General features: G+C 58.9%; 221 protein-coding genes, 5 tRNA genes and 3 pseudogenes (2 of these 229 running past the window's edge). 106 read left to right on the plus strand and 123 right to left on the minus strand.

The features are described 5' to 3' along the window. The 6 genes in view from R3D51_07655 to R3D51_07680 are tightly spaced (at most 59 nt apart) and all read left to right on the plus strand, a layout consistent with a single transcriptional unit that may run on beyond the window. A protein-coding gene (locus tag R3D51_07655) for a type II and III secretion system protein family protein (protein MEZ5899355.1) crosses the window boundary here: on the plus strand, nucleotides 1-994 show its 3' portion. Its footprint begins 680 nt before the window's first position; the window shows 994 of its 1,674 coding nt (coding positions 681-1,674); the start codon falls outside the window, past its left edge; its stop codon occupies nucleotides 992-994. Between the two features lie 21 nt (nucleotides 995-1,015). Further along, a complete protein-coding gene (locus R3D51_07660) occupies nucleotides 1,016-1,747 on the plus strand; it encodes a CpaD family pilus assembly protein (protein MEZ5899356.1) in 732 nt (243 codons plus the stop codon). 14 nt (nucleotides 1,748-1,761) lie between these two features. Next, nucleotides 1,762-3,075 (plus strand): AAA family ATPase, encoded by a 1,314-nt coding sequence (locus R3D51_07665; protein ID MEZ5899357.1) that lies wholly within the window; start codon nucleotides 1,762-1,764, stop codon nucleotides 3,073-3,075. Between the two features lie 39 nt (nucleotides 3,076-3,114). Continuing rightward, entirely contained in the window at nucleotides 3,115-4,614 is a 1,500-nt protein-coding gene (locus R3D51_07670; protein MEZ5899358.1) for a CpaF family protein, read from the plus strand. Beyond that, nucleotides 4,607-5,614: a type II secretion system F family protein gene (locus R3D51_07675; protein ID MEZ5899359.1), complete on the plus strand. Its 1,008-nt coding sequence runs from the start codon at nucleotides 4,607-4,609 to the stop codon at nucleotides 5,612-5,614. Before R3D51_07670 ends, R3D51_07675 begins: the two co-directional genes overlap by 8 nt. A gap of 59 nt (nucleotides 5,615-5,673) precedes the next feature. After that, entirely contained in the window at nucleotides 5,674-6,654 is a 981-nt protein-coding gene (locus R3D51_07680; protein ID MEZ5899360.1) for a type II secretion system F family protein, read from the plus strand. A 231-nt stretch (nucleotides 6,655-6,885) separates the two neighbouring features. Here R3D51_07680 and R3D51_07685 read toward each other — a convergent pair. Continuing rightward, a pseudogene (locus tag R3D51_07685) lies at nucleotides 6,886-7,158 on the minus strand (metalloregulator ArsR/SmtB family transcription factor). A 168-nt stretch (nucleotides 7,159-7,326) separates the two neighbouring features. On the opposite strand from R3D51_07685, the gene R3D51_07690 reads away from it, so the two are divergent. After that, nucleotides 7,327-8,604, plus strand: coding sequence for an FAD-dependent oxidoreductase (locus tag R3D51_07690; protein MEZ5899361.1), 1,278 nt, complete (start codon nucleotides 7,327-7,329; stop codon nucleotides 8,602-8,604). Nucleotides 8,605-8,691: 87 nt separating this feature from the next. Here R3D51_07690 and R3D51_07695 read toward each other — a convergent pair whose 3' ends face one another. Beyond that, nucleotides 8,692-9,639 carry a tetratricopeptide repeat protein gene (locus R3D51_07695; GenBank protein MEZ5899362.1) on the minus strand — a complete coding sequence of 316 codons (948 nt, stop codon included), beginning with the start codon at nucleotides 9,637-9,639 and terminating at the stop codon, nucleotides 8,692-8,694. A 233-nt stretch (nucleotides 9,640-9,872) separates the two neighbouring features. On the opposite strand from R3D51_07695, the gene R3D51_07700 reads away from it, so the two are divergent. From R3D51_07700 to R3D51_07710, 3 genes are all read left to right on the plus strand, one after another. Further along, the gene (locus tag R3D51_07700) at nucleotides 9,873-11,315 is read left to right on the plus strand and encodes a leucyl aminopeptidase family protein (GenBank protein ID MEZ5899363.1); all 1,443 of its coding nucleotides are present in this window, start codon (nucleotides 9,873-9,875) and stop codon (nucleotides 11,313-11,315) included. Then, entirely contained in the window at nucleotides 11,312-12,304 is a 993-nt protein-coding gene (locus R3D51_07705; GenBank protein ID MEZ5899364.1) for an NlpC/P60 family protein, read from the plus strand. Before R3D51_07700 ends, R3D51_07705 begins: the two co-directional genes overlap by 4 nt. A gap of 176 nt (nucleotides 12,305-12,480) precedes the next feature. Continuing rightward, nucleotides 12,481-13,656 carry a D-alanyl-D-alanine carboxypeptidase family protein gene (locus R3D51_07710; protein MEZ5899365.1) on the plus strand — a complete coding sequence of 392 codons (1,176 nt, stop codon included), beginning with the start codon at nucleotides 12,481-12,483 and terminating at the stop codon, nucleotides 13,654-13,656. Between the two features lie 27 nt (nucleotides 13,657-13,683). Here R3D51_07710 and R3D51_07715 read toward each other — a convergent pair whose 3' ends face one another. Beyond that, nucleotides 13,684-15,054: a dicarboxylate/amino acid:cation symporter gene (locus tag R3D51_07715; protein ID MEZ5899366.1), complete on the minus strand. Its 1,371-nt coding sequence runs from the start codon at nucleotides 15,052-15,054 to the stop codon at nucleotides 13,684-13,686. A 263-nt stretch (nucleotides 15,055-15,317) separates the two neighbouring features. On the opposite strand from R3D51_07715, the gene R3D51_07720 reads away from it, so the two are divergent. Continuing rightward, nucleotides 15,318-15,968, plus strand: coding sequence for a glycoside hydrolase family protein (locus tag R3D51_07720; protein MEZ5899367.1), 651 nt, complete (start codon nucleotides 15,318-15,320; stop codon nucleotides 15,966-15,968). Here the strand turns inward: R3D51_07720 and R3D51_07725 are convergent. Genes R3D51_07725 through R3D51_07735 form a run of 3 tightly spaced genes read right to left on the minus strand, consistent with a single transcriptional unit; the run spans nucleotide 15,965 to nucleotide 18,809 of the window. After that, nucleotides 15,965-17,290: a FliI/YscN family ATPase gene (locus tag R3D51_07725; GenBank protein MEZ5899368.1), complete on the minus strand. Its 1,326-nt coding sequence runs from the start codon at nucleotides 17,288-17,290 to the stop codon at nucleotides 15,965-15,967. The genes R3D51_07720 and R3D51_07725 overlap by 4 nt on opposite strands. 15 nt (nucleotides 17,291-17,305) lie before the next feature. Beyond that, nucleotides 17,306-18,025, minus strand: a complete 720-nt coding sequence (flgF, locus tag R3D51_07730) for a flagellar basal-body rod protein FlgF (protein MEZ5899369.1) — start codon at nucleotides 18,023-18,025, stop codon at nucleotides 17,306-17,308. 1 nt (nucleotide 18,026) lies between these two features. Beyond that, entirely contained in the window at nucleotides 18,027-18,809 is a 783-nt protein-coding gene (locus tag R3D51_07735) for a DUF1217 domain-containing protein (GenBank protein MEZ5899370.1), read from the minus strand. Nucleotides 18,810-18,936: 127 nt separating this feature from the next. Between R3D51_07735 and motA the strand changes: the two genes are divergently transcribed. From motA to R3D51_07845, 22 genes are all read left to right on the plus strand, one after another. Continuing rightward, nucleotides 18,937-19,821, plus strand: coding sequence for a flagellar motor stator protein MotA (motA, locus tag R3D51_07740; protein MEZ5899371.1), 885 nt, complete (start codon nucleotides 18,937-18,939; stop codon nucleotides 19,819-19,821). Beyond that, entirely contained in the window at nucleotides 19,818-20,774 is a 957-nt protein-coding gene (locus R3D51_07745; protein ID MEZ5899372.1) for a FliM/FliN family flagellar motor switch protein, read from the plus strand. The genes motA and R3D51_07745 overlap by 4 nt, the downstream gene beginning before the upstream one ends. Further along, entirely contained in the window at nucleotides 20,771-21,211 is a 441-nt protein-coding gene (locus R3D51_07750; protein ID MEZ5899373.1) for a FliM/FliN family flagellar motor switch protein, read from the plus strand. Before R3D51_07745 ends, R3D51_07750 begins: the two co-directional genes overlap by 4 nt. 38 nt (nucleotides 21,212-21,249) lie before the next feature. Beyond that, the gene (locus tag R3D51_07755) at nucleotides 21,250-22,230 is read left to right on the plus strand and encodes a FliG C-terminal domain-containing protein (GenBank protein MEZ5899374.1); all 981 of its coding nucleotides are present in this window, start codon (nucleotides 21,250-21,252) and stop codon (nucleotides 22,228-22,230) included. Nucleotides 22,231-22,242: 12 nt separating this feature from the next. Next, nucleotides 22,243-23,334: a flagellar type III secretion system protein FlhB gene (locus R3D51_07760; GenBank protein MEZ5899375.1), complete on the plus strand. Its 1,092-nt coding sequence runs from the start codon at nucleotides 22,243-22,245 to the stop codon at nucleotides 23,332-23,334. 106 nt (nucleotides 23,335-23,440) lie between these two features. Then, a complete protein-coding gene (locus R3D51_07765) occupies nucleotides 23,441-23,803 on the plus strand; it encodes a flagellar basal body protein (GenBank protein MEZ5899376.1) in 363 nt (120 codons plus the stop codon). Beyond that, nucleotides 23,803-24,225: a flagellar basal body rod protein FlgC gene (gene flgC, locus R3D51_07770; protein MEZ5899377.1), complete on the plus strand. Its 423-nt coding sequence runs from the start codon at nucleotides 23,803-23,805 to the stop codon at nucleotides 24,223-24,225. Before R3D51_07765 ends, flgC begins: the two co-directional genes overlap by 1 nt. Continuing rightward, entirely contained in the window at nucleotides 24,222-24,533 is a 312-nt protein-coding gene (locus tag R3D51_07775) for a flagellar hook-basal body complex protein FliE (GenBank protein MEZ5899378.1), read from the plus strand. The genes flgC and R3D51_07775 overlap by 4 nt, the downstream gene beginning before the upstream one ends. A 10-nt stretch (nucleotides 24,534-24,543) precedes the next feature. Further along, nucleotides 24,544-25,332, plus strand: coding sequence for a flagellar basal-body rod protein FlgG (flgG, locus tag R3D51_07780; GenBank protein MEZ5899379.1), 789 nt, complete (start codon nucleotides 24,544-24,546; stop codon nucleotides 25,330-25,332). Next, a complete protein-coding gene (gene flgA, locus R3D51_07785; GenBank protein MEZ5899380.1) occupies nucleotides 25,332-25,829 on the plus strand; it encodes a flagellar basal body P-ring formation chaperone FlgA in 498 nt (165 codons plus the stop codon). Before flgG ends, flgA begins: the two co-directional genes overlap by 1 nt. Next, the gene (locus R3D51_07790; GenBank protein ID MEZ5899381.1) at nucleotides 25,826-26,938 is read left to right on the plus strand and encodes a flagellar basal body P-ring protein FlgI; all 1,113 of its coding nucleotides are present in this window, start codon (nucleotides 25,826-25,828) and stop codon (nucleotides 26,936-26,938) included. The genes flgA and R3D51_07790 overlap by 4 nt, the downstream gene beginning before the upstream one ends. A gap of 149 nt (nucleotides 26,939-27,087) precedes the next feature. Continuing rightward, nucleotides 27,088-27,789, plus strand: coding sequence for a hypothetical protein (locus R3D51_07795; protein ID MEZ5899382.1), 702 nt, complete (start codon nucleotides 27,088-27,090; stop codon nucleotides 27,787-27,789). 56 nt (nucleotides 27,790-27,845) lie between these two features. Further along, nucleotides 27,846-28,508 carry a flagellar basal body L-ring protein FlgH gene (locus R3D51_07800; protein ID MEZ5899383.1) on the plus strand — a complete coding sequence of 221 codons (663 nt, stop codon included), beginning with the start codon at nucleotides 27,846-27,848 and terminating at the stop codon, nucleotides 28,506-28,508. A gap of 58 nt (nucleotides 28,509-28,566) precedes the next feature. Beyond that, nucleotides 28,567-29,025 (plus strand): flagellar basal body-associated FliL family protein, encoded by a 459-nt coding sequence (locus R3D51_07805; protein MEZ5899384.1) that lies wholly within the window; start codon nucleotides 28,567-28,569, stop codon nucleotides 29,023-29,025. Between the two features lie 104 nt (nucleotides 29,026-29,129). Beyond that, entirely contained in the window at nucleotides 29,130-29,762 is a 633-nt protein-coding gene (fliP, locus tag R3D51_07810; GenBank protein MEZ5899385.1) for a flagellar type III secretion system pore protein FliP, read from the plus strand. A 178-nt stretch (nucleotides 29,763-29,940) separates the two neighbouring features. After that, nucleotides 29,941-30,885, plus strand: coding sequence for a flagellin (locus R3D51_07815; GenBank protein MEZ5899386.1), 945 nt, complete (start codon nucleotides 29,941-29,943; stop codon nucleotides 30,883-30,885). Nucleotides 30,886-31,115: 230 nt separating this feature from the next. Then, nucleotides 31,116-32,051: a flagellin gene (locus R3D51_07820; GenBank protein MEZ5899387.1), complete on the plus strand. Its 936-nt coding sequence runs from the start codon at nucleotides 31,116-31,118 to the stop codon at nucleotides 32,049-32,051. Between the two features lie 120 nt (nucleotides 32,052-32,171). After that, the gene (gene fliF, locus R3D51_07825; GenBank protein MEZ5899388.1) at nucleotides 32,172-33,824 is read left to right on the plus strand and encodes a flagellar basal-body MS-ring/collar protein FliF; all 1,653 of its coding nucleotides are present in this window, start codon (nucleotides 32,172-32,174) and stop codon (nucleotides 33,822-33,824) included. A gap of 6 nt (nucleotides 33,825-33,830) precedes the next feature. Beyond that, nucleotides 33,831-34,472 carry a hypothetical protein gene (locus tag R3D51_07830; GenBank protein MEZ5899389.1) on the plus strand — a complete coding sequence of 214 codons (642 nt, stop codon included), beginning with the start codon at nucleotides 33,831-33,833 and terminating at the stop codon, nucleotides 34,470-34,472. After that, the gene (locus tag R3D51_07835; protein ID MEZ5899390.1) at nucleotides 34,469-35,614 is read left to right on the plus strand and encodes a flagellar motor protein MotB; all 1,146 of its coding nucleotides are present in this window, start codon (nucleotides 34,469-34,471) and stop codon (nucleotides 35,612-35,614) included. The genes R3D51_07830 and R3D51_07835 overlap by 4 nt, the downstream gene beginning before the upstream one ends. Continuing rightward, entirely contained in the window at nucleotides 35,611-36,840 is a 1,230-nt protein-coding gene (locus R3D51_07840) for a hypothetical protein (GenBank protein ID MEZ5899391.1), read from the plus strand. Before R3D51_07835 ends, R3D51_07840 begins: the two co-directional genes overlap by 4 nt. Nucleotides 36,841-36,893: 53 nt before the next feature. Then, nucleotides 36,894-37,955 (plus strand): flagellar hook-length control protein FliK, encoded by a 1,062-nt coding sequence (locus tag R3D51_07845; GenBank protein ID MEZ5899392.1) that lies wholly within the window; start codon nucleotides 36,894-36,896, stop codon nucleotides 37,953-37,955. 634 nt (nucleotides 37,956-38,589) lie between these two features. Here the strand turns inward: R3D51_07845 and R3D51_07850 are convergent. Further along, the gene (locus R3D51_07850; GenBank protein MEZ5899393.1) at nucleotides 38,590-38,880 is read right to left on the minus strand and encodes a hypothetical protein; all 291 of its coding nucleotides are present in this window, start codon (nucleotides 38,878-38,880) and stop codon (nucleotides 38,590-38,592) included. Nucleotides 38,881-39,295: 415 nt separating this feature from the next. Between R3D51_07850 and R3D51_07855 the strand changes: the two genes are divergently transcribed. The 18 genes from R3D51_07855 (at nucleotide 39,296) to R3D51_07940 (ending at nucleotide 54,343) form a co-directional block, all read left to right on the plus strand. Then, nucleotides 39,296-40,063: a response regulator transcription factor gene (locus tag R3D51_07855; GenBank protein ID MEZ5899394.1), complete on the plus strand. Its 768-nt coding sequence runs from the start codon at nucleotides 39,296-39,298 to the stop codon at nucleotides 40,061-40,063. A gap of 15 nt (nucleotides 40,064-40,078) precedes the next feature. Continuing rightward, a complete protein-coding gene (locus R3D51_07860; GenBank protein MEZ5899395.1) occupies nucleotides 40,079-41,335 on the plus strand; it encodes a flagellar hook protein FlgE in 1,257 nt (418 codons plus the stop codon). A gap of 32 nt (nucleotides 41,336-41,367) precedes the next feature. Further along, nucleotides 41,368-42,840 (plus strand): flagellar hook-associated protein FlgK, encoded by a 1,473-nt coding sequence (flgK, locus tag R3D51_07865; protein MEZ5899396.1) that lies wholly within the window; start codon nucleotides 41,368-41,370, stop codon nucleotides 42,838-42,840. Then, entirely contained in the window at nucleotides 42,840-43,892 is a 1,053-nt protein-coding gene (locus tag R3D51_07870; protein MEZ5899397.1) for a flagellar hook-associated family protein, read from the plus strand. The genes flgK and R3D51_07870 overlap by 1 nt, the downstream gene beginning before the upstream one ends. A gap of 47 nt (nucleotides 43,893-43,939) precedes the next feature. Beyond that, nucleotides 43,940-44,290 carry a flagellar biosynthesis regulator FlaF gene (gene flaF, locus R3D51_07875; GenBank protein MEZ5899398.1) on the plus strand — a complete coding sequence of 117 codons (351 nt, stop codon included), beginning with the start codon at nucleotides 43,940-43,942 and terminating at the stop codon, nucleotides 44,288-44,290. Continuing rightward, the gene (flbT, locus tag R3D51_07880) at nucleotides 44,287-44,757 is read left to right on the plus strand and encodes a flagellar biosynthesis repressor FlbT (protein MEZ5899399.1); all 471 of its coding nucleotides are present in this window, start codon (nucleotides 44,287-44,289) and stop codon (nucleotides 44,755-44,757) included. Before flaF ends, flbT begins: the two co-directional genes overlap by 4 nt. Next, a complete protein-coding gene (flgD, locus tag R3D51_07885; GenBank protein ID MEZ5899400.1) occupies nucleotides 44,748-45,161 on the plus strand; it encodes a flagellar hook assembly protein FlgD in 414 nt (137 codons plus the stop codon). Before flbT ends, flgD begins: the two co-directional genes overlap by 10 nt. Further along, nucleotides 45,158-45,427: a flagellar biosynthesis protein FliQ gene (gene fliQ / locus R3D51_07890; protein MEZ5899401.1), complete on the plus strand. Its 270-nt coding sequence runs from the start codon at nucleotides 45,158-45,160 to the stop codon at nucleotides 45,425-45,427. Before flgD ends, fliQ begins: the two co-directional genes overlap by 4 nt. Before the next feature lie 42 nt (nucleotides 45,428-45,469). Next, complete coding sequence (gene flhA / locus R3D51_07895) at nucleotides 45,470-47,563, plus strand: flagellar biosynthesis protein FlhA (protein ID MEZ5899402.1); 2,094 nt, start codon at nucleotides 45,470-45,472, stop codon at nucleotides 47,561-47,563. After that, a complete protein-coding gene (locus R3D51_07900; protein MEZ5899403.1) occupies nucleotides 47,560-48,324 on the plus strand; it encodes a flagellar biosynthetic protein FliR in 765 nt (254 codons plus the stop codon). Before flhA ends, R3D51_07900 begins: the two co-directional genes overlap by 4 nt. After that, the gene (locus tag R3D51_07905; GenBank protein ID MEZ5899404.1) at nucleotides 48,314-48,715 is read left to right on the plus strand and encodes a hypothetical protein; all 402 of its coding nucleotides are present in this window, start codon (nucleotides 48,314-48,316) and stop codon (nucleotides 48,713-48,715) included. Before R3D51_07900 ends, R3D51_07905 begins: the two co-directional genes overlap by 11 nt. Before the next feature lie 45 nt (nucleotides 48,716-48,760). Beyond that, nucleotides 48,761-49,126, plus strand: a complete 366-nt coding sequence (locus tag R3D51_07910) for a hypothetical protein (protein MEZ5899405.1) — start codon at nucleotides 48,761-48,763, stop codon at nucleotides 49,124-49,126. Next, entirely contained in the window at nucleotides 49,116-49,499 is a 384-nt protein-coding gene (locus tag R3D51_07915) for a hypothetical protein (protein ID MEZ5899406.1), read from the plus strand. The genes R3D51_07910 and R3D51_07915 overlap by 11 nt, the downstream gene beginning before the upstream one ends. A 2-nt stretch (nucleotides 49,500-49,501) precedes the next feature. After that, nucleotides 49,502-49,948: a hypothetical protein gene (locus R3D51_07920; GenBank protein ID MEZ5899407.1), complete on the plus strand. Its 447-nt coding sequence runs from the start codon at nucleotides 49,502-49,504 to the stop codon at nucleotides 49,946-49,948. A gap of 250 nt (nucleotides 49,949-50,198) precedes the next feature. Continuing rightward, the gene (locus R3D51_07925; GenBank protein MEZ5899408.1) at nucleotides 50,199-50,966 is read left to right on the plus strand and encodes a GntR family transcriptional regulator; all 768 of its coding nucleotides are present in this window, start codon (nucleotides 50,199-50,201) and stop codon (nucleotides 50,964-50,966) included. Between the two features lie 177 nt (nucleotides 50,967-51,143). After that, the gene (locus R3D51_07930) at nucleotides 51,144-52,220 is read left to right on the plus strand and encodes a glycosyltransferase family 1 protein (protein MEZ5899409.1); all 1,077 of its coding nucleotides are present in this window, start codon (nucleotides 51,144-51,146) and stop codon (nucleotides 52,218-52,220) included. 50 nt (nucleotides 52,221-52,270) lie between these two features. Continuing rightward, on the plus strand, nucleotides 52,271-53,209 hold the full coding sequence (locus R3D51_07935; GenBank protein ID MEZ5899410.1) for a 1-acyl-sn-glycerol-3-phosphate acyltransferase: 939 nt from the start codon (nucleotides 52,271-52,273) through the stop codon (nucleotides 53,207-53,209). Between the two features lie 111 nt (nucleotides 53,210-53,320). Then, complete coding sequence (locus R3D51_07940; protein MEZ5899411.1) at nucleotides 53,321-54,343, plus strand: CorA family divalent cation transporter; 1,023 nt, start codon at nucleotides 53,321-53,323, stop codon at nucleotides 54,341-54,343. Nucleotides 54,344-54,434: 91 nt separating this feature from the next. On the opposite strand, the gene R3D51_07945 is transcribed toward R3D51_07940, so the two are convergent. Continuing rightward, nucleotides 54,435-54,998: a TetR/AcrR family transcriptional regulator gene (locus tag R3D51_07945; protein MEZ5899412.1), complete on the minus strand. Its 564-nt coding sequence runs from the start codon at nucleotides 54,996-54,998 to the stop codon at nucleotides 54,435-54,437. A 101-nt stretch (nucleotides 54,999-55,099) separates the two neighbouring features. Here R3D51_07945 and R3D51_07950 point away from each other — a divergent pair, with 101 nt between their 5' ends. Then, nucleotides 55,100-56,710 (plus strand): sulfatase-like hydrolase/transferase, encoded by a 1,611-nt coding sequence (locus R3D51_07950; GenBank protein MEZ5899413.1) that lies wholly within the window; start codon nucleotides 55,100-55,102, stop codon nucleotides 56,708-56,710. A 303-nt stretch (nucleotides 56,711-57,013) separates the two neighbouring features. On the opposite strand, the pseudogene R3D51_07955 reads toward R3D51_07950, so the two are convergent. The 8 genes and pseudogenes from R3D51_07955 to R3D51_07990 all read right to left on the minus strand — a co-directional run bounded on the left by R3D51_07955 (nucleotide 57,014) and on the right by R3D51_07990 (nucleotide 65,248). Next, nucleotides 57,014-57,298 (minus strand): annotated as a pseudogene (locus tag R3D51_07955) (transposase). Between the two features lie 185 nt (nucleotides 57,299-57,483). Further along, a tRNA-Lys gene (locus R3D51_07960) sits at nucleotides 57,484-57,559 on the minus strand. A gap of 137 nt (nucleotides 57,560-57,696) precedes the next feature. After that, nucleotides 57,697-58,845 carry a rod shape-determining protein RodA gene (gene rodA / locus R3D51_07965; protein ID MEZ5899414.1) on the minus strand — a complete coding sequence of 383 codons (1,149 nt, stop codon included), beginning with the start codon at nucleotides 58,843-58,845 and terminating at the stop codon, nucleotides 57,697-57,699. An 8-nt stretch (nucleotides 58,846-58,853) separates the two neighbouring features. Continuing rightward, nucleotides 58,854-60,731 (minus strand): penicillin-binding protein 2, encoded by a 1,878-nt coding sequence (gene mrdA, locus R3D51_07970; GenBank protein MEZ5899415.1) that lies wholly within the window; start codon nucleotides 60,729-60,731, stop codon nucleotides 58,854-58,856. A 4-nt stretch (nucleotides 60,732-60,735) separates the two neighbouring features. After that, nucleotides 60,736-61,248 (minus strand): hypothetical protein, encoded by a 513-nt coding sequence (locus R3D51_07975; GenBank protein ID MEZ5899416.1) that lies wholly within the window; start codon nucleotides 61,246-61,248, stop codon nucleotides 60,736-60,738. Nucleotides 61,249-61,327: 79 nt separating this feature from the next. Next, nucleotides 61,328-62,281 carry a rod shape-determining protein MreC gene (gene mreC, locus R3D51_07980; GenBank protein MEZ5899417.1) on the minus strand — a complete coding sequence of 318 codons (954 nt, stop codon included), beginning with the start codon at nucleotides 62,279-62,281 and terminating at the stop codon, nucleotides 61,328-61,330. Between the two features lie 55 nt (nucleotides 62,282-62,336). Then, complete coding sequence (locus tag R3D51_07985; GenBank protein ID MEZ5899418.1) at nucleotides 62,337-63,407, minus strand: rod shape-determining protein; 1,071 nt, start codon at nucleotides 63,405-63,407, stop codon at nucleotides 62,337-62,339. Nucleotides 63,408-63,688: 281 nt separating this feature from the next. After that, nucleotides 63,689-65,248: a 2-isopropylmalate synthase gene (locus R3D51_07990; protein MEZ5899419.1), complete on the minus strand. Its 1,560-nt coding sequence runs from the start codon at nucleotides 65,246-65,248 to the stop codon at nucleotides 63,689-63,691. 652 nt (nucleotides 65,249-65,900) lie between these two features. Between R3D51_07990 and R3D51_07995 the strand changes: the two genes are divergently transcribed. Further along, entirely contained in the window at nucleotides 65,901-66,458 is a 558-nt protein-coding gene (locus tag R3D51_07995) for a cytochrome b (GenBank protein MEZ5899420.1), read from the plus strand. A 92-nt stretch (nucleotides 66,459-66,550) separates the two neighbouring features. Here the strand turns inward: R3D51_07995 and R3D51_08000 are convergent, their stop codons facing one another. The 5 genes from R3D51_08000 to ilvC all read right to left on the minus strand — a co-directional run bounded on the left by R3D51_08000 (nucleotide 66,551) and on the right by ilvC (nucleotide 71,742). Continuing rightward, nucleotides 66,551-67,462 (minus strand): PhzF family phenazine biosynthesis protein, encoded by a 912-nt coding sequence (locus R3D51_08000; GenBank protein MEZ5899421.1) that lies wholly within the window; start codon nucleotides 67,460-67,462, stop codon nucleotides 66,551-66,553. A gap of 115 nt (nucleotides 67,463-67,577) precedes the next feature. Further along, nucleotides 67,578-68,345 (minus strand): NUDIX hydrolase, encoded by a 768-nt coding sequence (locus R3D51_08005; protein ID MEZ5899422.1) that lies wholly within the window; start codon nucleotides 68,343-68,345, stop codon nucleotides 67,578-67,580. 628 nt (nucleotides 68,346-68,973) lie between these two features. Further along, the gene (locus R3D51_08010; GenBank protein MEZ5899423.1) at nucleotides 68,974-69,240 is read right to left on the minus strand and encodes a hypothetical protein; all 267 of its coding nucleotides are present in this window, start codon (nucleotides 69,238-69,240) and stop codon (nucleotides 68,974-68,976) included. Nucleotides 69,241-69,391: 151 nt separating this feature from the next. After that, entirely contained in the window at nucleotides 69,392-70,576 is a 1,185-nt protein-coding gene (locus tag R3D51_08015) for a hypothetical protein (protein MEZ5899424.1), read from the minus strand. A gap of 146 nt (nucleotides 70,577-70,722) precedes the next feature. Further along, complete coding sequence (gene ilvC, locus R3D51_08020) at nucleotides 70,723-71,742, minus strand: ketol-acid reductoisomerase (protein ID MEZ5899425.1); 1,020 nt, start codon at nucleotides 71,740-71,742, stop codon at nucleotides 70,723-70,725. A gap of 301 nt (nucleotides 71,743-72,043) precedes the next feature. Here ilvC and R3D51_08025 point away from each other — a divergent pair, with 301 nt between their 5' ends. After that, nucleotides 72,044-72,505 (plus strand): DUF1190 domain-containing protein, encoded by a 462-nt coding sequence (locus R3D51_08025; protein MEZ5899426.1) that lies wholly within the window; start codon nucleotides 72,044-72,046, stop codon nucleotides 72,503-72,505. A gap of 48 nt (nucleotides 72,506-72,553) precedes the next feature. On the opposite strand, the gene R3D51_08030 is transcribed toward R3D51_08025, so the two are convergent. From R3D51_08030 to miaA, 8 genes are all read right to left on the minus strand, one after another. Beyond that, nucleotides 72,554-73,894 (minus strand): sorbosone dehydrogenase family protein, encoded by a 1,341-nt coding sequence (locus R3D51_08030; GenBank protein MEZ5899427.1) that lies wholly within the window; start codon nucleotides 73,892-73,894, stop codon nucleotides 72,554-72,556. 132 nt (nucleotides 73,895-74,026) lie between these two features. After that, a complete protein-coding gene (locus R3D51_08035; GenBank protein ID MEZ5899428.1) occupies nucleotides 74,027-74,674 on the minus strand; it encodes a LysE family translocator in 648 nt (215 codons plus the stop codon). Nucleotides 74,675-74,740: 66 nt separating this feature from the next. Beyond that, entirely contained in the window at nucleotides 74,741-75,289 is a 549-nt protein-coding gene (ilvN, locus tag R3D51_08040) for an acetolactate synthase small subunit (GenBank protein MEZ5899429.1), read from the minus strand. A 27-nt stretch (nucleotides 75,290-75,316) separates the two neighbouring features. Next, a complete protein-coding gene (locus tag R3D51_08045; GenBank protein MEZ5899430.1) occupies nucleotides 75,317-75,988 on the minus strand; it encodes a glutathione S-transferase family protein in 672 nt (223 codons plus the stop codon). Nucleotides 75,989-76,012: 24 nt separating this feature from the next. Further along, a complete protein-coding gene (locus R3D51_08050; protein MEZ5899431.1) occupies nucleotides 76,013-77,122 on the minus strand; it encodes a methyltransferase domain-containing protein in 1,110 nt (369 codons plus the stop codon). 76 nt (nucleotides 77,123-77,198) lie between these two features. Further along, nucleotides 77,199-77,789, minus strand: coding sequence for a hypothetical protein (locus R3D51_08055; protein ID MEZ5899432.1), 591 nt, complete (start codon nucleotides 77,787-77,789; stop codon nucleotides 77,199-77,201). 11 nt (nucleotides 77,790-77,800) lie between these two features. Then, complete coding sequence (locus R3D51_08060) at nucleotides 77,801-79,567, minus strand: acetolactate synthase 3 large subunit (GenBank protein ID MEZ5899433.1); 1,767 nt, start codon at nucleotides 79,565-79,567, stop codon at nucleotides 77,801-77,803. A 237-nt stretch (nucleotides 79,568-79,804) separates the two neighbouring features. Further along, nucleotides 79,805-80,725, minus strand: a complete 921-nt coding sequence (miaA, locus tag R3D51_08065; protein ID MEZ5899434.1) for a tRNA (adenosine(37)-N6)-dimethylallyltransferase MiaA — start codon at nucleotides 80,723-80,725, stop codon at nucleotides 79,805-79,807. A 354-nt stretch (nucleotides 80,726-81,079) separates the two neighbouring features. Here miaA and R3D51_08070 point away from each other — a divergent pair, with 354 nt between their 5' ends. Together R3D51_08070 and R3D51_08075 are read left to right on the plus strand one after the other, a co-directional pair. After that, nucleotides 81,080-81,475: a Spy/CpxP family protein refolding chaperone gene (locus R3D51_08070; GenBank protein MEZ5899435.1), complete on the plus strand. Its 396-nt coding sequence runs from the start codon at nucleotides 81,080-81,082 to the stop codon at nucleotides 81,473-81,475. A gap of 54 nt (nucleotides 81,476-81,529) precedes the next feature. Continuing rightward, nucleotides 81,530-81,916: a DUF302 domain-containing protein gene (locus R3D51_08075; protein ID MEZ5899436.1), complete on the plus strand. Its 387-nt coding sequence runs from the start codon at nucleotides 81,530-81,532 to the stop codon at nucleotides 81,914-81,916. A 28-nt stretch (nucleotides 81,917-81,944) separates the two neighbouring features. Here the strand turns inward: R3D51_08075 and R3D51_08080 are convergent, their stop codons facing one another. The 4 genes from R3D51_08080 to R3D51_08095 all read right to left on the minus strand — a co-directional run bounded on the left by R3D51_08080 (nucleotide 81,945) and on the right by R3D51_08095 (nucleotide 88,096). Then, nucleotides 81,945-83,243 (minus strand): porin, encoded by a 1,299-nt coding sequence (locus R3D51_08080; protein MEZ5899437.1) that lies wholly within the window; start codon nucleotides 83,241-83,243, stop codon nucleotides 81,945-81,947. A 173-nt stretch (nucleotides 83,244-83,416) separates the two neighbouring features. Next, the gene (locus R3D51_08085; protein ID MEZ5899438.1) at nucleotides 83,417-84,121 is read right to left on the minus strand and encodes a hypothetical protein; all 705 of its coding nucleotides are present in this window, start codon (nucleotides 84,119-84,121) and stop codon (nucleotides 83,417-83,419) included. A gap of 162 nt (nucleotides 84,122-84,283) precedes the next feature. Next, complete coding sequence (locus R3D51_08090) at nucleotides 84,284-86,125, minus strand: ABC transporter ATP-binding protein/permease (protein MEZ5899439.1); 1,842 nt, start codon at nucleotides 86,123-86,125, stop codon at nucleotides 84,284-84,286. A gap of 258 nt (nucleotides 86,126-86,383) precedes the next feature. Further along, on the minus strand, nucleotides 86,384-88,096 hold the full coding sequence (locus R3D51_08095) for a LysM peptidoglycan-binding domain-containing protein (GenBank protein ID MEZ5899440.1): 1,713 nt from the start codon (nucleotides 88,094-88,096) through the stop codon (nucleotides 86,384-86,386). 236 nt (nucleotides 88,097-88,332) lie between these two features. Between R3D51_08095 and R3D51_08100 the strand changes: the two genes are divergently transcribed. The 4 genes from R3D51_08100 to R3D51_08115 all read left to right on the plus strand — a co-directional run bounded on the left by R3D51_08100 (nucleotide 88,333) and on the right by R3D51_08115 (nucleotide 92,221). Beyond that, the gene (locus tag R3D51_08100; protein ID MEZ5899441.1) at nucleotides 88,333-88,956 is read left to right on the plus strand and encodes a TIGR00730 family Rossman fold protein; all 624 of its coding nucleotides are present in this window, start codon (nucleotides 88,333-88,335) and stop codon (nucleotides 88,954-88,956) included. 128 nt (nucleotides 88,957-89,084) lie between these two features. Then, on the plus strand, nucleotides 89,085-90,746 hold the full coding sequence (locus tag R3D51_08105; GenBank protein ID MEZ5899442.1) for a DUF6600 domain-containing protein: 1,662 nt from the start codon (nucleotides 89,085-89,087) through the stop codon (nucleotides 90,744-90,746). A gap of 85 nt (nucleotides 90,747-90,831) precedes the next feature. Next, nucleotides 90,832-91,821: a methylmalonyl Co-A mutase-associated GTPase MeaB gene (gene meaB, locus R3D51_08110; protein ID MEZ5899443.1), complete on the plus strand. Its 990-nt coding sequence runs from the start codon at nucleotides 90,832-90,834 to the stop codon at nucleotides 91,819-91,821. 157 nt (nucleotides 91,822-91,978) lie between these two features. Next, a complete protein-coding gene (locus R3D51_08115; GenBank protein MEZ5899444.1) occupies nucleotides 91,979-92,221 on the plus strand; it encodes a CDGSH iron-sulfur domain-containing protein in 243 nt (80 codons plus the stop codon). Between the two features lie 48 nt (nucleotides 92,222-92,269). Here the strand turns inward: R3D51_08115 and R3D51_08120 are convergent, their stop codons facing one another. After that, a complete protein-coding gene (locus tag R3D51_08120) occupies nucleotides 92,270-93,700 on the minus strand; it encodes an amino acid permease (protein MEZ5899445.1) in 1,431 nt (476 codons plus the stop codon). Nucleotides 93,701-94,049: 349 nt separating this feature from the next. On the opposite strand from R3D51_08120, the gene R3D51_08125 reads away from it, so the two are divergent. Next, a complete protein-coding gene (locus R3D51_08125; protein MEZ5899446.1) occupies nucleotides 94,050-95,063 on the plus strand; it encodes a branched-chain amino acid ABC transporter substrate-binding protein in 1,014 nt (337 codons plus the stop codon). 128 nt (nucleotides 95,064-95,191) lie between these two features. Here R3D51_08125 and R3D51_08130 read toward each other — a convergent pair whose 3' ends face one another. Continuing rightward, nucleotides 95,192-95,395, minus strand: a complete 204-nt coding sequence (locus tag R3D51_08130) for a hypothetical protein (protein MEZ5899447.1) — start codon at nucleotides 95,393-95,395, stop codon at nucleotides 95,192-95,194. Nucleotides 95,396-95,796: 401 nt separating this feature from the next. Here R3D51_08130 and purB point away from each other — a divergent pair, with 401 nt between their 5' ends. Together purB and R3D51_08140 are read left to right on the plus strand one after the other, a co-directional pair. Further along, complete coding sequence (gene purB, locus R3D51_08135) at nucleotides 95,797-97,098, plus strand: adenylosuccinate lyase (protein ID MEZ5899448.1); 1,302 nt, start codon at nucleotides 95,797-95,799, stop codon at nucleotides 97,096-97,098. Nucleotides 97,099-97,288: 190 nt separating this feature from the next. After that, nucleotides 97,289-98,521, plus strand: coding sequence for a chloride channel protein (locus tag R3D51_08140; GenBank protein ID MEZ5899449.1), 1,233 nt, complete (start codon nucleotides 97,289-97,291; stop codon nucleotides 98,519-98,521). A 30-nt stretch (nucleotides 98,522-98,551) separates the two neighbouring features. Here the strand turns inward: R3D51_08140 and R3D51_08145 are convergent, their stop codons facing one another. Both R3D51_08145 and R3D51_08150 read right to left on the minus strand, forming a co-directional pair. Further along, entirely contained in the window at nucleotides 98,552-99,064 is a 513-nt protein-coding gene (locus R3D51_08145; protein MEZ5899450.1) for an FKBP-type peptidyl-prolyl cis-trans isomerase, read from the minus strand. A 120-nt stretch (nucleotides 99,065-99,184) separates the two neighbouring features. Beyond that, a complete protein-coding gene (locus R3D51_08150; GenBank protein ID MEZ5899451.1) occupies nucleotides 99,185-99,565 on the minus strand; it encodes a polymer-forming cytoskeletal protein in 381 nt (126 codons plus the stop codon). A 174-nt stretch (nucleotides 99,566-99,739) separates the two neighbouring features. Here R3D51_08150 and R3D51_08155 point away from each other — a divergent pair, with 174 nt between their 5' ends. From R3D51_08155 to R3D51_08165, 3 genes are all read left to right on the plus strand, one after another. Then, a complete protein-coding gene (locus tag R3D51_08155) occupies nucleotides 99,740-99,862 on the plus strand; it encodes a hypothetical protein (protein ID MEZ5899452.1) in 123 nt (40 codons plus the stop codon). 204 nt (nucleotides 99,863-100,066) lie between these two features. Beyond that, nucleotides 100,067-100,663, plus strand: coding sequence for a hypothetical protein (locus R3D51_08160; GenBank protein MEZ5899453.1), 597 nt, complete (start codon nucleotides 100,067-100,069; stop codon nucleotides 100,661-100,663). A 306-nt stretch (nucleotides 100,664-100,969) separates the two neighbouring features. Further along, nucleotides 100,970-101,557, plus strand: coding sequence for an HdeD family acid-resistance protein (locus tag R3D51_08165; protein ID MEZ5899454.1), 588 nt, complete (start codon nucleotides 100,970-100,972; stop codon nucleotides 101,555-101,557). A 92-nt stretch (nucleotides 101,558-101,649) separates the two neighbouring features. Here R3D51_08165 and R3D51_08170 read toward each other — a convergent pair whose 3' ends face one another. The 3 genes from R3D51_08170 to purL all read right to left on the minus strand — a co-directional run bounded on the left by R3D51_08170 (nucleotide 101,650) and on the right by purL (nucleotide 106,237). After that, complete coding sequence (locus R3D51_08170; protein MEZ5899455.1) at nucleotides 101,650-102,087, minus strand: hypothetical protein; 438 nt, start codon at nucleotides 102,085-102,087, stop codon at nucleotides 101,650-101,652. A 508-nt stretch (nucleotides 102,088-102,595) separates the two neighbouring features. Continuing rightward, a complete protein-coding gene (locus R3D51_08175; GenBank protein MEZ5899456.1) occupies nucleotides 102,596-103,663 on the minus strand; it encodes a linear amide C-N hydrolase in 1,068 nt (355 codons plus the stop codon). A gap of 300 nt (nucleotides 103,664-103,963) precedes the next feature. After that, nucleotides 103,964-106,237 (minus strand): phosphoribosylformylglycinamidine synthase subunit PurL, encoded by a 2,274-nt coding sequence (gene purL, locus R3D51_08180; protein MEZ5899457.1) that lies wholly within the window; start codon nucleotides 106,235-106,237, stop codon nucleotides 103,964-103,966. Nucleotides 106,238-106,628: 391 nt separating this feature from the next. On the opposite strand from purL, the gene R3D51_08185 reads away from it, so the two are divergent. The 5 genes from R3D51_08185 (at nucleotide 106,629) to R3D51_08205 (ending at nucleotide 111,499) form a co-directional block, all read left to right on the plus strand. Further along, nucleotides 106,629-107,048, plus strand: a complete 420-nt coding sequence (locus R3D51_08185; protein ID MEZ5899458.1) for a hypothetical protein — start codon at nucleotides 106,629-106,631, stop codon at nucleotides 107,046-107,048. Between the two features lie 17 nt (nucleotides 107,049-107,065). After that, entirely contained in the window at nucleotides 107,066-107,473 is a 408-nt protein-coding gene (locus R3D51_08190) for a hypothetical protein (GenBank protein MEZ5899459.1), read from the plus strand. 311 nt (nucleotides 107,474-107,784) lie between these two features. Beyond that, nucleotides 107,785-108,189: a hypothetical protein gene (locus R3D51_08195; protein ID MEZ5899460.1), complete on the plus strand. Its 405-nt coding sequence runs from the start codon at nucleotides 107,785-107,787 to the stop codon at nucleotides 108,187-108,189. Between the two features lie 865 nt (nucleotides 108,190-109,054). After that, complete coding sequence (locus tag R3D51_08200) at nucleotides 109,055-110,779, plus strand: PQQ-binding-like beta-propeller repeat protein (protein MEZ5899461.1); 1,725 nt, start codon at nucleotides 109,055-109,057, stop codon at nucleotides 110,777-110,779. Nucleotides 110,780-110,878: 99 nt separating this feature from the next. After that, nucleotides 110,879-111,499, plus strand: a complete 621-nt coding sequence (locus R3D51_08205) for a cytochrome c4 (protein ID MEZ5899462.1) — start codon at nucleotides 110,879-110,881, stop codon at nucleotides 111,497-111,499. A gap of 39 nt (nucleotides 111,500-111,538) precedes the next feature. Here the strand turns inward: R3D51_08205 and R3D51_08210 are convergent, their stop codons facing one another. The 8 genes from R3D51_08210 to R3D51_08245 form a co-directional block, all read right to left on the minus strand. Further along, complete coding sequence (locus tag R3D51_08210) at nucleotides 111,539-112,462, minus strand: ankyrin repeat domain-containing protein (GenBank protein ID MEZ5899463.1); 924 nt, start codon at nucleotides 112,460-112,462, stop codon at nucleotides 111,539-111,541. A 78-nt stretch (nucleotides 112,463-112,540) separates the two neighbouring features. Beyond that, nucleotides 112,541-113,407 carry a substrate-binding domain-containing protein gene (locus tag R3D51_08215; GenBank protein ID MEZ5899464.1) on the minus strand — a complete coding sequence of 289 codons (867 nt, stop codon included), beginning with the start codon at nucleotides 113,405-113,407 and terminating at the stop codon, nucleotides 112,541-112,543. A gap of 16 nt (nucleotides 113,408-113,423) precedes the next feature. Continuing rightward, nucleotides 113,424-114,125: a phosphoribosylformylglycinamidine synthase subunit PurQ gene (gene purQ, locus R3D51_08220; GenBank protein MEZ5899465.1), complete on the minus strand. Its 702-nt coding sequence runs from the start codon at nucleotides 114,123-114,125 to the stop codon at nucleotides 113,424-113,426. 117 nt (nucleotides 114,126-114,242) lie between these two features. Next, nucleotides 114,243-115,082, minus strand: a complete 840-nt coding sequence (locus R3D51_08225; GenBank protein MEZ5899466.1) for a transglutaminase family protein — start codon at nucleotides 115,080-115,082, stop codon at nucleotides 114,243-114,245. Nucleotides 115,083-115,161: 79 nt separating this feature from the next. Continuing rightward, a complete protein-coding gene (locus R3D51_08230) occupies nucleotides 115,162-115,308 on the minus strand; it encodes a phosphoribosylformylglycinamidine synthase-associated small membrane protein (GenBank protein MEZ5899467.1) in 147 nt (48 codons plus the stop codon). Nucleotides 115,309-115,340: 32 nt separating this feature from the next. After that, nucleotides 115,341-115,889: an RNA 2'-phosphotransferase gene (locus tag R3D51_08235; GenBank protein MEZ5899468.1), complete on the minus strand. Its 549-nt coding sequence runs from the start codon at nucleotides 115,887-115,889 to the stop codon at nucleotides 115,341-115,343. A gap of 16 nt (nucleotides 115,890-115,905) precedes the next feature. Further along, the gene (purS, locus tag R3D51_08240; protein MEZ5899469.1) at nucleotides 115,906-116,145 is read right to left on the minus strand and encodes a phosphoribosylformylglycinamidine synthase subunit PurS; all 240 of its coding nucleotides are present in this window, start codon (nucleotides 116,143-116,145) and stop codon (nucleotides 115,906-115,908) included. Nucleotides 116,146-116,238: 93 nt separating this feature from the next. Beyond that, nucleotides 116,239-117,036, minus strand: coding sequence for a phosphoribosylaminoimidazolesuccinocarboxamide synthase (locus R3D51_08245; protein MEZ5899470.1), 798 nt, complete (start codon nucleotides 117,034-117,036; stop codon nucleotides 116,239-116,241). 344 nt (nucleotides 117,037-117,380) lie between these two features. Between R3D51_08245 and R3D51_08250 the strand changes: the two genes are divergently transcribed. Next, a complete protein-coding gene (locus R3D51_08250; protein ID MEZ5899471.1) occupies nucleotides 117,381-117,701 on the plus strand; it encodes a DUF1476 domain-containing protein in 321 nt (106 codons plus the stop codon). A gap of 160 nt (nucleotides 117,702-117,861) precedes the next feature. Here the strand turns inward: R3D51_08250 and R3D51_08255 are convergent, their stop codons facing one another. Next, complete coding sequence (locus R3D51_08255; protein ID MEZ5899472.1) at nucleotides 117,862-118,305, minus strand: DUF2383 domain-containing protein; 444 nt, start codon at nucleotides 118,303-118,305, stop codon at nucleotides 117,862-117,864. Nucleotides 118,306-118,476: 171 nt separating this feature from the next. On the opposite strand from R3D51_08255, the pseudogene R3D51_08260 reads away from it, so the two are divergent. Then, a pseudogene (locus tag R3D51_08260) lies at nucleotides 118,477-118,713 on the plus strand (hypothetical protein). On the opposite strand, the gene R3D51_08265 reads toward R3D51_08260, so the two are convergent. The 3 genes from R3D51_08265 to R3D51_08275 all read right to left on the minus strand — a co-directional run bounded on the left by R3D51_08265 (nucleotide 118,697) and on the right by R3D51_08275 (nucleotide 121,373). Continuing rightward, the gene (locus tag R3D51_08265; protein ID MEZ5899473.1) at nucleotides 118,697-119,281 is read right to left on the minus strand and encodes an alpha/beta hydrolase; all 585 of its coding nucleotides are present in this window, start codon (nucleotides 119,279-119,281) and stop codon (nucleotides 118,697-118,699) included. The pseudogene R3D51_08260 and the gene R3D51_08265 overlap by 17 nt on opposite strands. A 69-nt stretch (nucleotides 119,282-119,350) precedes the next feature. Further along, nucleotides 119,351-119,872, minus strand: a complete 522-nt coding sequence (locus R3D51_08270; protein ID MEZ5899474.1) for a hypothetical protein — start codon at nucleotides 119,870-119,872, stop codon at nucleotides 119,351-119,353. Between the two features lie 37 nt (nucleotides 119,873-119,909). After that, a complete protein-coding gene (locus tag R3D51_08275; protein MEZ5899475.1) occupies nucleotides 119,910-121,373 on the minus strand; it encodes a PAS domain-containing protein in 1,464 nt (487 codons plus the stop codon). Nucleotides 121,374-121,626: 253 nt separating this feature from the next. Between R3D51_08275 and R3D51_08280 the strand changes: the two genes are divergently transcribed. Beyond that, the gene (locus tag R3D51_08280; GenBank protein ID MEZ5899476.1) at nucleotides 121,627-122,094 is read left to right on the plus strand and encodes a hypothetical protein; all 468 of its coding nucleotides are present in this window, start codon (nucleotides 121,627-121,629) and stop codon (nucleotides 122,092-122,094) included. 57 nt (nucleotides 122,095-122,151) lie between these two features. Here R3D51_08280 and R3D51_08285 read toward each other — a convergent pair whose 3' ends face one another. From R3D51_08285 to tpiA, 4 genes are all read right to left on the minus strand, one after another. Further along, on the minus strand, nucleotides 122,152-123,780 hold the full coding sequence (locus tag R3D51_08285; protein MEZ5899477.1) for a CTP synthase: 1,629 nt from the start codon (nucleotides 123,778-123,780) through the stop codon (nucleotides 122,152-122,154). A 211-nt stretch (nucleotides 123,781-123,991) separates the two neighbouring features. After that, nucleotides 123,992-124,378 carry a preprotein translocase subunit SecG gene (gene secG, locus R3D51_08290; protein MEZ5899478.1) on the minus strand — a complete coding sequence of 129 codons (387 nt, stop codon included), beginning with the start codon at nucleotides 124,376-124,378 and terminating at the stop codon, nucleotides 123,992-123,994. Between the two features lie 170 nt (nucleotides 124,379-124,548). Beyond that, nucleotides 124,549-125,199: a hypothetical protein gene (locus R3D51_08295; GenBank protein ID MEZ5899479.1), complete on the minus strand. Its 651-nt coding sequence runs from the start codon at nucleotides 125,197-125,199 to the stop codon at nucleotides 124,549-124,551. Between the two features lie 2 nt (nucleotides 125,200-125,201). Continuing rightward, nucleotides 125,202-125,975 (minus strand): triose-phosphate isomerase, encoded by a 774-nt coding sequence (gene tpiA, locus R3D51_08300; GenBank protein MEZ5899480.1) that lies wholly within the window; start codon nucleotides 125,973-125,975, stop codon nucleotides 125,202-125,204. A 225-nt stretch (nucleotides 125,976-126,200) separates the two neighbouring features. Here tpiA and R3D51_08305 point away from each other — a divergent pair, with 225 nt between their 5' ends. Then, the gene (locus R3D51_08305; GenBank protein ID MEZ5899481.1) at nucleotides 126,201-128,096 is read left to right on the plus strand and encodes a SurA N-terminal domain-containing protein; all 1,896 of its coding nucleotides are present in this window, start codon (nucleotides 126,201-126,203) and stop codon (nucleotides 128,094-128,096) included. 36 nt (nucleotides 128,097-128,132) lie between these two features. Further along, on the plus strand, nucleotides 128,133-129,743 hold the full coding sequence (gene trpE / locus R3D51_08310) for an anthranilate synthase component I (GenBank protein MEZ5899482.1): 1,611 nt from the start codon (nucleotides 128,133-128,135) through the stop codon (nucleotides 129,741-129,743). 31 nt (nucleotides 129,744-129,774) lie between these two features. On the opposite strand, the gene R3D51_08315 is transcribed toward trpE, so the two are convergent. Next, complete coding sequence (locus R3D51_08315) at nucleotides 129,775-130,191, minus strand: hypothetical protein (protein ID MEZ5899483.1); 417 nt, start codon at nucleotides 130,189-130,191, stop codon at nucleotides 129,775-129,777. Between the two features lie 107 nt (nucleotides 130,192-130,298). Here R3D51_08315 and R3D51_08320 point away from each other — a divergent pair, with 107 nt between their 5' ends. From R3D51_08320 to trpD, 3 genes are all read left to right on the plus strand, one after another. Then, nucleotides 130,299-130,844 carry a histidine phosphatase family protein gene (locus tag R3D51_08320; protein ID MEZ5899484.1) on the plus strand — a complete coding sequence of 182 codons (546 nt, stop codon included), beginning with the start codon at nucleotides 130,299-130,301 and terminating at the stop codon, nucleotides 130,842-130,844. Between the two features lie 151 nt (nucleotides 130,845-130,995). Next, nucleotides 130,996-131,589 carry an aminodeoxychorismate/anthranilate synthase component II gene (locus tag R3D51_08325; GenBank protein MEZ5899485.1) on the plus strand — a complete coding sequence of 198 codons (594 nt, stop codon included), beginning with the start codon at nucleotides 130,996-130,998 and terminating at the stop codon, nucleotides 131,587-131,589. A gap of 11 nt (nucleotides 131,590-131,600) precedes the next feature. Beyond that, nucleotides 131,601-132,623: an anthranilate phosphoribosyltransferase gene (gene trpD / locus R3D51_08330; protein MEZ5899486.1), complete on the plus strand. Its 1,023-nt coding sequence runs from the start codon at nucleotides 131,601-131,603 to the stop codon at nucleotides 132,621-132,623. Nucleotides 132,624-132,653: 30 nt separating this feature from the next. Here trpD and R3D51_08335 read toward each other — a convergent pair whose 3' ends face one another. Beyond that, a complete protein-coding gene (locus R3D51_08335) occupies nucleotides 132,654-133,169 on the minus strand; it encodes an OsmC family protein (GenBank protein ID MEZ5899487.1) in 516 nt (171 codons plus the stop codon). 45 nt (nucleotides 133,170-133,214) lie between these two features. Continuing rightward, nucleotides 133,215-134,786, minus strand: coding sequence for a peptide chain release factor 3 (locus R3D51_08340; protein ID MEZ5899488.1), 1,572 nt, complete (start codon nucleotides 134,784-134,786; stop codon nucleotides 133,215-133,217). Nucleotides 134,787-135,070: 284 nt separating this feature from the next. Here R3D51_08340 and trpC point away from each other — a divergent pair, with 284 nt between their 5' ends. After that, nucleotides 135,071-135,859: an indole-3-glycerol phosphate synthase TrpC gene (gene trpC / locus R3D51_08345; GenBank protein ID MEZ5899489.1), complete on the plus strand. Its 789-nt coding sequence runs from the start codon at nucleotides 135,071-135,073 to the stop codon at nucleotides 135,857-135,859. Nucleotides 135,860-135,878: 19 nt separating this feature from the next. Here the strand turns inward: trpC and R3D51_08350 are convergent, their stop codons facing one another. Continuing rightward, nucleotides 135,879-136,721 carry a hypothetical protein gene (locus R3D51_08350; protein MEZ5899490.1) on the minus strand — a complete coding sequence of 281 codons (843 nt, stop codon included), beginning with the start codon at nucleotides 136,719-136,721 and terminating at the stop codon, nucleotides 135,879-135,881. A 136-nt stretch (nucleotides 136,722-136,857) separates the two neighbouring features. Between R3D51_08350 and moaC the strand changes: the two genes are divergently transcribed. The 7 genes from moaC to lexA all read left to right on the plus strand — a co-directional run bounded on the left by moaC (nucleotide 136,858) and on the right by lexA (nucleotide 141,924). Continuing rightward, nucleotides 136,858-137,358: a cyclic pyranopterin monophosphate synthase MoaC gene (gene moaC, locus R3D51_08355; GenBank protein ID MEZ5899491.1), complete on the plus strand. Its 501-nt coding sequence runs from the start codon at nucleotides 136,858-136,860 to the stop codon at nucleotides 137,356-137,358. A 144-nt stretch (nucleotides 137,359-137,502) separates the two neighbouring features. After that, a complete protein-coding gene (locus R3D51_08360; GenBank protein ID MEZ5899492.1) occupies nucleotides 137,503-137,697 on the plus strand; it encodes a hypothetical protein in 195 nt (64 codons plus the stop codon). Nucleotides 137,698-137,837: 140 nt separating this feature from the next. Continuing rightward, on the plus strand, nucleotides 137,838-139,061 hold the full coding sequence (locus tag R3D51_08365; protein MEZ5899493.1) for a molybdopterin molybdotransferase MoeA: 1,224 nt from the start codon (nucleotides 137,838-137,840) through the stop codon (nucleotides 139,059-139,061). Between the two features lie 63 nt (nucleotides 139,062-139,124). Next, complete coding sequence (locus tag R3D51_08370) at nucleotides 139,125-139,502, plus strand: hypothetical protein (protein MEZ5899494.1); 378 nt, start codon at nucleotides 139,125-139,127, stop codon at nucleotides 139,500-139,502. A 321-nt stretch (nucleotides 139,503-139,823) separates the two neighbouring features. Further along, on the plus strand, nucleotides 139,824-140,804 hold the full coding sequence (locus R3D51_08375) for an alpha/beta fold hydrolase (GenBank protein MEZ5899495.1): 981 nt from the start codon (nucleotides 139,824-139,826) through the stop codon (nucleotides 140,802-140,804). A 90-nt stretch (nucleotides 140,805-140,894) separates the two neighbouring features. After that, entirely contained in the window at nucleotides 140,895-141,086 is a 192-nt protein-coding gene (locus tag R3D51_08380; GenBank protein MEZ5899496.1) for a hypothetical protein, read from the plus strand. Between the two features lie 130 nt (nucleotides 141,087-141,216). Continuing rightward, entirely contained in the window at nucleotides 141,217-141,924 is a 708-nt protein-coding gene (gene lexA / locus R3D51_08385; GenBank protein MEZ5899497.1) for a transcriptional repressor LexA, read from the plus strand. A gap of 59 nt (nucleotides 141,925-141,983) precedes the next feature. Here lexA and R3D51_08390 read toward each other — a convergent pair whose 3' ends face one another. After that, complete coding sequence (locus R3D51_08390; GenBank protein MEZ5899498.1) at nucleotides 141,984-144,449, minus strand: ComEC/Rec2 family competence protein; 2,466 nt, start codon at nucleotides 144,447-144,449, stop codon at nucleotides 141,984-141,986. 98 nt (nucleotides 144,450-144,547) lie between these two features. Here R3D51_08390 and gltX point away from each other — a divergent pair, with 98 nt between their 5' ends. Both gltX and gltA read left to right on the plus strand, forming a co-directional pair. Next, a complete protein-coding gene (gltX, locus tag R3D51_08395; protein MEZ5899499.1) occupies nucleotides 144,548-146,083 on the plus strand; it encodes a glutamate--tRNA ligase in 1,536 nt (511 codons plus the stop codon). A gap of 218 nt (nucleotides 146,084-146,301) precedes the next feature. Next, nucleotides 146,302-147,609 carry a citrate synthase gene (gene gltA, locus R3D51_08400; protein MEZ5899500.1) on the plus strand — a complete coding sequence of 436 codons (1,308 nt, stop codon included), beginning with the start codon at nucleotides 146,302-146,304 and terminating at the stop codon, nucleotides 147,607-147,609. Between the two features lie 63 nt (nucleotides 147,610-147,672). Here the strand turns inward: gltA and lpxB are convergent, their stop codons facing one another. The 14 genes from lpxB to R3D51_08470 all read right to left on the minus strand — a co-directional run bounded on the left by lpxB (nucleotide 147,673) and on the right by R3D51_08470 (nucleotide 163,217). Continuing rightward, nucleotides 147,673-148,878, minus strand: coding sequence for a lipid-A-disaccharide synthase (gene lpxB, locus R3D51_08405; GenBank protein MEZ5899501.1), 1,206 nt, complete (start codon nucleotides 148,876-148,878; stop codon nucleotides 147,673-147,675). Continuing rightward, nucleotides 148,878-150,191 (minus strand): UDP-2,3-diacylglucosamine diphosphatase LpxI, encoded by a 1,314-nt coding sequence (gene lpxI / locus R3D51_08410; GenBank protein ID MEZ5899502.1) that lies wholly within the window; start codon nucleotides 150,189-150,191, stop codon nucleotides 148,878-148,880. Before lpxI ends, lpxB begins: the two co-directional genes overlap by 1 nt. Before the next feature lie 9 nt (nucleotides 150,192-150,200). After that, nucleotides 150,201-151,007: an acyl-ACP--UDP-N-acetylglucosamine O-acyltransferase gene (gene lpxA / locus R3D51_08415; protein MEZ5899503.1), complete on the minus strand. Its 807-nt coding sequence runs from the start codon at nucleotides 151,005-151,007 to the stop codon at nucleotides 150,201-150,203. Then, entirely contained in the window at nucleotides 151,000-151,500 is a 501-nt protein-coding gene (fabZ, locus tag R3D51_08420) for a 3-hydroxyacyl-ACP dehydratase FabZ (GenBank protein MEZ5899504.1), read from the minus strand. The genes lpxA and fabZ overlap by 8 nt, the downstream gene beginning before the upstream one ends. A gap of 78 nt (nucleotides 151,501-151,578) precedes the next feature. After that, entirely contained in the window at nucleotides 151,579-152,637 is a 1,059-nt protein-coding gene (gene lpxD / locus R3D51_08425) for a UDP-3-O-(3-hydroxymyristoyl)glucosamine N-acyltransferase (GenBank protein ID MEZ5899505.1), read from the minus strand. Between the two features lie 149 nt (nucleotides 152,638-152,786). Next, entirely contained in the window at nucleotides 152,787-155,207 is a 2,421-nt protein-coding gene (gene bamA / locus R3D51_08430; protein MEZ5899506.1) for an outer membrane protein assembly factor BamA, read from the minus strand. Nucleotides 155,208-155,454: 247 nt separating this feature from the next. After that, nucleotides 155,455-156,606, minus strand: coding sequence for an RIP metalloprotease RseP (rseP, locus tag R3D51_08435; GenBank protein ID MEZ5899507.1), 1,152 nt, complete (start codon nucleotides 156,604-156,606; stop codon nucleotides 155,455-155,457). Nucleotides 156,607-156,672: 66 nt separating this feature from the next. After that, nucleotides 156,673-157,875 (minus strand): 1-deoxy-D-xylulose-5-phosphate reductoisomerase, encoded by a 1,203-nt coding sequence (locus tag R3D51_08440; protein MEZ5899508.1) that lies wholly within the window; start codon nucleotides 157,873-157,875, stop codon nucleotides 156,673-156,675. Nucleotides 157,876-157,910: 35 nt separating this feature from the next. After that, on the minus strand, nucleotides 157,911-158,786 hold the full coding sequence (locus tag R3D51_08445) for a phosphatidate cytidylyltransferase (GenBank protein MEZ5899509.1): 876 nt from the start codon (nucleotides 158,784-158,786) through the stop codon (nucleotides 157,911-157,913). Between the two features lie 16 nt (nucleotides 158,787-158,802). After that, on the minus strand, nucleotides 158,803-159,576 hold the full coding sequence (locus tag R3D51_08450) for an isoprenyl transferase (protein ID MEZ5899510.1): 774 nt from the start codon (nucleotides 159,574-159,576) through the stop codon (nucleotides 158,803-158,805). 60 nt (nucleotides 159,577-159,636) lie between these two features. Continuing rightward, complete coding sequence (gene frr / locus R3D51_08455; GenBank protein MEZ5899511.1) at nucleotides 159,637-160,194, minus strand: ribosome recycling factor; 558 nt, start codon at nucleotides 160,192-160,194, stop codon at nucleotides 159,637-159,639. 133 nt (nucleotides 160,195-160,327) lie between these two features. Next, on the minus strand, nucleotides 160,328-161,050 hold the full coding sequence (pyrH, locus tag R3D51_08460) for a UMP kinase (protein MEZ5899512.1): 723 nt from the start codon (nucleotides 161,048-161,050) through the stop codon (nucleotides 160,328-160,330). Between the two features lie 144 nt (nucleotides 161,051-161,194). Next, nucleotides 161,195-162,145, minus strand: a complete 951-nt coding sequence (gene tsf, locus R3D51_08465) for a translation elongation factor Ts (GenBank protein MEZ5899513.1) — start codon at nucleotides 162,143-162,145, stop codon at nucleotides 161,195-161,197. A gap of 82 nt (nucleotides 162,146-162,227) precedes the next feature. Then, nucleotides 162,228-163,217, minus strand: coding sequence for a 30S ribosomal protein S2 (locus R3D51_08470; GenBank protein MEZ5899514.1), 990 nt, complete (start codon nucleotides 163,215-163,217; stop codon nucleotides 162,228-162,230). Between the two features lie 334 nt (nucleotides 163,218-163,551). On the opposite strand from R3D51_08470, the gene R3D51_08475 reads away from it, so the two are divergent. Further along, nucleotides 163,552-164,358: an RMD1 family protein gene (locus tag R3D51_08475; GenBank protein ID MEZ5899515.1), complete on the plus strand. Its 807-nt coding sequence runs from the start codon at nucleotides 163,552-163,554 to the stop codon at nucleotides 164,356-164,358. 89 nt (nucleotides 164,359-164,447) lie between these two features. Here the strand turns inward: R3D51_08475 and R3D51_08480 are convergent, their stop codons facing one another. The 41 genes from R3D51_08480 to R3D51_08680 all read right to left on the minus strand — a co-directional run bounded on the left by R3D51_08480 (nucleotide 164,448) and on the right by R3D51_08680 (nucleotide 203,349). Continuing rightward, a complete protein-coding gene (locus R3D51_08480; GenBank protein MEZ5899516.1) occupies nucleotides 164,448-164,795 on the minus strand; it encodes a hypothetical protein in 348 nt (115 codons plus the stop codon). A gap of 107 nt (nucleotides 164,796-164,902) precedes the next feature. Then, nucleotides 164,903-165,145, minus strand: a complete 243-nt coding sequence (locus R3D51_08485; protein ID MEZ5899517.1) for a hypothetical protein — start codon at nucleotides 165,143-165,145, stop codon at nucleotides 164,903-164,905. Nucleotides 165,146-165,315: 170 nt separating this feature from the next. After that, nucleotides 165,316-165,957: a hypothetical protein gene (locus R3D51_08490; protein MEZ5899518.1), complete on the minus strand. Its 642-nt coding sequence runs from the start codon at nucleotides 165,955-165,957 to the stop codon at nucleotides 165,316-165,318. Between the two features lie 107 nt (nucleotides 165,958-166,064). Further along, nucleotides 166,065-169,622, minus strand: coding sequence for a DNA polymerase III subunit alpha (gene dnaE, locus R3D51_08495; GenBank protein ID MEZ5899519.1), 3,558 nt, complete (start codon nucleotides 169,620-169,622; stop codon nucleotides 166,065-166,067). Nucleotides 169,623-169,718: 96 nt separating this feature from the next. Continuing rightward, nucleotides 169,719-170,438: an ABC transporter ATP-binding protein gene (locus R3D51_08500; protein ID MEZ5899520.1), complete on the minus strand. Its 720-nt coding sequence runs from the start codon at nucleotides 170,436-170,438 to the stop codon at nucleotides 169,719-169,721. A 2-nt stretch (nucleotides 170,439-170,440) separates the two neighbouring features. Next, on the minus strand, nucleotides 170,441-171,712 hold the full coding sequence (locus R3D51_08505) for a lipoprotein-releasing ABC transporter permease subunit (GenBank protein ID MEZ5899521.1): 1,272 nt from the start codon (nucleotides 171,710-171,712) through the stop codon (nucleotides 170,441-170,443). Nucleotides 171,713-171,837: 125 nt separating this feature from the next. Continuing rightward, entirely contained in the window at nucleotides 171,838-173,370 is a 1,533-nt protein-coding gene (proS, locus tag R3D51_08510; protein ID MEZ5899522.1) for a proline--tRNA ligase, read from the minus strand. A gap of 358 nt (nucleotides 173,371-173,728) precedes the next feature. Continuing rightward, nucleotides 173,729-173,962, minus strand: a complete 234-nt coding sequence (locus tag R3D51_08515; protein ID MEZ5899523.1) for a DUF1467 family protein — start codon at nucleotides 173,960-173,962, stop codon at nucleotides 173,729-173,731. A gap of 6 nt (nucleotides 173,963-173,968) precedes the next feature. Further along, a complete protein-coding gene (gene mce, locus R3D51_08520) occupies nucleotides 173,969-174,373 on the minus strand; it encodes a methylmalonyl-CoA epimerase (GenBank protein ID MEZ5899524.1) in 405 nt (134 codons plus the stop codon). A gap of 80 nt (nucleotides 174,374-174,453) precedes the next feature. Next, nucleotides 174,454-176,106, minus strand: a complete 1,653-nt coding sequence (locus R3D51_08525) for a ribonuclease J (protein MEZ5899525.1) — start codon at nucleotides 176,104-176,106, stop codon at nucleotides 174,454-174,456. 74 nt (nucleotides 176,107-176,180) lie between these two features. Then, entirely contained in the window at nucleotides 176,181-176,945 is a 765-nt protein-coding gene (locus tag R3D51_08530; GenBank protein MEZ5899526.1) for a biotin--[acetyl-CoA-carboxylase] ligase, read from the minus strand. Nucleotides 176,946-176,961: 16 nt separating this feature from the next. Beyond that, complete coding sequence (gene nuoN, locus R3D51_08535; protein ID MEZ5899527.1) at nucleotides 176,962-178,425, minus strand: NADH-quinone oxidoreductase subunit NuoN; 1,464 nt, start codon at nucleotides 178,423-178,425, stop codon at nucleotides 176,962-176,964. A 12-nt stretch (nucleotides 178,426-178,437) separates the two neighbouring features. Next, a complete protein-coding gene (locus R3D51_08540) occupies nucleotides 178,438-179,925 on the minus strand; it encodes an NADH-quinone oxidoreductase subunit M (GenBank protein MEZ5899528.1) in 1,488 nt (495 codons plus the stop codon). Beyond that, the gene (gene nuoL, locus R3D51_08545; protein MEZ5899529.1) at nucleotides 179,922-181,874 is read right to left on the minus strand and encodes an NADH-quinone oxidoreductase subunit L; all 1,953 of its coding nucleotides are present in this window, start codon (nucleotides 181,872-181,874) and stop codon (nucleotides 179,922-179,924) included. The genes R3D51_08540 and nuoL overlap by 4 nt, the downstream gene beginning before the upstream one ends. 6 nt (nucleotides 181,875-181,880) lie before the next feature. After that, on the minus strand, nucleotides 181,881-182,189 hold the full coding sequence (gene nuoK, locus R3D51_08550) for an NADH-quinone oxidoreductase subunit NuoK (protein MEZ5899530.1): 309 nt from the start codon (nucleotides 182,187-182,189) through the stop codon (nucleotides 181,881-181,883). Then, entirely contained in the window at nucleotides 182,186-182,416 is a 231-nt protein-coding gene (locus R3D51_08555; protein MEZ5899531.1) for a hypothetical protein, read from the minus strand. Before R3D51_08555 ends, nuoK begins: the two co-directional genes overlap by 4 nt. Then, nucleotides 182,413-183,051, minus strand: coding sequence for an NADH-quinone oxidoreductase subunit J (locus tag R3D51_08560; GenBank protein ID MEZ5899532.1), 639 nt, complete (start codon nucleotides 183,049-183,051; stop codon nucleotides 182,413-182,415). The genes R3D51_08555 and R3D51_08560 overlap by 4 nt, the downstream gene beginning before the upstream one ends. A 7-nt stretch (nucleotides 183,052-183,058) precedes the next feature. Beyond that, complete coding sequence (gene nuoI, locus R3D51_08565) at nucleotides 183,059-183,547, minus strand: NADH-quinone oxidoreductase subunit NuoI (protein ID MEZ5899533.1); 489 nt, start codon at nucleotides 183,545-183,547, stop codon at nucleotides 183,059-183,061. Nucleotides 183,548-183,560: 13 nt separating this feature from the next. Next, the gene (locus R3D51_08570) at nucleotides 183,561-183,749 is read right to left on the minus strand and encodes a hypothetical protein (protein ID MEZ5899534.1); all 189 of its coding nucleotides are present in this window, start codon (nucleotides 183,747-183,749) and stop codon (nucleotides 183,561-183,563) included. Continuing rightward, nucleotides 183,746-184,831 carry an NADH-quinone oxidoreductase subunit NuoH gene (gene nuoH, locus R3D51_08575; protein ID MEZ5899535.1) on the minus strand — a complete coding sequence of 362 codons (1,086 nt, stop codon included), beginning with the start codon at nucleotides 184,829-184,831 and terminating at the stop codon, nucleotides 183,746-183,748. The genes R3D51_08570 and nuoH overlap by 4 nt, the downstream gene beginning before the upstream one ends. Nucleotides 184,832-184,841: 10 nt before the next feature. After that, nucleotides 184,842-186,941, minus strand: coding sequence for an NADH-quinone oxidoreductase subunit NuoG (gene nuoG / locus R3D51_08580; GenBank protein ID MEZ5899536.1), 2,100 nt, complete (start codon nucleotides 186,939-186,941; stop codon nucleotides 184,842-184,844). A 3-nt stretch (nucleotides 186,942-186,944) separates the two neighbouring features. Next, on the minus strand, nucleotides 186,945-188,231 hold the full coding sequence (gene nuoF, locus R3D51_08585) for an NADH-quinone oxidoreductase subunit NuoF (protein ID MEZ5899537.1): 1,287 nt from the start codon (nucleotides 188,229-188,231) through the stop codon (nucleotides 186,945-186,947). A 5-nt stretch (nucleotides 188,232-188,236) separates the two neighbouring features. Next, entirely contained in the window at nucleotides 188,237-189,436 is a 1,200-nt protein-coding gene (gene nuoE, locus R3D51_08590; protein ID MEZ5899538.1) for an NADH-quinone oxidoreductase subunit NuoE, read from the minus strand. Between the two features lie 229 nt (nucleotides 189,437-189,665). Then, nucleotides 189,666-190,124 (minus strand): hypothetical protein, encoded by a 459-nt coding sequence (locus R3D51_08595; protein ID MEZ5899539.1) that lies wholly within the window; start codon nucleotides 190,122-190,124, stop codon nucleotides 189,666-189,668. Between the two features lie 331 nt (nucleotides 190,125-190,455). Then, the gene (locus R3D51_08600) at nucleotides 190,456-190,806 is read right to left on the minus strand and encodes a zinc ribbon domain-containing protein YjdM (GenBank protein MEZ5899540.1); all 351 of its coding nucleotides are present in this window, start codon (nucleotides 190,804-190,806) and stop codon (nucleotides 190,456-190,458) included. 64 nt (nucleotides 190,807-190,870) lie between these two features. Continuing rightward, nucleotides 190,871-192,061: an NADH-quinone oxidoreductase subunit D gene (locus R3D51_08605; GenBank protein ID MEZ5899541.1), complete on the minus strand. Its 1,191-nt coding sequence runs from the start codon at nucleotides 192,059-192,061 to the stop codon at nucleotides 190,871-190,873. A gap of 63 nt (nucleotides 192,062-192,124) precedes the next feature. Next, entirely contained in the window at nucleotides 192,125-192,559 is a 435-nt protein-coding gene (locus tag R3D51_08610; GenBank protein ID MEZ5899542.1) for a thioesterase family protein, read from the minus strand. A gap of 6 nt (nucleotides 192,560-192,565) precedes the next feature. Continuing rightward, nucleotides 192,566-193,168 (minus strand): NADH-quinone oxidoreductase subunit C, encoded by a 603-nt coding sequence (locus R3D51_08615; GenBank protein MEZ5899543.1) that lies wholly within the window; start codon nucleotides 193,166-193,168, stop codon nucleotides 192,566-192,568. 82 nt (nucleotides 193,169-193,250) lie between these two features. Beyond that, nucleotides 193,251-193,844 (minus strand): NADH-quinone oxidoreductase subunit B family protein, encoded by a 594-nt coding sequence (locus R3D51_08620; protein MEZ5899544.1) that lies wholly within the window; start codon nucleotides 193,842-193,844, stop codon nucleotides 193,251-193,253. After that, nucleotides 193,835-194,200 (minus strand): NADH-quinone oxidoreductase subunit A, encoded by a 366-nt coding sequence (locus tag R3D51_08625; protein MEZ5899545.1) that lies wholly within the window; start codon nucleotides 194,198-194,200, stop codon nucleotides 193,835-193,837. The genes R3D51_08620 and R3D51_08625 overlap by 10 nt, the downstream gene beginning before the upstream one ends. Before the next feature lie 196 nt (nucleotides 194,201-194,396). Then, a tRNA-Asp gene (locus tag R3D51_08630) sits at nucleotides 194,397-194,473 on the minus strand. Nucleotides 194,474-194,572: 99 nt separating this feature from the next. Beyond that, a complete protein-coding gene (locus R3D51_08635; protein ID MEZ5899546.1) occupies nucleotides 194,573-194,860 on the minus strand; it encodes a hypothetical protein in 288 nt (95 codons plus the stop codon). A gap of 19 nt (nucleotides 194,861-194,879) precedes the next feature. Further along, nucleotides 194,880-195,389, minus strand: a complete 510-nt coding sequence (locus tag R3D51_08640; GenBank protein MEZ5899547.1) for a DUF1993 domain-containing protein — start codon at nucleotides 195,387-195,389, stop codon at nucleotides 194,880-194,882. Between the two features lie 62 nt (nucleotides 195,390-195,451). Further along, nucleotides 195,452-195,526 (minus strand) — tRNA-Val (locus R3D51_08645). 219 nt (nucleotides 195,527-195,745) lie between these two features. Continuing rightward, nucleotides 195,746-196,033 (minus strand): HU family DNA-binding protein, encoded by a 288-nt coding sequence (locus tag R3D51_08650; GenBank protein MEZ5899548.1) that lies wholly within the window; start codon nucleotides 196,031-196,033, stop codon nucleotides 195,746-195,748. A 271-nt stretch (nucleotides 196,034-196,304) separates the two neighbouring features. Further along, a complete protein-coding gene (lon, locus tag R3D51_08655) occupies nucleotides 196,305-198,725 on the minus strand; it encodes an endopeptidase La (protein MEZ5899549.1) in 2,421 nt (806 codons plus the stop codon). A gap of 263 nt (nucleotides 198,726-198,988) precedes the next feature. Continuing rightward, nucleotides 198,989-200,239, minus strand: coding sequence for an ATP-dependent Clp protease ATP-binding subunit ClpX (gene clpX, locus R3D51_08660; protein ID MEZ5899550.1), 1,251 nt, complete (start codon nucleotides 200,237-200,239; stop codon nucleotides 198,989-198,991). A gap of 367 nt (nucleotides 200,240-200,606) precedes the next feature. Then, nucleotides 200,607-201,254 (minus strand): ATP-dependent Clp protease proteolytic subunit, encoded by a 648-nt coding sequence (locus R3D51_08665; GenBank protein MEZ5899551.1) that lies wholly within the window; start codon nucleotides 201,252-201,254, stop codon nucleotides 200,607-200,609. Between the two features lie 165 nt (nucleotides 201,255-201,419). After that, entirely contained in the window at nucleotides 201,420-202,787 is a 1,368-nt protein-coding gene (gene tig / locus R3D51_08670) for a trigger factor (protein MEZ5899552.1), read from the minus strand. A 124-nt stretch (nucleotides 202,788-202,911) separates the two neighbouring features. Then, a tRNA-Leu gene (locus R3D51_08675) sits at nucleotides 202,912-202,996 on the minus strand. A gap of 212 nt (nucleotides 202,997-203,208) precedes the next feature. Next, the gene (locus R3D51_08680; protein ID MEZ5899553.1) at nucleotides 203,209-203,349 is read right to left on the minus strand and encodes a hypothetical protein; all 141 of its coding nucleotides are present in this window, start codon (nucleotides 203,347-203,349) and stop codon (nucleotides 203,209-203,211) included. 555 nt (nucleotides 203,350-203,904) lie between these two features. Here R3D51_08680 and sseA point away from each other — a divergent pair. The 3 genes from sseA to R3D51_08695 all read left to right on the plus strand — a co-directional run bounded on the left by sseA (nucleotide 203,905) and on the right by R3D51_08695 (nucleotide 206,407). Further along, a complete protein-coding gene (gene sseA / locus R3D51_08685) occupies nucleotides 203,905-204,768 on the plus strand; it encodes a 3-mercaptopyruvate sulfurtransferase (protein ID MEZ5899554.1) in 864 nt (287 codons plus the stop codon). A gap of 238 nt (nucleotides 204,769-205,006) precedes the next feature. Beyond that, nucleotides 205,007-205,468, plus strand: a complete 462-nt coding sequence (locus R3D51_08690) for an SRPBCC family protein (GenBank protein ID MEZ5899555.1) — start codon at nucleotides 205,007-205,009, stop codon at nucleotides 205,466-205,468. 138 nt (nucleotides 205,469-205,606) lie between these two features. After that, a complete protein-coding gene (locus R3D51_08695) occupies nucleotides 205,607-206,407 on the plus strand; it encodes a VWA domain-containing protein (protein MEZ5899556.1) in 801 nt (266 codons plus the stop codon). 34 nt (nucleotides 206,408-206,441) lie between these two features. Here R3D51_08695 and R3D51_08700 read toward each other — a convergent pair whose 3' ends face one another. Together R3D51_08700 and R3D51_08705 are read right to left on the minus strand one after the other, a co-directional pair. Continuing rightward, nucleotides 206,442-208,037 (minus strand): glucan biosynthesis protein D, encoded by a 1,596-nt coding sequence (locus tag R3D51_08700; GenBank protein ID MEZ5899557.1) that lies wholly within the window; start codon nucleotides 208,035-208,037, stop codon nucleotides 206,442-206,444. 276 nt (nucleotides 208,038-208,313) lie between these two features. Beyond that, entirely contained in the window at nucleotides 208,314-208,889 is a 576-nt protein-coding gene (locus R3D51_08705) for a glutathione peroxidase (GenBank protein ID MEZ5899558.1), read from the minus strand. A gap of 665 nt (nucleotides 208,890-209,554) precedes the next feature. Between R3D51_08705 and R3D51_08710 the strand changes: the two genes are divergently transcribed. The 3 genes from R3D51_08710 (at nucleotide 209,555) to R3D51_08720 (ending at nucleotide 211,830) form a co-directional block, all read left to right on the plus strand. Continuing rightward, complete coding sequence (locus R3D51_08710; GenBank protein MEZ5899559.1) at nucleotides 209,555-209,821, plus strand: hypothetical protein; 267 nt, start codon at nucleotides 209,555-209,557, stop codon at nucleotides 209,819-209,821. Nucleotides 209,822-210,122: 301 nt separating this feature from the next. Then, on the plus strand, nucleotides 210,123-211,217 hold the full coding sequence (locus R3D51_08715; GenBank protein MEZ5899560.1) for an efflux RND transporter periplasmic adaptor subunit: 1,095 nt from the start codon (nucleotides 210,123-210,125) through the stop codon (nucleotides 211,215-211,217). 385 nt (nucleotides 211,218-211,602) lie between these two features. After that, nucleotides 211,603-211,830: a hypothetical protein gene (locus R3D51_08720; protein ID MEZ5899561.1), complete on the plus strand. Its 228-nt coding sequence runs from the start codon at nucleotides 211,603-211,605 to the stop codon at nucleotides 211,828-211,830. Nucleotides 211,831-211,872: 42 nt separating this feature from the next. Here R3D51_08720 and R3D51_08725 read toward each other — a convergent pair. After that, nucleotides 211,873-211,949 (minus strand) — tRNA-Pro (locus R3D51_08725). Between the two features lie 284 nt (nucleotides 211,950-212,233). Here R3D51_08725 and copC point away from each other — a divergent pair. Further along, a complete protein-coding gene (gene copC / locus R3D51_08730; protein MEZ5899562.1) occupies nucleotides 212,234-212,611 on the plus strand; it encodes a copper homeostasis periplasmic binding protein CopC in 378 nt (125 codons plus the stop codon). Then, complete coding sequence (copD, locus tag R3D51_08735; protein ID MEZ5899563.1) at nucleotides 212,611-213,510, plus strand: copper homeostasis membrane protein CopD; 900 nt, start codon at nucleotides 212,611-212,613, stop codon at nucleotides 213,508-213,510. The genes copC and copD overlap by 1 nt, the downstream gene beginning before the upstream one ends. Before the next feature lie 58 nt (nucleotides 213,511-213,568). Here the strand turns inward: copD and R3D51_08740 are convergent, their stop codons facing one another. Both R3D51_08740 and R3D51_08745 read right to left on the minus strand, forming a co-directional pair. Then, nucleotides 213,569-214,000 carry a DUF192 domain-containing protein gene (locus R3D51_08740; protein MEZ5899564.1) on the minus strand — a complete coding sequence of 144 codons (432 nt, stop codon included), beginning with the start codon at nucleotides 213,998-214,000 and terminating at the stop codon, nucleotides 213,569-213,571. A 102-nt stretch (nucleotides 214,001-214,102) separates the two neighbouring features. Continuing rightward, entirely contained in the window at nucleotides 214,103-214,702 is a 600-nt protein-coding gene (locus tag R3D51_08745; GenBank protein ID MEZ5899565.1) for a cold-shock protein, read from the minus strand. Between the two features lie 685 nt (nucleotides 214,703-215,387). Between R3D51_08745 and gloA the strand changes: the two genes are divergently transcribed. The 8 genes from gloA (at nucleotide 215,388) to R3D51_08785 (ending at nucleotide 224,416) form a co-directional block, all read left to right on the plus strand. Further along, on the plus strand, nucleotides 215,388-215,828 hold the full coding sequence (gloA, locus tag R3D51_08750) for a lactoylglutathione lyase (GenBank protein ID MEZ5899566.1): 441 nt from the start codon (nucleotides 215,388-215,390) through the stop codon (nucleotides 215,826-215,828). A 38-nt stretch (nucleotides 215,829-215,866) separates the two neighbouring features. Further along, nucleotides 215,867-217,078, plus strand: coding sequence for a TIGR03862 family flavoprotein (locus R3D51_08755; protein MEZ5899567.1), 1,212 nt, complete (start codon nucleotides 215,867-215,869; stop codon nucleotides 217,076-217,078). Between the two features lie 168 nt (nucleotides 217,079-217,246). Then, nucleotides 217,247-218,050: a phosphoadenylyl-sulfate reductase gene (locus R3D51_08760; GenBank protein ID MEZ5899568.1), complete on the plus strand. Its 804-nt coding sequence runs from the start codon at nucleotides 217,247-217,249 to the stop codon at nucleotides 218,048-218,050. Then, entirely contained in the window at nucleotides 218,047-218,952 is a 906-nt protein-coding gene (gene cysD / locus R3D51_08765) for a sulfate adenylyltransferase subunit CysD (GenBank protein ID MEZ5899569.1), read from the plus strand. Before R3D51_08760 ends, cysD begins: the two co-directional genes overlap by 4 nt. Next, the gene (locus tag R3D51_08770) at nucleotides 218,952-220,472 is read left to right on the plus strand and encodes a GTP-binding protein (protein ID MEZ5899570.1); all 1,521 of its coding nucleotides are present in this window, start codon (nucleotides 218,952-218,954) and stop codon (nucleotides 220,470-220,472) included. Before cysD ends, R3D51_08770 begins: the two co-directional genes overlap by 1 nt. A 153-nt stretch (nucleotides 220,473-220,625) precedes the next feature. Next, on the plus strand, nucleotides 220,626-221,429 hold the full coding sequence (locus R3D51_08775) for a sulfite exporter TauE/SafE family protein (protein MEZ5899571.1): 804 nt from the start codon (nucleotides 220,626-220,628) through the stop codon (nucleotides 221,427-221,429). Between the two features lie 480 nt (nucleotides 221,430-221,909). Beyond that, nucleotides 221,910-223,370, plus strand: a complete 1,461-nt coding sequence (locus R3D51_08780; protein MEZ5899572.1) for a YcjX family protein — start codon at nucleotides 221,910-221,912, stop codon at nucleotides 223,368-223,370. Continuing rightward, on the plus strand, nucleotides 223,367-224,416 hold the full coding sequence (locus tag R3D51_08785) for a TIGR01620 family protein (protein ID MEZ5899573.1): 1,050 nt from the start codon (nucleotides 223,367-223,369) through the stop codon (nucleotides 224,414-224,416). Before R3D51_08780 ends, R3D51_08785 begins: the two co-directional genes overlap by 4 nt. Nucleotides 224,417-224,451: 35 nt before the next feature. Here R3D51_08785 and mdoH read toward each other — a convergent pair whose 3' ends face one another. Both mdoH and R3D51_08795 read right to left on the minus strand, forming a co-directional pair. After that, on the minus strand, nucleotides 224,452-226,407 hold the full coding sequence (gene mdoH / locus R3D51_08790) for a glucans biosynthesis glucosyltransferase MdoH (protein ID MEZ5899574.1): 1,956 nt from the start codon (nucleotides 226,405-226,407) through the stop codon (nucleotides 224,452-224,454). Next, nucleotides 226,392-227,259, minus strand: partial view of a glucan biosynthesis protein G gene (locus R3D51_08795; protein ID MEZ5899575.1) — the 3' portion only. The gene runs 755 nt beyond the window's last position; only the last 868 of its 1,623 coding nucleotides appear in the window; its start codon lies off the right edge, out of view; the stop codon is at nucleotides 226,392-226,394. Before R3D51_08795 ends, mdoH begins: the two co-directional genes overlap by 16 nt.

Consider the following 227,259-nt stretch of genomic DNA (forward strand, 5'->3'; position numbering starts at 1 on the left):
GCAGGTAATGCTCAAGGTGACGGTGGCAGAAGTCCAGCGCTCTTTGTTGAAGCAGCTCGGTATAAATATCGGCGGAACGATCAACGCGGGTAACTTCGTCACGAGCCTGCTGACCCAAAACGCGCTTCCGCTAAGTGCGGCTGCTGGTCTTGGAACACTGCCGATTCCCGGTTTGGGCACCGAAACGCTGCAACCCAACAGCAACGGCACGTTCCCAGTCGCCGGCTGTAACAACATGGGCGTGCTCTGCAACTATAACGCTGGGCCTGGAGATGCTGCATTCGGCAACTCAGGATTCAGTGGGCGGTGGGATGGCCCTAATGGAAATACGGTCTCGCACGCGATCCGCGCTCTCGAACGTGATGGTCTGATCCGCACGCTTGCTGAGCCGAACCTCACGGCCGTTTCCGGCGAACCTGCCAACTTCCTTGCTGGTGGTGAATTCCCCATCCCGCTGGTCGACAACACGGGACAGGTGAGCGTCACGTTCAAGAAGTTCGGTGTCGCGCTTGCCTTCACGCCGATCGTGCTGTCGGAGGGCCGCATCAGCCTCAAGATCGAAACCGAAGTCAGCGAATTGTCGAACCAAGGCGCAATCACGTTGTCGGGCATCTCGATCCCGGCCTTGAAAAAGCGTGAAGCAAAATCGACCGTCGAGCTGCCATCGGGCGGAACCCTGGCTCTCGCTGGACTGATTTCCGACGATACCCGCCAAAACATCGACGGCCTGCCAGGCGCGAAAGACATTCCGGTCCTGGGAACTCTGTTCCGCAGCCGTGACTTCGTTCGCAACGAAAGCGAGCTCGTTGTCATCGTCACGCCTTATCTCGTGAAGCCGACCAGCCGCCAGCAGGTTGCGGTGCCGACGTCCGGTCTTAATCCGGCAACCGACATGAAGGCGGACTTCCTTGGCCACCTCAATGCCATCTACGGCAAGGGCGAGTCTCTTCCAGATGGCGGGCTCAAGGGCGACTACGGCTACATCGTCGAATAAATCGGATTTGGAGAGACATAGATGTCGATTAAGATCAAGACACGCGGATCCTCTCCCGCCCGACTCGGCGGTACGAAAGCGATCCTTCTGTTGGCCCTGGCCGGCTTGGTTGGCGGGTGCAAGCACAATGATGGAACTCAAGTGGCGAGTTGGGCGCTGGTCGATCCTAACGAACGACACCCCATCATGGTCTCGCAGCAACCTGCAACGTTGTCGGTTCACGTTCCGCGAGGAGCGGGTGGGCTGTCTCCTTCGCAACGCGCCGAGGTCATCGAGTTTGCCAGTCGCTTTCGTGCTAGCGACGCGGGCAATTCGCGCCTCGTGATCGCTGCCCCCGGCGGGTCGTCCAACGAGGTCGCCGCCATGAACGCCGTGCAAGATGTGCGCGATTTGTTGATGGATGGAGGCTTTTCTGAAAACTCCATCGCGGTCGAGGCCTATCACGGTCAGGGCCACGAGCCGCCCATCCGCATCTCGTATATGCGCTACGTCGCCGAAGGTCCGGTTTGCGGTCAAGATTGGTCGGAGAACTTGGCTCGCAATCCGAACAACTTCAATTACCCGGATTTTGGCTGCTCCAATCAGCGCAATCTCGCGGCAATGGTCGCCAATCCGGCTGATCTTCTCGGACCGCGCACCGAGGGTCCGCGCAACGCCGAGCGGCGTGACGACGTCTTCGGCAAGTACGTGAAGGGCAAGGTTACCGGCTCTGACAAGAGCGACGACGAGCGCGTCAAGGTTCAGAGCAATTAAGGGGCATGAGCACGATGTCTAGACAAGCACAGTCTGAAGTTGAAGATTTCGAGGATTTCTCGGATAGCCAACCAGGTGAGGACCAAGTCGGCAGCACCGAGAAGGCACGTCCAATTCCTCGCATATCGATCCAGGCATTTTGCGACGATACCCGCACCGCCGAGGTGCTGCAGTACGCGGCTGAAGATCGCCGCCTTTCGAAGGCGCACGTGAGCGTGCACATGGGAGGCATCGGCGCAGCTGTTGCGCACTATGTGGATAGCCCGACGCCGAACTTGATTATCGTGGATAGCGCGCTGCACGGCTCGCAACTGCTTGCAGAGCTCGACAGTCTTGCCGAAAGCTGTGATCCCGGCACCAAGGTTGTCGTCATCGGTCGGCAGAACGATGTTTTGTTGTATCGCGAGCTGTTGAAGCGCGGAGTGAGCGAGTATCTCGTCACGCCGATTGAGCCGCTGCAGCTGATGGAGAGCATCTCCAATCTCTACAACAATCCCGACACCGATCCGGTGGGCCATGTGTTCGCCTTTATTGGCGCCAAGGGCGGTGTCGGCTCGTCCACGATCTGCCATAACGTCGCCTGGACGCTGTCTGAGGTTCTCAAATCGAACGTCACCATCGCAGATCTCGATCTGGCGTTCGGCACCACCGGGCTCGATTTCAACCAGGATCCGGTGCAGGGCATCGCCGAAGCACTCGCGGCGCCCGAGCGTCTCGACGACCAGCTCCTCGATCGTCTTCTGACCAAGTGCTCCGAACATCTTTCGATCTTTGCGGCTCCCGTTGTTCTCGATCGCGACTATGAGATCTCGGCTGACGCCTGCGACATGGTTATCGACGTTGTGCGCCAGAACGTGCCGTATGTCGCCGTTGACCTGCCGCACTCGTGGTCGCCTTGGACCAAGCGCGTTCTACTTCAGGCCGATGAGGTCATCATTACGGCTGTGCCGGATCTCGCAAACCTTCGTAACGCCAAGAACGTCGTCGATTTGCTCAAGTCGTCGCGCAAAAACGATCGCAAGCCGCATCTTGTCCTCAACATGGTTGGTGTTCCCAAGCGCCAGGAGATTACGTTGAAGGAATTCGAGCAGGCGCTCGATCTGAAAGCCATCAGCGTCATCGACTACGATAGCGAGTCGTTCAGCCAGGCCGCGAACAATGGTCAGATGATCGAAGAGATGAATGCGAAGGCAAAGGCGACCGAAAGGTTCCGCGAGATCGCCATGGCGATGACGCATCGCCGGGACACGAAGGCTGACAAGAAATCCCAGCAGTCCGCGTTCTCGCAGCTAGCTCCGCTTCTGGAAAAGCTGAAGCTCAAGCGCTAACGCGGCAACGTCAATTGGAATATTCAAGGAAGAGTTGCGATGTTTGGACGGCGCTCTAACGACCCTTCGACCCCCAAGCGCATTGCGCCTCAAGGTCCGGCTGCCTCGGCAACGCCGGCTAGTACTCCGGCCGCTCCTCGTCAGCAGGCGGCCCCGCGTCAGCAAGCTCAGCCGGCGCAAGCCGCGCCGCGCGCTGAACCGGCGGTGGAACAGCAGCGCCGGCACTCGGAAGAGTACTACGACGTCAAGACGACAGTGTTTAACGCGCTGATCGACACGATTGACCTCACTCAGCTGTCCAAGCTCGACAGTAGTGCTGCACGTGAGGAGATCCGCGACATTGTCAGTGAGATCATTCAGATCAAGAATGTAGTTATGTCGATCGCCGAGCAGGAAGAGTTGCTCGAAGACATCTGTAACGACGTTCTCGGTTACGGTCCCTTGGAGCCGCTTCTGGCGCGCGACGATATCGCCGACATCATGGTCAATGGCGCCTCGACAACGTACATCGAAGTCGGTGGCAAGGTTCAGCGCACCGGTGTTCGCTTCGCCGACAATCAACAGCTGATGAACATCTGTCAGCGCATCGTCAGCCAAGTCGGCCGTCGCGTCGATGAATCGAGCCCGATATGCGACGCGCGTCTTCCTGACGGCTCTCGTGTCAACGTCATTGCGCCTCCCCTGGCCATCGACGGTCCCGCGCTCACAATTCGTAAGTTCAAAAAGGACCGGCTCAAGCTCGAACAGTTGGTGAAGTTCGGCTCGATTACTCCGCAAGCAAAGACCATCCTTGAAATCATCGGTCGTGTCCGCTGCAACGTGCTGATTTCCGGCGGTACGGGTTCTGGCAAGACGACGCTGCTCAACTGTCTTACCGGCTCCATCGACCACGATGAGCGCATCATCACCTGCGAAGACTCTGCCGAGCTTCAGCTTCAGCAGCCCCACGTAGTCCGTCTCGAAACACGCCCGCCTAACCTCGAAGGTGAAGGCGAGATCAAGATGCGCGATCTCATTAAGAACTGCCTTCGTATGCGTCCTGAACGCATTATCGTCGGCGAGGTCCGCGGCGCGGAAGCGTTTGACCTTTTGCAGGCCATGAACACCGGGCACGACGGCTCGATGGGAACACTGCACGCCAACTCTCCGCGCGAAGCGATCAGCCGCCTTGAATCCATGATCATGATGGGCGGTTTTGCGCTGCCGGTTAAAACCATTCGCGAGATGATCACCGGCTCGGTGGACGTTATTGTGCAGGCGTCTCGACTTCGCGACGGCTCGCGTAAGGTCACTCACATCACCGAGGTTCTGGGTATGGAAGGTGAAGTCGTCACCTTGCAGAACATTGTAGTCTACGAGATCACCGGTGAAGACGTGAATGGAAAGCTGATCGGCCGTCATCGGTCGACCGGTATTGCGCGTCCGCGGTTCTGGGACCGCGCTGAGTATTATGGTGAGTCCGACCGTCTTGCTGTGGCGCTGGCCGAATCCGAAGTGAACGACTTGAACGGCAACCCACTTGGAGAGCAGAATGCTTGACGCCCAGACGCAGCAGTTGCTCGTTGCCGCGATGATCGCGCTCGGTGCAGCCGGCGTCATTTTCGCAGTGATCTATCCCTATATTTCCGGCGAGCGGCGCAAGGACAAGCGGGTCCAGGTCGTCACGGAGACGACAACGAAGTCACGCCGGGTTGCTGCGGCGGCTGCAAACGCTGGCGAGGCGGCGGCAAATCGTAAAAAGAACGTCGCCGACACGCTGAAGGAAATCGAGACTAGGCAGAAGGCCAAGGAAAAAGTAACGCTTCGCCTTCAATTGGAACGGGCCGGTCTGGATGTCACGCCGCGCGACTTTTACATTGCGAGCCTGATTTGCGGCGTCCTGTGTGGCGCGGCCATCCACTTCGGCACGTCATCTCCACCGCTTATGACGTTGGTGGCCGCCTTTATCGGAACCGCCGGGCTTCCGCGCTGGTTTCTCTCAAAACTGATCAAGCGTTATCAGTATAAGTTCATCTCCGAACTTGCTAACGCGATTGACGTCGTGGTGCGGGGCGTTAAGTCGGGCCTGCCGCTGAACGAATGTCTCCAGGTTATCTCACGGGAAAGTCCGGAACCGCTCGCCAGCGAGTTCAAGGAGGTCGTCGAAGAGCAACGCATGGGCGTACCGCTTCCCGATGCGCTTGAACGTCTGTGCCGACGCGTCCCGCTCGCCGAAGTACGCTTCCTGACGATCGTGATCGCAATTCAGCAGCAAGCCGGCGGCAACTTGTCAGAAGCGCTTGGAAACCTCTCAGGCGTTCTGCGTGATCGTTTCCGTCTTCAAATGAAGGTCAAAGCGCTCTCGGCCGAAGCCAAGGCATCGGCGATGGTGCTCGCTTCGCTGCCACCGGGCGTGATGTCGATGGTTTACATGACGTCGCCCGAATACATCACACCGCTGTTCACCACTCTCCCTGGCAAGTTCATGCTCGCTGTTGGCGCCGGCTGGATGATGTGCGGCATTCTAATCATGCGCAAGATGATCAATTTCAAATTCTGACCTTCGTTTGAATCGCGCCGTACCGGCGTCCGGACGTATCGCAACGTGGTAACCGCAACATGATGAGCTTCGTCGAAACAGTCATGAACCCGCAATTCTTCGCCACGGTGCTGGCGGCGATTTGCGTGTTTGCTACCGTGCTTTCGGTTGCGATGCCGATGCTCGCGCGGGACCGCATGAATCAGCGCATGAAGGAGATGGCGACGGAGCGCGATCGCATGCGCAATGCGCGCATCGCTGAAATGACGAAGGAGCGTACAGGCGGCACGAAGCTGCGGCAGAGCACCAACAAGGGCTTTATGCAGCGCATCGTTGACATGCTCGATCTGCGCGAGCGTTTCGACAATGAGGAGTTGCGCGAGAAGCTGAAGATGGCCGGCCTTCGTGGTCAGGGCCCAATCGTCTCGTTCATGTTCTTCCGTATTGCAGCGCCGATTTTGATGTTCCTGGGTACGCTATTCTACGTTTTCGTCGTGGTTGACGTGGGCTACGAGCCCCTCATTCGCGTGCTGATGGCTGTGGGCGCAGGCTTTGCAGGCTTCTACATCCCCAACGTCTTCATCGAGAACCTTGCTCAGAAGCGCCAGTCATCAATCAAGCAGTCATTTCCCGATGCTCTCGACATGCTGCTGATTTGCGTGCAGTCGGGCATGTCGATTGAATCGGCCTTCGGTAAAGTTTCCAAGGAGATTGCCAGCCAGTCGATCGAGCTTGCTGAAGAGATGACGCTCACGACTGCCGAGCTGTCCTATTTGCAGGATCGTCGCCAGGCTTACGAAAATCTTGGCAAGCGTTCGGGGCTTCCTGGCGTGAAGGCGGTGACGACGGCGCTCATTCAAGCTGAGCGTTACGGTACGCCGGTTGGCCAGGCGCTTCGTACCATGGCCAAGGAAAACCGCGAGATCCGTCAGTCGGAAGCCGAGCGCAAGGCCGCCGCGCTTCCGCCAAAGCTGACGGTTCCGATGATCGTCTTCTTCTTGCCCGTGCTGTTCATCGTCATTCTCGGCCCGGCTGGCATTGAATACATGAACATGAAATAGGGGCGGCGCGGGCGTGCCCGACAAGTTTGGTGTCGCGTAGACCCTGACGGCTTTCGCTGTCAGGGTCTTTTATTTTTTCTATTGCTTCAAACTTGCCGAGGCTGGCCGGGTCTCGGCTTTGCGCTCGCGCTGAATTTTCGAGGCGTGGCGCTTGCCCTTGTTAGAGGCTTGGGCTGCTCTCGCAGTTTTTGTCTTTCTTGAGCCCAAGGGCGTGCAGCCGGCGTCGCGGCCGCAGTAGAACCTATAGAGCGTTGCAAGGATTCCGCGGGCCTGAGGGCTCGCAATGGAATACCAGATTGTTTGCCCATCCCGCCGGGTCGAAACGATACCGTCCTTGCGCAACAAGGCGAGGTGTTGGGAAACGGTCGAAGCACGAATTCCCAGAAATTCCGCCAGATCGCCAACGGAACGCTCTCCTTCGATGAGTTGGCATACGACGAGGAGGCGGTGGCGATTGGCCAATGATTTCAGCAGATCGCTTGCCTGTGCCGCGGCGAGATGCATCTGGCTTGCCTGAATTTTCATAGGGAGAATCAGTACGGACAGTTACTGCGACCGTCAATAAGTATATTCGATATTGCGTATATTCGAAATGATGAATATAAAGGTTGCAGATAACATAGGCAGCTTGCGTGCGCGCAAGCTGGCGTAAAATCCGGGAGGTAGTTTGTGATGGCGGAGATCGTCGTTTTAGGTGCGGGTCTGAGCGGAACGTTGATGGCCTATGAGCTGGTGCCGCAGCTTCGCAAAGACGATCGAATAACGGTTATTGGGCAAGGAAACTCGTTCCATTTCGTGCCGTCGAACCCTTGGGTTGCGGTGGGTTGGCGAGAGCGATCTGACATCGAGTTGGATCTGGCGCCCATTATGGCGTCGAAAAAAATTCGCTTCATTCCGGAGGGCGCGCGGCGCGTCGATCCGAAGCTGCGGCGCATCGAGATTGAGGACGGCTCCACCGTCGACTATGACTACCTCGTCATTGCGACTGGACCAGAGTTGGCGTTTGATGAAATTTCAGGGTTTGGTCCTGAGGCGCATACACAATCCATCTGCCACGTGTCACATGCGGCACGCGCACGCGAAGCATTCGAGAAGTTTCTAGAAAATCCCGGCCCGATCGTTATCGGAGCTGCTCAAGGTGCGTCATGTTTCGGCCCTGCATACGAGTTCGCATTCATCCTGGACACCGAACTGAAGAAACGCGGAATTCGCGACCGCGTGCCAATGACGTTTGTGACGTCGGAGCCCTACATCGGGCATCTCGGTCTTGATGGCGTTGGCGATACCAAAACCCTGTTGGAGAGCGAGCTTCGGGCGCGCCACATCAAGTGGGTTTGCAACGCGCGCGTGAAGAATGTAGCTGAGACTTCTATGAGTGTTGAGGAGTTGGCGGAGTCTGGCGACGTGGCAAAGACCCACGACGTTCCGTTCAAGTTCGCCATGATGCTTCCTGCATTTCGCGGTGTTGCTGCGGTCCGGGGTATTGAGGGACTAACCAATCCTCGCGGCTTCATCTTGGTCGACAAGTATCAGCGCAATCCGACCTTCCCTGAGGTATTTTCCGTCGGGGTCTGCGTAGCGATACCGCCGATTGGACCGACGCCGGTGCCTGTCGGCGTGCCGAAGACCGGGTTTATGATTGAGTCGATGGTCACCGCAACGGCGCGTAATATCGGAGCGGTGCTCCGCGGTCAGGCCGCTTCCTGGCAGCCGACGCTGAACGCAGTGTGTCTTGCGGACTTCGGCGACGGCGGCGTAGCCTTCGTAGCTCAGCCGCAGATACCGCCGCGCAATGTAAATTGGTCCTCGAAGGGCAGCTGGGTCCACCTCGCCAAAGTCGCCTTCGAAAAATATTTCATGCGAAAGATCCGCAAGGGCGAAAGCGAACCGTTTTACGAAAAGTTCTTGATGGACAAGCTCAATATAAAAAAGATCAAAGAGGCGAGCTGATCCGGGCTGGATTGGCGAGACAGAGAACAACGGCTGAAACTAAAAAAGCGCGCCATTGGCGCGCTTTTCTTTAGCTTGAAGAGATGCTCACTGGTTTGAACCGCGCGTGGAAGATGGCTCGGCACTTGCGGTGACGGCAGTATTCCATCCGCCTGAGCCTGTCTCGATGTTGGCAGGTTTGAGAGCAGGCGTTTCTTGCGCGACGGCGGTGGTTGAGCCTGGCGCCGCCGCGGGCGTGTGCGTGGGTTGAAGCTGCACAAGCTGGCGAATGTAATCGGTATTGGCAGCGGCGACCTCGTTCGAAGCGACGGCCTCGCCTGCGGCTTTGGATTCGTCATACTTGCCTTGCAGTCCTAGCACCAGAGCAAGGTTCTGACTGACTTTGGCAGGCGCGCCGTTGAGCTGGGCAAGATCGCGCAGGATCTGCTCTGCTTTCTGAGGATTGCCGCTCATGGCGTTAGCCATCGCGAGATTGTTCAGCACCGAGGGCTGATTGGGCGACATGGTAAGGGCGCGCTCGAAATATGGGATGGCTGCTTTGTGCTGCCCTTGCTTGGCAAGCACGGTGCCGCGTGCGGACACAACCCGCCAATCGGTGTTTTCCGCAACATCGGCCACGGTCAAAGCGCGACTGGCGAGCGAAAGCTGGTCGAATTCGAGTGCCAGGCGGCCGAGCTCTCCGGCGATTTCAGGATCGCTCGAATTCATTGAGAACGAATTTTGGAGCACCATGAGTGCTTGGCGCTTGTCGCCGCTGGCTTTCAGGTTCTTGGCATAGTTCAGCGCCGCGGTCTTATCGTTGGGCTTCTTATCGTACTGCTGGCCCCAGTACTCCGTTGCCTTACGCAGCTCGGCCTTAGGGTCCAAGGCGTCAACGGCTTGAACGGCGTCGGGATCGGCGGCGAGGGTTGCCGTACTTGGGAGCATGTCGTTGGAGCCTGCGCACGCTCCCAGAAAACCGGTCGCGGCCAGGACGACGACGAGCCGGGCCCCGGAACGGGCCATTTTCTTGGGTGTTTGCGCTACTGGCACCATAGTCTTTTCTCCGTTCAGTCGGGGCATGGAGGAAGTGGCCAATGCCGATGCCCGAATCGATCCGACTGTTAGTTTCTGGTACGCGCGTCAACAAACGCTTAAGCCCTGGTCAAACATTTGCAGGGTGATGCAACTCAAGGTGGGGCGTCCGGTCTCTTGCCAAGGCGCGGGCAAGGCCTACCTTGTGGCTCGAGATTTGGGGGCACTTAGCGGCCCAGGGAAAAGAGAGCGACATGAGCGAGACGACAGCGTGGACAGCCAGCGACGTATTTGCCGGTGAAGGACAAAAATCCGATGCCGTGCCGATCTACCTCGTCCGTTCAGACACTGAACTTTCCTCGCTGGGCCTAGACGCCAGCGCGCGCGCCTGGGCCATGACGCAAAGCTTCAAAGGGTCCGCCAAGGCGTCGTCATTGCTTCCCCGAGCGGATGGCTCGCTGGGCGGAGTGCTTCTGGGTATGGGAAATGGCGCGGCCGGAGAGCCGAGCGGACCGTCCGAACTTCTACTCGGTTCGCTTGCCGCTTCCCTTCCTGCAGGCACCTATAAGATCGCGGGCACGACGGCGGCTCCCGAGTTGGCCGCGCTTGCGTGGGGTTTGGGAGCCTACAAATTTCGCCGCTACAAAAATGCGGGCGGTGCAGGGGGGGAGGCCACTTCACCTGTAACCCGGCGCCTCGTCATGCCGGAAGGCGCCAATGCGAAGCGCGTTATCGGCGCAGTGGAGGGTGTTTGGCTGGCGCGCGATCTCATCAATACACCAGCGAGCGACCTGGGCCCGGAGCAGCTTGAGGAGATGACCCGCATCGTCGCCGCGCGCCACGGCGCGCACGTCGATGCGATCCGGGGAGATGATCTCCTGGCGCATAATCTTCCCTTGATTCACGCTGTCGGGCGGGCGCATCCGCGGGTGCCAAGGCTGATTGATCTCACGTGGGGCCGCGAAGGCGCCCGCAAGATCACGCTCGTGGGCAAGGGCATCACGTTCGATACCGGTGGGCTCGATATCAAACCTGCAAGCGCGATGCTGTTGATGAAGAAAGATATGGGAGGTTCTGCGACCGCTCTGGCGGTGGCGCACATGATCATGTCGGAAGGGCTTGATTGTCGGCTCCGCGTTCTCATACCTGCGGCGGAAAACTCGATTTCCGGCGATGCGTTCCGTCCCGGGGATGTTCTCATGAGCCGTAGCGGCCGCACCGTGGAAGTTGGAAACACAGATGCGGAGGGGCGCTTGGTTCTTGCCGATGCGTTGACAGTTGCCGATGAGGAAGCGCCCGATAGCATATTCGTCTTCGCCACCCTCACCGGAGCCGCACGGTCGGCATTGGGTCCCGACTTGCCTGCTTTCTTCACTGACGACGATGGATTGGCCGGCCAGATCGTTCCGCGTTCGGCTGAGATCGGGGATCCGGTATGGCGTATGCCGCTTTGGCCGGGCTACAAGCGCCACCTCGACAGCGATGTCGCAGATATGAACAATGTGTGGGATACTCCATTTGCAGGGGCAATCACGGCGGCTCTGTTTTTGCGGCGTTTTGTAAGCTCCGCACGGCGTTTTGCCCACTTTGACCTTTACGGCTGGCGTCCAGCGCCACGCCCGCTTGGGCCGAAAGGCGGCGAGCCTCAATCGGCGCGTGCGGTGGTGGACATACTTAGAGCGGAGCTGACGAGTTGAGCGACACTGGCAAGACGGCTCAAAGGCCGCCTTTAAAGCAGCCGGCGCAGGCTCCGGGATTTCCGGCGCCGGTCGGCGCTATGCCATCTGTTGCAGCCGACACCCAATCGCGCACCTTGGAGCCGCCTGGTCCGCTTGATCCACGGCGTAACGCATTCCGGGAGGACTTGGCCGCCAAGTACCTCGAAGGCAAGGTCAAGGCTGCACGTTTTGTGGAGGGGGTTCCTGCTCAAGTCATGCGCGCGAGTGTGCCGTTGCGGCGCGCGCCCGACTACACCCGCGGCTTTGAAACCGAAGCACTCTACGGCGAAGCGCTGACAATCTACGACGAAAGCGACGGATGGGCCTGGGTCCAGCTTAAGCGAGATCAGTACGTCGGCTATTTGCCAATCGACTGCCTGTCGCCAAACGTTCTCCCGCCGACTCATCGCGTGCAGGTTCTTGGCACCTTCATTTACCCAGAACCCGACATCAAGACGCCCCCTCTACAGCACCTGCCCTTGAACGCAGTGCTGACGGTGAGCGAAACAAGCGACAAGTTTGCGGAACTCACGACGGGTGGGTTCGTGCCGTTGCGCCATGTCACGACCCTCAGCCGGACGGCGCGGGATTTCGTCGATATAGCGGAGCGCTTTATCGGAACTCCATATCTGTGGGGCGGGCGCACGCGCATCGGAATTGATTGCTCGGGCTTGGTTCAAACGTCGCTACATGCTGCTGGTATTCCCGCGCCGCGCGACAGCGACATGCAGATGGCGGAGCTCGGCGCATCGCTCCCGGTATCCGATATCGACGAGCGCCTGATGCGCGGCGATCTCGTTTTCTGGCCCGGCCACGTGGGAATCATGTCGGACAGCATCATGATGGTACATGCCAACGCACACCACATGGCTGTCGTGATTGAGCCTTTGCCGGATGCAATGCGGCGTATCTCGCGCAGCGGCTCCAATGTCGTCGCGGTAAAGCGAATCGGAAGGTTGGCGGCATAACCTTCTTTATCAACGTTGTTTTTGCGCGTTGTAATAGGCTCTCTGCGCTTAGAATTCGCGCTACGTAGCTTCCCTTAAGAGCCCTGCCGAATTGCACCTTTGGGCCCTGGCTGGGATGGTCGGACAGCTCACTCCCCCGGGCCGGCGCAATCCTTCGAAGGGACCCTTGCTGGATCGTGCGTTTACAAGATGTCGTCCGCGCCGTTCTCGGCCTGTTGCTCTTTGTATGGATTGCGCCGCTGCCCGCCGCGCAGGCCCAAGTTGGCCTGCAAACTGATGCGCGGGCCGCCATCCTTGTGGATTTCGACACCGGCGCCGTACTCTTTCAAAAGAATGCCGACGAGCCATTGCCGCCTGCGAGCCTGAGCAAGCTCATGACGCTTGCCGTCGTGTTCAAGGCGCTGAAGAGCGGGGAGCTGAAACTCGATCAGGAGTTCCAGGTCAGCGAGAACGCTTGGCGCACGGGAGGTGCTCCATCACGAACGTCGGCGATGTTCGTTCCCATCAATACACGAGAGCCGGTTGAATCCCTAATCCGCGGCATTGCAGTTCAATCTGGAAATGACGCAAGTATTGCGATGGCCGAGGGTCTGTCGGGGAGCGAAGCTGCGTTTGTGGAGCGGATGCGTCGCGAGGCAGCATCGATCGGTTTGACGAACTCGTCGTTCGGGAATTCAACAGGACTCGATAATCCCCAGCAATTGATGTCGGCGCGCGATCTGGCACGACTGAGCAGCTATCTGATCCGCACCTATCCAGAATATTACGGTTTCTTTTCGGAGAAAGAGTTCAAGTATCGCAAGCATCGCTTCTTCAATCGCAATCCATTGTTGTCGGAGGATCTTGGCGTCGACGGTTTGAAGACAGGGCACACAAAAGCATCCGGCTACGGCCTTGCCGTTTCATCGTTACGGGATGGGCGGCGTCTCGTTGCAGTGGTGCTGGGCCTTCCAACCGCTCTCAAGCGTAAGCGCGAAGCCCGCCGTCTTCTGCATTGGGGATATTCGATGTTGTCGCAAGCCATCCTCTTTGATGAGGGGGAGATCGTCGGTCACGCTCGCGTCTGGGGCGGACAGCAGTTTTACGTGCCGTTGGAAGCTGAGGGGCCTGTGAGCGTTCCGGTCCTCAAGAGTGCCGCAAAGCAGATGTTTTCAGCCTCAATTCAGTACGCGGGCCCCCTCAAGCCCCCCGTGCACAAAGGCGATAAAGTCGCTGAGTTGGACATTACCGGATCGCTTGGCGCGCAGCACAAGGTTCCGCTCTATGCCGCTGAGGATGTCGACGAGGGCGGCATCGTGCGGCAGGGGCTCGACTCGCTTGCGATCATGGTTGGTCGCTACATCGGTCTTTAGAAGTTCAGCTTGGCCACCAGCACCGTCCTATTCAGACTGTCGGTGCGGACGCGCGGCTGCGGCGAGACGGGCTTCTGCTTCAAGGTCTATTTCCAACTCGTCTGTCGACAACGCGCCGGCTTCGGGATCGTTGAAGATGGCGAGGTCGAGCTTTCCTTCGCTTTTGGCAACGATGGACGAAACAACGGCATCGCCGGTGATATTCACGACGGTTCGGATCATATCCATGATGCGGTCCACGCCGAGTATGATGGCGATGCCTTCGATGGGTAGACCCACTTGGCCCAGCACCATCGTCAGCATCACCAACCCGACGCCGGGAACGCCAGCCGTGCCGATTGAGGCGAGGACTGCCATCAGGACAACGGTGACATAACCCATCAGGCCGAGGTCAACGCCATAGACGTTGGCGAAGAACACGGTTGCCACGCCTTGCATGATTGCGGTGCCATCCATGTTAATGGTGGCGCCCAGAGGCACGGTGAAGGACGCAACTGAATTATCTGCGCCAATGCGCTGGGTCACGCATTGAAAGGTGATCGGGATCGTGGCGTTGGAACTCGCTGTCGAGAATGCGAAGACCTGCGCGGGCCTTAACTTTCGTAAAAACGTAATCGGATCGAGGCCGGAGAAGACCTTGAGAAGGATCATCAACGTGACAAACAGGTGCAACAGGAGGGCGCTTGTCAGCGTCACGACGTAGGCAATGACGGGCACGAAGAGGCCGACGCCCTCCTGGGCGAATGTCTTGGCAATGAGGCAGTAGACGCCATAGGGCGCGAAAGCCATGACGATCTCGACAATCTTCATCGAGAGTTCGTTCAAGTATTCGCAGGCTTCAACAAAGCTCTTCGAACGGTCGCCAAGCATGAGAGCGGCGACGGCAACTACAATGACATAGAAGATGATCTGCAACATTCGGCCGTCTGCGAGTGCTGCGACCGGATTATCCGGAACGACATCGGCAAAAACATCCCAGGCGTTTGGCGCAGCCTTCGCAGTCATGCCTGACGTCGCAACGTTTGACATATCGAACCCCGATCCTGGGCCGATGAAGTGTGCCAGAGCGATTGCAACAGACACGGCTAAGGCGGTTGTTGCGATGTAGAGTACGAAAGCTTTGCCTCCTACGCGCCCCAGCGTGCGAAGATCACCGATGCCCACCACGCCACATATCAGCGAAAAGACGACCAGCGGCACCACGAGCATCTTGAGTGCGTTGAGGAACATCTTTCCGATCATCGAGAATAAACCCGAGACGAGGTATTCGTTCAGGACCGGTGAAGCGAGCAGGTTGAGAATGACGCCCGTGATGAGCCCCAGACACATGCCCACGATAACTTTCGAGGTAAGAGAAAGCTCCCCGACCCGCCATTTTGGGTGTGCTTTTGCGCTCATGCAGCCTCCTCATTTGCGGTGTGCCACGTGAGGGCATCAATTCAATGACTTGCTCATAACGAAGGAGCGTATCACCGCGGGTTCGTTGCGAGTGTCGCCGGATCAGACCACAGATGACAACTCTTTTTGCAGCATGCGAAACGATCAGAGCGATTATGCGATGGGATAAGATAAAAGCTTGACTGGATCGGCGCACTGGAGGTCGGGCTGATGCAAGCCCCATTGGATAGGCTGTCGCAGTTAGACGACTCCAGGGACGAAATATGCAGACTTCCTATCTCGATGCCATTAAGCGCTTTGAAGGTTTCTCCGCGCAGGCCAAGTGGGACTACGCGCAAAATTCGAATGGATATGGAACCAAGGCCCGATTTGCCGGAGAGATGATCACCGCTGAGGAGGCTGAGCGCAGATTTCAGGCTGAGATAGCCAAGTCGGAGGCGCTCGTTGACAAATTCGCTCCTAATGTTGCGGAAGGGCTGCGAGCCGCTCTCACTTCTTTAACGTTCAACGCTGGTACAGCCTGGATGAACGCGGGGCTAGGCGATGCCGTGCGGGCCGGCGACTTGGGCGAGGTTCGCCGCATTTTCGTGCAGTACGACAAGGCGGGTAACCAAAGTTTGCCCGGGCTAACCGCGCGGCGGCTCGCAGAGGTCGCTTGGATTGGTGCCGAACGTTCTACACCGCCGCCAACGGTATTCCGTGGAGAACCGTCCTTCGCAATTTCGGCCGATGTGGGATCCGAGGTCTTGAGCCAGAACGTGCCCCGCGCAACCTCTTTTATGGATGCATTGCCAAGCGCGACCGTGCCAAATACGACAGATGCTGATGCACTTTATGCGCAGATTATGAAGGAAAAGATGCGATTATTGGCTCTGCGCAGGCAAGATGACCGCGAGCAGAAACACCAAGTCTAAAGCTTCAAGATGCCCGAGATTTGGGCGATAATATCGCCAGATTCGATTTCGTCGGGCTTTTGTTGGATCAATTCGTAGATCTTCGGCGTGACAGTTATGGCGCGATCCAAATTCGGGTCACTGCCGGGCTGATATCCGCCGATCATGCGCAGATCCCGCGTGTCTTCGAAATTTGCGATCGCGGCGCGCGCGGTCTGAACGACTCTTTGTTCCGATGCGCTCCACGCTTTTGGCGCCAAGCGCGATAGCGATGCCAGCAAATCAATTGCAGGCCAACGGCCAGATGCAGCAATCTTTCTGTCCAGAACAATATGTCCGTCGAGGATGCCGCGAGCCGCATCGGCCACCGGATCATTATGGTTGTCTCCATCGACCAGAACCGTTGCAATCATGGTGATATCCCCGGTGCCAAGCGGTCCGGGGCCTGCGCGTTCAAGAAGTTTGGCAATCTCAGCGAAGACGCTGGGTGGATAGCCTCGTGCGACTGCAGGTTCGCCGGCCGAAAGCGCGTATTCGCGCTGTGCATGGGCGAACCGGGTGACTGAGTCGATCATGAGAAGAACGCGCTCACCCCGGTCGCGGAAATATTCGGCGACACTCATTGCTGTTTTGGGTGCGTTTCGGCGCAGCGCCGCGCTGTCGTCGCCGGTAGATACAATAGCGACGACCCGATCTCGTCGCGTTCCAAGTATATCTTCGAGGAACTCTCGGACCTCGCGTCCGCGTTCGCCAACCAGAGCGAGGACGACGACCGATATGTCTGGAACTTGCGAAAACATGGAGAGAAGGGTCGATTTTCCGACGCCTGTTCCGGCGAAAATACCGATCCGCTGTCCTGCGCAAATCGGCATAAATGCGTCGATGGCTTTGATGCCGGTATGTATTGGTGTGAGGACGCGGTTGCGGTCGAGCGCGCGTGGCGGATCTCGATCGATCTCTATCGCTTCTGGGCCCCGTTCCATGTGACCAGCATCGTCAAGTGGGGTGCCGAGGGGATCGACGACCCGCCCCAACCAGCAGCGATGTGGGTAAACGCGTAGCCGTCCGACGAGCGTGGCTGTTGCGCCCAGTCGGATGTTGCCGCGCTTCCGATAGGGAATAGCGAGGACGCTAGCTGCATCGATCTGCACGACCTCCGCCATATCGCTACCACCACGATCAGCGATGCTGACGAGATCACCGGCCATAGCAAACTGCGAAAGCCCTTCTATGCGTAGGTGATTTGTTCCGGCCTCGCATACTTGGCCCATCACGGTGACGTCACGGGATTTGGTGGCCCAGCTCTTGGATGCTCGACCGAGTGCGCTCAGTCTATCGGTCATTTGTTTTAAGCTGGCTCATGAGGCAAGGGTGCGGATGGCATTCAGTAGTCCATCCTCGACTTCCGAGACGGCGTTCGAGATGGCATCGAAGTCGCGCTGAATGCTGATGAGATGCGTCATCTCCTTGACCGGCTCGACGTTGGAGCGTTCGACGTATCCTTGCGTGATCGAGGCAGCGTTGAAGTCGATCTGTGGCTCAGCTGGGCGATCAGGTATGACACTGCCATTCGCGCCGCGGTGAAGCCGAGCGTCAGGCGAAATGCGAAAGAGACCGATTGTTGCGAGAGTCTGACCGTTCCGCGAGATCGATCCGTCTTTACCGATCGAAGGCGCTGGTCCACCGGCATTAATCTGAATTGGACTACCCCCAATATCGACCAGCGGATAGCCTTGAACTGAGACGAGCTCTCCTTGCGGGCTCAAGCTGAAGCGGCCGTCTCGCGTATAAACGAGACCTTGTGGCGTTGATACGCCCAGCCAGCCATCGCCGCTTACTGCAATGTCAAAGGGGTTCCCTGTCCTTTCCACTGCGCCGCTCTCGGTCGATATATAGTGTGGCCCCTCGTTCACAAAGCTCGTCGGTACATCGGTCCGTGTTGAAAGGTATTCCTGAAATGAAATGCGGTCTGCTCGGTATCCGGGCGTCGAGACATTGGCGACGTTCTGCGCCACGCTCTCCATGCGATTGAGTAGCGCAAGCTGCGCTGACAAGGAAATGTATAGGTTGGATTGCATATCACCACTTCCGAACATTCAGATTCTGAATGGAGGCGAGCGTGTCCATGGAGATGCCTGATGTGGAGCTGGCCTGGAACAATTGCAGCGCCGCCGAAGAACCAGTTGTGTTCTGTGCCAGATCCCACAAGTTGGAAAAGCGTGCGATGAATTTGTCGAGCGTAACAGGGTCTTGAAGAGACGAGACGTCGAGCTTTTCGGCAATGATCGAAGCCTGTTTTTCAACGCCCACAGCAGGAAGCGACGACGGCAACGACAGGGCGGTCTCAACGACTTTGTAGAGCGCCTTGTCCCCTAGCACCTGATATATGCTTGTGATCTGTGGTGCCTTGCGTTGGAAATAGAGCGCTAGACGAACACCCTCATTAATCTGTCCGGCATTCTGTTCCAGCGTCGCGCGCATATAGCGATCGAGAAGTCCGCTTTGAGTGCGGGTGAACGACGTCGTCGCCGTACCGTAACGCGCGAAATTGAAGGTTTCTGTCAAATCTCGGAAACGAGAGTCGGACAAGGAATTCGCCAAGGATTTGTTGTCATCGATCCCACCTTCCAAGACTTTGCGGACAAGAGCTTTGGAGGGGGCAACATCGTCCATGCCGAAAGCGTGGAGCACGTAGGCATAGATGCGTTTGTCGCCCATAAAGTCGTCGATGGATTTTATGTCGGATATCTTAGCTTCGTAGTAAGCCGTTTCTCGCTGCACCATCCGATCATTTGCGACCGACCGCAGCGACGCGCTGACGTCTTTGGAAATCTGTCTGAAGCTCGTTAATGTCGGAACCATGGGAGCCCTCGCTGTCCAGCGGAATTCTGGTACCCGTTGCTTGAGCCGACCTTGCGCCTGGACCAGATATCCAGCTTCACGCAAGCCGAACCTCGCAGGCTAAGTGTCGATCCGAGAAGGAATATCCATGACCATCATAATTGGCATCGTCGTCACGCTCATTTGTATGCTGGGTGGCTTCATGGCGATGGGTGGGCATGTGATCGTGATCTGGCAGCCATGGGAGTACGTGATCATCCTTGGAACTGCGCTTGGCACGTTTGTGGTCGCCAACTCGATGAAGGTCATCAAGGACTGCGGCGCCGGGCTGATGGAAGCGTTCAAGCAGGCAACGCCGACGCATCAGGAGTATGTTGAAGTTTTGGCTTTAATGTTCTCATTGATGCGCGCTGTGCGAACACGGTCGCGCGCAGAGATGGAAGCGCTGATAGATGAGCCCGATACCTCAGATGTCTTCTCCCGATCGCCCAAAGTGTTGGCGGACAGGGATCTCACCGTCTTTATCTGTGACTACATGCGCCTGCTTATCATAGGCAACGCACGGACGCATGAAATCGAAGCGCTTATGGAGGAGGAGATCGAGACAATACGGCACGATCGGTTGAAGGCTTACCACGCGTTGACCGCCGTGGGAGACGGGTTGCCGGCTATTGGCATCATCGCGGCCGTTCTCGGTGTGACCAAGGCGATGGGTGCAATTAGCGAATCTCCCGAAGTTCTTGGCAAGCTGATTGCCTCGGCTCTGGTAGGCACTTTTGCCGGAATTTTCTTTTCCTACAGCCTCGTGTCGCCGATTGCCACGAAGCTAAAAGCGGTGCGTGAGAAACGGATGCGCCTCTATGTCGTGGTCAAGCAATCTCTCCTGGCCTTCATGAACGGCGCCATTCCCCAAGTCGCTATAGAACACGGTCGCAAAACGATCTCTAGCGCGGAGCGCCCTGGCATCGATGAGGTCGAGGCCGCGACGATCGGGGCAGCGTCCACCGCAACGGCGGCGGCGAGCGCTGCATGAGCGCGACGGGGCAAACGGCGTTTGCCGACGAGCAAATCTCTGTATTCGTGAAGGCTCTTCAAACAGCGTCACGCACATTGAGCGATAGCGACAACGATTGCGCGGCTTTGGCCGAAATCGCCGTTGGCGCAGTAAAGGCGGGCCTTGAGCCAATAATAGCAGGAAGCACGCCCGCACTATGTGCCGCGAGGTCGGAGCGGATCTCAGGCTTTGTATCCGCGGCCGACAACTCCGTCTTGGCGGTTGCGGGATCGGCACAAGGCTGGCTTATTCTGCGGTTGAGCGCGTCCGCACTCGATACGCTTGTAGGCGAAGCGTTAGGGGGAATGCCAGAGAACAAGCCGTTTGGGCAACGCGTAATTTCACGTGTCGAGCTCGCTGTTGCGCGCGTTGTCATCGCGCGGATTTTGAAGCAGTTGTCAGACACGCTCGATGAGCTGAATATCAGCTTGGACGGTGCGGAGTTTGTGGTCGGCACTCAAGCCGATGTGTTGGGGCGCTTCCCTCCAGACATGCAATTATCTGTTGTGTCGATGCAGATCGATGGAGGGTCTACGCTCATCGAGATAGCGGCGAATGATAGTGTTGTGGAAGCCTGTAGGCTGCATTCCGGCTCGGCAAAAGAATGTGCGGCGAGCCCCACACAAGGCAAATCGCAGGTAATGGGAAGTGGCGAAAACGCGCAAGAGCCGCTGCCATCGGTCAAAGTTGGTGTTTCTGCGGTTTTGTGTGAGCAGCTAATCGATCTGGACGAAATCCTTGAGTGGTCGTTGGACATGCCTGTCCTACTCGACGTTACGACCTCCTCACGGGTGCAGGTGGTCGCAAACGACATACCACTCTATCGCGCAGAACTTGGCCGAATGAACGGATGGATGTGCGTGCAAATATGGGACGACATCTTTGACACGGAATCTAAAATGGTGGGAGCTTCGCTGGTGGCAGAACGATGACAATTGCAGAAGGGGAGGCGAGGGACGCGCTCGGGCCGGACTCCATTGCCGAATTCGCATCAGAACTTTCTCAAGCGGCCGAAGAAGCCTTGCCGACGCTTGGCGGAGGGTCTGGGAGCATCGCGACGAAACGGTCAGAATCGGTTGGTGACGATACACGTAAGCTGCAATCCATTCTGAAAATCCCAGTCACGATGAAAATCGTTGTTGGGGCTGTGACGTTGCCTGTGTCCGAATTGCGGGCACTTAAAACCGGACATTTGCTGACGCTCGATCGCAAGGTAGGGGAAGCCGTCGATGTTGTTGTCAACGGACAAATTCTGGCGCGAGGCATTCTGGTCATTGCCGATCAGAGTACTTCGCAACTTGGCGTTCAGCTCACTGAGTTAGCTGGAGTTCACAAGCCGCGCAACGTGCTGCCGATAAAACGCACATGAAGGTTCTAGCTCCCCGAGGAGCGGCCGACAATGTTAACATGAAATATGGGATTGACGGCGCGACAAAAGCCGCGCTCCTGCTGCTTGCCGTGCAGCGCGAAAAGGCGGTCGAGCTGTTGAAACGCCTCGATCCAGATGAAGTCAGGTTGATTGCGAGCGGCGCCGAACAATTGGCGTCCGTAACGCCCGAGATGCTTGCAGGCGTCATCGGGAGCTTCAAAGAGTCCTTCAGTGACGGAATTAAATTTTTAGGAACCACTAACGAGGTTCGAAAACTTATCGTGGAGGCTGGCCTTGAGGCGATTGACGATCCGCCAGCCAATGCTGAGGAGCTCGAGCGCATTCCAAAAGATCTTTGGTCGAGCATCAATCAGCTGCCCATAGAAGAACTCAAGTCGTATCTGGCTGTTCAGCATTCCCAAGTCGCAGCCTTCATTTTGTCTCGCATGGAGTCCGAGCAAGTAGCGCTCCTAATGCAGGACCTGGATGGAGATATCTGCGCCGACCTTCTGACACGTATGCTGTCAAAGGGGCAGCCGGCCCCTGAGATCGTGCGAGCCGTCGAAATTGCGCTGACGGAAGATTTAATGAAAGACAAAGGCGCTAGAGGGGGACAAGGCCGCATAGAGCTGGCTTCGATTCTAAATAGACTTGATCGCGCACGAGCGTCCAACGTGATCAATCGATTGCGGGTGCAGTCTCCATCCGACGCCAAGGCCGTCGAGCAGATGCTGTTCCGGTTCGAGGATCTGCCGAGACTGGCAGCCAAGGCGCTAACGGCGGTTGTCGAGCAGATGCCCGTTGATCAACTTGTGCTATCCCTCCACGGAACGGATGGAGAATTCCAGAACTGCGTGCTGGGGGTGATGTCCGCACGTGCGCGGCGTATGGCGGAATCTGAGATTCAAAACGCCGTGGAGCCAAATGCTAGAGCGGTGGCCGCCGCTCGGCAGGTGGCTGTCGAAGTTGTTTTGCGTTTGGCGGCCACCGGTGCGCTTGAGTTGCCCTCTGAAATGTAAGGGCGGGTAGAGATGTCGCAAGCGCCGGACAAGGACAGTAAGACAGAGGAGGCAACCGAAAAGCGCCGCGAGGATGCAATTGACTCTGGCAACGTACCGATATCCCGCGAGATGTCGCATTTAGGATTTGTCCTGGCACTCATGGCGATCATCACCTGGATGTCGCTTGCAGCGTCCGAACGTATCGCCGGGGGCCTTTCGTCCTTCATGGAGCACCCCCAGCAATTCCGGCTGAACTCGGCTGCGGATGTCTCGCTCTTGTTGCGAGCGCTGTTGGGGGAGATCCTTCCGCCTGTTGCACCATTGCCGATGCTTCTCATCGTCACCGGTGTATTATTTCAAGTTCTCCAAACGCCTTTTCGCTTTTCGTGGAAACGGCTGATGCCAAAGGCGGAGCGTATTTCCATTTCTTCCGGCTGGAGGCGAATTGCAAGTGCGAGTGGTTTCGTCGAACTGGCGAAGGGGATAGTAAAACTTGGATTTCTTGGAGGCGTGGGCGCGCTTTTCGTCTCGACGCACAGTGCCACGCTGCAGGACGCGCTCTTTATCCGGCCGCAGCAACTTCCATCGTTGCTAACGGCCACCACGATTGACGTTCTGGTGCCTGCGAGTGCGGGCATTGCTGTTATGGCTGTCGCGGATGTTTTGTTTAGCCGCTTTTCTTGGACACGCCGGTTGCGGATGACCCGTCAGGAGGTAAAGGACGAAGCAAAGCAATCCGAAGGAGATCAGGTGATGTCGCATCGCCGCCGCGCCATCGCCCGGAGCCGGTTGCGAAAAATGATGATTTCTGGAACGCCGCGCGCAACTCTTGTGGTGACAAACCCCACCCACTTTGCGGTGGCTCTTCGTTATATGCGCAGCGAAGGTGGGACGCCGACGGTGGTGGCCAAGGGGCAAGATCTTCTGGCGCTACAAATCCGGCGAGTCGCGCAAGAGCATGGCATTCCGATTGTCGAAGACAGGGCGCTAGCGCGATCTCTATATAGCGCAGTAGAGATCAATCAGGCGATACCGCAAGAGTTCTACGCTGCGGTCGCCAACATTCTTCTCATGTTGCGGAGGATTGGAAATCGTCACATTGCGAGATCTCTAGAGAACTGAGATGGTGACGATTCTCGCTCCCGCTCCAACGCTATGGCTATCCAACAAGCCTGACGCAAGCGAATAAGCCGACGCTCTTGTTGGGTCTATGATGGGCGCTGTGAGCATGATGCTTTCGAACTTCTTTTCCGTGGCCTCGCGTCACTCCGATTGGCTCGCCGAGAAACGAACGGCGATCGCCTCCAACATTGCAAACGCAAACGTGCCGGGATATCGCACGCAATCAATCGGCTCTTTTGCTCAAGAGCTGGATCGAGCGGATGTCGGTAACGACGGTTGGCTGTCGCTGGGACGACCGACGCCGGGCGCGGAGACGGCAAAATCTGGCTCGGTGTCGTATCGCTCGGGAAACGATGTCAGCATCGACAATGAACTCATGGAAGCCGGCGCGGTGACGCGTGAGCAAATGCTCAACGCAGGACTGACAAAGGCTTTCAACCGTCTGATAGCTCTATCTATGCGAGGCTGATGATGGACCCTCTGCTCGCAGCGACGCGAATAGCTCAAAGCGGGATGTCTGCGCAGTCGGAGCGATTGCGCATCGTTGCCGAGAATTTGGCCAATGCAAATTCGACCGGACAGGCTGCTGGCAGTGATCCATACACACGCAAGACCGTGAGCTTCCGCTCGGATTTCAGTGATTTTGTCGGGGCGGAATTGGTGCACGCCTCCGAAGGAGGGCGCGACAAATCCGCATATCGCGTCGAACACGAGCCGGGCCATCCCGCGGCAGATGCGCAGGGATTTGTGAAGTATCCAAACGTCGAGCCGCTCATTGAACTGGGTGATATGCGCGAGGCAAATCGAGGTTATCTGGCAAATCTTCAAATGGTGAAGAACGCAAGAGACGCGGTGAACGCGATTATTGATTTGCTGAGGACGACGTCATGAAGATTTCCGGGTCCGTTGGTTTTGAGAGCACGCCACAGCTTTTAGCGCCCGGATCGACGACGCTGGCTAAAGCGGGGTTGTCCGCTTCCGATATGAGCTTCGGTGACGTTCTCAAAACTATGATGAAGGATGTGGATCAATCTCTTCGAGGTGCTGAGCAGAGCGCCATAGGAGCGCTTACCGGAGAAGTTCCGCTTCAAAAGGCCGTCGACAGCGTCGTGCACGCTGAGCAAAAGATCCAACTGACGGCCGCCGTGCGCGACAAAATCGTCGCGGCTTACCTTGAACTCACCAGAATGCAGATTTGACAGGCAGGACATGCGCTCACTCTACATTGCAGCTACGGGAATGGCGGCCCAGCAGACCCAAGTTGACGTGATCGCCAACAACATCGCCAACGTGAATACGACCGCGTTCAAGCGTTCGCGGGCTGAATTTAGCGATCTGCTGTATCAGACCGATCGGCGCTCGGGCGTCGTGAACGTCACGGACGCCAATCCAATCCCCGAGGGCGTTTCGGTTGGTTTAGGTGTCAGAGCCGCAGGGGTTCGCAATCTGCACCTTCAAGGTGCAATGACAAAGACGGGAAATTCGCTCGATCTGGCTTTTAACGGCCGCGGCTGGTTTCAGGTCTCAGGTCCAGATGGCGAGACGCTCTATACCCGCGCGGGTGCATTCAACAAGAGCGCCACAGGCGAGATCGTGACCTTGGACGGATACACGGTGCAGCCAGCAATGGTCGTGCCCGCGGGTACGACAGAGATTGTTGTCAACGAGTCTGGGGAAATTTTTGCGCGGGTTGAAAATGCTCAGAACCTGACAAGTCTTGGTGTGTTGTCTGTTGTCGATTTTCCTAACGAGGTCGGGCTCGAAGCGCTCGGCGGAAATCTATTCCGGGAGACGAGCGCTTCCGGTGCGCCCGTCACAGGGGTGCCTGGGGCCAATGGGTTTGGCGTAATCAAGCAGGGCTATCTGGAAGCCTCAAACGTCGATCCGGTGAAGGAAATCACAGAGTTGATCTCTAGTCAGCGCGCCTATGAAATGAACTCGAAGGTGATTCAGGCCGCCGACGAAATGTACGGAACGATCAGCAAGGGGCTGCGATGATGTTGGGCGCTGCTTCTCGCGCAATTGGGATTGCTGTTCTTTCCACAAGCGTTGGCGTTTCGGCGAGCCGCCCGGCGCAATGTGCCCAATCGCTGTCATCGCAGGAGAAGATCGAAGTGGTCGTGCCGCAGGTGGCGATCTACCCAGGCGACGAGATCAACGCCGGATTGCTGACGACCAAAGTTCTGAGGTCCAGCGCCCGAATTAGGAACGCGGTGTTTACCTCCAAGGAACAATTAGGCGGGCTCGTTGCTCGTAGAACCCTGGTGCCGGGGCAGCCCATCAGCAGAGATGCGGTTCGCGCCTCCTTTGTTGTTAAGCAAGGGCAGCCGGTTTCTATCCGCTATTTGTCTGGGTCTATTTCGATCGTCCTGACCGGTGCTGCAATTCAGTCGGGCAGCATCGGCGATGTGATCTCTGTGCGCAACAGCGATACCGGCCGGATCGTGCGGGCCAGGATCACGAATGCGCACACGCTAAGCCTGGTTGGGCCATGAAGGCAATTATAGCGGCGTTGTGCTTATTGCTGATCGGCGCAGAACCAGTTTTCGCCGACGGGGGAAATGATACCAGGATCAAGGATATTGTCTCGGTGCAGGGCGCGCGCGGCAATCACTTGTTTGGCTATGGGCTAGTCATTGGCCTCAATGGAACTGGAGATAGCCTGCGCAGCGCGCCATTCACGCAGCAATCCATTCAATCCATGCTCGACAGAATGGGCGTAAATATTCGAACCATGGATGCACGGACGCGAAATATCGCAGCCGTGATGGTGATGGGAGAGTTGCCGCCGTTCGCCACACCGGGCGGACGAATGGACGTGACTGTCGCGTCCATGGGTGACGCAACGTCGCTCTCTGGAGGCTCCCTTCTTATGACGGCACTGCAGGGGGCGGACGGTCAAATCTACGCGGTGGCTCAGGGTCCGGTCGCAGTAAGCGGATTTCAAGCGTCAGGCCGCAACGAGATGGTGTCGCAAGGGGTGCCAACCGCAGGGCGAATACCCAACGGTGCTTTGGTCGAACGCGCCTCGCCGGCGCAATTGGATCAATCGGGATTTGTAGTGATTGAACTGCGCAATCCCGACTACGACACCGCAGTGCAGGTGGCAGACGCCATCAACGGCATGGCGCGTGTGCGGTTCAGCAGGCCGATTGCGCGCGAACTGGATAACAGACGTATTGCGATCAAGGTGCCGCCGCGTATGCCGATCTCCAGGCTAATTGCAGAAATCGGAAACGAGCGGGTTCGTCCCGACGTTCCAGCGCGCGTCGTGATCGATGAGAGAACGGGCACAATTATTGTCGGCAAGGACGTTCAGATTATGCCGGTTGCGGTTTCTCATGGCAGCTTGAACATTCGCGTGACAGAACGGCCGCTAGTTTCTCAACCTGCGCCATTTTCGCAAGGACGTACGGTCACCGATAGCGAGACCGCTGTAGACGTCTCTCAGAAAGGCGACAGCATGGGGATCGTCACTGGAGCGAGCCTTCAGGATTTGGTCGCTGGCCTCAACCAAATGGGGCTGAAGCCGACCGGCATCATAGCCGTATTGCAGGCAATTAAGTCAGCAGGCGCTCTTCAAGCTGAGCTTGTCGTTCAATGATGAGGCGTGTGAGGAAGCGCAATCGGGCGAGAGAACGATGGCGGGCTTTTGAACGAGCTACGTTTTGTTTCGTTGTGTGCAGCTTAGCGAGCATGAGGATAGGGGCGGCACAAGGCCAGGCAGTCAACGGTTGGAAGCCTGATGTGCGAATGGCTGCACCCATCAGCCGAGCGACTGAAGTCGGAACTCCGCAGCGACCCGTGGTGCTCAATGAGTCACCTGCTGCGCAGGCAAATGTTGCCGCAAATAGATCGCAGACACATTCGCCTTCGCAAAAGCCGGCGGCTCCGCAAGGCGAAGCTTCGGTGACCGGCGATACGAAAGATGTTGCACCTCCTCCATCGCAGAAGGCCGAGCCCGTCGAGGAACGCTCCGATCGTTCCAGCGAGGAACAGGTGAGGGTGTCCAATACGTCTCTGGCGCGCGAGTACTGCCATGTTGTTGTCGATGAGGCGATCGCAGCAAAGTTGGCTGAGGAGAAGCGGCGTGCGCTGGCGCTGAAGGCGGAGATTGAGACGAAGCTTGCAGAATTGAAGGCGGCGACGGCAGAGCAGAAGGAATGGCTCAGGCTGCGTAAGGCGTTTCAGGATCGTGCCACCGATAATCTCGTCGACGTCTATGCACTTATGGATGCTGAAGCTGCGGCGCAGAGGTTGATCGGGGTGAGCGATGATGTGTCTGCCGCCATCCTTTTGAAGCTACCACCTAAAGTGACGAGCGCAATTTTAGCGGAAATGCAGACAGAGGCCGCAGGTCGATTGACGGCCTACCTAGCGGGATCGGCGGACGTGACTGCGAGGAAGGTATCCTCACCTGCTCCTGCAGCGGAGCCCACTCGAGCCCAGCCATGAGGAACGCTTGGTTCATGACTGCTGGGATGTTCAGTCTGCTGTGCGGAGCTTGCAGCGTGGCACCTGAAGAAATGGGACGGGAACCGATGCTGACGCCGGTGGGAACGGGACTGCTTGTCGATCAGGTCGGGTCCATCGGCGAAACAGTGCCGGCCGATCCGCAGCCCTCGCCTGGAACGACTTGGCGTGATTCGTCCGCTTCACTGTTTCAAGATCCACGTGCGGAGCGTCCAGGCGACGTGCTTACCATAAAGATCAACATGAAAGACCGGGCCTCGCTTGACAGCAGCTCCGAACGATCGCGCGATGCAAAACGTGCGATGTCTGGTTCGCTCGACTTTCTTCTAGCGATGTTCGGTATCGACAGGTCCGGCAAGGGATCAGTTAATCTCGACGCGAAGGGCGCCACTTCCGCGCAAGGCAAAGGCGCTACAGAGCGCGAAGAGAAGCTGGATCTACGGATGGCTGCCGTGGTGACCGAACGATTGGCCAACGGAAATCTTGTGATCAGCGGGTCGCAGGAGGTGCGGGTGAACTACGAACTGCGGATTGTGCACGTCAGCGGCATCGTACGCCCGCGCGATATCGCTACTGACAACACGGTGCCCTACGAGAAAATTGCCGAGGCTAGAATTTCCGTTGGGGGCCGCGGCCGCGTGATGGAGGTGCAGCAACCAGCTTGGGGACAGCAAGTCTTGGATCAGGTTCTGCCGTTCTAATCGGCCAGAAGGGGCGATCGGCTGCTAGGCTGAAGATCACGACATGAGGCTCTAAATCTTGAGCATTGTTCGAACCGCCCTGGCATTTCTGGCCGTAACGTTCGTCGGCGCTGGCGCGGGCCTTGGCAGCGCTTGGTTCCACGCAAAAACCTCGCCCACCGGCGCGCACGTCGATCAGAGAGCATGTGAAACCGGTGCATCAGAGAAATTTCAGTTAAGTGACGCTGCGTCGGTAGTTCTCGAAATTCCATCGATCATCACCAATCTGCGGGGAGAAAATGCGCCATGGGTGCGATTGGAAGTGTCGGTGATTTTGCCGGTTGGGTTTTCCGACAAAGGGCGCTATGGCGCACAGCTCGCGCAGGACTTTCTGGGATATATGCGCACGCTGGAAGCAGCACAACTTGTTGGCGGTACGAATCTCCAGTTTCTAAAGGAGGATTTGAAGGAGATAGCGAGCATCCGCACGGAGCAGCCAGGAACCGACGTCCTAATAAGAACGCTTGTTATCGAGTAATTGGCTTTTCGATGTGCGTTTTAGCGTTCCTGATGCTTGGGCCAGGGTGTGCTCATGCTCAAGCAGTCAATCTGAATGATGTTTTCGGGGAAGGTGCGCCGACGGTGTCGGGCGGAATCCTGCAAGTGCTGTTGGTGCTCACGATTCTTTCGGTGGCACCGGGCATTCTCATGATGGCAACTTGCTTCACGCGCTTCATCGTTGCTCTCTCATTCTTACGCGCGGGTCTTGGATTGCAGACAACTCCGAGCAACATCATTCTCATCAATTTGGCGCTGTTCATGACGTGGTTTGTGATGGCGCCGACGTTCGAGATGGCGTGGAAGACCGGTCTACGGCCGATGATGGAGGGAAAGCTTGCAACTCAGGAGGCCGTCGAGAAGATGGCCGAACCGTTCAAGACCTTCATGAGTGCAAATGTGCGTGAGAAGGATACCGTCCTGTTTCAAGGTTTGGTCAGGCATGGGCCGGAAAGCGAAATACCCGCAGACGGGAAAGGCATTCAGGTTCTGGTTCCCGCCTTCATCGTATCGGAGCTGCGCAGGGGGTTTGAGATTGGCTTCCTCATCGCGTTGCCTTTCTTGGTGATCGACATCGTGGTTGCGAGCATCGTTATGTCGATGGGCATGATGATGGTCTCGCCGATCGTCTTTTCGCTTCCACTCAAAGTCTTGTTCTTCGTATTGATCGACGGCTGGAGCATTCTCGTTGCAGCGCTCATCAAGTCCTATGCTTGAGTGAGGCTTGCGCTGCTGGCGGACGCGGTCGGTTGATCGTCAATAAGTGGATGCTTCGACAGCGCTTTGCGCCATATCATCGCTCATGATTCGGTGTTGCGAGTGCTGGGTCGCGCGGCTTGGCAAACGCGATGCCGTCCGCACGCAATGCACAGAACAGCGCTCCTAGGTGGAACATATGGATAGCATCAAGACAAACTTTGCAGCGATGACCGCGTTGCAGGCTCTTCAGGCGACCAACAAGGAATTACTGAAGTCGCAACAGCGCGTTTCTACAGGCTACCGGGTATCTTCGGCGGAGGATAACGCAGCCTATTGGTCGATATCGACTGCAATGCGCTCTGACAACAAGGCGCTGAGTACCGTAACGGATGCACTCGGACTTGGTAGCGCCACAGTCGATGTCACCTATACCGCGCTTCACAGCGCCATAGATGTGACGAGCGAAATCAAAGCGAAATTGGTAGCCGCGCGCGAACCAGGAGTTGATCGTGGACGCATCCAAGACGAAATCAACGAACTGCAATCTCAGCTGAAGAGCATAGGAAATTCCGCGATCTTTTCGGGGCAGAACTGGCTGTCGGTGGACAGCTCCGCTGCCGGGTATAATGCCACGAAGTCGGTCGTGTCTTCGTTCTCACGATCTTCCGACGGTACGATCGATATCGGAACGATAACGTTCGATGTCGACGACACCAAGCTATTTGACGCTTCTGTCAGTGCTGACGGTATTCTAGACGGCAAACGCGACGCGACCGGGGCGCTCTCTGTAAGCGGCACGTTCTCGGTTGATACGATAGACATATCGAGTCTAACCGACGGAGCGGCGGACATCGCAACGCTGGAGGAGTATATCAAGGGAGCAAACGCTGCGATCGATGATATGACTGCGGCAGGAAGCAGTCTTGGATCCGTCAAACAGCGCATCGGTCTGCAGCAGACTTTCGTGAAGGCACTGATGGACGCAATAGATCGCGGTGTTGCCACGCTTGTCGACGCGGATATGAGTGAAGAGTCTACCAAGCTGCAAGCGCTTCAAGTTCAGCAGCAACTGGGCGTTCAAGCGCTCAGCATCACAAACAGCGCAACCCAGAATATCCTGTCCTTGTTCCGCAATGGCTAGACATCCTAGCGCCGCTCCGAGTGAGTGATCTGACGACGACTCCTTTATCATATAAATGATTGGGGATCGGTGTTGCCTGACACGAGATCGGGCAAATTACACTTCACTAACATGTTGAGCGTAGGTTTTCGGCACGTCGGGTTGAGGGTGTCCTCAAAGGCATGAAGCCGCCTCGCCGTGCCGGTCGGTCCGGAATGTCCCAAATTTTGAGCTCCATAAGGGACAGGTCCATGGATAGTATCAAGACGAACTTTGCCGCGATGACTGCACTGCAGTCGCTGCAGAACACCAACAAAGAAATGGCGAAAACCCAGAGCCGTATCTCCACCGGCTATCGGGTCGCCACCGCAGAGGACAATGCGTCCTACTGGTCCATCGCCACGACGATGCGTTCCGACAACAAGGCGCTTTCGACGGTGAAGGATGCCCTTGGGCTTGGCAGCGCCACGGTTGATGTCGCCTATACAGCTGTTAACAGCGCCATCGATGTTTCAAGTGAGATCAAGGCGAAGCTTGTCGCCGCGCGCGAACCTGGCGTTGATCGCGTGAAGATCCAAAGCGAAATCTCCGAACTGCAGAACCAGCTGAGGAATATTTCTGAGTCTGCGACCTTCTCAGGCCAGAACTGGCTGTCGGTCGACTCATCGGCAAGCGGATACAACGCAACAAAGACCATTGTTGCCTCGTTCTCCCGTGATGTTAGCGGCAACGTATCAGTTGGTACGATCTCGGTATCTACCGCCGGGATCAAGCTCTACGATTCCAACGCTGCATCCGTGGGAATTATCGATGGTTTGCGTGATAATACGGGGGCTATTGCGGCATCCGGCACTTCGGTGGCGGCAATGGATATTTCTTCACTGACCGATAGCGCCGCCGATCTGACAACGCTTGAAGGTTATATTAAGGGCGTCGACTCCGCGGTCAAGGAAATGACGACGGCTGCAACCAACCTTGGTTCGGTGAAGCAGCGGGTCGGTTTGCAGAAAGACTTTGTAAGTTCTCTTATGCAGGCGATCGATCGAGGCGTCTCCACGCTTGTTGATGCCGATATGAGCGAAGAGTCGACCAAGCTGCAGGCGCTGCAGGTTCAACAGCAGCTCGGCATTCAAGCTATGAGCATCGCCAACAGTTCGACGCAGAATATCCTTTCGCTGTTCCGCTAACGCAACGCGAGGAATTTTTGTTCGCCAGTCCTGCCGACAGGCGGGGCTGGCGTTTGCCTTCGTAAAGTCCACGCAAGGAAAGCGGCCGATCATTCAGTCTGTCATGAATATCGGCAGAACATGAATCTCGCACGTACCTTGCAGCAGCTCCGCCAAAACCTAGCCGCATTGGGGCCGCGTCGGCTTGTGATGTTGGCTGTGGCCGGACTTACTTTGTTTGCAACCATATCCGTCGGTAGCTACTGGATCGCCCGTTCGGACTATCAGCTTCTGTACATCGGTCTTTCCGCAACCGACGCAAGCCGGATCGCCTCGGTTCTTTCAGAGATCGGTATACCATTTGATTTGGCGACCGACGGCACAAAAGTTTCGGTGCCCTCAAGCGCTGTAGCGCGGACACGCGCTGTGCTTGCCGAGCGCGGCCTGCCAGCAAGCTCAGATGCAGGCTATGAACTATTCGACAAAATCGGGCCATTGGGGTTGACGACTTTTATGCAGGAGATCTCTCGCGTGCGCGCGCTGGAGGGCGAGATCATGCGCACGTTAAATAGCATGTCAGGCATCGTGTCTTCGCGAGTCCACCTCGTTATGGGAGAAAAGAGCGGGCTTCGGCCCTCGGCATATGCGCCAACAGCCTCTGTGGTCCTCAAGCTCGGCGTGCCCGCCGATCGGGCGCCAGTGGAAGCGGTTCGGAATATCGTTGCAGCGGCAGTACCCGCGCTTTCTTTGAATAATGTGCGGGTTGTCAGCTCCGATGGCGCCGTTCTTGCCGCTGGGGATGAAAGCAGCAACATCAGCGCCGATAGGGTTCTGAGTCTAGAAAATGCCTTCGCACAGCAATTGCGCGAGAACCTGGAAAAAACCCTGACACCGCTTCTGGGAATGGAAAACTTCCAGGCGAGCGTCTTCGTACGTCTCAATGCAGATCAGAGCACGACAAGCGAAAATACGTTTGACCCAGCCTCAAAAGTGGAGCGTTCAACCCGAGTGGTGAAGGAAACGGGGAATGCAAAAGACGGTGCAGCCGATACGACGGTCAGTGTGGAGCAGAACATCCCGGGTGCTGGTGATGGTGCTCAGGGCCATCAGTCGCAGAAGTCGACACAGCGCCGCGACGAGACCACGAATTTCGAGATCAGTTCGAAGTCGGTCCAGACCACAAGGGAGGGCTATCGTATTGATCGCATAAGCCTCGCGATTGTAGTCAACAAGGCAAGCCTCAAGAAGGTTGATGGAACGCCACTTGACGACGCTGAACTATCCTCTCGTCTCGGGGATATTGAAAAAGTTGCATCAAGCACGGTTGGTCTCGACGCGGAGCGCGGAGATCGGATCACCGTTGTCTCTGAGATCTTCCAGAAGAAAGATGCCATATCGGTTGATGAAGGCACGTCGGATTGGGGGACCGCCTTCGGCAACTCTTTGAGCACCATACTGACTGCGGCGACGCTGGTGACATCGGTGCTGGCAATCATTTGGTTTGGCGCGCGGCCGCTTGCGCGTGTCTTGATCGCGGCGCCGACGGAGGGATTGCCTGCGCTTGCAGTCCCATCGGCAACGAATGCGATCGCCAGTCGACATGTGGAAGCCGCTACGACGTCTCAATCCAATGGAGCCACACCGCAGCCGCGCCTTGAAGTCTCTCACCAGGCTGCAGCCGGACCGCCTGGCGGAATGGCACCTCTCATCGCCCAATTGAACGAGCTTGTGACACAAGATCCCGAGCAAGCCGTGGCTGTAGTTAGACGCTGGATCAAGACAGAAAGTGCGTGATGAACTGTGACAGACGACAGCACTCAAGAATTCCTGCACTTCACATCTTTCGCAGATGATGCGGCAGTTGATGGCGCCGAGGCAGAGGGATGCTTTGAAAGCCTATGGGCTACGCCACCGAGATTGTCGTCGCCCGATTCGCAGCAGAACGTTGCAAGCCAGGCGGACTACCGCCAGGGATTTGACGACGGAGCAAGGTTTGCACGGGCGGCCCACGAAGAGGAGATGGCGCAACTCCGAGCTGAGATTGAGCAGCAAATGTTGGACGATAGTCGGAAGTGTCTCCTCGATAAGATCGGACAACTTTCCGACAACATCGCTCGGGCCATTGCCGATCTGGAGTTACGCACCAGGGGAGCGATCCTTGATGTTCTTCAACCCATCGCTGTGCGCCATATCACGCAAAATGCCCAAGTATCTCTTGTCGAGGCCGTCGAACGGATTGTGCAGCTGCGCGGAGCGCTGGCGGTCAGGGTGCAAGGACCTTGCGAATGTATCGAACCGCTGTGTGCAATGCTTGAGGCGCGCGGACTTCCCGTTCAGGCGCGAGACGTCGAGTTAGATACGATTTCCGTCGAGCTGGCCGAGACAAGATTGCAATCTGATCTGCCGCGATGGATGCGTGAGCTCGAGGGCATCCTGCGATGAGTGAAAACGAGTTCGAACTTGCAAAAGAGGTGGTGATCGTTCGGCGCCGAAAAGGCGGCGGCGAAGAAGGGCATCACGGTGGTGCATGGAAAATTGCCTACGCGGATTTCATGACAGCAATGATGGCATTCTTTCTCGTGATGTGGCTCGTCAGCATGACGGACGACAAAACCATAGTTCAAATCGCAAACTACTTTAATCCTTTGCAGCTCACCGATGCAGCGCCGAGCAAGAAAGGCTTAAGGGACGCTGATGCCAAGTCGCCGAATGCCTCGGGGCCCGAGAAAAAAGAGAGTGGCCAGGGCGAGAACACGACGCCAGGTCGGGAGAGATACGAGGCGGCTCGCAAGGAGAAGTCTGCAATCGCGGAGGCCAAGATGTTCGTCGATCCCATGTCTGCTTTGGACAACGTCGCCAGCGCCAGTTTCGACATAGGGCCGGCGCAAGGTCCGTTCGAGGACTATGGATTGACCCCGGAACACGTTGGTTCGCCCGGAGAAGGCGAACGGTGGGAAAGGCAATCGCCAGCAGGTCTCGGAGACGGCAAAAGACCATATGGCGGTCTGGAGGGCGCCGACATCGCGAATGTAGAAAAGCCAACGAATGACGGCAAAGCGGGGCTGGACGGAATTGAGGCGCATGGCACCGGGAAGTCTTCGTCGTCTGACGGCAATGATGCAGATAAATCGGAGGCCGAGCTCTCCAAGAAGGTATTCGAAGCCGTGCGCGACCTCCAGGATGCCGGTCCTCAGCTCGCCGTTCAGGCGACGAGCGAGGGCGTTCTTTTATCGGTCATGGATCATGACGGGTTCGAGATGTTCAAAAGGAGTTCCGCAGAGCCCGAGCCTCAAACGTTGCGGCTTCTAGAGCGCGTCACCCCTATCCTGCTTCAAGCTGGTGGGAAGATCGTGATCCGGGGGCATACGGACGCAACGACCTTCCGGACGTCGAGCTACGATAATTGGCGGTTGTCGACCGCACGGGCGCATATGGTGCATTACATGCTGCGCCGTGCTGGCCTTCCCGATCAGAGATTGGAAAAGATTGAAGGACTTGCCGATACGAGCCCTCGCATTCCTTCCGACCCCTACGCAGCTCAAAACCGTCGGATTGAAATACTGTTGAAGGTGTCGCGCAAATGACGTTGCGTGCTTCGGCTATTTTTATCGCTTTAGCAGGAACATTCTTGGGCGGCGGTACGCAGGCTGCAGATGGTGATGCCGCTTCTGCAAGATACCGCGTCAGCGAACTTTCGAACATGTTGCGAATTCTGCGCCACGCGGAAGATGATGTCGCCCTGGGCCTGCCCGACGCGCAGAAGCGACGGCGACAAACGCTGAAGGCCATTTCGGAATGTATTGTTGTCACAAATATGCAAACCCTGATCTCCGCAAATGGTGGAGACGATGTGTTGGCATTAGAGCTCTCCGGGGCGCACATACAGATGTTCGGGAAGGCTCTGGAAAAGAACAATTGGTCAGAAAACAATCAGACATTGGGGCGCGCGATTTTGACTCTGCGGCAGGGAAGCTATCAGGAGGCAAAAGCTCTTCTCGCTACGGTCGATCACGCAAGCCTGCCAACGACAGCGCGCATTCCACTTGCGTTGGTGGAAGCAAGGATATCTTCAGATGACGGGGCCGAGCAGGCGCTCCGACATCTTCAGCAAGCACGTATATCTGTGCCTGGTACGGGTTTGGAAGAAGCCATCCTCCGTCAGGAGATCATAGTCTTGCTGAAACTTGGTCGCGTAAACCAAGTTGGCGATGTAATTGCCACCTATTTGCGGCGGTATCCCAATTCGGACTATTGGGGACGTTATGCGCCGCAGCTTGTGCGCCTGATACTCCGAACGGAAACATTTGCGTCCGACGATATCATCAAAGCCGCGCAATCGATACACGAGCAGGAGGGCGCGAAACATTACCGTAGGCTGCTCTTGATGTTGAGCCGTGGCTTGGCGATGAAGGGACAGTTTGCGCAAGCGACTAAACTGGCGGCTTACGTCTCTGACAATGAACCCGGTCAATCTGATATGAAACGGAGCGCTGAACTATATAGGCGAGTTTCAGCCATCAATGTTGGGGTCGGAGAGGATTGGCTTCACGAGCTGCAAGATTTGGATGTAAGGGCATACCGGCCGGATGAGCAGAAGCTTATTTATGCCGCGATTGACGTTGCGCGCGACGTCATTGTGGGTTTTGAGCATACGAATGGACGCAGCAGGGATGGTGTATTCACTGGAGTTGCGAAGACGCCAACCGACGAGCAGTTAGCTTCAGTGAGCCCGTTAGCCGGCGATCTATCGAATCGCGTCGAAGCAGGACTGAAAGAGGCTCAAGTTAGTCTTGGAGGGTTAGCGAAGTGAATGTCATCGGCAAGACTAGCATTTCGCCAGACGTTCAATCGCAAAGTGGTGCAATGAACACCATCATTGGCGTGGTGACGACGGACGAAGTGTTTGCTGATCTACTTACAGCTGCGAACTCCAAGGCTGAAGGTGGCCCCAATGAGCCGCCAGAGATAGTTAGTGATCAAGCCGAACACGCTGACAAGGACGCGATTGACCTATGGCCGGTTCTGCTAGCGGCGGGTATGCCTCAATCGCTTGCACTAACCGAGCCGGATGCCGTGCCGGAGATCGCACACAAGCCGGGGGCGTCGCTCCCGGGTGCTGCCCCCGCGTCGGACGCCGAAGAGTTGGCGGCGAATTTCGTGGAGCCTTCTGTGACGATTGAGATTGCGGATATCGCGACATACAGGTCGCCGAAACCTACTGCCGTCAAAAGCTGCGATGGCAGCCAATCTTCATTGCAGGTGCGCTTTGAGGCGTCGGTCACAGGTGAAGGGATAAAGGCAGGAGAAATCTCCGATACGGGTGTACTTCCGATGGCCAACGTCGCGCTGGATAGGACGACCACCCAACTCGATGGTGCAAACGGCACGAATGGTCTCTTGGCGGAGGGCATTGTTTCTCAGGTGACTTCCGCTGTGAAGGAGACGATGCCCCCGGCGCAGTCTGCCGGCGTGTCAACAACGGGAGCAAAGGGGGAAGACACTTGGCCAATTACTCATCTTCGCGTGCTGGATCTGGTTCTTAAGCCGGAGCACCTTGGCCGCATAGAAGTAAAGATGAAGCTTTCGGATGGCGGTCTCACAATGATGTTGACGCCGCAGTCGGAGCAAACCCGTCAACTTCTTGAGCGGCAACTCGACGGTCTGAAGGATGGCCTGGTTGGGTCGGGATACGAACTGGCGGGGATCAGCGTGCGAAGTGCGACTGCCTCAGTCGCGACTAAAGACGCTGCAAGCCATGGAACAATGTCTTCGGACGGCGGTCGCGAAGGTGCCGCGTTCGGAGAGCCTCGCGGCGGGCAGCGCAGCCATGAACAAAACAATCAATCCCATCACGGTCATCATGCGCTGCCCAAAGAGCAACAAGCCGACAAAGACATGCGATTTAGATCAGGGCTCTATGTCTAGAGGGGATTGATCGTGCAGGTGAGCAGACTTCAAGGTCCATTTCGGCTTCTGGTTGACGACGTGCAGTTGATGACCCGTGGGCGTCGGTGCGGGGTCTATGCCCTAGGCGCCTTGCGCGCCGATGGAGCTTTTGCTGTCTCTTATCTCGGCGCGAGCTATGACGGACTCAATCGCGATTTGTGCGATAAGATCGGCACCGCTCCGCATTTCAAGTACAGGGAATTTGCCGATCCAGAGGCGGCCTTCTTGGAACTTTGCGAGCTATTTCACGCATTTCGGCCTAGTGCAAATGTGCTCCATCCCGAGCGACCGAAAGGCAGCCGGATTCTTTGTCCCGTTTGCGATCCACGGGGATGGCGTTCCGCAGTAGCGCCGCCACGTCGATGAGTGCGGCTCTGTAACCGGCATGCCAATAAGCACTCTCGACCGTCTCTGGGTCGAGGTGACGTTGCTCGTCAAGGACGCATGAGCTGGAATTTTCCAGGTGTCTGGTCAAGAGATCGATGCGTTCTTGAATGCTGTCGAGGATGCTTCTGGAGGACATCGCCTTCACCGTCTGTCTTGGTTTGGGCAATCATGGCATGCCGACGTTGAAATACACCCAATGGCGTTCGTGAAAATCTTAGTTGGGTTTTCAGCGCTGATTAACGTCTTGGTGGCGACGGGCGTCGTCAATGGCGATGTTGACCTTCACGAAGAGCGCGTGGGCAAGATCCGAAAATTTCTGTGGTACCACGTTGGGGTGGAGGCGGCGTGCCAACTTGCGGCGCAGAGATCGAAGTTCTACCAGCTTTCCCGCCAGCCTGTCGATCTGGTGGGCCGCTGTTAAGAACTCATCAAACGCGATATTTTCGTCGTCTGAAATTGCATAGATTGTCGAGTAATCGGACTGGAATGACGCAGGATTTGCCGTGCGTTCGTTCAAACGAAGAAGGTCGGCTCTGAGCATTACGCGACCAGGATTAGCGTCTAACCCCGATCTTTCCAATTCATGAAGCGTCGAGGAAAACTCCTGATGCTGTCGCTTCTCCATATGGTTCCAATATATGCCAATCCGCAAATTTTCGCGTCAATCGCCTGTCGCCTTATGTGCGTCTTGAATGCGCATGCCAGAGCTTGCCGCATGACTCTGATATCAGGCTTGCGTTATCGCGTTTGTGCACGCTCAACACGCCGATGATTGGAGAACGCCCTCCGAGCCGGGTGGTCATTTAGATGATAGACGTTGGAAGATATCGTTTAGAAATCGCATGATCGTTTGTTGACGGAAAGACTATGGCTCGTGACTTCGCCGCAACCGGTTGCGGCACTTGTCCGATTTACCCTCAACACAGGAGCAAATGATTCGCTTGGAGGGCATGATGATCGTGCTGATTGAATTGAGGGCGTCCGTGGCAAAGGCCTACCTCGATGGACTTGACCGGCTTGGAATGATGGGCCTGCATCTGGAGCCGCAGGAGTTTGAAGACTGGATAGGATCGTGCGGGGATGCGGAACTATCGGCAGTTGAAGCAGTGATAGCCGGTGATTTCGACGGGCGGGAGGCGATACCGCGTATGCTCCAAGGCCTGGATCACATCGCAACGATCGCGTTGGTCGATCGTCGCGCTCTGGAAAACACCCTGGCGATGTTCGCGGCGGGATTCGATGACGTGATTGCGAAGCCCGTCCACGTGCGAGAAATTCTAGCGCGTGTCGGCTGCATCGGTAAGCGTAGCAAGCAGGGGCGCGAAGAGCCTCCAGCAGGTGACCTTTCGGTCTTTGCCGATGGTCGCGACCCGGTTGTGAACGGTGCTGTATTGTGCCTGCCGCGAAGAGAGAGGCGAATTCTGGAATGCCTCTACCAGTCGGCTGGGGCGTGGATGACCAAGACGCAAATCTACAATCGAGTCTACGGCGTCTTTAACGATCAGTTCGACGAAAGCGTTATCGAAAGTCACATCTGCCGTTTGCGCCGGCGACTGAAAACGAAGCTGGGATACGATCCCGTCGAGTCACAGCGATATCTCGGCTATCGCTTGAACCTCGCACGCAACGAGCGTCATTGCCACAACTCCGCAAGCTCTAAGCAATCGCTTAGAGGTATTGTTTCTCAAGCTATGAATTGAGATGTCGAGGCGGCGATGAGCATCTACGGGACTATGCGCACGAGTGTGTCGGGCATGGCGGCACAATCAGACCGATTGAGTACGATCGGCGATAACGTAGCGAACGTCGGTACAACCGGATACAAGAGAGTTTCGACGGAATTCTCATCGCTTGTGCATCAGGCTGTTGGAACGATCTATGAGTCCGGAGCTGTGGAAACTACGGTCCGTCACAGCAATGATGAGCAGGGGACGTTCAACTATACAAATTCGGCAACCGACTTGGCGGTCAATGGCCGGGGGTTCTTCCTCGTGCAGTCGCCTGGCGGTGGTATTCTTATGACTAGAGCCGGCGCGTTTACGCCAAATGCAAATGGTGAACTCGTAAATTCGGCAGGTGGAACGCTGCTTGGTTACAATGCAGAGGCTGGGACCGGATCTGTTGTCGTCAATGGAACAGCTGGTCTTGAGCCCGTCAAGCTGGCAACGCTTGCTATTCGTGCCGTTCCCACAGACGCCGGCGTTCTTGCCGCCAATTTGCCCGCCGACGCCAATGTCGTTGCCGCCGCCGATCTGCCCGCGAGTAACGGGGCTTCAGCGACCTATTCGGCGCGTACATCATTAGTGTCGTACAATTCCCTGGGTGGCGAGGTTACGCTGGACGTCTATTTCGCAAAGACGGCAACCAACGCATGGCAAGTCTCCATTTTCGACCGTGCGGCTGCTTCGGGTAGCGGCTCATTTCCCTATGCTTCGGGGCCGCTCGCGACGTCGAACTTGGCTTTTAGCCCCACGACTGGACGTCTCAATAGCCTGCCTGCGGCGATTGCCGTGCCGGTGCCTGGAGGCGTGAGCGCGGCGGTCGATCTTAGCAATCTGTCGCAATTCTCAGGCGACTTCTCGATTGCGAATGCTGACATGAATGGCACCCCAGCGGTGCCCGTCAAGAATTTTGAAATGTCCGAGGAGGGTATTCTCTCGGCGGTCTACGCTAACGGTTCGCGCGCGCCTCTCTATCAAGTGCCGCTTGGTTATGTGAACAGCCCCGACAATTTAACAACCATTTCGGGTAATGCGTTCCTGCCGAATTCGCTGTCAGGTGATCTTCAATTGGGAATAGGGGCCAGTTCGGGATTGGGCTCCTTCGTCTCAGGTGCTCTCGAGCAGTCAAAAGTCGATATTGCGAGTGAGATGACGGCGATGATCGAGGCGCAAAGAAACTATACGGCCAATTCTCGCGTGTTTCAGACCGGCGCAGATCTGGCTGAAGTCGCCGTCAATCTCAGGAGCTAATGTCATACGCCGCAGGATAGAAGGGGTGGCGGATGTCGCTTTCGTCGGCATGGTCGGTTTCTCTGTCGGGGCTTTCCACCGCCTCTGATCAATTAGCGCTTGTTTCGAGAAACGTTTCGCGCGCAGGGGATGCCGAAGCGGTCCGCAAGGTCGGACGTCAGGTCACATTGGCCGACGGCTCGGTTCGCCTCGCGCAAGTGAGCCGTACATCCGATCCGATTTTGCTTGAAGGAAGCTTGGTTGCCAATGCAGAGGCAAGTCGGCAAGGAGCTGTCTCGCAGGCTTTGGACCAGCTCTATTCCAGCGTTCTAGATCCCTCTCTCAATGCTTCACCCGCAGCGCGCATCGCAGACCTCGAAGCACAGCTCAGAACGCTCGCCAACAATCCCTCGGATCGAGCGTCGGGCCTGCAAGTGATTTCCTCAGCGCGGGCAGTGGTGTCGTCGTTGAGCGACATGTCGAATATCATCCAGACAGTGCGCTCAGATGCGGATCAGGCGATTGCGGACTCAGTCACGAGCATCAATGCGTCGCTCGCAAATCTGGAGAAGGTCAATCGCGAGATCTTAACGTCTGCACAGGGCGCCGACATCACGGACCAACTCGACCGCCGTGATACGATTCTAGCAGAGCTTTCCGACCAGATAGGTATTCGTACCGTGTCGCGCGGTGGGAACGATATCGCCGTCTATACCGACGGTGGTGTCGTTCTGTTCGAAACCGTTGCGCGGGAGGTGAGCTTTGCGGCCAGCGGAACGTTGGGGCCTAGCAGTCAAGGCGCCAACGTTGTTGTAGACGGGGTCGAGGTGACTGGGCCAAATGCCGTGATGCCATTGAAGTCGGGGCGGATCGCCGGGTTGGTTGATATACGCGATACCATTTCTCCTGTCTTTCAGGCGCAAGCGGACGAGATGGCAAGGGCTCTGATTGAAGCATTCGCAGACAAGGACCAATCCGCAAGTGGTAAGCCGGACCTGCCGGGCTTATTTACGTGGCCCAGTAACACGATCTTGCCCAGCGGGACCCAAGTAGCGGGCTTTGCCGCCGTAATTGCTGTGAATGATCAGATTGATCCCACTCAGGGTGGTGATTTGCGCTACTTGCGCGATGGTGGCGCGTCCGCACCTTCAGACCCAGATTACAACGCCAATCCAGATCAGTTGGCAGGATTTTCGAGCCGCATCCTAGAGCTGATTGATGGGTTGTCGGCGTCACGTCAGTTCGATGGAACTTCTCAACTCGATCAACAGGTCGATCTCAAGACATTCTCTTCGCAAAGTGTGGGTTGGCTCAATGAGCTTCGGCAGACCACCAGCGATCGCTACGAGCTTAGCTCGACGGTGCGAGGTCGCGCTTCGCAAAGCCTTTTCAGTGCTACTGGCGTCAACCTGGATCAGGAGATGTCAGATCTGTTGCGGTTCGAGCAATCATACCAAGCCGCGAGCCGACTGATTGCGACGGTAGATCAGATGATAAGGACCATTATCGAGACGGCGGGGCCGTAATGATAACCATGCCTCTTTCAACGCTGGCGTCTATAAGCGCATCATTTTCCTCCACGATACGGCGCACGCAAAGCGAGATGTCGAGAATACAGACGGAGGTTGCGAGTGGGCGCAAAGCTGATACCGGGCAAGACCTTGGATCGGCAACAGTGTTGCTCGTTTCATTTCGCCAGGAGGTGAGCGTTCTCGGCAGCGCAATAGATTCCAACGGGCAAGTTGCAGGCAGGCTCGTCGCGACGCAAAACGCGATGACGTCAATTGTAGCGTTCGCACAGTCGGCGCTTCAATCCGTGATCGCTGCCCGCAGTGATCCGCAAGCGCGTGAAGTGGCGATAGAGCAAGCTCGCGGAACGCTCAAGTCCTTTATAGAGACCGCCAATACAAGCTATAGCGGATCTTACGTTTTCAGCGGAATGTCCACGCAGACAGCGCCGTTCTCCGACTACTACGCAACCCCGCCTGCTGCGTCGCGCACTTCGATAGAGAACGCTTTCGTCGGTGAATTTGGCGTGGGGCTTGCGGATCCGTCAGTCGAAAACATCTCGGCAAGTTCCATGCAGGCGTTTCTCGATAACGCATATGCAAGCCTCTTCGATGATACGAGCTGGTCGACCAATTGGACCTCAGCCACGACGCAGGGAGCGTTAAGCCGCATTTCAGTGACACAGACGGTAGAAATTCCGATTACCGCCCAGGCGCAAGCGTTTCGAGATATCGCCCAGTCATTGGCGCTTGTGGCAGATGTGGGGGCATCGGAAATAAACGACTCCGCATTCGACACCGTCGTCGATCAAGCATCGAAGGGGCTGAGTAAAGGCATCGCGCTCATGGGCGTTGCGCAAGCTGATGTTGGTGTTGTGCAAAAGCAGGTGAGCGATGCATCGGACCGGATGTCTCTGCGTAAGGACCTTGTTAGCCAGCACGTCAGTGATGCCGAAGGCGTCGATTTTACAGCGTTGTCGGTGCGTCTCAATACACTCATGAGTCAGTTGGAGGCTTCGTATGCGATCACCGGTCGCCTCCAGCAGCTCAGCCTTCTCAACGCTATCTAGGCGATGTTGAGAAGATCTCGGATAGCTGCAGGTGCGGGGAGACGGACATGTATCGGTTAGCCTATTCGGAAGTTGCGTCAGACGGACTGAAGGAACACCGGTATTCCGAAAGGGAAGTTTTATTGAAGTCGATAAGCATGATGGAGCGTGCGGAGCAACAGGGCATTAAATCTCTTGAAACCATTGAAGCGACGCATTTTGTGGCCCGACTTTGGTGCCATCTGATCGACGATCTTGGGGGGGCAGATAACTCGCTTGCTATCGAACTACGTGCCCAGCTGATCTCTATAGGTCTTTTCATGATCAAGACGGCCGACGAAATCAGAAACGGAAAGCAAAAGAGCTTCCGATCGATGATCGAGATCACCGCGAGCATTGCAGAAGGTCTTAAGGGATGACGACTCTCAAAATTTCTCTTAGGGCGGGAGAAAAGATTTTCATCAACGGCGCAGTTCTTCGCGCTGACCGTAAGGTGTCGTTGGAGTTTCTGAACAACGTCACGTTTCTGCTGGAGCAGCACGTCCTTAGGCCGGAGGATACGATCACGCCGCTTCGTCAGCTCTATTTCATGATCCAGACGGCGATTATGGAGCCCAAATCATCGCAAGAAGCAATCGTCATGGCGGGTTGCTCAATCCGTGCGGCAAAAACGGTGTTCGCGAACCCGACAGTTCTAGCAGACCTTGAGGCGGTCGAGGGGTTGCTGGAAAGAGAGCGCTACTATGAGTGTTTGAGGCTGCTGAGAAATCTCTTTGAGATTGAGGAACACTTGATGCGAGGCATTTCAATGCGTGATGCTCATGCAATCGATGAGAGCGGCTTAGCGGAACTCGAACTGCAAAGGCAGGTGGTGCCATGCAGGTAGGATCGACGACTGCGGCGACCAGCGCGGGCGCTGCCGATACATCGGCGAATTCATCGAAGACCGGTCTTGACCTTGGCTATGACGCTTTCCTCAAGCTGCTGTTGGCGCAGCTCAAGAACCAGGATCCAACCAAACCTATGGATGCGACTCAGTATGTGTCGCAGCTCGCTACGCTGTCGCAACTTGAGCAGACGATCAAACAGAGTGACAAGCTTGATGAGCTGCTACAAAACTCCGCTTACCAACAGGCCACTTCTATCCTTGGCAAAACGTTGAGCTCAAAGTCAGGGGATGTCAGTGGAATCGTAACCGCGGTTGACATCCTTTCAGATGGGGTGTGGGCGACGCTTCAGGACGGGCAGAAAATCCTGCTGGAGGAGGGCGTCAGCCTCGGTACGCCATGAACCAGGCGGATGCGGCCGAACTTTTGCAGTTAGCCATATGGGTCTCGCTGGTCATCTGCGCGCCTGTCGTCGCTGCGGTGATGGTGGTGGGTGTAACGATCTCGCTGTTGCAGGCGCTTACGCAAATTCAGGAGGTTACCTTGACCTTCGTACCCAAAATCATCGTCGCCCTCATGGTGTTGATGGTGTCGGCACCCTTCATGGGGTCGCAGATAGCGGGCTTCGCGACAACCGTCTACAGCAGGATCGAGAGCACATCGCGATGACTTGCGCGCCTGGTTGGAATTTATGAGTTGAGAGGGCCGTCATTGCGCGAGGCGGGGTCAGACAAGTCCCAATTGGGTGAGCAGACAACTGGTGTCGGCAATGACGTGGCTTTTGCCTTCGGCATCGTCACCATCCTCACAATTCTGTTTGTGCCGCTGCCCGGATTTATGATCGATCTGGGACTGGCTTTCTCGATCTCGCTTTCCGTGCTGGTTCTCATGGTTGCGTTGTGGATTTCCCGTCCACTCGATTTCACCGCATTTCCCATCGTGTTGTTGATTGCGACGATGTTGAGGTTATCGCTCAATATTGCCACAACGCGGCTCATCTTATCTCAGGGATATGAGGGGGGAAACGCAGCGGGGCATGTGATCGCTGGCTTTGCCAGCTTTATCATGGGCGGCGATTTTGTGATCGGGGTGATCGTCTTCCTGATCCTCATAACCGTGAACTTCCTGGTTATCACCAAAGGTGCAACCCGCATTGCCGAAGTCGGCGCTCGCTTTTCACTCGATGCGATGCCCGGCAAGCAAATGGCGATTGATGCGGATTTGTCGGCGGGATTGATTGACGAGAAGGAAGCGCGTCGGCGGCGGCGGGAAGTTGAGGACGAAAGTGCTTTTTATGGCTCCATGGACGGTGCCTCGAAGTTTGTTCGCGGAGATGCCATTGCTGGGCTGATCATCACCGCGATCAATATTGTCGGCGGCATCCTGATTGGCGTGATCCGGCACGGACTATCCGTCGATCGCTCAATGGATGTTTTTCTTCGCTTGTCGATCGGCGACGGGCTTGTCACGCAAATTCCGGCTCTCATTATTTCGCTTGCCGCAGGCATGATTGTATCGAAGGGAGGGACGCGGGAGTCTGCAGAAAAGGCCGTTTTTGGTCAGATCGGATCGCAGCCGCGTGCGGTCATGATAGCGGGTTTGGTCGTAGCGGCGCTTGGCTTGGCGCCCGGTCTCCCGATGGTGCCATTCGTATTACTGAGCGCCGCGTTGATGGTTGTCGCGGTGGTCATGCCCGCGCGAAGGCTCGCTGCGCAAAAATTGGTCGAGGTTGGCGAGGCTCAACGACAGGCAACAGAAGCTGCCGAGAGTGTTAGCGGAAGGGAGCTTCGGCCGCCAGCGGAGCTTGAGTTGGTCCTTGGGAGTCAGTTGGCCGGCCTGCTGCTGCAAAATGGAAATGAGATTGGCGTCCGCGTCGCGCGGATCAGGCGCAAGTTTGCGCTTCAGTTTGGCTTCGTCATCCCCGAAGTTAAGATCAGCGATGATCTCGGGATCGCTCCGAAATCCTATCAGATCAAAATTCACGGAACGATCGTTGCCGTCGGTGATCTGCGTCCAGGGGAAGTTCTCGTCGTCTACGGTTCGGGACGAAAACCGCAGTTTCCAGGTGATGTTGCGACGGATCCGGCCTTTGGTATGCCGGCAATGTGGATCCCCGAAATGTTTACGATGGGATTGCGGCAGGAGGGGTTTGCGCCGGTGGATAATGCTTCCGCTCTTTTGACGCACTTTGCGGAGGTCGTGCGCGTCAATCTGGCGTCCGTGTTTTCCTACAAGGATTTACGTGCCCTGATCGAGCGGCTTGATCCCGACTACCGCAAGCTCGTCGACGAAATTTGTCCCAGTCACATTTCAAATTCCGGTCTGCAGGCGGTTATGAAGGCGCTTCTCTTGGAACGCGTCTCCATTCGAAATCTCCATCTTATTGTTGAAGCGGTAGCGGAGATCGCACCATTCACCAGAAAAATCGAGGCCATCGCCGAGCATGTCCGAACCCGGATTTCACAGCAGATCTGCGGGGATCTCGCCGATGGAGCACACCTGAAAGTGCTGCGGCTCAGCAATCGTTGGGAGATGGCCTTTCATCAAGCCTTGAAGAGGGATGCAAAAGGCGAGATCGTCGAGTTTGATTTGGATCCGCGCATGGTAGAGGCATTCGGCACCGAATGCAGCACGGCGGTGCATGAGCTTCTGGATCAAGGGCATCGGTTCGCCGTCGTCGCCAGCGCCGAGACACGGCCTTATGTCCGCCTCATCGTTGAAAGGATTTTCCCAACCGTCAGCGTGATTTCTCACGCCGAGATCGGACGTGCAACCGGCATCGTGACATTGGGAACCATTCCATGACCGAGGAGCTCAAGCTCCGCGTATACGTCGGGATCATAGTGCTTGCGCGCGTATCGGCATTTTTGTCAGTAGCGCCGATACTGTCGGCATTGCGCATCCCTCCCATGGTGCGGGCGCACGTAGCATTGGTGTTGTCGTTTGCGTTGGCCGCCGGAATCTATCCCGCAGTTTCGGACATAGTGCAGACTGCTGCGGAGAGCAATTTCACGGGCATCGTTGCAATAGAAGTTATGAAAGGGCTTTTTTTTGGAGTCATCGTGCGACTGATCTTCGCAGCGTTGGCTTTTGCAGGAGACTTCATAAGTCATGCGGTAGGCTTCACGGGCATGATGGTTCCGAACGTCATAGACGGCGACACGACAGGTCCGCTGGCCAACCTGTTCATGCTATCTACTGCCGTCTTGTTCTTCGTACATGATCTCCACCTGTTGCTGATCGAGCGGTTGATAGCGTCCTATGATACGCTCCCGATCGGTCAATCTTTGGATCGCTTGCGGGCGTTCGATGTTCTCGGCGCTACGTTGAGTTCAATTTTCTTCATTGCGCTCCAGATCAGCTCGCCGTTTGTCGTGTATGTCATGGTCTGCAACATACTTCTGGGGCTCGCCAATCGGCTTGTGCCGCAAGTGCCGATTCAACTCGTATCGGCTCCGTTGACCCTGGTTGGTGGGTTATTTGTTGCGATGTTTACGCTTGGACTTGCCGCCCAGGTGTTTCTGACATCCCTGGCCACAGGGTTGAGTGAACTCTATGGCAGATAGTAACGCGGATAAGCTCGAACGGATACGCAAGATTTTGGTTTTGCGTGAACGGCGTGCGCGCCGGGAAGCCGCTCGTTTGGCTAGTGGCATTACCGCTGGCACCGCGCTTCGATCAGATCTTCTATTGCGAGAGCACAGGCTGGAGTTTGCCGATCTGACACTGCGTTCGGTGGCACGTACCGTCGACATACTCGACAGAGGACTGCGGGTCCTCCACCAGCAGAATGCGGAGGCAATGGCCAAGGCGAACCGTGCCAGTCAGGCTTGCAATCGCCTCGTGGACCGGCTGGAAGAGCATCGTCTTGATGTGGAGCGCGAACAGGATGAAATGGCGACGACCGAACTGGTAAGTTCGCAAGGCACTTTCGTCCACCGCACAAGGTTGAGGTAAGCCGAACCGGCGTTAATCGAATGTCGTTAATTGGCGAAGGGGAGTATGATGTTCGTTGAAAGCCTTGGGGGCCAGGCCCAGCCGCGCATTGCGCGGCAAGCGCAAGTTGGTACGCAACAGGACAACGCCTGGACGGCAGTGCTGAATCGGCTATCCCACGCGGATCCGTGTGCGGCATCGGATCTACCGGGCAGCAAAGTTGAGCGAAAGTTGACGCAGCTCATGCTGTCGCAGACGCTTCGCCTGATCATGCCGCGCACCGGTACGTCCAACCGCGGGCTCGCCGCAGACACATGGCGAGAGTTTTTGGCAGATAATATTGCCGAAGCGGTTGCGCCCGCCGTCAGCCTGTTTAACGCTGGGGAGCATACACCCGCCGTGGATGCCGGGAGCAGTCGCGATGGGGGCTGAGAGTGCGAGTCCGGATCTATCGCAGTTAGAACAGCGGCTTTGTGCCGTGATCGAAGCAGCAGTGAAGATCGTTGAAGAAGAATCGGTCGCGGTTCGCCAGCGAGGCGCAGCGGATCTGGACAAATTCATCGAGCGCAAAGGTCAAGCGTTGGTCAATCTCGACCGCCACATGAAGCTCAATCCGCAAATTAGCTCCTCTGGGGCTCTGGCGCATCATCTTCAGAGACTTCGCTCCGCCTTGGAGGAAAATCGACGCTACCTACAGATCAATATCGATGCGGTTTCAGAGGTTGCCGAATTGATTGTGCGGGCAATCGAGACGTCTCGCTCTGACGGCACCTACGCGCAGCCGCGGGCGCACCGTGGGAAGTAACGATGATGAAGATGCTGGCTGCCGGACTGTGGGGTGTTGCGGTCGCGACGGCTACAGGGGTTGTATCCGATCGACTCGGGTTGTTCTTGCCGCCACAGTCTTCCGGAGCCACTGTGGAACAAACAGAAACGATCGTAACCGGCATCATGCGGGTTCCCATCATGGCGAACGAAAATCCGGCCGGATACGTCTTGCTTGATCTAAGCATCGACTATGACGTCGGCGCGACGGAAGCCCTCGCCGGCAAGATGAAAAGCATCGCCATCGATGAGTCTTTCCGTGCTGTCTACGAGAAGTCTGCGGCTGATTTCCGTGATGCCCGGAAGTCGGATTTGAACGGTTTGCTAAAAGAAATTGGCCACCGGATTGATGGACGCATTGCCATTCACGCGATCAAGGATGTGCGCATCAACGAGTTCATGTTTGCACCGCCGCGCAAGTCGAGCTGAGGTGAAGGGCGTCGCCGCATGAGAGTCCACATCAGTTGCTGATGTGTCTTTGCGCAGCAGTCGCGATCTTGTCGCCTAGCAAAGACGAACCGCAAGTGCGATGGCCCCACTGTCGTCGGTAAAGCCGCGTGTTATCTCCAAGCCACACGCCGCCACGATAGTCTGGAATTACATCTAATAGATGTATTATAGCGAAACTATACACGCTATAGGTGTGTTAACCCGAGAGACAAAACGGAAGGTAAGATCTGTGAGATTTCAAACTGCTACCGACCCGCTTGGGCGTGCCGGTGCAAGGCCTCTCACCGCCCAGCCTCTTTATGGGCAGGTCCGCCAAGCCTTGCTCGAACACATTCGCAATGGCGCATGGATGGTTGGCGATTCTCTACCGAACGAGACCTTCCTGGCGCAGCGCTTCGGCGTGAGCGTCGGCACCATCCGCAAGGCCATCGAAGGGCTGGAAAGCAGTGGGCTGGTCAAGCGCATACAGGGGCGCGGCACTTATGTGGCCGGCATCGGTTCGCACGTCTTGAAGGAGAAATTCACTCGGTTGCGCGCGAAGAACGGTCTCGCGCTTGTGTTTGGGTATGAACTCTTGGCGGTCGAACAAAAGGTCGCTTCACATGAGATTATGCAAGCTTTTGGTGCTCATTCTGATGCCGATGCCGATGCCGAGTTCATCCAGGTGCGCCAATTGATCATCGTCGATGGAGCGGTCGCGGGATTGGAGGTTTCTTACCTCAAGCCTGAACGTTTGCCGAAGTTCAAGTCGCAGATGAACTTCGGGCAAGATCTTTATCCGCTATTGGCCGACTACGGACTGATCGCGATCCGCGCCGACGACGTCTTGTCGGTTAGGGCAGCGAACCCAGTAGTCGCTTCGACGCTGGTTGTGGCGCCTGGGGAGCCGATCATGCAGGTCCAGCGGATGACGTACGGCATCGACAAGGCCCTCATTGAGTATCGGCTCTCGACCTACCGGGCGGACATTGTGAGCTATTCAGCCGACATTTGTTGATGGTTCGGAGGGCTTTGGTGCCCGATCAACTAACGAACTTCCACTTTCTCTCTCCAACCCGAAAAATTGTGGAAACTGTCACGTTACTAGAATGTGACGCACATAGGATGCAAATCGGCGCTGGTCCCCCAGGGGGACATAAACGTCTTCAGGCCATAAAGATGGAGCCGGAAGCGAATGAACGTGCTGATTGCCACGGACGCTTGGCATCCACAGATCAACGGTGTTGTTCGCACACTGCAATCGCTTGCCGAAAGCCTGCGATCGCTTGGCGTGGGATGCGCGTTCTTGACGCCCGATGGCTTTCCATCCGTTCCTTTGCCGAGCTATCCGCAGCTGCGGCTGTCTCTTCCGCGATCGCGAGAGATCGCCAGGCGGATCGAAAGTGCAAGACCTGACGCTATTCACATTGCCACAGAGGGCCCGATAGGCATCGCAGCCCGGCGTTATTGCCTTGCGCGCGGCTTGCCTTTCACGACCAGCTTCACAACCAAATTCGCCGAGTACATTTCAGCGCGGGTCCCGGTGCCGGTTTCTTGGGGGTATGGCGTTTTGCGACGCTTTCATGCGCCCGCCGCGGTGACAATGGTTTCCACTTCGTCACTGATGGAAGACTTGAGCGAGCGGGGATTCACCCATCTGCGCAAGTGGTCCCGAGGCGTCGATGTCGCGTTGTTCAATCCTGAGAAATTCGCGCCGCTCGATCTGCCGCGTCCGATCTTCCTCAACGTGGGACGCATCGCAGTCGAGAAAAATCTTGAAGCGTTTCTCGCGCTTGATCTGCCGGGTAGCAAAGTCGTCGTCGGTAGCGGACCACAACAAGAAGACCTTAAGGCACGCTATCGCGATGTGCATTTTTTGGGTGCGGCGAGCGGTGAAAAACTTGCAGCCTGCTATGCCGCGGCCGATGTTTTCGTTTTTCCAAGCCGCACAGATACCTTTGGGATTGTGCAGCTTGAAGCTTTGGCGAGTGGCGTCCCAATTGCAGCGTTGCCCGTCCCGGGCCCCCTCGACGTGGTTGGGGACGCACCAGTTGGAGTTCTCAGTGAGGACTTGCAGGCCGCCTGTATCGGCGCGCTATCAATCTCGCGCAAGGCCTGTCGCGCTTACGCATTGGAATATACCTGGGAGAAGAGCGCTCGGCAGTTTATGTCCAACATAGCTGTAATCGAGGGCACGTCGCGCCGCGCGGTGGGCGGCACTTTAGGTTTCAAACCGCAGCGCTGTAACACGGGTGCCATGTTGGCCGATTAACCGGATCGGGTTTCTTCAGTTCGAAACCAATCCGGCAAAGAAATCCCCAGATGAACTATGAGTTGAGCTACGTTTCGCCGCGCGATCCTGCCTGGCAGCGTCTGTTGATGCGCGGCATCGAAACGCTTTCAGGGCGCCAAGGGCTCTTGCCAGTCTATCACCGATGGCGCGATGAGGTTGCCGGAAAGCATCCGCAAATGATGCAAGAAGCAATGCGGATGTCGCATGTCGGTTTGGACTTGGACGCTGCGCCGAACTGGAACGTCGTCCCTGCGGATCAGCCTTTGGTAATCGTAGCCAACCACCCGTTTGGCATCGCCGACGGAATGGGGCTGCTTGCGATCGCGGAACACATCGGGAGACCCTATCGGGTGCTCGTCAACGCCGAGTTCATGAGAGTGCCGGAAATTCGCAGCATTGCGCTCCCAATCGACTTTTCAGGAGGCAGGCAAGCGCAACGCGTAAATCTGGAAAGTCGAGCGAAGGCGCGCGCACTTTTGAAAGACGGCGTGACGATTGCCGTATTTCCAGCAGGTGGTGTCGCCACCGCCGAGCGTGTCGGCGGCATCGCCGAAGAGCTCCCCTGGAAGCCTTTTGCAAGCAGCATTGTCGAGCACGCGCGGGCAAGCGTTTTGCCTGTCTATTTTCACGGCCAAAATAGCCGCCTTTTCCATTTCATAAGCCGCTACAGCACGGCCCTGCGCGTATCGCTGCTGGTTGCCGAATTCCGGCACGCCTTGGGCAGAAACGTGCGCGCCAGCATTGGCCAACTGATGTGCTATGAGGAAATAGCCACGCTTGGTGGCCGGCGTGCGATTACAGAGGAATTATACGTTCGCGTTCATCGGCTCATGCCGGGAGCGGCAGACTTGCCGCGTGAAAATTTGCTGCCGCGTCCTCACCACGAGCGGCGCAAGTGGCCTTGGGAGCAAGCTTCCCCGCTTTATCGAAGCCGAGGCAGTTCGTTGGAAACGATTACGACGCACTGACATATAGTTGTCATAAAGAGCGCCGCCGGTTGACATTGCCTGGGCAGTTGCATCCAACTGCTGCGGTTGCGAAACCTTTGAGTCTCATCCGCCATTCCAATTTTGCCGCCCATGACTTCAATCCTTTCAAGCATCGTCGAATTCGCGCAAAGCCGTCCGTTGCCGGGGCTTGTGTGGGGCCTACATTATGATGGTCAGGGAAATGTTCGCGAGCTTGCCCAAGGCGAAGCACCAGCGATGATCAACGAAGGCTGGTATTGGTTTCACTTCGGCCTCGCCGATAATCGCACTCACATGTTGCTGAGCAAGCTTTCGAACGATGCAGCGGCGCGCTTCGTCGAAATCGGTGAAGAGACGCAGCAGATTATTTTCTCCGGAGAGACCACCTACGGCACCATTGCAGACATGCAGCGTGGGTTGGATGGGAGCCGGGATCATTCTGGCTACATGCATTTCATTGCGGCAAACAACGTACTCATCACCGTACGGCGCAATGCACTCTATGGCGCTGGAGCGACGCGACAGCTTGTGTTGCGCGGCACGGCAATAGCGAGTGTGGAAGCTCTGTTGGAAAACATCATCTTCCAGATCATTGATGGGTTCGACCGCACGATCGAGCAGGTTGCCGAAGATGTCGATAGACTGGAGGACCGCGTCATAGCTGGCATCGTCAACGACGCGCGTGCACGCCTTGGTGCCAGCCGTCGTACGGTTGTGCGCATCCACAGGCACCTTTCTAGCCTTCGCACAATGCTGTTGCGGCTCAATCGGGACAGCAACAGCCCTGCGCCTGCAAGTTTTCTCGCCCTTGCTCAACACGTATGCCAGTACTCGGATCAACTTGAGCACGAGATCGCCAGCCTACGCGAACGCTCGCGGCTTCTGCATGATGAAATCGCGACCATGCTTGCGGAAGAAACGAACAGGCACCTTCAGGTCCTGTCCATACTCACGATCCTTTTCATTCCGCCGTCGTTTATCGCCGGCTTGTTCGGCATGAACCTCAAGGGCATGTTGTTTGACAATTCGGAGCACGGTTTCTTGATTGCGTGTCTGTTGACGGTAGCGGCATCGGCAATTGTGGCTTGGCTCTTGAAACGAAGCGGCATCATGGGGCGGCGCGATTACAGGTGAGAGCGGTAGAACGTTATAGGCTGTAAGATGTGACGGCAGCGAAGGGCCATTAGCTGACACTGACGTCAGATACGCGATCTTTCCTAAAGTCTCACTGCGTAATCAACTGCGCGAATTGATTAAGCATTTTAGATCGATCTTTTCTGCTACTCTTTGCAAGAATAGACTCCTCAAAGCTGAGATATGCAACAACGGCGCGCGCCCTCATCTCTGCTTCCTTGCCTTCAAAGCCCAATTCGGCGAACAGGGACCCGACAAATGCGAGTCGGCGTCTGTCTACAGTCTTGACGATTTCCGCTATTAGTTCCGGATCCTGCGCAGCCCAGGCACGAATGCTCACATCGTAGCGGGCAAAGCGTCCCTCCGAAACGGTGCGCATTAGTGCTTTCAGTCGGTCCCGCGCCGAACCTCCGAATTGAGTGACTTGCTTCATTACGGGATCCGTGAAGCGGTCGCCCCAGAACTTGACGACGCTATGGACGAAGTCGTCGCGATCTTTGAAATGCCAGTAGAAGCTTCCCTTGGTCACGCCGAGGGCCGTGCAAATCGCATCGACCCGCAGCTTGGCTTGACCTTCCAGAGCCAGAATCTCAAGCGCCTGGGCCAGCCATTCTTCCCTGCTAAGCCGCTCATTGAAGGCATTTCTTTCCGTCATTCATGCTCCATACTTTTCGGTATTGGCAGCTCTCGAAGACCGTACTATAAAGTACGGATAGAAACACTTTATTTCAAGAGTTCATTTTTGGAGGAAATTACATGGGTAACTGCAATCTCCAAGTCTCTATCGGACTCGTCATAGACCTATTTTGGGTGATGCAGGGCAGCGCATTGGCTTTTGAGCCAGATGCGCCGTTCAGGGCGCTGCAAGAGAAGCAGGCGGCTACTTGGTCAGAAGAAGACGGTAAAATTGACAAGAAGCTTGCCGCGCTGAAGGCGCGGTTCGGCAAGACGCCAAACATCATCTACATCCTAACCGACGATGTAGGTTGGGGTGAGCTTGGCTGGCAAGGTGGCGGCAAGCACCGCGGCGTTCCCACCCCGGAGCTCGACCGAATGGCCTTCGAGGGCATGCGGTTCTGGACCGCCTATTCGGAGCCGTCCTGCACCCCGACCCGCGTCGCGATCAACACCGGACGCCATCCTGTCCGAACCGGCCTGACCTCGGTCCTGTGGCCCGGAGCGAAAGAAGGACTGTCGCCGGAGGAAGTCGGCGTCGCCCAGGTTCTGTCAGACGCAGGCTACAGCACCGCCATGTGGGGCAAATGGCACATGGGCGATTTCGAAGAACATTCCCCCGAGCGGCACGGATACGACTACGCCTACTATGGCCTGTTCAACGGTGCCGTAGACGGGTGGCCGACAGCCTACGACTTCTATAAGAAGAACATGCCGCAGCCGACCACGCCGGCGTGGTACGATTTCCCCGGTAACGAGAAGTATAAGGATATCACAGGGATCGACATCAACATCGCCGGTTATGTCGGCGAGAAAGGAAAGGGACGCAAACCGATCGAAGGCGCAGCCGGCGTCCCTGGAGTGGGTCGCGAGGAGGCGTTCGAAAAGGAATCGATCAAGCAAATCCTCGCCTACGTTCACGATAAGGCCATCAGCGACAAACCGTTCTTCATCTATTGGGCGCCCTACGCCCAGCAAGTGCACGGTTCGGAGGAATACAAGAACGCCCCGTTCGTCGATCACGCCAACGCCCAAGCCTCTTTCATGGCCATGCACAGCGCGCAGGTCGGGCGCTTGTTAGAAACGCTGAAAAAAGAGGGCATTGCGGAGAATACACTCGTCGTCTGGTGGAGCGACAACGGACCGATGTACGGGTTCTGGCCGACCTCAGGCTATTCCTGGCTGAAAGGCGGCAAGGGTGCGGTGACCGAGGGTGGCGTTCGGGTCCCAGCGATGGCCTGGTGGCCGGGCATGATCGCGCCGGATCAGGATCCAGTTGACATGATCCATGTCACAGACCTTTACACCACCGCGGCCCGATTGGCCGGCGCGCTCGGCAAAATGCCTTCGGACCGTGTCATCGACGGCATCGACCAAACGGCGCTGCTCATAGACGGCGAAGGGCATGGTCGCCGCAACTACATCTTTTATTATAGCGGCGAGAATCTCGCCGCCGTGCGGTGGATGGACATCAAGGCGATCGTCAAGGGGGGAAGTCACGGCGGGCTTCCGGGCCTCGACATATGCAACGTCGTGCGCGATCCGGGCGAGCAGTTCTGCTCGATGTATCCCTACCTGTGGGCGGTCACCCCGTTCCAGAACCTTGTGAAGACTCACTTCGATCTGATCAAGGCGTTTCCCAATCGCAAGCCGGAAATTCCAGAGGAGGCGGCTCTCACACCCCACGATTAGATCAGAACCGCATGACCGAACCGCCTCGGCGTCCGTATCGCCGGTCCACTTCCCTCCCCCCGAAACGGACCGGCTTTCCTTTAGCCAGGCAATCCACCGCATCGTGCGCGGCGGATCGTTAGTTCGTAGTTGTTGTCCGCTTTGGGTCTTGGTTGTGTGAGAACGCAATGGGGCGGTTACAGGCCGTTCGTTCGGGCTGATGGTAGCTTGGAATTCCGAATTCGGCGCGGTAATTCTCCAGTTCGCACTCAGATTATGCTTTGAACGCCGCAAGAAGTGTCATCCGGGCCCAATCGGCGCCGGTCAGGCGCGCACTGCCGCCATCAGTCCCCTCACTCCGACGATGTTCAGCACGCGCGTCAGATTGTAGGCGAGCACGTGCAGCGCCATTTCCGAGGCGACTCTCGGCAACGTCTTCATCAGGAAGTGGGTTGCGCCCATGCGCATCTTCATCGTGCCGAACGGGTGCTCGACAGTCTCGCGGCGACGGCGCATCGCCTGCGGGTCGATGTCGAGCCGCTCTTGCACGGCGTCGAGAACATGCTCGTGCTCCCATCGTGAGACTCGCCGTTCGTTGCTGGTCGTGCAGACCATCACGGCCGCCTACAATCTGGAAGTGGCGAACGCTGCCCGGCGCAAGGCCGCGCACGAGGCAGGGCTTGCGTAAGTCGCCCAGCGCGATAACGCACTGTCACGCAGCGCTTAGTGGTTGCCCAATGGTTGCCCGCGCCTCTACGAAGCGCTGCCCACTTTTGATATGTCCTTGAAACAATTGGTGGGTGATGAAGGACTCGAACCTTCGACCCGCTGATTAAGAGTCAGCTGCTCTACCAACTGAGCTAATCACCCGCCGGCCAACCCCGGACCATACGGCCTTTCAGGATGGCAAAGGGGCCCTCGAACAGGGCCCCGGTCGCGTGCGTCTAGCATCGCTAGGGGGGCTTGTCCAGCCCGCCCGTGAAATTGTCCCAAACCACCGGGAATCTTCACCAAAACCTGCCCACATCCTTGCGCCGGATTCCCTCGGCGCCGTGGACATGCGCTGACATGGCGAGCCCCAGACCGATCATCAGTGTCATCATGGAGGTGCCGCCGTAGGAGACCAGCGGCAAGGGTACGCCCACGACCGGAACCAGCCCCGTGACCATGGCGACGTTAATGAAGACATAGACAAACAGCGTCACCGCGCTGCCAGCAATTACGAGACGGCCAAAACGGTTCTGACAACGCCACGCCGCGGTCACGAGAAGCGCGATCAGGAGTGCAAACAGCGCAAGTAGCACCGCAAGCCCAACGAAGCCCCATTCCTCCCCTAGAATAGTGACAATGAAGTCCGTGTGCTTCTCCGGCACAAAGTCGAGCTGACTCTGGGTGCCGAGCAAAAACCCCTTACCCGAAAAACCGCCCGAGCCAATGGCGATTTTAGATTGAGCAATGTGGTATCCCGCACCGAGCGGATCGAGATCGGGATTGAGAAACGTCTCAATGCGACGGCGCTGGTAGTCGTGCAGATTGTCCCAGATGAATGGCGCCGCCGCGACCGCGCCCGCGACCCCTGCCAGAAAATAGAACAGCGAGACACCCGACAGGAACATGAGCGACAAGCCCACCACCGCAAACAACATGGCCGTGCCTAAATCCGGCTGGCGCAGCGTGAGTGCGACGGGCAGCGCGATCATGACCAATGGAATTGCCACCCACAGCGGGCGGGAGACGCGCTGAACGGGCAGCCATTGATAGTAGCGCGCCAACGCGGCCACAAGCGTAAGCTTCATCAGTTCGGAAGGCTGAAACGTCATGCCGCCAAAACTCAACCACCTACGCGCTCCAAGCGCCTCGATGCCAAAGAACGGAACCAAGGCCAACGCTATGACGGCAATTGCATAAGTCGGATAGGCAGCCTGCAACCAAACTTCGGTGCGCACCATAGCCATCACCAGAACGATTGCGGCGGCAATCAAGAACCGCAACGCATGACGTTCCGCCCAGGGCTGAAATGACCCGCCCGAAACCGAATAGAGCGCAGCACAGCCAATCGAAGCAATTAGGCCGGCGACAATCAACACAGGCCAATTGACGTGCCACAGCTTCGCTGTGAGCGTCTGTGGCGTTGCTGGACCCGAAGAGTACGACATGGCGCCTCCTAGCCCTGATCCGGATCTTGATGGTCGACGTCGCGCCCTTGCGCACCTCCCCCAGGTAGCGAACCCGCAGGGTCAATCTGCAAGACGCTGTCGAGCACATCCCGCGCCAAGGGCGCTGCTACGGAGCCCCCCGCACCACCATGCTCGATCACGACGGCGATCGCATATCGCGGGTCATCGGCAGGCACATAGCCTACAAACAGCGCGTGATCGCGTTTCTCCCACGGCAGATCATCTTGTGGCGCATTCGCAGAGTGAGAATGAATCTGGGATGTCCCGGTCTTGCCGGCAACCAATGGCCTTCCCTCGCCGAGCGCGGCGTTGCGGCCGGTGCCGCCCTCTTCGTTGACAACGGCATGCAGACCGTCGCGTACGGCTTTCAACTTGGCCTCGTCCAAACCCAATAACGGGAAATCACCAGCGCGCGGATTGTCCGAATATTTGATGATCGACGGTTCCACGAAGCGGCCGGTTGCCAGCCGCGACGCCATGACGGCAAGTTGTAGCGGATTGGCCAGCATGTACCCTTGTCCGATGCCCGCCAAAACCGTTTCACCCGCGAGCCAGCCGGCGTTCAATTTGCCCCGTTTCCAATCCGGATCTGCCACCAGTCCGGCTTTCTGCTGAGGCAGTCCGCAATTGTAAACCTCACCCAGCCCCAACATGCGGGCCATGTCCGCGATCGCGTCTATGCCCAAGCGCCTCGCGAGTTCGAAAAAGTAGACATCACAACTCTCGCGCAACGCCTCATGCATACTCACGGAACCATGACCGCCGCGCTTCCAGCAACGATAGCGATGGTCGGCAAGATCGAAATAGCCGCGGCACGTCACCTTATCGTCAGACCTGATTGCACCCATATGCAGGCCCGCAAGAGCGGTCGCCATCTTGAACGTGGAACCGGGAGGATACTGTCCGCCGATCGCGCGATTGAGCAGCGGCTTTTCCTTGTCGGCCACGAGTTGCCGCCATGCAACGTCATCCGCGGCATCCGTTACCAAAGCCGGGTCATAAGAAGGTGTGGAGGCCATTGCGACGATCTCGCCGCCCTTCACGTCGAGTACGACGCAAGCACCGCGGCGTTCGTTACGCAATCTTTCGAATACGACCCGTTGCAGGTTCGTATCGATGGTCAGCCGCACGTCGCGGCCCGGCACGGGATCGCGGACTTCCAAGCGACGCATCATCCGCCCGCGTGCATCGACCTCTATTTTCTGCACACCGCCATCGCCGCGCAGTTCCTGCTCCAAGCCGGCCTCCACACCGGTCTTGCCGATGCGCACATCGGGCATGCGTGTAAGCGCATCGTCATCGATGCTGAGACGTTCAACGCTTCCCACGTAGCCAACGACATGGCCAGCCGCCATGCCTGCCCGGCATCGCCGACGCCAGGCGACTTCGGTGCGAATGCCAGGAAGCTGAGGGGCATAGAGATTAATCCGCGCGAGCAGATCGAAGGTGATGTCGGACGCAATCGTAATCGGCGTGTTACGGCTCTGACGTTTTGCACGCTTGGCGATCTGCTCGACCTCGTCCTGCTGCAACGGCACGAAGCGTCGGAACCGATCGAGCACGCCCCGCACGTCGCCTGCGAGCGCCGGTGTCAACGTGACGCGAAAGGTCTCTTCGTTGTCGGCGAGCACCACCCCATTACGGTCGACGATACGGCCACGCTTGGGGATCAAGACCTGAAGGCTGGTGCGGTTCTCATCGGCGAGCGGATCGTAGCGGCCTTCATCCAGAACCTGGAGCTGGAATAGCCGCCACGCCACCGCCGAGAACCCAAGCAACTGCGCGCCGCCCATGAGGATGGCACGCCGCGTGAAGGTGCGCCGCGCCTGGCGTTCCTCGTTATCGTGCTCGAACATGGCAGACATTTGCCTATCCTCCCCGAGACAACGACATGTCCTCGCGCGGGCCGTATGGCGCATCGAGGATGTGGAGAACAGGAACGATCACGATTGCCGCCAGCGCCGCCAGACCAGCGCCGCGCACGTAGGGTTGCCAGTCTAGTAATTCCAGGAAGTAGAGCGATGCGACAGCCCAGCCGAGAGCGGCGATTACAACCAGCGAGGCAGCGAAATTCGCCAGACGAACCAACTTGCCACGCCGGCCGGTGTCCTGACCCAAAACGCCGAGCGTATAGGCTGCGAGATAGATCAGCGGCCAGTAGCCGAGCGGCCCGTGTGTGAAGACGTCGAGCAAGAGCCCAGCCATGAAGATCGCCCACTCAGGGATCGCTTGCGGCCGCCGCAACGCCCAGTAATGGATCGCGACAACCGGCAGCATCGGGAGGAAGAAACGATCTTCGGTCGGCAAGCCCCAAGGCAGCGCCGCAATCACCGTCAGCAAAGCGACGGACAGTATGGGCACGACGTAGCCGAGTGCCCTCATCGGCCGGACCTCTTCAATCCAGAAGAAGTCTGCCGCAAATCTTGGGCTTCGCAACCAGACCCTGAACGAGTGCGCGCGCTCATTTCCGCGACCCCACGGCCGCAGGAATCGGACTTGGGAACCGCTCGCTTTGGATCGGCATTCCCACTTTTCCCGTCGCCTTGCCTTGGCTGTCGCCGAAGACATCCTGAGCGGCGTTGTTGTAAAACAGGACGCTGAGATATTCGAGCACGTCGAGCTCAGCACGCAGCTTGACGCGGGGCGCCGACGGATCGCCGATCACGGCGCCAATTCGCAGGCCGCGCGGGAAGAACCCACCTGTACCCGAGGTTGCCACCAGGTCGCCTGGTGCTATGGTCGCCTCAGGCGGAAGAAACAAGAGTTTGGGTTGGGGACCGTTGTCGCCAGCCATAATGGCGCGAACCGCCGACTTGCCAACCACAACCGGAATGCGGCTGTTGAGATCGTTGAGCAACAGCACGCGCGACGACGATACCCCAGTCTCGATCACGCGACCGACGAGGCCATCCGCGTTGACAACGGGATAGCCTTCGCGGATCTTGTGGGCCTCGCCCGCATCGATCATGACGCTGCGTACGAAGGCGCCGCTCGAGTCCGCGATGACGCGGCTCGTCACGAAATCTATTTTTGGAGCTTCGACCGTCTTGGTCAGCGCTTCCAGATGCGCCAGCTTGCGCTCCAATTCGCGCGCACGCCATTCCCAATTGGCAAGCTTCTGGTTCTCAAGCTTCAGACGGCGCAGCTCTTCCGTCATATCGACCTGAGCCGCGATCTGGCGTCCAACATGGCGCACCGGCTCCAATGGCACCATGGCGGCCTGCAAAATCGGGCTCATCCACTCTGCAATCCGCCAGCGCGCCTCTGCGAGCGCGGAATGATTGAGGCGGCTCAACAGCAACAATCCCAGACATAGTAATACCAGGGCAGGCAAGACCACGCGAATGCGTCCGTTTGCGGCAGGCTCAGAGCCGCGGCGCGTAAGGTTCAGCTTGTCGTGTCTTAGGCGGCTCATTCTCTCAATCCTGAAGGCCCGCGCGTTTGCGCTACTTCGTCCTGTGACGTGCGGCTCAAGGCTTGATCAGCAGATGCTCTCTCTCCTTGAGGTTGGCCAGAACAGCCGCCGACCCCTCGATGACGCAATTCTGTGGCTTTTCCGGAATGATGCACGGAATGCCGATGCGCCGCTCCAACTCGACGTCGAGCTTGGACAAGTTGGCGCCGCCGCCTGAAAGCGAGATACCACGTTCACACACATCCGTCGAAATCTCCGGCGGAAGATCCTCAATGGCGCGCTGTATGAATTCGGCGATCTCCTCCACCGTATCTTCCAGCGCCTCGGCAATGTCGTGCGGTCCGAGAACGACGGTCTTGGCCATCGCTTGGCGCAAATCGCGCCCCCGGATGAAAATCTCAGCCGCTTCACCGTTAATGGCGCGCGATGCGGACCCGGCCTCGATCTTAATGCGTTCGGCATTGGCTTCGCCGATAAGAAGCTGATGCTTACGGCGAACGAAGCGCACAATCGCCTCATCCATAGCATTGCCCGCGCACCGCAGCGAGCGGGCCTGGACGACGCCACCCAGCGATAGGACGGCAATATCAGTGGTACCACCGCCGATATCGACCACCATCGAGCCTGTCGGCTCATCGACCGGAAGGCCCGCGCCCAGCGCCGCAGCTACCGGCTCCTCAATCAGGAAAACCTTACGCGCACCCGCCGACAAGGCCGTTTCATAAACCGCGCGACGTTCCACCGGTGTTGCACCCGCCGGCACGCAGATCAGAATGCGTGGACGCACGAACTCCAACATGCTCTTGGTGCGCTTGATGAACTGGCGCAGCATTTCTTCGGTGGCGACGAAATCGGCGATAACGCCATCGCGCATCGGACGAATGGTCTCGATGCTCTCGGGCGTGCGCCCAACCATCATCTTCGCCTTGTGGCCAACGGCGAGAACGTCGCGCACACCGCCGCGCGAGCGAATGGCGACGACAGAGGGCTCGTCAATGACGACGCCGCGACCAGCCACATGCACCAGCGTGTTGGCCGTTCCCAAATCAATGGCAATGTCCTCCGACAGCACGCTGCCGACACCAAAACGCAACATATTGTACGACCGAGGCCCCTCGACACTCACGACACGCTTCTGGGTTCACCATCGGCCGGCATGGCGTGCCCTTACTGCTGGGATGCTCTTTTCAGGAACAACACTGTCGAAAGCAAGGCGCGCAAGCCGCCCTTCCGCCAACAGCCTTCATGGATCCATTGACGAGGCCAATTCCTCCCAAGCGCCCGGATCATACCCTTAAGTCCATGACACGCAAATTCAAACGCGCCGGAAGGTGTTGTCCTCCCGGCGCGTTTGCTTAATGGCTCAGGCTCGCTTCAGGTTGCGGATGCTCCTGATTTTTGAGCGTCTTAGACTGCTTGCTGGGCCTGCGCGAGCTTCTGGCGCTTGACCATCAGTTTGCTCAAAGCGGCGACGTAGGCCCGGGCGGAGGCAACGAGCGTATCGGGGTCAGCCGAGCGGCCCGTGACCATGCGGCCATCCTCTTCCAGACGCACGGAAACCTCGGCCTGGGCATCCGTGCCCTCGGTCACCGCGTGGACCTGATAGAGATCCAGCCGCGCGTCATGGGGCACCAGCTGCTTGATGGCGTTGAAGGTTGCGTCAACAGGTCCATTACCCGTGGCCTGCACCGTCTTTGCCTGGCCAGCGATGTTGAGCGTCAGAGTGGCCGTTTGCGGTCCCATCGTGCCTGCGATCACTGTCAGCGACTCGACCTTGAACTCGTCGTTGCGATGCGCGACGCCTTCATCGACCAGCGCCTCGATGTCCTCGTCGTACACGTGCTTCTTGCGATCTGCGAGCGCCTTGAAGCGATTGAATGCATCCTCGAAGGAATTTTCGCCCAAGTCGTATCCCAGCTCCTTGAGCTTGGAGCGGAAGGCGGCGCGGCCCGAATGCTTGCCCATGACGAGCGACGACTTGCCCACGCCGACGCTCTCGGGCGTCATGATCTCATAGGTCGACGTGTTCTTGAGCACGCCATCCTGATGGATGCCACTCTCGTGCGCGAACGCATTCCGCCCGACGATGGCCTTGTTGTACTGGACGGGGAAGTTCGTCACCGCAGACACGAGCTTGGAGGCGCGCGCCAGCATCTCCGTCTTGATGCCGGTACGGTATGGCAGGAGATCAGGGCGCGTGCGGATAGCCATGACGACTTCCTCCAGCGCTGCGTTACCGGCCCGCTCCCCCAGTCCGTTGATGGTGCACTCGATCTGACGTGCCCCCGCCCGCAGACCGGCCAGCGAGTTGGCAACCGCAAGGCCCAGATCGTCATGGCAATGCGTAGAGACCACCACCTTGTCCATGCCCGGCACGCGCGTTTTCAGCATCATGATGAGGTCGTAGTATTCCTCCGGCGTGGCATAGCCCACGGTGTCAGGAACATTGATGGTTGTTGCGCCCGCCTTGATGGCAGCCTCCACGACACGGCACAGATAGTCGTGCTCTGTGCGGGTGGCATCCATTGCGCTCCACTCGACGTCATCGGTGAAGCCACGCGCACGCGAGACCGAAGCGATCACGCGCTCATGAACCTGCTCCTGATCGAGCCCCAGCTGAAATTGGCGATGCAGCGGCGACGTACCGATGAATGTGTGGATGCGGCCGCGCCTGGCGGGTTTGATTGCTTCGCCTGCCCGGTCGATGTCGGCGGGGTTGGCGCGCGCCAGACCGCAGATCACCGAATTCTTGGCGAGTTTGGCGATCTCGCAGACAGACTCAAAGTCGCCATCGGACGCGATGGGAAATCCCGCCTCAATAATATCGACGCCCATATCATCCAGGATCTCCGCGACTTGGAGCTTTTCCTCGAAGGTCATTGTCGCGCCGGGACACTGCTCGCCATCGCGCAGCGTGGTGTCGAAAATCACGACTTGGTCGTGCTGATTGGTGCTAGCTGTCGTCATAGGATATCTCGTCCTTACCGGGCCTGCCGCGCAACGCGCGGGCATCCCTCATGCCATCTTATGCCAAGTGTTCCTTTCGAGCCTCCCCTGAGCGCCGGCCGGACACCAGTCCGGTGCCAATGGCTCAGGGGCCGATAAGGCTCGTAAGCGACAGCGTAAGGAGCCCGACCTGTGCCGGACGCGCGCAAATCACCGACGCCGACATTGAACGGCCAGCGGTCAACGCCGAGCACGCCTCCGCCGGGCCACCCGTAGGGCGGCCATCGCGGCGCTCAAAGGACGTTACACGGCGCATTTGCTCTGCTGCCTGATTGTTGTGCATAAATTCTGGTCAAGGAAGCTCACCCAGCACGTGGGCGCCAGGGAACCTTAAGACCAATAAGCCTAAGAGAGCCTGAAAAAGCAAGCTTGGAGTTGCACACATTCCTCCAAACACATGATTTCATCACAGATCCGCGGCCAGTTTGCCGCACGAATTGCCTTCATCCAGCCGACGGAGTACGCGGTTAAGATCGTTTTCCCAACAGTATCGCCGGTCTTTGAGCCGCTTCTTGTGAGCCATGGGGCGCGGCGGTCCATTGTGCGTCAACCCCCTTCACCGGGCTTCAGGATGGAGCCGGTCAACTCGGCATGAACGTAAGGACACATTTTGATGACAGTTTCCGCTATCGACGCTCCCCGAACGTACTCACGCGCAATGCTCTGGCTTCACTGGGGCATCGCCTTGCTGATCGCAGCAGCGTTCGCGACCATCGAGTTCCGCGAGTTCTTTGAAAAGGGCACACCGGTCCGCGAGGGGCTGAAAACGGTTCACTTCTTCATCGGCATCAGCATTCTCGCGTTCGTCATTGTGCGCCTTGTCCTGCGCGCGACCCAAACTGCGCCTGCTATCACCCCGCCGCCACCCGCTTGGCAGACGGGCTTGTCGCATCTCATGCACACCGCGCTTTACGGTTTCATGCTCGCGTTGCCGATTTTAGGATGGCTGACGTTGAGCGCGGCGGGCAAGCCCATTCCATTCGGACTGCCCGCATTGGTCGAGCAGAGCAAAGACGCCGCCGGCTGGTACAAGGATCTCCATCACGAGTTGGGTGAGATTCTCTACTACGTCATCGGCCTGCACGTCGCTGCGGCGCTCTTTCATCATTACATGGTGAAGGACAACACGCTAAAGCGCATGGTGCCGGCCTTGAACCGCGCCTCCACCTGAGCCGCTGCATTACTCGTCGGCCACGTCACTAAAGCAAAACGCGGACCCAAACGGGCCCGCGTTTTTTTGTATGAGCAAAAGGTGCGGCGGCTTCAGAGGTTGAGCGTGCCTTGAGCCACCCGCACGACATGGCCGCCAATGCGAACGCCAGTCAATTTGTCCCCTTCGATCGTGATCGCCAACGAAATGCTGCTCGGGCGACCCATCTCGATGCCTTGCTCGATCTGAAGCTTGTGCGTTCCCTCGGTCAGATCGTCGAAATGATAGACGACACGGGCAAAGCCGATGGATGCCGATCCGGTGGCCGGATCCTCTGGAACGCCCACGTCAGGTGCAAACAGACGGGCATGAAATGCCGAATGCGAGCGCACGCATTGGCGCGTGTACAGGTAGACCCCCATGATGCCCTTGTCGGTCACGACGCGACTCCAGTGCCCCGCAGTCACGCGGACCTTGGACATGGCTTCCAGATTGGCGATCGGCACATAGGCGAAGACGTTTGCATCGCGCACCACTGTCGGTTTGTGATTTTCAAACCCGATCTCGCTGGCGATCAGTCCAAGGGCTGCTGCCAACTCATCGCGCTGGCCGAGGGTCTCGACTTCTCCGGGCAACTTGGGCGCGTCGAACTCGCCGAATGCGCCAGCACCTGCACGCAGCCGCACGCCAACGCGCACGCTGCCAATCTCCTCCTCAAGTGCGATGATCGCATCCCGCTCGCCGTTGACGACCGGCATCCGCAGCTCCGCGAGCAACGCAGCCGTTCCCAGCGTAGGATGGCCCGCGAACGGCACTTCGCGTGTGGGCGTAAAGATGCGGATCTTGGCTGTATGACCGGGCGCGGTCGGCTTGCGCACGAAGACAGTCTCAGAAAGATTGAATTCGCGCGCGATGGCCTGCATCTCACCGGCCGTTAACCGGTCTGCCTCATGCACAACAGCAAGAGGGTTTCCGCCGAGCGCGCGCTCCGTGAATACGTCCAGAATGTAGTAGTCGAGCGCCATGCACTGCTCCTAAAGCCCGCCCTGTGGCAAAGCGGCGGCACCATGGGCCAAAGGCATGTTTCAGCCAAGCGCTTTTTTTGAAGCACGGCCGTGCGGAAGGAGCGCCAATGCTTCGCTAATCGAAGGACCATGCAAACGAAGAGGCCAACAGCACGCGCGCATAGTGTGCCATCGCCAGCCCTTCCATGTCTGCGGGGCTTTTGAGAACGACAACCTCGGCAAGCTCCGGATTACTCTCTGCGGCAATGTGCGCATGAACGCGTTGCACAAGATCGTCGGCGCCGAGCGGCGAGACATAGGGGACCGCAAACGAAACGTGGGCGGCAACCTGGGTGACCAGAAACCCATGCTGCGGTGTAACCGCCGACGCATCAAGACCAGTCTCTTCAGCAAGCTCTCGCGCGACGCTCCCGCGCACGTCGATCTGGTGATCCTCCGACACATCGCGCGCATCGATAAATCCGCCCGGAAGATAGGCCAGCCCCTCATTGATATTGCCCGGCATCTGCCGCCCGAGGATGACGTAGCCTTCGCGCGAACGGATCAGAGCCGAGCCAAACCCGTCGCGCACCTGAGCCTCGTCCGGATAGCCCTCGTCGCGCCAGTAAAGGTAGTCCTTGAACTCGGTAGCGAGAAAGTCTGCGGTGGCATGACCGTCTTCGATATGAAGTCCATTCAGTACGTGCACGACGCCGTTGAAGAAATTCGGATTGGCCGCACATGCCATCCGCCAGTGATCGGCGATGACCTCGCGATGGTTATGGGCATAACGCCAGGTGCCCGAAACGAGGTGCGCATTTAACGATTCTATCCGCACCACACTCTCGACGGCACTCGCTGTGGTCTTCATTTCCAGATCGCTGTCCTTCTGAGTATCGCGCAATTCACTGTTCCACCGCAGACCATGCGTGTACGCAACGAATTGCCGCCAAATCGCCTAATTGGGCAAAACTCCGGTTGCCGAAGTTGACGTCGGGCCAAATGCTCAACGCCTTTATATAACGGCATATTTCAAGGTAGCGGTCTGGGGAAAATTTCATGAGCCGCGATGTTTGCGCACTTTGGCCATCGTGACGTCAGATTCCAACCGTCTATTTCCATCAACGACGTCGCGCGGGGGTGACAGTCAAGGACTGAAGACGACGGAAAGCACCGCTTCCTGTCTAATTACCGAATGATGTTGCGTTCGTCCGCTCGCCGGGGAAGGCGCAAGGCGCGCAACTGTGAAGGGGTCGTTGGGGGTTTTCTATTTCGTAGAACAAGGATGTCGATCCATTCGTCCAGCATCCGGCGGCAGCGCGTCATGCAAAGCCGTTGGTGACGGGCAGCGGAGGTCCCCGCTCCTCCGCTGCCCGTGTTAGCCTTCTGCGGTTTCCCGGGTTTCGGGATATGCGGAAAGCTGGCAAAGCTCGCTCGCGCTGTTCAAGCCACAACCCTCCCCAAGGATGGCAGCGCGAGCGGTTTTTCCTCTCTAGTGCGGTTCCTTCTTCAGCGCGTCAGTAATTCTTGATTCATAGGCACCCGGTGATGGTCGAGCCGCATTTGACGTAGTGGTTGAGCGCCTCCCACTCGCAGCACGGCTCCTCTTTCCTGCAGATCCATACCGTGCGCTCGCCGTCCCCGAATCTCATTTTGCAGAGCTTCTCGCCAGGACGCACCGAACGGGTCGGCTTTGGCCACCCCTTCATAGACCGCGCCTCACCTTCCGCCGCCATCACCGAACCAGAAACGGCAAAGGTGCCGGACAAAGCTGCTGCGATCAAAAAGCGTTTCAGCATGTGCGGCTCCCTTTAGAACGCATGGGGCATATCTCACCGGCGTCTTGTGTACTCATCGGGTGGATACGTCGCGTATCGTGCACAAGCTGACAGCGCGCGCTAGAGCGCACGAGCCGCAACAAACCGAAATCTCTTATGCTGGCGATGAATTTTACTTCAAAAGAACCCAGCCCGCGATCAGTGCTGCTGTGATCGAATAGATAATCAGAAGCACAAATCCCCACCTGTGATCGCCACGGGATATCGCCACGTCTTCCGCCGTGCCCTTTTCTTCGCCTTGCCAGGACGTCACCACGACCCTCAAAAGGGATGCGATAATGAAGGCATAGGACAGCATGTAGATCTTATCGAGCATGGTGAAGTAGTCGGCATCAGGCAGCGACGCGGCCGCCGTGAGCTGAATGGCCACCAAAGTCAGCAGTGCGGTGATCGCAAGCCCTATGCGGCCTTCGACAAAGTGCGGATTGACGAAGAATACCAGCGTCGCGCACAGCACGATAAGCAGTATCGGCACAAACGTCTTGATCGCGAGCGTGAACATCGGCCGCGTGATGGGCACGGACAGTATAACCCGAGAATAGCTCTCAGCTTCGGGCATCGACAGATCTCCGAAGTCTGTCGGATATTTATAGGGCTCGATCTCCAGGCGCGGCTTGCCTATGTGAAAACCCGGCAATGTCAGCTTCGGATTGATCGTAAGGGCGCGCGTGTCGGCGATGAATCTCTGCTCGGCTGCGCCTGAGACGGAGTCCTCGACAACGAACTCCAGCGTCTGACGATCGAAAGGATACTTCTCGAAGCGGAATTTTTTTGCGAACCGTCCCTGGTAGCGAATGATGTTGTAGAGCGTGCCGTCAGGCATTTCCTTTGGCGCATCCAGCAGCACGGTCTTTTGCTGCGACTCCGGATCGAAGATGTTCATGAACTCGAGGCTCTTGATCGGATCGAGGTCCTTGCTCCGCCAGCGAAGCCAAAGATAGAGATCCACGACATAGCTGTCAGTCTTGAAGTCGATGTCCTGAATATCATTGATGTAGACGCCGATGGTGACGTCGGCGGGCGCCTGCGGTGCTGCGGGAAGCGCACGGGCAGCCGGCTCCTTGATGGCGGGGTCCGGTTGCGCAGGCTTATGTTGCTCAGAAGCAGGGGGTGACGCGTACTCTTGCTGCTGCGCCGGCGGGCTTGCATCCTGGGCAAAGGTGCTTGAGTGCAGAGCGAACAACATTCCGGCTGAGAGCACGCACGTACGAAAAGCAAGAAAGAGCCGCCCAGCGATACTCGTCTTCTCCTCTCCCAACTTACCCAAGCGCCGCCATTCAACCAGAACATCAACCATTCGACACATCCCGCTGCTGAAGCACGCAAACTTAACGCCAAATGCCTAGCCTTCAAGCCGCTGGCCGCGTGGAGCAAAAATGAAGCGGCCGCCGAAATGCCTCGGCGGCCGTTCAATTTCTTACGCTTGGCCGTTAGGCCGAAGTATTAGTTGCGGCCCTTGTCGACCAGCTTGTTCTTGGCAATCCACGGCATCATGCCGCGCAGCTTGGAGCCAACCTCTTCGATCTGATGGGCGTCGTTGAGGCGGCGCGTTGCCTTGAAGCTCGGCTGACCGGCCTTGCACTCCAGCATCCAATCGCGCGTGAAGCGGCCACTCTGGATGTCCTGGAGAACGCGCTTCATCTCCGCCTTGGTTTCCGGCGTGACGATACGCGGACCAGTTTTGTACTCGCCGTATTCGGCGGTGTTGGAGATCGAGTAGTTCATGTTGGCGATGCCGCCCTCATAGATGAGGTCGACGATCAGCTTCACCTCGTGGAGGCATTCGAAGTAAGCCATCTCGGGAGCGTAACCCGCTTCCACGAGCGTCTCGAAGCCTGCACGGATCAGCTCAACAAGGCCACCGCACAGCACTGCCTGTTCGCCGAACAGGTCGGTCTCACACTCTTCCTTGAAGGTCGTCTCGATCACGCCCGAACGGCCACCGCCGATTGCAGAGGCATAGGAGAGGAACAGGTCGTGAGCGTTGCCGCTCTTGTCCTGATGGATGGCGATGAGGCAAGGCACGCCGCCGCCCTTTTGATATTCGCCACGCACCGTGTGGCCGGGGCCTTTCGGCGCGACCATACCGACATCGAGATCCTCACGCGGCTCGATCAGATTGAAGTGGACGTTGAGGCCGTGCGCGAACATGAGGGCGGCGCCCTTCTTCATGTTGTCGTGCAGATGCTCGCGGTAGATGTCGCCCTGCAGCTCGTCGGGCGTCAGCATCATGATGACGTCGGCCCACTTGGCGGCCTCGGCCACGTCCATCACCTTCAGCTTTTCCTGCTCGGCCTTCTTGGCGGAGGACGAACCCTTGCGCAGCGCAATCGCAACTTCCTTGACGCCGCTGTCGCGCAGGTTGAGCGCGTGGGCATGTCCCTGGCTGCCATAGCCGACGATGGCGACCTTCTTGGACTTGATCAGGTTGATGTCGGCATCACGATCGTAATAGACGCGCATGGGCGGCCTTTCGGGTTTCCCGGTCGAAATTCGATTCAGCGGGGATAGGTTGAAGATAGAACCGGAATGGGACGCGCGCGTCACCACCCCAAATCTCGCGCCGGAACCTAACCATATCGCCCGGCGCTTTCAACGCCTGCGAAGGGGCTAATTTGCGCCTTTTTGCCCTCCGAAGCGGTCCGCGACGACATAGCGTTAACCCCGCCTCAACCTCAAAGGCGGCAAACTGGCTTTGAACCGGTTCGAACTTTTCTATTCAAGGCCCAACGTTATGCCGCGGTTGTATAGTGTTATCCCCCTTATGGCTGCTCTAGCCGTCGCTGGTTGCGGGAAAGGCGAGCGGAAGAGCGCAGCGAGCATTCCCCCGGCTGAAAAGGCCATTTACATGTCGACCGCGGACTGCGTGAACGGCGGAAAATTGACGGCCGAAGTCTGCTCGATCCTCGTCGACAGAGCGGTCAAAATCCACGAACAGACCTCCGAAACCTTCAAGGGCCTGCGATCCTGCGAGGAAGCTTCCGGCCCCGATCGCTGCGAACGTGACATGAATGGCACGTATCGGATGCGCATGCAGGCGTTCCTCTTCGAGTTTGGTGGCGGCAAGCAGCCAAATGCAACGCCGCTTTACCCCTCGATCGAAGGCAAGGTTGGCTTCCGCGATACAAAGAAGAAGGCCGTGGCAGCTCTCGACGACAACATGATCGTCTCGCAGCAATCGCTGCAGGTTGCCTACGAAAATTCCAAAATCGGCAAGCGCCGCTAAAATCTTCTCGCGACGAAGCCTAACAGATCGACGAGGCTGAAGCTCCCGCTATCGAGCGGCTGCGTCGGCGCTAACATGCCAGATCTTGTTGCCGACATCGTCGGCCACCAGCAGACCTCCCTTGCCATCAAGCGTCACGCCGACCGGGCGGCCACGCGCCTGGCCCTTCTCATTGAGAAATCCACCGAGCACCACACTCGGCGCCCCGGATGGCTTTCCGTCTACAAACGGCACAAAGATGACGCGATAGCCGGTCGGCACGGTGCGATTCCAACTACCATGCTGGCCGATGAAAGCACCCGATACGTATGCGGCGCCTAGCGTCTTACCGTCCGAGAACGCAAGTCCGAGCGAGGCCGTATGCGCGCCTAGCGCATAGTCAGGCATTTCTGCTTCCGGCACTTCACCCGACTTCGGGTTCGGCGCGCGATCATCGAGATGCGTCGCGTAATACTTCTGCGGCCAGCCGTAAAACGCCCCATCCTTTACATGTGTCAGATAGTCGGGAACGAGGTTGTCGCCCAGCTCGTCGCGCTCGTTGACGACGGTCCAGAGTTCATCCGTGCCTGTCTTGAAATCCATGCCCACGGGATTGCGCAGTCCGGTTGCGAACGACCGTGCCTTTCCGTCGGCCAGCTTGATCTCCCAAATCGCTGCCCTGCCCTCTTCCTCCGCCAATCCATTCTCGCCAACGTTACTGTTGGACCCGATCGCCGCGTATAGTCGGCTACCGTCGCGGCTGGCGATAATGTTCTTGGTCCAGTGGTGATTGCGCGGACCTCCAGGCAGCGGCGTGACGATCTCGGCAGGCTCCGCAATCCTTTCTGCTCCTGCCTTGTGAGGAAAGCGCACGACAGCATCGGCGTTGGCGACATAAAGCGTGTCGCCGACAAGTGCCATTCCAAACGGCGACATCAGGTTATCAAGCAGCACGGAACGCTTGTCCGCCTTACCGTCACCATCGCTATCGACCAGCCGCGTAATGCGATTTGGGCTCGCCACCCCCGCGCCCGCCTTGCCCATGAAGAACGACATCACCCACGACTTGAGACCACCTGCCTCTTTGGGCGGTCTGTTCGTTTCAGCAACCAGAACACTGCCGTCGGGAAGCACGTACAGCCAACGGGGATGATCGAGTCCGCCGGCGAATTCAACGACACGCAATCCCTGCGCGACAACCGGAAGCTCATCCTCGCCCCAGCCCACAGGCTTTGGAATCTGGATTGTCGGAACCCACGCGGTCCGAGGTTCGGCCAGTTTGGGCGAGGGCCCGAAGACCTCGTCCTCGCCAATCTCCAACGGCGCGACGACGGCCGCCGCCAAAGTGACGGCGCCCGCAGTTGCCGCGATCACGGCCAGGATCGACAAACCAAAAAAGATGCCCTTCATCTCAAAGACTTCCTCATTAGGCATTGCGCAACGTCGCATTCCACTGCGCCGCTTACCGTTTCGAATACGCATCCGAGCTTGAAAGGTTTCGTTCCGGTCTGCAACGCCCCCGAATGGAGAGCGGGTCATCCGTTAGCCGCGCGTCTGCACCGCAACGCCAGACAAGCCGTGCGAGAACAGCGGCCAGAGCGAAGCGAGCAGCGCCAGTGCCATAATCCGATTGAACCAGATGCGTCGCGTCTCATCCTGCAGGAACTCGCGAAGTCCCTGTCCGAACAAGGCCCAGGTTGAGGCCGATGTCAGCGACATGAAGAAGACCAGCGCCAGCATCGCAGGCAGATCTTTGGCCAGCTGGTCCGGTCTCAGGAAATTGGCGCTTGCCGCAAGTCCCATCCCTACGCCCTTGGGATTGATCCACTGAAAGAGCGCCGCTTGCAGAAACGTCAGAGGAGTTCCTTCGCTCTCGCCTTGGCCTTCGCCCGCGCGCGGCACCGGACGCGCGGCTGTTGCGATCTTCCATGCCAGCCAGCCCAGGTAGAGCGCACTTGCAATCTTCAGGGCGTCGAATACTTGCGGATGGATGGCGACCACACGTCCTATGCCCAGCGCCAGGGCGGCAAACATCACACCGTAGCCAATGACGATGCCCAGGATGTGCGGCAGCGTGCGCGTGAAGCCATAGTTCACGCCCGAGGCCAGCAGCATTGTATTGTTGGGCCCCGGCGTGAAGCTCGCCACGAAGACGAACGCCAGCGCCGACAGGAAGACGTCTAAGGGCATCTTAATGTGCCATGGTTGGTTGGATGACCGGAAAGGCGATCAGCGCCCGCCCGACGCGCTTTCTACCTACAGCGTCGCGGCGCCACGTCCGATGGCGGCAATGCCGGTGCGCGACACTTCCGTCAGCCCAAGTTCGCGCATGATGCCGATGAAGGTCTCGATCTTTGAGGCTTTGCCCGTCACTTCGAATACGAAGTGTTCTGTGGAGGTGTCCACCACCTGAGCCCGGAAGATCTCAGCAAGACGCAGTGCCTCGATGCGTTTTTCGCCCTTGCCTTGCACCTTCACCAGCGCAAGCTCGCGTTCCAGTGACAGTCCTTCCAGAGTGAGATCGCGCACGCGGTGGATGGGGACCATCCTCTCCAGCTGATGCTTGATCTGCTCAATGACGGCAGGCGTGCCGCGCGTGACGATGGTAATGCGCGATACATGTTTCTCGTGCTCAGTCTCGGTCACCGTCAACGAGTCGATGTTGTAGCCGCGCGCGGTGAAAAGTCCGATGACGCGCGCCAACACGCCCGGCTCGTTGTCGACCATGATCGACAACGTGCGTGAGACCACTTCCTGCGATAGAAGCGGGCTTGGATAGTGCGACTGTTTGAGCGGATCGGCCATAGTCTTTGCTTTCGTTGTTCGTCGTTGTCAGCGATAGGTTTCGACGGCTTCGTGGCCGTCTTCATATTCATCGATCATCCATGGCTCGGCGAGCGCAGCGCTCTTCCAAGCGGCAAATGCGGGAAACGTCAAAATCGTATCCATGTAGGCGCGTGTATCTGGGGCAACCGGCACTTGATAGGTATCCAGGCGCGTGACCACAGGCGCGAACATGGCGTCTGCCGCGCAGAAATGTCCCAGCAGAAAATCGTTTCGGCCCGCGAACTCCGCTCTGGTTTCGCGCCACAATTGCTCAATGCGCGCGACATTCGTCTTGGCATCATCGCTAAGGGCCGGCGTCTTGAACCGCTTACCAAGGTTCATCGGCAATTCCTTTCGCAGGGCAAGAAATCCGCCATGCATTTCGTGCGCGATGGACCGGGCCTGAGCGCGAGCAAAGACATCCTGGGGCCAAATCTCAAGGCCGGGAAACTTCTCCGCCAAGTATTCGATGATCGCGAGGCTTTCCCATACGAGAGCGTCGCCGTCGAAAAGGACCGGGACTTTGCCAGACGGCGAGATGCGCGAGATCATCTCTTTAGTTTCTGGCCGCCGTAGCGGAATTACCAACTCATCGAAAGGAATGCCGAAGGCGCGCATCACCAGCCACGGCCGCATTGACCACGATGAATAGAGCTTATTGGCGATCACGAGCCGCATGGCTATTTCTGCTCTTGCTTCATTTCAAGCGCTCCTCATGGGGCGGGTCTCCGCGGACGAAATATCACCTGTTGTGCCGCCCGACTTCTGTGCCCAACATAGAAGGCTATCGGCGACATGCTTGAGAGGCGGTATGAATTTGCTCGCCGCAACCAAAGCCGTGGACGTGGCAAGAACCGGCTTCAAACGTGTTGGCATCAGTGAGAAGTCGCTCCACTGCCAGCCCAGCCCGAAGAAGCAGTCGGGTGTAATTCGGGTTCGGCCGATCTTCGTCTCAAAGACGTCCTGCATCTCTCCAATTGTCCAGTAGCGTACCTCGAAATTCACGGGCTCGCGAAATCTGCGCCTGAGTTGATGCTGAAAGCTGCGTAGACCGAGGGTATGGGCCATTTGCACCTTCGCGCACCCACCCGGTCCCAACACGCGGCCCATTTCATCAATTGCGAGTTGCGCATTGGGCTTCGCAAAGTGCTGAATGACGCTGTACGAGTGGGCAACGTCGAAGCTTCCATCACGAAATGGCAGGTAGCGTGCATCGGCTACCAGATAGCGCACATCGAGACCGAGTTGTTTAGCGACCCGGCGGGCGGCCATGATGGCGCCGAGTGACGGATCTATCCCTACCGCTCTAAATCCGCGTTGTGCCGCGGAGAGACACCAGCGGCCCCAACTGCACCCCACATCAAGGAGTTCTTCGCGCGCCTGGCTGATCAACCCGATTTCTGGGATTGGATATCGACGCAATCCGCTATCCCCGACGAGGTGCGAATAGGCATTTCCGTTCGTCGCTTTCAAAATGACTGAAACGACTGGATCCAACTCAGTCCGGCGATCATTTAGCAGGTCGATTAGTAACACTTTCTCGGGCTCTCCGATCGCCAAAGATTCAAGATACAACTGCGGCGCGCGTTGATCGATGATGTCTGTATTACCCTTTGCCCGTTCGATCGAGGCGCGAGCGATGTCCATCGTCTGCTCTTCATCATCAAGCAGCATCACGGGAATACCATCGACCACGGGGTACGTCCGGCCCGCCGCCGACACGAGAGCTCTGCCGTCGAAGCTCAGCTCTGTCTTGTCCCGCGGACAGACTAGCGTCTCAATGTACCAGTCATCGATGAGGGGGGACGTCATTTCGGCGCCTCCGCGACGAGCCACGGCCGCAACGACCACGACGAATACAGTTTGTTGGCGATCACGAGCCGCATGGCTATTTCTGCTCGCCTTCTGGGTTTGGAATGCGCACGCCCGTTCCGCTATCGGGATTGCCGTCGGCATCGCCCGTGCCATCGCTACCGTCGGGACCTTGCTGGTGACCATTCTTCTTGCCGGCGTTGGGGAACACCAGCTTGATGAACAGCGGCATCGCATGCTCATCGACGGCCTTTTTCAGGCTGTCGGCTTGCTCCTGACTGATATTGTACTGCTTGAAGATCGCCAGAAAGCGCCCACGCATGGCGCGCGCGATTACTTCGGGGGAAGGCGCCTTCATGTCGGCGAGCTTTTCAGGCGGCACCTTCGAGTAGATGACGGCAAGCAACTGGGAGAGCATGTAGTCCTGCGCCATGCAGGCCTCCAGGCCCTCGGTGTACTTCTCCGCCAGCATGTGGGTCTTGTAGCAAGCTTCCAGAAACTTCAGGACCGCCTCGGAGCCTTGACGACGCTGCATTTCAGCCAACCGTTTGGCAGCGTCGGTGACATTTTTGGTCTGGTCCCAGTTGGTGTCTGCCGCGTGCGCAGGCGTCAGCACCATCGACGCTGCGAAAAACGTCAATGCCGCCAACCACCCAGATGCGCGCACGCGGTTCGATCTCACACCAGCACCTTGCCTTCTTTGCCAATCGCCTTGTCGATCTCGTCGTCCGACACATCCTCGCCCAGCAGCATTTCGTTGTGGGCCTTGCCGGAGGGGATCATGGGGAAGCAATTTGCCAGTTTCGCGACGCGGCAATCGAACATTACCGGCCCCTTCGTGTTGATCATCTCGTTGATGGCATCGTCGAGATCGGCCGGATGATCGCAGCGCATCCCGGTCCAGCCGTATGCTTCGGCCAGCTTGACGAAATCTGGCAGGCTTTCGGTGTAGCTGTGCGAGAGGCGATTGCCGTGCAGCAACTGCTGCCATTGGCGCACCATGCCCATGTATTCGTTGTTGAGAATGAACACTTTCACCGGCAGATCGAACTGAACCGCCGTTGAGCACTCCTGAATGTTCATCAGGATCGAGGCATCGCCCGCAACATCGATCACGAGAGACTTGGGGTGTGCCAATTGCGCACCTATGGCTGCAGGCAAACCATAGCCCATCGTGCCGAGACCACCGGACGTCATCCAGCGGTTCGGTTCCTCGAAATGCAGAAATTGCGCCGCCCACATCTGATGCTGGCCCACTTCAGTCGTGATGTAGGTATCGCGATCCTTGCTCAGCTCATACAGACGCTGCAGCGCGTACTGCGGCATGATGATGTCTTTGTGCGGCTTGTAGGATAGCGACTTGCGTGCGCGCCAGCCTTCAATCTGCTTCCACCAGGCCTTGTGGGCCGCCTTGTCGACGACAGGCGCCTTGGCTTTCCAAACGCGCAGCATATCCTCCAAAGTGTAGGCCGCGTCGCCGACAATCGGCACGTCCACGCGCACATTCTTGTTGATCGAGGAGGCATCGATATCTACGTGGATCTTCTTTGAATTCGGCGAGAAAGCATCGATCCGTCCGGTGATGCGATCGTCGAAGCGCGCGCCAATGTTGATCATCACATCGCAGTCGTGCATTGCCATATTCGCTTCGTAGGTGCCGTGCATGCCGAGCATACCGAGCCACTGCTTGTCGGACGCCGGGTACGCGCCAAGCCCCATCAGCGTCGAGGTGACGGGAAAGCCCGTCAGCCGCACGAACTCGCGCAGCAACTGGCTCGCCTTCGGACCCGAATTGATGACGCCGCCGCCGGTATAGAAGATCGGCTTCTTAGCGGCACTGATTAGATCGACGGCCTCGCGCACTACCGTCTGATCGGGTTTGTACTTCGGCTTGTAGGTCTTGTGCTGAATGTTGGACGGGCCGACATAGTTGCCCGTCGCAAACTGCACGTCTTTCGGGATATCGACCACGACCGGACCCGGACGGCCCGTCTTGGCGATATGGAATGCCTCGTGCAGCACACGCGCCAGATCATTGACGTTCTTCACCAGCCAGTTGTGCTTGGTGCACGGGCGCGTAATGCCCACGGTATCGCATTCCTGGAAAGCATCGTTGCCGATCAGGTGCGTCGGCACCTGCCCGGTGATGCAAACCACGGGGATCGAATCCATCAGCGCATCAGTCAGTCCGGTCACAGCATTGGTGGCGCCAGGGCCCGACGTCACGAGCACCACGCCGACCTTTCCGGTCGAGCGCGCATAGCCTTCCGCGGCGTGAACCGCGCCGCCTTCCTGACGCACCAAGATGTGGCGAACCTTCTCCTGCTGGAAAAGCTCATCATAAATCGGAAGGACCGCGCCTCCGGGATAGCCAAAAATGACCTCGACGCCCTGATCGGCTAACGCTTGCATCACCATTTCCGCGCCGGTCATTGTCCGTGCCATTTCTCATTCCCCTTGATGCTTGGAAACAAACGTGTCGAAGTTGTCATTCGGCGAAACTTCGCGCGCCTTGATGCCCCACCTCGCCCATTCCGCACAAGCGGAGCAGAGGCTGGGCTGTCATGAACGTCGCGCACCGCAAAAGGGCCTGGCCAGGCGGCACAAGCCCTTCAGCTCACGCATCCGTGGGTACGGTACGCGCGGACATGAACCTAGGCATGGCACTCTGGCTGGTCAATGCTAAGGATCAATAAATGCGAACATTTGACCCGCATCGCTTTCCATTTGTTGCGCAGAAACACGCATCCACGACATCATATTTTTACGAAACCAGGTTTCCTGTCGTTTGATGTACTGCCGCGTCTCGGCCTTGGCGCGGAAGATCGCCTCCGGAAACTGCATTTCGCCACGCAGCGCCGTCAATAGCGGGGCTACTCCGAGAGCGCGCATTGCCGGCAAATCAGGGTTGAGTTGCAGCTCCAAAACAGCCTGAGCCTCTTCCAGCCCGCCGTTGGCCATCATGGTGTCAAAACGCTGATCCGCGCGAGCGTGGAGATCATCGCGCTCGCGCGTCACCAGCAGTTTCACCGCCTCGCCCAAGACCGGCGTTCCCGGCAGGGCCTGCCAGTGGCTCAATGATTGTCCTGAACTGTCGAGAACCTCCAGCGCGCGAACAATCCTCTGGGCATCGGACGGATCCAGCCGCGCCGCCATCACCGGGTCGCGCTCCTTCAGGATCTCGTGCAATCGTTGCGCACCCAATGCCGCTGCTTGGGTTCGCCAATAGGCTCGCACGTCTTCCGCCACCTCCGGAATGGGCGATAGCCCTTCCAATAGCGCCTTGAAGTACAGCCCGGTTCCACCTGTGAGGATAGGGCGTTGACCGCTGGCGATGGCTTGAGACACGGCCAGGGCGGCGTCCTTGACGTAGCGACCTACCGAATAGCTCTCGTCGGCACCGACGTGACCGTAAAGCATGTGCGGACATACCGCTTCGTCGCCCGGCGACGGCCGCGCCGTCAGAATTCGAAGTTCGCGATAGACCTGCATGCTGTCAGCATTGATGACGACTCCACCGACCGCACGTGCAAGCGTCATCGCGAGCGCGGATTTACCGCTCGCGGTCGCACCGGCGATGAGGATCGGGCAGAGGTTGGCCATGAAGGCGTCTCCTACAGCCAAGGGCGCGGACGATCCAGTCTCAATCGCGCAGGGTGCGGCAGATGACTGCTGAAGGCGCGGCGAGCCATTGGAATGCGCGCGCCCGCTTCCCATATCATCGTCGTGCCCACGACCGTGGCCCGACCTTCTCCTCGGCCATCTTTGGCCGCAGCAACAATTAATTGTTCCACGGCTTGCGGCATGCCTCATCAAGCCAGCGGAGCCAGCCGTGAAAACAAGATTTACAAGCCTCTTTGCCGCCGCGCTTCTTGCCTCCGGTGCCACTCTTGCGTTCGCCGATGAACCATCCGCCCCGGCACAATCTGAACAGCCCCCGCTCAAATGAACAAGGACATGATGCAAGGCATGGGTGGGGGAATGGGCAAAGGAATGGGGATGGGCATGCATATGGGTAACGGCATGGCCGAATGCGCCGCCGCTTCGGATCGACTTGCGAAGCTCAAAGGCGACCTTGCCATCACCGATGCGCAGACCGCCGCCTGGGACGAATATACAAATGCCGTCAAATCGCGGATGGACGTCATGAAATCCAACCGCGCCGAAATGATGAAGACCATGAATGGCGGCGGCGGTCTTATCCAGCGGCTCGATGCACGCATCACCGCCATGCAGGCAATGCTGAAATCAATGACATCCTTGAAGGCGGCGGCTGAAAAGCTTTATGGCGCGCTCGACGCCGACCAGAAAAAGAAGGCCGATACCCTTTTGGGAACCGGCTGCATGATGTGATCGCAGATCTCATACAGATTTTGACTCGTACAGACCCAATAAGGCAGCAACCCAATGAGCTATTACTTCAATAAGATCGTTCCGGGCTCTTTCGATGGCACCATCGAGCGGGTGACCGAGGAACTGTCGCGCGAAGGGTTTGGCATCATCACCCAGATCGATCTGGCGAGCACCTTCAAGAACAAGATCGGCGTCGACTTCAGGCCGTATCGCATCCTGGGTGCGTGCAATCCCAAGTTGGCGCACGAGGCGTTGGCGCTTGAAGACAAGGTCGGCACCATGCTTCCGTGCAACGTGATCGTGCAGGAACTGGCACCGGGAAAAGTCGAGGTCGCCGCCATCGACCCCGTGTCATCCATGGCTGCAATCGACAATCCAGAACTGCTGGAGAAAGCAACCTCGATACGCGACAAACTCAAAGGCGTCATCGAACGCCTTTGAGTTGTTGCGCCGATCGTCTTTGATGGGGCTAGAAGGCGATCTTGGAACCCACAATGACCGTGTGGAAGTGATCCACTCCGCGTGCGGCCACGCCCTGCCCCGCTGCATCGAGGAGATCGAAATCGGCCTCATGAAGCCGGTAGCCGAGGTAAAGCTGCATCTCGGCAGCCTCGACCTGCTGGACCACGCCCGCGCCCCAGACTTGAGCGGTGTTGCCGCCGATACGAACCGCTGTGCCGCTCGCATCGAGCTCCGTAACCAGGGTCGGATCCGCACCTGCACTGACGTAATCCTTGAACCAACCGTACTCGCCGTAAAAGCCCGTCGGCCCTAGCTGGTTGAGGGTCGTCAGCCAGCCAAGCTTTGTATAGATGAACTTTGCATCTTCCGGCGTGCGGACGGCGCCGTCAGCATCGACGACCGACTGATCGAATTCTCGCACGCCGAAGCTGATGAGCGCATTGAGGCCGGTCGCTTCATGCAGCACGGCGGCCGATCCTACAAGCGTCGACTGATTAATATCTGCGTACTCGCTCGGCGCGTCCGTTACGTGCGTGTAGGCAATGGCCGCCGTTAGTTTGAAGCCGCCGCCCTCTCCGTCGTAGCGCAGCCCGACGTCCCATATGTCGTCTTCTCCCCAAGAAGCGGCGGCGACGAAACCTGCAATCACCGGACTGTCGTAACGCACGACATTGGCCGTATCGCCGTTGAAGTGGTTGTAGACATCACCCCACGCAAGATCGATGAGCACACCATTGGACGTGCGCAAGTTGAACGCACCACCGATGTCCTGCACGCCTGCGTAGCCCGCGACGCCCGTTTCCGAAAGATCGCTTTCAGGCGCAGTGTCGGTCACGCGCGATGCCTTGCCGACGGAGAGCTTGCCCAGCGTGCTGCTTTCAATCCACCAATGTAATTGCCAGATCTGAAATGGGTCGCCCGAGCCATTATCGTGGCTCTGATCGACGTCGTCAGAGAGATCGTCGCGCAGGCGCAGGGTGATATCGTAGCCAGCCGCCAATCCCTGCGAGATCATCGCTTGGCCTCTAAAAGAAAGATTAGACTGGTCGTTCTTGTTACCGACGACATAGGCGTTGCTTTCGCCGCCATCGTCCCAAAGCAAGATCGCCTTGTTGACCTGTCCTTCAATCGTCAGCGAGACTTTGCGATTGCCTTTGCGCACGGTCGTCGCTTCGAGTTCCGCAATGCGCTCTTCCAAATCTGCGCAGCAATCTCCCCCGAGATCAGCCGCGCGCAGCCCATCCACGTTCGCAAAAGAGCCGGCCGCAAGGCCCAGTGCCGCCACAAGATGAAACTTCCGCCTCATACTTTCCCCCAGTCGGCGACTCGATTTGAGCGCCATTATCCCTCGCATCTTGGCCCGCGACCATCCGTGCACGCCGCCTCCGAAGATTACATGCTTGTCATTATTGTAGTATACCCTTTTGGTCAACATACTCGGGGCACTTTTTGCTCTCGCGTGAGGAAAGGTGTTGCTAATTAGCCGCTCAAGCGCGCCTTCGCCGCCGCCAGCGCGCGCTGGATCATCGCGCGTCCCGACTTCAGCCCCGCCGTAAGACGCATGACGATTCCTGCCTTTACCGGCTCCCAAACCGGTCGCCAGCGCAACCAGGCTCGTTTGATCTCCAGGCGCACCCGCGTCTTGACCATGCGTCCGTAGCGCCAGATCCAGGAGGCGCGGATCTGTTCAAACAGGGCATCCTTCCAGGGAACAAACCAGTTGTAGGCACGGGCAAACCAGCTCAGTTGCATCAGCGCCGGCTTGGTCAGAATAAAGATGCGGGCGATGAACGCGGTCGAGGCGACCTTGGCGCCCGCAAACAGCCCGGTCGCCGTCCAGTACTTTCCATTCGCAAGAAGCCAGACCGCAACGAACTTCAGTGGCAGCAGCAAGGTGGTCGGAAGCGCAAAGACGATCAGCGCGCCGTAGGGAGGTAAACCGGCGATCCAGCGTTCAACGGCAGCAATGGGCGCAAACCGCGCCAGACGCGACAACAGTTCGGAAAGGGGCCTCCAGCCCCATTCCTCGAATAGGACGATCAACGCCGCCAGAACTTGCAAAGCCTGGATCAGCGGTGCACGCACGATTGACCACGCGGTGCGCAGGATTTCGCGCAGCGACCACAACGCCACGACAAACGCGCGCCACACCAAGGCTGCCCACTCTTTGCCTTTACCGTTCACGCCTCAGCACCTTCGCTCCGTCATCGCCGCATCAACGATATGGGCTCGGCACCCTTGCCCTGCCCACCGCTTCGGCCCATGAGCTTAACAGGCAGAAATGGATACGGGGATAACTGCGCTTCTCAGGCAGGGCGGATGGTGAATGCCGATTAGCCGGTCCGGTTATTCTCCTGCCGGCTCCAGATGGATGTCGGCGGGCCGCAAAGCGCCTTCGCGTTCGGCCTCCTCCAGAACGTGAGCCAGCTCCTCGCGGGCCCGTTCGGCTTGACGCTGGCGGGCCCACAACGACGCATAAAGCCCCTCGCGCGCGATCAGCTGGGCGTGCGTCCCCTGCTCAACCAGATGGCCTTTTTCCAGCACCAGGATCTGATCGGCATGCACGATGGTCGACAGGCGGTGCGCAATGACAAGCGTGGTGCGGTCCTTGGAAACCCGGTCGAGCGCATCCTGGATCTCTTTTTCGGTGTGGCTGTCGAGCGCGCTGGTCGCCTCATCCAGAATGAGGATCGGGGGGCTCTTCAAAATCGTGCGCGCGATCGCAACGCGCTGCTTCTCACCGCCAGACAGTTTCAATCCGCGCTCGCCGACCATGGTGTCATAGCCTTCCGGCAGAGCGCGGATGAACGGATCGATCTGCGCCAGGCTCGCCGCCTGCATGACCTCTTCGTCGCTGGCATCTGGGCGGCCATACTTGATGTTGTAGAGGATGGTATCGTTGAAAAGCACGGTATCCTGCGGCACGACGCCGATCGCCGCGCGCAACGAGTGTTGCGTGACATCGCGCAAATCCTGTCCATCGATGGTCACGCGCCCGCCGGTCACGTCATAGAACCGCAACAAGATGCGGCTGATGGTAGACTTCCCCGCACCCGACGGCCCCACGATGGCGAACAGCTTGCCAGCAGGTACTTCAAACGACAGATCGTGCAGGATCTCGCGTTCCGGTTCGTAAGAGAAGCGCACGTTTTCAAAACGGATCGTGCCTCCTTCTACCTTCAAGTCGCGCGCGCCGGGACGGTCGGAAACTTCCGGATTTTGCTCAAGCACGTCCATCATGTTTTCAATGTCGGTAAGCCCCTGCTTGATCTCGCGGTAGACCATGCCCATGAAGTTCAACGGAATGAACAGTTGCAGCATCAGCAGGTTCACCATGGCGAAGTGTCCAACGGTGTGATTGCCAGCCATGACATCGCGCGCCGCCATGACAAGACAAGCCGTTAGCGCGATGGTGAAAATCACAGCCTGACCTGAGTTGAGAATGGCGAGCGAGGTATAAGTCTTGATCGAAGCCTTCTCGTAGAGCGCCATCGACTTGTCGTAGCGGCTGGCTTCCCGCGCCTCCGCGCCGAAGTATTTGACCGTCTCGTAGTTGAGCAGACTGTCGATTGCTTTCGTATTCGCTTCTGTGTCGCTCTCATTCATCGTACGGCGGATGGCGACACGCCAATTGGTGGCCTTGATGGTGAACCCCAGATAGAAGACGATCATCACCACGATGGTGACTATGTAGCGCCAGTCGAATTCGATCGCGCACACCACCAACACAAGAAAGAATTCCACGATCGTCGGCAACAGTGTCATCAACGCCATGCGCGTGATGTTTTCAATGCCCGTGCGTCCACGTTCGAGCACGCGCGTCAGCCCGCCGGTCTTGCGCTCAAGATGGAAGCGCAGGGACAACCGATGCATATGCTCGAAGGTATTGAGGGCGAGCTTGCGCACCGCGTGCATCGCGACCTTGGCGAAGAGACCTTCGCGCGTTTGCACGAGCAGCCCCATTGCGACGCGGGACAGGCCATAAAGTATCGCAGCCAGGACCGGCGCGCCGATCAGCCATGAAACGTCCTCGCCAGCAACGACCTTGCCGCCCGTAACCGCAACGAGCGCGTCAGTCGCCCACTTCAAAGTGAACGGAACAAGGACCGTCACAAGCTTTGCCGCCACCATCAGCACCAGTGACCACATGACGGTGCGTTTCAGGTCGGGCCGATCGTTCGGCCACATGTAGGGCAGCAGCCCGCGCACGACTTTCTTTTGCTCTTCAGAAAGCGAAAAGCGCTCCCAGAAGGGAGCGCGCGCAGATCCGACGTCGTGATTGTGAGAAGGAGCGATTGTCATGGCGGTTATGTAGGACTGGCCGGATTGAAAGTCCAATGAGCCCGCGCGCGTGCGCGAAAATGCAGCTATTCGTGCATTAGCGTCAAATGCACTGTTGGCAACCCAGATTTCAGACGTGATGTGCAGAGCTCCGCGAGAGAGCGGCTATTTGCGCGGCACCTTGAACCGCTGGCACGGATAGATAAGATCGGGATCCGCGATCTTGTGCCGATTGGCGCGATAAATCCGTTTGTAATACCGACCACTATCGTAATGCTTCTCTGAAATCCGCCACAGGCTGTCGCCCTTCGCGACCGTATAGCGGCCGGGCAAATGCCTCACGCGACGTCCCGCGAAACGACAACGCCCGCCACGCCAAGACCAGCCTTCAACCTTTGCCCCGCGAAGCTCGCCGGCACCTAACCCCATATGCGGCGCTAGGCGTCGCGTACCGATCAGCACACCGCTTTCAGTTTCAGCCTGTGAGACGCGGAATTCGCCACGCGGCTCAGCCGTCTGCGGCCGCGGACGTGCAATCGGTTCCGGCGTGATCGTGATCGCCCAGCGCCGATGTTTCAAACGGCGATTGCCCTGGGCCGATGTCGCTGTATCGGCAGTTTCGCTGGGTTGCGCATTTCGTTGTGCTTCAGCCCGCCGCTGTTCGTCGGCAATACGTGCTTCACGTGCGGCGTGCTCCGCCTCGGCTTGCCGCTGCGCTTGCGCCTTCCTGGCCTGTTCCTCGGCAGCACGCTGTTGACTGCGCTCGTCGGCTTCGCGCGCGGCCTCACGCAGTTTGCGGGCCTCGGAGTCCTCCTGAGCTCTGCGCGCCTCGGCCTCCTTGCGTGCTTGCTCGGCGCGGCGTGCAGCTTCCGCCTGTTGCTGCTCTTCGGCGGCTCGCGCCTTTGCAGCGGCAGCCGCATCATTCTGTTCTTCGGCCTTTTTCTCGGCTTCGGCATTGGCCGCCTTTGCCTCGGCCGCGGCTCGCGCGGCAGCAGCGGCCTCGGCCGCAGCTCTCGCCTCGCGTTCAGCCTTGGCTTTCTGCTCGGCCTTGGCGGCTGCCTCGCGTTCGCGGGCCGCTTCCGCCTCCTTGGCTTTCGCGTCGTCCTTTGCTGCCTGCTCAGAAGCAGCCTCCCCTTCCTGTGAAGGCCGCGACAGCTCTTTGACGACCGTGCCCTGATACTCACGATTTGCGCGCGCCAACCAATCGGTGATCGGCGCGAAAATTCCGCCCGCCTCGGGGAAGATCGGACCCGACCGGTCGGCCGTCGACTCTGCCTCCTCGCTGGGCTTCGCGGTCTTCCCCTCAGGTTCGAGGGGCTTCTTGCCCTGGGCTTGTTGCGCATCCTGGGTGATCGCGGGCGCAGCGGCGGGCGACGGCGCGGGCTGTGCCGTCTCTTTTTGCGAAGCCTCCGCCGGAGAAGCCTCCGGCGCAGCGGCCGGCGCCGATGGCTGCTCCAATGAGGGCTCTGCGGGCCTCTTCCTTTTCACGGGAGGCACGACAGCATCCGCGCTCTCGCCTTGGGCGACGTCTTCGCCGTCAAGCGCGTCCTCCTCCTGCGCCATATCGGCAAACGCAGAAATCGGAATGCGCGCTTGCTGTTCTATGATCCCTTGCTCTTGCAGCACGTCATCGGGTTCGCGCGCAGCTTCCGCCAGCCCGGCCCCGAGACATAGGATCGACAGGCACATCACGGCGCTCACGGAAGATGAAGCGCGGTACATCAGACGCCCCATGCCTACGGGGAGCGCACAGCGCGCCGACGCAATCTCTGCACCTGCCTCTGCGACTGCGGAACCTACCGCCTGGACACCGGCGATTTCGGGTTTGCCAGCCTCAACACTCGGAGCGCCTTGGCCCACCCCCACGCTCACCTTCATCAACTGCCTCGTAACGCGAACATCCGGCTGTAACCCACAACCGCACAACATAAAACCCCGCCCCACGCAAATGGCATTTATCCCGTTCGCGCAGCGCTGCTGTGATTGCCACACTCTAACGCTATATCTCCTTTCTGAGCGAGTGCCGTGCGGCCACAAGTCTCTCAAACAGACGGCACAGCGGATCACTCGGCAGAACAAAGAACAACGAACAAAAACCAATGACTGGAACAAAAGTGAACAAACAAGAGAACATTGCAAAAAGTCAGCATATTTCGTCGGTCTGCGTCTATTGCGGGTCGGGCAAAGGGCTCAATTCGGCCTATGCGATCGCGGCCCGCAAGCTGGGCAAGGCATTCGCCGATAACGGCATCCGCCTGGTCTACGGCGGCGGCAGCCTGGGCCTTATGGGCGAAGTTGCAAAAGCCGCACTCGGCGCGGGTGGCAAGGTGACGGGCATCATCCCGAGCTTCCTCGGTGCCAGGGAACAAATGCTGCACGATGTCGATGAACTGGTGGTGGTCGACGACATGCACTCGCGCAAGAAACTGATGTTTGAACGTTCGGACGCCTTCGTGGCTCTTCCCGGTGGCATCGGCACGCTGGAAGAACTCGTCGAGCAGCTCACCTGGTCGCAACTCGGCCAGCATTCCAAGCCTATCGTCGTCGCCGATATCGAGGGTTTCTGGTCACCATTTCTTGAGCTGCTTGCGCACATGAAACGCGAGACCTTCATTCGCACCGGCCTTGATGTGCATTTTTCGGTGGTCGACGAGGCGGAAAAGATCCTGCCGGCTATTCTAGCCGCCACTGAAATCGGCAACGTGCGCAAGGATCAGGCGGTGGTGGCGAAGTTTTGATGTGGTCGATGGGACACGCGCCTATACGCCGCCTTTCCGCTGTCTCAATTGTTGGGTTGTTCTCCAGCGGGGCGTGCGACGCACTGCAGCATTAGAGCTGCTGCTGACGCACTGTGGAGGCATCGACCATGAACCGGCACAGCGCACGGGCGCTATTGTTCGCGACGGTATTAGTCAACGCGGCGGCGGGCAACTTATCCACACAAAATTGCGCGATGGCACAGGATGCCGATCAAGCCGGCACTTCCCAAAATGCAAACACCGGCAAGAAGTCCAAGGCCAGCCCCAAGTACGAGGAGTACTATGAGAAGGTACCGGCAGACGACAATGATCCAGCGAGCGGCGGATCGGCTGTAACAGGTTCGGGACTTGATCCGGAAGGCGATGCGTCGCCACCGCCGTCAGCCGCTTCTTCTGCTCCGGCCTCGGCACCAGCGACACAGCCCCGAACGCTCGGCAATCACAAGAGCGCAGCACCAGCTCCCGTTCGTCGCGCTGAGCCGAAAGAGACCGATTCCGCACCCGCCGCCGAAGCCGCGAAGACAGACGAGACTGCACCGGCCTCCGATAACGAGGCCAAAAAGGCCAAGAGTTCCGCCAACTCCGAGCAAGATAACGGCAGCGCGAATGCAAATGCACAAAGCGCACGCGGCGCCCCACCGCCGACCGAGACCGGATTGGGGGAGGACGTTTCCGACCTTTCCTATTTCCGCGAAGTTCTCACTAAAGGCGGTGCGTGGCGGTCCCATGCGCGTTACGGCGAAGTGTTCGTTCCTGAGGTTCCGGATGGCTGGCGGCCTTATACGCTCGGCCACTGGGTCTATTCGGACGCCTACGGCTGGACATGGATTTCCGACGAAGTATTCGGCTGGGCGACCTACCACTACGGTCGCTGGACACGCGAAGACGCTAACGGCTGGATGTGGATTCCAGGTGGCGAATGGGGTCCCTCTTGGGTCGTATGGCGGCAGACGAACGACGCCATCGGCTGGGCCGCTCTGCCACCCAGCGCCACTTTCGTGAATGACCGCTTGTCGCTTGATGCCAACGCCATCGACAACGACGGCTTCGTGAAGAGCTGGGCCTTCGTCAATCCGCGCTATTTCGCGCGCATCCAGATGACGCGGTTCTTGCGGCCCGTTAGCTGGAATTCGGATCTCGTGGATCGCTCGCAACCGCGTCTTGGCTATGAGCGCGATGCCGACACCGGACACATTCTCAATCGTGGAATTCCACCCGATGAAGTCGAGAAGTTGGCAGGCCTTCCCGTGCCGCGCACCACGGTGACGCCTGTCGACGATCCAAGGGCCATCGAGAGCGCGCGTGCGCATCAGCTCGATATCCGCAAAGGCGAGGTAAAAATTTACCGGCCAGCGAGCAAGCGTGTCGAACAGGCGTTGAAGAAGCCCAGTGGATCGAAGAAGCGCGCTGAGGGTGGTACTGCTAGCAGCAAGACCTCACGTGCGGAAGAAGCCAAGACCACTAGCGCATCCAAGTCGGCAGCCCCGCAGGCCGACAAGGCCGCCGCTCAAGCTGGGGCCGAAAAATCCGAGCAGGCGGCTTCAGTCAAAAAGAAGACTGAACCGTCGCCAACGTCCTCGGCGACAGCAACCGCCAAAGACAAAGCGGATGAGCCAAAGGAGGCGAGTTCCGCAAAGTCATCCGAGGCTTCTGGATCGGCAACCGCAACCGGCTCCATTCCCGCCAGCAAACGGCGTTGGGATGCCTCCGGCCCCTCCGGCGCACCGGCTCCTGCGACCTCCGAGCAACCCTCGTCCGGCGATCCGTGAGGCACGCGCACGGCTTAATAGTGAAAAGGGACAAGCGCGCGATGAGCGTTGCGTCGCGCCACGCTTGCCCTTATCAGCGCTAGCCATGAGCACGCACGATACACCGCCGGCCAACACGGCCCCCAGATCCCGGCTTGCTGCCGGTGACATCGAACCGCTGGTTGCGAGCCTGCGTGGCGGTGAACGGCGGGCGATCGCGCAAGTTATAACCGAGCTGGAGCGCCTGTCGTCGGCAGCGCCTGATCTGCTCAAGGCCCTGCAGCCCTACTTGGGTCACGCGCTCGTCGTGGGCTTTACCGGTCCGCCAGGCGCGGGCAAGTCTACACTCGTCAATGCCGTCATCGATCACTTGCGCAAACACGGCCGCACCGTTGGCGTGATCGCCGTCGATCCGTCGAGCCCGATCTCAGGTGGCGCCATCCTGGGCGACCGCATTCGCATGACCGCAGCACTGGACGACGACGGCGTGTTCGTGCGCTCGCTCGCCTCACGGGGATATCTTGGCGGTCTTTCTCCGGCAGCCGTACGCATCATCGACGCGCTGGACGGTGCGGGCTACGACATCATCCTTCTTGAAACCGTCGGCACCGGCCAGAATGAGATCGACGTCGCCGAAGTGGCGGACATCCGCATCGTCATTTCCGCACCCGGACTTGGCGACGACATCCAGGCGATGAAGTCGGGATTGCTGGAGATCGCCGACATTATGGTGGTCAACAAGGGAGATAGGCCCGGCGCGGAGCAGACCATGCAGCAGCTGCTTGGCGCGTTGTCCATTCGCGCCACCATCTCCGACAAAGTTCCGGTTCTCAAGACGGCCGCGATCTCTGGCGAGGGCGTGCCCAAACTGGTCGAAGCCATCGATCAAATCTCAACGACGGTCACAGCGAAGGGACCACAGGACCGGCGTCGGCGGCGCGCGCGCTATCTTATCGCGCGGGCGGCAGCCGATCTCGTTGCCGCGCGTATCAAGAGGGGCGGGACGAGCGGGCTCGATCCGTTGGCCGACGCGGTCCTTGCGGGCACCCTTTCGCCCGACGATGCCGCACGCAAAATTCTGCGCGAAACCGAATAACCCAATTCAATCCACGATCTGCCTGTAAACGATTGCCGCAGCTTTGACCTGGGGCACTTGCCGGGCCGTGCCAAACCCGCTACCGCTGGGGGCGCAGGGCCGGTACCGGCGCGCCCAGAAGCATGGAATTATGATCGTTGAGCCGGGAGGGAAGACGATGTCGGACGAAGCCGTTTGCGTGCAAAAGAGCCCCTATCAGGTCGAACTGCAAGAGGGCAAGGACTACTGGTATTGCCGCTGCGGGCGGTCCAAGTCGCAACCCTTCTGCGATGGATCGCACAAGGGAACGTCATTTGAGCCGATGAAGTTCACCGCGGATCGCACGGGTACGTTCAATCTATGCGGTTGCAAAGCGACAGATGATGAGCCGTTCTGCGACGGCACTCACAACGTCCTTTGATGAAGGGGACGCGCCTTTACAAAAGGCGCGCCTCGATCACTTTGCACTTCAAGCCGCCGACTGCGCGAGTTTGCTGTGTCGCTTGGAATAGGTGAAGTAAATCATCATACCGGCCAGTAGCCACAGCACGAAGCGAACGTGGGTCTCCCACGGCAGAAACGCGATCAGCGCCGCGCACAGGATCGCCCCCACGGCAGCAGACAGTTGACCAAATGGTATTCTGAAAGGCCGTTCCATCTCCGGGTGAGAGCGGCGCAGAATAATCACACCGCAACAAACCAGCACAAACGCAGCGAGCGTCCCGATGTTCACGAGTTCGGCAAGGACGCCGAGTGGCAAGAACCCGGCCATGATCGCCATGATGACGCCCGTCAGCACGGTGGTACGAACCGGTGTGTGAGTGCGCGGATTGACAACTGAAAAGTAGCTCGGGATCAGACCGTCGCGTGAAATTGCGACAACTATGCGTGTCAGTCCGTAATAGAGAACCAACATCACCGTCGTCAGACCGAAGATCACACCGCTCGCGACCAATCCCGCGGCCGTGCTGTGCCCGATCTGCAAGAGCGCTTCAGAGGCGGGCGAAGAGACGTTGAGGGTCGTGTAGGGTACGATGCCTGTCATCAGTGCCGACACGATGATGTAGACGATGGTGCAAAATGCGAGAGCCGAAATGATGCCGATCGGAACGTCGCGTTGCGGATTGCGCGCTTCCTCAACAGCGGTGGAAACGGCGTCGAATCCGACATAGGCGAAGAAGACGATGGATGCGCCCGCGAGGATGCCGACGGGTCTGCCATCCGAATATGCAAACCAACCATTCGGCATGAACGGCGACCAGTTTTGAGCATCGACGTTGAACACGGCAACGCCAACGAAAATCGCGACAGCCAGAAGCTTGATTGCCACCGCGGCCGCATTGATGCGCGCCGTTTCCTTCACGCCGATGATGAGCAGCCCCATCAGGATCAGGATGATGATCACGGCTGGAAGATTGACGTAGCCACCACCGCCCTCCCCAAACGGGCCTTTCGTGAAGGCTTCCGGAAGACCGACACCGATCGCCGTCAATGCGTTGTTGAAATAGCCCGACCAGCCGTTGGCCACTGCGGCGACCGACACGCCATATTCAAGAATGAGATCCCAGCCGATGATCCAGGCTATCAGTTCGCCGAACGCCGCATACGAATAGCCGTAAGCGCTGCCGCAGCCGCCGACCATGGCGGCAAGCTCCGCATAGGCGAGCGCCGCGAAGGCACATGCAAACCCAGCAACGAGATAGGAAACGATAACCGCAGGGCCCGATTGCACAGCGGCGGCATGTCCTGTCAGCACGAAGATACCCGTGCCGATAATCGCGCCGATGCCAAGCAGGGTGAGATCCAGCGCCGACAACACCCTTTTCAGACCGTGGACACTTTCATGAGGGTTGCCCTCACCATTCCCAACAAGAGGCTTACGGCGAAAAAGACCTTCCATCCCGTCATCTCCAGTTCCTGCCGGCTGACGCCGACGTGGCCTCGAAATAGTGCCCGGGAATCGATGCCGGACCTGGGAATTCTAGCCCAAGGGACGGCGCGGCTCACGGCTAACGACAAGGCGCGCTGCCCACAAAAGCACCAGAGGCGGGACGAACCGCCAAGGACGAATCGATTCTCAGTGTCCCCGTTCCCTAACCCGCGATAAAAGGCGGGCCATGACTTCACACCCTAGGACGGTCCAGAAGCTTGAAGCAAGGGCGGTGGCCCGCGCATGCGCCATCCGAAGGCGGACGGCCGCCTTTTTCGTTCTGGCTGTTGCCCTTCTTTGTGGCGCAGCTGTTCCGGCCATGGCCGACGACCCCATCCGCATCGCCGTGGTGGGGCCTGTAACGGGCGCGGCACGCCTTACAACACGCGCGATCGAGGCAGGCGCACGTCGCGCCATCGGCGAGCTCTCGGCTACAGGGTCGCAACGCTTCACGCTGATTACCGAGGATGACGGCTGCGATCCCCAAACTGCAACGACCAAAGCCCACGGGCTCATTGCTGCCGGGGTCGACCTCGTTTTGGGGCATCCATGCACAAAGGCGGCCATCGCCGCGGCAGAGGTCTATGCACAGTCCAGTGTCGTTTTCATCGCCACGCATACGCGCCATCCGGCACTGACGGCGAATGGCCGCCGCGCTTCGATCTTCCGGCTGTGTGGCCGCGACGACGGACAAGGACGGGACGCGGCACGCATTCTCCTGGGACTGTCAGGTGACAAACCGATTGCCATCGTGAACGATCGCACGCTTTACGCCAAAACCATCGCTGAAGCGGCTGAGCGCGTTGTGCGCGCTGCCAAGGCACAGATGATCACCGCGACCGTCATCGCTGGGCAGAAGGAATATCCTCGCCTCGTTTCAAAAATCAAAGACGCGAGCATTGTGTTCTACGCGGGCTTCCCGCTTGAAGCTGGCTTCATTACCAGCGAACTCCTGAGCGCTGGATCTGGCGCGCGCATCATTGCCTCCGACGCCGTCGCCACCCGCGAGTTACCTGCATCGTTTCCTCAGATCACATCAAAGATCGATGTACTGATGCGTGCTGACGATGAAACCGATGAGACGCTGGCGCGCGCCGCTGTGGAGATCTTCACACACGCCTATGTGCGTGCATACGGGCCAGTGCGCGATCAATGGATGTCCGATGCAGCGACACGAAGCGCACTCGCGGCAGGTATCCTTGCCAAGGCGGGCCCGCATGCAAGCACGTCAGGACCGATCGCATTCGACGCCGCGGGTGATGCGGACGTAACATCCTACAAACTGATGCAATGGGATGGAAAAAATTGGGTGCCGGCCAGACGCTCGTTCTGACACGGCACCCTTGTTTTGGCATTCAACAACCAGAGCCTGATCCGGCGGCCGCATTGGCGCGGAACAAACCTAACGTATGCCGGGCGGGCACGAATAACTCGTGCTCGCAAACCTCATCGTCGACCGAATTAACGGCCCTGGGATTCCGCGAGGCACTCTTCCATGAGTGCACGTTCAAGACGCCTTAGATCGTCCGGAACGTTGCTGCCGGATTGGCGGCATTCGCGAATACGCTGTTGTACTAGGGCATAGCAGCGGCGCGGATCGTCTTCCGATTGCTCCATCTGCTGAACGAGATCCGCGATCTCGACCTGACCCATTTGCTGCGACATGACTCTACAGGTCTCCCCGCAAGAATTTAGGAATTGGAGCGCTCTTGCATCCAAGATGCACAATCGCCGGTTCTTTCAAACCTTAGCCATTATACCTCAAAAAACCCTCAAAAGCAGAGGCTCCCCGGTTTCAACATTCACATGGCGGTTAACAATGTGACTTTCACGTCATCATTATTGGACCTCCCTACCGCACGCCGCAAAGCGCGCGGGGCGCTCATTCAACACCGCACTGTGGCCAGATCCGGGCTTCTTGCGGGCGAAGCCGTCGCGCTTGATCAACTCTTGTTGCGAAGCGGCAAATTTACATCACGAACGGATTGGAAAGCCATTCATTGAAGCGGACTGCCGCGTCTGCTAGGCAATTGCCGCAACGCATCAAAAAAACCGGAATTGAAACGATGATCCCTCGATATTCGCGCGTTGAAATGACTCGTATTTGGGAACCGGCCTCGCGCTTTCGAATTTGGTTCGAAATCGAGGCACACGCAGCCGCGGCCATGGCGGAGATCGGAATAATCCCCAAAGAAGCAGCTGCAACAATCTGGGACAAGGGGTCGCAGGCCGAGTTCTCCGTGGCGCGGATCGACGAAATCGAATCAGTCACCAAGCACGACGTCATTGCCTTCCTTACACATCTGGCCGAGCATGTGGGGCCTCAGGCGCGATTCGTTCACCAGGGCATGACCTCCTCCGACGTGCTGGACACCTGCCTCAACGTGCAGCTTGTGCGTGCCGCCGATCTCCTCATCGCAGACATCGACCGCCTGCTCGCAGCATTGAAAACGCGCGCCTTCGAGCACAAGGACACGATCACCATCGGCCGAAGCCATGGCATTCACGCCGAACCAACGACCTTCGGCGTCAAGCTCGCATCCGCGTATGCCGAGTTTGCGCGCTGCCGCGAGCGCATGCTTAACGCGCGTAAGGAAGTGGCAACCTGCGCGATCTCTGGCGCCGTCGGCACCTTCGCCAACATCGATCCGCGCGTGGAGGAGTACGTCGCCGACAAGCTCGGGCTAGTGGCAGAGCCGGTGTCGACGCAGATCATTCCGCGTGATCGGCACGCGATGTATTTCGCGACACTCGGCGTCGTCGCCTCATGCATGGAGCGTCTGGCGATCGAGATCCGTCACCTGCAGCGCACCGAAGTGTTGGAAGCGGAGGAATATTTCTCGCCGGGGCAGAAGGGCTCCTCGGCGATGCCGCACAAACGCAATCCCGTGTTAACGGAAAACCTCACCGGCCTGGCCCGCATGGTGCGCGCCTATGCGCTACCCGCCATGGAAAACGTCGCGCTCTGGCATGAGCGCGATATCTCCCATTCCTCCGTCGAACGTATGATCGGCCCCGACGCGACGGTGACGCTCGATTTCGCATTGAACAGACTGGCTGGCGTGATCGAGAAGCTCGTCGTCTATCCCGCAAACATGAAGAAGAACCTCGACAAGCTCGGCGGATTGCACAACTCGCAACGCGTTCTCCTGGCTCTGACCCAAGCTGGGGCCTCGCGCGAGGACGCCTATGCGCTGGTCCAGCGGAACGCCATGAAGACCTGGGAGCATGGCGCCGACTTTCTCACCGAGCTCAAGTCGGACAAGGATGTCACGGCAAAAGTATCTGCCGCAGACCTCGAAAAGATGTTTGATCTGGGTTATCACACCAAACACGTCGACACGATTTTCAAGCGCGTATTCGGGTAGCGCGGCTCTCGTCCACCCCCCTGATAGACTGCTTGTTGGATGCATCGTTGTGTTAAGACGGGTGGCATCGAGGTGAAGAATTTTGGCTGATCACGACCGAACGACCCCACGCACGATCTCTCGCCGATCAAGGAGTCTGAGACGCTACACCTACGCCGGGTTTTCCAGGCACGTTTGGAAAAGGCGTCTGGTGTTCCTCTCCGGTGCAATCGTGGTGGCGCTCGTCGCGGTAGGATTTGCGCAGCTGGCAGACCTTGCGCAGGAGGTCTTCAACCACGCTCTCAAACATTGGATGTGGTTGCCGCTAATCGTTACCCCGATCAGCTTCGCCGTGCTGGCCTACATAACGCGGCGGTGGTATCCCGCCGCCCAGGGCAGCGGTATTCCGCAGGTCATTGCTGCCCGCGCCAGCAAGGATCAGGCTCATCGCTTCAGCTTGCTCGATTGGCGCATGGCGATTGCAAAAATCGTCATGACATCGGTGGCGATCCTTACCGGCGCCTCGGTTGGCCGCGAAGGCCCCAGCGTGCAGATCGGCGCTTCCATCATGTTTGCCATCGCGGGTTTTGCCCGACTTGGACGCGCCGATGGACTTGTGCTTGCCGGTTCCGCCGCAGGCGTCGCTGCCGCCTTCAATGCGCCGTTGGCGGGTATCGTGTTCGCCATCGAGGAAGTCGCAAAATCCTTCACCGGCCGGGTGAACGAGCTCGTGCTTGGATCGGTTATCGTCGCAGGCGGCGTCAGCTGGCTCCTGCTTGGCAACTATTCCTATTTCGGTGGCGGGTCCGCCCGCGTGATCAGCGGGTTCGATTGGCTTGCCGTTCTTGTGTGCGCCATCATCGGCGGAGCACTCGGCGGTCTGTTCAGCCGCACCATGATCGCGATCGTCTTTCATCCACCCGAATGGGTGGCCAAGCTCAAGCGACATCCAATCTATTTTGCAGCGATCTGCGGTCTCGTCGTCGCCATCCTCAGCATCGCAACCAACGGCTATGCTTCCGGCAGCGGCTACACGGAAACCCGGTCGGGGCTCTACTTCGGCATCACTATTCCCTGGTATTACGGACTGGCAAAAATGGTAGCCACGCTGCTGTCCGCCGTCAGCGGCATACCAGGTGGCCTGTTCTCGCCGTCGCTCGCAGCAGGCGCTGGAATTGGCTCAATGGTGGCCGAGGTTTTGACGTTCGTTGAGCCTCGCAACGTCCTGCTGCTGATGATGGCCGGATACTTTGCTGGCGTCGTTCAGTCACCGCTTACCGCCGCCGTGATCGTAATCGAAATGACAAGCGACCGCGCCATGGTCATTCCGCTGCTCGCAACGGCCCTGCTGGCGTCCAGCGTCTCGCGCGTAATCAGCCGACGCCCACTCTATCACGCCTTGTCGTTGACGTTCGCTCAGAAGCCCGCAACACGTAAGCCTTAAGAGCAAGAAGCTTTCTTGCCAGCTTAACGATCAGTCGTCGTCCTTGAGGTCGAGCAATTCCACGTCGAAAATCAGTGTGGCATTCGGCGGAATGACGCCGCCAGCGCCGCGCGCGCCATAACCCAGTTGAGGCGGGATGATCAGCGTGCGCTTGCCGCCGACCTTCATGGAAGCAACGCCTTCGTCCCAGCCCTTGATCACTTGACCGACGCCGATGGTGAAGGCGAATGGCTTGCCGCGGTCAACGGACGAGTCGAATTTGGCGCCCTTGGCGCCGTCTTTATACAGCCATCCCGTATAGTGCATCACGCAGGTCTGGCCGGTCTTAGGCGCGTCGCCTGTGCCTTCCTGGGTATCGATGATCTGAAGGCCAGAAGCAGTGGTCTTGGCGTTGGACATGTCTATTCCTGTCGATTGGGGTTGGCTCGCCTGCTCAGCGTGTGACGACGCAGCGTCCGATGCTGAGGGCTCCGATTTCTGACCATCACACGCACCGAGCGAGATGGCGGCGAAAAGTGCAGCTGGAATTGTGATGGTTCGCATCGCCGCGGAGGGTCCATATGTGGCTTGGATTTTTCTATTGTGCGCCACTCTTTAGCCCGGCTTCCCGATCAGGGGAAGCCCGCCGATCGCGCCGGCCCGGTACCGATATCCGCGCGCTCCCTAAGCGCCGAGCAGCAGGGGAGCTGAATGACGCCGGGAGCGTCCTTCGAAATAGCACCCGTCCTCCAACGCCAGTTTCTTATGGAAGATGTCCCCGACCACACTGCTGGCGGCCTTCATCGTGAGTGTGTTCGCGTAGATCTCTCCGTTAACCTCGCCAAGCACAACGACGTTTTCAGCGCGGACGCTTCCGTTGACGACCCCACGCTCGGTGATCACGAGCTCGGAACAGCTGACATCGCCATCGACGGTGCAAGCGATCGTGATTGCGCCGGGATAGCTGATGGCGCCTTCGATCGACAGCCCCCGTGGAAAGCTCAGGGGCTGGTAATGGGACGGATTTGGCGCGGCTTCGCCGTGCGCGCGGTTCAATCTAGACATTTGGCCTCTCGTCATCAGCGCCCGCACGCTTAACTCTACACGCGACACGATGATGGCAACAATCCGGCTAAGCCCCGGGCTCCGCGGGGCGTTGGCAGGAGGTAATTCACAATTGACAGCCCACGATATCCGCCTAAAACGCGCGCTTGACGTTGAAACTAGGGAAATCCACCGATGCCGACCATGTCGAACATGCGCCGCCGCAAGATCCAGGCACGCCAGCGCAAAGTTGAGAACGAGAAGAAGCGCCTTTCGAAGATCGCCAAGAAAGAACAAAATGCAAAGAAGGCTGGCTAAGCCGAACTTCTCTGCAAAGCAAAGTCTTGGCGCGATGCGCTAAGAATTAGGGCGCGGAAACTCCATGGGCCGCGCCCATTTCTTTTTCACTTGCCGCATTGCAGCAGCGACGGTGCCTGTACGTCAGTCCCGGTTGCGTCCCACCCTATGCGAACCGACAATGCCCAAACGACCGCTTTCCGGCGTCAGGGAGGGCCACAAGCCATGCGAACTGCACTCATCCGCTCGAAAGTTCTGGCTCTTGCGCTGGCCGCCGTCGCGCTCGCTTCCGCATCCACCTGCGTGAAGGCTGGCGATGGGGACGGCGTTGAGGAGATCTACGTCTTGCGCTCGGTTCGTGAGGCGCGCTCCAAACCGACGGAAGCCTGCTCCACGGAACGCACCAAACTCTCCCAACCTGCGTGGGAGGATCAATACACGTTCCGGTCGCTTGAGACCCGCCCCAAGGACGGGCGCATCTTGAATACGGACGCCGGCAAGGTCGGGGAAATCCGCGCCTGCTTCGGAAACAGCGCCGATCCCGCCGTCTGGGAACTCTACGGCGATCTCAACGTCAACGGCGTTTCGGGCAAGGCGTTCGGCAAATGCTACAAGACGAAAGCCGACTTCCCTGAAAAGGGCGTCAATCTGTTTGCCTGCGCCTTCGATCTGTTCGATCTGTCGGGCGGCTATTTTGGCGGTCAATTGACGACGAATTCTCTCACCACACCGGAGCTGTTTGGCACCGCGTCCAATCCATCCGGGTATACCCAGGTCTCGATCGCCACGATCCGGCTTTGGAAGAAGCGCGCCGCGCCCTGACTCGCAAAGGCAGTATCTGAGCAATGCTATCTGCGCGGCACGCTGTGAAATGGCCAAGCTGTGAGCGGCGATGAAATCGGCCGCTTCACGCGGCCTGCTCCGCATTCATGATGTTTACGTATCTGTATACCTACGCTTGCCGCACCGTCGGTGTTCCGGTAGATTTAATGCAGTGGTTTTCGCTCCGGCGCGAGCGCCCGGGCATCACGCTTATGTTCCCTTTCCATGTCGGCGTACTCCGGAACTTCCGTTGTTTTTGAGCCGTTTCGGACATATCAATTCTTATAATCAGCAAGGAAACTAATTATGGTCACCAACAGCTATCCTCCCGGAACCGTTCTGATGCGGCCGACCCTCGATGCGCTCGCGCGTAATTGGTGGCTCATCCTGTTGCGCGGCATCCTGGCCATCATCTTTGGCGTGCTGACCTTCATTTGGCCGGGCCTCACGCTCTTCACGCTCGTCATTTTCTACGGCGCTTTCGCGCTGCTCGATGGCATCTTCGCTCTCGTCGCGGCGGTCACCAAGGGCGCGCCAGCGCCCAGGTGGTGGCTCGCCATCGTTGGTCTGCTTGGCATCGGCGCCGGTGTGGTGACGCTGATGTGGCCAGGCATCACGGGCATCGTGCTGCTGTACTTCATCGCGGGCTGGGCCATCGCATCGGGAATTTTCGAAATCATCGGCGCCATTCGCCTGCGTAAAGAGATCGACGACGAGTGGATGCTGATCGCCAGCGGTGTCTTGGCGGTGATTTTCGGCTTGCTGATCCTCGCCTTTCCTGGCGCCGGTGCGCTCGGTTTGGCCTTCGCCATCGGCGGCTTCGCGGTTGTTTACGGCGGGCTTCTGGTAGCGTTCGCACTCCGTCTGAGAAAGCATGCCGAAGTGAAGATCTAGCCTTCACTGCCATATGCATCAGAAAAGACAAGAGCCGCCGGACAGATCCGACGGCTCTTTGACTTTAGCACTCTCGAATTTTGGAACCGTAATCAGCAAGTTCCCTGGCGCATACAGCGGCGCATCTGATTGCGCATAGATTCCTTCCACTCCTGGCCGTCATCGTAGCCATCCTCGTCGCCGTCGCGTTGGCCCGATTTCCAGCCCAGCTTGTAGCCGACCTTGTAGCCCTTCTTCCAACCGATCGCGTAATCCTGAGCCGACGTTGACTTCGCGAATCCGCCGATCAGCGCATCGTTGTAGGAGGCTTCGTAAGCGTCCTTGTATGCGTCTTGATAACCATCTTTCCGACCTTTGGCCTTGCCAGCCGCAAACCCGGACTCATAAGCCGACGACTTCGCGAAAGATCCGGTGCTCGTCACGATGTTTCCGCCAAAAAATGCCAGCGCCGCAAGGACGGGCATGAAAATCTGCAGTAGCAATTTGCGCGCGTTGAAATCCGTAATCGACAATACGTTGGCCGAATTCATTTGTGCATCTCCTAGAGCATCGCCTGTGTTCAATGGCACGACCTTCACAAGTCCCGCCTGAATTGTGTCTGAGCAACGCGTTCAGATGGCGTTCATTAAGCAAAAGCATTCGCACCCATCTCATCATTTTCGCAGCCGTTAACTTTGGGCTGTTCGTCATCAACCTGTTGAGCCATCAGCCTGACTACTGGTTTAAGTTGCCTCTCATCGGCTGGGGCATCGGACTTCTCGGTCATGCTTTCATGGTGAGCCGAACATCAGACGTCACAGCCATGAGCAAACGCGAGAACGGCGGCGGACCGAGCGGTTCGACAACGACTTGATCCTTCTGGGCGCTGCTGTCTCGCCATTCGTCATCGCATGACAGTTGGTTGGAGTGGCGAGTTCAGCGTCTATCTCTCACCGTCATCCTAGGGCTTATCCCAGGGATCCGTGGGGCCACCAAAGCTGGCGCCGTGTGTCGCGCGCTGTATCCTAGTATGATTGCACAGCTTTGCGCATGACGGTGTCACTTCTCCACTCCGAGAAATTTGAATGGTTTGGCTTCTTTGAATTGATCGTTCGCCAATCCAGAGTAGATGTTCGCCTGGTTAGGACCAAGGTCAAGCTTCTCAGTCTTGCCCGTCTCCGCCGATAGGTCGAACTTTGCCAGATCGACCCAGAACACATTCGGCGTCAGAACGCTTTCGAAGAAATATCGCTTGCGCTTGTGATCGACGACCGTCCGCCACCGGGTCGATGAGATGTTGGGCTGATCCGGTGTAGAAATACCGAACGGAACGGATGCATTGCGGATCACACTGAATGCACTGGCGATCGTCTCCACTGGATCGTCCGTCTTTGGTATCGCTTTGACGTAAAACGACGCCCGGGCAAACCGATCCGCCGCCCGATTCGTCCCAGGCAGCATCACTGTTCCGCCAATCTCCTTCCAATAAGCGTTGAGCGCCAATTGCTGCTCAAACACTGGCGAATTGGTCATTACCTGAAAATCGCGGCTGTGATGGATGACCTGCTTGCCACCGATGTATTCGATGATCGCGCTGTCGCCGCTCGTGTCCGAGAGTGACAAATGTACCGTCGCCAGCATGTCGGTTCCTGGCACCTTCGCCGTGACGAGCACGAACGGCTCCGCCCTCAAACCTTCCACCGCTTCTGCGACGGTCGCGTAATTATCCAGCACAAACTGTGCCCAAGCCGAAATCGCCAGCCCGGGCGACTTACCGTCATAGTCTGGATACTCGGACTCCGCGAGCCACAGCACGTTGGCCACAAGGCCTGCCTCGTTCAGCCCGTCCGTCGTCGCAATGTCATAGCCCGATGCGATCACACTTCCATATTTCGACGTCCACGTGATCGAGTTCGCCCCCGCCTCGCCGGTCCGCGACATGCCCTTCGGAAACACCCATAGGTTGGTCCCGATATCCTCCTTCCAATCCATCGATCTCCCGGTCACCACCTGACCCGCTCCGCCGAGATATACAAACCGCGTGCAGGCAGAGGCGGGTGACGAGAACACAAACACGCCAAGCACGGCGATGGCGGAAATTACCTTGGCCAACGGTCCTGAGAACATATCGATCCTCGCTTTGAGGCTGATCCTACTGGTACAAGGGATGCCTCGCTCGCGCCTTCCGTCTAGCGCGGTGCGGTTGCTGGTTCTGTTAAGCTCCAAAAGCAATTGCACGACGGAACCTAGGCATGAGGCTTAGATAACAGGTGGGCGCTACGGGAGCCACGTGTTCCTCTCACCTGTCATCCCAGGGCTGTCCCTGGGATACCTGGTAACATCAACTCCGGCGTTGGTATTGCTGCGCGATAGATCCAGGCAAAAGGCCTAGGATGACAGTGGTGGGTGTGGCGCGCACCGAGGTTATCACCCGCCCAATTCGCTCTTCATCAGATTGGGAAGCCAACCCTCGTTCGTCGCGCGCAGATCATCGAGCGTCAGCGCCGTTTCGCCTTTCATCTTGATTGAGCACGTCCCCTGCGCATCGGCACCAATCGTGCGGCCGACAATGCGTGCAGGTAGCGCCAACAGGCGAGCCCGTTCGAGAACCTCCTCGGCCTTCGCGGGCGCGACCTCCAACACGTAGCGGCCCTGGTCTTCGCCAAACCAAATGGCATGTGCGGGCAGCTTGCCTTCATAAGCGAACAGATCGACGCCGACGCCCTTCGCCTCACGCGACAAACCGTGTGCACCTCCGGCAAGCGCCATCTCGGCGATCGCCACGATGAGGCCGCCGTCGGCGCAATCGTGAACTGCCAGCGCGTGGCCTTCGCGGATCAGCGTGCGAACCAGACGCCCAGCTTTGATCTCGTCTTCCAGATCGACCGGCGGGGGCGCGCCTTCGAATTTGCCGGTTGCGTGGTGCTGATAGAGCGATTGGCCAAGATGGCCCTCTTCGCGCCCGATGACGATCAGCATATTGCCCTCGCCCTTGAGGCGAATATCAGCGATTTTAGCGGTATCCGGCACGAGGCCGACGCCGCCGATTGCCGGGGTCGGAGGAATGCCGATGCCGTTCGTCTCGTTGTAGAGAGAGACGTTGCCCGACACTACTGGATAGCCAAGCGCCTTGCACGCCTCCCCCATGCCGCGCACGGACGCCACGAACTGCCCCATGATCTCGGGACGCTCGGGATTGGCGAAATTCATGTTGTCGGTGATCGCCAGCGGATCGGCGCCAACGCACGTGAGATTGCGCCACGTTTCCACGACGGCCTGCTTCGTGCCCATCTCGGGATCAGCCGTCACGTAACGCGGCGTCACATCACACGCGACCGCAATGCCCTTCTTGGTGTTGTGAACGCGCACGACACCCGCATCCCCTCCGGGGCGGCCGACGGTATCGCCCATGACCATGTGGTCGTACTGTTCCCAGATCCAGCGGCGCGAGGCGAGCGCGTGAGAGCCCATCATGTCGCGCAACGTGCCGAGGATCGAATTGGGCGCGGGCACCCACTCAGGCAAGATCTTGGCCGGCTTCTTAGGCTCCACCCAAGGACGCTCGTAGACGGGCGCGGAGTTGGCGAGCACAGGCACAGGAAGATCAGCTTCCACGTTGCCCTTGTGCATGATGACCATGCGGCCGGTGTCGGTGGTCTTGCCGATGACGGCGAAGTCGAGCCCCCACTTGGAGATGATGGCTTCTGCCTCGCCTTCATGGCCCGGCTTCAGCATCATGAGCATACGCTCCTGGCTTTCCGAGAGCATCATCTCGTAGGCCGTCATGCCCTCCTCGCGCTGCGGGACGAGATCGAGGTTGAGTTCGATGCCGACGCCGCCCTTGTCCGCCATTTCGGACGTCGAGGAGGTCAGCCCCGCCGCACCCATGTCCTGAATGGCGATGATGCAGTCGGTCGCCATCAGCTCAAGGCAGGCCTCGATCAAAAGCTTCTCAGTGAATGGGTCACCCACCTGAACCGTCGGGCGCTTCTCTTCCGACTTATCGTCGAACTCGGCGGACGCCATGGTGGCGCCGTGAATGCCGTCGCGGCCTGTTTTCGAGCCGACGTAGACGACGGGCAGGCCAACGCCCTTCGCAGCCGAATAGAAGATCTTGTCCTGGCGCGCCAAGCCAACGCACATGGCATTGACCAGGATGTTATTGTTGTACCCGGCGTCGAAGTTCGTTTCGCCGCCGATGGTCGGGACGCCAGTGCAGTTTCCGTAATGTGCAATGCCGGCGACCACACCGCCCACCAAGTGGCGTGTTTTTGGATGATCAGGCGCGCCAAATCGCAACGCGTTCAGGTTGGCGACAGGACGCGCACCCATGGTGAAGACGTCACGCATGATGCCGCCGACACCGGTCGCAGCGCCCTGGAAAGGCTCGATGTAGGACGGGTGGTTGTGGCTCTCCATTTTGAAGACGGCCGCGTCTCCATCGCCCAGATCGACGATGCCGGCATTCTCGCCCGGTCCCTGAATCACCTGCGGTCCCGACGTCGGCAACGTCTTCAGCCAAACGCGCGACGACTTGTAGGAGCAGTGCTCCGACCACATCACCGAGAAGATGCCCAGCTCGCAGATGCGTGGCTCCCGCCCCAGGATTTCAAGGAGGCGGTCGTATTCCTCGGGCTTCAGCCCGTGTTCGGCGACGATCTCAGGGGTGATCTTAATGGTGGTGGAGAGGGCAGCTGACATCGGGTCTCGCGGGCTATCTGGGTCAAATCATGCAGCATGATAATTTGTGTTTCCGCATGATGTTTTTTCACCGCCCGCTTATAGCGATGACAGACCCCTTTGTCGCGGCCCGCGCCGGTTTGTCCCAATGCCAATGGCGCGCGGCCAAGCGCCTGCGGGCACCGGTCGCCAAGTGGCAAAACCCCAACCCGTTGAAAGGAACGAAGACTGAGCATGCGCAATGCGCAAGATCAACGAATTGAGCGGCAAGGCAGCGCTGCAGAAAGCTTTTTGCTGCCATGCAGCATTGTGCATTTATGGATATGTGTCAGTAGCTTACTTTTGAATCACGTTGACCGGTCGGGTCGCGTGACGCTTCCCGCCGCGCCTTGCACCGGAGGGAGAGAATTCGATGAGCAAGCTTCTAGCCATCACCGCCGCCGCTTTGATCGGCACAGCGCTATCGGCCACCGCATGGGCCGAGATGCCCGGCGCGGACGGCGCCGAAACCCAGATCGTCATGACCCCGAACAAGGGCCTTCCGCTCGATGTCGGCGGCAAGAGGATCGTGAGCTATTTCCAGCAGCAGGACAACGCGTGCGGCCTCACAGTCGTGCTGTCGGAATCGGAAGGCGGCGGCGTCGCCGCCGGCGGGTCGGAAGGCCCCCACGGCACACGCATCACAACGAACGTCATTCCTGGCCAGAGCCTCCGGCTCGACGGCGACAAAAACAGCGCTGCCGAATTCCTCTGCGGTCCCGAGGGCCGGAAAATGAATGCTCACATTTACACGCGCAACGCTTACCCCGGCAAAACTGCCGGCAAGTCATGAGAACGGGAGATCCGAACATGAAGACGATCCAAAAAGCACTCCTGGTACTTGCTTCGCTTGGCTTTGCAGCCTCCGCCTATGCGGGATGGCCCGTACCGACCGCCCCCGATGCAAAGGGAATGGCGCGTTTGACCGAGGGTAAGGGCATTACGTTGATGGTCGGCACCAAAAAGGCGGTCGCCACCTACCTCAACGAAGGTGGCGCTTGCAAAGTGAGCGTGATGGTGTCGGAGACGTATCCCGACCAGATCCCTTATCACCTGACCAGCGTGCGCTTCGGCGCAAGCGTCGCTGGTGGATCGGCCGCCGACGTCGAAACCTCTGACGGAGCTGCCATGTCACTCGCATGCGCGCTTGGCGGCACAGCTCTGACGATCCAAACGCACGATCTCGCCGCTCATCCGATGCTGGCCGCAATCAACTGAAGGACGTCCTCTGCCCTTCGACGTCCCTGCCGAAAGGCGCGCACAAAAGTGCGCGCCTTTGTCTTTAGCGACGAACAGATCCATTCCCCGGCGACCCATCCCAAGATGACATGAATGTGGCATTGGACAGCTTGTCCTACCCAACTGGGCTGTGACTGTTTCGCGCTGCAGCAAATGCATTCCGGAATTGCATGTCTGGCTATTTTACCATCCGCTTCATGGGGTTATCTACGTCCCCAGAACGCAGTCGTCATACCCGAACACTCCTGCGAGGGCTTGAACGATGCGATAGTGGAATGGAGGCCCCTTCCATGAAGTCGATGAATAAAGCTCTCATCCTGGCCGCATTGGCCGCTCTATCCGCCGTTCCGGTCGCCCTCAGCGTGCGCGCTGATGCCGAGTCGGCAGGCGTAAAGATCCTTGGTGAGAACAAGGGTGCATCGTTCGATGTCGGCACCAAAAAGGCCATTGCGTACTACGCCAAGGAAAACGGCGGTTGTGGCGTCACGGTTATGGTGTCAGAGACATACAGCGAGCAAATCCCCTATCATCTCGCAACCGTGCGATTCACCAGCAATGTAGCGGCTGGAACGACTGCTCAGCTCGATACGTCCGATGGTGCGACGCTGTCCTTGAGTTGCGCCAAGAACGCCTCGAATCTCCTCGTCGAGAACATCGAGCGTGTTGCTTATGTGCCCCCGCGCACGACGAACTAAGCGTAGCTGCGCACGCTTGAATCAAGGTTGGGGAGAGCCTCTGCGGCTCTCCCCATTTTGTTTGAGAAAACGGCCGCGCGGAGGCCCTGGGCTGTTGCCTAATGCTTCGTCTGCGACACTATTCGCCGGTCGCCGTCAATCGCGTCGCATATGTTGCATCTGCGAAATACAGTACAAAACACGCCAAGTCGCAACGCTTCCAAGTCCACGCTTGCAAGTCGTTCTGACCCAGGGGAGGCCGTTTGGTTCTCCCCTTCTTTTTTAGAAAAATGGCTATATTTCGGTGCCTTAAAATTCGTCTTCGGCCGCTCCTGCCTGAAGATCTGGCCACGGATGCAAAAATTGCATAGCTATTTTGCGAGCGCACATCTTCTCTTAACCGGCATCGCTGTATATCTACACTGTAGAAATTGAGTTCGAGGGGTTGCGGTCCCCTCGCCCGGTGACTGTCGTCGCGTCTGGGCCATCAACCCGCGAGAAGACAAAACGACAACCAAGGTGATGTATCATGAAAGCCATCGTGTTCGCTCTGCTCCAGACCCTGGCGCCTCAGGCCCAGGATAGCGGGAGCCATGGGCGGCGCGGCAGCGCCCGCTAAGTAGCGCGCGCCACTGCACTAAAAAAGGAGCCGCGACCGGCTCCTTTTTTATTTTTCGCATCTATATCGCGCTGCGATTTGATCCCTTATCCTATCGAAAACATTGGGAAAAGTTCTGAGCCAAACGGTCAGTTGGGCGTTCCCGCTATTGCAACGCGGGATCGAACATGCGTTGACTTGGTTCGTTGCGCAAATGCACTTTATTTTCCACCTGGGAAAAATCCCCCCTTTATCGAGGAATGGGGAGCCCTAAGGATTGGGAGGAAAATGATGACAATGCTCTACAATAGGCGACTTCGGCTATTTCTCGCGTCGTGCTCCGCCGCACTCCTGACCACCAGCGCATTCGCTGGCCAGGAAATCGAGCAAGGCGCCGCGACCCAGGGCGCCGCAGCCCCGACCCCTGCAGTGTCCCAAGATCTTTTGAGTGGAGCCGCAAAGGACTCCAAGAACTTTCTGCACACGAACGGCAACTATGCGCAGACACGCTATTATCCCGCCAAGCAGATCAATACGGACAACGTTTCAAAGATGCATGTGGCCTGGATTTTCCAGACCGACGTGAAGGAATCTATGGAAACGACACCCATCGTCGTCGATGGCGTGATGTACGTGACCACATCATTCAGCCACGTCTATGCCTTGAACGCCAAGACCGGCGAAATGTACTGGCACTACAAGCACAAGATGGGGCCGATCACGACCTTCTGCTGCGGCCCGAATAATCGCGGCGTGGCAATCGCCGATGACAAGGTTTTCCTCGCGACACTCGACGCGAAGCTTGTAGCACTCGACTCCAAGACCGGCAGTCTGCTCTGGGAAACCCAGGTCGGCGATCCCGAGCTTGGCTATTCGGAAACGATGGCTCCCACTGTCGTCGATGGCAAGGTGCTGATTGGCACAAACGGCGGTGAATACGGTATTCGCGGCTTCGTGAAAGCGTACGATGCCAAGACCGGCAAGTTGGTCTGGCAGTTCGACACCATTCCCGAAAATTCGGTGGGCGTGTGGGCTCCGAATGACGCGACCGGTCGCGATATGCATCGTGACATCGCGGCAGAAAAAGCTGCCCTTGAGAAGCTTGGCGATCCATACAAGACGCTTGGCGGCGGCGTGTGGCAGAACCCGGCAGTGGATCTGGAATCGAAGCGCATCTTCTTCGTGGTCGGCAACCCCTCGCCCGACCTCGACGGCTCGATCCGGCCCGGCGACAATCTCTACACCGACAGCCTCGTCTCGCTCGATCTGGAAACCGGCAAATACGTCTGCCACTTCCAGTACATCGCGCATGACGTTTGGGATCTTGATGCGGTAAGCCCGCCAATTCTGGTCGATGTCAAAGACAAGGATGGCAAGGTCGTTCCTGGCGTGATCCACGGCGGCAAGACCGGACACATCTACGTCCATAACCGCAAGGACTGCAGCCTGATCCGCTTCTCCGAAGCGATGGTGCCGCAGGAGAACATGTGGGTGCTGCCCACCAAGGAAGGTTCACGCATGCTCCCGGGCGCCAACGGCGGCGTCGAGTGGTCGCCTATGACGGTGAACCCAAATCTTGGGCTCGCCTACGCCATCAACCTGCATCAGCCGATGACCTACCACGTCGAGTCCACGCCCTATCCGGGCGGCAAGCTCTGGCTTGGTGGTGCTTTCAAGGTCATTCCTAGCGAGAAGCAGGCCGGCAATGTAACCGCTGTCGACTACAATACCGGCAAGATCGCCTGGCAGGTCAATACGCCTCAGCCCATGATCGGCGGCATCATGGCAACCGCAGGCGGACTGGTGTTCACCGGCGAAGGCAATGGCTGGTTCCGAGCCTACAATGCCAAGAGTGGCAAGGTGCTTTGGAGCTTCCAGGCAGGTGCCGGCGTGAACGCACCGCCGTCTTCGTACTCCGTTGACGGCAAGCAGTACGTCGTGGTCGCGGCAGGCGGCAACGTCCAGCTCGATTACAAGCGCGGCAACAACATCATCGCCTTCACGGCCGATTGATTGTGTGCAAGCCAATCTTGTGGCCTAAAGAAGAAGAGTGGATGGGGCTCGACCCCATCCACCTACAAGTCCGGCAACCCACTTCGTTCAAGGCAACATATGGCCACTTCGAATTCCCTAACCCCCTCCGTTTTTCTGACAGCCCTACTTGCAGCGACCTCCCTAGTGACCACCGCGCGCGCCGACAGCATTGAGGAAAAGGCCGCGGTTTGTAGTGCTTGCCATGGCGAGCAAGGCGTACCAATCGATAAAGTTACGCCTATCATCTGGGGGCAGATGGAAGGCTACATCTATCTGCAGCTTCGAGACTTCAAGAGCGGCGCGCGCAAGAACGACACCATGCAGCCCGTCGTCGCCGATCTCACGAAAGATGATATGATGGCGCTGGCAGCTTACTTCGCGGCAAAGCCCTGGCCGGATCTCCAGCAACCCTCTGCGCCGAAAGATGTCGCGACGGCAGCAATCGGCCTCAACCAGTCCGTCGGCTGCACCGGCTGTCACCTGGGAGAATATCAGGGCGACAGCACCGTACCGCGTCTAGCAGGTCAGCAGCGCGAATACATGGACAAGACGATCAAGGATTTTCGCGATCGGTCGCGTGGTAACAATCCCGGCATGTCGGATTTGATGAATGCTTCACCGGTTGATGGGCTGAAGGCGATGTCCGAATATCTTGCCGGGATGCAGATCCTGGGTGGAACCGGACACGGTTCGCGCTAACCTGTAAGCACAAGCCGCGCCCGTGTGACTTGTGAGCGCCTAATGCTCTGCCGCGAGCGCCGTCTTGATGGCTGGATCCGTGGCGAGATCGGCTGCTGTCTTGCCGGATTTGTCCTTCGTCGTCTTGTCGGCGTGAGCCTTCAAGAGCGTTTCGAGAGCCGTCGTGTGCCCAAGCTCGGCGGCCGTCATCAACGCTGTGCGGCCACGGTCGTCGGCATCGTCGAGGTGCGCGCCACGGGCAATAAGAAGCTCAATCGTTTCCTTGACGTCGGCTGCGCCTGCCTCATCGGTATGACCAGCCGCCCACATCAGGGCCGTCAGATCGTTGCCGTAGCGCTGATTGACGTCGATGCCATGATCGAGAAGAACTTTGACGACCGGCGTGAAGGCGCGTCCGGCCGCGTAGATGATGGCGGACTTACCGGTGGCATCAATCGCCCGCGGGTCGGCGCCCTTGGCGAGCAGCAACGCCACGAGTTCGCCGTTTCCGGTATAGGCCGCAGCCGACACCGGCGTTATCCCGCTCCTTCCTGGAAGATTTGGATCGGCGCCCGCATCCAGCAGCAAAGCGGCTACATCGCGACGCTCTTCCTCCGCGGCAATGTAGAGCGCTGTGGAAGCCTCCAGATTGCGGGCGTTGACCGGTGCTTTGTGTTCCAGGAACAGTTTTACGATAGGCACGCTGCCGCGCTTGGCAGCCAAGGCGAGCGCCATGTTGCCAAGCCTATCGCGCGCCTCCAATGACGCCCCATCCTTCAGCAACGTTTCGCTTAACGCCTCGCATTGCTGCGAGGCCGCCGACATCAGCAGGGAATTGCGCTCAATCGAGGAGGCCTGAGCCTTGATCTGCTCGTAACGTTGCTCAAGAGCCTGGCATTCGCGGCGATTTCCAGCCTCGACATCACCAGAGCCAAGAACCATTACACAAACAATCAGTGGAATAGGACGTCGCGATTTTTTCATGGAACTCGTTATAGCCGGATCGGCACTCGCGTGGGAAGCACTGGAACGCGCGATGAATGCAGAGTTGCTTAAGAGCCGTTACTCCTCGCGCCCTTCGGCGGCGTTGTTGCGCGCCGAGGGCCACCACAACTGCACATCAGCGCCAGGCGAACGGTAATTCGCAATCAGCGCCTGGGTGCGGGCGGAAACAAGATAGCTGCGGAAGCGGTCAGCCGCTTGCCGGTTTACCCCTTTGATCTTTTCAGGATTGACGACGATGGCGGCCATCACGCGCTGCAGCAGGCTGTCCGCCGACACCATAATTTCCATTTCCGAGTCTGGGTGTTTCGACAGAAAACGCATGAAAGGAAGTGCGCCCCAGATCACGTACCCTTTGCGTTCCTCAGCCAGACGCACCGCCTGCCCTTTCGCCGCCTGGTGCTCCAAAAACCAGTCTTCGGCGGTCTCGACACCAGCGCCGGCGCCCAACACCTGGGTCAGATACGAGACGCCTGGAAGATCGTTGGCTACGAATGGCGCTTTGGACTGGGCAATTTTTGCGAACGCCGCGGTTGCACTCGCCATACCTTTGATACCTGCCGGATCGCTCTTGTGGCCTGCTATGACGAGTTGATTGGCAAAGACCATCTGCGGCCAATCCCCCAGCCCCTCCTGCACGAAGGCTTTCACGCCTTCCTTGCCATAGTGCGAGATGACGATATCGGCTTCCCCAGCGCGTGCGCGTTCGTAGACGTCTTCGCCGGAATAGATCGCCAGCTTGATGCCGCTCTGTTTCTCAAAGTCCGCCGCCAGTGCGTCAATGAGCCCGCTCATCTTCGGTGTGTTGACGATGGCAAGGCGAAGGGTCTGCGGCGATGCTGCGTCGTCGGCGTTCGCGGCAGGCATCAAGGCAAGGCACGCAGCAAGCCACATCATCGCGAAGCCGACGAATGAGTGGAGCTTCATCACGCACTTCACTTTCTCAGGCCGCTTCCAGAACCGACAACAACGCACTTTCAAAAATGCGCCGTCCATCGGTGCCGCCCAGCGCAGGCTCATAAAGCCGCTCGGGATGAGGCATCATGCCAAGCACCCGACCGGTTTCATTGGTGATGCCGGCAATGTTTCTCTGCGCACCGTTGGGACACGTGTCGGGTGTCACCACACCGTTCTCGTCGCAATACCGGAAGGCGACGCGGCCCTCGCCTTCCAACTTGTCGAGCGTCACCTCGTCGGCAAAGTAGTTGCCCTCACCGTGCGCGATCGGCACCTTGATCACTTCGCCTTTTCGATAGCACTTGGTGAAGAACGATTGATCGTCCTCCACCTTGAGGAATACATCGCGGCAGATGAAGTGCAGTGAAGCGTTCCGCATCAAGGCGCCCGGCAGCAGGCCGGACTCGCACAGCACTTGAAAGCCATTGCAGATGCCGATGACGGGCGTGCCGGCTTTCGCCTTGCTGACCACATCCTTCATGATGGGCGAATGCGCCGCCATCGCCCCGCAACGCAGATAGTCGCCATAGGAGAACCCGCCGGGCAGCACAATCATATCCGATGCCGGCACCGAAGCGTCTCCGTGCCAGACCATCTTCGGCGCAAACCCCGTAATGCGTTCGACGGCTGTTTTCACGTCTCGGTCGCAGTTGGAGCCGGGGAAAACGATGACGGAGGCGCGGAGCATGGGCTGAACCTCGGAAAGCCTGAGTTTGGAGCTTCTGCAACTAAGCGGACTCGGCTCTCATGTCTACCGCTGGCTTGTCGCGTGCACCTCTCTTGCCCAACAATAAGGGCCCCACAATCAGGGTGCGCTCACGGCTGCATCCGTGATCGTCGCACTCCGACGCCCCGGCGCCAGAACCTCGATCTCCGGTGGCTCGCCTTCGACCTCACCTTGTGGCCAGGCAAAGGCCACGTCGGCGGAATCGCGCCCCGACGCGATCGCCAGCACGCTATCAGGCGAACTCATTTGAGTGGCATCGAAGGTAAACCAGTCTCCGCCTGAGGGGCCGCATAGATAGACCTGGAACAGGGCGTGGAAATCCTGTGGCGAGAGACGATCGGCGTAGACGCTGGTGTAGCGTGCCGGGATTGCGCAGGCTCGGCACAGAGCAATGGCAAGATGCGCAAAATCGCGACACACGCCTTGCTTTGAATGAAAAACATCGGCCGCCGTTGTGCTCGGACCGGTGCTGCCGGCAACATACGCGACATTGTTGAAGATCCAGTCGCAGATCGACATCACCCGCTGATAGCCTCTGGGCTGATTGCCGAAGGTGTCGAAGGCAAAGTCGGTAAACGTATCGGAAGCGCAGTAGCGACTTGGTGCAAGAAATTCGATGACTTCGAAGGGCAGCTCAACAAATTCGAACTCACGAACTTGTTCAGGAGCGAACTTCTGAACCGTCAGATCAGCAACCACCTTGTAGATCACCTCAACGGGCCCAGGTCCCAAGACTGTACGAAGCCGCCGGGTGCCGCTGATAGGATCGACATATCTCTCGCGCGCGGCTTGAGGCGGAAGAATTAGCTCTTCCTGACGCACCACTTGTGCCGACGTCTTGGCGACTTCAAACTGGAACAGGAACGGCGTCGGCGCCGTGGTCACATAGCGAAGCTTGGCGGAGGCTCGAATTTCCACGGCAGAACCCTTTTGTGCGAGCGAGGAGGTGACCTCTCAACGCGCCTGGCCTAAACGGGTTCCTATAATTCTGTGCCAATTACTTGGGCATCAGGAACACGACAGCAAGCCCGGCCGCGACCAGGGGCAAAAGGATGAAAATTGCTGCCTTGATCGCCATGAAGCGAATGGCGTGCGCGTGATCGCTACGGCCAGCTTTGGTATCTTGCGAAGTGGGTTCGGTCATCCCGCATCCATACAAGGGTAATCGGCTCTTTGTCAGGTGCCGCGCAGTGGCGTGATGAACTGCGGTGGAACGTGATCCGTCAGCCAAACGCCATTTTGCGAAAGATAAAAGACGTATCCTGCCTCTGCCATTTTGCCCGCGGCCACCTGGAGAATAACAAGGCCCCCGCGCCGTCGAGATCCCACCATCGTCGCGGTATCGCAATCGGGGGACAGATGGACGTGCGTGCGTGCCTGCCGCGTCAAGCCCTCTGTCTCGATGGCCTCAAAGGCGTTGCGGTTCGTGCCGTGGTACAGCCACTCAGGCGGCGGGCGCGCTTCAAGATCAAGCGCGACGTCGAGCGAATGCCCTTGTGCAGCGCGGATACGATTGCCCTCCAGCGTGTAGCGGGATTTCGGGTCGCGTGCGACGATGCCAAGCACGTCTTCCCGGCTCACGTCGAATTTGTCCTGCAGACCCGCACACAGCTCGGAGAAATCTACCCAGCCGTGCCCATCCATCGCGACTCCCAATGCTTCAGGCTCGTGGCGCAGCACCAGAGACATGAACTTAGAAACGGTTTTCTCTCGGGAGGGATCCATTCCCGAAACCGCCTCCTCAGCCGATCTCGTAAGCGTAGTTTTCGATGACGGTATTCGCCAGCAGGTCCTTGCACATCTGCTCCACGATGGCCTTGGCCTTTTCCGGATCGGTTTCTTTCAGATCGACCTCGATGTACTTACCCTGGCGCACATCGCCCACACCCGTGATGCCCAGGCCCTTCACTGCACCCTCGATGGCTTTGCCCTGAGGATCCAGGACGCCGTTCTTCAACGTGATTTTGATGCGGGCTTTCATAATTTCCTCAGGCGATGGGCAAACGTTACGGGCCACCAAAAACAGAAATTGGGCCGATGTACAGCCCAATTCCCCAGATTCTGATCAGATGACTCAGTTCGGCTTGCCGTTGACGGTCGGCGGATTGGAAGCAACCAGAACCGGACCAGCGCCCTTGGGGGGGCGATGTTCGGTCAACACGCCAAGACGCTTGGCGACCTCCTGATACGCTTCCAGCATTCCGCCGAGATCGCGGCGGAAACGATCCTTATCGAGCTTGTCGCCCGTTTGGATGTCCCAAAGCCGGCAGCAATCGGGGCTGATCTCGTCGGCGAGCACTATGCGCACCTGTTCATTTTCGTACAGACGACCGAACTCGACCTTGAAGTCGACGAGGCGGATGCCGATGCCCAAGAACAAGCCGACGAGGAAGTCGTTAATCCGCAGCGCGAGCTGCATGATCTCGTCGATCTCCTGCGGAGTAGCCCAACCGAATGCCGTAATGTGCTCTTCAGCCACCATCGGATCGTTGAGAGCATCGTTCTTGTAATAGAACTCGATAATCGAACGCGGCAGCGTGGTTCCCTCTTCAAGTCCGAGGCGCGTTGAAAGCGAGCCGGCCGCAACATTGCGCACGACCACTTCAAGCGGCACGATCTCGACTTCGCGTATCAACTGCTCACGCATGTTGAGACGCTTGATGAAGTGTGTCGGCACGCCGATCTCATTCAACTTCTGGAAGATGAATTCGCTGATGCGATTGTTCAGCACGCCCTTGCCTTCAATCAACGCATGCTTCTTTGCGTTGAAAGCGGTGGCGTCATCTTTGAAATGTTGGATGAGCGTGCCTGGCTCAGGGCCTTCGTAGAGCACCTTAGCCTTGCCCTCGTAAATGCGACGACGCTTATTCATTCCTGGTCCTCTGAGGATCAACGCTCACTCTCACTTATTTCTCTGTCTAACCCGCGCGATGTGCGGCACTGACCCTTTGAATTTCCAACGTCTTTCGAAATCCGTTAGAGATGGGGATCTCTGTCGCGACGCGTCCCAAACTTGGGTCTGAGACTAGCGGAACGGCCCTTCAGAAACAATGTAGACCATGAGCCGCAGGGCCCTTCTGGTGAACCATCTCGCCAAGCCGTTGATTTGCCTCGAAGGCCGGGTTATCGCTGCGATTAACAATTCCCCAGAGGAGTATCCGGACCCCGGTGAACACAGCCTCTGGTTGTAGATCTACTTGGGAGGTTTTATATACCATGACCACGTTCGACAAACGCGAGCAGGGATTCGAGCAGAAATTCGCCCATGACGCCGATCTCAAATTCAAGGCCGAGGCACGGCGCAACAGGGCGCTCGCTGAATGGGCTGGCGCGAAGATGGGATTGTCGGGTGCTGAACTCGAAGACTACATCAAGGCTGTACGCAAGGCCGACCTCGCCGAGAAGGGCGATGAAGATGTGTTCGGAAAAGTGAAAGCAGATTTCGCCGCCAAGGGCATCGCTGTCTCCGACACCGAGATCCGTTCCTTCATGGCTGAGGCCCTCGCTAAGGCTGTCGCCGATATCGAGAAGACCTGAAGGCTCGTGCGCCGGTCAGCCCTGCGAACAACCGTCAGTTTGGCATCGACTGCGCGGGTGCTATGAAATATTTGCGCTGTGAAATTTTAAAGCCTCCGGTCCTGCGGGAGCGGAGGCTTTGTTGTGTGCACTGTTCAAGAGCGCGTGGCGATACGGTTCGTTACGCCACAGCGCGCGCTTGCAGGCGCTCCATTTTCCCGATCAGCTCGATAAGCGATTCACGATTGGCCGAGAGGATCGGAGCGTAGTCGGCGCCGGAAACTTTCAGCGCGGCGTCGTAGAGTTCTATATTTCGCTTTTCGCTGCTGATCAGCGCAGGCAGCACCGCGTCGCCGAGCCCAGTGAACAACGCGCGCACGTCCATCATGGTGCGATTTATCGTCGACATGAACGAACCGGAAATATCAGGCGTTGCACCTGAAGCAGCGACGCGCTGCTCGATCTCGACCGCGGAGGTCTGGTGTGCCGCAATCAATTCCTGGAATAGAATGATGTGATCACCACCCTCTGCCTGGTTTAGCGCCTCTTCATAGCCGTTACGGCTGTCGATCAAGGCAGTGTGCAAGGTCTTGAGCGTGTCGATCTCTGGCGTCGAACGGGACATAGAAGGCTCTCCAGCGATGTCGATGGTCCATCAAAACCGATAACGCGCGTCACCGGAGCTGGTTCCCCTCAATGAAACCGGAACTACCTGCCGCGCAAAGGGTTTTCTGCTCAGTTAAGGGTACCAATTTGAACTTATCTTGATTTCCAGATCAAGCATATGGAGCACACCATGGCTCGCGGAGGCAAATCCAAGTACACAGCCAAACAAGAACGCAAGGCTGATCACATAGCCCACAGCTACGAAGACAAGGGCCTATCCGAAAAAGAGGCTGAACGGCGCGCCTGGGCGACGGTGAACAAGCAGGACGGCGGCGGCAAGAAGCCCGGTGGCTCGGGCCGCAAGGCAAGCTGAGGACTTTGAGCGCAATGCTCAAGCGGGTCGGACAGTTCTAGCCGAGACTCTTAAGAAACTGTCCGAACTGCAGCAGACCATCAGGCCACGGGCCGTGTCCGGAAACGGTGTTTATATGGCCCGCTTCACCCGCATCAGTGAGCTTCGCACCCCACGACTTGGCTAACATCTCTGCACGCGAGAACGCGCAATACAGGTCGTTATTGGCGACGATGAGCTGCGCAGGAAAAGGGAGCTTATTGTCCGGCATTCGCGAAAAACCGCCGTGCCCCTTCTTGGGCGGCCAACGCTCGCCGCCCGTGTCGGGCCAGAACCGCGAAAACTCCACATCCGCCGGCGCCACGAGGAACGCCCCGATTACGCCTTTGGCTTTGAGCTTGTCAGCGGCGAAAACCACCGCGGGAACGCCAAGCGAGTGCGCAACCACGACTGCGGGCTGAGTTGCGCCAGCCGCGAATTTTGCGATGCGATCGCCCCAAACTTCAACATCGGGATTATCCCAGTCGTCCTGGATGACGCGGCGCGCGGTCTTGAGATTGCGCTCCCAGCGCGACTGCCAGTGATCGGCGCCGCTATCCTGCCAGCCAGGCACAATTAGAATATCGACTTGAGAACTTTTCATCCTCGCTGAGATAGCCGAGCCGCGCGCTTTAGAAAAGAGCGCTATCGCGCGCAAGCCGGAAATGCCGGACTACTTCGTAAGCGGTTTGAAGAACCTTATCAGAATATATCCCGCATAGGCGCCGACAGCCACCACAGCCAGCGGCACGATTGGCCAGGGCAGCGAGTGCCAGTCCTGCAACCTTCCGCTGACGCTGGCCCACAGGACGAGCGCGGTGGCCGCGAGGTAGAAAGCGAAGGCGTTGGTGGTCTGCTGGCGGCCCGTCGCATCGGGGGGATCTGCAGGATCGAGAAACTTGGGTGCGACAACGCCCAGATAGATGGCCTGCGCGAGCGCAGAAATGACAAACAGCCATGCGGCAAGATGCGTTTGCAGCATAAGCGCAACGCCGCCGGCCAGGATGCCGATCCCTGCACAGGCCATCCAAAACGCACGAGCGGTCTCCGCCCACGATGGTTGCTCTCCACCAATGGCTGATATGGTGGCGTCAAGCATCCTGGACATGACGCCCGCGCGCGACGCCACGACCCCCGCAAAAGTGTAAAATGCGCCGACGAGCCGCAAGGCCACATCGGAGAACTCAATTGCCATCCTTGTCTTCCCCCTTAGCTTCACGCTTTTTCGCGCGTCAATCGAGGCGGCCGAGCGCCGCTCGCAGTTCTACAACGAGACCGGAAGGCTCCCACACCCGTTCGACCGACCCAGCGAGTTGGCTGGCCGCCGCTCTCGTCATCACGACTGAACCAAAGCCGCCCTTTTTTGGCTCCATCGCGATTGCCGGTCCCCCGTGTTCGCGCCAGATCAGCACGAGGGTATCGTCTTCTACGGAGGTTGTGATTTCGACGCTGCCGCCAACCTGAGAGAGCGCGCCGTATTTGACCGCATTGGTCGCAAGTTCGTGAATGATGAGGGCAATGGAGGTCGCGCCACGCAAGCCTATCTGCAAGTCCGTGCCTGCTATCGTCGCGCCACTTCCCGCCTTCCCTGGATAAGGTGCGAGGATGGAACGGATCAGCGCATGGAGCGATTGTTGGCCAGCCGGTTGCGCTGCTCCCAGATCGCTTGCAGGCAACACGCGGCTATAGGCGTGCGCAAGCGCGGAGGTGCGTCCGCGTAGCTCATCCGCAAAGGCGGCTGCCGCCGGCTCCTGCCGCGCCGACATGGAGATGAGGCTGCCGATGACCGCAAAGATATTGCGGATGCGGTGCGCAAGCTCCTGATTGATCAGCTCGCGCTCCTCCTCCGCCGCCTTCATGTCGTGAATATCAACGCAGGTGCCGAACCACCGGACGATGGCGCCCTGCTCGTCTCGAATAGGCAGCGCGCGGCCGAGCATCCAGCGGTATTGGCCATCCTTCTGGCGCAGCCTGTACTCGATCTCGTAGTCACCTCCAGTATTCAGAGATTGGCGCCAGCGTTCCCACGCGCGTTCCTGATCCTCGGAATGGAACATTCCGTTCCAGCCTTCGCCATCTGTTGATCCGTGGGGAACACCCGTCACCTCGTACCAGCGATCGTTATAGAAGTCGTGATAGCCGTCGGGCAGCGTCGACCAAATCACGAGCGGCACCGCATTGAGGATACTGCGCCAGTGCCGCTCCGCAGAGCTCAGCGCGATCTGGTCCTCGACGATATTGCGCAGATCGCTTAGCAAGGCTTCGCTCTCTGCCGTCCAATTGCGAGGTTTGGAATCGATCACGCACAGGCTGCCGACCGGATATCCTCCGGGCGCACGGATCGGCACGCCGAGATAAGCTTCGACGCCGAGATCCCTGACGGCAAGATTGTCTCTGACAAGCTCGTGGTTGCGTGCGTCGTTGATCCTAAGGGTGACATCGTCGCGAACCACGTACTGGCAGAACGAATGTGACAGCGGCGTTTGCCGCAACGAAGCCCACGGCTCCGGCAGGCCGATGCAGCTCTTGAAGAACTGCCGATCCTCATCAACCAGCGAAATCAACGCAACCGGCGCACCTAGTGCCGATCTCGCGATACGCGTAATGCGATCAAATCGTTCGTCAGGAGGACTGTCGAGCAAGGCAGACTGGCGCAAGGCCGCCAGCCGCAAATCCTTAACGTGATCGTTGGACAATCATGCACTCCGCAAGATCAATTCACCTGAATTCTTATCATTGCGGTTCGTACCATGCTGGCAATTTTTCGCAGCCGCAACGAATGGCAAATAGCCCATAAGAACCAATAGCCCGCGATCTGGTGAGCGCATGTTTGCCAGGTGGCCAACTCCTGTTTCCTACGAAACAGAGCGGTGCGGCCGCTTTCTCCATGGTGTGTCCATCAAGCGCTCAACACTGCGCTGAACCAACACATACATAGGAGCCTCTCCGATGCGTACCACCAAGATTTTTGCTGCCATTGCCGGAGCGGTAGTTGCAGCCAGCGCCTTCGTTTCAACGGCTGAAGCCGGTTGCGGCGGCGGCGGATACGGCCGGTCTTACGGCTACCAATCGCGCGCATCCTATTCTGATGATTACGGTTACGAGCGCCGTCGTGCTCTCGCAAAGGCGCGCGCCCAAGCGAAGGCTAAGGCCGCCGCAGCCGCCCGCGCCAAGGCCGTAGCGGCCGCCAAAGAACGGGCGCGCATCGCGAAGATCAAGGAGGCTGCAAAGATCACAGCGGCTGAGGCCGAGGACGCCAAGTCCGCCAATGAGCCCGTCGTCACGGCCGCGCTGGAACCAGCGCCCAAAACCGACGTCGAAACATCAACGGAGCAGGACAAGAACGGCAACGAGGTTACGGTCTGCCGCAAGTTCTCCGCGGTCACCGGCGGATTGATCGAAACCGCATGCAAGTGACGTGAGGCGCTTAAGCGCCTCACTCATTCCCAGCGCGCAAAACGGAAATCCGTTGCACTAGACGAGACGGCTCTGCTCGACAGCGGCCGAGATAAAGCTTGCAAACAGCGGATGCGGCTCAAACGGACGCGACTTCAGCTCTGGATGATACTGAACACCAATGAACCAGGGGTGGTCGGGATATTCGACGGTCTCAGGCAAAAGGCCGTCGGGTGACATCCCAGCGAACCGGAGCCCGCAATTCTCCAACCGCTCACGGTATCGGGTGTTCACCTCGTAACGGTGACGATGCCGCTCGGAGATTTCCGTATTGCCGTAGATCCTTGCGATGCGGCTGCCATCCATCAATGCCGCCGGAAACGCGCCAAGACGCATGGTCCCGCCCAGATCGCCGCCCCTGCGACGCTGCTCGAGTTCGTTCCCGCGCATCCACTCCGTCATCATGCCGACGACCGGCTCGCCGGTATCGCCGAACTCGGTCGAGTTCGCGTCCTTTATGCCTGCCAGATTGCGCGCCGCCTCAAGGCAGGCCATCTGCATGCCAAAACAGATGCCGAAGTAAGGCACACCGCGTTCACGGGCGAACCGCGCCGCCGCGATCTTGCCCTCCGCGCCGCGCTCACCGAAGCCGCCGGGCACGAGAATGCCGTTGACGCCTTCGAGGTACGGAGCCGGGTCCTCGCGCTCGAAGACTTCCGACTCGATCCAATCCAGCTTGACCTTGACGCGATTGGCGATGCCGCCGTGGACGAGTGCCTCGATCAGCGATTTATACGCATCCTTCAGCCCGGTATATTTTCCAACGATGGCAATCGTCACCTCGCCTTCCGGCGCGGCAATATTGTGGGAGATGTTCTCCCAGCGCGTCAGATCGGGCTTGGGTGCGCCGGTGATGCCGAAGGCGTCCATGACCTGCGCGTCGAGGCCCTGCGCGTGGTATGCCAACGGCACGTCATAGATCGAGGCGACGTCGAGCGCCTGGATCACCGCTTCCGGCCGCACGTTACAGAACAGCGCAATCTTCTTGCGCTCGCCAACGGGAATTTCCCGGTCGGCACGGCACAACAGGATGTCGGGCTGAATACCGATCGAACGCAACTCCTTCACGGAATGCTGGGTCGGTTTTGTTTTCAGTTCGCCAGCCGAAGGAATGTATGGCATCAGCGTCAGGTGGATGTAGACGGACGAACCGCGCGGCAACTCATTGCCGAGCTGACGAATGGCCTCGAAGAACGGCAATCCCTCAATGTCGCCCACCGTGCCGCCAATCTCGACGAGTACGAAGTCGACATCTTCGTTGCCGGTCAGCACGAACTGTTTGATGGCGTCGGTGACGTGCGGAATGACCTGCACCGTGCCGCCCAGGTAATCACCGCGCCGTTCCTTGGCGAGGATCTCCTGATAGATTCGACCCGTCGTGATGTTGTCCGACTTCTTGGCCGGCACGCCCGTGAAGCGTTCGTAGTGGCCAAGGTCGAGGTCTGTCTCCGCGCCATCATCGGTCACGAACACTTCTCCGTGCTGATACGGGCTCATCGTGCCCGGATCGACATTGAGATAGGGATCGAGTTTCTTGAGGCGGACAGAGTATCCGCGCGCTTGGAGAAGCGCGCCGAGAGCGGCTGATGCGAGACCTTTGCCTAGGGAGGAGACCACGCCGCCGGTGATGAAGATGTACCGTTGCATGGGATTTTGGTCTCGCATGGGAGTCGGGGGTTCTCCAAGCGGCAATATCGCCACATCCACAGGGCACTAGAGCGACCGGTGCAACTGAGCCGCGACTTCAGATCCACAAGTACAGCTGCGGCGCAGAACTCGTGTTCCGCGCCGCGCTCGAAAACGATCGTGTTCGTATGGTCTGGCGGAGCGTTAGCTCAAGATCAGGCCGTGTTTGTCCTCACTGGCCGCCGGGAACCTGACCAGGGGCGGGAGCCTGCTGAACCGGGGGTTGTAGCTTGTCGAGAATACCGCCGCCACCGCTTGCGGGAGCGGGCGTCTCACCGCCCGTAGCGGGCGCGCCTGCTGCAGCCGGAGCATCGAATGCCGATCCCTGCTTGATTTGATGACGGGCCAGCAGCGACAGAGAAATGCTGGTGGCGAAAAAGGCAGCCGCCAACATCGCCGTGGTGCGCGTAAGAAGGTTAGCCGTGCCGCGACCGGTGAGAAAGCCGCCACCGCCGCCTCCGCCGATGCCCAGAGCGCCTCCTTCCGACTTCTGCAGAAGAACGACGCCGACAAGCGCCGCAGCAACCATGAGGTGAATGACGAGCAAAACGGTAGCCATGACCGTGGAGATCCTTATAGCAATGCAGCCGGATTGGGATTTGGGCGTCGTCATACACGGTTGCAAGGGCGCTGGCTAGTGCGTGGGCATAAACAGCCAAATGCCGCCTAGGGTGCCCTATGCCCGCGAGAAAGACATAAAATTCATAAACTTATCACGAACCAGACATGTCACTCGACAAAAGCCGGTGGCTTGAAGGCTTGGCTGCGCGGCGGCTTATAGGCATCTGAGCTGCGCGTCTTGGCCGGCGGCGCAGGCTCTACCGGAGCGGACTGCACCTGCACTGGTGGCGCGCTGTTTCCTGGGCCTGCGCTGCTCTTCCCCTGGGTGCTAGCACCGCTGGAGGCGGGCTTGGAACTCTTCTTGGCCGAAGCGGGAGGCTTCGTATCCCCCGACTTCGGCGCATCGGCCGGTTTGGGCGCAGACTTACTGGACTTGGAATCGGTGCTTTTCGCGGTCGGCTTCTTAGGCGGCGGGGGTAGGGTCGGATCGAGGTTGGGATTGAGTTCCAGACGCTTGGCAGCTTCCTCGACCTTCTTGCCCTCATCGGTGAGCGAGACCACGCGGCAGCCGAATTTGACCTGTTCATCAAGCAAGATGAAATGCTCGACCTCTCGCAGACGCTCCGCCGACAGATTGGCCTTGCCCCAGGCAGCGCCCTTCTCGATGTCCGACATGATTCCGCTCTGCATGAACTTGGCCTGTTCGGCCTGAAGCTGGTCGCAAGTGTCCTTGTCCAGCTTCGGCGATGCGGCGAGCGCCGCGCCCTGCAAGAGCACGACAAAGCCAAATGCGACCGGCAATATCGATCTAAAGGGCATGATCATCCTTCGTAGGCATTGATTATGGCTAGAAAATCACTCACCTTGAGACTGGCCCCGCCTACCAACGCGCCGTTGACGTGGGCCACCGACATGAGCGCTTTCGCATTGTCGGGCTTCACCGAGCCTCCATAAAGAATGCGCATCTTAGCGCCTTCCTTGCCAAAACGCGCCTCAAGATCGCGGCGGATGAGGGCGTGGACCTCCGCAACATCTTCCAGAGTCGGGGTCAAACCGGTGCCTATTGCCCAAACAGGCTCGTAGGCAACGACAGTGTTGGCGGCTGTCGATGCTCCGGGAAGCGAACCTGCAAGTTGCTCTCCGACAACAGTCAGGGTGTGCCCAGCTTCGCGCTCCATGCGCGTTTCGCCGATGCATATAATTGCGCATAACCCCGCGCGATGGGCCGCGACGGCCTTCTGCAGAACGTCGCCGTCCCGTTCGCCATGATCGGTGCGGCGCTCAGAATGCCCCACGATGACGGCGTTTGCTCCGGCGTCTTTCAACATTTCAGCTGAAACATCGCCGGTATGCGCGCCAGACGCGTTTGCATGGCAATCCTGACCAGCCAGTTGTATTGGCCCAGCCCCTACAGCGTCACTCATAACCATCAATAGGGTGGCCGGGGGGGCAATCATGACATCGGCCGCAACCCTGGCCAAAGGACCTGACAAAGCAGCACGCACCGCCGCAGCCTCGCCTAGTCCGGCCCGCAGACCGTTCATTTTCCAGTTACCCGCCACCAGCGGCCGAATTTCCTCTTCGCCTGCGCCCATCCCGCCCTTAAGGCCTCCCCGTTGACTTCAAACCCCAAAACCCGGCATTAGCCGCCTCAGCGGCGCTGCCTCACCCTTGCATTCGCTTCCGGGCTGCGCTTCATATCATGCCGGCTCGTCCCGTCACGTACGGGATGTTACACGATTGACCGTATGGTGCACCCGTTATGCCCTTTCGCGCGGCAGGACGGCGTTGTGCCCAAAAACTATGGGAACCACTCCTCCATGTTAGAGGCAATGCGCCGCGGCGCCCAGACTTGGGTCGCCAAGCTGCTTTTCGGAATTCTGGTGTTCTCGTTCGCTATCTGGGGCGTCGCCGACGTCTTCCGGGGCTGGGGGCAAGGCTCGATCGCCAGCGTTGGCCGGACACCGATTACGGCGGAGGAGTTCAACCGCAGCTTCCAAAGCGAACTCGACCAGTTCTCGAAACAGGCCAACCGCCGTCTGACGCCAGCTGAGGGTCGCTCGCTTGGGATCGATCGCCGCGTTCTCAATCAGCTCGTGGGCGGCGCCGCCATCGAGCAGCACGCAAATAACCTGGGTCTGTCACTGTCCGATCAGAGCATCGTCGACATGGTCATGAACGACCCCGACTTCAAAGGCGCCGACGGCAAGTTCTCTCGCCAGGGCTTCGACGCCTTCCTGCGTCAAGTCGGCTTGAGCGAGAAGGGGTTCGTCGAGCTGCGCAAGCGCGATCAGCTGCGCACGGACATGATCGGCGCCTTCGTCACAGCCCAGACTGTTCCCAAGCCGATGCTTGAGACCATCTATGCTTATAACAACGAGAAACGCACCATCGCTTATGTGGACATCAATCCAGAGAAAGCGGTGACTGTGACCGATCCAGACGAAGCCAAGCTCAAGGAACTCTACGAGGCCGGCAAGTCGGGATACATGACCCCCGAATATCGCAAGTTCGAAATCCTGCTCCTTTCGCCTGACGATCTGAAGAAAACGATTCAGATCCCCGACAGCGATGTAAAGGCCGAATACGAGAAGACCAAGGAATCCTACGACATTCCAGAGAAGCGCCGTATTCAGCAGATCCCCTTCAAGGACAAGGCCGCAGCAGAAGCTGCCAAGAAGGCGCTCGATGCGGGAACCAAAACCTTCGGTGAAGTCGCAAAGGACGCTGGTGCACAAGACACCGACGTCGACCTTGGCCTCATCACCAAAGCGCAGCTCATCGACAAGAAGATCGCCGACGCCGCATTCTCGCTGGACAAGGATAAGATCTCCGACGTCATCGAGGGCACGTTCGCCACCGTGCTGCTGCGCGTCACGCAGATCGAGCCCGGCGTCACCAAGACTTTCGACGACGTCAAAGACGAAGTGAAGGACAAGCTGGCGACGGCCAAGGCGCAGTTGCTGGTGCAGGAAACGCGCGACCAGATCGAGGATGCGCGTAACGCCGGCAAGACGCTGAAGGAAATCGCTGAGACGATGAAGCTGACCTACAAACAGGTCGACGCAGCCGACAGCCGCGGCTTGATGCCTGATGGCAAGCCAGCCCTGCAAACGTCAGACCTGCGCAAGATCATGGCAGAGGTATTTTCGCCAGATACCGGTCTCGACCAGGAAGGGATCGACCTACCCGACAATACTTTTGCCTGGGTCAACACGATCTCCACAGACCCGCCCAAACAAAAGACCTTCGATGAGGTCAAGGACGAGGTGAAGGCGCGTTACATGTCCAACGAGCGCACCCGACTGATCAGCGAACTTGCCACCAAACTGGTCGAGCGCGTCGACAACGGCGAGCCGTTGAGCGCAATCGAAGCGGCTGCCGGCAACACGGTACAGAAAACCGATCCGGTGACGCGCACGACTATTCCGCAGGGTCTGTCGCAATCGGCGGTGGCACAGGCTTTTGCCTTGCAGAAGGGCAAGGCGGGATCGGCAGAAACACCTGATCGTCAGTCTCGCGTGGTTCTTCAGGTTGAAGACATCACGCCAGCGTCGGCCCCCAGCAAGGAGGATCTCGACAAGCTCGCCAAGGAAATCTCTCCTGAGTTGTCGAACCAGGTTCTCACCGAATACACCGAAGCCCTGAAGAAGCAACTTGGCGCCACTGTCAACGAGGCCGAGCTGCAGCGCGTGCTGGGCACGAGCGAGGAATAACAGGGAGGACCACGGGACCAAGCCGTGGCGACGCCGATGTCGAAGACGCAATCCGCTGGCTGCGCTCCCGCGGCTGGGCCCATTAGTGGTGACGGTCCCCAGCAGAGCGCGGCCAGCCCCACGTTCGAGGAGTTCGCGCGCGCCTACGGTGAGGGCAAGCCGCAAGTCGTCTACACACGCCTCGTCGCCGATCTGGAAACACCGGTTTCCGCCTATCTGAAGCTCGCCGACCGCCGTCCGATGAGTTTCCTTTTGGAATCGGTTGAAGGCGGGGCGACGCGCGGGCGGTATTCGATCATCGGTCTTGCGCCGGACATCATCTGGCGTGCCCACGGTGCGCACGCTGAGATCAATCGCAAAGCCGAGCGCGATCCAAGCGCCTTCACGCCTGAAAGCGCTCCGACGCTCGACTCGCTGCGTGCGCTGCTTGCCGAAAGCGCCATCGTACTGCCGGAGGGATTGCCTCCGATGGCAGCCGGTGTGTTTGGCTACATGGGCTACGACACGGTTCGCCAGATCGAGCACTTGCCCGAGATGACGCCCGATGCGCTCTGCGTGCCGGACGCGATCATGATCCGCCCCACGCTGATGGCCATCTTTGACAGCATCAAAGACGAAATCACCATCGTAACGCCGGTGCGGCCAGCGAACGGCGTAAGCGCGCAGGAAGCGTATGATGGCGCGCTGAAGCGTCTCAACGCCATCGTCGCGCGTCTCGATGAGCCGTTACCCCACGCGACTGCGGCGCGACTCGACACCCTGGCGATGCCCGATCCGGTCTCCAACACGAGCGAGGCGGACTATCTCGCCATGGTCGCGAAGGCAAAGGAGTACATCAAGGCCGGCGACATCTTCCAAGTCGTCCTGTCCCAACGCTTCTCCGCGCCATTCACACTGCCTTCGTTCGCACTCTATCGCGCGCTGCGGCGCCTAAATCCGTCACCGTTCCTGTTCCACCTGGACTTCGGCGACTTTTCGCTGGTGGGGTCCTCGCCTGAAATTCTGGTGCGCGTGCGCGACGGCGAAGTCACCATCCGTCCCATCGCGGGCACCATCCGCCGCGGCAGCGACGGGGCGGAGGACCGCGCCCTTGCGAGTGCGTTGCTTGCCGATCCCAAGGAACGTTCCGAGCATCTTATGCTGCTCGACCTTGGCCGCAACGATGTTGGACGGGTAGCGCAAGTCGGCACCGTATGCGTTACCGACCAGTTCGTCATCGAACGCTACAGCCACGTCATGCACATCGTGTCGAATGTCGTGGGACATCTCGACGAGAAAAATCACGACGCTATTGATGCTCTGATGGCAGGCTTTCCGGCGGGCACAGTCTCAGGCGCGCCCAAGGTCCGCGCGATGGAAATCATTGCCGAGCTGGAAAAAGCCAAGCGCGGGCCGTACGCGGGCTGCGTGGGATACTTCTCCGCCGGTGGCGAGATGGACACCTGCATCGTGCTGCGCACCGCCGTGGTGAAGGACGGCGTGCTGCACGTTCAAGCCGGCGCAGGCGTCGTGCACGACAGCATTGCTGCCAACGAGCAGCAGGAGTGCATCAACAAAGCAAAAGCGATCGTTCGCGCCGCCGAGGAGGCGGTCCGCTTCGCGGCCAAGACGAAAAAGGGTGCCAGCAACGGCGGATTGTTCGGCTGAGTGGAATAATCCGCCCTGCTGCAAAGCGCGTTCACTTCGCATTTGCTTTGGCGTCAGGACGCGCGTCCTTCCACTTCTTTCCCCATGCGCGTTGCCAGGGCGTCCAGCGCGGCGTCCAGAAGATGCTGATGCAGGCGTGCCAAACCGCATAGATCACGAACCACACCAGCACGCGGAACGGCGCTGCTCCCAGCGCGAACAACCACGGACGCACGCGGTTCCACGTTCCCGAGCCAAAACGCATCGTGCGCGCTTTCACCCACGCCCGAACCGTCTCGCGCCCGAACGCTCTCTCCGCAACGCGCACTCCGATGAAGGCAATAAGAAGAAGCGGCAGCAACAGCCACAGCATTCCCCAGACCAGATACGAAACCACCCACCACGCGAGCGAAAGCACGACGCTCAACAGCGACCACAATACTCCAACAATGGCGGAAATCGTCTCCATGGATCCTTGGCGTCTTAACCACGACAACTGGAAATCGGATAACGGTTGGCGGCGCAAACCCCTTTGTCTATGGTGCTCGCGAACAACCAGCGAAAAGCGGCTCTTCTATGCTCACGCTCGCGATCCTTCGCCATGCCAAGTCTGATTGGAACGCGCCGGTGGACGACGATTTCGACCGGCCGTTGAATGCGCGCGGGCTGAATGCGGCCCCGCTGGCCGGGCAAGCCATCGCACATATAGGGCTTAAGCCCACACTCATTTTGTGCTCATCGGCCAAACGCACACGCGAGACGCTCGATCTCGCGTTGCCGGAAATGCAGCTTGCGCCCCACATCGAGATCGTTACCGACGACAAGTTGTATTTGGCGAGCTTCATGACGCTGATTGAGGTTTTGCGCGACACACGCGACGTACACGAATGTATTCTCATCATCGGACACAATCCGGGCTTGCACGAACTCGCTGTTGCTCTGGCAGGCAAGGGCGAGACCGCAGCACTTACCGCTCTTCAGGACAACCTGCCGACTGCGGCCCTGGTGGCGATGGAGCTCAAACGCTCCCATTGGCGCGACGTGCGAAGCGGGGATGGGCGGCTGACCGCGTTCTGGACCCCAAAAAAGGGCTTCGAGGCCGGACTGCCACAGCAAGCGTAAAGCAAGCGCCCTCGTCCCTCCTCTTTCTTGCAGGGATGGTATGCAAGACTGCCCGTAAAAGGTCGCTGGAGGCTCCTGGACGTCATCAGAGTGTCACTCAGGCCATGGCCCTCCTTGACGGTACGAAGTCCGCACCCTACACCCTTTTTCCATGCTGCTACTCATCGATAACTACGACAGCTTTACCTACAATCTCGTCCATTACCTGGGCGAGCTTGGTGCTGAGAGCGTGGTCGTGCGCAACGATAAGATCACCGTCGACGAGGTGATGGCCAACAAGCCAAGGGCCATCGTGCTCTCGCCGGGACCGTGTACGCCCAACGAAGCCGGCGTCTGCCTCGACTTGATCAAAGCCGCCGGGCCGACCATCCCGTTGCTGGGCGTGTGCCTTGGCCATCAGTCGATTGGACAAAGCTACGGCGGCAAGGTAATCCGCGCGCCCCAGCCTATGCACGGCAAGCTCTCAACCATCACCAACACGGGTGAGGGCATTTTCAAAGGACTGCCGAAGTCGTTCGAGATTACGCGCTATCATTCTCTGATCGTCGAGCGCGCCACGCTGCCGGATTGCCTGAAGGTGACGGCGCAAACCGACGACGGCATCATCATGGGCCTGCAGCACAAAACGCATCCCGTGCATGGCGTGCAATTTCATCCTGAAAGCATCGCATCCCAGCAAGGCCACGCGCTGCTCGCTAATTTCCTCGCGCTTGCTGGATTTGCGCCCAAGAAACGCGCCGCCTGAGTGAGATCTTGATGCCCGCCAACCAACTCAAGCGCCTGCTGAACAGGATCGCAGACGGCGAAACCCTTACTGCCTCGGGGATGGAAGAGGCGCTTGATCTGCTGATGTCGGGCGTCGCCACGCCGGTTCAGCTCGGCGGGTTCCTGATGGCGCTGCGCGTGCGCGGTGAGACAGTTCCTGAAATCACCGGAGCGGCGCGTCTGTTGCGCGCCCGCATGACGCCGGCGGAAGCTCCGCCCAACGCGATCGATATTGTCGGGACCGGCGGCGACAGCCACGGTACGTATAACGTCTCCACCGCAGCCGCCATCGTTGCCGCTGGCGCGGGCGTTCCAGTCGCCAAACACGGCAATCGGTCAGTCTCTTCGCTTTCGGGCGCATCCGATGTTTTGCAGGCGCTCGGCGTTAAAATCGACATCGAGCCGTTGATCGTTTCGCGTTCCATAAACACGTCCGGCGTCGGCTTCCTTTGGGCCCCCATGCATCATCCGGCCATGAAACTGTGGGCGCCGATCCGTGCGGATCTTGGCATTCGCTCGATCTTCAATTTGCTGGGGCCGCTGTGCAATCCGGCCAACGTCAAGCGCCAGGTGCTCGGCGTCTATCACCGCAAGTGGCTTGAGCCCATGGCCGAAACGCTGAAGCACCTCGGCTCGGTTCATGCCTGGGTGGTGCACGGCGCCGACGGAATGGACGAGCTGACAACCACCGGCCCCTCGACCGTCGCAGAGTTGGTCGATGGAAATATCCACGTCTTCGAAATCACGCCGGAAGACGCCGGCTTGCCGCGCGCCAGCCTAGCGGAACTCAAAGGCGGCGATGCCAACGTCAACGCCGCCAAGATGCGCGCGCTCTTGTTGGGCGAAACCGGACCTTATCGCGATATCGTGCTGCTCAACACGGCTGCCGCGTTAATCGTGGCCGGCAAAGCGGCCAGCTTGGAAGATGGCGTGCGGCTCGCCGCATCCGCCATCGACAGCGGCGCCGCCGCTCGGGCACTCGACAAGCTGGTTGCCGTCACCAACGACGGCTGACGATCCCTATTGCCGCGCACGCGATCGGCCCTAAGCACCACCCATTTTCGCCGAGACTGTCACGGCCGGCGGATGAAGCAGCGTCTGGTAGACGACGCAATAGCGTTCGGCCAGCTTGATGAGCTGATCCACCTGCTCTTTCGGCGCATCGGACTTGATGTCGAAAACGAGCCGGATCGTTTGGAAGCCGACGGGGGCTGTCTTGTCCACGCCCAACGTGCCGCGAAAATCGCACTCGCCTTCGGCCGTGACGGTGGCGTGTGCGATCTCAATGCCCATCGCCGTGGCGACTGCCTTGAGCGTCACCCCGGCACACCCGACCAGGGCCTCAAGCAGCATGTCGCCGGAACATAACTCCGCGCCGGTCCCGCCTGCCGCCGGGTGCAAACCCGCAGTCGCCATTGCGCGATCAATATCAAGACGGCAGGCAACCGCGGCATCATCCAGCGTTCCGGTGGCCCGCATGGTGATCATGGCCGTAGCCGGATCCGCCTTGTATCTCTCCTTGAGCGGCGCTTGCAGCGCGCGCAACTCATTCGCGTCCATCTTGAGCACCCTTTGCGCTATGTGACGAAACTTCTGAGGTGCCCCTCACCCCGTCCGGATCGTTTTTACGTCGGTAAACTGAATGTCAGGGTTCTTGTCCGCCGCCCAGCGTAGCGAGAAGGCGCTTTCGGCAAGATAGACTTTATCGCCGTCCTGATCCTCAGCGATCTTCGACTTGTTCTTGTCGATGAACGCCTGCAATACCTTGGGATCATCAGCCGACATCCAACGCGCCACCTCGCACGGCGCGCTCTCGAATGCGATCGGCAGGCCATATTCGTTCTTCAAACGCTCGGCCAGCACGTCGAGCTGCAGGGCGCCGATGACCCCGACGATGGGCTGGGTGCCATCGACCGGCGAGAAAATCTGCACCACACCCTCTTCAGCCATCTCTATCAGGGCTTCGCGTAGCTTGCGGGCACGGATCGCATCTTCCAGCCGCACACGGCGCAGAATTTCCGGCGCGAAGTTGGGAATGCCGAGGAACGCAACGTTCTCACCCTCGGTCAGCGCGTCGCCGATGCGTAACAGCCCCCGATTGGGAATGCCCACGATATCGCCAGCATAAGCCTCCTCGGCAATCGAGCGATCTTGAGCGAAGAAGAACTGAGGCGCCTGAAGCGCCATAACCTTGCCGGTGCGAGAAACCGTCGCCTTCATACCGCGCGAAAGTTTGCCGGACGTCACGCGCATGAACGCGATGCGGTCGCGATGGTTGGGATCCATGTTCGCCTGGATCTTGAAGACGATGCCCGTCATCGCCGGCTCGTTGGCTTCGATGGTACGGTGGGCCGCGTTCTGAGCGCGCGGCGACGGTGCAAAGTTCACGAACGCATCAAGAATTTGGCGCACGCCGAAATTCTTAAGCGCAGAACCGAAGTAGACCGGCGTCAGCGTGCCATGACGAAAGGCTTCCAGATCGAACTGCCCGCACGCCCCCTGCACCAAGTCGACTTCCTCGCGCCAGCGCGCGGCTGCCTCCTCACCCATCAACTCGGTGATGGCTGGATCGTCGGGACCGGAGAGTTGGCCTAAGTCGTGCGCATCGCTGTCCATTTGGTTCACGCGCGCACGCGAAAGATCATAGGTTCCTTTGAAGTCGCGGCCTGACCCCATGGGCCACACCATAGGCGCGGTATCGAGCGCCAACACGCTGGAGATTTCGTCCAGCAATTCCAGCGGCTCGCGCGCTTCGCGGTCCATCTTGTTGATGAACGTCACGATGGGAATATCGCGCATCCGGCAGATCTCAAACAGCTTGCGCGTGCGCGCCTCGATGCCCTTGGCAGCGTCAATCACCATGATGGCGCTATCGACGGCGGTGAGCGTGCGATAGGTCTGATCGGAGAAGTCTTCGTGGCCCGGCGTGTCGAGCAGGTTCATGACCGCGCCGCCATACTCGAACGTCATCACCGATGTCACCACCGAGATGCCGCGCGAACGCTCGATGGCCATCCAGTCCGAGCGCGTGTTCTTTTTGTCGCCCTTGGCCTTCACCTGGCCAGCAAGCTGAATTGCGCCACCAAACAGCAGAAGCTTTTCAGTCAGCGTCGTCTTGCCAGCGTCAGGATGTGAAATGATTGCGAAGGTGCGCCGACGCGCGATCTCGCGTTCCATGATGGACTTGGGCGCACCACTCTGGGCGGGAGTGGCATCGGTTAAGGCGGTCTCCGCGGCCGCCGGGCCTGCGGCGGTCTGAGAATTATCGGTCACGGCTTCGAATCTCGTGTTGTATCGGGCTTGCGCGCCGTATAGCACCGCCCAAGCGGTCGGGACACCCCTTGATAGCGCCGCCGCGTCGATCCTGTGGCTTTAGGCTGTCCCGGGCTCCAGTTGCGGTCTTGACCGGCCCGAGCGGGGCCACTACCACCCAATCAGACACACATTGCCCGGCGGATCCGATGGCCGATATTCTCGAAAAGATTACCGCCTACAAGCGCGAAGAAGTGGCGCGCGCCAAAATTCTGAAGCCTCTGCGCGTCATTGCTGAGTACGCCCGCTCGGCACCGCGCGTGCGACCGTTTGCGGGTGCCATCGAGGCCAAGCTCAAGGCGCACAAACCCGCCCTCATCGCCGAGATCAAGAAGGCATCGCCCTCCAAGGGACTGATCCGCGCCGATTTTAATCCGCCCGCGCTTGCACAGGCATATGAGGCGGGTGGCGCGGCCTGTCTGTCGATCCTCACGGACACGCCATCATTTCAGGGCGCGCCCGATTATCTCATTGCAGCACGCGCAGCGACGAAATTGCCTGTGCTGCGCAAAGACTTCATGATCGATACCTACCAAGTGGCCGAGGCGCGCGCATGGGGCGCCGATTGCATTCTCATCATTCTGGCGGAGGTTGACGACGCGCTCGCCGCCGATCTCGCGGCAGCCGCCAAGGACTGGGGCATGGACGCCATTGCCGAAGTCCACGACGCCAAGGAGATGGATCGCGCCTTGAAACTCGATTGCCGTCTCATCGGAATCAACAATCGCAACCTCAAGACTTTTGACGTGACGTTGGAGACGACGGAGAAACTCGCTCCGAAAGTGCCGAACGACCGCATCGTGGTGGGCGAGAGCGGGATTTTCACGCCTGCCAATCTGGCTCGCCTTTCGAAAGTGGGCGTCCACACCTATCTCGTCGGTGAAAGCCTGATGCGTCAGGACGACGTCGCGGCAGCGACCAAGACCCTGCTCGCGTGAACATCGTCGTTACGCGAACCTAGGGCTTGGCCTCGACAGGTGTTTCGCCCATTTTTTCCGGCAGGCCGGTTTCCGCGATGGCATTCAGCCCGAGTAGAATGGCAAGCCCGACAAGCATGAAGATGAATTTCGTATTCAGGCGGCGCGCGGGCATAAAAAACAAGGCCGCAACAAGTATCGGCACTGAAATGAGCATGGCGATGAAGGTCGCACGCAGGGCGCTCGTCAGGGCCTCGGAAAACGGATCAAGAAAAACGCCGATCCTACCGCCGTAAAGCGCACTCAAAGGCACCGGCACGAGCGCGAAGAAGCAGATGGCAAACAGCGTGACACACAGCGCCACCGCGAGCTTGTCCCTGGCTGCAAGAACGACCATCAGCAAGGCCGCAACCATCACCGGACCCGTTGGGATGCCCACTCGCCAATCGATGATGAGACCTAGCGCAACAGCGGCGAGGAGACCGCCTACCGCCAGCGGATACTTGTTGTCCACGATCGTTTGCCACGAAAGGCTTGGCAACTCGTCAGACACACCCGCCTTGCGGCCCAGGTGAATCGCACGCAATGTCCCCAAGATCGCGGCCGTCAAGAACGCCATGAACGTCAATACGGGCGACCATTGCGGAGGCAGATCGATCGAAAGCCAGCCGAAGATCGTGCTCCACACCGCGTGGGTCCATGCAGACCACTTCTGCATCAAAAATGCTGCCCACTCCGACAGCGTCAGAACCTGCTTGAAATGGTCAAAAAGCGTGAGGGTGCCGCCCAGGATGCCGAGCCAGTTCAGGATCGACGATCGCATATCCTGCGGCAGCGGGACGAGTGCTAAGGCTCTAAGATGTGTTGCTTGCTCTTCCTGCATGACATCCGCCCGATTTCCGGCCCGATTTGTAACCCGCGCGCGCCCCCAGGTCATCCGACTTCCATCGCGGCGCGAAAAAGCCTAGAGGATTGTCCCTCAATGGAGGATTTTCGCCCTGGAGTGCGAGCCATCAACGATGACTAATCAATATACCAAGAAACTTTCTCATCTCGATGAAAAGGGCGCCGCGCGCATGGTGGACGTGTCGGGCAAGGACGTCACCGAGCGAACCGCGCGGGCGGAGGGATTTGTCGAGATGAAGCCGGATACGCTCGCGCTCGTTGAAACGGGCGAAGCCAAGAAAGGCGATGTGCTGGCAACCGCGCGCATTGCCGGTATCATGGCTGCAAAAAAGACCTCCGACCTCATCCCGCTTTGCCATCCGCTCGCCATCACTAAGGCGCGCGTCGACTTCACGCTTTCCCACGAGCCTTGCGGAATCCACGTCGCCGCTGAGGTGAAGGTCGCAGGCCAAACCGGCGTTGAAATGGAGGCGCTGACCGCCGTCAGCGTCGCCTGCCTCACCATTTACGACATGCTCAAAGCTGCGGATAAGGGTATGATTATTCGCGACATCGCCCTTGTCGAAAAGATGGGCGGCAAGAGTGGGCATTGGAAGGCGGCAGGAGCGCGTTAAGGATATTCGCAACGACGCTGAGGAACCCTGTCGGCATTCGGCGGTTCCCACTACATTCAACCCCCATCGCCACCTTAAGAGCTGCGAATGCGCTCACGCGATGGCTATAACAAAAAAGACAAGAAGATAGATCCGGGAGACACCATGGCTGACGAAGCAGACCTTATCGAATTGGACCGGCGAATCGCGGCTGTGCGCGAGAACCTGCGCACGCTGGTCGAACAGGCGGCCGCCTATTCGGGCGCGGCAGACGAATCCCGGACGGCCGATCGCATCGCCGATCAGGAAGCTCTGTTGGCCGATCTTGTCAAACAGCGCGATGCGCTGGCCAAGAGTTGAACGCAGGCCAAATACACGGGCCCCAGAAACACTGGCCCACAGAAACACTGGCCCACAGGCAGCCCAAGCCATAATCGGAATAAGGCGGATGCTGGCAACGACGAAAAAGTCAGCTAATCTGTGCCATCATGACATCGACCGTGACCGTGCCCCCAGCCAGCAAATCCGCAACGCTATCCGCCGATGAGGCGCTTGCCTGCATCCTCGACGGGGTGGCTGTGCTCGGTCCCGAACAGGTTGGGCTGTTCGATGCTGCCGGGCGCACCTTGGCGCACGATCTGGCGGCGGCCCTGACAAATCCGCCCTTTGATGCCTCATCAATGGACGGTTACGCGGTGCGCGCGGCTGATCTTGGCGCGAACGCACCAACCCTGAAAGTCATCGGCGAAAGCGCCGCCGGATGGCCGTTCGCGGGAAGTGTGCGCCCTGGCGAAGCGGTGCGAATTTTTACCGGCGCGGCGATACCCGATGGCGCCGACACCGTCGTCATTCAAGAAGTTACTTCGGCAAGCGGAGAAACCGTCACCATTCTGGAAAGCCCGCGCAACGGCGCTAACCTGCGTTGGCGCGGCGACGACTTCCACGAAGGCGACACAGTCATTACCGCTGGCACACGCCTTACACCACGCCATCTCCTGCTGGCGGCCTCAGCGGGTCATGCCATGCTGGCCACGGTGCGCCGTCCCGTGGTTGCCATTCTCGCCACCGGTGACGAACTCGTCGAACCTTCCGATCGCCCGATGGCAGGGCAGATCGTAGCGTCGAACACCTACGGCCTCGCTGCCATGGTCGCAGCAGCGGGCGGCGATCCGCGCCCCATCGGCATTGCGCGTGACGACGTGGACGATCTGGCGATGAAATTTGCCGAAGCGGCCGATGCCGATGTGCTTGTGACAACCGGGGGCGCCTCTGTCGGCGATCACGATCTTGTCCGACCCGCGCTTGAAGCGTGGGGCGCCTCTCTCGATTTCTACAAGATCGCCATGAGACCCGGAAAACCGGTGTTCTTCGGTCGCAAGGGCGCAACACGCGTGCTGGGTCTGCCGGGCAATCCGCTATCGGTGATGATCGGCGGGCGCGTCTTTTTGATCCCGTTGATTGCTCGTCTTCTCGGACGGCGGGATACGCTTGCCCCCGTTCCAGCACGGCTGGCAAAACCGTTGCCTGCAAACGGGCCACGCGAGCACTACATGCGCGCCGTCCTCGACACCTCCAAAGCGCACCCGCAGGTAACCCCCCTTGAGAGCCAGGACAGCGCCTTCGTGCGGGCGCTCACCATGTCCAACTGCCTCGCCGTCATCCCGGCTAATTCGCCCGCGCTCCCCGAGGGCACCACCGTCAACGTGCTTCCCTTTGATTTCTGACGAGCTTTTCCGTTTGCAGCGATTCCGTTATAGAAATGGCCGCGCAAGAGGAACCGGCCCGGAATGAAGTTGTCTCCCGCACGCTATATCTCGATCCTCGGAACCGAGGTGCATGCTGCGGTCACGACAGCGGCCGAGGGCAAGAGCGCCTTGAAGGAAATCCGGCAAAAGAAAAACGAGTTCGGCCTCAAGCGTCGCGCGTTGATGTACCAACAAAAAAAGGCCAAAGTCGCCGCGGAAAAAGCAGAAGGCGGTCGCACCACTCGAAGCAAATCCGGTGTTTTTGCCGCCGTTCGTCGCCTTTTCGGCAAGGTCCAGGCCCGCGCGCCAAAGCGATCCATCGCTGAGCTTGAAAGCCAGATCCACGATATCGATGAAATCCTGTTCAATCTCGATTCATGCAAGGTACAGATCGAGGGCAAACTTCTCAGTTTGAGCTGAAGTCGCGGGGCAAGAAGGCCCACTCAATCGGCGCCAGACGCGGCCTTGGGCATCAACAGCGACATTTTTGATACGCCTCTTGGAACGACTTTCGCTGGCGACGTAAGGAGCCCTTCCACCGCGTTCCTACAAAAGCTAGAAGCCTTAAGAATTCGGTTGTTTAAGGCGCCAATGGCATATCGACGAATAAGTCTTTTGCTGGCAGCAGGCCTGCTGCTTCTTGTTGGATGCGCGCCGCGCCCGCCAGACCGTGTTCTATGGCCAGCTGCGCACAATCCTTCCTACACCGCCAAGGCCAACCTACTGGTTGCGACCACCCGCATGCGTGGCAAGCCGGACGACCCTTCGGCCATGTCCGCAGACCGCTCCGATCGGCTCAACTACGAAGCTCTGCAAGTCTCGATTCCACGCGACCACGAGCTCGGCAAAGTCGAATGGCCTGATACCGGCCCCGCCGACCCCGCCATGAACTTCATGACCACGGACCGCGAGGCCCTGGATGAGCAGCAGTTCATTGCGCGCATCCGACAGCGCGCCCGCAGCGGCGGCCCCGAAGCCGGCGCGGTGCTCGTGTTCGTGCATGGCTATAACAATCTCTATCAGGAGAGTGTCTACCGGTTCGCGCAGATCTTGCATGATGGCAACATCGAACAGACGGGCGTGCTGTTCTCATGGCCTTCACGCGGCAAGACGCAGCTCTATCTCGCCGACCGCGAGTCGACCGAATACTCCCGCGACTATCTGGAACACGCGCTGCTCGAGATCGCCGCCATTCCCGAGGTCCATGAAATCAACCTGCTGGCCCACTCCATGGGTAACTGGCTCGCGGTTGAGGCGTTGCGGCAGGCCAAAATGAAGGGGCATGGCGACTTCGGTGGCAAACTCAACAACGTGGTGCTTGCCTCGCCGGACATCGACGTCGACGTGTTCCGCACACAGCTCGACGTTATCGGTCATCTTCGCAAGCCTGTCACCGTGATGGTCTCGGGCGATGACAAGGCTCTGAGCGTGTCCACCTTGCTCGCTGGCGACGTCAAGCGCGTCGGCATCGTGTCCGCCTCCGACCCGCGCGTCATCGCCGCTGCTGCCCATTACAACGTGCGCGTCATCGACTTGAGCAATATCCAGTCCGGCGACCCGCTCAACCATGACAAGTTCGCCGAATCGGGGGCTGTAATCTCGGCGATCGGCCGCGGTTTGGCGTCGGAAGAAGTCGGCAAGGCCGGCATCATCGACGCTGCCCAGCAACTCAGCAAATCCATTCTTTCCGTACCCGCCTCCATTGTTGAGCCAAATCAATAGATAGGCGCAAGGCAGAGGCCGCCTTCTCCCAAAACTGATTTTCGAGACGTTCCCGATCGTGACGTCATAAGCCTGCAGAGGACGTACCCTATGTCTGATCACGGCCACTCAATTCGCGGCACCCAGAATCGGCGGACCACGGCACATGCCTTGTCTGCAATCCTCGCCGTTCTAGTTGTTCCTCTGATTGCCGGCTGCAGCGGCAATATGCCGACCAACAACGATCCCATCCCGCCCGATCAAGATCCCTACGAGCGCACTGGCGACCGGATCGGAAAATAGCTCCGGGGCGGCCTTGCGGAACGATTAAGGAACGTGTAGGGTACATTCGTGATTTGCACCAGCAAGCACGCTGTAGCCGCCGGCTCTTAATGCGTTGGCGTGGCGTGTGAAATGCCAACAAGGACGCCCGATGCTGACTGAGAAACAAAAAGAGCTGCTCTTGTTCATCCATGAACGCATGCAAGAGCGCGGCGTGCCGCCTTCGTTCGATGAGATGAAGGACGCTCTGGATCTCAAGTCGAAGTCGGGCATTCACCGCCTTATCACGGCCCTTGTCGAGCGTGGCTTCATCCGCCGCCTGCCGCACCGCGCGCGCGCCATCGAGGTCATCAAGTTACCTGAGAACGAGACGATGGCGGCCCAGAAGCGCGGCTTTCAACCTAGCGTCATTGAAGGTTCGGGGCCCCCAAAGCCAAATGTTGCCGCACCGCCTGCCTCGCTCATCATCGATTCCCGGACCGTATCTGTGCCGGTCATGGGTCGGATCGCGGCGGGCACGCCTATTTCCGCAATCCAGAACCATACCCATGACATCGCCGTTCCACCCGATCTGCTCACAAACGGGGAGCACTTCGCCCTTGAGGTGAAAGGCGATTCCATGATCGAGGCCGGCATTCACGACGGCGATACGGTCATTATCCGCCGCTGCGACAGCGCCGAGAATGGCGATATCGTCGTGGCTCTGGTCGAAAAGGAAGAGGCAACCTTGAAGCGTTTGCGCAAGAAGGGTTCCACGATCGCTCTTGAGGCGGCCAACCCTGAGTTCAAGACGCGCATTTTCGGACCTGATCAGGTCGATATCCAAGGCCGTCTCGTCGGCCTTCTGCGCCGCTATTGAGCAACCTGGATTAGACCCCGCTTCGGTAGCGAGCTGCATTACGGGGCGGCGTGGCCAACTCAGTCGTTTGAGGGCTCCAACGGGTCGAAGCTTAGTTCTTCCTGATCCTCGCTGCCGTCGTCATCCTCAATCTCCGGACGCGGCGGCAATGGGGAAAGCCATTCCGGGCGCTTCGCATAGTGCGGCAGGCGCTGCGCTCGCCGCTTCTCGACCGCACGATCCGTCGAAGACTTTTCTGGCATTGCGACACTGGGCGCGCCCGAAATTGCCTGTTTAATCCTCGGAATCGGCGCTTGGTCTTTCCGCGCCACCGGACTGCGTCTTTGCGACCATGGCCGTTCGCCGCGGTGAAGCGCGACAGTGTCGATACGCAGGACGGATCGCTTGTGCGCGGAAGCCGGTTGCAGGCCGACTTCCAACGTGTCCGCGAAGCCAGGATCGGCGCTGCCTTCTCGGCCATCCTCCAGATAGAGCGCGACAGTGCCCTGTCTCCAAACGTCGAAGAAATCGATGACCGTTCCGCGTGCCGGACATCCCCGCTTCGGCCTGGGCACGTTGAGCACGACGATATCGGCGTTGGCACAGTCGTCGCCGATCGCCGAGGGATGACGGGCCACAGCAAGCCGCATCCCCTTAAGCCGCGCAACACAGCCGATGCTGTCACATTTGAACGCTTGGGCATTAGCGGCCTCGCGCGCCGTGCGCTTGTCGCCATCGTGCTCCAGCCACCGGCTGAGCTCGAATTTGGCGCGACGCGCAGGCAGAGCGGAAAGCGCGCCGTCCTCACCGCGCACCGCGACCAGTTCTCCCCCGCGTGCAATGAGAATATCGGGCTTGGGCAACGTAGGAGCCAGAAGCAAGCCGCCAATGGCAAGGCCGACGCCCAGCGCTCGCGCCGGACCGCGCCAGATGATCAGCCATAGTCCGCCTGCTACGATCAGCATGAAAGCCTGGGTGGGTATCGCCGGCACGCGCGCGACTGCACCGGGTAGCTTGGCAACCAAACCTGCGCACCACGTCATGGTGTCGATCCCAGCGCCCATAGGCACCAGAGCGACGGCCTCAAGGCCAAGCGGCATCAACAGCAGCGCCGCAAGGGCTGCCGGCATCACGACGAAATTGCATATCGGGATCGCCAACAGATTGGCGATCACGGCGTACTGCTGGCTTTGGTGAAAATGGTAGGCGGCGAATGGGGCAACGGCAAAGCTTGCGACGAGCGTGGACAGCACGATGCCGCCAAAGAACATCGCAACATGCAGAATGGGATGCGCCTCGCCTGGATTTGCAAAGCGGTTACGCACGCCCTCGTAGGCCGCAATGAGGCCAGTGACGGCGGCAAAAGACATTTGAAATCCCGGATCGAACAGGCTCTCTGGGAAGACCAGCAATATGATGAAGGCGGCAAGCGCGACGTTTCGCAAGGCAAGCGCGGGGCGATCGAGTAGAACCGCTAGGAACATGATTATGATCTGGACCGCACTGCGCACGGTCGCGAATGCACCGCCCGAAATAGCCAGATATGCAAGTGCTCCGGCGATGCCAGCGACAGCCGCCCATTTCTTGATGGGATAGCGCAAGGCTATTCCGGGAACGGCCGCAAGCAACAACCGGACGCTGAAGAACACTGCACCAGCCATGATCACCATGTGCAGGCCCGAGATAGAAAGTATGTGAAACAGCCCGGCGTTCCGGTACGCATCGTTGGTGGCTTGCGATATGCCGCCGCGTTCGCCTGTGATCAGGGCTGCGGCGATCGCTCCCGTCTCGGTGGGCAACACGGCTCTGATACGCGTGTTGAGAGCGCCACGTACATCCTCGATGATTTCATTGTAGCGCGCCGACCAATCCGGTGCTGGCGCGGAGGGAAGAATTTCAACTGGCGAATAGGTATAGCCGACACCCCCCAGCTGCTCGAACCAAGCGGCACGTGCAAAGTCGAAGCCACCGGGAATGGCGGGGCTCGCAGGTGGAGACAGTGTTGCTTTCAGGCGAACGCGCACGCCTGACGTGAGCGCTCGGACGTCCGAGCCGCTTCTTGTGCGCAGCGTGCGCACCCGCACACGATCTGGCCGTGCGTCTGCACTAAGTCCGCCAAGCGCCTCGACGCGGATTGTAATGCGCTCTCCGCGCGGCTCTTTAGGTTCGACGCGCTCGACGCGCCCGACAACTTCCACATTATTGAGCTGCTTCAGCAGCACCGGCGCGCGGACATATTCGACGCGCAGCTTTGCTGAAAGGAACCCCACGCTCGACAGCAGCAGACCAACGGCAAGTGAGGCGGCCAGGGTTCCGCGTGACAAAGCCATAAGCAGACATACGACGAGCACCGATGGCGCCAGAGCCGTTATGAGTTGTGGCTCCAAGGGCAACGCAAAGTACGTGGCGATCCCGGCTCCGAGCCAGACCGGGGCCCACAGAAAGAAGCGGGGACGTTCCGCGTCGAGCGCGACACGAAAAGCCGCCAATGGCGGGATTTGGGGCGCGGGCGCAGTCGCAGCGTCGATCTCCCCCGGCATACTCATTGCACTACGCTAAAAGCGCGCCCCTTTGCGTCACCCCTTCAAGCCATGCTACACGGGTTTCCGACATCCCGCATCGCTAACCAACATAAAAGGTCCTTATGTCCGAGGCCTCTAAAAAAGCCGCGCCAACGGTGCGTTTTGCTCCCTCGCCCACCGGCTATCTTCATATCGGCGGCGCACGAACCGCTTTGTTCAATTGGCTTTACGCCAAAGGACGAGGCGGAAAGTTTTTGCTGCGCATCGAAGACACCGACCGGGAACGCAACAACGAGGCGGCGGTGGACGCAATCCTCGATGGCCTCAAATGGCTGGGGCTTGATTGGGACGGGGATGCGGTATCGCAATTCGCACGCGCCGACCGTCATCGCGAGGTGGCACACGAGCTGCTCAAACGCGGGGCAGCGTATCATTGCTATGCCTCTCCGGAGGAGATCAATGCCGCGCGGGAGGCGGCGAAAGCCGAGGGCCGCCCGCAGATTTATCTGTCACCTTGGCGCGATCGCGATCCGAAGGACGCGCCCAAGGACGTAAAACCGACGGTTCGTCTCAAGGCGCCCCGCGATGGCGAGACGGTCGTTGACGATCATGTCCAAGGACATGTGACGTTTCCGAACAAGGATCTCGACGATCTCATCATCCTGCGTTCGGACGGCAACCCGACCTACAATCTCGCTGTCGTCGTAGATGACCACGACATGGGCATCACGCATGTCATTCGCGGGGTCGATCATTTGACCAATACCGCACGCCAGACCCAAATCTACAACGCCATGGGATGGAGTGTGCCGGACTTTGCGCATGTGCCGCTCATTCACGGTGCGGATGGGGCCAAGCTGTCCAAGCGCCACGGTGCGCAGGGCGTGGAGGACTATCGCTCCATGGGCTATTTGCCGATCGCGCTGCGCAACTATCTGGTGCGGCTGGGATGGAGCCATGGAGACGATGAGATCATGTCGACGGACCAGCTTGTTGCGTGGTTCGACATCGACGACATCAACAAAAGCGCGGCGCGCTTCGACTTCAAGAAGCTCGACGATCTCAATGGTCATTATATACGCCGCTCAGACGATGCGGAGCTGATGGCGCGTATCAAGGATATGCTCCCTCACCTCGACTTCGATGCTCTTCGCTCGTTGGAGATCGATCCCAAGGCTCCGCCGCGCGCCGACGTTGCACTTGCTGGCGAAGTCGCAGCACAGCTTTCTGGCGTTTCTCGTGGCCAAGAGCTGGCCGCTCGGTTTGAATTGGTGGGCTGGGACAAGCTCGCAGCCGCCCTTCCCTCACTCAAGGAGCGAGCCAAGACACTTGCCGAGTTGATCCAGGGTGCGCTCTATCTGGTCGCCACCCGGCCGCTAAAGCCCGACGCAAAAGCCGCAAAGCTGATCGACGCCGAGGCCAAGGCAACACTTGCGGCCTTGCTGACCCGTTTCCAGGACGCCCCGGCTTGGACCGCGGTGGAGCTTGAGGCCATTGTGCGAACTTACGCTGAAGAGACGGGCGCAAAGCTTGGGAAAGTTGCCCAGCCCTTGCGTGCGGCACTCACCGGGCGCAGCGTGTCGCCGCCAGTCTTCGACGTAATGGCCGTCCTAGGCCCTCAGGAAGCCGTTGCACGCATATCTGACAGCCTAAAGTGACAGAGGCGGGGCTAGGTTAAGGGGTTTTGCGTACCCCACCCGCCTAACGATGATATTGCCGCACTGCAAAATGTGGAATAAACGTCAATAAATTCCCGTGCTCCAAAGGTTGCGCGGGAAACCCCCAAGAGGCTGCCGCCCGGCCGCCATTGCGGCGCAACACGCGCTGCATCTCATCAAGATCGCCGCCTTTGAGCGGCCAGTTCGGGAGACCACGGATGGACGCACACAACGACAAGCCCGCAACTGAACTTCCCACCGCCCACCTCACCGCAGGTGGCAAAAACGTAGACTTGGAAATGCGATCCGGCACCATCGGTCCTGATGTGATCGACGTCGGCAGCCTCTACCGCCATACGGGGTGCTTCACGTACGATCCAGGCTTTACATCGACAGCGAACTGCGCGAGCAAAATCACATTCATCGACGGCGATAAGGGCGAGCTGCTCTATCGTGGTTATCCCATCGAGCAGCTCGCGGAGAACACCAGCTTCCTCTCGGTGTGCCATCTGCTGCTCTACGGGGAGCTGCCGACCAACGCCGAGTTCATCAACTTCCGCCGCACCATCACCAACCACACGATGGTGCACGAGCAGATGACCCGCTTCTTTACCGGCTACCGCCGCGACGCCCACCCTATGGCGGTTATGGTCGGAACGGTCGGCGCGCTTTCGGCTTTCTACCACGACTCCACCGACATCAACGATCCGCGCCAGCGCGAGATCGCCTCGCACCGCATGATCGCGAAGATGCCGACTATCGCGGCCATGGCCTACAAGTACTCGATGGGCCATCCCTTCATCTATCCTCGCAACGATTTGGACTACACATCGAACTTCCTGCAGATGTGCTTTGCCGTGCCGTGCGAGCCCTACATCGTCAATCCCGTGCTGTCTCGCGCGCTTGATCGTATCTTCATCCTGCACGCCGACCATGAACAGAACGCCTCCACATCGACGGTGCGTCTCGCAGGCTCATCGGGCGCAAACCCGTTCGCCTGCATCGCGGCCGGCATCGCTTGCCTGTGGGGCCCAGCGCACGGCGGCGCTAACGAAGCAGCCCTCAACATGCTTCAGGAGATCGGCTCGGTCGATCGCATCCCCGAGTACATCGAAAAGGCCAAGGACAAGACTTCCGGCTTCCGCCTGATGGGCTTTGGACATCGCGTCTACAAGAACTACGACCCGCGCGCGAAGGTCATGCAGAAGACCTGCCACGAGGTTCTCGACGCCGTTGGCTCGAAGCACGATCCGCTGCTCAAGGTGGCAATGGAGTTGGAGCGCATCGCGCTGCAGGACGAGTACTTCGTCGAAAAGAAGCTCTACCCCAACATCGACTTCTATTCCGGCATCACGCTGCGCGCGATGGGCTTCCCGGTTTCTATGTTCACTGCGCTCTTCGCCGTCGCACGCACGGTCGGCTGGATCGCGCAGTGGAAGGAAATGATCGAAGATCCGGAGCAGCGCATCGGGCGTCCGCGCCAGCTTTATGTCGGCCATCCGCGCCGTGACTTCCCGGCCGAATAAGAGACGCCTTCACGCGATCCAGAAAATCGAAGGGCTCGGCTTCATGCCGGGCCCTTTCCTTCATCAAGAGCTTTGTTGCTTGGCGCGATCGACGACTGAGAGCACCGCGCGCGCGGCTGCCTCGCTGGGGCTACCGGAAGACAACAACAGTTTGCCTGGAACGCGCCCAAGGGCCTCCAGCTGCGCGCGCCGCTCCGGTGTATCCGTCATCAACACGCCGACTGCGTCGGCAAGTTTTTCGGCTGTGCAGTCTTCTTGAATGAACTGTGGGAACGGTCGTTCCGCACCGAGCACAAGATTGGCAAGTATGGCGGTGTCGGTTGTTATCAGGTGGCGCACGATGATGGCTGTAACCTCATCGATCTTGTAGGCCACGACCATCGGAAGTCCAGCAAGGGCAAGCTCCAAGGTGACGGTACCTGAAGCCGCAAGCGCCACGGTGCCAAGACGCATGGCTGCATATTTTTCGGAGGCACCCGTGACCAAGTGAACATCGCCAGGCCAGTTTGAAGTTGCGGCGGCAATCTTGTCCTTGAGATGCGAGACGACCGGCACGAGGCAAGCGAAATCCAGGCCCGATTGACGAAGCCGTGCAATCGTTTCCCCGAACACGCTGACGAGGCGATCGACCTCGGAACGCCGACTGCCGGGAAGAACGATCAGCACCTTGCGATCTGGCGCGATGCCGAGGCGCTGCGCCAGCCCCTTCGAGTCGGCGCCTTGAATCTCGTCGTACCGTTCGATCAGCGGATGGCCGACGTAAGTACAATGTGGCCCGCCCAACCGTTTATGCGCTTCAGGTTCAAAGGGGAGCAGTCCCAGAATCTCATCGACATAGCCACGCATTTTCTTTGCCCGGCCAGATCGCCATGCCCATACGCTCGGCGACACGTAATCGATGATCGGAACTTGCGGCATACGCCTGCGAATACGTTTGGCAATTGGATGGGTGAATTCGGGGCTGTCGATGATGACGACCGCATGGGGATTGAAGGCCCGCGCCGCAGCCACCGTTTGGTAGACGCGCCGCACGATACGGGGCAGCGCTGGAATGATGTGGGTCGGGCCCATCACCGCGACGTCTTCCATTGCAAAGAGCGACGTCAGTCCCTCGTGCGCCATTTCGTCTCCGCCGACCCCGGCGAAAGCAATCACGTCTGCTCCGCGAGCGGTTTTTAGCGCCGCCATCAGCTTAGAACCAAGTGCATCGCCCGAATGCTCGCCTGCGACGAGAAACAATCGTAAAGCCGCCTGGTCGTGCGTGGTCATCAGAAGGCCGCAACTTTTGGATCGGTGGCAGCGCCCGCTACAAACAAGCGGAAGCGATCCGCCACGTCGAGCACGGGCCCCTTGTGCGCCGCTCCATCGCCCGGACCGAACATCACTATAATACCCGCGATGCCCGACGCAGCGGCCTGACGGATCAACGGTTCGTCGAGTGACTCGTTCGGGCTGATGATCAGAACACCATCGCTCTTCTTGCGCTTCAAGAAGGGCCGCGCGCGCTCCAGCACCTGAGCGCTCGGTTCACGCGCGCCGATGGCAAGCACTCGCCCGTGAGCAATCACCACCGCGCTTCCAGTCGAAAACGCGTCGAGCGTGCCCATGATGTGCACACCTGTTTCGACATCGCTCACACACTCTGGCGGAATGGAATAGCCACCAAACACGATGGGCTCGACCACATCGGGTTCCGGCAAGGCTTCGGGAGCCGGCGGTGCGGGAATACCGGCAATGAAAATCTGCGCGCGGTCGGCGCGCTCCAGCATTTCAAACCGGCTTGCCGCCAGCACTTGATTGCTCGCGCCGATGATGCCTGCCAGCCCGGCCGCGATGACGCCTTGTGCGGTGTCAGGCCCTATGGCGGGCAGATCGAGTCTTGGATCCTGTCCCGGTTTGGGCCGTTTGACGAGAACGCCATAGCGCATCTGATCGGGATCCGCACCTTGTGCAATACGCTGTTCGCGAACGCGCGCCAGCATACGATCGGTGCCTTCCGCCCCCTCGATTGCTTCAACGCGCTCCCCGCTGACGACAACAGCCTGGCCAATGTCGAAGCGCCCAAGAGCGGCGACAAGATCGAAACCACCCAAAATGTCAGGCTCATGCACCGGTTGGGGATGATGAAACCCGATCGGACCTTCTGACAACAACAACTCGGGCGCGACATCGTGCACACCAAGGACGCGCAGCTTTCGCGATTCAAACAGCCCCACCACACCACGCAAGACTGCATCGTCTCCGCCGGCGCGCAGCGCGCTCACAATACGGGGTAGGGAAAACAAGAAACCGAAATCGGGTTTGGCGGTGAGGAACGATGGGCGGCTCATGCGGCCGACCATCACCATGTCACGCATCCCGGCACGCTTGATTGCACGCACTGCATGACCAAGCTCCGCCCAATTCAAGATCGTGTGGGGGAAGTTGCGCAAGGCGTCGTCCGCCTCGCCTTCGATCATGACGACATAGACCGTACCGCCCCGCGTCGTAACCGAGCGCGCAATTTCCAGCGGCAGCGATCCACCACCCGCCACGATGCCCAGGTGCATCACGGTTCCAGACACGGCCCCCGGCACATTCATGATACGGCCTCAGCCGTCCTCGGCGTTCCTCGGCGTGCACAGCGAACGCTTGCCGCCCTTGCGGATGAAGGCGATGATTTCCTGCACGATCGGGTGCGTTGAGAACTCTTGAGCCACATCATCGAGGCGCTCCATCAAGGTGCCTTCGGCCGCGAACAGCAGCCGGTAAGCGCGGCGCAGGTCGTGAATGTCCGTGCGCGAAAAACCGCGGCGCTGCAGCCCCACGATATTGAGACCCGAAAGGTAGGCGCGATTGCCGAGCGCCATTCCGTAGGGGATCAGGTCATTCTCCAAACCGGACATGCCACCGACGAAGGCGTGCGGTCCGACACGCGCATACTGGATCACGGCTGCACCGCCGCCAATGATCGCAAAATCTCCAACGTCACAATGTCCCGCCAGCATCACATTGTTTGAGAAGATCACGTTGTTGCCGACGTGGCAGTCGTGACCAACATGGCTGTTGGCGAGAAATGCGCACCTATCTCCGATGACCGTGACCGAGCCGCCCCCTTCTGTTCCCGGATTCATCGTCACGCCTTCGCGGATGATGCAGTCCGAGCCCACAGTCAACGAGCATGGCTCGCCGTGGTACTTGAGATCCTGGGGCTGATGCCCGATCGAGGCGAATGGAAAAATTCTGGTGCGTGCACCGATCGAAGTCGTCCCCGCCACCACGGCGTGACTGACAAGCTCGACCCCGTCCGCCAGCGTGACATCGGCCCCGACCATGCTGTAGGGCCCGATCTTGACGCCAGCGCCGAGCTGGGCGCCCGGCTCAATGATGGCCGTTGGATGAATCCCAGGCTCAGCCATGCTTGCTCGCAAATGCGCGCGCATCCGCCGTATCTGCCAGCATCGCGCTGATCTCTGCCTCTGCCACCACGTGGCCGTTCACCTTTGCCTCGCCTTTGAAGCGCCAAACGCGACCACGGTTGCGAACCTTGGTGACGTGATAGTGCAGCTGATCGCCGGGCAGCACGGGCTTGCGGAATTTCGCATTGTCGATGCCCATGAAATAGACAAGCTCCGCCTGATAGCTTTCGCCAATGGAGGAGACGCATAAAGCGCCCGCCGTCTGCGCGAGGCCCTCGATGATCAGCACTCCCGGCATCACCGGATACTGCGGAAAGTGACCCTGAAAGAATGGCTCATTGATGGTGACGTTCTTGACCCCTACACAACTTTCATCGCCCTTCATGTCGTACATGCGATCGACCAGAAGGAAGGGATAGCGGTGCGGTAGCAGCTTCATCACACGGTTGATGTCTGCCGTTCCAAGAGCGGTCTGCGTCGTCTTATCGTCCATCTTCTTCCATACTCCCGCGGCCTCCAGGCCAGCACCGATGCGTTGGCCCGCGCGGGCCGGCGTAGATCATCTGCAAATTCAAATATCGCCGCCTGACGGATCCTCGTGACGCGCGTCCTTATCGCGTTCCGCAAGCCGCTTCAGCAACGCAATTTCCCGCGCCCAAGCCCTTAGCGGCTTGGCTGGCGTACCGGCGTATCGGGCGCCTGCTGGCACATCGTCCTTGGGGTGCGATCCTCCGGCGATCTGTGCTCCGGTCCCGACTTTGATATGCCCGACCGTTCCTGATTGACCGCCCATAACGACGAAATCGCCGATTTCCGTAGAGCCTGAAATTCCAGTCTGAGCAACGATCACGCAGTGCCGGCCCATGATTACGTTGTGCCCGATCTGGACCAGATTATCAATTTTCGTGCCCTCTCCGATGATTGTATCCTTAAGGGCGCCCCGGTCTATGGTTGTATTGGCGCCAATTTCAACATCGTCCTGAATGACGACGCGGCCAATCTGCGGCACCTTGAGATGTCCGGCCCGTCCCATCGCGAACCCGAACCCATCCTGGCCGATGCGGACGCCGGAATGGATAATGACGCGGTCTCCAACGAGCGCGTGCGATACGGTTGCCGAGGCGCCGACGTAGCTCCCTCGACCGATCGTGACACGCGCTCCGATGACCGCACCTGCTGCGATCCGCGCACCGCGGCCTATCTGTGCCTCTCGGCCGATAACCGCGCCGGGCTCTATCTCAGCCCCTGCTTCGATGCGCGCGGTTGGATCGACAGCGGGCGAGCCTGGAGTCGCAATCAAGGGCCGCATCGAATCTGGGTAAAACAAAGCAAGGGCTTTGGCGAACCCGTGATAGGGCTGCTTCGTCAGCAGCCCCGCAGTACCCGCCGGTAGCCGATCTTGAAACCCAGGCAAAACCAAGCACGCACCCGCGCGCGTCGTCAGCAACTGCGGCAAGTACTTCTTATTGTCGAGAAAACTGATCTGATCCGGCCCGGCGTCTGAAAGAGGCCGAACGTCGCAAACCTTCCTAGACGGATCGGCACCCGCAGCAAGCTCTGCCCCTGCGGCTTGAGCCACTTCTGCCAGCGTGAAAGGACCGGCGCGCTCGAAAAAGCCGGGATGATCCATCGTCGTCATTATCTCCGGTGGTTGCTGGGTTCCGGCTTCAACCGGCGGGGACATTTGAACAGAAACGGCGCGTTGGCAAGCCCGCCAGCGCGCCGTTTGGGTATTTCTGCCCTCATGCCGGCGCGCTAAGCGCCGCAGCCGCGTGCAGCTTAGAACTTGGTCGAGGCACCGAAGCGGAACATCTGCTCTTCGTCGTAGGTCTGCTTGGTGAGAACCTTGGCGAAGTCCATACGAAGCGGACCGACCGGCGAGTTCCACATCAAGCTGGCACCAACCGACGATCGGATCGAAGAGTCGTCTGCGAGGCAGATGTTCTTATAGGAGCCGTTCGTATAGGTGCTGCTGTCCGCGCAGTTATTGCTCGTCGTCGCGTATTCACCCGCTCCCCACAACGAACCAGCATCGGCGAACAGCGCACCCGACAGCCCGATATCTTCAGGAATAAAGGGCAGCGGGAAGCGAACTTCCGCCGTTGCGGCCCAGTAGGTCTTGCCGCCCAGAGCGTCGCCGGTGAACAGGTCGCGCGGACCGTAGCCAGCACGATCGAAGCCGCGGATCGTCTCGCCACCCTTGAAGTACATGTCGAGCAGCCGAACGTCATCACCACCCCAGCCTTCGATATGACCACCGATGACACGGCCGATCAAAGTGATCTTCTCGGTCAGCGGATAGTAAGCGCGGCCTTCTGCGTTCACACGCCAGTAGGAGACATCGCCGCCCAGGCCTGCGAACTCGTCATCAAGCTGCAAGTAGATGCCGCGGGTCGGATTACGCGGATGGTTGCGGCCATCATAAGTGATCGAGGTACCAACCAACGACGTCCAGTAAGCATCTTGCGTACAACTGCCCTGGCCCGTTATTGGGTCCGTCACAACGAAGCCGCAGCCGTCCTTAATGGCGCGAGATGCGTTGTATTCAACGTCGAAGATCTGGTCGCGCGACAGTCCGTAAGACGTCTGCATCCAAAGGTTTTCAGCAAGCGGGAAACCAAGCCGCAGCTGACCACCAGACTTTCGCTGACGGAAGCCCGCCTGATCGCGCATATCGACTTCTTTATGATAAAGGTCGAAGCCTGCGGACAAATTCCGATCGAGGAAGCGCGGCTCCGTGAACGACAAGTCGACCTGCGCTCGCTCAACCGAGCCTGCAAGACGCAGCCGCACGAACTGCCCGTTACCGAACAGGTTGCGCTCCGTGATCGACACGTCGCCGATTACGCCTTCAGAAGTCGAGTAACCCGCACCGAACGACAGTTCGCCTGTCGACTGTTCGGTAATCTGCACGTCGAGCACGACACGGTCGGCCGCGGACCCCGGGCTGCGCTTGACAGCCACAGCCTTAAAGAAGCCGAGAGCCTCAAGCCGCTTCTTGGCCTGATCCACCATGAGCGGATTATAGGCATCGCCTTCAGCAAGGCGGAACTCGCGACGGATTACGTAATCCTTGGTGCGTTCGTTGCCGTAGATATTGATGCGCTCAATGTAGATGTGCGGACCATCATCGACCTGATAGGTGATGCCGATCGTACGGCTTGCTGGATCAGGGATCGCGCGAGGACGAACCCGAGCGAAAGCATACCCCTGGCTCGCGATAGAAAGCGTCAGCTTTTCCGTCGTCTTGTCGATCAACGAGGCGTTGTAAACATCGCCGGAAAGCGTGAGCAGATCACCCTTGTAGGCGTCGGGGTTCACTTCCGGCAATGAGCTTTCTATATTCACAGCGCCGAAGTTGTAGGCCTCACCCTCTTCGATGGCGAAGGTGATGATGAAGCCTGAACCATCAGGATCGAGTTCGGCGCTGCCCGCCGTCACTGTGGCATCGGCATAACCGTTCTTAAGGTAATACTGACGCAGCAGCTCGCGATCGAGCGACATACGATCCGGATCGTAGATCGACGTACCCTTGAGGAAGTCGAACCAGCCGGTCTGCGTCGTAGAGATGATGTCGCGCAGCTGGCTATCGGAGAAGGCGTGATTGCCGACGAAGTTGATGCCTTTGACCTTGGTGGCTCCACCTTCGTTGATCTCGAACACGAGATTCACACGATCTTGCTCAAGCTCGATGATTTGCGGCTCGACCGTCGCTGCAAAGCGACCCTGTCGACGATAAAGATCTAAGATGCGCTGAACGTCGGCCTGAACGCGCGCCCTGGTAAAAACCGAGCGCGCCTTGAGCTGCACTTCACTGGCCAGAGTCGCTGTATCGACTTCGCTGTTGCCCTCGAAGGCAACCTGATTGATGACCGGATTTTCGACGACGTGAACGACGAGCGTTGCGCCCTGCGGGTCGATCGAAACGTCTGCGAACAGCCCCGTTGCAAACAACGCCTTGATGGATTCAGCCGCCTTCGCAGCCGTGTAGGTGTCACCCGGTGAAATGGTGAGATAGGAGCGAACCGTTTCTGGCTCGACACGGCGGTTTCCCGTGACCTGAATTTCACGGATAACACCCTGCGCCTGAGCCGTGCTCGACCAGACCGTCACGCCCCCCAGCGCAACTGTCGGCCCGGCCAGCGCGGCTAACAACAAAAGCCGCAGTGCGCCTGCCACGATCAACTGAACAATTCGCATCCGCGGTCTTGCCCTCGTCTGCCGCCGACCCCCATGCAATGCACCCCGTCGGCGTCGGAGGTGCACCGTATCTGCTTGACGTGGAACGTAAAAATTAACTCGCCCCATCTTGACCGCCCTGCGTTTTCTCTCGGCCCCCGGCTTCGACTTCCCGAATCGAAGCATGACCAACGCAAGCCAGTACCGTGTCTTTTAACGATTCATCAACCAGCCGGGAAGTGGCAAGAATACGTCACAGGCCACCTTTCTAACTTGCCCCGAGCATCCGCCTTAGGAAGATCGCCAAGTCATTGAAATTCACGAAAATCATCAAGGCGATGATAAATGCTAAACCGATCTGGAAACCCACCTGCTGAAAGCGGTCGCTCAATGGCTTCCGGCGTACCGCCTCAACCGCGTAAAACATCAAATGACCACCGTCCAGAACCGGGATCGGCAGCAGGTTCAAAAAGCCGATATTAGCCGAGATGAGTGCAATCCAGCGTATAAGTGGTTCAATCCCCAATCCTGCAACCTTGGCGGTAACTTCGGCCATCAGGATCGGCCCGCCCATCTGTTCGGAAGACTGGCGGCCCGAAATCATGTCGCCGATCCCGGCCACTGTCTGCGTAATATTTGACCAGGTTTCCTGAACGCCGCGAACAAAGGCATCGATCGGACCGACCGAGAAGGTCTGCCATTTGTCCGGCGCGCTGGATCGCTGGATGCCGATAAGGCCCCGCTTGAACGTACGGCCAAACGGATCCCGTTGCTCGTCCATTGCAGGCGTGACCTTGACGTCGATGGTCTGATTGTTGCGCTCAACCTTGAAAATCAATTCGTTGCCAGCGTTCGGCGCCACGATCCGCTGCAGGTCTTCGAAGCTCCCCACCGGTTCTTCCCCGATCGCCACGATCTTGTCACCGGGCTCGAAGCCAGCCTTGGCTGCCGGGCTGTCGGGAACGACCTTTTCAACGTACGCCGGCATTACCCGGATGCCGACCGCCATGTTGAGCCCGGTGTAAATCGCGATAGCCAAAAGGAAATTCGCGATAGGACCGGCTGCTACCACGGCAGCGCGCTGCCACACCGGCTTGGCATGGAAAGAACTCTTGCGCTCGTCGGGCGACATGCGCTCAAGCGCTTCGGGTGTCGGCATCGAAGCGGCGTTATCGTCGTCCATGAACTTGACGTAGCCGCCGAGCGGTATCCAGGCGAAGCGCCAGCGCGTGCCGTGCTTGTCGTAAAAGCCAAAGATCTCTGGGCCAAAGCCAATCGAGAAGGCTTTGACGCCAACTCCACACCAGCGGGCTACCAAAAAATGCCCCAGCTCGTGGATAAATACGACGAGGGTAAGTACAAGCAGGAATATGATCAGGTTGGACCAGATGCCGCCCGCCAAGTTGCTCAAGAATTCCATTCGTTCCTAATCCCAGGAAAGCGCCGCGGACGCTGGTGGTCCTTCAAAATGGCGGCAAAGCAGAATCTACTGATACTCGTTGATGTGGGCTTGTGCCAACCGTCTTGCCAGAGCATCCGCAGCGAGTACGTCCTCAAGGCAACCGGGGGCGTTGAGAGCGCCCTCTTTTTCCGCTCCTTCAAGCGCACGTTCCACTGTGCGCGCAATGTCGCAGAAGCCAATTCGGCTAGCTAGGAAGGCAGCCACCGCAGTCTCGTTTGCGCCGTTGAGGACAGCCGGAGCCGTTCCGCCTGTGCGCAATGCCTCGCGTGCGAGACGCAATGCGGGAAATCGCGCTTCATCTGGGGCTTCGAAGGTCAAAGTGCCAAGCCGCACAAGGTCGAGACGTTCGGTCGGAGCTGCCATGCGGGCGGGCCAAGCGAGCGCGACGGCGATGGGCGTGCGCATATCGGGCGGCGCCATCTGAGCCAGCACCGAGCCATCCTTGTACATCACGAGGCAGTGCACGATAGATTGAGGATGCACCACGATGTCGATTTGATCAGCGGCTACGGGGAACAGATGGAAAGCTTCAATCAGTTCGAGCCCCTTGTTCATCAAAGTCGCCGAATCGATAGTGATCTTATCGCCCATCGACCAGTTGGGATGCTTGAGCGCCTGTTCAGGCCGTGCAGCTTCGAGCGCCGCCTGGTCCCACTGGCGAAACGGTCCGCCCGACGCTGTCAGCACGATTTTTTCGATTGAGCCGGGCTCGGCGCCCGACAGCAATTGAAAGGCAGCCGAATGCTCGCTGTCCACGGGGACCAGCTCTGCACCCTTGCGGGCAATCTCTGCGGTAAAGACATCGCCTGCAGAGACAAGGCACTCTTTATTGGCAAGCGCAATCCGCCTGCCTTGAGCGATCGCAGCAAACGTCGGCTTCAAGCCCGCAGCGCCGACGATCGCAGCCATGATGCAATCGGTATCTTCCTGAGCCACGTCGCAGAGCGCCTGGGCTCCGGCCGCCACCTCTATGCCGCTGCCCGACAAGGCCGATTTCAACGTTTCATAATGTGCTTCATCGCCGATGACGGCCACCCGCGCGCGGTGTTTGAGGGCGAGGCTTGCAAGCTCCTCCGGGCGCGACTGCGCCGTCAGCGCAACAACCTCAAAGGCTTCAGAATCGCGGCCGATGAGGTCAAGAGTGCTGGTCCCAATCGAGCCCGTCGCGCCAAGCACCGAAATGCGCCGAGCACCAGCCACGTGGGCCGCACTTGCAGTCTGGCGCATCGGGACATCTTGTACGCTCATGAACGGTACGCCTCTCACGAACCATGCAGCAGGGCGCGCGCAGGCGCGTAAGCATCAATCATCAATGCGATCAGCGCTGCCAACGTGGCGGCGGCCACAAGCCCGTCCATACGATCCATGAAGCCGCCGTGCCCTGGAATGAGGTCGCTGGCGTCCTTCAATCCATAAGATCGTTTCAGCGCGGATTCCGCCAAGTCTCCGCCCTGCGATACCAAAGCCAGAACGAACGCCAGAAAGGCCATCCAGCCCGGATTGCCGCGCTGCGTGAGAAGCCCCAGCAAGCAGCCCGAAATCGCAGCCGCAAACACACCCCCAGCAAGTCCCGACCATGTTTTTCCAGGCGAGATGCGGGGAGCCAATTTGGGGCCTCCGATGGTGCGTCCCGTAGCGTAAGCGGCCACATCCGTCGTCGCGACGGCAATCAAAATGAAAAGCACGGCAAGCAGTCCCAACGACGCATCGCTGCGCAGCCAGACCAAGGCCACAACGGGCAAGCCAGTATATAGCACGCCGAGGCTCGACAGCTTGGCTTGCCCTCCGCCAAACAGCAATGCGGAGACCACGATCGCACCACCGGCAACGGCGGCGACGGCAAGACCTGCCATACCCAGTCCGGACAATACGGCGGCGGCACCGACGATCGCGATGTGCAGAACTCCAGGAACGTCAAAGCCATCTTTGCGAACGATGCGGCCCCATTCCCAACTCATCGCAGCGGCAACGGCAAAAACCAAAAACGCAAATGGAATTGGCCCAGCCCAAAGCGCCAACAAAGCAACGGCTGCAACGACGGCCCCCGAGACGAGCCGAAGTTGAAGCTCGCGCGAAATCACAGGTGTGGTCGCGGTCGGAGGCGAGGCGCTTTGCGCATTTTGGTCCTCATCGCTCATACCTTGATCCGTTCCTTCACGCCGACGAGCGCTTTGTGAGCCCGCCGAAACGGCGCTCACGCGCCAAGTATTCGGCAACAGCAGCCTCAAACGCGCTCTTGTCGAAGTCTGGCCAGAAGGTATCGAGAAAAACGAACTCGGTATAGGCCGTTTGCCATAGAAGGAAATTGGACAACCGCATTTCGCCCGAAGTCCGGATCAACAGATCGGGGTCGGGCACCTCGCCGGTGTCGAGTTCTTCACCAAGCATTTCCGGCGTGATTTCGCTCGGCTCCAGCTCACCAGAAGCAACCTTCTCCGCCAGCTTGCGTGCCGCCTTCGCGATCTCCGTGCGAGCGCCGTAGTTGAAAGCGATAATCAAGTTGAGCTTATCGTTGTTGCGGGTGATTTCGACCGCTTCATCGATGAGGGTGAGCAGTTCGGGATCAACCAAGTCACGCTCGCCGATGATACGGATGCGAACGCCTTCCTGATGAAGCTCCGCCAGATCGCGGCGAATAAAGCGTTTCATCAGGCCCATGAGATCTGAAATCTCATCAGCCGGCCGCGACCAGTTCTCTGACGAGAAGCTGTAGATCGTCAGATACGGGATACCCATTTCCATCGCGGCGCGCACCGTGCGACGCACGGCTTCCACGCCTTGACGATGTCCGATCGTGCGCGGCAGACCGCGGCTCTTCGCCCACCGGCCATTGCCATCCATGATGATGGCGACGTGACGAGGACCTGTTTGCGATCCCTCTGCTCGGCCCAGCTCGCTGTTCGTCGTCACGTCGTCAGAAACCTTCATCTCGCCAAGATGTTTCAGGTCCGACGGCCCGCCCGCGCGCGCCGCCTTCAGCACGCCAGCTTACACCTTTTGGATTTCCGCCTCCTTGGCGGCGAGCGTCTGATCCACTTCCTTGATGATCTTGTCGGTCAGCTGCTGCACCTTGTCGGACTGACCGCGATGTTCGTCCTGACTCATCTTGCCGTCCTTTTCGAACTTCTTGAGAAGCTCCATGGCGTCCCGACGCACGTTGCGAATGGCCACCTTCGTCTGCTCTGCATATTTGTGAGCAAGTTTGACAAGCTCCTGACGGCGGTCCGTCGTCAGCGGCGGAATGGGCAGGCGCAATATCTGTCCATCGGTGATCGGATTCAGGCCAAGGTTCGCCTCGCGGATTCCCTTGTCGACCGCCATGACGTTGGAGCGATCCCAAACTTGAACCGTGATCATCCGCGGCTCAGGAACCGAAACGGTGGCCACCTGGTTGAGAGGCATACGCGAACCGTAGACCGTGACGTGGACCGGGTCCAAGAGATTGGCGTGTGCACGGCCGGTTCGCAAACCCACAAGCTCACGCTTGAACGCCTCAATCGAAGCATGCATGCGTTTGTCGATCTCGTTGAGATCAAAATTCGTCAGCGACATTGTCTCTCCTTCGTGCACACCGGGCTGATCCGCTGAGGGACCACATCCTTGTTCACGTGAGGCGGGCTACCCTGCGGCCGCCCTATGGAAATATGAGTGGAAGGCGCCCGTCCCTCGCAGCCCCGACCTAATCGTGAATAGCGGTTGCCCGCGCCTCACCTTTCAGCGCTTTGAGCAGATTGCCAGCCTCCTCGATGGAAAACACCAATACCGGAAGATGATTGTCGCGGGCAAGGGCGATTGCCGCACCATCCATCACTTTGAGATCCTTGGCCAAAACCTCCGAATACGTCAGCTGGTCGTATCGCTTGGCGTTCTGATCCTTCTTGGGATCGGCCGAATACACCCCATCGACGCTCGTTGCCTTGGCTACACAATCGCAATTCATCTCGATAGCACGCAAGGTTGCGGCGGTATCCGTGGTGAAGAATGGGTTACCGGTTCCAGCTGCAAAGATGCACACGTGGCCCTTCTCAATGTAGCTTAACGCCTTGGGGCGAACGTAGGATTCGCACACGGTGGGCATCGGGATAGCCGAAAGCACACGGGCGGGAACCTTGCGTTTTTCCAGAGCATTCTGAAAAGCGAGCGCATTCATGACCGTTGCCAACATGCCCATGTAGTCACCGGTGGCCCGGTCCATGCCCTTGGCCGCGCCGGTTAGGCCCCGAAATATGTTTCCACCGCCGACAACCACGGCGATTTCAGCCCCCGCATCCCGGGCTTCAGCTACGTCACCGGCCAAGCGGTCACACACACTCATGTCGATGCCATAGGCATTCTGGCCCATGAGGGCCTCGCCCGACAGTTTCAGCAGCAGGCGCTTGTACCTGAATTTCGTTGTCATTATCGCCTTCGTCTCCCGTTGCAGCCATCGATGGGCGCACGTCTCGCAAAACGCCGGGGCGCAGATGGGAAGGGGAATTGCAAAACGCCGGCCGGAGGCACAAAGCATCCGGCCGGCGCAATAGGTAGCCCACAGAACCGATTCAGGCTAGCCGCCGCGCGCGGCCTTGGCGACCTCTTCGGCGAAGTCCTCTTCCTTCTTATCGATGCCCTCGCCCAGCCCGTAGCGCACGAAGCTGGCGATTTTGACCGGCGCACCGATGGCCTTCTCGGCTTCCTTGACGGCATCTGCCACCGTCGTCTTGCCCTCTCCGATCAGGAAAATCTGATTCATCAGAACGACGGAACCGAAGAATTCCTTGCGCAGGCGGCCTTCGCTGGCTTTGGCGAGAATTTCGTCCGACTTGCCAGCATTGCGCGGCTCGGCCTTGGCCTGCTCGATGTAAATCGCGCGCTCACGATCGATGGCCTCCTTGGAAAGCTCGCCCTCGCTCACGACCAGGGTCGTGGGCGATGCTGCGATGTGCATCGCGATCTTGCGACCGAACTCGAACAACGAGGGCTTGTCGCCAGCGCTCTCCAGCCCCACGAGCACACCGATCTTGCCGAGCCCGTCAGCGACCTTGGAGTGCATGTAGTCTGCGACTACGCCATCCTTGACCGAGACGGCAGCAGTGCGGCGCACGCTCATGTTCTCGCCAATGGTGGCCACCATCTCTTTGACGTGATCTTCGACGGTGTTCTTGGTGCCGGGATAGGCGGCGGCCAAGAGCTTGGCGACATCGCCGTTAGCGGCAGGCGCGAGCGAGGTGATGTCACGCACCATGTCCTGGAATTGGCCGTTGCGTGCGACGAAGTCCGTTTCCGAATTCACCTCGACCACGGCGCCCTGCGTGCCTTTGGCAACGACGCCAATGAGGCCGTCGGCTGCGATGCGGCCCGACTTCTTGGCGGCCTTGGACAGGCCCTTCTTGCGCAGCAGATCCACTGCGGCCTCGATATCGCCGTTGGTCTCTGTCAGCGCGTTCTTGCAATCCATCATACCGGCGCCGGTCATATCGCGCAGCTTTTTGACGTCTGCGGCGGTGATCGTGGTCATAAGTTCACCTATTGGATTTGAGGCGCCCCGAGAGCGGGACGCCTCGCAGTTGACGTGATATTTGTGCAGTCTTGACGACGGATTAGGCGGAGGTTGCTTCCATCAGCTTCTTGGCCTGGGCTACCCAATCCTCGCTGATCACCTGGCCCTTGAGCTTCAGCTGACGATCAAGAGCGTTGGCGTGATCGCTGTCGAGATCGGCGAGCTGCCAGAAGTGGAAGACGCCGGCGTCATTTAGGCGCTGCTCAAGCTTGGGCGAGATGCCCGTGATACGCTTGAGATCGTCGGCCTCACCGCGCGCTGCCTCGATGCCCTTGAAGCTGACGCTGGGCAGATCTTCCGCGGGCGGCGCTTCGGAAGCACCGACATCGATACCGGCCGAGCCCTGCGAACGCTCAAGACCATCGAGCGCGGCGCGTGCGATGAGATCGCAATAGAGCGTGATGGCGCGACCAGCGTCGTCGTTACCCGGAACCGGGAAGTCGATGCCATCGGGATCGCAGTTGGTGTCAACGACCGCAACGATCGGAATGCCAAGCTTGCGCGCTTCCTGGATCGCGATCTGCTCTTTGTTGGTGTCGATGACGAACAGCAAGTCGGGCGTGCCGCCCATGTCTTTGATGCCGCCGAGCGACTGATTGAGCTTGTCGCGTTCGCGCTGGATGTTGAGCACTTCCTTCTTCGTGCGGCCCTGCGGATCGGCAAGAATATCGTCGAGCTGGCGCAGACGACGGATCGACTGAGAAACCGTCTTCCAGTTCGTCAACGTACCGCCGAGCCAACGATGGTTCATGTAGTACTGAGCCGAACGCTTGGCCGCATCGGCGATGCCGTCGGAAGCCTGACGCTTGGTGGCGACGAACAGTACGCGGCCGCCGTTGGCAACCGTGTCGGAAACCTTAAGCAAGGCCTGATGAAGCAGCGGCACGGTCTGCGTCAGGTCAAGAATGTGGATTTTGTTGCGCGACCCATAGATGAACGGAGCCATCTTAGGGTTCCAGCGGTGAGCCTGGTGGCCAAAGTGAACGCCAGCTTCCAAAAGCTGACGCATATTGAAGGCGGGAAGCGCCATCGCGTTTATTCCTTTTCCGGTTGATCCTCCGCACCCCTATGATGAAGAAAACCCAATCTTTTCAGATTGTTGAATTTTCCACCGGAGCGACGCACGGGGCTTTTAATCCGCCCGCCGCGAAAGGAATGCGTGTGTGATGGGCCGGGTTATGAGCCAACTCGCCCGGAAACGCAAGGGCGGCGCGACAATCGCACCCCCCGGCCACCCCCCTTGGCGGCAAAATAGTCCGCCCTCGGATCTCATATGCGTATATCGCTTTTGCCTAGGACGCCCCCTGGCCGAGAAAACTCAGCTGGTGCAGGGTCTGTCCATCAACAGCCCTCCTTGGAGTTCCATGACAACCCTCCCTGCAAAGGTCTCGGCTGGGCTTGCGACCAGAACGGTCCGCGCCCTGCAACTTGGTGAAAGTCTCGATCTCAAGGGGCTCGACCGTGCGGATATCTTTTCGCTCACTCCGCTTGGCTTTCGGACAGCCTCGGGAGGAAGCGCGGTGCTGTTTCGCTCTGGAGCCGCCGTCTTCATCGGGTTGAACCCGATCGAAGAAGACGAAATCGTGCGCGGCCTGGGCTCCCGTCTTGTCAATCCGCTTGAGGAACGGGAAGTCGAAAGCCTAGAACTGAGCTTTGGAGCCGACGATGACACCGTTGCCGCGAACGGCGTCGTTTCGCTCAAGGCTGATGACCCAGCCCGACTGCTGATCGTGGCCGAGGTTCTTGCCAGTGCCGTGGGCTTGTCCCTCGCCGAGCGCCGCGTGGGAACGGCATTCGTGCGCGTCGCAGAAGTTGCGGAGGAACTGAAGGCCGGCAGCATCTCGACCGGCTCCCACCGCAACATCCTCTCCGACATCGGCGAAGCACTCTCGATACAAAGCCGCTTGGCCGGCCGCATCGGTCTCGACGACAAGCCAGATGTTCTATGGGAGCATCCAGAGCTCGAACGACTTTGGATGAAACTGGCCGAAGAATTTGATTTGAAAAGCCGGGCCAACGCAATCGCCCAAAAACTCGCCGTCATTCGCGACAGCGCCGACACCCTCAGCGGATTGCTGTCCACTCGGACCTCGCACCGTTTGGAGTGGTACATCATCGCGCTGATTGCGTTTGAAATCGTCTTGGGGCTTTACGACAGGTTCTGGAAATAACGCGGCCCCTGAGGTCAGCTGAAAAATGATCGCGGCGGCCCAGAGACTTGCTCCGGCACCGCCGCTGAATTCGAAAATTGTGATGTCAGCTATTTCTGGCACTTCTCTTCGAGCTTCGTCATAGCGTCTTCAAAGGCCTTCGCCTGCGGCGAGTCTTCGGGCGCTTCCTGTGCGCCGCTCCAAGCGCTTTCAAAATCCGGTCCGAGCGTTTTGAAATAACCGTCTATCTCATCGCCGGCGGCCTCGGCGGCCTTATCGTCGTCGCCGATTTCGTCCATCTTTGCCGCCATGGAGCAATAAGCCTTCAGCTTGTTTGCGTCGTTGGAGACGTCCTCAATAGCCTTCGTGATGGACTCGGCCGTCAACTCGGCAGCATGAACGGCGCAGGACGAGACAGCCACGAAGGCGCTCGCAAGAAGTAAGGGAAGTTTGGACACCTGAGTAGTCCTTTGGCTGTTTCTAACCTACGTACGACTGACATCTCACAAAAGAGGCGGTGCCGTGACACCGCCTCTTGAGAATTGGGCCGATTGGCCTCAAAACCCTAGCGCCACCAGCAGTGCTTATGGCCGTGACGCCAAGTGCACACTTTATGCTTGTGGTGGCGATGCCGCCAGTCCTTCCGATAGCGATGGTCGTACTTCTTGTAATGCACCGTGGTCACGTCGCCAGCGACGGCCTTGTGCACGCCCCCGAGCCCCGCGCCAATCACGCCGGCGTTTGCCGAGCCGGTGAAACCAGCAGCTACGGCGGCAAACGCAGCCGCAGCGATCAAGCTCTTGTTCATTCAAGTCTCCTGTTACAACAGATACCCTCACGGCATCTGGGGAGGTAAACGCCCGACCGCGCGATTTCCCGTCGTCACAAGAGATATTTTTTTGGCGTGTCTATTTCGCCATGGGGCAGGCTTTTCTATTGCCGATAATTTGCAGTTTATCGAGCGCCACAATGTTGTGGCTAAAGTTCGTCGCCAAGCGGGCAGACTGTTTTCTGCAGCCATCTGATGGCTGCGATGGAACGATTGTAATTGTCCGGATTGAATATCAGCGACACCTTCCTGAAAGCCTCGCGAGGTTGCTGACCCTGAGCCTCGCATTGCGATTGCGTCATATCTTTTTCGACGCTGTCGATGAGGCACGACTTGTATTTTCCGTTGCCATCGAGAACGAAGGCATATTGATAGCCTTCATGCCATTTGACATCGATGCCGGTTTCGAAAGTCTGGCGTATCGTCTTGTGTTTTTCGTCGATCTCGGGCTCTTTCAACTCTTTTAAGTCGAAGTTGGCGAGCGCAAACAAGTCGCGTGACTTCAGGAATTCACGACCTTTGCCATTAGAGTAGGTTGCGCGCAGTTCGCGCGTAACCTCTACCTTGCAGAGCTTACGGTCGATGGTAGTCATCGTCGCCTTGCAGTAATCGTCTTTATCTTCGAGCGCGATGAAATTGCAGAAGTAGCCGGTCGGGTCCTGATAGGCGTTCGGATCTTCAAAAAATACGAGACTGATGAGTTCCTCGTAGCTGAGATCGTCAACCGATGGTCCTGCGCCGACAGCCGCAGTAAATGCGGCAGCGGCAAACAAAGATTTCCGCAGTATCATCGCGCGACCTCCTCAATCCGAAAGCAGGCAAGGCTAGCGCAATCGCGTTGCTCGGCACAGATATCCTGTCGGATGAGATTGTGGCAGTGCGAAAACGAAGCGATGCGCTAGGTTTCGATCACCTCGTTGACGCCGTCGAGAACGCCGATCTTGCTTAACGTCTGTGGCGAGATCTCGTAGCGCCCAGGCAGTACCATCTCCACCTCGCGCGCGCTATCCTCCAGCGTCATGACAAGTCTGATTTCACCGCCACGACCAGCAGGCTTCATGAGGCCGCGCAAAGCCGGAATGAGCTTACTGCCACAAGCGGCCTTCTCATCGACCACAACACGCACATTGCGCGGAACTGCGGCAGCGGCCTTTTCGAGAGCTTCAATCGATTGCGCACGCATCTTCAACATTTCACCATCCCGCTCGGCTTCGACCGAAACGATGACCGGTGTTCCGGGTTCCAGCAAGTCACGGGCGGCGGCCAAGGTGTCGGAGAACACAACCGCTTCGAATTGTCCGGTCGTATCGGAGAACATCGCGAATGCGAACTTGTTGCCCTTTTGAGATTTACGTTCGCGTGCCGACACGACGATCCCGGCCAAGCGACCTGCCGTCGCACCGCGAGCGGTGAGCGCCTCGAAATCGGTGAACTTTTTCACACCCAGCTTGTCCAACACCAGTTCGTAACTGTCGAGCGGATGGCCCGAAAGATAGAAGCCGACGGCCTCGAATTCTGCCGCAAGCCTTTCCATCGGAGTCCAGGACTGGGCCGGTTTCAATTTCAACGTTGCGCGCGCGCCGCCCGCCGAAGATGTCATCTCGCCGAAGAAACTGGTCTGTCCTACATCGGCATCCTGCGCCTTTGTACTGGCCTCGTTGAGAATCGTATCGGCGTTAGCCGCAACGACCGCCCGGTTGGGCTCAAGGGTATCGAATGCTCCGGCTTTGGCGAGCGTTTCGATGCCCCGCTTGTTCAACGCCTTCGGGTCCAGACGTCCGGCGAAATCGGCAAGCGATCCGTAGGGTCCCTTGGCATCGCGTTCTTTGACGATTGTTTCGACCGCCGACGCGCCGATGTTCTTCAAGGCCGCGAGCGAATAGCGGATTGCACCACCCTTCTCGCCTTCCTTGGGAGCACGCGCGCCGAAGTCCACGCCCGACTCGTTCACGCATGGGGGTAACAATGCGATGTTCGACTTGCGCGCCTCGCCAGCAAACATCGCCAACTTGTCGGTGTTGCCCATATCGAGCGTCATGGATGCGGCCAAAAACTCTTCGCGGTAGTTGGCCTTCATGTACGCCGTGTGATAGCTGACGAGGGCGTAAGCGGCGGCATGGGATTTGTTGAAGCCGTAGCCCGCGAACTTGTCGACCAACTCGAAGATGTAGACAGCGTCTTCCTTTTTCACGCCCTTTGAAAGGGCGCCCTCCACGAAGCGCGCCTGCTGCCGTGCCATCTCGACTTTGTCTTTCTTACCCATCGCGCGACGGAGCAAGTCGGCCTGGCCGAGCGTGTAGCCACCCATCACCTGTGCAATCTGAATGACCTGCTCCTGATAGATGATGACGCCGTAGGTCTCTTTCAGGATCGGCTCCAACATCGGGTGCAGGTAATCAACCGGCTCCTCTCCGTGCTTGCGATTGATGTAGGTGGGAATGTTATCCATGGGACCGGGGCGATACAGCGCCACCATGGCGATGATGTCCTCGAAGCGGTCCGGCTTCAGCCGCTTCAAGCTTTCGCGCATGCCCGTACTTTCCAACTGGAACACACCCGCTGTATCGGCGCGCGCGAGCAGATCGTAGGACTTCCTGTCATCCAGCGGCAGAGCCGGCAGATCGACATCGACGCCGCGCGTCCGCTTGACGAGATCGACGGCCTTTTCGAGCACGGTGAGCGTCTTGAGACCGAGGAAGTCGAACTTCACCAGCCCTGCCGCCTCCACCATCTTCCAGTTGAACTGAGTGATGGGGAAATGCGATTTGGGATCGCGATAGAGCGGCACCAACTCTTCCAGCGGCCTGTCGCCGATCACCATGCCGGCAGCATGGGTGGAGGCGTGCCGGTAAAGCCCTTCAAGTTTCTCAGCTATCTCAAGAAGCTTCGCGACGATGGGTTCCGCGTCGCGTGCTTCCTGCAGCTTGGGCTCGCCGTCGATGGCCTCCCTGAGTGTCACCGGGTTAGCCGGATTGTTGGGCACCAGTTTGCACAGTCGATCCACTTGGCCGTATGGCATTTGCAGCACGCGGCCAACGTCGCGCAACACCGCACGCGCCTGCAGCTTGCCGTGCGTGATGATCTGGGCGACGCGGTCTTCGCCGTATTTTTTCTGCACGTAATCGATCGTGCGGTCACGCTTCTCCTGGCAGAAGTCGATGTCGAAGTCCGGCATCGAAACACGTTCGGGATTGAGGAAACGCTCAAACAGCAGTCCGAACCGCAGCGGATCAAGATCGGTGATGGTGAGCGCATACGCGACGAGCGATCCGGCGCCCGAACCGCGCCCAGGCCCCACAGGCACACCGTTCGCCTTCGACCACTTGATGAAGTCCGCAACGATGAGAAAGTATCCCGGAAACTTCATTTGCGTGATGACATCGACCTCATAGGCGAGGCGCTTGTCATACTCCTCAGTAGTAAAGCCCGGCGCCGGACCATGCTTGGAAATGCGAGCCTTCAACCCTGCCATGGCCTGCCTTTTGAGCTCGGCGGCCTCCAAGCGGAATTGCTCGATTTCAGGCACACTGTCGTCGCTTTTCACAAAGCGCGGCAAAATCGGTTTGCGTCCCTTCGGGCGGAAGGCGCAGCGGATCGCAATCTCGATGGTGTTCTCTAGCGCCTCCGGGAGATCGGCAAACAGCTTGGCCATCTCCTCGGGACTTTTGAAATAGTGCTCCGGGCTTGCGCGGCGACGATTGTCCTCCACCACGTAGCGGCCGTCCGCGATGCACAAAAGCGCGTCGTGCGCTTCGTAGTCGGACCGGGTTGCAAAATAGCATTCGTTGGTCGCGACGATTGGCAGCCCACGCTCATAGGCAAGGCGAAGCAGTTGTGGTTCGACGCGCTCCTCAGACGCCAGACCGTGCCGTTGCAGTTCAACATAGAGCCGGTCGCCGAAGATCTTTTCCAGCGTCGCCAACCGCTCAATGGCGCGATCGGTCTGCTCGTCGTTGAGGGCCTTGTCGATGGGACCGAGCGGTCCCCCTGTCAGCGCAATCAGCCCTTCGCAAGCCTCCTCAAGGCGACTTATCTTGATGTGCGGCAGCTCGTCGGCTGAGGGATCGAAAAACAAGGCACGCGACAGCTTCATCAGGTTTGCATAACCATCCGCGTTCATTGCGAACAATGCAATGCGTCCCGCGATGCCTGCGCGCGGTGTATTCGACACGGGCCGCATAGTCGGATTATTCGTATCGGCCATGTCGCCGAAATCGATATCGACGGACGTGCCTACGATCGGCTGCACCCCTTCGCCAGACAGCTTCTGGGAGAACTCAAGTGCGCCGAATAGATTGTTGGTGTCGGTCAGCCCGAGCGCAGGATAGCCATATCCGACGGCAAGCTTGGCCAGTTTGGAGATCGGCAGCGCGCCTTCCAGCAGCGAGTATGCCGAATGCACCTTGAGGTGGATGAAGGGCAGCGTTGCGGGAGTGTTTTGAGTCGGTTCCGGCATGGGCGCAATCTAGCACTTACCGCTGCTTCGGAGACACTCCCGCGGTCGTGGCAGCCCGCAGAATAGGTGGGATAACTGGGCCTGCGGCAAAAACCGTCACATTTGTGCGGGCGCCAGTTCCACAAGACAGCCCTCCTGCATAAGCAGGACACGGTCCATCCGGCGGGCAAGATCCATGTTGTGGGTCGCGATCAAGGCTGCAACCCCGTGATCCCGAATAAGTCGAATAAGCTCCTGAAAGACATGCTCGCTGGTATGCGGATCAAGATTTCCCGTTGGCTCGTCGGCCAACAGCAAATGCGGCGCATTGGCAAGGCCCCGGCAAATCGCGGTGCGCTGCTGTTCGCCGCCAGACAGTTCCGCCGGTCGATGATCGACACGTTCGCTCAACCCAAGAGATCCAAGCAGAGCGCGGGCTCTCTTCTCGGCGTCACGTCGCCGACGCCCGAGGATGAGTTGGGGAATGACCACGTTCTCAAGCGCGGAGAACTCCGGCAGCAGTTGATGAAACTGATAGATGAAGCCAATCTCGCGGCGGCGCATGCGCGTGCGTTCTGCTTCCGATAAGCGGGCACAGTCTTGCCCGTTGATGACGACGCGGCCCGACGTCGGAGACTCCAGCAATCCAGTGATGTGCAAGAGCGTAGACTTGCCCGCGCCGGACGGGCCTACGAGCGCTACAGACTGTCCCGGCATGAGCACACAACTTGCGCCGCGCAGCACCGCAATCTCGCGCGTGCCTTGACGGAAGCTTCGCGTCACAGCTTCCAAAGTGAGAACCGGACCGGTGTTCATGGCTTGCGTTCGATCCTGCATGGCTATTCGTACCGCAACGCTTCGACGGGATCGAGCTTGGACGCCTTCCACGACGGGTAGATCGTGGCAACGACGGAGAGAGCAAAAGCCATGAGCACGATACCCGTCGTCTCCTTCGGATCGATTTCAGCGGGCAGTTTCGTCAGGTAATAGATCGATGGATCAAATACGGTCGTCCCGGAAACCCACGAGACGAAATTCTTGATCTCGTCGATGTTCCAGCAGAATACGACGCCGAGGATCAACCCGGCGATCGTACCGACAATTCCGATCGAAGCTCCGGTAATGAGAAACACGCGCATGATCGCTCCCTTGGATGCTCCCATGGTGCGAAGGATTGCGATGTCGCGTCCTTTGTCCTTCACCAGCATCATCAACCCGGAAATGATGTTGAGGGCCGCCACCAAAACGATGAGCGACAATATGATGAACATCACGTTGCGCTCAACCTCAAGCACCGTGAAGAACGTTTCGTTGCGCGTGCGCCAATCCGAAAGCCCCATCTCGGGCCCCAGCATGTTTCGCATTTCGGCGGCATATTCCGCGACACGTTCAGGATTATCGATCACGACCTCCAGAACATCCACCTCATTGCCCTTGGAAAAGTACTTCTGAGCTTCCGCGAGCGGCATGAAGATCATCATCCGGTCGTACTCGGACATCCCGAGTTCGAAGATCGAAGAGATGATGTAAGACTTCGAGCGCGGAGCTGTGCCGAACGGAGTCGACGCGCCACGCGGCGAAACGAGGGTCACCGTATCGCCGATAGAAACGCGCAACTGATTGGCAAGGCGCGCACCCATGGCAATACCGGTTTGATTGTCGAACCCGTCGAGCGTCCCAAGCTTTACGTTATCGGCAACGAGCTTAAGGCTCTTGAGGCTCTTTTCGTCGATGCCGCGCACCAGTCCGCCCAGCGCCTGCACGCTGGAGGACACCATGACCTGTCCTTCGATCAACGGTAATGCGGACTTCACGCCGGGCATGGCCGAGATCTTGGCGGCGACGTCCTTGTAATCTTCAAACGGTCCATTGACGCGGGTGATGATGACGTGGCCGTTCAGCCCCATGATCTTGTTGAAGAGATCTTTGCGAAAGCCGTTCATCACCGCCATCACGATGATCAGTGTGGCCACGCCGAGCATGATCCCGAGGAATGAGAACCCCGCAATGACAGAGATGAAGCCCTCCTTGCGGCGCGCGCGAAGGTAACGACCCGCAAGCATCCATTCGAACATTGAGAACGGTTTTGTGTCGGCAACGGCAGCTGTCATCCCCGCGAAACTCCCTCGCTCCTCGATGCGGTGGCGCTCTGCTACCCCCGCAATCGGGCTAGATTGCGTTGCAGGAAAGCGGCCCTTGTCCCCACATTACGCCCTGCACAAAATCGCCTTACCGCTCAATACGCTCGTCCAATCAATACATATTCCTTGACCGGCTCGCCGGTAAAAAGACATGCACCCGAAGCCGCCTGCTGATCGAGCGGCGCATTTCGGATTGTAAGTTTCAATGCCTTGAGGCGCTCTGCAATCGCCTCAAGCTTGTCTCCCTCGGGCCGCGACCAGCCAACCTTGACCCAGCCTTTAAAGGCGCCACCCTCATCTTCGTTCTCGGCAACGCCGAAATATTCGGCCATTTCATCGAACGTCTTGATGTTGGTGAGAATGTTGCCGTCCAGACGTGCTTTTGCTTCGGCGAACAAGCTCTCCTGAATTTCATCCAGCAGCCCCTGAGCGTTGGATACGAAATCCGCGCGAGGCTGCGTGTGAGAGGCGACCTTGTCTCCGTCGCGCAGCTTATCCCGGCGCATGAACGTAACGTTGCCGCCAGCGGCATCACGTCCGCCAATTTCGACAATCACGGGCGCACCGCGGCGCACCCAGTTCCAGCGCTTCTCGGCCGATTTGATCGGCTTGACGTCAACCAGCACGCGAATGCCCTGCGCCTTGAGATCCTTCTCAAGGCCCGTGCAATACGCCACGAGCTCCTTGTCTTCCGGCTTGTCGCGCAGCATCGGTATGATAACGATCTGGCGCGGCGCAATCTTGGGCGGAATTCGCAGACCATCGTCGTCGCCGTGGGTCATGATCACGCCGCCGATCAAGCGCGTGGAAACGCCCCAGCTCGTCGTATGACAGAAGGTAAGCTGGCCCTGATCGTTCTGGAACTGTATGTTCTGCGCCTCGGCGAAGTGCGTTCCGAGGTAATGCGACGTGCCAGCCTGGAGCGCCTTGCCGTCCTGCATCATGGCCTCGATGGAATAGGTATTATCGGCGCCAGGGAACCGCTCGTTGGCAGGCTTTTCACCAGCGATCACGGGCATCGCCAGCACATGTTCGGCGAACTCGCGATAGACCTCCAGCATCTTAAGCGTTTCGGCCATGGCGTCGTCGCGGTCAGCGTGCGCGGTATGTCCCTCCTGCCAAAGGAACTCCGCAGTGCGCAGAAACAGGCGCGTGCGCATTTCCCAGCGTACGACGTTCGCCCATTGATTGATAAGCAGCGGCAGGTCGCGATAGCTTTTGATCCAACGCTGGAACGCATCGCCGATGATCGTTTCCGAGGTGGGACGCACGATGAGCGGTTCTTCGAGCTTCGCTTCCGGGTCGAGAACCAGCTTGCCGCCCTCGTTCTTCAAACGGTGGTGCGTAACGACAGCCATCTCCTTGGCAAAGCCTTCGACGTGCTCGGCCTCCTTGGCGATGAAGCTCATCGGAATGAAGAGCGGGAAGTAGCAGTTCTCGTGTCCGGTATCCTTGATGCGCGCGTCGAGTTCGGCCTGGATGCGCTCCCATACGCCCCAACCCCACGGCTTGATCACCATGCAACCGCGAACAGGGCTGGTCTCGGCCATGTCGCCGTCGCGCACAGCAGCCTGATACCACTCAGGGAAACTCTGCTCCCGCGTAATGGATAAAGCGCGCTTGCTCATTGGATGCTCCCCGACATCTGATTGCCGGAAACCATTGGGACATCCTTCGGCGTCGCCACAATAGCAGGTGACAGGAAGCGCGAGCGGCGCATGCGGGTTTTCGACCTTTTTTCGTATGGTTGGACCGTCATGACGGACGCGGCCCGTGCTTGGCCCCAATACCGGGTTGAACGTGCCGTTGCAATGCCGTCGGAGGCATCACAAGGGGATGAGCGATGAAGATCCTCGTCCAGAGGTAAGCCAATACGCAGTACGAGGATATGGCGCGACGCAGGCATCGCTCGCAACCCGTTGATACGGCGACCTAATTAGGACGCTCCCATCACTAGAGAGAGGTCACAAACGCGACATGTCAAGTTCAGGTAGCGCTCATATATGAGACGATCGTATAGACGATCGCAAAAGCGATCGACGCCACGAGCGTGTTCACCGCAAACACCTTCCACAGGCGGATCTTATGAGGCGCGCTCGCCGGGGTGCCCGGCACCACGCTGCCTTCCTCGTCCTGGGTGCGCGCAAAGAACGGCAGCACCGTGAACAACGTGATGAACCACAGGCACAGGAAAGTGGCGATGGCGATCGAGCTACGCATCGCCCGTTAGACCTGTTCAAGTTCGGTCAAGGTGCCGAGAAAGTCCTTGGGATGGAGGAACAATACCGGCTTGCCATGTGCGCCGATCTTGGGCTCACCGTCGCCCAGCACCCGCGCACCTTGCGCCTTGAGCTGATCGCGCGCGGCGATGATGTCGTCCACCTCGTAGCAGACGTGATGGATGCCGCCATCGGGGTTCTTATCGACGAACTTCGCAATCGGGGAGTTTTCACCGAGCGGCTCGAGAAATTCGATCTTGGTATTGGGCAGCTCGACGAAAACGACCGTGACCCCGTGCTCCGGCTGCGCGGTGGGCTCGGTCACTTTGGCTCCAAGCGCGTTGCGATAGACGGCCGTCGCTTTGGCCAGATCCTTGACCGCGATCGCCACATGGTTAAGCCGTCCGATCATCTTTCGATATCTCCTTGCCGAGTTCGCCAGGCCAATTTCAGGCCGTCGTGTTCCTGTTTCTGGCCGCTTTATAAATGTCCTCAGCGCACGGCGTCCACTACCGAGATCAGCACCTTGACGATGGGCCTTTTGCCCCAGGCCTCGTTGATCGCAGACCGCACGGATCGGAACACAGCGTCGCGAACCATCTCGACGTCGGTGCGCCGTTTGGGCGGAATGGATCGCAATGTGCCGTCGATGGCGTCCAGCACGACTTCGCCCATTGGCTCACCGTCGGCGGCCGCTGAAGGAATGCCGTCCAGCACGACCTGAGGCTCGCACAAAATGTCTCCGCGCCGCGAGACCGTCATCGCCACCACCACTATGCCGGCAAACGAAAGCTTGCGGCGTGCGCGAACGGGCCCATCGGCGTCAGGCACGATAAGATTGCCATCGCGATAGAGGCGTCCGACCGGCGCTTCGTCGATCAGACCCGTAGGCGCAGGCCATATCTTGAGCATCTCACCGCTCAGCAGCGTAAACGCTTCTTCGACGCCCATGGCGCGGGCCAACTCGGCATGGGCTTTCAGATGGCGGGCCTCGCCGTGCATTGGCACACTTATTCGCGGCCTGAGCCAGGAATACATGTCGCGCAACTCGTCGCGACGCGGATGGCCGGTGACGTGAACCAGCGCCTCCGCGTCGGTTATGATATCGACGCCGCGGCGCGCCAGGTTGTTCTGTACCTTGCCAACAGCCTTCTCGTTGCCGGGAATGGTACGCGAGGAGAAAATCGCCAAATCACCCTTGTCGAGCGAAATGTCGGGATGCTCGCCTTCAGCTACGCGCGCCATGGCCGCCCGCGGCTCGCCCTGACTTCCGGTACACAAGATCACGGCTTCGTCCGAAGACAAATCGTCGAAATATTGCTGGTCGAGGTATGAAAAGCCTTCGTGCAGATATCCGGTATCGACAGCGACCGATATCACGCGATGAAGCGCGCGGCCTGCGACGACCAGCTTGCGGTTGGCAGAACTCGTCGCATCGGCGATAGCCTTGATGCGGGCGACGTTTGACGCAAATGTCGTCACCGCAACGCGGCGTGAAGCGTTTCGAATGATGGTTGCAAGTGATCTGGAAACATCCGTCTCCGATGGAGAGCGCCCTTCACGAAGCGCATTGGTGCTGTCGCAGATAAGCGCCAGCACACCCTCCTCTCCCAGTGCCTTGAGTTTGGCTTCGTCGGGTGGCGCTCCGACGAGGGGCGTCGTATCGAGCTTCCAATCGCCTGTGTGAAAGATGAGCCCTGCGGGCGTGCGAATGGCCAGTCCGCTGGGCTCGGGGATGGAGTGTGCAAGAGTTACGAACTCGACGTCGAAGGGGCCGACCGTCACGCGGCCGCCAAGCGGCAAGACCTTGATCGGCACCGAAGGAATACGCCCGAATTCGGCAAGTTTGGAGCGCACCATGCCGGCGGTGAACGCGGTGGCGAAGATTGGGCAGTTGAGTTGCGGCCACAGCTCCAGCACGGCACCGATATGGTCTTCATGGGCATGGGTCAAGACGAGACCAACAAGCGATTGGCGCTCTGAAGCGATGAAGCGCAAGTCGGGAAGGACAACATCGGCGCCCGGCTCAGCTTCGCCCGGAAAAGTAATGCCAAGGTCCACCATTAGCCACTGGCGCGCCTCTGGCGGACCGAAGCCGTACAGGTAGACGTTCATGCCGATTTCGCCGAGACCGCCCAGCGCCATGAACACGAGTTCGTCGCCGCCGCTCTGTCCTGTCTGCCGCCTTGCAGCCGAACTCTTGTTCTTCTTCTTTGACGTCATCGTTCTTTCGGCCCACGTGGCGTTGATCCGTCCAGCGCGACATCTCCAAAATTGAACGTTTCGAGGCGACCTCCGACGGCCGCCAGCAACGCTCCTGACTCGTTCAGTCCCTGATAGTTTCCCGATAGCGTGGTATCGCCAGCGGTGATCGTGATGGGCTGGCCCAGCGGCCCGGCGCGTTCAAGCCAACGTTCCCGAATAGCAGAAAAAGCGCGCCCTTCATCCCAAGATTGAATCCACCTCTGGCAGCTATCGGCCAACGCCGCAAGGATCATTTCCGCATTCGCGCTCTGCATTTCAAGGCCAAGCGAGGTAACTGGCCGGTCGATTTCCGGCACGTGCATAATATTTAGTCCAAAGCCTGAAACGACAACGAGACCGCGCTCGGGCAAAACCGTACTTTCTATGAGTATGCCACCGATCTTCGCGTCACCTACCATAAGATCGTTGGGCCACTTGAGACGTAAACGTTCTTTTTTAGCAAGATCCGTTAACTCTGATACCGCCTCGTAAAGAGCCAGACCGGCGACGAGTGCGATTTGTCCGGCGCTGGCTAAAGGCGCTGCGCATTTGAACGCAAGGCTGGCGTGCAGATTTCCCTCAGGCGACACCCATGCACGTCCTGCCCTTCCGCGGCCTTGCGTCTGCCGTTCAGCAACCACCCAAAGCGGTAACGGCTCGCCATCCAGAGCGAGCCGCATTGCATCTTTGTTGGTCGAGCCCGTCTCAGACAGACGAATAATCCTGTGCGCCCGGCTCATGCGATCCAAGAGCGCCTCACGTTGGTCCCGCTCCTATGAGAGCTGACGCCGCCGCTGTTGCCGCATCGAAGACCGTACCGCCGACGATCGGAAGCACGAAGCCAACGATAAGCAGCGCGGCAAGGCTCATGACCAAAAGGGCCTTGCCTTCAACCGGCTCGAACGGCGCGGCTGGTTCGTCGAAGAACATGATCTTGACGATGCGCAAATAGTAGAACGCGCCGATCACGCTTGCGACGACACCGATGACCGCCAATGGATAAAGGCCCGCCTTGATTGCCGGCAGGAAGGCGTACCACTTGGCCCAGAAGCCAGCGAGCGGCGGAATGCCGGCCAGCGAGAACATCAAGATGGCAAACACGGTGGCAAGCCGCAGATCCGTTCTCGACAATCCGGCAAGCTCCGAAATGTCCTCGACGTTCTCGCCGTTGCGGCGCATCGACAAAACGCATGCGAAAGCGCCCAACGTCATCAGGACGTAGATTGCCAGATAGATGAGAACACCTGCGGTGCCTTCCGCGTTGTTGGCGGCGAGCCCGACGAGCGCGAAGCCGACGTGACCAATGGACGAGTATGCCAGCAGCCGCTTGATGTTGGTCTGGCCGATTGCGGCAAACGCACCCAGAACCATCGACGCGATCGAAAGGAAGATGACGATCTGCTGCCACTGCGCGGCTACTGACGGCATGGCCGCCTGGGTAAAGCGGATGAGGAGCGCCATCGCGGCGACTTTTGGAGCGGCCGCGAAGAAGGCCGTTACCGGCGTCGGCGCACCCTGATAGACGTCGGGCGTCCACATGTGGAAGGGCACGGCGGAAACCTTGAAGGCAAGGCCAACCAGCACGAACACCAGACCGGCAATGAGCCCGACATTCTGGGCCATGCCATCAGCCTGTACAGCCGTGGCGATCTCGGCGTATCCGGTCGAGCCCGTAATCCCGTAAAGCAGCGACGCGCCGTAAAGCAACATTCCGGACGACAGCGCGCCAAGCACAAAATACTTGAGTCCGGCTTCGCTGGAGCGCACGTCGTCACGCTTGAAGGCGGCGACAACGTAGAGCGCGAGGCTTTGCAGCTCAAGACCAAGATAAAGAGCAATCAGGTCGTTGGCCGATACCATCATGAGCATGCCCAAGGTGGCGATCAGCACCAGCACCGGATACTCAAAGAACAGGATCTTGGCCCGCGCAAAGTCGTTGAAGGTAAGCAGCAGAGCAAAGCCTGAGCCCACAATAACCAAAAGCTTGAGAAAGCGCGTCGCACCGTCCTTTACGAATGCGCCGTCAAACAGCACTTCCTTGCTGCCTGTCTGATTAAGCACGAGCACGAAAGCCGCCACGAGGACGGCGAGTGCAAGCCACCCGATCGTCCTGCCTGCGGCGTCCTTGTCAGGCATGAACGCTCCCAACATAAGAAGCACAATGGCGCCGAGGGCGACCATCAGCTCTGGATAAACAGGAGCGAGAGAAGAAAGGTCCATTCGCAAGCGTCCTTATTGACCGAGCATAGCGGCCGCGGGCTTCAATGCGGCTTCATAGTTGGCGACGAGATTCTTGACTGACGCTCCGGTGACATCGAGCACGGGCGCAGGATAAATACCGTAGAAGATGGTCAGCAGAACGAGCGGCGCGAGAATTACGATTTCGCGAGGCGAGAGATCGAGCAGCGCCTTGAGCTTCGGCTTATCGAGCTCCCCGAAGATGACCCGGCGATAAAGGTAAAGCGCATAGGCTGCCGAGAGGATCACGCCGGTCGTACCGAGGATCGCAACCCAGGTATTGGCTTTGAAAGCCGACAGCAGCGTCAAAAACTCGCCGATAAAACCACTCGTGCCCGGCAGTCCGACGTTCGCCATTGTGAACACCATGAACGCGACCGCATACTTAGGCATCCGCTCGACAAGCCCGCCATAGGCCGCGATCTCGCGCGTGTGTGTACGGTCGTAGACCACGCCGACACAAAGGAAAAGCGCAGCCGATACGATACCGTGCGACAGCATCTGAAAGATCGCGCCGTCAATGCCCTGCTGTGAGGCTGTGAAGATACCCATGGTCACGTAGCCCATATGGGCAACCGACGAATAGGCGATGAGCTTCTTGATATCCTCCTGCACCAGCGCAACCAGAGACGTGTAGATGATTGCGATGATCGACAAAGAGAACACGAGGGGCGCAAGCTGCTCGGAGGCGATCGGGAACATCGGCAGCGAGAAGCGAAGGAACCCGTAGCCGCCCATCTTCAACAGAATGCCGGCCAGAATGACCGAGCCTGCGGTCGGGGCTTCAACGTGTGCATCCGGCAACCAGGTATGAACCGGCCACATCGGCATCTTGACTGCGAACGAGGCGAAGAACGCCAGCCACAGCCACCACTGCATGTCGGCCGGGAACGTGGTCGATAGAAGCGTGGGAATATCTGTGGTGCCCGCATGCCAGTACATCGCCATCATGGCGAGCAGCATGAGAACCGATCCCAGCAGGGTATAGAGGAAGAACTTGAACGACGCATAGACACGCCGCTTGCCGCCCCACACGCCGATGATGAGAAACATCGGGATGAGGCCGCCTTCGAAGAACAGATAGAACAGAACGATGTCGAGCGCGCAGAAGACGCCTAGCATCAGCGTTTCGAGCACCAGGAAAGCGATCATGTATTCCTTGACGCGATCCTGCACGCTCTCCCAGGAGGCCAGAATGCACAGCGGCATTAGGAACGTCGTCAGAATAACGAACAGCATCGAGATGCCGTCGACGCCCATCTTGTATTTCAGACCGCCGAGCCAAGCGTAGTCCTCGACGAACTGGAAGCCCGGATTGGTCTTGTCGAAATTGATCCAGATGATCAGCGAAACGGCGAACGTGATGATCGTCGTCCACAGCGCCACCCAGCGCGCGTTGCCCTTCGCCTCGCTGTTGAGGAAGGCGATGATGATGGCCCCCGCCAATGGCAGGAAGGTTACGATGGAAAGGATGTTATTCATCGCACGAACCCGCCGTTGACGTAGGTGAAGTAGCTGAGCAGCAACGCCAGGCCGATCAACATGGCGAAGGCGTAGTGGTAGACGTAGCCGGTCTGCAGCTTGACGATGCGTCCCGTAACGCGGCCGACCGTTGAGGCCGTGCCGTCGATCGCGCCATCGATGACTGCCCCGTCACCGCCCTTCCAAAACAGGCGTCCAAGAGCGAACGCCGGCTTGACGAAGATGAAGTTGTAGAGCTCGTCGAAATACCACTTGTGGAGCAGGAAGAGATAGATCGGACGGAACGCTTTTGCCGTTGCCGCGGGTAATGAAGGCACTGCGATGTAATAGAGATAGGCCAAGCCCAACCCTAAAAGCATCGCAATAAAGGGGGCGAAGCCGACCCACTCCGGTGTCTCGTGCATGGCGTGCAGGATGTGGTTGTGCTCGCCTGTTCGGATGGCTGCGCCCCAGAATGCGCTTTGGTCGTGACCAATGAAGTAAGGCGCGAAGATAACACCGGCCAGCACAGCGCCAAGCGACAACACCGCGAGCGGGATCAGCATCACATTCGGGCTCTCGTGAGCATGATCGTAGGTATGATGATCGGCGCGCGTGGGACCGTGGAAGGTCATGAACATCAACCGCCACGAATAGAACGAGGTCATGAACGCCGCGATGACGAGCAGCCAGAAGGCGTAATCGTTCGGCGTGTGAGCCGCGTAAGCCGCTTCGATAATGGCATCCTTTGAATGGAACCCGGCAAAGCCGAACAGATGCGGGATTCCAACCCCCGTCAGCGCCAGCGTGCCGATCAGCATCGCGCCCCAGGTCAGCGGGATCTTGGCCCTTAGCCCACCCATCGCACGCATGTCTTGCTCATGGTGCATGGCATGAATGACCGAGCCCGCGCCAAGGAACAGCAGCGCCTTAAAGAAGGCGTGCGTGAACAGGTGGAAGATGCCCGCCCCGTAAGCACCAACGCCGCACGCAACGAACATGTAGCCGAGCTGCGAGCAGGTCGAATAAGCGATCACGCGCTTGATATCGTTTTGCACGAGGCCGACCGTTGCGGCGAAGAATGCCGTAATCGAACCGATCAAGGTCACGAACTTCAGCGCGTCGGGTGCGTATTCGAAGATCGGAGACAACCGTGCGACCATGAAGACGCCGGCAGTCACCATGGTCGCAGCATGGATGAGGGCAGAGACGGGTGTCGGACCTTCCATGGCGTCCGGCAGCCACGTATGAAGCAGGAACTGCGCAGACTTGCCCATGGCCCCCATGAACAACAACAGCGCAATGGTGGTCAGGATATCGACCTCATAGCCCGCGAACATGAATGTCTTGCCCGCCATTCCTTCGGTCGCCGCAAAGATCGTGTCCATGTTGATGGACTTGAAAACGTAAAACAGCGCGAAGATGCCGAGTGCGAACCCGAAGTCGCCGACACGGTTGACGACAAAGGCCTTGATGGCGGCAGCGTTCGCGGATGGCTTTTTGTACCAGAAGCCGATCAGCAAGTAGGACGCGAGGCCCACGCCTTCCCAACCGAAGAACATCTGCAACAGGTTATCGGACGTCACCAGCATAAGCATGGCGAACGTAAACAAGGACAAGTAGGCGAAGAACCTGGGCCTTGAATCGTCTTCGTGCATGTACCCAATGGAATACAGATGCACGAGCGAGGACACGGTCGTCACGACGACGAGCATCACCGCCGTGAGCGTGTCTATGCGGATGGACCAAGCGGTATCGAGTTCGCCCGACGTCACCCAGCGCAGCAGATGAACCTTCTGCGTGGTGTGCGCGAACCCGACATCCGCGAAAACGATCCAGGACAGCAGCGCGCATATGCCGAGAAAAAGCGTTGTTATGATTTCGCTCGGCCGGTCGCCGATGATACGGCCGAACAACCCGGCGATCAGCGCGCCCAACAGAGGCAGCAGTACGATGGCTGTGTAAATCATGCTGCCTCAGCCCTTCATCTGGTTGATGTCTTCCACCGCGATCGATCCGCGGTTGCGGTAGTAGACGACGATAATCGCCAGTCCGATGGCCGCCTCGGCGGCCGCGACGGTCAGGATGAACAGCGTGAAGATCTGCCCGACGAGATCGCTGTTGAAATGAGAAAACGCGACGAGGTTGATGTTCACGGCGAGCAGCATCAGCTCCACCGACATCAAAATGACGATGACGTTCTTGCGGTTGAGAAAGATGCCGAATATGCCAAGCGTGAACAGGCACGCGGCCACCGTCAGATAATGACCAAGTCCAATCGTCATTGCACCCCCTCGCGCGTCACTTGCGGCGTCCCGACGAAGAAGGACGCAATGTATCCGATCGCCATAACCACGATGAGCCCGCCGATTAGCAAATCGCGGGTCGACATCATCCGCGCACCACGGGCTGCGCGCTTCTCGTCCCTGGCCTTTTGCGCAGCACGGCGACGAGCTTCGTCCAGGGACGTCACGTTGTCACCGCCATGATCGTGGCCGTTCTTGAGGCTCATTCTGCCGCCTCCGGCTTTCGGGCGGGTGGAATGTGGAACGTGCCCGACGGCACCTTCAGCACTTCGACACCGGTCGCCGGCGTGCGCGCAACCTGCTCGGAGATCGACTGGCGCTTGACGTTCTCGCGATGGCGCAGCGTCAGCACGATGGCGCCGATCATGGCGACCAGCAGCACCATGCCCGCACCCTGGAAGAAGTAGACGTACTTTGTATAAAGCAGCTGACCGATCGCCTGGGTATTGGTAACGCCAGCGGGTATCGCAACGGCGGCAGCACGGCTGGGCGAAACTGTGAGCCCGTGAAACCCGACAAGAGCGATGAGTTCTGCCAGGACAACGCCACCGACCAGAGCGCCGACGGGCGCGTTCTTGATCAGCCCCGCCTTCAGCTCGGCGAAATCGACGTCGAGCATCATGACGACGAACAAGAACAAAACCGCCACCGCGCCGACGTAAACGACGACGAGCAGCATGGCCAGGAACTCCGCTCCCAGCAGAATGAACAGTCCAGCCGCGTTGAAGAACGTTAAAATCAGAAACAGAACCGCGTGGACCGGGTTCTTGGCGAACACCACCATCGCACCGGAAGCAACCGCAAGGATCGCGAACAGATAAAAGAAGAATGCTGTGGTCATGCGCTCCTCACCGGTACTTCGCGTCGAGCGCGATGTTCTTGGCGATCTCGCGTTCCCAGCGGTCGCCGTTATCGAGGAGGCGCTGCTTGTCGTAGAACAGCTCCTCGCGCGTCTCGGTGGCAAACTCAAAGTTCGGCCCCTCGACGATTGCATCCACTGGGCAGGCCTCTTGGCACAGCCCGCAGTAGATGCACTTGGTCATGTCGATATCGTATCGGGTGGTGCGCCGCGTGCCGTCATTGCGGCGCGGGCCGGCCTCGATCGTGATTGCCTGGGCCGGGCAAATCGCCTCGCATAGTTTGCAGGCAATGCAGCGCTCTTCGCCGTTGGGATAGCGCCTCAGCGCATGTTCGCCGCGGAACCGGGGAGACAGCGGTCCCTTCTCATAAGGATAGTTCAGCGTCTTCTTGGGCGCGAAGAAGTAGCGCATCGTCAGGAAGAACGCCGAAACGAACTCAGTCAAGAATAGCGATTTTACGCCCTGGGCGATATTCATGAGCTTTCAGCCTCTATCCAAAGACGTATTCGCCGATCAGGAACCCCATCAGGGGCAGCACAACCAGATCCATGACGCCTACGATCTTCAGCACTTTCTTCGTCTCGTCCTTTTCGACACGCTCGGCGAGTTTGCCGAGCATCACGTAGTTGATCAGTCCCGCCACCAGCCCAATGGCTAGCCCGGCGAGGCCCGTCGTCATGGCGCCGTTCCCGTGAAATGCAGCCAGCTTGCCGTTGCCACGACAGCAACCAGCGACAGCGGCAGGAAGACCTTCCATCCCAGCCGCATCAGCTGGTCGTAGCGGTAGCGCGGCACCATCGCCTTGGCCATCGCGAACAGGAAGAACACGAAGACGACTTTAAACAGGAACCAGATGATGCCCGGCACCCAGTTGAGCCACCACACATCTAGGGGCGGCAGCCAGCCGCCAAGGAACAGGATTGTCGTCATCGCGCACATGGTGGTGATCGCGACGTACTCGCCCAGCATGTAGAGCAGATACGGCGTGGAGCCATATTCAACCATGAAACCCGCGACCAGCTCGGATTCCGCTTCCACCAGATCGAACGGCGGCCGGTTCGTCTCAGCCAGCGCCGAGACGAAGAAGATCACGAACATCGGAAATAGCGCCAACCAGTGCCAATCAAGCAGCGAATTCGGCAGCCCCATTTGGGTGCCAGGGCCAGTCTTTTGCGCGTTGACGACGTCGGTGATGTTGAGCGAACCGACCAGCAACAGCACGCAGATGATCACGAAACCGATGGACACTTCGTAGCTCACCATCTGCGCGGCCGAGCGCAACGCACCCATGAACGGATATTTCGAATTCGACGCCCAACCGCCCATGATGATGCCATAGACGCCGAGCGAGGAGATCGCGAGCAGATACAGCACGCCGACATTCATGTCGGAGATCACCCACCTGCCTTCTGCAAGGCCAAAGAAGCTGCCCTCGTTGACGGGGATCACGGCCCAGGACGCCAGCGCGAACGTAGCGGTTGCCAATGGCGCCAGCAGGAACACCGTTTTATCGGCGCCCGCCGGAATGACCGGCTCCTTGAAGACGAACTTCAAAAGGTCGGCGAACGACTGGAACAGACCGAACGGCCCGACCACGTTGGGGCCACGGCGCATCTGCACGGCTGCCCACACCTTGCGGTCCATCAGCAGCAGATAGGCGATGATCAACAATAGCCCAACGAGCATCAGCAGCGAGAAGCCGATGATGGCCAGCAGATGCCAACCGTAATCGTTCATGAAGGTGGTGATCGCTTCGAGCATGATCTTATCCCTACTCCGCCGCCTTCAATGTGCTTTTCTGCGCGCTGGCCTTGAGTGCGCTAAGCCCCGCCATGACGGCGGACGCACGCGCTACCGGATTTGTGAGATAGAAATCCTCGATCGCCGGCGCGAAAGGCTCCGGCGATAGCGTGCCCGACAGCTTGGCGAGCATACTAAGTCCGCTCATGGCGCGCTTTTCCACGCTGTCGTGAGCGGCAAGTTGCGGCGCCGCCTTGTACATGGCAGCTCGCAGCGCACTGAGATCGTCATAGGGTAGGGTCTTGCCAGCGTGGGCAGACAAGGCACGCACGATCGTCCAATCTTCCTTGGCCTGACCGGGAGCGAAAGCCGCCTTCAAGGTTTGCTGCGCGCGCCCCTCGGTATTGACGTATGTAACCGTCTTTTCGGTATAAGCCGCTCCCGGCAGGATGACGTCCGCGCGCGCCGCGCCGTGATCGCCATGACTGCCCTGGTAGATCGTGAATGCGCCGCCCGACGCGCCCAGATCGCACTCATCGGCACCGAGCAGGTAAACAACCTGCATGTCGGGCTGAAGGATGCCCGCCAGATCGCGACCGCCTTCGCCCGGTACAAAACCAAGATCGAGCCCCGCAACCCGCGCGGCCGCCGCGTGAAGAACGTTGAAGCCATTCCAGGCCGCGTCCTTGCCCTCGCAGGCCGCCAGCGCAATTTGCGCGGCAAGCGCCAAGATGGCGAGACCATCGACCCGGGCAAAGGCACCCTGCCCCACGATGACCATCGGCTTTTGCGCTTCCTTTAGTACCTTTGCGAACGGATGCTCTCCACTCGCCACGTCCGAAAGCGTATCGGCTCCAGGACCCAGATGCGTTGCCGGATAAGTCAACGGCACGTTGGGGCCGATGAGACCGATGTGCTTGAGCTGGCCCGTGCGCCAGCGTTTGCGGATGCGGGAGTTCAGAACCGGCGCTTCGATGCGCGGATTGGATCCGACGATGAGGATCGCATCCGCTTCCTCAATCCCATTGATCGTGGTGTTGAATACATAAGACGCGCGGCCAAGCTTGGGATCGAGTTTGTCGCCGGCCTGGCGGCAATCGAGGTTCTTGGATCCCAGCCGCGTGAACAGATCCTTCAACGCGAACATCTCTTCCGCGCCGCAGAGATCGCCGGCAATGGCGCCGATCTTGGAGGGATCGGCGCTCTTCAGTTTCTCGCCAACGAGCGCAAGAGCCTCATCCCAGCTTGCAGGCTCCAGTCGGCCGCTCTTACGGATATACGGCGTATCGAGACGCTGGATTTTCAGGCCATCGGCCACATGGCGCGTCTTGTCGGAGATCCACTCTTCGTTGACCGCGTCGTTGTTGCGCGGAAGGATGCGCATCACCGCACCGCCACGTGTATCAACGCGAATAGCTGATCCGACAGCGTCCATGGCGTCAATGGCTTCAGTCTTCTTCATCTCCCACGGCCTGGCGTTGAAAGCCCAAGGCCGGTGGGTGAGCGCGCCAACCGGACACAGGTCGACAACGTTGGCGCTCATCTCTGAAAGAATGCCCTGCTCCAGGTAGGTGGTGATCTCAGCGTCCTCGCCGCGCGAGATGAGGCCGAGTTCTTCGACGCCAGCAACCTCGGTCATGTAACGCACGCAACGGGTGCAATGGATGCAGCGCGTCATCATCGTCTTGATCAGCGGGCCGATGTTCTTTTCTTCTACCGCGCGCTTGTTCTCATGATAGCGCGAGCCGCCCATGCCGAACATCATCGCCTGATCTTGCAGGTCGCACTCACCACCCTGATCGCAGATGGGACAATCAAGCGGGTGGTTGATGAGCAAGAACTCCATCACACCTTCGCGCGCCTTTTTGACGAGCGCGCTCTTGGTCGAAATCTGCTTGGGGCTTCCGTCCTTGTTGGGCGGCAGATCGGAGACGCCCATGGCGCAAGACGCAACCGGCTTAGGCACGCCCTGCGCTTCCACGAGGCACATGCGGCAGTTGCCAGCAATTGACAGGCGCTCGTGATAGCAAAAGCGTGGAATTTCCACGCCAGCCTGCTCGCAGGCCTGCAACAGGGTGAGGTGATCCTCTACCTCGATTTCCTGGCCGTCGATGATGAGCTTCTTGGTCATGCTCTATTCCGCCGCCACTTTCGAATGCTTTGCTTGATACTGGTCGATACGCGCCTCGATGACGGGGCGGAAGTTCTTGATGAGACCTTGCACCGGCCATGCCGCCGCATCGCCCAGCGCACAGATCGTATGCCCCTCAATCTGCTTGGACACTTCAAACAGAAGATCGATTTCGCGTTTTTCGGCCTCACCGCGCTCCATGCGTTCCAGCACGCGCCACATCCAGCCGGTGCCTTCACGGCAGGGCGTGCACTGGCCGCAGCTCTCGTGTTTATAGAAGTAGGAGATGCGCCGGATGGCCGCGATGATGTCCGTCGACTTGTCCATGACGATCACAGCCGCCGTGCCAAGGCCCGATCCCAGCTTCGACAGAGCGTCAAAGTCCATCGTCACGTCGGTTGCCTGCTCAGCCGTGATACAGCGCACCGACGAACCGCCGGGGATCACCGCCAGCAGATTGTCCCAACCACCACGCACACCGCCGCAGTGCTGCTCAATCAGCACCTTGAGCGGAATGCCCATTTCTTCCTCCACCACGCATGGCTTTTCTACGTGGCCGGAAATTTGGAACAGTTTGGTGCCGGTATTGTTGGGCAGTCCGAGCGCCGCAAACCACGCCGCGCCGCGCCGAAGGATTTCACCCGTAACCGCGATCGACTCGACGTTGTTGATCGTCGTCGGCGAACCCCACAAACCGGCGTTCGCCGGGAACGGTGGCTTCAAGCGCGGCTGGCCCTTCTTACCTTCCAGGCTTTCGAGGAGCGCGGTTTCCTCGCCGCAGATATAAGCGCCCGCACCATGGTGGACGTAGATGTCGAGATCCCACCCATGGACGTTGTTCTTGCCGATAAGCTTGGCCTCATAGGCTTCGTCAATCGCGCGCTGGAGAGCTTCGCGCTCGCGGATGAACTCACCGCGCACGTAGATGAAGCAGGTGTGTGCGCGCATTGCGAAGGACGCCAGCAGCGCGCCTTCAACCAGTAGATGGGGGTCATGGCGCAGGATCTCGCGATCCTTGCAGGATCCGGGCTCGGACTCGTCGGCGTTGACGACGAGATAGCTGGGACGTGGATCTGCCTTGGGCATAAACGACCACTTGAGGCCGGTGGGAAAGCCCGCGCCGCCGCGTCCGCGCAGCCCTGAACCCTTCACCTCGTTGATGATCCAGTCGTGCCCCTTGTCGATGAAGAACTTTGTGCCGTCCCACGCGCCCCGCGAGATCGCGCCCTTCAGCCCCACGTCATGAAAGCCATAGATGTTACGGAAGATACGGTCGCGATCTTGAAGCATGTCGATTACCCCTTCGGCCGATCGCCGACATTCGATTCAGGCCGCCAGCCGCTCGCAAGCTTTTCGCATTGCTCGATCCACTTGTCGCGGATCACGCGGCCTTTGAATGCGCCTCCCATCGCCTCTTCGAACCAGACGACGTGGTCTGGCGTCCACTTGGCGATCTGGTCGAAGTGCCAGATGCCGAGGCCGTTGAGTTTCTCGGCGAGCTTGTCGGCAACGCCCCAGATGAGAGTCAGGTCATCGCCCTTCCCTTCGCGCGGCTGAGAAAGCAGCTCGGGCTTTCCACCCGTCCCCTCCTTCGCATCCGTCTTCTTGGCATCGGCTGTCACTTGCGCAGCTTGCGTGGTTGTCTTGAGCCTGGCCAGCTCATCGGCCGACATCGGTTTGCCGCTGCCCCGCTCATTGAGTTCTTTAACAAGGCCCGCGTTCGCGATCGCCGCCAGCGCCGCAGGCGGCGCATCCGCGGCCTTTGGTGCAGGCTGCGCAGATGGGGCCGCCGCGGTTCCGGTTGGCGGAGGTGCTGCGGCGACGGTCGCCACTGTCTCTGAAGTATCTTCAAAGCGCTTTTTCCAGGCCCCGATGGACGAGCCGTCGTATAGCGTTGCATCGGTGAGCGTCGTCGGCCCACCCTCAGGACACGACGCCTTGCGGCCACTCTGTGGTCCCGCCACAGGCTTCTCGCCCGCCTCGAACATATCGATGATGGCTTCGAGCGCCGCCGGGGTCAGATCTTCATAGGTGTCCTTCCAGATCTGAACCATCGGTGCGTTGGCGCACGAGCCCAGGCACTCCACTTCCTCCCACGATGTCTTGCCGTCGGCGGAAACATGATGCTGCTCGGGATGAATACGCCGCTTGCAGGTTTCGATCAGCGCGCCTGAGCCGCGCAACATGCACGGCGTAGTGCCGCAAACCTGCACGTGCGCGTGCGTGCCGACCGGTGCGAGCTGGAACATCGTGTAGAAGGTCGCCACTTCGAGGCCGCGAATGTGCGCCATGCCCAGCATGTCGGTGACGCAGCGGATCGCCGGTTCGGGCAGCCAGCCGCCTGCCTGCTCCTGCGCGCGCCACAACAACGGAATGATTGCGGCGGCCTGCTTTCCTTCGGGAAACTTTGCGATCTGCGCCTTGGCCCAGGTCAGATTATCAGCATCGAATGCGAAGTGGGCGGGCTGGTCGGGATATAGACGGCGAACGGCCATCGGCGGCTCCTCGTTGGGCCGAGCGCGAGTCGGCTGCGCAGCGACTATAACGCATTGCAGCAATCACGGGATGCCCCCGCATTCGGCCTATTTACTGTATTGATGCAGTACGAGGATCGGGGCTTCAACGCAAGCCGTTGAGACTAGGACAAAAGCAGCGCAGCCCCGGAAAATTCAATTTCGGGGTGCGACGAAAAGCTTGTCCGTTCAGAGAACTAGTTGATCGGGGTCAACGCTGCGAGCTGGTGTCGGGCTCTGCGGGGATCGTTCCGGGCTTATCTTGCAAAATGCCCCGGCGGCGCAGCGTCTCGGTGGGCTGCTCGTTGGCCCACTTTCGTTCCGAATATCCAAGCGGTACTGACAGCCAACCCAACAGCAGCAGGAATGTGACAATCGGGACGATGAACAGCCCGATCTGAGAGCCTACCCGCAGGAAGCCCGTCCAAATAAGTGCCAGCAACAGGCCGAGGCCGATAATGAACCATCCCCCGTCGTCAACGCCGCGGGCGGTCGCAAATGCGAGGCCCGAAAACAGCCCCACAAGGCCAATCAGAACTGGAATGAAGGGCAAATCCGCCTGCAGCGCGCCCATAGGCCAGCCGTTTGACTTGGCGAACAGACGATAGGTGGCAAGGCTCAATCCAAAGCCGAAGGAGGCCACGGCGAGGAGGAATAAATTGTCCATCATGGGTGAAACTACTCCCGGTCACACACAGGATACTGCGCACCTGGCCTCTGGCCGCTCCGCATCCGTCCTAACGCTGCTTATCAATGCTTTATGGCAGGCGCTAGCCCACGCGCGCAGCGAGGTTAAGGCGGCCAAAACGCCTTCCTCTGCGTGCGGCCTGCCCGATAGGCCGAGAGCCAACGGCGGTCAGACTGACCTGATTGCGGGCTTATTGGGTCTATTCTGCCATTCTCGCCAGGACACGACCGCCTTTGCTGCGCACACAAGTCCGGCCACAATTGGCGCGTCCTCCCCAATGCACACGGCAGCCCCGAACGCTCCCCATGGGCCCTCAAGCCTTCTTGACGAACTCACTCTTCAACTGCATCGGGCCGACGCCGTCGATCTTGCAGTCGATATCGTGCCCGCCCGTCCCATCGACGAGACGGATATTGCGAACCTTGGTGCCGATCTTCACCACCGAGGACGATCCCTTGATCTTCAGATCCTTGATGACCGTCACGCTGTCGCCATCGGCAAGCACATTGCCGACGGCGTCCTTGACGACGCGCACCTCGTCCTCATTTGCAGCAATCGGCGCATCTGCGCTCCATTCGTGTGCGCACTCGGGACAAACCAGCAAAGCGCCATCTTCATACGTGTGCTCCGAGTTGCACTTCGGACACCTTGGCAATTCAGACATGTCATCTCCTGATGGCGACGGAACAACCGCCACCTCGCGCTCTGCGCAGATGTTTTCAAAGCTTTTAGCGGTCGATCTCACCGAACACGATGTCGAGCGAGCCGATGATGGCCGAAACGTCCGCCAGCATGTGACCGCGATTCATGAAGTCCATCGCCGCCAGATGCGGAAAGCCCGGTGCGCGGATCTTACAACGGTACGGCTTGTTGGAGCCATCGGCCACGAGATAGACGCCGAACTCTCCCTTGGGCGCTTCGACCGCCGCATAGACTTCGCCCGCCGGCACATGAAAGCCTTCGGTGTAAAGCTTGAAGTGATGGATCAGCGCCTCCATGGAGCGCTTCATCTCGCCCCGCTTGGGCGGTACGACCTTCTTGTTATCGGCCGAGACGGGCCCTTGACCGTCGGCGCTCTTCAGCTTCTCGCAAGCCTGCTTCATGATCTTCACGCTCTCGCGCATCTCGGCCATGCGCACCAGATAGCGATCGTAGCAGTCACCGTTCTTGCCGATCGGAATATCGAAATCCATCTCGGCATAGCATTCATACGGTTGCGCCTTGCGCAGGTCCCACACCGCGCCAGAGCCGCGAACCATCACGCCCGAGAAGCCGTAGCGGAAAGCGTCTTCCAGCGACACCACACCGATATCGACGTTGCGCTGTTTGAAGATGCGATTACCTGTCAACAGCCCTTCGATGTCGTCGCACACCTTGAGGAACGGATCGCACCACGCATAGATGTCGTCGATGAGCTGCTCGGGCAAATCCTGGTGCACGCCACCGATGCGGAAATACTTTGCGTGCATACGAGAACCCGACGCACGCTCATAAAACACCATCAACTTCTCGCGCTCTTCAAAGCCCCAAAGCGGCGGGGTCAGCGCGCCGACGTCCATGGCCTGGGTCGTGACGTTGAGAAGATGAGACAGCAGGCGGCCGATCTCGGAATAGAGCACGCGGATCAGCTGTCCTCGGCGCGGCACTTCCAGACCGAGCAACCTCTCCGCCGCCAGGCAGAAGGCGTGCTCCTGGTTCATCGGCGCAACGTAGTCGAGACGGTCGAAATAGCCGATCGCCTGCAAGTAAGTCTTGTGCTCAATCAGTTTTTCGGTGCCACGATGGAGCAACCCGACGTGCGGATCGACCCGCTCCACCACTTCGCCGTCAAGCTCCAGCACGAGGCGCAACACGCCGTGCGCAGCGGGATGCTGCGGCCCGAAGTTGATGTTGAAGTTTCTGATCTCTGCTTCGGCCATGTTATGCCCAGTCTCTCATCTTGCACCGCGCGTCCGCCCCGGATCGAGCTGACGCTACGACGTCTAAATTCCCGCCACCCGAGCGCGTTTTGCTTTGTCGTTGACCCGCGCGACAAACTTTTCCCATGCGACAATCATGCGTTCATGCTCGCCTTCGCCGATCACGTCGAACTCGTCGCTAGCCTTGACGTGAAACGACACGTGTCGGCCTTCAACCTTGGTCACTTCCGCCTGCACCGTCACCACTTGATGGGGCACAGTCGCCGCCAGATGCGACACGTTGATGTGTATTCCAAGTGAGCCTTCGCCCTCATCGAGATGGTTCTCCAGCACCTTCAGGCACGTCCATTCCATCAGCCCAACCATGAACCCGGTGGCGAACACCTTGGGCATCTGCTGGAACTCGTGCGCTTCTGGGTAGAGATGAGGGACCGTCTTGCTCGCAGGAACGCGAAACGAGAACTCGGTCTTGGCGCCGGGCTGAAGGGTAGGTTTCATCGCCCGTCAGGCTCCACTTGCCTTTTCGTCACCGGGCAGAACGTATTGCGTACCCTCCCAGGGACTTTCGAAATCAAAGTTGCGGAAATCCTGCGTCAGCTTCACGGGCTCGTACACAACGCGCTTCTGCTCGTCGTCGTAGCGCACTTCGACATAACCGGTGAGCGGGAAATCCTTGCGCAGCGGATAGCCCTGGAAGCCATAGTCGGTGAGCAGGCGGCGCAAATCCGGATGGCCCAAGAAGCGGATGCCGTACATGTCGTAGGCCTCCCGTTCATACCAATCGGCGGCTGGAAAGACGTCATTCACCGAAGGGACCGGCGTTACGTCGTCAGCCTGCACCTTGACGCGGATGCGCTGATTGAGACGCGGCGACAGCAAATGGTAGACGACATCGAAGCGTTTTGCGCGCTCGGGATAGTCGACGCCGCAGATGTCGATCAGCACCTCGAACTGGCACTTCTCATCGTCGCGCAACAGCGTGAGGAGTGCGGTCAGATCATCCGCACCGCACGTCAGGGTCAATTCGTCAAAAGCGACAACGCTTCCGACGATCTTGTCGGGCAGGTTCGCCTGGATGTGACTGCCGAGTTCGTTGAGATTTGTCATGGCAATTCCGTAAAGGCGCACTTCCATAAAGGCATCAGGCGTAACGACGGCGGCGAGTGATCCCTCCAACCCGTCGCGGGCGTTACCGCTCGATCGTTCCCGTGCGGCGGATCTTGCGCTGGAGAAGCAGCACGCCATAAAGGAGCGCCTCTGCCGTGGGCGGGCAGCCCGGCACGTAGATATCCACCGGCACGATGCGGTCGCAACCGCGCACCACCGCATAAGAATAGTGGTAGTAACCGCCACCGTTGGCGCAGGATCCCATCGAGATCACATAGCGCGGCTCGGGCATCTGGTCGTAGACCTTGCGCAAGGCGGGCGCCATCTTGTTGGTCAGCGTGCCAGCAACGATCATCACGTCCGACTGGCGCGGGGAAGCGCGCGGCGCAAAGCCAAAGCGTTCCAGATCATAGCGTGGCATCGAGGCTTGCATCATCTCGACAGCGCAGCAGGCCAGACCGAATGTCATCCACATGAGCGAACCCGTGCGCGCCCAGTTGATCAGATCGTCGGTCGTGGTGACGAGGAAGCCCTTATCGGCAAGCTCGTCGTTCACTGTTGTGAAGAAGGGATCATCCGGCCTGATGATCCCAGACGGCGCGCCACCCGTTGCACCTTCGCGCACACGGTCGAACACGCGCTCGAAAAGAACTGCGTCGTCGCGGGTCACTCCCATTCGAGCGCACCTTTCTTCCACTCGTAGATGAAGCCGACGGTCAGAACGCCAAGAAACACCATCATCGACCAGAACCCAAAGCTCCCGATCTCCTTGAAAGCGACGGCCCAAGGAAACAGGAACGCAACTTCGAGGTCGAAGATGATGAACAGGATCGACACAAGATAGAAGCGCACATCGAACTTCATGCGCGCGTCGTCGAAGGCGTTGAAGCCGCACTCGTAGGCCGATACCTTCTCAGGATCGGGGTTGCGCACGGCAACCAGAAAGGGCGCGAGCATGAGGGCCCCACCGATGAACAACGCCACACCGATGAAGATTACCAGCGGTAAGTAGTGATTGAAGAGGTCGGTCATGCGCATCTCTTTGCCGGCCAGGGGCCAAGACGCGAAACATCCCGGGCGGCTCCGCCGGTTGGGGCCACTGAGCCGGATTCGCGAATACCATGCTTGTTAGACCAGCATGTGGTGCAGCGCAACCGGGCCGAGGGTCACACTAGGTGCTCCGCGGCCGCGAGCCACGTGCGCAAACAAGATTTTTCTGAGAGGCAAATGGCGCGAGAGACGGGACTTGAACCCGCGGCCTCCGCCGTGACAGGGCGGCGCTCTAACCAACTGAGCTACTCCCGCAAACCAAAAAAGCGACGGGCGCCTTTCCATGAGCGCCCGCGGTCACAGGCGTGGGAATACGTGAACCGCACGGCCTCGTCAAGACGCTTGATGACGCTATCAGGTGGCCTGATGGACCAGCCGCTTGTAAAGCCGCACCAGTGCAAATCCCGATAATCCGGCCGCAGCGCCAATGAGAGGGTCCACGAAAACCAAATTACCCACCATCAGGTATGCCGTCTGGGCCATATCGACAATTCCCGCCAGCCCGCCTGTAAAGGCACCGACGCCCAATTCCGCGCAAAGAAAGACGACGGCTCCGGCCAGGGCGGCGAGATACCAGCGCCGCCAGAAGAGCGCCCCGGCCAATGCGGCGAGGGCCAAAGCGGTAAGGGCCTCCGGCGTCATCGCACCCTGCCTTCCTGGCTCAACCCAGCGGGCCGATGAAATCCATCTTGCCAAGCTCCACGCCGTTGTGACGAAGGATGCCGTAGGCGGTAGCTGCGTGAAAATACACGTTGGGCAGCACGAATTGCAGCAGGTAGGACTGGCCCTTGAACTTCACCGACATACCAGAGAGTTTCAGCGTTATGTCGCGATCCTCGGAGCCGTCGATGTCGGCGGGTGCGAAAGTCTCAAGAAGCGCCCGCGTCTTGGCTACGCGATCCTTCAATTCGGCAAATGTACTTTCCTCATCGGCCCACACCGGAACATCACGGCCCGCTAGCCGATGGCTCGCGCCCTTGCAGAAGTCCGTCACGATCTGAACCTGGCGAGCGCACGTGAACATGTCGGGATAAAGTCGCGCTGACAGCAGCACCGATGGATCGATGTTATGCACACGCGCATGGTTCGCCGCCTTATCGAGAATTAGGTCGAGCTGGGTTAGCGTGCGCACCAAGGCAGGCACACAAGCCTGATACATCGAAAGCGACATCGATTATCTCCAACTATGGAAAAGCTTCACGCAACGAGCGTATTTAGCGAAGGGGATGAAAGTGGTGGGAGGTGAGGGGATCGAACCCCCGACATTCTCGGTGTAAACGAGACGCTCTACCGCTGAGCTAACCTCCCGAAACTGCGGACCGTACCGCGCGCGGCACACGCCTAGTCAGAGCGCGTCCGCCAAGATCGATAGCCGACTGCCTAATGCGGATTACCGCTTTAGTCAAAAGCAAACGCACAAGGCGCCGTTCACGACTTCTCGCGAAGTTGCAAACGCGGCTCGGCAGAACGAAAGAAGGGCACACCTCGCGGCACGCCCTTCAGGAATACTCGGCTAACGGAATGCGCTCAGTTGAGCGCTTCCTTGAGGCCTTTGGCCGGCGTAAATTTTGGCACGACAGCGGCAGCGATCTTGATCGTCTCGCCCGTTGCGGGGTTGCGGCCTTCGCGTGCTTTGCGCTTGGCGACCTTGAAGGTGCCGAAGTCAGGAATGCGCACTTCATGGCCTTCCTTCATGGTGTTGCGAATGTGGGCGAGCACGGCGTCAACGACGCTGCCGGCCTTCTCCTTCGTCAGCTCACACTCTTTTGCAACGGCGTCGATCAGGTCTTTTTTGCTCATGTGGGTCCGTCCTATGGAATCGGGAAAAACGGTGAAGAGGATTGGACAGCTCAGCGCCCCGGCGCTCAGTTGCACGACGTAATGGGCTCACTGATATTCGGGGGGGAGCCACACGCCATCCGAAGCCGCCTACAAGCGCCGAATTGGGGACCCCGTCAAGTAGGAAAGGCGCGAAAAAAGGCTCAAAACCGCGTCATTTCGCGGCCTTTTTCTCTTAAGGAATAAAAACCCCGCGCCAGTATGGCGCGGGGTTAACGTTTTCGCACAACACCAATTCCGGCGAACGTCAGTGCGCGGTAATCCGCGATCCGCCCTTGTCTTTTTCCTGAGCCTCGAGTGCCGCTTCGGCTGCCTCGTCCCAGACGATTGCCTCAGGTGTACGAACCAATGCCACCTTCAGCACCTCTTCGAGACGCGAGACAGGAACGATTTCGATCTTGGCTTTCACCTCGTCGGGGATTTCGACAAGATCCTTCACGTTCTCTTCGGGGATGATGACGGTCTTGATGCCGCCGCGCAGAGCGGCGAGCAATTTTTCCTTCAATCCTCCAATCGGCAACACGCGACCACGCAACGTGATCTCGCCAGTCATGGCGACATCCTTGCGTACCGTGATGCCGGTGAGCACCGAGATGATCGCAGTCGTCATGGCGATACCTGCGGAAGGTCCATCCTTGGGCGTCGCGCCTTCCGGCACGTGCACGTGGATGTCGCGCTTCTCAAAGAGAGACGGATGAATGCCGAACTCAGGCGAGTGCGCGCGCACGTAGGCGTTTGCGGCCTGGATTGATTCCTTCATCACGTCGCGCAAGTTGCCGGTAACCGACATCTTGCCCTTACCAGGCATCATCACGCCTTCGACCGTGAGGAGCTCGCCGCCGACTTCCGTCCAGGCAAGACCGGTGACGATACCGACCTGATCCTCAAGTTCGGCTTCGCCGTAACGGTACTTGGGCACGCCCAGGTACTGCTCAACGTTCTCCGCCGTGACCACGATCGAGGTCTTGGACGACGTCAGGATCTCCTTGACGGCCTTACGTGCGAGCTTTGCCATCTCGCGTTCGAGCGAGCGGACGCCAGCCTCGCGCGTATAACGGCGGATCACCTGCGCGATAGCGCTGTCCTCGACGATCCACTCGGAAGGTTCCAGACCGTGCGCCGTCAACTGCTCGGGGATCAAGTGCCGCTTGGCGATCTCGAGCTTCTCGTTCTCCGTGTAGCCAGCCAGCCGAATGATTTCCATACGGTCCATCAGGGCCGCGGGAATGTTCAGCGTGTTGGCCGTTGTGACGAACATCACGTTGGAAAGGTCGTAATCGACTTCCAGGTAATGATCGTTGAACGAGTTGTTCTGCTCAGGGTCGAGCACCTCCAGCAGCGCGGCTGCCGGATCGCCACGGAAATCCTGGCCCATCTTGTCGATCTCATCGAGCAGGAAGAGCGGATTGGTGCGCTTCGCCTTCTTCATCGACTGAATGACCTTGCCGGGCATCGAGCCGATGTAAGTGCGGCGGTGTCCACGGATTTCCGCTTCATCGCGCACGCCGCCGAGCGACATGCGAACGAACTCGCGGCCCGTCGCATTCGCGATCGACTTGCCGAGCGACGTCTTGCCGACGCCGGGAGGTCCGACGAGGCACAGGATCGGCCCCTTCAGCTTATTCGTGCGCGCCTGCACGGCGAGGTATTCGAGGATGCGCTCTTTGACCTTCTCCAGGCCATAGTGCTCCTGATCGAGGATGGCCTGCGCCTCCACGATGTCCTTCTTGACCTTGCCCTTGATGCCCCACGGGATCGAAAGCAGCCAATCGAGGTAGTTGCGCACCACCGTCGCTTCGGCCGACATCGGGCTCATCTGCTTGAGCTTCTTGAGCTCAGCCAGAGCCTTGTCCTTGGCTTCCTTCGACAGCTTGGTGTTCTCGATCTTCTCTTCGAACTCCGCGATGTCATCGCGCTCGTCCGTATCGCCGAGTTCCTTCTGGATGGCCTTCATCTGCTCATTCAGATAGTACTCGCGCTGTGTCTTCTCCATCTGGCGCTTGACGCGCGAGCGGATCTTCTTCTCGACCTGAAGAACGGAAATCTCGCTCTCCATAAGCGTGTAGACGCGCTCAAGCCGCTCCGAAACGGTGGCCGTTTCGAGCACGTCCTGCTTGTCGGAAATCTTGACCGCCAGATGCGAGGCGATGGTATCGGCCAGCTTCGAGTAATCCTCGATCTGGCTGACGGTTCCCAGAACCTCGGGCGAAACTTTCTTGTTGAGCTTCACGTAGCTCTCGAACTGGGAAACGACAGAACGCGCCAGCGCTTCCAACTCTTCCTTCGCGCCGGGCTGCTCAGGCACCCGTTCGACCTCAGCTTCGAAATAGCTCGTATTGTCAGTGTAACGCAGGACACGGGCGCGCGTGCTGCCTTCGACGAGAACCTTCACGGTTCCGTCGGGAAGCTTCAACAGCTGCAGCACTGATGCGAGCGTGCCGATCTCATAGATCGCGTCCGTCGCAGGATCGTCGTCGCCGGCATTCTTCTGAGCGGCGAGCAGGATCTGCTTGTCGGCGCGCATGACCTCTTCCAACGCCGCGATCGACTTTTCGCGACCGACAAACAATGGAACGATCATGTATGGAAAGACCACTATGTCGCGCAGCGGCAGGACCGGATAAAGCTCCTTGCTCGCCTTTTCCTTGGTCTTTTTCTCTTCGCTCATTTTCACAATCCATTCTGGCCGGATGCGGCATTCCAAATGGAACACGGGGCATCCATGTCACGCTTCATTCCACCTTGACACGCAAGACGGCCCCAATATGGCTGCCGCCAGACGCTCTCGACATAAAGCGCGGGAAAGATACCTGTTCTCCATCGACCGGAGCTGGTTAATCTCCCCCGAACAAATGGGGACCGGCGATCCGATATCAAGTGGCCGCCAGCCACACCTTTTGTCCGCTCTCGGGACCTTAAAGAACCGTGGCGTCAGGCCGTAGAGCCCTTCTCCTCGGCACGTTCGGAATAGATACGCAGCGGCCGTGCACCACCTTCGACGACCTCCGGACCGACGACGACTTCTTCCACGCCTTTGAGCTCGGGAAGATCGTACATCGTGTCCAGCAGGATGCCCTCAAGAATGGAGCGCAGACCCCGAGCGCCGGTCTTACGTTCGATTGCCTTGCGCGACACTGCCTTGAGCGCATCGAGCGTCACCGTGAGCTTGACGTCCTCCATCTCGAACAGGCGCTGATACTGCTTCACCAGCGCGTTCTTGGGCTCCGTCAGAATCTGCACGAGCGCCGTCTCGTCGAGGTCTTCAAGCGTCGCGATGACCGGCAGACGTCCGATGAACTCGGGGATCAGTCCGAACTTCAGCAGATCCTCAGGCTCGACCTCACGGAGGATGTCGCCCGTACGTCGCTCATCGGGTCCGGTGACCTTGGCCGAAAAGCCGATCGAGGAACCCTTGCCACGGCGAGAAATGATCTTTTCAAGACCAGCGAACGCGCCGCCGCAGATGAAGAGGATGTTGGTCGTATCAACCTGCAGGAACTCCTGCTGAGGATGCTTGCGGCCACCCTGAGGCGGCACGGATGCAACCGTACCCTCCATTATTTTCAGAAGCGCCTGCTGCACACCTTCGCCGGAGACGTCGCGCGTTATCGAAGGATTGTCGGACTTGCGTGAAATCTTGTCGACCTCGTCGATGTAGACGATGCCGCGCTGCGCACGTTCGACATTGTAATCGGCGTTCTGCAACAGCTTGAGAATGATGTTCTCGACATCTTCGCCGACGTAACCAGCTTCCGTGAGCGTCGTTGCATCCGCCATCGTGAAGGGAACGTCCAGAATCCGCGCCAGCGTCTGTGCGAGCAACGTCTTGCCCGAACCCGTCGGACCGACAAGCAGGATGTTCGACTTAGCCAGTTCGACGTCGTTGTTCTTGGTGGCGTGATTCAAACGCTTGTAGTGATTGTGCACCGCGACCGAGAGCACGCGCTTGGCGTGGCCCTGACCGATCACATAACTATCGAGCACCGTGCAGATCTCCTGCGGGCTCGGAACGCCATCACGCGATTTGACGAGAGTGTTCTTGTTCTCCTCGCGGATGATGTCCATGCACAGCTCGACACATTCATCACAGATGAACACTGTCGGTCCGGCGATCAACTTGCGGACTTCGTGCTGACTCTTCCCGCAGAACGAGCAGTAGAGGGTGTTCTTTTCCTGAGCCATTCCTGTTTCCTATCGGAGAGCCGCCGATGCCGGACGTTCTCCATTTGGCCCGCTATTCGCGCGCTCGAGCGGCTCGGCCAGCCGCGTGGCACTTGAATCTCTTCTAATCCGATCTGAGCACGCTAGGGTTCACCAGATCAAGATTGGATTAACGCCGCAGATGGCGCCTCAGTGGGCCAGCGGCGGGATTGCCACACTGTTTTTCCACAGAAGCAACACCGCTGCTCACTTGGGGGAGCTTCGGCTACGGCAAAGTACGTATTTATGTACGACTTTTGTTCCGCTCAAGAGCGGCACCCCGTGACCTCACGGGAAATGGCGCGACCCATGCGCACAGAGCGCGATGGGCCGCCCCGAAATTCTCAGTTTAAGAAGCCTTGCCTTCGAACAGACCGCCTTCGACTTCGTCGCGGCTCTGCAGGACCTTGTCGACAATGCCGAATTCCTTGGCCTGATCTGCGGTCATGAAGTAGTCGCGATCAAGCGTGCGCTCGATGGTCTCGTACGGCTGGCCGGTGTGCTTGACATAAGTCTCGTTCAGCCTGCGCTTCATTTTAATGATGTCTTCAGCATGCCGCTCGATATCCGATGCCTGACCGGAAAAACCGCCCGATGGCTGATGAACCATGATGCGCGCATTAGGCAACGCAAAGCGCATATCCTTGGCGCCGGCGCAAAGTAGCAAAGACCCCATCGACGCCGCCTGGCCGATGCACAGCGTTGCGACATCCGGCTTGATGAACTGCATGGTGTCGTAGATCGCCATGCCGCTCGTCACGACACCGCCTGGCGAGTTGATGTACATGGAGATCTCTTTCTTGGGGTTTTCGGCCTCAAGGAAAAGAAGCTGCATGCAGATCGACGCGGCCATGTGATCTTCGACCGGTCCGGTGACGAAGATGATGCGCTCTTTCAGCAAGCGCGAAGGCAAATCGTAGCCTCGCTCGCCGCGCGTCGTCTGCTCCACAACCATCGGCCAGAATGTGTTTGTCAGTGTAGCGACGGGATCGCGCATCTTGATAGTCCTTGCACTTGTCTTGGAGGCATTTGACTGCCATGGGGGGAAGCCCTGGAAGGGCGTCGGGACCGTCCAGACCCCTTCCCGCTCAAAGCGGGATAGAGAACCTGGGCGGACCCCAGCATACCGCAATATTCGGCCGCGCGAAGGCGGCCAAATGCGTCACTCGGTATCCTTCTGGGTTGCCTCTTCGACTTGCTTCAACAATTCCTCTTTGCTGACCTTCTTCTCGGCCGGCTTGGCTGCATCGACCACGAAGTCGATCACCTTGTCCTCGAAGATCGGCGCGCGAAGCTCGGCCAGAGCGCCGGGCGTCTTCTCGTAGTATTCATAAACCACCTTCTCCTGGCCAGGGTAGCGGCGGGCCTGCTCGACAAGAGCGCGGCGCAACTCATCCTGACTGACGGTGATCTTGTTCTTCTCGCCGATTTCGCCGACGACCAGACCAAGGCGCACGCGGCGCTCGGCGATCTTGCGGTATTCCGCTTTCGCCTCATCTTCCGTCTTGCCCTCGTCCGGGAAGGTCTTGTTGGTGGCCTTCATGTTGCTTTCGACCTGGCGCCAGATGTTGCCGAACTCGAAATCGACAAGCGAGGGCGGAAGATCGAATACGTGAGCGCGATCGATCTCGTCGAGCAGTTCACGCTTCAACTTCACGCGCGCCGCTGAATCAAGCTCGCGCTGGAGCTGACCGCGCACGATCTCCTTCATGTTGTCGAGGCTCTCAGCGCCCAGACCAACCGCGAATGCGTCGTCAAGCTCGGGCTTCTTCGGGATTGAAACCGCCTTCACCTTGACGTCGAACTCGGCTTCCTTGCCTGCGAGGTTTGGCATTGGATATTCAGCCGGGAAGGTTGCTTTCACAGTGCGCTCATCGCCAGCCTTCGTACCAACCAGGCCTTCCTCGAAGCCCGGAATGAACTGACCTTTTCCGAGCACCAGATTGGCGTCTTCTGCGGAGCCACCTTCGAAAGGCTCGCCAGCGATTTTGCCGACGAAGTCGAGAGTCAGCATGTCGCCATTCTCGGCAACCCGCCCCTCTTCCGGCTCGAACGTAGTGTTGCGATCCATAATCTCGTTCAGCGCACGCTCCATGTCGGCGTCTTCGACGTCGGCGGACAGACGTTCCAGCTTGAAGGTGGAGAAGTCTGCAAGCGTGATGGGCGGTAGCACTTCAAACGACATCGAATAGGCCAGATCGGATTCGCCGTTAATGACGCGCTCAACCGAACCGGCTTCGGCATCTTCGATTTCGATCTTGGGCTGGCCTGCAGGGCGCTCGTTGCGCTCCTTTATGGCTTCGATGGAGGTGTCCTGAACCGCCTGCTCAAGCACTTCGGCCATAAGCGACTTGCCGTACACCTTCTTGAGATGGGGCAACGGCACCTTGCCTTTGCGGAAACCTTTGATCTGTACGCGATCCTTGATCTCGTCCAGGCGCCCTTTGAAGCGCTCGTCAAGTTCAGCCTTTGCGACCACGACCTTGAGCGTGCGCTTCAAGCCGTCTCGACCCGTTTCCGTAACCTGCATCGTTCTCGTTCCTAGCAAACTCAGATAATCGACCTCGGCGCATCCGAGTCGATCGCTCGAACACACCTGCTAAAACAAACTCTTGCCCGGCAATGCCTTGGCGGCGTTGCCGACTTGCGGCGCTTGGTGCGGGCGGAGGGATTTGAACCCCCACGACTTGCGCCGCTGGAACCTAAATCCAGTGCGTCTACCAGTTCCGCCACGCCCGCAATCCGGCGCCAGCCATCACGGCTATGGCCATTGTGACTTTCATGCTTGGAGCGCGGCGCCTGCGATAGCCGACCGAGCGTTCCTACCCGCAAATGCAGTTCGGCGGCCCATTTGCCAGATGGCTGGGCCGTCCCACTACGGATGCGGGGCGCAAGCGCCCTTCATATAGATGTGTCGGACCGAAAAGCAACGCCAAAGAGCAGGTTGCGGGTCAGCTCGAACCGATCAGCAGGATGCCGACGGCCGCCGTGCCGGGCAACAAGACCGCTGCAAATGCGTGCTCGATATCGACGCTGAAGAAGAACATTCCCACAATGGCGAACATTATGAGGGCAACGATCCGGAAAATCATGGCTCGAGCCTACCCTTTTGAATTGAGCCGGAGCCGCCTTTCGGCCCGGCGCCGAGCTGAAAGCTGCAAGGGGGCTGCCAGAACCCGGCTTTCTGCCCAGCGATTGAACACAAGGGTGAAGAATGCGCGTTCTCTTAATTTTTATTATTGTAAATCAGATAAATAGACTGCCTTTAGCGAGCAAATGAACCGCAGGCCCGCAGGCTTACCGGGTCGATGGGCCATGCGCAGCAAATGGATCATTGCGGGTCACCTGGATCGGTTCCCCGAGAGCATTGGTTCCGCCAGCACACTGCAAACTTGCTCGCGGCTTTAAGCTTGCAGACACACCCGTCGAAGCCGCCTCCGCCTGCTGGGAGCATTATCGTGGAAACGAGCGAGACCCAACCGGCCTAGATGTCAAACGCGATCACAGCCCGAGCATGAGACCCGAGCAACGCTGCCCATTCGCGACGAACGTATCGCCTTGCAGCAGGTTTAACTTTTGCCTATGTGGTCTTACGTTCGTTAGCCTAGCGACACGACAACGAAAAACGACAAACCGGGGGAAATCGCTTGCCCACTTCCGCCAAAAACTGGATCGTCGAAACCGATTGGCTAGAAAGCCATCTCTCTTCGCCCGACCTCGTCATTCTGGACGGCAGCTGGCATTTGCCGACGGCCAACCGCGACGCCAAGGCCGAATACCTCGCCGAGCACATTCCCGGCGCGATCTTTTTCGATATCGACGATCTGTCGGACGAAAAATCCCACCTTCCCCACATGCTGCCGTCTACCGTCAAATTTTCGTCGCGGATGAAGAAAATGGGCATAGGTGATGGCGCGCGCATCGTCGTCTACGACACGAGCGGCATCTTCTCGGCCGCCCGCGTCTGGTGGACGTTCCGCGCCATGGGACATCAAGACGTTGCCGTTCTCAACGGTGGGCTGCGAAAATGGAAGACGGAAGGCCGCCCGACCGAGGATGGGCCCGCCCCCCGGCGCTCCGAGCGCCATTACTCGCCGTTGCAGAACACCGAGCTCCTGCGCGACATTGATGAAATGAAGGCGCTGATTAAAAAGCCCGGCGCTCAGATCGTCGATGCGCGGCCGGCGGGACGTTTCGAAGGCCGCGATGCCGAGCCACGTCCCGGCTTGCGCATGGGGCATATCCCGGGTTCGAAGAACATCCCTTCTCAAACGCTGCTGACACCGCAGGGCACTTTCAAGTCGCCTGAGGAACTTGCTGCTCTCTTCAAGGCCGTCGACATCGATGTGACAAAGCCGGTCGTGACGACATGCGGATCGGGCGTCACCGCGTCCATGCTAGCGCTGGCGCTTGCTGTTCTTGGTCAGACCAATGCGGCGGTCTACGACGGAAGTTGGGCCGAATGGGGTGCAGAAGATTCTCTCCCCATCGAAACCGGGCCGGCGCACTGAAGCGACATGCGTCTTTAGAAAGTGTGTTTAACTTCCGCCTGTTGCACGGCCGGGAAGATGCCCGCGTTATTCGGGCCCGCAACATCTGCTGCTGGCGTTCGACAACCTGCCGAGCCCCGATGGGCTCATGCGCTGCTGGCCATGCATCTGTATTAGGCGTATGTCGCATCCGCTGCACCCTCGAAACGTTGTAAGAGGGGTCGGCGGGGACGCAGCAGGTTCAAGGTCGGATAGTTGGATGCAGATCATCGTCGAGGAGATCATTCGCGCGCCCCGCGCTCTGACCTTCCAAATTGCGACCGACATACGCTCGTGGCCGAGCGTTGTCTCCGCGGTGAAAGCCACAGAGCTGTTGACGCGCGAGCCGATCGGCGCAGGAGCGCGTTTCAACGCAACGCGACAGATCAACGGCTCTTCGGCCACCAGCGAGATCTCGGTTCTTGAATTCGAGCCGCCTTTCCATTTTGCACTTGGCGGGCTGAACCACGGCGCCCGTTACCGTATCGACCATGTTTTCAGTGACGATCCGCTGGGCACGCGGCTGACGCTGATGTTCGTCGCTCGTCCCATGTCGATGAGTGCCCGCCTGCTCTCACCCCTTGCGCTGGTATTCCGCGCAGGCCTGCAACGCCAGCTGCGCGCGGATCTTCACGACCTCAAGACCGCCATTGAAGACCGGGTTCTCGGCCCGGCCAACTGACCCGCTGCCTCGCCAGACCCGCGCTAACCTGTCGCTCTGGCGATAGTGCATAGCAGCATTTCCGCAACCCTTATTGCTGCGTCGCACAAAATCCGCCCTACTGATCGAACGAACTACGACGTTTGGAGAGGGCTGATCATGCAGACAGGTCTTCAAATCGCGCGTTTACGAGGTGGCATTGCTGCCGTGTGCGCTCTCGCGGGCTTGGCTGCTTTGTTTGCCGCCGCATCGCCTGCTTCCGCTCAACAATATGCCCCGCCCGACGGCATCGGGACCGCCGCGCACGAACCGGAACCGGCCAATACCGATTTTGAGACCAGATGCACGAATGACGCGATGATCGTCATGGATGCCTCCGGTTCGATGGCCCACTTATCGAAAGGCGGCGGCTCAAGGATCGAAGTCGCCCGCTCCGTCGCGCGCGAGATCGTTCCCATATCGGCAAAGACGCGGAGCCTGGGACTGCTGACGTTCGGACCAGGCACCTCCGATCAATGCTCGAACGTCAGTTTGAAGGTTCCCGTTCAATCCAACGCGGCCAGCCGCATCCTGACGGAGATCGACGCCATTACCACCGATGGCGGCACGCCGCTTTCGCTGGCCGTCGAGACGGCGGCTGAAGCTCTCGACTACCGACATCGCCAGGCAGTCATCGTCGTTCTGTCGGACGGCGATGAGACATGCGGGCGCGATCCTTGTGCCGCCGCCCGGGCGCTCAAAGAGCGTGCCCACGATCTGACCATCCACGTCGTCAGCATGGAGGGCGAACCGAGCGAAGCCACGACCGCGTCATGTATGGCAAATGAGACCAACGGCTTGTTCATCCCGACACGCTCGCAGCAGGATCTGGAAGACGCACTTTCGCGTACGCTCCTGTGTCCACGGGTGGCATCGCTCGCATCCGATGCCGCTTACGCGATGGCGAGCCGTAGTCATTGAAACAAGGTGTGCACAAGCGCGCTTGGCAGCGTACTCAGCTCTCAGGAAAGAATTGGTAGATCCAAGTCTCCGTTAGCGTATCGCCGTTGCGGCGAAGGAAAGCGCGCATGTCTACCGGATCGGCGCCTTCGGCTTTGATGTCGAAGAACGCACGCCAACGCTGACGCTGCCCGACCACAGGGTGATTGTAGACGTTGGAGATTTCGCCGCGCGAAGCGGTAACTATCAGCTCGACGCCGTCGTCGCGGCCAAGCCCTTCGAAAGCTCCACCCTGAAAATCGATGACGAACTTGCGCACGCCCGGGGGACGCTTGTGTCCGGGACGCCCGCCCATGCCGGTCCACGTGCCGACGGCGCGTCCAAGCCGTTGAGGAAACGGGATGTCGTCGAGCCAACTCAGCCGATAGCGATAGCGTCTTTTATCGCCTTGCTTGAAAGGTTCAGCCGGCGCCCAGTAGGCAACGATGTTGTCGAAGGTCTCGTCGTCGGTGGGAATTTCCACCAGATGCACCGCGCCATTGCCCCACTTGTCCATCGGTTCGACCCAAACCGAAGGCCGACGCTCGTAGAACACGCCATCATCGAGATAATGAACGAAATCGCGATCACGCTGGAGCAATCCGAAGCCCTGCACATCGTGATCCGCAAATGCGCTGGTGACGACGCGCGGTGGATTGGCGATCGGCCGCCAGATGCGCTCGCCTGCGCCCGTCAGCACCGCAAGGCCATCGCTGTCGTGAATCTCAGGCCGCCAGTCGGCGGACTGCTTGCGGCTTGCCTCGCCATACCAGAACATGCTGGAAAACGGCGCAACACCGAGCCGCTCGATATCCTTGCGAGCAAACAGAACCGCGTCGATTTCCATATTGATGCGATGTATGCCGCGTGCGTCTGTCAACCGATCGGCTGTCATGCGATAGGCGCCAGTGATGCTAGGCCCTTCCAGAAGCGCGTAGATAATCAGCGGCGGCTGGCCGTGCTCTCCGCCCTCCAACCAGTACTGCGAGAAGCGCGGAAACTCTTCTGGAAGGGGCATGGCGGTATCAATCGCGATGCCGCGCGCGGAAAGCCCATACTGATCATAGGGTCCAGACGTCCGGAAATAGGAAGCGCCCATCGCCGCGAACCAGTCCGTCTTGAGATCGTTCGCCATGACGCGGAAGCCGGCGAACCCTGCACCGGTTTTCAATTGATGCGCTGGATGATCGGGTGGAATCTCAAACAGGCTGGCGCTGTAAAGAATTTCGCGCGCGCTGTCGCCTTCGACGACGTGCATCCGCACAGGCTCTTTCGCGTACTTGCCCAGATGAAACATCTGAATAGGGATGCTGCCGTCCGGCTCCAGCCTCACGCTCTTTTCCGGCCGGTAGCGGATGCGCTGATATTGGTCATAATCGATCTGCTGCAAAATGTCGGGCGACGGTATGGCAACGGGCACATACGGCAGCAGGGCTCGCTCGCTGGCGATTTTCTGCAAGCCTTCGAAAGAGAATGCGACTGGATCGCCAAGCTCCGATTTGTCGACGCCGGTCAAGGCGAGCGCTCCTCGCGGATCGAAACCGAGTGCGGCTGCAAGACCCGCAGCCGAAACGCCGAGCGCCTGACGGCGCGTAAACTTCTTATCGGTCATGGCCAGTTCTTATTTTCATTTTCGTATGCTTCGGCCGTGACCGGAGTTTAGAGGCAATCGGCAACGGACCGGCTCTTCAAGGTGCTAAGTCTATCGGTCAGCAGGCTTGTGCTAAAGCAAATCCCGCGCGCGCGCCAGTGGAGGGCCAGTGGTGGGCCGCAAATCAAAAACTCAGCCGCCGAGGCTTGCCGCGACCCGCTGGCAGCATTGAGGCTTTCATCTTGCCACGGGCCAATATTGGCCGCCGCGGCCACTGTGACGCATATCTGCCGAGGTCTATTGCGCAGCAGAGACCTTTTCACCAAGAGCCTGCTCGATTGCTCCCGTGACCTCTGCCGAATTGGGAGCAACGCGAGAAGAAAACGCGCGCAACATGCGTCCGTCCCTGCCAATCAGATATTTGTGAAAATTCCAGGCGGGGGGACCGCCGCCCACCTTGGCAGCCCACGCATAGAACGGATGCGCGCCTTCGCCTTTTACGACCTGCTTTTCAGTTAACGGAAAAGTCACGCCGAACGCGCCCTGACAGAATTGCTTGATCTCGCCTTCGGCCTTGGGTTCCTGCTCACCGAAATCATTGGAGGGCACGCCGATAACGACGAGCCCCTTGTCCTGATACTTGCTCCACAACTCCTGAAGTCCGGCATATTGCTTCGTGAAGCCGCAGAACGATGCCGTGTTGACGACGAGCAGAACTTTGCCGCGCCAATGAGCAAAGTTCATCGGCGTTCCGTCGATGCTTTGAAATGAGAAGTCAAAAGCAGATCCCATCGCGTCCTCCGCTGGTGCGCGAGTGGACGGCGACAGCAGCATGGCAGCTACGGCGAAGGCTGTGGAGAGTTTTTTCTTCATGGCCCGGCGTCCTCGTGGTTTCAATTCTTATTACCACGTCAGAGCGAGGCTGTGATCATCTTGAAGATGCCCGGCGGGGCGGCATGCACGCCCCGACACGGCATCTCTACTTGCATACCGCCGGCCAAATACACTGGCCGGCGTTACGATCCGACCATTACTGGCCGGATACGGTGACGCTGATCGGACCGTGGGTAGCGTCGATCATAAGACCGGCGTTGGCCGCACCTGCGAAAGCAGAAACGGAAAGCAGCGTGGCGAGGATGAACGTCTTCATGATAGTCTCCTGTCTTGGTGAACGTGGTTATCTCGGCTGTGATCAGGATCGTTGCGATCCATGCCCCGAGGTACGCCGCCGTTTGGCTCTTGTTTCGCAGCTCTCGCGTTCGTGTTCGCGGCGCACAACTGCGTGAGACGTTTACGATCGATGTAACAAAGCGGCCCTTGCGGACGTCGCGCGGGCTTTTGCGGCTTGCATAACTGCGCCTGCGGATTAATCTGGACCCGTTGCCAATACCAGTCAGGCACCCTCGGGCGGTCTCGCCGTGACCTGCGCGCACCTGTATCCCACGGAACAGCCCTGGCGCGGGATGAACCCTAAAGTCCTCTCATCGGACACACACAGGGGCCACGGCCCAAACCCAAACCTAAGGAGGATTTAAGCCATGAAGACCTTTACCCAGACCCTCGCCATCGCCGCCGCCATTGCCACCGTTGCCGGCATGTCTTTCGCTCCCACCGCCGCCCAGGCCGGCCGCGGCGGCAAGCAGATCTACATTCAAACCTATGAATTCAAGAAGCCCATGCACGGTTATTCGGGCCATTCGGGCAACTATTATTGTGATTACCAGCGCCTGCCCAACCGCCGCTGCGACGCCAACGGTCAGAACTGCAAGATCGTGAGCTGGACCCTCCAGGAGATCTGTCAGTAGTGATTAACGCCCTCCAATGAACCTCCCCGCCCTTTGAGGCGACAGATCAAGGCCTCGGATCAATCGCCGGGGCCTTGATCTTCTTTGGCGCACCAAACCACGAGAAAGGCATTCGCAAACACAAGGCCGGAGCGTCGAACCGGCTTTTCTTTCCACCGCCGCATCTGATGTTCCGCGCGAAACAGCATCCGCCGCAGGATGCCCCTAAGTTCGACACATCAAGCCCGGCGAGGCCGCCAGGCACCCCAATCACGAGAAGCCGCAAGCTCTGACATTGAGACATCCTAAGGAGGACACTGAAATGACCAACTCAAACAACCAGCCCCGCCCCACGCGCAGCAAGGGCCGTCTGCTTACCAGCGCTCTGGTACTTACGCTCGCCGTCGGCGCTGGCGCATTCGGCGCCGTGACGCTCGGCGTGCCGGAAATGTCTTTCACCGGCTCTGCCAAGGCCGAACCCGCGAAGGCGGCCGTCAACGAGTTGCCTTGGGTCGCCGCAGCGCCCGGCCGCGTCGAACCCAAGTCGGGTCAAGTTCGCGTCGCCGCAGGTATGCTTGGCCGCATCGCTGAGGTTACGGTTTCTGCCAACGATGAAGTCGAAGAAGGCGAGCTGCTTATTCGCCTCGATGATGAAGAAGCCCGCGCGCGGTTGCAGGCTGCGGAAACAGAAGCTGCCTCGCGCAAGCGCGAGCGCGATTCACAGTCTCTCGACAAGGCGCGCGAAGATCTGCGCAAGGCTGAGGACGCTGTTTTCTCTGCAGAACGCCAGGTGACCAACGCACAGTTCGAACTCGAATATGAGTTGCAGTCGAAGCGTTCCGGCACGGGCTCTGCACAAAACGTTTCCGACGCACGCGCCCATCTCAAGAGCGCACGCGCCAAGTTGCGCAAGGAGCGTGCGAACTATGCATCTGCTCAAGCCAAGGCCGACGTTCCCGCACCGAGCCGCATCGAAAGTGCTTTGCAGGCCGCCCGTTCGGATGTGGCCGTTGCCGAAGCGCTGCTTGAAAAGACCCGCATTCGCGCTCCGGTATCGGGCACCATTCTTCAGATGCAGGCCAAGGCTGGCGAAATGGTTGCGCCCTCGCCCGACCAGGTGCTGGCTGTCATCGGCGACATGTCGGTTGTCCGCCTGAAGGCCGAACTCGACGAGATCGACGTTTCGAAGGTGAAGGTCGGTTCCAAGGTCATCGTAAAGAGCAACGCATACCCAGGTCAGGAATTCTCCGGCACCGTCGCCGAGATGGCTCCGACACTGGCCGCACCCAAGGTCTCACTGCGTGGCGCCCGCCGTCCCACCGACGTGGAAGTTCGCGAAGTCACCATCGATTTGGAAGGCGATGTCCCCCTGATCCCTGGAATGCGCGCCGACGCCTTCTTCAAAAAGGTTGATTGACGCGCAGGGCCCGCTCCCCGACGCCCCGCTTGGGGAGCGGGCCGATCTGTCAAAACGGACCTCTCGAACAAGCGATGAAATAAACACGGCGAATTGAACGAACACCAATCCAAGAATTCGAAGCCTCGACGGCGGCTCCTCCTTAGCGCCACATCGACGCTTCGGATAACGGGCGGAGCGAGCGGGAAACAAGCGGGATGCGGCCCCGCTTTCCCCACGCTCCGCCCAACTTCTTTTCATCACCCGCACGGTTGCGCCACCGCGGTCCCCGAGGGGCCGCTTTTTCTTTTTCGCAAGCACCACACGAGACCGCGTGACGTTCATGCGCGCGACCGACAGGAACGCTTCGTCCCGAACTGCGTTGAAACGCCAGGAGGACAAAACCATGACGACACGAGCCTACATAGCGTTTGCGTTGGCTTTGATGGTGAATGCAGTGGTATTCGGTGTCGGCGCTATTACCGTGCTGTCAGTACCCGCCCTGAGCGGCATCGCATCGTATCTGCTTCCCGCAATCATCGCGTTCAGCATCATCACCACGCCGTTCATCAGCTGGCGCTTGGCGCCTAACCTGCGTACCCGACCCGCGCCGACAACACTCCGTCAGCGTTAAGACGGTTTGCAGCGGGCAGTACCGACTCTGAAATTGCCGAATTGGTCGGGGCGACATGATTCGAACACGCGACCCTCTGCTCCCAAAGCAGATGCTCTACCAGGCTGAGCTACGCCCCGACACCACTTTTCGACTTGCGAGTAAGCAGCCGCTTACTACCACTTGCCGACCGGATATCAAACCGTCAATTTGACCCGGGAGTGGCGGTCCTAGGGCGATTTTTTCTAGTGCCGAAACCGCGGGGCAGCCCGCCGCGCGCCCCAGGAACCCCTATCCCGTCTGTTCATTGGTCCCCTCCCGCGCTAGGGTGCCCCCAGTACAGGCCCACCCACGACCTGAAAAGCGCAAGGAGACCTTCCATGCGCGCGGCCACCTCTAACGTTGCACCTGGGATTTAGCCAAAATGTTCTTGCGACGGTTACTCGTTTTTGCGCTGCCCGCGTTGTGCTTGATGAGCGCCTCGGGAGCGGCCCTTGCGCACGCACATCTCAAAGCCTCGGATCCTGAGAAGAATGCGAAGGTCAAAGCCGCGCCATCACATATCTCGCTGACGTTCTCCGAGCCGATCGAACTCAGCTTCAGTGCGGTCACGATCACAGCGCCCGACAAAGCCGAGATCAAGACTGGCGCTCTCTCTCACGGCAAGGAGAGCGACGACCACGTCGTCGACGCACCCGTGACCATCCCTGACACCGCAGGCACGTACTCCGTCAACTGGCGCGTTCTTTCAAAGGACGGTCATAAGATGAAGGGCAGCTATCAGTTCTCGATAGCACCTTGATGGATCCGGCCGAGGTCTTCACGATCCTGCGCGGAGCGATGCTCGCGGCCGGAGCGATATGCTTCGGAACGACGGCGACTTTTCTGTTGTTGAAGCCAGCTCAAAACGTCCCTGCGTTAGAAATGAGATTGCGCGCCGTTCTGCGCGTTGCAGCCGTTATCCTGGGGACTTCGGCAATTCTTGCTCTGCCTGTGCAGACGGCGAACGTGGGTGAAAGCTGGCAGGACGCGCTCTCTCCCGCAACGGTGGAGCTTTTTGCAACGGCGACACAGGTCGGTCGGGCAGCCTTGGTGCGCATGGTGTTGGCTTTGTTGACCGCAGCGATCCTCATAAGCGGACGTGCCAGTCACCGCACGCTCGGATGGGCAAGCCTCATGGCGGGGCTCTTTTTGGCTAGTTTTGCTGCATCGGGTCACGCTGCGATGCACGAGAGCGTCACAGGCACTCTCCATCAGTTCAATCATGTCCTGCACGTGCTGAGCGGAAGCTTCTGGGTTGGCGCGCTGGTCGCCCTGCTCACTGCGGCGTACATCTTGAGAAGGCGGCCATTACAGCAAGAAGCGGATGCCGCCGAGCTTATGCTGTGGCGCTTCTCCCCTGCTGGAGTGATAGCCGTTTGTATCGTCGGGCTGACAGGGGCCATCAACACATGGCTCATCCTCGGCAAAGTGCCGACAGACCTTACCGCATCCTATAACTGCGTATTGTTGGCAAAGATCGCGGCGGTGCTGACCATGCTGGTCTGCGCGTTGTTAAACCGCTTCTACTTTCTACCTCGCGTGTCGCGAACCTCTGGCGCCAATGGTTTGGCTGCGAGCATCACCATCGAAACCGCTCTCGGAGGAATCGTCATCGCCCTGGTTGCGTTGCTTGGAACGCTCGAACCGATGGCAATGTAACACGGCATTGCAGAGGGATGCGCTCCCGCCAGCGCCATCTCCTCGTAGTGCTTGCGCTTTACTTCGCAGCGGTGAATGCAGGATGGCGCACTTTATCGCCTGGTTTGATCCCCAAACGCTCAGCCGCGCCGCCTGCGATTTCCAACACAGCCGATACCGGCCCTTCAGAGGCGATGATGTCTTCAGAAAACGGTTGGGTCCGAGCCGCAATGCGATGGATCGTGCCGTCAGGCCTGATAAAGACCATATCGAGAGGGATGTAGGTGTTGCGCATCCACATGGTGATTTCCTGCTCACGACCGTAAGGGAACAGCATCCCCTCGTTATCTGCGAGCTTGGTGCGGAACATCAGGCCCTTGGCCTTCTCCTGATCGCTATTGGCGACCTCCACCGTAAAGCCGACCAGATCGCCAGTCGCCTTCAGGATATCGAGATGCTCCGTCTGCCCACGCGCGAGCGCACTGGGCGTGATCCAGAAGAAGGCTGCCATGCCGGCCCCCAGGATAACAAAAAGGGCCGCGCGAAAAGCGGCCCTTTTCGAGAAAGTGTTTGCCACGATACGTCTGCCTTTCACGACAGCACAATCGCGCCTTTAGTTGCGCGACGGCAATCCTACCGGCACGCCATCCGGGCGAAGCTCAGCGGCCATACAGCCCTTGCAGCCATAACCCCAGCGCACCTGGACGATCTGCCCCGGCCGAAGTTCGGTGAAACCGAAACGGCGAAGCGTCTCCATGTGGCAGAAGATATCCGGCGTTCCCTCGCCGCGTGTCAAGAAGCCAAATCCGCGGACGCGGTTGAACCATTTGACATAGGCCCGTTCCCAATCGCTCTCGGGCGTCACCACGACGTGGGTGCGCTGAGGAAGTTGAGAGGGATGAATAGCCGTGCTCTCGTCCATGCTGAGAATGCGAAAAGCCTGCATTCCCTTGGGACGTTTGAGCACCTCACATACGACGCGCGCACCTTCATAGGCGGTCTGGAAACCGCCGGCCCTCAGGCACGTCACGTGAAGAAGTATGTCAGGCAGTCCATTATCAGGAACGATGAATCCATACCCCTTGGATGCATCGAACCACTTGATCATTCCAGCAACCTCGAAAACCTCGAGGCCAGCATCATCCAATCGCTCCGATCCACCAATCAACGGTTGATCGAAACCCGGAATTTCCGGGCGCTTGGAGTCCCCCATCATTTACACCCCGCTACTGGGTCTTGAACCTCAAACAATCACTTCTGCACTCGTCGCGGTCCGATGACGTGGGCCTGGAAGAGCCCTCTTCAGATCCAACGCTCGCGAACGCGGCATGTGCGAAGCAAACGGAGAATACCATTCGTTAATGCGTAAGGAAGTCAGATTTTGGCCACGGTTCGCAACGACCTTCCTTCAAGGCTGATGATCCACATTCAAAACACATGTTAAGCCCATGGAACAACGGCCAAAAATCCCGCAAACTTAAAGCCTGAGTATAACCCAAGCTTTCGCATACTTAGGCCGAGTAATTCACAGGTTCGCGAGCTCAAAACGGTGCGAATCGCGCACCTGGGTGATTCGCTTTTATTGCGCGATTCGCGCCCAGATCTTCTGCTTTTGATGCGACCGAGCGGAGCGCTTGAATGACCCGGCCTGAGGAAATCCACAACCCGCAAATCGTCAAGCTGACGCAGCTTGGATGCTGCTGACGACAGCCGCGATCTTGACTGTGGTGCGGGTGCCGCAAGTCAGGATCCCCAATCGACTTAAGGTCCACAACAACGAAGTGTCGCAAGGGCTTGATGAGCCTCTCTTGCCGGGGGCACGCCAAGCGGGTTAGCTCACCTGGAAAGGGTGCCAACCCCACCCGCCCCGGAGCCACATCGATCGGAGACCTCGTACAATGCGCTACCTGCACACCATGATCCGCGTCCGCGATCTGGATCAAAGCCTGGACTTCTATTGCAATAAGCTCGGCATGAAGGAGATCAGGCGCATCGATAACCCCGGCGGCCGGTTTACGCTGGTGTTTCTGGCTGCCCCTGAAGACGAGGCGCGCGCGCAAGCCGAAAAGGCCCCGATGCTGGAGCTGACCTATAATTGGGACGCGGAAGATTACGGATCGGCACGTAACTTCGGCCATCTAGCCTTTGTGGTGGACGATATCTATGCGACCTGCGCCAAGCTGAAAGCTGCCGGCGTTACCATCAACCGTCCGCCACGCGACGGCTATATGGCGTTCGTGCGCTCGCCGGACCTCATCTCTGTCGAGTTGCTCCAGAAGGGCTCTGCGTTGCCGCCGCAAGAGCCGTGGGCATCGATGGCGAATACCGGCTCGTGGTAAACGGGTCCCCAGGCGACCCGCAAGCGAACGCCGCCCTTTTGTCTCGAAACGTCGCGATCGTCGGTGCCGGGCCTGCGGGCTTATTCGCTGCGGAATATCTCACAGGCCAAGGTCACAATGTGACGGTCTATGAGCGGATGGCGTCGCCTGCGCGCAAATTTCTGATGGCAGGGCGCGGCGGCCTGAACCTCACGCACAGCGAGGATTTTCAGACCTTTCTGACACGCTATCACGATCCTGCGGGCCAAATCGTGCGCGCTCTAGCAGCATTTCCGCCGACGCGGCTGATCCAATGGGCGAACGGCTTGGGCGTTGAGACGTTCGTTGGCTCCAGCGGTCGGATCTTTCCCACGGCAATGAAAGCCTCTCCGCTCCTGCGTGCTTGGCTGCAGCGGTTGGGAGACCTCGGTGTCGTTTTGCGGACCGGTTGGAGATGGCGCGGGTTCGGTGCAAAGCCAACCACGTTGAACTTCGACACGCCAGACGGAAAGCAGACCGTTGATACCGACGCTGTCCTGCTCGCGCTTGGCGGGGCGAGTTGGCCGCGTTTGGGCTCTGATGGTGATTGGGTTCACATTTTGGAAGGAACTGGCGTCGCGATTGAGCCGCTTCAGCCCTCCAATTGCGGCGTGCGTATCGCGTGGTCCGATCATATGGCCAAGCACGCAGGCAAACCGCTGAAGCGTATCGCCGTCTCTGTCTGCGGTCACACGAAGAAGGGAGAAGCCCTGATCACGGCATCGGGATTGGAGGGCGGGGCCCTCTACGCACTCTCTCCTTATATCCGCGATGGCCTGCAGGCAGGCCCAGCGCGCGTTACACTCGACCTGCGCCCCGACCTCAGCTCGGACAGCCTGACCCACAACCTCTCCGTCGCACCGCCGAAATCGACTTGGACCAACCTGCTGCGTAAGGCTGCCAGCTTAAGTCCCGCCGCAGCAGCGCTCGTAAGAGAAGCCGGTCCCGTACCTCGTGACGCCGCGACCCTTTGTGCGCGGATCAAGAACGTACCCTTGACCGTTACGGACCTCGCTGGCCTTGAACGCGCGATCTCGACAGCCGGCGGCATTGCTGCCGCATCATGCGACGAGGCTCTGATGCTGACCGCTCTGCCAGGGGTGTTCGCGGCAGGCGAAATGCTTGACTTTGACGCCCCCACGGGCGGTTATCTGATCCAGGCCGCATTTGGCTCGGGGCTCCACGCCGCCAAGGGCCTGAACGCTTGGGTTACACGCCCAAAAGCTCGATGACGGCAAGGATTGACGCAGCAGGCCCGCAAGCACATTCCTCGGCAGCAAAAAACGAGAAAAAATTCCATTGCAAGCCGTCATCTGGAATAAAATTCCGTTTTTATTTACCGAACCCCCTTCCATGTGGAATGGTCTCCCACTAGGTTTCAGCCGACCCGGAGGAGACTCATGACACTGATCGATCGCCCCGCTGCCGCCGTGGCACGCGCGGATAAAGCTGTTGGCGGCAATCTCGCCGAAGCCGATGCTGTCGCGTTAGCTGAACGGCTCGATGCGCTGTTGCGCGACCTGCCGACACTGGAAGCACGCATCGACGCCATCTCCGAGTTCATACCCGGCCGCATCGCCTTTTCGTCCAGCCTTGGCATCGAAGACCAAGCCATCACCCACGCTATCGCGACCCGCGAAGCCAGGGTCGATGTCTTCACGCTCGACACCGGCCGGCATTTTCCAGAAACGCTCGAAACGCTTTTCGAGACCGAGGGCCGCTACGGCATCAAGATCCGGGTTGTGTTTCCCGACGCAAAGGAGGTTGAAGACCTCGTTGCGGAAGACGGGATCATGGGCTTTCGCTATTCGATCGACGCGCGCAAAGCCTGCTGCGAAATCCGCAAGGTGCGCCCGCTGAACCGCGCGCTGGAAGGCGCATCGGCCTGGATCACGGGACTGCGCCGCGAGCAATCCCAAGGCCGCGCCGAAGTGCCGTTTGCCATCTACGACCCTCTTCAGAAACTGATCAAGCTCAATCCTATTGCCGACTGGTCCTTGCAGGCACTCGAAGAGTACGTGTCCGCAAACAAGGTTCCGGTGAACCCGCTGCACGCGCAGGGCTATCCCTCCATCGGGTGCCAGCCGTGCACACGTGCCATCAAACCCGGCGAAGACATCCGCGCGGGCCGCTGGTGGTGGGAGAATGAAAACGCTAAGGAGTGCGGCCTGCACGCCCGCAACGACAAAGGATCGCGCGTATGACCGCGTCACCTTCACATCTCGATTTGCTGGAAGCCGAAAGCATCCACATCTTCCGCGAGGCTGCTGCCCAGTTCCGCAAGCCGGTGTTGATGTATTCGATCGGCAAAGACTCGACGGTTCTGCTTCATCTTGCGCGCAAAGCGTTTTGGCCTCAAAAGCCGCCCTTTCCGCTTCTGCACGTCGATACGACGTGGAAGTTTCGCGACATGATCGCTTTCCGCGACAAGACGGCGGCAGATTTCGGGCTCGACCTGATCGTTCATACCAATGAGGATGGGATCAAACGCGGCATAAATCCAATCGATCACGCGCCCTCCATCCACACTGATGTTCTCAAGACCCAGGCGCTGAAGCAGGCACTCGACAAGTACGGGTTCGATGCAGCCTTCGGCGGCGCGCGTCGCGACGAAGAGGCCAGCCGCGCCAAGGAGCGCGTCTTCTCGTTCCGCGCTTCCGGCCATCGATGGGATCCGCGCAAGCAGCGCCCGGAGATGTGGCGGCTGTTGAACGGACGGCTCGGCACTGGCGAAACCGTGCGCGTGTTTCCGATGTCCAACTGGACCGAGAAAGACGTATGGCGTTACATCCTGCGTGAAAAGCTCGACGTCGTGCCGCTTTATCTCGCCAAGGAACGTCCCGTCATCGAACGCAACGGTCAGCTGCTCATGCAGGACGATGACCGCTTGCAACCGAAGGACGGCGAGAAGGTCGTGATGCGCAAGATCCGTTTTCGCACACTCGGATGCTATCCGCTCACCGCAGCGATCGAGAGCGACGCCGACACATTGGAAAGCGTCGTCGCCGAGACCATCAACGCGCAGACTTCCGAGCGTGTCGGACGGTTGATCGACCACGATCAGGCCGGCGCCATGGAGAAGAAGAAACAGGAAGGCTATTTCTGATGTCGGCTCTTGCGCTCGTTCCAAAATCCGCTGCTCCCGCCGAGCCTGCTCATGCCTTCCATCGCGACCTCAACGGCATCGTGCACCTGCTCACCTGCGGTTCGGTCGACGACGGCAAATCAACGCTGATCGGACGGCTGCTTTGGGATGCTTCGGACCTCTATGAAGATCAGCGCGAGAACGTTCGCCGATCCGGCCGCAAAGCTGCAGGCACCGACCTTCCGGATTTTTCCATGTTGCTCGACGGCCTTGTTGCCGAGCGCGAGCAGGGCATCACGATCGACATTGCGTGGAAGTACTTCGATACCGATACGCGCCGCTTCGTCATCATCGACAGCCCCGGTCACGAGCAATACACGCGCAACATGGCGTCGGGTGCATCACATGCGGATGTCGCCATTCTCCTTGTCGATGCGCGCGCGGGCGTCAAGAAACAGACCCGCCGTCACGCCGCCATCCTTGATCTTGTCGGCGTGAAGCGCGTCGTCCTTGCCGTCAACAAGATGGACCTGGTCGACTACTCCGAAGACGTATTCAAGAAGATCGAAGCCGACTTCCGCACACTTTGCTGGAAATTCGGATTTTGGGAAGCGATCGCCATTCCGCTCTCAGCCGTATTTGGCGACAACGTTTCCACGCGCACGTCCTCTATGCCCTGGTACAAGGGCGACACGCTCCTGGAGCATCTGGAAAAAGTGCCAAGCCACGGCACCGCCTTCGACGGCGTGTTCCGCCTTCCTGTGCAGACCGTTTTGCGCGACGGGCGCGATTTTCGCGGACTGGCCGGAACCGTGTCATCGGGCGAGGTCAAGGTTGGCGACGAGCTGACGGACGTGCTCTCGGGCGAAACGGCAAAGGTGATCCGGATCGCCACAATGGACGGCGACTTGCCAAGTGCACAGGCCGGGCAGGCGGTGGCGCTGCAGCTCGATCATGACATCGACGTTTCACGCGGCGCCGTCATGGCGCGTACCGACGCCAAGCCTGTCGCAGCCAACACGATCGAAGGCCGCTTTGTGTGGCTTTCGGAAACTTCGTTCGATCCGCGCGCCGGTTATCTTCTGCGCACAGTCACCGACCTCATTCCTATCTCCAACATCGAGATCAAGGCGCTCCTTGATCTTGAGACCATGTCGTCTCATCCTGCATCGACATGCTCGGTCAACGACATTGCCATCGCAAAGATCTCGCTTGGCCGGCCTGCCGCCATCGACGTTTTCACCGATACTCCTGAAACCGGTACGCTGATGATCGTCGATGCTGTCACAGGCGCGTCGATTGCAGGTGGCATCGCCTCAAGCGTTACAGCCAAGGCGGAAGCGCTGGTCGATGGCCACTTCATCCTTACGCGCGAAATGCTGGCTAACGGACTTTGTCGCGACCTCTCGTTGAGCCCGGCAGACCGTGAAGAATTCACGCGACGCGCCAATGAAGCAGCAATCCTGCTGCGTGCAGCCGGTGTAGCCGTCGCCATAGAGCCGCCTCCCCCCGTCGATGACGGCATGGATCCGGGCATCTGATGCGAAATCTCTGCTCACGATCAGCGCAGCCTGCGTTGTCGTTCGGCTCGCTCTGCAACCGCTTCTCGTTGCATTGCATTGACCAAACTGATTGCGCGCGCTGAAAAACTCCCCTAACCAAGTTGCCATCCAGAAACGAGCCGCCAGAGCCACATGCTAGACACTTCACTCATCGAGCTTTGGCCCATCGTCATCGCGGGCGGATTCGTCGTCGGTTTCCTCGTCGGCATGACGGGCGTCGGCGCCGGCTCGCTGATGACGCCGTTTCTCATTTCGCAGGTCGGCCTGTCGCCGTCGCTCGCCGTGGGCACCGATTTGCTGTTTGCCGGTTTGACCAAGGCGACGGCCGCCGCGCGCCATCACTCTTTGAACAACGTCGACTGGCCAATCGTTCGCTGGCTCGCCCTCGGGAGCGTCCCCGGCGCTATCGCGATGCTTCTCCTGCTGGGCTACCTGAAGCCCGACGTGGAGGCCATTTCGCGTTTCATTAAGGGTAGCCTTGCTGTGACACTTGTTTTCAGCTCCCTTGCCATAGCGCTCTATCCACTGCTGGCCCGAGGAAAGTTGCAGATAAACGGCGACCATGCCGAAACGCCGGTCCGCCCACTGCCGACTTTCCTGCTCGGTCTAACCATCGGAGCGATGGTGACATTGACCTCCGTGGGGGCAGGTGCCATCGGCGTCGTGGTTCTGTCTGCGCTTTATCCGCGGCTTATCACACGGCGGCTGGTTGGCACCGACATCGTCCATGCTATTCCGCTGACGTTGATTTCCGGCGCGGGTCACGCGAGCATGGGCAACGTCAACCTGCTGTTGCTCGCCATGTTGCTGGCAGGTTCGATACCCGGCATCGCGCTCGGCGCTCGGCTGACCGGTAGATTACCGGACTGGATGCTGCGGACGGCACTCGCCATCGTGCTCATGATCGCTGCCTATCAGCTCTACCAGAAAATTTAAATCTAACCTCGCGCGCCGCCGTGTGGCCGTTTCAGCCCACCGGCAGCAAATCGCACAAAAGTGCCCACGCACGCGACAAAGTGCGCATGGGTTCAGCTATTATTCGCCCAGATTGCGCCCCTCTGGCTGAGCCAGATGAACAACAGATGAATTGCGGCTTCAGTCTTCGTTCAACGCCGCAGGTGTAATGTACCTTCAATTCCTGATGCCTCTGGTGGCCCGACGGGTCGCTACACATCGACTCCAGGAGTGGGTCATGCCTGAATTTGTTAGAAGCGGCGTAATAGTTCTGATGGGTATTACCGTCATCGCCGCCGGTATCTTGGTCGTTTTTGTTACCTGAACGCAAGGTGGCCGGTTGCGCCATCAACGGGACGCGGCTCTTGAAGAACCGCTCCTGCGGCAACCTTGCCGTCACCCTCGACATACGCCACTTAAGGGGGACCCTACGGTTCCCCTTTTGCTTATTGGCTCGCATCCTTGAACCCCTCGCTCTCAACCTCCCAGCTGCCCGATCTGTTGCAGGACGCACGTACACTCATCGCGGACTACCTGACACCATCGGTTCGCCTCGGCGTGACCGGCCTTTCGCGCTCGGGCAAAACAGTCTTCATCACCGCGCTGGTGCGCAATCTGACGGCGGGTGGGCGTCTGCCCTTTTTCACGCCAGACGCGGAAGGAAGGATAGTACGCGCCTATCTGGAGCCGCAGCCCGATGACGCCGTACCGCGCTTCGACTACGAGGCTCATATGGCGCATCTGGAAGCCGTTCCCCCGCGCTGGCCGGACAGCACCCGCCGCGTCTCGGAGTTGCGCGTCACCATCGAGTATCTGTCAGGCTCTATGCTGAAACGATTGCTGGGCGTCTCGAAACTCCACCTCGATATCGTGGACTACCCTGGCGAATGGCTCATCGACCTGCCGCTTCTAACCCAAAGCTATGCTGAGTTTTCCCAAGAGGCGCTTGCGCTGGCGCGCGATCCACGCCGTGCCGAGCGCGCCAAGCCCTTACTCGATTTTCTGGCCGGAACCGATCCCGCGGGCGTGGCCGACGAGGCCATCGCCCTTCACGGCGCGCAGCTGTTTACAGCCTACCTACGAGCCTGCCGGGAAAAAGAGACACAATCGACGCTCGCTCCGGGACGTTTCCTTATGCCGGGAGACCTCGACGGCTCGCCGCTGCTAACATTCTTTCCGATGCCTCTTACCATGCAAAGCGCGCCCCCGCGGGGCTCACTGGCGGCGATGATGATGCGGCGCTACGAGAGTTACAAGGCGGAGGTAGTGCGCCCGTTCTTCAACGATCACTTCTCGCGCATCGACCGCCAGATTGTCCTCGTCGATGTCCTTGGCGCGCTTAGCCAGGGCGCCGACGCCGTGCGTGATCTCGACCGCGCCATGGAAGGCGTGTTAAAGGCGTTTCGTCCCGGCGTGAACAGTTGGCTGTCGATGATCATGGGGCGACGTATCGAGAAGGTGCTGTTTGCTGCAACCAAAGCAGACCATCTGCCAGCTTCCAGCCACGACCGCCTTGCCGCGTTGTTGAAACTGATCGTCGAAGAAGCTACCAGCCGTGCTGACACCGAAGGCGCTGGCACAAATTCGCTCGCGCTTTCGGCCTTGCGCGCGACACGCGAGACCACCGTCAAAAGCGGATCGCAGTCGCTGCCATGCCTGAAAGGGATCCCGTTGGCGGGTGAGCGCATTGGCGATCACGTTTACAACGGCATCGACGAAGCCGCGATCTTTCCAGGAGACTTGCCCGCCGATCCGCGTGCCGCGCTCGATGCGGCGCGCATGGCGAACGCGGCCTCTTTCCAGCTGGTGCGCTTTGAGCCGCCGCGCATAAAATCCCCAGGAACTGACGTCGCAACGCCAGCCCTCCCCCACATCCGTCTCGACCGCGCGCTCGATTTCCTGCTTGCGGAGGATCTCGCATGACGAACGCCGATGGCCCCGCGCACGACAAGCCGCGTGCCCCGCGCGCGTTCCGCATCGACGATCCTGCCGTCGCTGATGCGCACGAAGAAGTGTTGCCCGCAGACGCCGACATAACTTCACGACGCGCCCCAGTCGTCGTGCCCCGCGGCTTGACGCGCAGCGATCTAGCGCGCGGCATCCGCTGGGGCAGCATCATGCTGTCAGCGATGGCGGCCCTTGCATCGCTGGCCGCAGGGTTGTGGTTCACCCGCTTCGTCACGGTTGCACTAGAACGCCAAGACTGGATCGGCTGGATGGCCTTCGGCCTGATGAGCCTGGCCGCATTTTCGGCCGTGGTCATCGTGCTGAAGGAACTGTGGGGCTTGCGCCGGTTAGCGCGGCTGGAGCGAATGCGCAAAGCGATCCGCCAGGTTCAGGACTCCGGCGACATGGCCCGCGAACGCGCAACAGTGAGGGAACTCGCGCGCCATTATTCAGGTCGCCCCGATCTCAAGTGGGGGTTGGCGCGATTGAAGGAACATGCAGGCGACGTGCACGCCCCTGGCGATTTGTTGCGTCTGGCAGATCGCGAACTACTCGCTCCCATCGATGAGGAGGCCCGGCGCGTCGTGCTTCGAGCCTCAAAGCGTGTGGCAACCGTGACCGCGCTTTCGCCGATGGCTTGGATCGCCATGGGCTACGTGATGGTCGAGAACGTGCGCATGTTCCGCGCGCTTGCGACCCTTTACGGCGGCCGGCCGGGTCTGATGGGCGCACTAAGGCTGGGACGCATGGTGGTGACCCACATCATCGCCACCGGCGGACTTGCAATGACGGACGACCTGTTGGGACAATTTCTAGGTCAGGACGCTCTGCGGCGTTTGTCGCGGCGATTGGGCGAAGGCGCGTTCAACGGTGCGCTGACAGCACGCCTCGGCGTAGCGGCTATCGAAGTGACACGGCCCGCACCCTTCCTCGATGCCGAACCTGTGCGGGTGCGCGAGATCTTTTCCGAACTCATGCGCTCGCTGCGCTCCGGCCTAACGACAAACGCCCCCACGCAGTAGCGCGAGCGCGTTTGCCCGGAAATGATCACAAGCGATCAGGCCGCTGCTGCGGCAGACAGCGCTTCGGTATCGTTGGCTGGCATCAATCGCTGACGCCAGACATCAGCTGCCTTCTCCACATCGACGATGATCTGAGGCGGCGCAATTTCTTCGCGCGTCGCCAGCGCCCAGCGTGAAAAGGCGCCCACGGGACGTGCCGTCAACCAGCTCACCGGGCCCGCGAGGAGAAGACCGGCCACGACGGGTGCCATCCAAACTAGCAGGCCGGGCGAAACCTTCCACGCGATGGCGGCAACGAGCGCACCAATAAGCGTGTGCAGGCGCGCAAATTTCATCGCGTCAGAAAAGCTGAGAGCCCCATCGTCACGCTTCTGCGCCTTCCAACCGGAATCGAGTCCGGCGAAAATTTGGATGGCTCCGACTGTCTGCGTGATCATGAGGATCGGTGCAATCAACATCGAATAGATGGTTTCGTAGAACACACCAACCGTGCTCCGCAGGGCATGCATGGGGCTGCCTTGAATGCGCGCACGCTTCAACTCCAGCAACAGGCCGAGCAGCTTCGGCAGAAACACCACGGCAAGGGTCGCCATGAAAAGCCGCAATGCAGCACCCGGATCAATCACTGGCCAAATTGGAAACAGCGTCTTTGAGTCTTCGAAATAGCTCGGGATGAACTGGCCGCCCTGCAGCGCGAGCACCATGCCGACAACCAGTGACAACGCCCAAATGCCGGAGATCAGGTAAGAGGCAGCCCCCATACCCAGATGCACACGGCCCATAGGGGTGAGGCCAGCCTGACCGACAATAGCAAGATGCTGAAGATTGCCTTGTGCCCAGCGTCTGTCACGCACGACCACATCCACGATGTTGGGCGGCTGACCTTCATACGAGCCTTCGATGGTGGGCATCATATGTACACCCCAGCCCGCACGCTGGAGAAGAACCGCCTCCACGAAGTCGTGAGACAGAATATGCCCGCCAAACGGCTTTCGCCCGGAAAGCTCAGGCAGTCCCGCTGAGGACGCAAAAGCCACGGTACGGATGATGGCGTTGTGACCCCAGTAGTTGCCCTGGTCGCGATGCCAGAATGCAATGCCCGAGGCTACCGAGGGGCCGTACACAGACGATGCGAATTGCGTAAGATGCTGGAGAAGCGTGCGGCCGCCCACGAGACGAGGTACGGTCTGGATCAAGCCAGCTCTCTGCTCGTCCTCCATGGCTCCGGCAAGCGCAATCAACGTTTCCGCCGACATGACGCTGTCGGCATCCAAGATCACGAAGTGATCGTAAGCAGCGCCAAAACGCTCGATCCAATCGGCGATGTTGCCTGCCTTGCGATGGGTATTGTCGCGCCGGCGTCGATAGTAGAAGTTGATCTTATCCTCAATCGCCGATTTCAGCCGACTATACGCAACGTCCTCGCGCGCGCCATCCTCAGGCCCGCGCGTATCGGACAGCACGAAAATATCGAACGCGCCTTGGGGCGCAAGACGATCAAGGGCGGACGCCATCGCTTCGATCGTGCCCGCGATCCGAGATGGATCTTCGTGATAGACCGGAAAGAGCAACGCGGTCCGCGTCACCAGCGGACGAGATGTCTTGCGCGGGGTGATTGTGGCTGCATCCTCTCCGGCAAACAATGGCAGAAAACCGAGCGCTGCACTGAGAGAACCCAACGCGATCCAGCCGAAGGCGATTGTCGACAAAACCAGGAACACGAACTGAAGCGGTGTCATCTGACCGAAGGCCAGAATGGAGAATAGCTCTGATGCAAACGCAGCCGTGAGCACGCCAGCGCCGACGAAGATCGCCGACCTGGGAACCCAATAACCCCGCCGTCGCGGCTCGGCCGCACGCGCGATGGTTTGCGAGAAGTCCTGCTCTGGCATGAGCAGTGGTGCAGGCTCCGGCAAATTAGCGAACCCCACGTCGTGAGCCTCTCTGACGGGGAGCGATCCTTTGAAGTTCTCGTTTACGGCTTCGTCCATCGGTACATCCAGCTTTCCGAGATCCACTGATCCCCCGCCTTCAATGCGCACCTCAACTCAACGAGTTCAGCCCCGTCCGGGTTCAATTCAAAACTGACCCGAACGCCTGATACTTCCGGATTCTTCTGCACAACGACGTTCGCAACCTGCCCGGTGCTGTTGGTCAGATCGCAAACCGGCATGTCCCGCAAATCTTTTACGGCCGGACCCGTAAAATCTATGACAAACAGTGTCTTATCAGCTTCTTTGGCCTTTCCGACGCGGGTGGCGTCAACCCAGGCTCCGCTCCACGCGGCTGGCACCGCCTCACCCCAATTGAGCCGGTAAGAAAAATCGTACTGCGTCTTTCCTTCCAGCCCCTTCGCGGGCTTCCAGAAGACGACGATGTTGTCGTGGATCTCGACGTCCACGGGAATTTCGATCAGCTCAATGACGCCTTCGCCCCAGGCACCCTTCGGCTCCACCCAAACCGTGGGCCGATGCTCATAGTGCGCCTCCAGATCTTCGTATCCGTGAAAGTTGCGCTTGCGCTGCGCCAGTCCGAAGCCTTTGGGATCCTTGTCCACGAACGCGCTGATCTGAAGTGTCTTGTGATTTATGAGGGGACGCCACAGACGCTCGCCGCCACCATTGAGGACTGCTAGGCCGTCGCTGTCGTGCACGGCAGGACGGAAATCGTTGAACCGCCGGAGATTGGCCGGGCTGAAAAGGTACATGCTCGTGAGCGGTGCGTACCCGATGTGGGGAATGCCCTTTCGCGTAAACAGCGTCACGTCAACGTCCATGATGGTGGATTCGCCCGGCTGAATAATGAAACGATAGGCACCAGCAACAGACGGGCTGTCGAGAAGC

It is taken from the genome of Hyphomicrobiaceae bacterium (assembly GCA_041397645.1).
GTDB lineage: Bacteria > Pseudomonadota > Alphaproteobacteria > Rhizobiales > Hyphomicrobiaceae > Hyphomicrobium_B.

What these genes read in the sequence shown, in the direction of transcription:
- nuoK (MEZ5899530.1), bottom strand. Translation starts at nt 182,189, where the DNA reads ATGACGATTGGACTTGGTCATTATCTGACGGTGGCCGCGTGCCTGTTC.
- R3D51_08315 (MEZ5899483.1), bottom strand. Translation starts at nt 130,191, where the DNA reads ATGGAGACGATTTCCGCCATTGTTGGAGTATTGTGGTCGCTGTTGAGC.
- R3D51_08610 (MEZ5899542.1), bottom strand. Translation starts at nt 192,559, where the DNA reads ATGAAACCTACCCTTCAGCCCGGCGCCAAGACCGAGTTCTCGTTTCGC.
- R3D51_07695 (MEZ5899362.1), bottom strand. Translation starts at nt 9,639, where the DNA reads ATGGTGCCAGTAGCGCAAACACCCAAGAAAATGGCCCGTTCCGGGGCC.
- R3D51_08450 (MEZ5899510.1), bottom strand. Translation starts at nt 159,576, where the DNA reads ATGAAGGTTTCTGACGACGTGACGACGAACAGCGAGCTGGGCCGAGCA.
- R3D51_08505 (MEZ5899521.1), bottom strand. Translation starts at nt 171,712, where the DNA reads ATGACAGCTGCCGTTGCCGACACAAAACCGTTCTCAATGTTCGAATGG.
- R3D51_08690 (MEZ5899555.1), top strand. Translation starts at nt 205,007, where the DNA reads ATGCAGATCATCGTCGAGGAGATCATTCGCGCGCCCCGCGCTCTGACC.
- R3D51_08305 (MEZ5899481.1), top strand. Translation starts at nt 126,201, where the DNA reads ATGTTAGAGGCAATGCGCCGCGGCGCCCAGACTTGGGTCGCCAAGCTG.
- R3D51_07715 (MEZ5899366.1), bottom strand. Translation starts at nt 15,054, where the DNA reads ATGAGCGCAAAAGCACACCCAAAATGGCGGGTCGGGGAGCTTTCTCTT.
- R3D51_07720 (MEZ5899367.1), top strand. Translation starts at nt 15,318, where the DNA reads ATGCAGACTTCCTATCTCGATGCCATTAAGCGCTTTGAAGGTTTCTCC.
- R3D51_07820 (MEZ5899387.1), top strand. Translation starts at nt 31,116, where the DNA reads ATGGATAGTATCAAGACGAACTTTGCCGCGATGACTGCACTGCAGTCG.
- rseP (MEZ5899507.1), bottom strand. Translation starts at nt 156,606, where the DNA reads ATGGAATTCTTGAGCAACTTGGCGGGCGGCATCTGGTCCAACCTGATC.
- gltX (MEZ5899499.1), top strand. Translation starts at nt 144,548, where the DNA reads ATGTCCGAGGCCTCTAAAAAAGCCGCGCCAACGGTGCGTTTTGCTCCC.
- R3D51_08025 (MEZ5899426.1), top strand. Translation starts at nt 72,044, where the DNA reads ATGGCTGCTCTAGCCGTCGCTGGTTGCGGGAAAGGCGAGCGGAAGAGC.
- R3D51_07915 (MEZ5899406.1), top strand. Translation starts at nt 49,116, where the DNA reads ATGGGGGCTGAGAGTGCGAGTCCGGATCTATCGCAGTTAGAACAGCGG.
- R3D51_08320 (MEZ5899484.1), top strand. Translation starts at nt 130,299, where the DNA reads ATGCTCACGCTCGCGATCCTTCGCCATGCCAAGTCTGATTGGAACGCG.
- R3D51_07660 (MEZ5899356.1), top strand. Translation starts at nt 1,016, where the DNA reads ATGTCGATTAAGATCAAGACACGCGGATCCTCTCCCGCCCGACTCGGC.
- R3D51_08210 (MEZ5899463.1), bottom strand. Translation starts at nt 112,462, where the DNA reads ATGAAAAAATCGCGACGTCCTATTCCACTGATTGTTTGTGTAATGGTT.
- flgA (MEZ5899380.1), top strand. Translation starts at nt 25,332, where the DNA reads ATGTTGGGCGCTGCTTCTCGCGCAATTGGGATTGCTGTTCTTTCCACA.
- R3D51_08745 (MEZ5899565.1), bottom strand. Translation starts at nt 214,702, where the DNA reads ATGGGGGACTCCAAGCGCCCGGAAATTCCGGGTTTCGATCAACCGTTG.
- R3D51_08325 (MEZ5899485.1), top strand. Translation starts at nt 130,996, where the DNA reads ATGCTGCTACTCATCGATAACTACGACAGCTTTACCTACAATCTCGTC.
- R3D51_07765 (MEZ5899376.1), top strand. Translation starts at nt 23,441, where the DNA reads ATGATGCTTTCGAACTTCTTTTCCGTGGCCTCGCGTCACTCCGATTGG.
- R3D51_07905 (MEZ5899404.1), top strand. Translation starts at nt 48,314, where the DNA reads ATGGCAGATAGTAACGCGGATAAGCTCGAACGGATACGCAAGATTTTG.
- R3D51_08475 (MEZ5899515.1), top strand. Translation starts at nt 163,552, where the DNA reads ATGACAACCCTCCCTGCAAAGGTCTCGGCTGGGCTTGCGACCAGAACG.
- flbT (MEZ5899399.1), top strand. Translation starts at nt 44,287, where the DNA reads ATGACGACTCTCAAAATTTCTCTTAGGGCGGGAGAAAAGATTTTCATC.
- R3D51_08605 (MEZ5899541.1), bottom strand. Translation starts at nt 192,061, where the DNA reads ATGGCCGAAGCAGAGATCAGAAACTTCAACATCAACTTCGGGCCGCAG.
- purL (MEZ5899457.1), bottom strand. Translation starts at nt 106,237, where the DNA reads ATGTCAGCTGCCCTCTCCACCACCATTAAGATCACCCCTGAGATCGTC.
- R3D51_08150 (MEZ5899451.1), bottom strand. Translation starts at nt 99,565, where the DNA reads ATGTCTAGATTGAACCGCGCGCACGGCGAAGCCGCGCCAAATCCGTCC.
- nuoG (MEZ5899536.1), bottom strand. Translation starts at nt 186,941, where the DNA reads ATGACCAAGAAGCTCATCATCGACGGCCAGGAAATCGAGGTAGAGGAT.
- purQ (MEZ5899465.1), bottom strand. Translation starts at nt 114,125, where the DNA reads ATGCTCCGCGCCTCCGTCATCGTTTTCCCCGGCTCCAACTGCGACCGA.
- R3D51_08090 (MEZ5899439.1), bottom strand. Translation starts at nt 86,125, where the DNA reads ATGTGGCCGAACGATCGGCCCGACCTGAAACGCACCGTCATGTGGTCA.
- R3D51_08720 (MEZ5899561.1), top strand. Translation starts at nt 211,603, where the DNA reads ATGACGACACGAGCCTACATAGCGTTTGCGTTGGCTTTGATGGTGAAT.
- R3D51_07840 (MEZ5899391.1), top strand. Translation starts at nt 35,611, where the DNA reads ATGACGTTGCGTGCTTCGGCTATTTTTATCGCTTTAGCAGGAACATTC.
- R3D51_07665 (MEZ5899357.1), top strand. Translation starts at nt 1,762, where the DNA reads ATGTCTAGACAAGCACAGTCTGAAGTTGAAGATTTCGAGGATTTCTCG.
- R3D51_07815 (MEZ5899386.1), top strand. Translation starts at nt 29,941, where the DNA reads ATGGATAGCATCAAGACAAACTTTGCAGCGATGACCGCGTTGCAGGCT.
- R3D51_08050 (MEZ5899431.1), bottom strand. Translation starts at nt 77,122, where the DNA reads ATGACGTCCCCCCTCATCGATGACTGGTACATTGAGACGCTAGTCTGT.
- R3D51_08615 (MEZ5899543.1), bottom strand. Translation starts at nt 193,168, where the DNA reads ATGACAAATCTCAACGAACTCGGCAGTCACATCCAGGCGAACCTGCCC.
- R3D51_07995 (MEZ5899420.1), top strand. Translation starts at nt 65,901, where the DNA reads ATGACAGTTTCCGCTATCGACGCTCCCCGAACGTACTCACGCGCAATG.
- R3D51_08375 (MEZ5899495.1), top strand. Translation starts at nt 139,824, where the DNA reads ATGCGTGGCAAGCCGGACGACCCTTCGGCCATGTCCGCAGACCGCTCC.
- R3D51_08195 (MEZ5899460.1), top strand. Translation starts at nt 107,785, where the DNA reads ATGAAGTCGATGAATAAAGCTCTCATCCTGGCCGCATTGGCCGCTCTA.
- R3D51_08445 (MEZ5899509.1), bottom strand. Translation starts at nt 158,786, where the DNA reads ATGAGCGATGAGGACCAAAATGCGCAAAGCGCCTCGCCTCCGACCGCG.
- R3D51_08285 (MEZ5899477.1), bottom strand. Translation starts at nt 123,780, where the DNA reads ATGCAACGGTACATCTTCATCACCGGCGGCGTGGTCTCCTCCCTAGGC.
- purB (MEZ5899448.1), top strand. Translation starts at nt 95,797, where the DNA reads ATGATCCCTCGATATTCGCGCGTTGAAATGACTCGTATTTGGGAACCG.
- gltA (MEZ5899500.1), top strand. Translation starts at nt 146,302, where the DNA reads ATGGACGCACACAACGACAAGCCCGCAACTGAACTTCCCACCGCCCAC.
- trpD (MEZ5899486.1), top strand. Translation starts at nt 131,601, where the DNA reads ATGCCCGCCAACCAACTCAAGCGCCTGCTGAACAGGATCGCAGACGGC.
- R3D51_07920 (MEZ5899407.1), top strand. Translation starts at nt 49,502, where the DNA reads ATGATGAAGATGCTGGCTGCCGGACTGTGGGGTGTTGCGGTCGCGACG.
- R3D51_08785 (MEZ5899573.1), top strand. Translation starts at nt 223,367, where the DNA reads ATGACGAACGCCGATGGCCCCGCGCACGACAAGCCGCGTGCCCCGCGC.
- R3D51_07910 (MEZ5899405.1), top strand. Translation starts at nt 48,761, where the DNA reads ATGATGTTCGTTGAAAGCCTTGGGGGCCAGGCCCAGCCGCGCATTGCG.
- flgF (MEZ5899369.1), bottom strand. Translation starts at nt 18,025, where the DNA reads ATGCAATCCAACCTATACATTTCCTTGTCAGCGCAGCTTGCGCTACTC.
- R3D51_08015 (MEZ5899424.1), bottom strand. Translation starts at nt 70,576, where the DNA reads ATGGTTGATGTTCTGGTTGAATGGCGGCGCTTGGGTAAGTTGGGAGAG.
- R3D51_08715 (MEZ5899560.1), top strand. Translation starts at nt 210,123, where the DNA reads ATGACCAACTCAAACAACCAGCCCCGCCCCACGCGCAGCAAGGGCCGT.
- R3D51_08130 (MEZ5899447.1), bottom strand. Translation starts at nt 95,395, where the DNA reads ATGTCGCAGCAAATGGGTCAGGTCGAGATCGCGGATCTCGTTCAGCAG.
- copC (MEZ5899562.1), top strand. Translation starts at nt 212,234, where the DNA reads ATGTTCTTGCGACGGTTACTCGTTTTTGCGCTGCCCGCGTTGTGCTTG.
- copD (MEZ5899563.1), top strand. Translation starts at nt 212,611, where the DNA reads ATGGATCCGGCCGAGGTCTTCACGATCCTGCGCGGAGCGATGCTCGCG.
- R3D51_08370 (MEZ5899494.1), top strand. Translation starts at nt 139,125, where the DNA reads ATGAAGTTGTCTCCCGCACGCTATATCTCGATCCTCGGAACCGAGGTG.
- lpxI (MEZ5899502.1), bottom strand. Translation starts at nt 150,191, where the DNA reads ATGAATGTGCCGGGGGCCGTGTCTGGAACCGTGATGCACCTGGGCATC.
- R3D51_08000 (MEZ5899421.1), bottom strand. Translation starts at nt 67,462, where the DNA reads ATGGCGCTCGACTACTACATTCTGGACGTATTCACGGAGCGCGCGCTC.
- R3D51_07775 (MEZ5899378.1), top strand. Translation starts at nt 24,222, where the DNA reads ATGAAGATTTCCGGGTCCGTTGGTTTTGAGAGCACGCCACAGCTTTTA.
- R3D51_08045 (MEZ5899430.1), bottom strand. Translation starts at nt 75,988, where the DNA reads ATGCGGCTCGTGATCGCCAATAAGCTCTATTCATCGTGGTCAATGCGG.
- R3D51_07795 (MEZ5899382.1), top strand. Translation starts at nt 27,088, where the DNA reads ATGGCTGCACCCATCAGCCGAGCGACTGAAGTCGGAACTCCGCAGCGA.
- nuoE (MEZ5899538.1), bottom strand. Translation starts at nt 189,436, where the DNA reads ATGGCCGTTCGCCGTCTATATCCCGACCAGCCCGCCCACTTCGCATTC.
- R3D51_08270 (MEZ5899474.1), bottom strand. Translation starts at nt 119,872, where the DNA reads ATGGCAATTGAGTTCTCCGATGTGGCCTTGCGGCTCGTCGGCGCATTT.
- R3D51_07990 (MEZ5899419.1), bottom strand. Translation starts at nt 65,248, where the DNA reads ATGACGACAGCTAGCACCAATCAGCACGACCAAGTCGTGATTTTCGAC.
- R3D51_07700 (MEZ5899363.1), top strand. Translation starts at nt 9,873, where the DNA reads ATGAGCGAGACGACAGCGTGGACAGCCAGCGACGTATTTGCCGGTGAA.
- R3D51_07835 (MEZ5899390.1), top strand. Translation starts at nt 34,469, where the DNA reads ATGAGTGAAAACGAGTTCGAACTTGCAAAAGAGGTGGTGATCGTTCGG.
- R3D51_08165 (MEZ5899454.1), top strand. Translation starts at nt 100,970, where the DNA reads ATGGTCACCAACAGCTATCCTCCCGGAACCGTTCTGATGCGGCCGACC.
- R3D51_08250 (MEZ5899471.1), top strand. Translation starts at nt 117,381, where the DNA reads ATGACCACGTTCGACAAACGCGAGCAGGGATTCGAGCAGAAATTCGCC.
- R3D51_08215 (MEZ5899464.1), bottom strand. Translation starts at nt 113,407, where the DNA reads ATGAAGCTCCACTCATTCGTCGGCTTCGCGATGATGTGGCTTGCTGCG.
- R3D51_07680 (MEZ5899360.1), top strand. Translation starts at nt 5,674, where the DNA reads ATGATGAGCTTCGTCGAAACAGTCATGAACCCGCAATTCTTCGCCACG.
- fabZ (MEZ5899504.1), bottom strand. Translation starts at nt 151,500, where the DNA reads ATGGACGATAAGACGACGCAGACCGCTCTTGGAACGGCAGACATCAAC.
- R3D51_08625 (MEZ5899545.1), bottom strand. Translation starts at nt 194,200, where the DNA reads ATGACCGACCTCTTCAATCACTACTTACCGCTGGTAATCTTCATCGGT.
- R3D51_08470 (MEZ5899514.1), bottom strand. Translation starts at nt 163,217, where the DNA reads ATGGCGCTTCCCGCCTTCAATATGCGTCAGCTTTTGGAAGCTGGCGTT.
- R3D51_08705 (MEZ5899558.1), bottom strand. Translation starts at nt 208,889, where the DNA reads ATGAAGAAAAAACTCTCCACAGCCTTCGCCGTAGCTGCCATGCTGCTG.
- R3D51_08060 (MEZ5899433.1), bottom strand. Translation starts at nt 79,567, where the DNA reads ATGGCACGGACAATGACCGGCGCGGAAATGGTGATGCAAGCGTTAGCC.
- nuoI (MEZ5899533.1), bottom strand. Translation starts at nt 183,547, where the DNA reads ATGAATATCGCCCAGGGCGTAAAATCGCTATTCTTGACTGAGTTCGTT.
- R3D51_08570 (MEZ5899534.1), bottom strand. Translation starts at nt 183,749, where the DNA reads ATGACGACGGGCCTCGCCGGGCTAGCCATTGGGCTGGTGGCGGGACTG.
- R3D51_07930 (MEZ5899409.1), top strand. Translation starts at nt 51,144, where the DNA reads ATGAACGTGCTGATTGCCACGGACGCTTGGCATCCACAGATCAACGGT.
- R3D51_08230 (MEZ5899467.1), bottom strand. Translation starts at nt 115,308, where the DNA reads ATGACCGAACCCACTTCGCAAGATACCAAAGCTGGCCGTAGCGATCAC.
- R3D51_08115 (MEZ5899444.1), top strand. Translation starts at nt 91,979, where the DNA reads ATGTCGGACGAAGCCGTTTGCGTGCAAAAGAGCCCCTATCAGGTCGAA.
- R3D51_07975 (MEZ5899416.1), bottom strand. Translation starts at nt 61,248, where the DNA reads ATGAGGGCACTCGGCTACGTCGTGCCCATACTGTCCGTCGCTTTGCTG.
- tsf (MEZ5899513.1), bottom strand. Translation starts at nt 162,145, where the DNA reads ATGACCACGATCACCGCCGCAGACGTCAAAAAGCTGCGCGATATGACC.
- R3D51_07735 (MEZ5899370.1), bottom strand. Translation starts at nt 18,809, where the DNA reads ATGGTTCCGACATTAACGAGCTTCAGACAGATTTCCAAAGACGTCAGC.
- ilvN (MEZ5899429.1), bottom strand. Translation starts at nt 75,289, where the DNA reads ATGGCCGATCCGCTCAAACAGTCGCACTATCCAAGCCCGCTTCTATCG.
- R3D51_08155 (MEZ5899452.1), top strand. Translation starts at nt 99,740, where the DNA reads ATGCCGACCATGTCGAACATGCGCCGCCGCAAGATCCAGGCACGCCAG.
- R3D51_08600 (MEZ5899540.1), bottom strand. Translation starts at nt 190,806, where the DNA reads ATGTCTGAATTGCCAAGGTGTCCGAAGTGCAACTCGGAGCACACGTAT.
- R3D51_08560 (MEZ5899532.1), bottom strand. Translation starts at nt 183,051, where the DNA reads ATGACCACAGCATTCTTCTTTTATCTGTTCGCGATCCTTGCGGTTGCT.
- R3D51_08775 (MEZ5899571.1), top strand. Translation starts at nt 220,626, where the DNA reads ATGCTAGACACTTCACTCATCGAGCTTTGGCCCATCGTCATCGCGGGC.
- mrdA (MEZ5899415.1), bottom strand. Translation starts at nt 60,731, where the DNA reads ATGTCTGCCATGTTCGAGCACGATAACGAGGAACGCCAGGCGCGGCGC.
- R3D51_08500 (MEZ5899520.1), bottom strand. Translation starts at nt 170,438, where the DNA reads ATGCAGGATCGAACGCAAGCCATGAACACCGGTCCGGTTCTCACTTTG.
- R3D51_08245 (MEZ5899470.1), bottom strand. Translation starts at nt 117,036, where the DNA reads ATGAATAAGCGTCGTCGCATTTACGAGGGCAAGGCTAAGGTGCTCTAC.
- mreC (MEZ5899417.1), bottom strand. Translation starts at nt 62,281, where the DNA reads ATGAGCCGCCTAAGACACGACAAGCTGAACCTTACGCGCCGCGGCTCT.
- R3D51_07940 (MEZ5899411.1), top strand. Translation starts at nt 53,321, where the DNA reads ATGACTTCAATCCTTTCAAGCATCGTCGAATTCGCGCAAAGCCGTCCG.
- R3D51_07755 (MEZ5899374.1), top strand. Translation starts at nt 21,250, where the DNA reads ATGAAATATGGGATTGACGGCGCGACAAAAGCCGCGCTCCTGCTGCTT.
- R3D51_07870 (MEZ5899397.1), top strand. Translation starts at nt 42,840, where the DNA reads ATGATAACCATGCCTCTTTCAACGCTGGCGTCTATAAGCGCATCATTT.
- R3D51_08075 (MEZ5899436.1), top strand. Translation starts at nt 81,530, where the DNA reads ATGAGCTATTACTTCAATAAGATCGTTCCGGGCTCTTTCGATGGCACC.
- R3D51_07725 (MEZ5899368.1), bottom strand. Translation starts at nt 17,290, where the DNA reads ATGACCGATAGACTGAGCGCACTCGGTCGAGCATCCAAGAGCTGGGCC.
- mdoH (MEZ5899574.1), bottom strand. Translation starts at nt 226,407, where the DNA reads ATGGACGAAGCCGTAAACGAGAACTTCAAAGGATCGCTCCCCGTCAGA.
- nuoF (MEZ5899537.1), bottom strand. Translation starts at nt 188,231, where the DNA reads ATGCTTCAAGATCGCGACCGTATCTTCCGTAACATCTATGGCTTTCAT.
- nuoH (MEZ5899535.1), bottom strand. Translation starts at nt 184,831, where the DNA reads ATGCTCGAAGCGATCACCACCTTCATGAACGATTACGGTTGGCATCTG.
- R3D51_07745 (MEZ5899372.1), top strand. Translation starts at nt 19,818, where the DNA reads ATGAGCGCGACGGGGCAAACGGCGTTTGCCGACGAGCAAATCTCTGTA.
- R3D51_07675 (MEZ5899359.1), top strand. Translation starts at nt 4,607, where the DNA reads ATGCTTGACGCCCAGACGCAGCAGTTGCTCGTTGCCGCGATGATCGCG.
- purS (MEZ5899469.1), bottom strand. Translation starts at nt 116,145, where the DNA reads ATGAAAGCCCGCATCAAAATCACGTTGAAGAACGGCGTCCTGGATCCT.
- lpxD (MEZ5899505.1), bottom strand. Translation starts at nt 152,637, where the DNA reads ATGGATCATCCCGGCTTTTTCGAGCGCGCCGGTCCTTTCACGCTGGCA.
- lpxA (MEZ5899503.1), bottom strand. Translation starts at nt 151,007, where the DNA reads ATGGCTGAGCCTGGGATTCATCCAACGGCCATCATTGAGCCGGGCGCC.
- fliQ (MEZ5899401.1), top strand. Translation starts at nt 45,158, where the DNA reads ATGAACCAGGCGGATGCGGCCGAACTTTTGCAGTTAGCCATATGGGTC.
- secG (MEZ5899478.1), bottom strand. Translation starts at nt 124,378, where the DNA reads ATGGCTACCGTTTTGCTCGTCATTCACCTCATGGTTGCTGCGGCGCTT.
- meaB (MEZ5899443.1), top strand. Translation starts at nt 90,832, where the DNA reads ATGAGCACGCACGATACACCGCCGGCCAACACGGCCCCCAGATCCCGG.
- flgC (MEZ5899377.1), top strand. Translation starts at nt 23,803, where the DNA reads ATGATGGACCCTCTGCTCGCAGCGACGCGAATAGCTCAAAGCGGGATG.
- flgK (MEZ5899396.1), top strand. Translation starts at nt 41,368, where the DNA reads ATGTCGCTTTCGTCGGCATGGTCGGTTTCTCTGTCGGGGCTTTCCACC.
- dnaE (MEZ5899519.1), bottom strand. Translation starts at nt 169,622, where the DNA reads ATGCCGGAACCGACTCAAAACACTCCCGCAACGCTGCCCTTCATCCAC.
- R3D51_08190 (MEZ5899459.1), top strand. Translation starts at nt 107,066, where the DNA reads ATGAAGACGATCCAAAAAGCACTCCTGGTACTTGCTTCGCTTGGCTTT.
- R3D51_08145 (MEZ5899450.1), bottom strand. Translation starts at nt 99,064, where the DNA reads ATGCGAACCATCACAATTCCAGCTGCACTTTTCGCCGCCATCTCGCTC.
- R3D51_08595 (MEZ5899539.1), bottom strand. Translation starts at nt 190,124, where the DNA reads ATGATGGACAATTTATTCCTCCTCGCCGTGGCCTCCTTCGGCTTTGGA.
- R3D51_08160 (MEZ5899453.1), top strand. Translation starts at nt 100,067, where the DNA reads ATGCGAACTGCACTCATCCGCTCGAAAGTTCTGGCTCTTGCGCTGGCC.
- R3D51_08105 (MEZ5899442.1), top strand. Translation starts at nt 89,085, where the DNA reads ATGAACCGGCACAGCGCACGGGCGCTATTGTTCGCGACGGTATTAGTC.
- mce (MEZ5899524.1), bottom strand. Translation starts at nt 174,373, where the DNA reads ATGATCGGACGGCTTAACCATGTGGCGATCGCGGTCAAGGATCTGGCC.
- R3D51_08515 (MEZ5899523.1), bottom strand. Translation starts at nt 173,962, where the DNA reads ATGCGTAGCTCGATCGCCATCGCCACTTTCCTGTGCCTGTGGTTCATC.
- R3D51_08620 (MEZ5899544.1), bottom strand. Translation starts at nt 193,844, where the DNA reads ATGGGAGTGACCCGCGACGACGCAGTTCTTTTCGAGCGCGTGTTCGAC.
- R3D51_08770 (MEZ5899570.1), top strand. Translation starts at nt 218,952, where the DNA reads ATGTCGGCTCTTGCGCTCGTTCCAAAATCCGCTGCTCCCGCCGAGCCT.
- R3D51_08235 (MEZ5899468.1), bottom strand. Translation starts at nt 115,889, where the DNA reads ATGGATCCCTCCCGAGAGAAAACCGTTTCTAAGTTCATGTCTCTGGTG.
- R3D51_08740 (MEZ5899564.1), bottom strand. Translation starts at nt 214,000, where the DNA reads ATGGCAGCCTTCTTCTGGATCACGCCCAGTGCGCTCGCGCGTGGGCAG.
- R3D51_08175 (MEZ5899456.1), bottom strand. Translation starts at nt 103,663, where the DNA reads ATGTTCTCAGGACCGTTGGCCAAGGTAATTTCCGCCATCGCCGTGCTT.
- R3D51_08380 (MEZ5899496.1), top strand. Translation starts at nt 140,895, where the DNA reads ATGTCTGATCACGGCCACTCAATTCGCGGCACCCAGAATCGGCGGACC.
- R3D51_07690 (MEZ5899361.1), top strand. Translation starts at nt 7,327, where the DNA reads ATGGCGGAGATCGTCGTTTTAGGTGCGGGTCTGAGCGGAACGTTGATG.
- proS (MEZ5899522.1), bottom strand. Translation starts at nt 173,370, where the DNA reads ATGAGCAAGCGCGCTTTATCCATTACGCGGGAGCAGAGTTTCCCTGAG.
- nuoL (MEZ5899529.1), bottom strand. Translation starts at nt 181,874, where the DNA reads ATGATTTACACAGCCATCGTACTGCTGCCTCTGTTGGGCGCGCTGATC.
- R3D51_08530 (MEZ5899526.1), bottom strand. Translation starts at nt 176,945, where the DNA reads ATGAGCCGGGCGCACAGGATTATTCGTCTGTCTGAGACGGGCTCGACC.
- R3D51_08540 (MEZ5899528.1), bottom strand. Translation starts at nt 179,925, where the DNA reads ATGAATAACATCCTTTCCATCGTAACCTTCCTGCCATTGGCGGGGGCC.
- miaA (MEZ5899434.1), bottom strand. Translation starts at nt 80,725, where the DNA reads ATGGCCAACCTCTGCCCGATCCTCATCGCCGGTGCGACCGCGAGCGGT.
- R3D51_08095 (MEZ5899440.1), bottom strand. Translation starts at nt 88,096, where the DNA reads ATGAAGGTGAGCGTGGGGGTGGGCCAAGGCGCTCCGAGTGTTGAGGCT.
- lpxB (MEZ5899501.1), bottom strand. Translation starts at nt 148,878, where the DNA reads ATGACCACGCACGACCAGGCGGCTTTACGATTGTTTCTCGTCGCAGGC.
- R3D51_08035 (MEZ5899428.1), bottom strand. Translation starts at nt 74,674, where the DNA reads ATGCCCTTAGACGTCTTCCTGTCGGCGCTGGCGTTCGTCTTCGTGGCG.
- R3D51_07760 (MEZ5899375.1), top strand. Translation starts at nt 22,243, where the DNA reads ATGTCGCAAGCGCCGGACAAGGACAGTAAGACAGAGGAGGCAACCGAA.
- R3D51_07790 (MEZ5899381.1), top strand. Translation starts at nt 25,826, where the DNA reads ATGAAGGCAATTATAGCGGCGTTGTGCTTATTGCTGATCGGCGCAGAA.
- R3D51_07750 (MEZ5899373.1), top strand. Translation starts at nt 20,771, where the DNA reads ATGACAATTGCAGAAGGGGAGGCGAGGGACGCGCTCGGGCCGGACTCC.
- R3D51_08070 (MEZ5899435.1), top strand. Translation starts at nt 81,080, where the DNA reads ATGATGCAAGGCATGGGTGGGGGAATGGGCAAAGGAATGGGGATGGGC.
- motA (MEZ5899371.1), top strand. Translation starts at nt 18,937, where the DNA reads ATGACCATCATAATTGGCATCGTCGTCACGCTCATTTGTATGCTGGGT.
- R3D51_08695 (MEZ5899556.1), top strand. Translation starts at nt 205,607, where the DNA reads ATGCAGACAGGTCTTCAAATCGCGCGTTTACGAGGTGGCATTGCTGCC.
- R3D51_08335 (MEZ5899487.1), bottom strand. Translation starts at nt 133,169, where the DNA reads ATGGACGCGAATGAGTTGCGCGCGCTGCAAGCGCCGCTCAAGGAGAGA.
- R3D51_08205 (MEZ5899462.1), top strand. Translation starts at nt 110,879, where the DNA reads ATGGCCACTTCGAATTCCCTAACCCCCTCCGTTTTTCTGACAGCCCTA.
- tig (MEZ5899552.1), bottom strand. Translation starts at nt 202,787, where the DNA reads ATGCAGGTTACGGAAACGGGTCGAGACGGCTTGAAGCGCACGCTCAAG.
- R3D51_07845 (MEZ5899392.1), top strand. Translation starts at nt 36,894, where the DNA reads ATGAACACCATCATTGGCGTGGTGACGACGGACGAAGTGTTTGCTGAT.
- trpC (MEZ5899489.1), top strand. Translation starts at nt 135,071, where the DNA reads ATGGCCGATATTCTCGAAAAGATTACCGCCTACAAGCGCGAAGAAGTG.
- R3D51_07855 (MEZ5899394.1), top strand. Translation starts at nt 39,296, where the DNA reads ATGATTCGCTTGGAGGGCATGATGATCGTGCTGATTGAATTGAGGGCG.
- R3D51_08360 (MEZ5899492.1), top strand. Translation starts at nt 137,503, where the DNA reads ATGGCTGACGAAGCAGACCTTATCGAATTGGACCGGCGAATCGCGGCT.
- clpX (MEZ5899550.1), bottom strand. Translation starts at nt 200,239, where the DNA reads ATGGCTCAGGAAAAGAACACCCTCTACTGCTCGTTCTGCGGGAAGAGT.
- R3D51_08390 (MEZ5899498.1), bottom strand. Translation starts at nt 144,449, where the DNA reads ATGAGTATGCCGGGGGAGATCGACGCTGCGACTGCGCCCGCGCCCCAA.
- R3D51_08350 (MEZ5899490.1), bottom strand. Translation starts at nt 136,721, where the DNA reads ATGCAGGAAGAGCAAGCAACACATCTTAGAGCCTTAGCACTCGTCCCG.
- R3D51_07860 (MEZ5899395.1), top strand. Translation starts at nt 40,079, where the DNA reads ATGAGCATCTACGGGACTATGCGCACGAGTGTGTCGGGCATGGCGGCA.
- R3D51_08665 (MEZ5899551.1), bottom strand. Translation starts at nt 201,254, where the DNA reads ATGCGCGATCCCGTCGCTACACTGACAAACACATTCTGGCCGATGGTT.
- R3D51_08490 (MEZ5899518.1), bottom strand. Translation starts at nt 165,957, where the DNA reads ATGATACTGCGGAAATCTTTGTTTGCCGCTGCCGCATTTACTGCGGCT.
- flaF (MEZ5899398.1), top strand. Translation starts at nt 43,940, where the DNA reads ATGTATCGGTTAGCCTATTCGGAAGTTGCGTCAGACGGACTGAAGGAA.
- R3D51_08710 (MEZ5899559.1), top strand. Translation starts at nt 209,555, where the DNA reads ATGAAGACCTTTACCCAGACCCTCGCCATCGCCGCCGCCATTGCCACC.
- rodA (MEZ5899414.1), bottom strand. Translation starts at nt 58,845, where the DNA reads ATGTCGTACTCTTCGGGTCCAGCAACGCCACAGACGCTCACAGCGAAG.
- R3D51_07950 (MEZ5899413.1), top strand. Translation starts at nt 55,100, where the DNA reads ATGGGTAACTGCAATCTCCAAGTCTCTATCGGACTCGTCATAGACCTA.
- R3D51_08640 (MEZ5899547.1), bottom strand. Translation starts at nt 195,389, where the DNA reads ATGTCGCTTTCGATGTATCAGGCTTGTGTGCCTGCCTTGGTGCGCACG.
- lexA (MEZ5899497.1), top strand. Translation starts at nt 141,217, where the DNA reads ATGCTGACTGAGAAACAAAAAGAGCTGCTCTTGTTCATCCATGAACGC.
- moaC (MEZ5899491.1), top strand. Translation starts at nt 136,858, where the DNA reads ATGACTAATCAATATACCAAGAAACTTTCTCATCTCGATGAAAAGGGC.
- R3D51_07945 (MEZ5899412.1), bottom strand. Translation starts at nt 54,998, where the DNA reads ATGACGGAAAGAAATGCCTTCAATGAGCGGCTTAGCAGGGAAGAATGG.
- fliF (MEZ5899388.1), top strand. Translation starts at nt 32,172, where the DNA reads ATGAATCTCGCACGTACCTTGCAGCAGCTCCGCCAAAACCTAGCCGCA.
- R3D51_08255 (MEZ5899472.1), bottom strand. Translation starts at nt 118,305, where the DNA reads ATGTCCCGTTCGACGCCAGAGATCGACACGCTCAAGACCTTGCACACT.
- lon (MEZ5899549.1), bottom strand. Translation starts at nt 198,725, where the DNA reads ATGAGCGAAGAGAAAAAGACCAAGGAAAAGGCGAGCAAGGAGCTTTAT.
- cysD (MEZ5899569.1), top strand. Translation starts at nt 218,047, where the DNA reads ATGACCGCGTCACCTTCACATCTCGATTTGCTGGAAGCCGAAAGCATC.
- R3D51_08440 (MEZ5899508.1), bottom strand. Translation starts at nt 157,875, where the DNA reads ATGCGCCAGACTGCAAGTGCGGCCCACGTGGCTGGTGCTCGGCGCATT.
- R3D51_08200 (MEZ5899461.1), top strand. Translation starts at nt 109,055, where the DNA reads ATGATGACAATGCTCTACAATAGGCGACTTCGGCTATTTCTCGCGTCG.
- R3D51_08760 (MEZ5899568.1), top strand. Translation starts at nt 217,247, where the DNA reads ATGACACTGATCGATCGCCCCGCTGCCGCCGTGGCACGCGCGGATAAA.
- R3D51_08295 (MEZ5899479.1), bottom strand. Translation starts at nt 125,199, where the DNA reads ATGCCCTTTAGATCGATATTGCCGGTCGCATTTGGCTTTGTCGTGCTC.
- gloA (MEZ5899566.1), top strand. Translation starts at nt 215,388, where the DNA reads ATGCGCTACCTGCACACCATGATCCGCGTCCGCGATCTGGATCAAAGC.
- R3D51_08340 (MEZ5899488.1), bottom strand. Translation starts at nt 134,786, where the DNA reads ATGGAACGCGAGATCGCGCGTCGGCGCACCTTCGCAATCATTTCACAT.
- R3D51_07670 (MEZ5899358.1), top strand. Translation starts at nt 3,115, where the DNA reads ATGTTTGGACGGCGCTCTAACGACCCTTCGACCCCCAAGCGCATTGCG.
- flgD (MEZ5899400.1), top strand. Translation starts at nt 44,748, where the DNA reads ATGCAGGTAGGATCGACGACTGCGGCGACCAGCGCGGGCGCTGCCGAT.
- R3D51_08680 (MEZ5899553.1), bottom strand. Translation starts at nt 203,349, where the DNA reads ATGATTTTCCGGATCGTTGCCCTCATAATGTTCGCCATTGTGGGAATG.
- R3D51_08635 (MEZ5899546.1), bottom strand. Translation starts at nt 194,860, where the DNA reads ATGACGCCGGAGGCCCTTACCGCTTTGGCCCTCGCCGCATTGGCCGGG.
- R3D51_08125 (MEZ5899446.1), top strand. Translation starts at nt 94,050, where the DNA reads ATGGCCGACGACCCCATCCGCATCGCCGTGGTGGGGCCTGTAACGGGC.
- R3D51_08265 (MEZ5899473.1), bottom strand. Translation starts at nt 119,281, where the DNA reads ATGAAAAGTTCTCAAGTCGATATTCTAATTGTGCCTGGCTGGCAGGAT.
- trpE (MEZ5899482.1), top strand. Translation starts at nt 128,133, where the DNA reads ATGTCGAAGACGCAATCCGCTGGCTGCGCTCCCGCGGCTGGGCCCATT.
- R3D51_08120 (MEZ5899445.1), bottom strand. Translation starts at nt 93,700, where the DNA reads ATGGAAGGTCTTTTTCGCCGTAAGCCTCTTGTTGGGAATGGTGAGGGC.
- R3D51_08700 (MEZ5899557.1), bottom strand. Translation starts at nt 208,037, where the DNA reads ATGACCGATAAGAAGTTTACGCGCCGTCAGGCGCTCGGCGTTTCGGCT.
- R3D51_08080 (MEZ5899437.1), bottom strand. Translation starts at nt 83,243, where the DNA reads ATGAGGCGGAAGTTTCATCTTGTGGCGGCACTGGGCCTTGCGGCCGGC.
- R3D51_08030 (MEZ5899427.1), bottom strand. Translation starts at nt 73,894, where the DNA reads ATGAAGGGCATCTTTTTTGGTTTGTCGATCCTGGCCGTGATCGCGGCA.
- ilvC (MEZ5899425.1), bottom strand. Translation starts at nt 71,742, where the DNA reads ATGCGCGTCTATTACGATCGTGATGCCGACATCAACCTGATCAAGTCC.
- flgG (MEZ5899379.1), top strand. Translation starts at nt 24,544, where the DNA reads ATGCGCTCACTCTACATTGCAGCTACGGGAATGGCGGCCCAGCAGACC.
- R3D51_08555 (MEZ5899531.1), bottom strand. Translation starts at nt 182,416, where the DNA reads ATGAGCCTCAAGAACGGCCACGATCATGGCGGTGACAACGTGACGTCC.
- R3D51_07900 (MEZ5899403.1), top strand. Translation starts at nt 47,560, where the DNA reads ATGACCGAGGAGCTCAAGCTCCGCGTATACGTCGGGATCATAGTGCTT.
- R3D51_08525 (MEZ5899525.1), bottom strand. Translation starts at nt 176,106, where the DNA reads ATGGCGCTGGGCGGTCTCGGCGAAATCGGCATGAACGTCTACCTGTAC.
- bamA (MEZ5899506.1), bottom strand. Translation starts at nt 155,207, where the DNA reads ATGCGAATTGTTCAGTTGATCGTGGCAGGCGCACTGCGGCTTTTGTTG.
- R3D51_08170 (MEZ5899455.1), bottom strand. Translation starts at nt 102,087, where the DNA reads ATGAATTCGGCCAACGTATTGTCGATTACGGATTTCAACGCGCGCAAA.
- tpiA (MEZ5899480.1), bottom strand. Translation starts at nt 125,975, where the DNA reads ATGGGCGCAGGCGAAGAGGAAATTCGGCCGCTGGTGGCGGGTAACTGG.
- R3D51_08010 (MEZ5899423.1), bottom strand. Translation starts at nt 69,240, where the DNA reads ATGCTGAAACGCTTTTTGATCGCAGCAGCTTTGTCCGGCACCTTTGCC.
- nuoN (MEZ5899527.1), bottom strand. Translation starts at nt 178,425, where the DNA reads ATGGACCTTTCTTCTCTCGCTCCTGTTTATCCAGAGCTGATGGTCGCC.
- R3D51_08280 (MEZ5899476.1), top strand. Translation starts at nt 121,627, where the DNA reads ATGCGTACCACCAAGATTTTTGCTGCCATTGCCGGAGCGGTAGTTGCA.
- R3D51_07935 (MEZ5899410.1), top strand. Translation starts at nt 52,271, where the DNA reads ATGAACTATGAGTTGAGCTACGTTTCGCCGCGCGATCCTGCCTGGCAG.
- R3D51_08485 (MEZ5899517.1), bottom strand. Translation starts at nt 165,145, where the DNA reads ATGAACAAGAGCTTGATCGCTGCGGCTGCGTTTGCCGCCGTAGCTGCT.
- R3D51_08185 (MEZ5899458.1), top strand. Translation starts at nt 106,629, where the DNA reads ATGAGCAAGCTTCTAGCCATCACCGCCGCCGCTTTGATCGGCACAGCG.